This window comes from Mucilaginibacter sp. Bleaf8, assembly GCF_018390515.1.
In the GTDB taxonomy this organism is placed as follows: Bacteria; Bacteroidota; Bacteroidia; order Sphingobacteriales; family Sphingobacteriaceae; genus Mucilaginibacter.
The window spans coordinates 115,344-346,029 of sequence record NZ_JAHBBK010000001.1; the positions used below are offsets into that span (position 1 = coordinate 115,344).

Genomic DNA, 230,686 nt, shown 5'->3' on the forward strand with positions numbered 1-230,686 from the left:
GGTACATTCCCATTTCGTAAAGCTTATCGCGTACTTCCTGCTGGGATCTTTCCTGGTAAGCGCAATAATGTTCGGCTTTGGCCAGAGCGGTTTTCTCATCAGTAATTTTCTTCTTTTTCGGCTCCTCCATGCAAACCAAATTTACCGAAAATTCTTCTCTTTACATAAATATAGCCAACTTCGTACCCATGCTCAGCAGCCAATATTCTATCAAAGACGTTCAGCAAATTATTAATGCAACAGGCACCATCGTTCGTGAAAATACCATTTCGTATTTAGCTATCGATAGCCGGCAAATAAGCAACGCACCCGAAAGTTTGTTCTTTGCCCTAAACGGTCGGCGAGATGGACACGAGTTTATATCTGAGGCATATGACGAAGGCGTTCGCAATTTTGTAGTGCAATATCAGCCTGCAGGTGATTTTCAGGGCGCTAACTTTTTATTGGTTGCTGATGTATTGAAAGCATTGCAAACGCTGGCTGCTTATCATCGGAGCCGGTTTAACATACCAGTAATTGGTATTACAGGTAGTAATGGTAAAACTATCGTTAAGGAGTGGCTGTACCAGGTAATGTCGGCAGGTAAAAATATAGTGCGTAATCCCAAAAGTTACAACTCGCAGGTAGGTGTGCCGTTGTCTGTATGGCAAATTACGGAAGATAATGACTTGGGTATTTTCGAAGCCGGTATATCCACCGTAAATGAAATGGATGCTTTGGAGGCTATCATTCAACCAACGGTTGGCATACTAACACATATTGGCTCCGCACATGATGAAGGTTTTGACAATCGCCGGCAAAAGGTATTAGAAAAGCTTAAGCTGTTTAAAGGCGTGGGCTTACTGGTGCACAATTATGACCAAATGGTGGAATACAAAACTGATATGCCTGCCGGCGTAAACACTTTTACCTGGAGCATGAAGTTTAACGAAGCTGATCTTTATGTATTTAGTGAAACGATCATCTCCAAGCGCTTTTACCTGCGTGCCGTGTACAAAGGTTATGAAATTGAAGCCTTGATTCCATTTTTGGATGAGGCGTCGGTTGAGAATGCGATTGTTTGCTGGGCAACGCTGCTGGCGATGGGATACAGCGCGGTAGAGGCAGATATCAAGCTGGAGCGATTGACCCCCGTAAGCATGCGCCTGGAAATGAAAACAGGAATTAACGATTGTTCCATAATAGACGATTCCTATAATTCAGATATCCGTTCACTAGAAATAGCGCTGAATTTTTTACAACAGCAAAATCAGCATCCGGTTAAAACCTTAATCTTATCAGATATTTTTCAGTCAGGCTTGCATGAGGATGTCTTATACCGTCAGGTAGCCGATTTAGTAAAAAGTAAGCGGGTTGATAAATTCATTGCGGTAGGTGAGGCCCTATACCGGCATCAGCATTATTTTGAATTGCAGCATAAGCATTTTTATAAAGATACCCAGGAAATGCTGCGTTACCGCAAGCAGCTCAATTTCAATAACGAGGCAATTCTGATCAAAGGCTCACGCAGTTTTGAGTTTGAGCGCATCAGCCGTGCGCTTTCCCAAAAGGCGCACGAAACCATGCTCGAGATTAATCTGAATGCCTTGCTGGGAAATCTGAACTTTTATAAATCCAAGTTAAAGCCGGGAGTAAAGCTAATGGCTATGGTGAAGGCTTTTAGTTATGGGAGCGGTACGTTTGAGGTTGCCAATATACTGCAATACAATAAGGTTGATTATTTGGCTGTAGCGTATATAGACGAAGGCATTGCCCTGCGCCAGGCTGGTATTAAGCTGCCCATTATGGTGCTCAATCCTGAGCCTGCAGCGTTTGATAAATTGACGGAATTTAAACTGGAACCCGAGATTTACAGTTTCAATCTGCTTGATCGCTTCATTAAGTTTGTTCAACAGCAAAATATCAAAGCCTATCCTGTTCACATTAAAATTGATACAGGTATGCACCGTCTTGGTTTTGAAGACCATGAAATTGAGGTGCTGTATGATTTGCTGCAAGAAAACCCTTATATCCACGTGCAAACCGTATTTTCTCACATGGTAGCCAGTGATGCGCAGGAGCATGATGAGTTCACGCGCCAGCAAATAAAACTGTTCCGACGAGCCTTCACTTTGATTGAAAAAGCGCTCGATTATCCGGTTATTAAACATATTTGTAATACCTCAGCCATTAACCGCTGGCCCGATGCGCACTTTGATATGGTGCGCCTTGGTATAGGTTTGTATGGTATAGATGCAGCCGTGCCCGATCATTTGAACGGGCTGCAGCCTATTGCTACCCTTAAAACCAGTATATCGCAGGTGAAAAGCATTATGGCCGGCGATACCGTAGGGTACAACCGTAACGGTAGCTTGCTGAAAGATGGCAAAATAGCTACCGTACGAATTGGCTATGCCGACGGCTATTTGCGGGCCTTTGGCAACGGCGTAGGGAAGATGCTGGTGAAAGGTGTACTGGTGCCTACAGTAGGTAACATTGCTATGGATATGTGTATGATTGATGTAAGTGCAGTACCCGATGTAAAAGAAAGCGATGAGGTAATCATTTTTAACGAACAGCAGAGTATTGAAGACTTAGCCACGCAAATCGGCACTATTCCGTATGAAATTTTAACCAATATTTCGCAGCGAGTAAAAAGAGTGTACTTTTATGAGTAAAATTGCACCCGCTTATGAACAGGGTAGCCCGCGTATTATTTAATTACTTTATTAAAGGCTTACTGGTGGTTGTACCGCTGGGAGCTGCTATATTTTTGATTTTCTGGGCCGTATCCAGTGTAGATAAGGCGCTGAATTTGAGTGATGTCTTTTGGGTGAATCCTAAAACAGGGAAAACCACCTACATTCCGGGTTTAGGAATTTTAAGCGTGTTGGTACTTATCATGATAGCCGGCATACTGGTTACCAACGTTATTACCGATCCGATAAAAAACTGGCTTAGCCGCTGGCTAAACCGCTTGCCGCTGTTTAAGTTTCTGTACTCATCTATAAAAGACCTTACCGAGGCCTTTGTAGGTGAAGAAAAGAAATTCAATGAACCTGTGATTGTTGAGTTCAATGAAACAGGGCTGAAAAAGATAGGCTTCCTTACCCAGAAAGATTTAAGCCTGATGGGGCTACCTGGCGAAGTAGCCGTATATTTTCCATATTCTTACTCGTTTGCAGGCCAGGTGGTTATTGTAAAGGCCGATAAAGTGAAACCGATTGACCGCAGCGCAGCCGAGATGATGAAGTTCGTCATATCAGGTGGGGTAAGTGGCCTGGAGTAGGTTGCTAAGCTGTAACTTTACGTTTGGCGCGTAGCTCTTTTACTTCTTCGCAGGCATAAGTGTTTGCCCATTCTTCCAATGCGGCAAGTGCAGGGCCTAAAGCACGGCCTTTATCGGATATTCCATAATAGACTTCCGGCGGAAAGGTGTGCTTTTCTTCACGTATAATTAATCCGCTGCTTTCCATTTGCTTTAAATGTTCCAGCAATACTTTTTTGGCCACCTTAGGTATAATGCGCCAAAGTTCAGTAAAGCGGATTTCTTCCTGATGAAATAAATGATATAGGATAATGGGCTTCCATTTGCCTGATAAGATGTTTAGCGCAACGTTAAGTCCGCAATGCCTGAATTGGTTGTAATCCATGGTTACTAAATAGTGAACTGGTTACCAAAAAGTAAACTTCTTGGCGGGGCAAAGAATGGATGTCATTTTTGCAATACCAAAATTAATGGTCAGATCATGAAGATACAACTTTTGCGTAACGCTACACTTGTTATTAAAGCCAATAATCAAACCCTTTTAGTTGACCCAATGCTTGCTGCTAAAGGTAGCTATAATGCTTTTCCCGGTACACCCGGCAATCAAAGAAATCCAACTATTGATCTGCCTGTTAGCCAGGAGGAGCTGGCTGCAATTGTTTCCCAAACTGATGCTGTATTGCTTACCCATATCCATCTTGATCATTGGGATACCGCGGCTCAGCAACTGGTGCCCAAACACGTGCCCATTTTATGCCAGAATGAAGATGAGGCGGCAATTAAAGCTACAGGCTTCAGTAATGTACTGCCTGTACACAATGAAGTGGTGTGGCACGGCATCCGAATTATCCGTACAAATGGGCAACACGGCACCGGTGAAATTGGCAGGCGAATGGGCACAGTATCAGGCTATATTATTGACGACGGAAAGCAGGTAGTCTACATCGCAGGTGATACCATATGGTGTAACGATGTAAAAGACACCATCGATAAATATCAACCCAATCATATTATTGTAAACGGTGGCGCAGCACGCTTTTTACAAGGTGATCCTATTGTGATGAACATACCGGATATCATCTCGGTATGTGGGTATACAGCCGGAGCTAAAATCTATGTGGCGCATCTGGAAGCCGTTAATCACGGAACGGAAAATCGTGCAGCAATTGCGTTGGCATTACATCAGCACAACCTAACTAATCGGTGCTTTGTACCTAACGATGGCGATGTGTTTTTACGCTGATTTTTTATCAGCCAATAAGGATCCCTTTTTGAAATTACGCACTGCTATTATTGTACTGATAAACATCAGAACAGCGCCGGCCAGATAAGGGGCTCCCGGGAAATATATAGCTGATAAATTACGATTGGTAAAATGCGAGAAGAGAGAGGTCATGAGAAGGGGGCCGATGATTGTTGTAACGCTAACCAAACTGGTTAGCGCACCTTGTAAGCCGCCTTGCTCGTTGGCTGGTACCTGGCTGGTGATAATGCCCTGCAGCGCTGGCCCTGATATGCCGCCGAGGCAATATGGTATCATGTACAAATACATCATCCAACCTTTACTGGCAAAGGCTATCAGCGCCAGGCCCACACCATAAAAAAGCAGACCGGATACGATGCTCCGTTCCTGCCCGATTTTGGGGATGATAATCCGTATTAAAAAGCCTTGTATGGTGATAAGCAGCGCACCGATAAATATGCCCAGGCTACTGATGCTGTTAAGGCTCCAGTTGAACTTCTCCACCAAAAAGAACGGCAGCACCGATTCAATTGCTTTTTGTGCAATGTAAACCAGGGTAAAAGCGCTAACCAGGCCGGTAATAGCCGGGAACATACCTAAGCGCCTTAGAGATACAACCGGGTTGGCTCCCTTCCATTCAAAGGGCCTGCGGTTTTCTGGCTTTAATGATTCCGGCAGCACAAAGTAACCATACACCGCATTCAACAAGGCCAGGGCCGCTGCAATAATGAACGGCATTTTAATATGTATGGCACCCAAATATCCGCCCAAGCCAATACCTAAAATAAAACCCAGGCCGGTGGCTGCGCCTACCAGTCCAAAGTTAGCTGCCCGGTTTTCGCCCGTGCTCACGTCGGCAATGTAAGCCGTGGCGGTGGTGTTGCTGGCGCCTGTAATGCCTGCGATAATACGTCCCACAAAAAGCCACCAAATGGTTGGGGCAAAAGCCATAAACACATAATCAATACCGAAGCCCAGCAGAGAGCCCAAAAGGATAGGCCTGCGGCCATACTTATCGCTTAAGTTACCCAATATCGGCGAAAACAGGAACTGCATAGATGCATAGGCGAAGGTAAGGTAGCCGCTATATTGCGTTGCCGTACTGTTGTTGATGTTGCCTAACATCATTAATAGCTTGGGCAATACCGGGATGATAATGCCTAAACCCAGCACATCAATAAAGATGGTAATAAATATAAAGCCTAAAGCGGCCGGGCGTTTTGCTGTGGGAGCGGGCTGATTCATGATTTTTAACAGGCGGCCAATAGCCAACATTTAAAGCTTGCAGGCAATATATTGTTTGGGGTGTTCAAAACTTATTAGGCCGTCTTTTCAGGTCGTTTAAAACTGCGGACGGCCAGGATGGTACTCACCAACATTAAAATTGCGCCGGTAAGAAACGGTGCTCCGGGAAAGATAACCGGTGCTTTTTTGTCTGTAAACCAGGCAAAAAGTGTGGTCATCAACGGCGGACCTATAATGGATGTAACACTGATGAGACTGGTAAGGCTGCCCTGCAGTTCGCCTTGTTCATTTGATGGTATCTGGGAACTGATGAGGCCCTGCAATGCCGGGCCGGCAATACCACCCAGGCAATAAACTATCAGTATGGCAAACAGCATCCAGCTTTGGCTGGCAAAGGCAAATAGTAGTAAGCCAATGCTGTAAAGTATCAGCCCGTATACAATGCTGCGTTTTTGACCAAATTTAGGAATAGTGTATCTGATTAAAACGCCCTGCACCAGGCCGGATAGGATACCAACAAAGCCAAGCGAGTAACCTACCATGTCTTCCTTCCAGCTGAACTTTTCCATCGTAAAAAAAGTCCAGGTGCTTTGCACCGCATGTGCGGCAATGTAGATCAGTATCAATGAACCAACCAGTCCGCTGATGGCCGGGTATCTTTTAAGCTGTAAAAGCGAACCAACCGGATTAGCCCTGCGCCATTCAAAAGAACGGCGGTTTTCGGGTGCCAAAGATTCGGGCAAAATAAAGAACCCGTAGATTGCATTAAGCAATGCCAGGCCTGCCGCAGCTAAAAACGGCAGTTTGGTATCAATATTACCTAATACGCCACCCAACACCGGCCCTATGATAAAGCCAATACCAAAAGCTGCTCCAATAATACCAAAGTTTTGCGCCCGCTTTTCGGGTGTGCTTACATCTGCAATATAAGCCGATGCAGTAGTGAAGCTGGCACCGGTAATGCCGGCAATGATGCGCCCAACAAACAACCACCAAATGGATTGTGCAAACGCCAGGAAGGTATAATCAATAGCAAATCCCAATAAGGAACCTAACAGAATTGGCCTGCGGCCATACTTATCACTGAGGTTGCCCAGCACCGGGGCAAATAAAAACTGCATTACCGAATAGGCAAAGGTGAGCCAGCCACCATACCTGGCGGCATCACTCAAATTGCCATGAATGAGGTGCTCTATTAATTTAGGAAATACCGGGATAACAATGCCGAAACCGGTAATATCAATCAAAAGCGTAATGAAAATGAAACCTAAGGCAGGCTCTCGTTTAGGTTGAACTATATTGTCCATAACCTGTAAAGTACGCGTTTTTATATTAATTTATAGTTATCAAATAAAAAAATATAAATTGTCTCAAAATCAGTAAGCTATGAAAAAACTTAACCTTTTGTTTGCCGTGCCCGGTGTACTGGCTATGCAAACCGCAATTGCACAATCTACCTCACATCTCACCCTGTCCGATCCTTACCCTAAGCCCGGTGAAAAGCTGACGCTTACTTACAATCCCGAAGGTACGCCATTAGCAGGCGAAAAAGGTTTAAGCGCAACGGTTTATTTTATCGATAATAAAGATTTTCCAACTGATGATATTGCTTTGAAACCGGTTGGCAAGAGCTTGCAAGGCCAGCTAACTATTCCGGCAACAGCCAAGTCATTTATGATTCGCATTGGCAAAGATGATCTGGTAGATAACAATAGTGATAAGGGGTATATTTACCTGGTTCATAACGGTAAAAAGCCTGTACCGGGAGCATATGCTTCAAAGGCTTATATCCTGTCTACCGGTATGGGCAGTGCGCTTGCCAACATCAAACGGGATATTGACGGCAGCATTGATTTATATAAAAAGGATATAACAGAGAACCCTGGTATTGATAAAGAATATCAAAGCAATTACTACATGTTGCTTGCTGGTAAAAAGGATCCGGCATCTGCTGCTTTGCTGAATGAAAAGCTTAATAGTTTGAGTAAAAGTACCGAGGAGAAGGATCTGATGCTGGCCAAGGATATTTATTATGCTACGAAGAGAAACGCTCAGGCTGACTCCCTATTAGCACTTACCAAAGCTAAATATCCAAATGGCGAATCGGTGAAAAACATCAAGTTCATGTCTTTCATCCAGGAGCAGGATCCGGATAAGAAAGAGGCTATTTATAAAGACTATATCCAGTATTATCCGGAAAATGCATCCGACAAACGGAGCCCGCACGACAATATGCGAATTCAGTTGGCGGCTGCTTATTTGAAAGCCGACAAGATGGAAGCGTTTAGCCGCTTGGCAGCCCAGGTTAAAGATAAAGCCCGGCTGGCCGGCAGCCTGAACGGTAAAGCTTATGAACTGGCCAAAAGCGGGCAAAAGCTGGACGAGGCTGCTGCTCTATCCAAACAATCGCTAGATTATGTATCGGCTCAGATTAATAATCCGCCTGCTATGCCATATTACTCCAAAGCCTCTTTGAAAAAGAACTACAAGTCGGCTTACGATAGCTATGCCGATACGTATGCACTTATACTTTATAAACAAGGTAAACACAAAGAGGCTTTAAGCTTTGAACAACCGGTTTATGAGCAAGCAACAGAGCCAGATGCCGAAATAAGTTATAATTATGCTACGATACTGAAAGCTAATGGCCAGGATGCAAAAGCTAAACAGGTGTTAGAAAAAGCAGTTCAGAAAGGAAAAAGCTCGGGTGAAATTGACACCGCACTAAAAGAAATGTACGCGAAGACCAAAGGTTCAGATAGTGGTTTCGATACTTATTATGCGTCGCTCAAAAGCGCATCTGATGCTGCCTTGAAAGCTAAGTTGGTTAAAGAGATGATCAACCAGCCGGCACCAGCCTTTACTTTGAAAGATTTTGACGGCAATGCAGTATCACTGGCCAGCCTGAAAGGCAAAGTGGTAGTGGTTGATTTTTGGGCTACATGGTGTGGTCCTTGCAAAGCCTCATTTCCGGGTATGCAACTGGCCGTAAACAAGTATAAAGATAATCCGAATGTGAAGTTTTTGTTTATCGATACCTGGGAACATGGCGACAATTACATCGACGGCGCAAAGAAGTTTATTGCCGACAATAAATACACTTTCCATGTACTGATAGATGAGAAAAACGAAGATAACCGCCAGGCCAAAGTAGTAACCACGTTCAATGTAGATGGTATACCAACTAAGTTTGTTATTGATGGCAATGGTAATATTCGCTTTAAACATGTTGGCTACTCAGGTAGCACTTCAGGCGTATTGGATGAGGTTTCGGCTATGGTAGATTTGGCTTTAAACCCAGATGCGGCAGTTGCCGGTGCACAAAAGGTTACAAAGAACGAATAGTAAAAACAACTATTGATTTCAATTAAAAAGGGACGCTGATTTTTAGCGTCCCTTTTTAATATGTGATGTAAGGGCCTATTAAAAGTTGGGCTTCAATAAGTATTTGTTATAGAAGCGGAAGATGTGTTCCACAGCTTCTTCAGCAGTATCTACCAAACGATATAAATTCAAATCATCCGGGCTGATGTTGCTTTCTGCATGCAGCATCTTTTCTTCCACCCAGTCAAATAGTCCTTTCCAGTAATCCAGGCCTACAAAAACAATTGGGAAGCGGGCAATTTTACCCGTTTGTATCAGGGTAATCGCCTCAAATGATTCATCCATGGTGCCAAAGCCGCCCGGCAGCACGATAAAGCCCTGTGAGTATTTCATGAACATTACTTTGCGCACAAAGAAATAATCGAACTCCAGTAGTTTATCACGGTCAATATATTTGTTGTGGAACTGCTCAAACGGCAGCTCAATGTTTAAGCCTACTGATTTGCCGCCGGCTTCATATGCGCCTTTGTTGGCCGCCTCCATAATACCGGGGCCACCGCCTGATATTACACCGAAGCCGCGTTCGGTAAGCATACGGGCACAATCTTCGGCCAGTTTATAGTATGGATTTTCGTTTTTGGTACGTGCCGAGCCAAATATAGATACACACGGACCAATTTTAGCCAGTTTTTCAAACCCATCCACAAACTCCGCCATGATCTTGAAGATAGACCAGGAGTCGGTTACTTTTATTTCGTGCCAGTTTTGGTTCTGGAACGCTCTTCTTATTTTTTCTTCACCTGTCATATATAATCTTTTTCAAAATGAATGTAGTAATTAAAGTGCCATTACCTTCGTTTTTGCACGGGAGGTAAGTAGCAAGCCGGCAAAGGTAATTAAACCATTTACAATGATAAGCTCATTATCAAAAACGTATCCGCCCAATATTGTTTTTGACTCCGTACTTAAAAAATAACACACTGCCGGCGATATTAAACAAATAAACGGCACCAGCTTATCATTTACCTGCCTGCCGCTCATAAACAAACCAAAAGCATACAGGCCCAGCAGTGGTCCATAGGTATAGCTTGCTACCTTGAATATAGCGCTTACTACGGCATCATTATTAACCGAATTAAAAAAGATGATGGTTAAAAACATCAGCGCCGAAAAGGCTACGTGCACGTAATGGCGCAACTTTACCATTTTTGGGCTATTGGTGTCATTGCGTTTATTGAAGTTTAAAAAGTCAACGCAGAACGAGGTTGTTAATGCTGTAAGGGCCGAGTCGGTTGTGGCAAACGTGGCGGCTGTTAGTCCCAGCATAAAAACAATAGCAGGCAAAGTACCCAGGTATTTTAATGCAATAGTAGGATAGAGGTAATCCGTTTTTTCGACACTGATACCGTTTTTTGCGGCGTATATATACAGTAACGCACCAACGCTCAGGAAAAATATATTGATGATTAAAAAAACGGTGGTGAAGCTGAGCATGTTCTTCTGCGCCTCGCCGATGTTTTTACAGCTCAGGTTTTTCTGCATCAGATCCTGATCCAGCCCCGTCATGGCAACAGTGATAAACAAGCCGCCCATAAACTGCTTGCTGAAATGGAACTTACTGCTCAGAAAATCATTCCAAAACCAGATTTTAGAGTAGCTGCTGTTTTTGATGGCCTCTGCGGCTTCAAATACATTGTAATTTAAACTGCGGCATATAAAGTAAATAGACAAAAAAACCGAAGATACCAGGAACAGGGTTTGCAAACTATCGGTTATAATAATGGTTTTTAAGCCGCCTTTAAAGGTGTATGACCATATAAGCAACAAGCAAATCATTACCGTAGCCCAGAACGGTATGCCGTAGCTATCGAAAATGAATTTTTGCAGTACAATTACCACCAGGTACAACCGGAATGCCGAACCGATGGTGCGGCTAACCAGAAATATACTTGCAGCCGTTTTATAGCTCCACTTCCCTAACGCACTTTCAATATAGCTGTAAATGGAGGTAAGCTGCATGCGGTAATAAAGCGGAAGCAATAAGCCCGCAATAATTAAAAAGCCCGCCGCATTGCCCAGCACAAACTGAAAGTAAGCAAACTGGTCGCCGCTGGCAGCGCCTACCTTGCCCGGTACCGAAATGAAGGTAACTCCGCTTAATGCGGTACCAATCATACCAAAGGCTACCAAATACCATTTTGAATTGCGGTTAGCCACAAAAAAGGTGTCATTGTCTGACGATTGCCGCGAGGTTAAGTAGGAGATAAGAATCAATACCAAAAAGTAACCGGCGATAAATAAAAGTAAAATTCCAGGCGACATAGTATATAGCTGTGCTTAAATGGTTAGCAGTTGCAAGCTAATAAAAACAAGTAAAACTGCACTATACCGCATAGCAAAACCAATAAATATTTCATTCCATTTTATGGCAACGGCGCTGCTTGTTTACCCTGCATTGACAGCAAAAACGGCTTATTTTTTGTAAATTTGATGTATGAATTTTTCTTCTAAACTGTTAGAAAATGCTGTAACTGAATTCTCGAAGCTGCCGGGTATCGGGCAAAAAACTGCACTTAGACTGGTGTTGCATCTCCTTAATCAGGACCGGCCTGACGTGGAGCGTTTTAGCACCGCCATGACTAAGCTGCGCAATGAAATTCAGCACTGCCGTGTTTGCCATAACATTTCAGATTATACCGTTTGCGAGATATGTTCATCACATAAACGGGATCGTAATACCATCTGCGTGGTTGAAGATACGCGCGATGTGATGGCTATAGAGAATACAAATCAGTACACTGGTGTATACCATGTGCTCGGCGGATTGGTTTCGCCGATGGATGGAGTTGGCCCGTCAGACCTTGAAGTGGAGTCGTTAGTGGAGCGTTTGCGGGCAAATGAGGTGAAAGAAATCATTTTTGCCCTCAGTGCTACCATGGAAGGAGACACAACTATCTTTTATTTGCATAAAAAGCTAAAAGATTTTAACATAACGCTTTCTACCATCGCCCGTGGCATAGCGTTTGGAGGTGAGTTGGAGTATGTGGACGAGATAACCCTGGGCCGTTCCATTACCACCAGGGTACCTTACGAAAATTCACTCGCTAAATAACATGAAGCTATCTATCATCGTCGTTAATCAAAACCAATGCAGGGCTCTTCGTCAGGCTTTGTCCTCAGTGAACGAAGCCGCCAGGCATTTTGATTACGAGATGATAGTAGTTGACAATGCCTCAATTGACCGCTCCGTTCAAGTGGTTCAAACTGAATTTCCGCATGTAAAGCTTCTTGGAAACGAAAAAGAATTGAGCTACACCAAAGCGGCCAACCAGGGAATAGAAGCAGCCACCGGAGAATACATTTTGTTAGTTGACCCTTGTACCATAACAGGAGAAGATACGCTTGATAAAGCATTAAGCTTTATGGAATCGCACCCGCATGCAGGTGCTTTAACTGTACGTGCGCTGGATGCGGAAGGTAATTTTATACCTGCCTCTAAAAACTGCATTCCTTCGGCCTGGATACAGTTCTTTAAATTTAGTGGCTTAAGCCGCCTGTTTCCTAAATCCCGCTTGTTTAGCCGCCGCTTTAAACCGGGCTGGGACGAGGAGTTTGAAACTACGGAAACAGATATTATTTGCAACAGCTTTATGCTGATGCATAAAAGTGTGCTGGATAAAACGGGTTTTTTTGACGAACGCTTCCAGATGTATGGAATGGACATTGATCTTTCTTACCGCATCCGTTTGGCGGGTTTCATGAATTACTATTTCGCTAAAACGTTCGTCATTCATCAGCAGTCAAAAAAAGCCGATAAATATAGTTGGCAGTATATCAAAAACTTTTATGGAGCAATGCTTACTTTTGCCGGCAAATACCTTGTCCGGATGCCAGAGCTGCGCATAAAAGGCCCAAGCGGATGGACTGCTCCATCATATGAATTTGAAAGATAAAATTGTTGTCATTACCGGTGCTTCATCTGGTATTGGTAAGGCTTTGGCCCATGAATGTGCCAGTCGTGGTGCTAACCTTGTTTTGGCAGCCCGCCAGTATGTTAATCTTTGTGATATTACCGAAAAGATAGAAAAGCAGTATGGCGTAAAGGCGTTAGCCGTGCAATGTGATGTAAGCATTGAGGACGATTGTGCCTTACTGATTAAACAAGCCGTGCTCACCTTTGGCCGCGTTGATGTGTTGATTAACAATGCCGGTATAAGCATGCGCGCCTTGTTTAAGGACCTCGATCTGCAGGTAATTAAACGCCTGATGGACGTTAACTTCTGGGGTACGGTCTATTGTACCAAATATGCAATGCCCGAATTGCTTAAATCAAAAGGAACGGTAGTTGGCGTATCTTCAATTGCCGGATATAAGGGCTTACCCGGTCGTACAGGGTACTCGGCTTCCAAGTTTGCCATGAACGGCTTTTTGGACGCCCTGCGGGTCGAAAATCTGAAAACAGGCGTGCACGTGTTAACGGCTTGTCCGGGTTTCACCGCATCCAATATCCGCAACACCGCTTTAAACAAAGAAGCCAAGCAACAAGGCGAAAGCAGCCTGGAGGAAGATAAAATGATGACTGCCGAAGAAGTGGCTAAGATCATTACCGACGGTATTCAAAACCGTTCGCGCACATTGATTATGACAGGGCAGGGAAAACTGACTGTTACCCTGAGCAAGCTGTTCCCGGCATGGCTGGATAAGCTGGTATATAACGTATTTACCAAAGAAAGAGATCCGCTGTTAAAATAAGAGATCTCTTCCCTTCTTAACGGTGTAAGCAACTGACAACACCTTTTATTTTCAAAGCCCTCCCAACCGGGGGAGGTTTGGGAGGGGCTTGGATTTATCCGTTTACAACCTCACCGCCATTGACATGGATAATTTGCCCGGTGATGTACGATGCATCCTGTGAAGCCAGAAAAACATAAGCGGGAGCAACTTCCGCCGGTTGGCCTGCCCGGCCCAGCGGCACATCCTGGCCAAATGATTTGATTTTTTCTTCGTCGAACGTAGATACAATGAGTGGTGTCCAGATTGGACCTGGCGCAACACCGTTAACCCTGATTTTCTTTTCAGCCAGATTTTTAGCCAGCGAGCGGGTAAAGGTTACAATAGCACCTTTGGTTGATGAGTAATCTATCAAATGCGGTGATGAGCGGTAAGCAGTAACCGAAGTCGTGTTAATTATAGAATCGCCTTCTTGCAGATAGTTCAACGCAGCAGATGCGAAATGAAACTGTGAGAAGATATTGGTTCTGAAGGTAGTATCTAACTGATTTTCGTCAATTTCCTGAAATTCGCTTTCCGGGAATTGCATAGCAGCATTGTTTACCAGTATGTTGAGCTTGCCAAAATCGGCTACTGTTTTCTCAACGGATTCTTTACAAAAGTTACTTTGCTTAATGTCTCCTTTAAGCAGCAGGCAACGCTGGCCGGCTTCTTCAACCAGTCTTTTGGTTTCTTCGGCATCCTGATCCTCGTCCAGATAAACGATAGCTACATCGGCGCCTTCTTTCGCATAATGTACGCAAATAGCACGGCCAATACCGCTGTCGCCACCGGTAACCAGGGCAACCTTGCCTTGTAATTTACCTGATGCTTTATAATCTTCGCTGATATACTCAGGCTTGATATTCATATCTTGCTCGCTGCCCGGCTGGCTATCCTGCTTTTCGCCCGAGAATGATGTTGGTTTTTGTTCCATGGTAGTTAATCGTTTCTTTAGTAACCCAAGTATGGTGCTTGGGTTTACTTAAAGTAAAAATACTTAACCAATGGGGAGCTCAGCAGGTATGTGGTCACTTATCTTGTTAATGTCGAGTACCACTTTACCATCCTGGTCATGATAAAAAGCAGGCGTAAATTTGGCGCCCCAAATCACCTCATCATATTGGTAGGATGTGCGCGAATGAACCGTTTGGGCAAAGGCGTCATCGTAAGCCTTTATTAATATAGTAAAGATGGCGTTGGTAGCACGTAATTCTTCAAGTGTTATGTTTTTTATCGGGCTGTTGTTGTTCAGCGGGTGCACAACCGTCCAGCTAAGGGTTAGCATGCTTACCTTGCTGCGTTCCAGTTCTAACGGGAAAAACTTGCGTACTGGTTTGCCGTCAACCATCTCGTTATAAGAGAAAATTACTTCCACATCTACATCAATTAATATGTTGCGGCGCTTATTTGCCATCCTGAACATTAATCCCCGGCCCGTGCCTAAGTAAGGCGCCACCAGCATCTGATCGCTGTAACTGATCTTGGCCGAGGGCCGGGAAAAACGGCCGTAAAGCAAACCAGTAGCCAAGGCGAAAGCCAGCAAGCCGATCATGGATTCAAAAGCCGCCACAAAGTTAGTGGCTATACCTTTAGGGCTTATGTGCCCGTAACCTACGGTTGATAGCGTTTGTGCCGAAAAAAAGAAGGCATCAAAAAAGTGATGCAACGGCGTATTGCCGTCGGCACCGTTTAAGTTATTGATACCGAGCAGCAGGTAGATAGTAGCAAACAATATATTAGTGATAAGGTAAGCGCCTATCACCATCAACCAAAATTTTGGCCAGCTCATGGTAATAAGTGTATTATAATTATCGAACGTATTGAGTGCTGGCAGCCCTTTGCGCTTTACGTTGATTGTGCCGTCGCGATTAACAATGCGTTGTGAAATAGCCTGGTTGCCAAAGCCGAGGTCATCTTCGGGGTTAATCGCTGTTTTTTCAATTGCCATGTTTTATCAAAGCCCTGCTGCTGTTTAGAGGCCATAAAAATATTACTAAGTATTTGCATTTAGAAAAAAGTATATTCATATTTGCTTCAACAACAAAATAATGAACATACAAAACAACAATTGGTGGTGGCTTAACGAGTAATCGTAAGGCAATCCCATGTTGTGTTTTTATATATAAGAATATTAAAAGGGTTGCCCGCAAGGCAACCCTTTCTTTTTGCGCTTAAACTCAGTTGAGGAGTGAATACATTAAGCAATTAAGGACCCAAATAAAATTTAACATACATTCCCTTTAAGGGACTAAGGAGCATGAAAGCGATACTTAACCATTTATTTGAACACAAAACATTCAGCCGCGAGCAGTCGAAAGATATTCTGACCAATATTGCGCAGGGCAAGTACAATACCTCGCAAATGGCTGCCTTCATGACTGCCTATTGCATGCGATCCATCACTGTTGATGAACTGGAAGGCTTTCGGGATGCGATGCTGGAGCTTTGCCTGCCTGCCGATTTGGAAGCCGACCAATTGATAGACTTGTGCGGTACAGGCGGGGATGGTAAGGATACGTTCAATATATCTACACTGGCCTCTTTTGTAGTAGCGGGTGCCGGTTACAAAGTAGCCAAGCACGGTAACTATGGGGTGTCGTCAGGTTGCGGTTCATCCAACGTAATAGAATATCTGGGTTACCAGTTTACCAATGATATCAGCAAATTAAATAAGGGATTGGAAGAAGCGAATATTACATTTCTACATGCACCGCTTTTTCATCCGGCCATGAAAACCGTTGCGCCTATACGCCGTGAGCTGGCGGTAAAAACGTTTTTCAATATGCTGGGTCCAATGGTAAATCCGGCTAAACCAAATAATCAGATGGTTGGTGTATACAACCTGGAACTGGCTCGGTTATATGCTTATTTATATCAAAAATCATCGGTTAATTATACTATATTGAATGCGTTGGATGGTTATGACGAAATATCGCTGACCGGTGATTTTAAAACTTTCTCGAACAATGGGGAACGCATTAATACACTGGCAAGCTTAGGTTTTGAAAAGTTGGATGCAGGCGAAATTACCGGTGGGCATACCGTAGCTGAATCGGCGGGTATATTCATGAAAGTGCTGAACCATGAGGGTACCGCCGCCCAACAAAATGTAGTATTGTGTAACGCTGCCCTCGCTATTAAAACCATTGATTCAACCAAAACTTTTGCCGATAGTTTTTATGAGGCAGAAGAGGCGTTGGTAAGTGGCAATGCATTGAAAAGCTTTAAACAGTTGTTAGCCAGCTAAGCATATGAAGATCAAGGTATGCGGCATGAAGGTACCCGAAAATATCCGGGATGTTGCAGGTTTAGGCCCGGATTTGATGGGTTTTATTTGCTATAGCAAATCACCAAGATATATGGCTGATTTAAATTTTGATACGCTGCATGAGCTACCCAGCAAGCTGATAAAAACCGGAGTATTTGTAAATGAAGAGCCCGAAAAAATAAAGGCGCTGATTGCTAAGTATAAATTTAATGCAGTACAACTACACGGCAACGAAACGCCGGAAACTTGCAAAGAGCTAAAAACGGAGGTTACCGTTTTAAAAGCTTTCGGCGTAGATGATAGCTTTGATTTTAGTCAATTGAAAGCTTACGCCGACAGTGTAGATTATTTTATGTTTGATACCAAAACTGACGCTCATGGCGGATCTGGCAAAACCTTTAATTGGGGTATATTAAACAGCTACCAGTTAAACGTGCCTTTTTTTATATGCGGCGGTTTAAGTGCCGATAACGTGGCCGAAGTAAAATGCATCGAACATCCTGCTTTTTATGGTGTTGACCTGAACAGCCGGTTTGAAACCGAGCCGGGATTTAAAGACGTAGAAAAGCTTAAGCAGGCATTTGACATACTAAGAAATTAAGATATACATGAAATACACAGTTAACGACCAAGGCTATTACGGCGACTTCGGTGGGGCTTACATTCCCGAAATGCTGTACCCCAATATAGAAGAGCTGCGCCAGCAATACCTGAACATTACGGAAGATGCCGGCTTCAAGGCCGAATTTGAACAGTTGCTGAAGGATTACGTAGGTCGTCCGTCGCCGTTATATCACGCCAAACGCCTGTCCGAAAAGTACGGTGCTAATATATTTTTAAAGCGTGAGGATCTGAACCATACCGGCTCACACAAAATCAACAACGCCATCGGCCAAATACTTTTAGCCGAACGGTTGGGTAAAAAACGCATCATTGCCGAAACGGGTGCGGGGCAGCATGGCGTAGCCACAGCAACTGTTTGCGCGCTACGGGGCATTGAATGTGTAGTGTACATGGGCGAAGTAGATATGGAGCGCCAGGCACCTAACGTGGCCCGCATGAAAATGCTGGGTGCTCAAGTGGTTCCTGCCACTTCAGGCAGCAAAACTTTAAAAGACGCTACCAACGAAGCCATGCGCGATTGGATCAACAATCCCGAAGATACCCATTACATCATCGGCAGCGTAGTAGGGCCATACCCTTACCCTGAAATGGTTGCCCGTTTCCAGTCTATCATATCGCTTGAAGCTAAAAAGCAATTACAGGAGCATACCGGCAAACAACTGCCTGACTATGTACTGGCCTGTGTGGGTGGTGGCAGCAATGCCATGGGGATGTTCTACCATTTTTTGGATGATGAAGAAGTTAAGCTGGTTGCTGTAGAAGCAGCCGGTAAGGGTGTGGATAGCGGGCATTCGGCCGCTACATCAGTTTTAGGCAAGGAGGGTATTTTACATGGTAGCCGTACTATTCTGATGCAAACGGATGATGGCCAGGTTGTAGAACCGTACTCTATCTCGGCCGGCTTGGATTATCCGGGCATTGGGCCGCAGCATGCGCATTTACACAAAGTACAGCGGGCACAATATGTAAGCATTACGGATGACGAAGCTCTAAATGCCGGTTTGCTGCTTTCACAGCTGGAAGGTATTATTCCAGCCATTGAATCGGCACATGCTTTTGCCCACCTCGAAAAAATGCAGTTCCGTAAAGAGGATAATGTTATCGTCTGCCTGTCAGGCCGTGGCGATAAAGATTTGAGCACCTACATCAAACACTTTAATTTTTAATATTACCATTCATCGTGATGCCCTTATAAGTATCACGATGAAAAAGAAATAAACCAACCATGAGTCACGAATCTCTTGTTGCGAACCGGTTGAACAGCATGTTCGAGGAAAAAAAGAACAACCTGTTATCCGTATACTTTACAGCCGGTTACCCCGAGCTAAACGCCACGCTAGATATAGCCGAGGCACTCGAAAAAGCAGGTGCCGATTTTTTGGAAATCGGTTTTCCATACTCCGACCCCGTGGCAGACGGGCCAACCATTCAGCACAGCTCTCAAAAAGCACTCGACGCCGGTATGACGCTAAACCTGCTGTTCGAGCAGCTAAAAGAATTAAGGCAGCGCATAAGCATACCTGTGCTATTGATGGGGTACGCTAACCCGATGGTGCAATACGGTGTAGAACGCTTTTGCGCTAAGGCGGCAGAAGTAGGCGTAGATGGTGTAATTGTGCCCGACTTGCCTATGTATGAGTACGAACAGTTGTATAAAGACATCTTTGCAAAGCATAACTTGAGCAATATATTTTTAGTTACGCCGCAAACTGCCGAAGCACGCATTCGTAAAATTGACGAGCTGAGTAATAGCTTTATATACCTTTTATCATCTGCATCCATCACTGGCCGAAGCCTTACTATATCAGACACTATTGAAAGCTACTTTCAGCGGATAAAGGATATGCAGCTTAAAAACCCAACGGTTATTGGTTTCGGTATTGCCGATAAAGCAGCTTACCAAAAAGCTACAGCATATGCCAATGGCGCCATTGTAGGCAGTGCCTTTGTAAAATTTTTAGGAACGGAAAATTATCTGGAGCGCATTCCGGAGTTTATACAGTCAATAAAAAGCTAAGTATACACTTCCTTCAAAATGTAAATGCCATATCGCCTCACGATATGGCATTTACATTTTATAAGTATATTTCTAAATCTCCCTTGCCTTCACGCACTATTTCAAATTCGCCTGTGGTGCAGTCTACAACGGTTGATGCTATATTGCCGCCATAGCCGCCGTCAATCACCAAATCCACCAGGTCTTCATACTTTTCATGGATCAGTTCCGGGTCGGTGGAGTATTCAATAATGTCATCTTCATCCCGTATGGAGGTTGATAGAATAGGGTTACCTAATTGTTTTACAATCTCTCGTGCAACATTGTTATCGGGCACACGTATACCCACTGTTTTTTTATTAGAGCTTAATAGTTTAGGTACGTTGTTGCTGGCGTTAAAAATAAAGGTAAAAGGTCCGGGTAACGCTTTTTTCAAGATCCGGAAGGTACTGTTATCGATAGGCTTTATATAGTCCGAAATATGGCTCAGATCATAACATATGAAAGAAAAGTTAGCTTTTTCGGGCTTGATATGGCGTAAACGCGCAATGGCCTCAATCGCTTTCTGGTTGGTAATGTCACAGCCTAGGCCGTATACGGTATCTGTTGGATAGATGATAAGGCCACCTTTGCGCAACACTTGTACAACTTGCTCAATGGCTTTAGGGTTAGGATTTTCGGGATATATTTTAATTAGCATGGTAGTAATAGCAAATATAGGGTAACGATGGTTTTACATAGTCAGCTAATTTCCCGAATAATTAATATTTTGAATAGTATAATAAATTGTTTTAATTCATGATACCAATATATAACCGCTAATTAGCTTGTGTTTATATTTATTTAAGTTGTTGATATTTGGTAAGTGCTTGATGTGTAGTAGCATGCCGGCATTTATTTAATACTGATATTTTTCCGTTATATATAATAGTTTATAAATGAAGTTGAGTCCGTTGCGTATTACTGCGGTTTATGTATTAGTAAGTGTGCTGTGGATTACATTAAGTGACAAGGTGCTGTTTGGTTACCCTGATGTTACGGCAGCCAATGAACTGCATACAGTAAGTACCCTAAAGGGGGTGATATTTGTAACCGTTACGGCATTGTTACTATGGTTGTTGATGCGTATCAAGTTTAAGCACCTGAGCGAAAGTGAACGCCAGTACCGTTATATGTATGAGGGGAATAAGTTGCCAATGTGGATTTATGATTTGCAAACCCTCAAGTTTGTATCTGTAAATGATGCAGCTATTGAGCATTATGGTTACAGCAGGGAGCAATTCTTGCAGATGACCATTATGGATATCAGGCCGCCCAGCGATAAAGAAAAGGTGTTGGACGGATTAAAGTCTGTTTCCAAGAACTTAAAGCATTCCAGCAACTGGGTGCATTACAAAGCCGACGGTACACCTATTTTTGTGGATATCAGCTCACAGCAAATTTTATTTAATAATAAACTCAAAGTAATGGTTACCGCACAGGATGTAACCACTAAAGTATATTTTGAGCAAAAACTTAAATTAGTGAATGAAGATCTTCAGGAGCAAAAAGGCCGCTTAACCGAAACACAGCAAATTGCTAAAATTGGCGGCTGGGATTTTTATTTTGAAAACAAGCACCTGGCTTGGTCAGATGAGATGTATGTAATAACAGAAACCGATCCCGCTGATCCGACCATTGAGCTATATCAACATTTCCTGAACCTTATTCATAAAGAAGACAGAGACGCACTGATTGCTGCCGTCAGAGCATCCATACAAAGGGGAAAACCAGTTGATATGACGCACCGTATAGCACTAATAAGTGGCCGGGTGCTTTTTGTAAGGCAATTGGTTCATATTGAGTATCGGCCCAATGGTAAGCCGCACAGACTAGTTGGCTCCATGCAGGATATTACCGAGTTTAAGCAGTTAGAGCTTGAACGCAATAGTTATTTTTTGGGATTAGAAAATACGCTTGAAAGTATAAGCGAAGGGTTTTATGCGCTAAACAAGGAGTTGGTTTTTGTTAAAATCAACAAAAAGTTTGAAATGGAAACCGGCTTAACAGCCAGTCAGGTTATTGGTAAAAAGTTAGAAGATATCTTTCCCGGTGTGGAAAGGCGAATCACCTATCAGCAATTAGTTACAGTGCTTCGGGAGAAAGTGCCGGTGAACTTTGAAGTTTGCTGGGAGAATTTTAACCGCTGGTTTGCCTTGTCGGCGTACCCGACCGAAGAAGGGCTTGCCGTTTATTTTAGGGATATTACCGAAGAAAAGAAAAAGGATGCACAACTGCAGGAAGCGCTGGACCGTTATGGTATCGTATCCAAAGCAACACAGGATGTTATATATGATCATAATTTTGAGCTGCATACCATAACATTCAATACAAACCTGCACTTGTTAATAGGGCAAAATGCACAGAACCACAATAACAGTATATCTTGGTGGCTGTCTTTAATTCATCCTGATGATTTGGAAGTAGTGCTTCAAAGCCAAAAAGAAGTTAACCAGAAGCGGGAAACCCGGTGGCAATGTCAGCATCGCATTCGCTTTAACGATAGCTATAAATATGTTTATGCGCAGGGGTATTTCGTGTACAATGCTGCCGGTAAACCGGTAAGGATGATCGGCTCTATAAGGGATGTAGACGAGCTGCACCGCTCGAACGAAGAAAACAAGCGCTTGGCCAGCATAATTACACAGGTTAATAATATGATTGTGGTGCTGGATGGAAACCATGAAATAGCATGGGCTAACAAAGCCTTTGAAGAATATACAGGTTATACTTTTGAAGAGATGCTGGGTAAGTGTGTTGCTGATTTGGTAGGCGGCGATAAGTTATCTGCCATTGATGCCGCTAATATGAATGAGCGAATCAATCGTCAGGAAAGCTTTTCTACCGACTTGCAACATTTCCTTAAAGATGGATCCACACAGTGGGTAAACGTAGCTTTCACGCCTCTTTTTAATGATAACGAACAGCATACCGGTTATATAGCGGTACACGAAAACATAACCGTTCGTAAAGAACGCGAAGAAAGAATATATATACAGAATAAAATACTACAGGAAATATCGTGGTTAAGCTCGCATGCATTCCGCAAGCCGGTTGCTTCTATATTGGGATTGGCCTACCTGGCAAAGGATGCACCTGTAGCTGAAAAAGACGATATTATAGGAATGATCAATGAATGTGCAGAGGAGCTTGATGAAATTGTTCACCACATAACCGATAAAATTAGTAATGAGTTTTATCCAGGCATCTCAAATTGATGAATTTAATCAATGTATTTCTTCGTAGTACAACTTATATCTGATTCAATAATGGTAATTATTTTAACCAGTTAAGTTTAAGGAGGACTTTAATCTGGTCAAATAACAAAAAAGGGAACCATAAAGGTTCCCTTTTTTTATAATAGCTGTTAAGTAAGCTTATGCTAAAACTTCTTTAACACGCTCTGCAGCTTCTTTTAACAGGATAGCCGAGAATACTTCTAAACCAGAGTTATCAATCAATTCTTTAGCTTCCTCAGCGTTTGTGCCTTGTAAGCGAACGATGATAGGCACCGGGATGTTACCAATTTCCTGATAAGCATCAATTACACCTTGTGCAACACGGTCGCAACGTACAATACCACCGAAGATGTTGATCAGGATAGCTTTTACGTTAGGATCTTTCAGAATTATGTTGAAAGCAGCCTTAACGGTTTGTGCATTTGCAGTACCACCTACGTCCAGGAAGTTTGCAGGCTCACCGCCGGCAATCTTAATGATGTCCATAGTAGCCATTGCTAAACCAGCACCATTTACCATACAACCTACGTTACCATCTAATTTAACGTAGTTAAGGTTTGAGCGGCTGGCTTCAACTTCCATCGGATCCTCTTCTGATTCATCGCGCATGGCAGCATAATCAGCATGACGGTACAATGCGTTGTCATCCAGGTTTACTTTAGCATCAACAGCTAAAATTTTATTATCTGATGTTTTCAGAACCGGGTTGATTTCAAACTGAGAGGAGTCGGTAGCATCGTAAGCTTTGTAAAGCGCGGTGATAAATTTCACCATATCTTTGAAAGCATCGCCTGATAAGCCCAGGTTAAAGGCAATTTTACGTGCCTGAAAACCTTGTAAACCTACTTTAGGATCAATCTCTTCTTTGTGAATTAAGTGCGGGGTAGAGTGTGCAACTTCTTCAATATCCATACCGCCTTCGGTAGAGTACATGATGATGTTACGGCCTTTTGCACGGTCAAGCAATACGCTCATGTAAAACTCTTTGGTTTCACTTGCACCTGGGTAATAAACATCCTGAGCAACCAGTACTTTGTTTACTTTTTTACCTTCAGGTCCGGTTTGCGGCGTAACCAGCTGCATGCCTAAAATAGCGCCTGCTTTTTCTTTAACCTCATCCAGGTTCTTGGCCAGCTTAACACCACCGCCTTTACCGCGGCCTCCGGCATGGATCTGGGCTTTAACAACAACCCAGTCTGAACCGAAATCTTCTTTCATTTTTTGGGCGGCTGCAACAGCCTCTTCCACAGTGTCGGCAACAATGCCTTCCTGTACTCTTACGCCAAAGCTTTTTAGAATGGCTTTACCCTGATATTCGTGAATATTCATGTCTTGTGAAGAATTTGCGGTAAATCTACAATTTCAGTTTTATTAAAAAAATCCGAATGCCGTTTTTATGCAAATAGCTATGGCTGGTCACTATAACAGGCAGGGAAGCTCAGGATGCAAGGAACAATAAGTAAGCATTATACAGGTCATTTGGGCAGGCCTACTTTTTTCCTATTTTTGCATATGCTTAAAGCACTGTCTATCCAAAAATCATACGGCAAGCTGCAAATACTAAAAGGGGTAGACCTTGAGGTGGCGCAGGGCGAAATTGTTACCATAGTTGGCGCTTCGGGCGCTGGCAAAAGTTCTTTGCTAAATATTATCGGTACGCTGGATAAGCCCGATGCCGGACAGATTTTTTTGGATGATCTGGAGGTAAGCCGCCTTAACAGTAAGCAACTGAGTGCTTTTCGCAATACAAAAATTGGTTTTATTTTTCAGTTTCACCACCTGCTGGCCGAGTTTAACGCAATCGAGAATGTTTGCATACCAGCCTTTATTGCCGGTGTTGCAAAGGCAGAAGCGGAAACCCGTGCAGAAGAGCTATTGAAAAAGCTTGGCCTGGGCGATCGGGTACACCATAAGCCTAATCAACTTTCGGGAGGGGAGCAGCAGCGTGTTGCCGTAGCCCGTGCACTGATCAATAAGCCGGCTTTAATATTGGCTGATGAACCATCTGGTAACCTCGACTCGGCAAATGCACGCGAACTGCATGAGCTGTTTGTTGACCTGCGTAATGAGTTTAACCAAACGTTTATCATTGTTACGCACAATGAAGAACTGGCCAACCTTTCGGACCGTAAGGTGACGATGAAAGACGGCCTGATTGTTTCTTAACAATACCATTTATTTATAGTGAATATCCTGATAACTGCAGCCAGTTCGGCTAAAGCTCACCAACTAAAGCGCGAGCTGAATTCTACTGAAATACTTTTGGGCGATTACCTGGACTTGCCGGATGTGATGCTAAAATCGGGCAGAATGTTGAAACTGCCCAGCCCACAAGCTGATACTTACCCGCACCAAATGCTGGCCTTTTGCCTGGACAATCATATTGACACCGTTTACCTGCTTAACGCTACAGAGGCTGTACAGTTGCAGCCTGCCGAACAATTATTTGATGAATACGGAATTAAGCTGATCCCTGCTCATGGTTAAGTATACTGATCTTGATCCGCGCCTGAACGCCTATGTTTTTGAGCTCGACAATGTGTTATATCCCGAGAAAGATTACCTTTTTCAGGTTTATTACCTGTTTGCCGGTTTTATGGAATATACCGAACTGCTGGATGCCAAGGTGCTGGTAAACCTGATGGTACAAACCTATGAACAGGAGGGTAAAGAAGAGGTGTTTAACCGGCTGCAGCAACGTTTTAAAATAGACGAAAAGTACCGGTTCAACTTTGAGCATTTACATAAAAATGCCCAACTGCCTTTAAAACTGCTTTTGTTTGATGATATGCTTAAGCTGTTGCAGGATATAGTGGTTGACCGCAAAAAGATTTTCATTGTAACCAATGGTGATCCGCAACTGCAGCTCAATAAAATAAAACATACCGATTGGCAGGGACTGGAATCGTATTTAATCTGTTATTTTGCTAACGAAATTGCTCCTAAGCCTGAGCCCGATGTAATACACCAGCTTATGGGTGATCATCAACTACAACGGCGGGAATTAATTATGTTTGGTAATACCCAGGAAGATGAGTTATGTGCCGAAGCCAGTGGCATCACCTATCAGCCGGTAGAATAGTACTTTCTTTACCAGTTAATTATTATTAAATTGCTCCTAAACACACAATACACACACACAAGCACCTTAATTTTATTATATGAAAAGATTTTTACCGGCTATTGTATTATTTGCCGTAGCCTTCACTTCTTGTAAAAAAGACAAGAAATCAGATCCCGCTTCTGCGTTAGATTTATACCGGGATACCATTGCATCATACGCAAAAGAAGTTTATTTATGGAATGATGCCATACCTGGCAGCTTCAATCCCCGATCATACACAGGCAGCAGCGATCTTGACGCTTTGCAAAAGGAAGTAAATGCAATATCGCAATTCAAAATCAACCCATCAACCAATAAGCCTTTTGAATACACGGAGGATTATCCGGGAGAGGCCAAATATTCGTACGTTGATGATGGCACAGCAGCTACCGAAATTGGTGGTACAGCAGGCGATTTTGGCTTCGGGCTTACTTACATTGCGCTTAATGATTTGCGTATTCGTTATGTATATGCCAACTCATCGGCAGCTGCACAAAATGTAGTGCGCGGTTACCGTGTTACAGCGGTTAATGACCAGTCTGTAGCGCTTACTACCGGCAATAGCTCCGATCCGGCCTGGATGAACGTGAGTAAGGCTTTAAGCAGTAAGTCGGTTAAGTTGACTTTACAACGCCCGGATTTCAGTACCTTTAGTGTAAACGTAAACCGGACAAGCTATACCATCAACCCGGTTTTAAAATATACAGTTGCTACAACAGCTGGCGGTAAAAAAGTAGGCTATTTCGCGTTTGGTACATTTACGTTGCTTACCAATGCACAAGCTTACATTGATGCTGCATTCAATTATTTTGCAACACAAAATATCAGCGAACTTGTGGTTGATTTGCGCTATAATGGGGGCGGTGCCGTACAAACTTCACAGTACCTGGCCAACCTCATTGTGCCGGCAGCTAAAAACGGCGCCGTTATGTTTACTGAAAACTTTAATAGCCGTATGCAGAAAAATGATATTCCTTTGCTACGCAAAAAGTACGGTAGCAGCATAGAAGCCGATGATTTTTCAATAGCTAAAAACACCTACACTTTTAGCAAAAAAGGATCATTGAACCTGAACCGTGTGTTTTTTCTGGTAACAGGTAATACGGCTTCAGCCAGTGAATTGTTAATCAATAACCTGAAGCCAACAATGAATGTGCAGGTAATCGGCGAAACTACCTATGGTAAACCGGTAGGCTTTTTCGGTTTGCCGGACGGCCCGTATGATGTGTATCTGGCTATGTTTGAAAGCCGCAACTCCGCTAATCAGGCCGATTTTTATCAGGGCATGATTCCGGGTAGCGCTAATTTTCCAGGCAAGGCCATCTATGATGATTTAACTAAAGATTTTGGCGATCCGCAGGAAGGCTATTTGGCTACAGCTTTAAATTATATTGATAAAGGTAACTATTCAACAACCAGTGTTAAAACCTTGAGCGTTTCTGCCGGATCAGACAGGGGCAGACTGAACATGCTGAACAGCAAGTTCGAAGCAAATAAATTCAAGGGCTTGATTGATAGCCGGCTATTGCCAGCACGCCGCCGGTAGTTAGTCGGCCATTTCGCGCATATCAACCGCAACCACACGGGATATTCCCTGCTCAACCATAGTCACACCGTAAACCACATCGGTGCTGGCTATGGTTTTTTTGTTGTGCGATACAATGATAAATTGCGAACCGGACGAAAATTTACGGATGATATTATTGAACTTATCAATATTGGTATCATCCAGCGGTGCATCCACCTCATCAAAAATACAGAAAGGCGCGGGCTTAAGCAGGTACAGTGAAAATAGTATAGCCGTAGCCGTAAGCGTTTTTTCGCCACCTGATAGTTGGTTGATAGATAGCGGGCGTTTACCTTTCGGTTTGGCTATAATATCAATATCCGACTCCAACGGACGGTTAGGATCGGTCAGAATTAAGTCGCAAGAATCTTCCTCGTTAAATAGGGAGCGGAATACTTTGATAAAGTTTTCGCGCACTGAAATAAATGCGGTCATAAACTTTTCGCGTGCGGTATCATCAATTTCCTGTATGGTTGAAAGGAGAGAAGCTTTGGCTTCCATCAGGTCTTTTTTCTGATTCTGAATGAACTGGTAACGTTCGTCCATCTCCTTGAAAGCTTCCAGTGCCATGGGGTTAATGGCGCCAAAATCATCAATCTGCTTTTTGAGCTTTTCCGTCTTCTCGCGCAGGTCATGCTCGTTCTCATCTGCCGGCATTTCGGTTTCCAGCAAATCCTGCATATCAATATTAAACTCAACGGCTAAACGCTCTTTGAGTGCGTTGAGCTCCAACTTCAAATTATTACGGCGATCTTTCAGCTCGTTTTCAATAACGTCCGATTGATCTTTTCTGCGACGCAATTGTGTAATCTCGTTTTCTAATTCAGTTACCTCGCTGCGCCCCGAATAGTATTCCATTTCGGCTTGTCGGGTGGCTTGCTCCAGGGCATCACGCTGGCTATACATCTCCAACAGTTCCTCGTCCGAAAAATCGGTTTGCTGAACGGTTTCCAATAATGCGGCCTGTACCTTTTCCATCTCGGTGGTGTTGGTGCGAATACGGGCCTCCAAACTATCCTGCTGACTCTCCCGGTACTCCAGGTCTTTCACCAGACCCGACACCTTGTTTTGCTGTTGATGGAAACGTATATTCTCCTGATTATAGGCGTTGGATTGTACGGTGGTATACTCGTTCAGTTCATTAAATGCTTGCTGCTTGTCCAGCAGCAGGTCACTTTGAATTTCTTTCTGTGTTTTAAGTTCGGCCAGTTGCGGTTGCAGCGTTTGCTCTTCTTCCTTTATGGTCGCAATTTTGAGTGCAATATCCTCTTTGCGGTTGCGGCTATTGGTAATAAACGTTTGATACTGCTCGCGGCGTGTAGTAACGGTTACCAACTCGGTATGCAGCCGGTTCAGTTCCTGCTGGCGTTGCTGTATCTCAGAGGTTTTGCCTGATGCCTTTAAAGCAGTAAGCGTGCTTTGCAGTTCTTCCTGCTTACTCTTCAGTGCAGCAATTTCGTTTTCAGCTTGCTTGATCTCCTTGGCTAAGTTTTCCAGGTTTTTAGCCCGGCCAATACGTTTGCCCTCAAACAAACCTACCGAACCACCGGCCATGCTCAATATGGATTTACTGAACTTGCCGCTTTTGCCCAAAAGCACGATGCCATTAGGTACCATGGAATTGTTCAAATCATTCTCGCCAGCATCATTTACGAGGTAAACATTTCGCAGTAAGTAATTGCATAGTGGTTGATAACGTACATCAACCTCTACCGCCTCCAAAGCAGGCAGCCACTGCCCCGGATTAGGATTGGCAACAGGTTGTGCGGCTATTTGCTGATAGTGGCTTAGAATAAAGAACTGGGCCCTTCCGCGGGATGCACTGCGTAACAGGTTGATTGCGTTAATAGCATCGCTATAAGTATCTACCACGTAATAGTTCATTAGCGGCTCCAGGTAGTTTTCAATAGCCACGCGGTATTCTTCCCGGCAAAACAACACATCGCTGAATAATGGTGCAGTTTTAGCCCAGTCGGCATGCTTTTTCAAAAAGCGTATCGATTCGGGAAAGCCTTCCAGGTTGTCTACCAAACTTTTGGTCAGGTTGTATTCGTTCTGCTTAGCATCCAGTTTACGGGTATGCTGCACCAACGTATCTTTAATCTCGCTGATGCCCGCTTCCGTTTCCTTGATTTGCTCCTGCAGCTTGCTCTCAAAATCGACAGCCGTCTGGTGTTCTTTCTCGGTAGTTTCGGTGCGGTATTCCAGCTCGGCCACCAGTTTGTTAAAATGCGATAGCTCTACCTCGCGGCTGGCTGCATCCTCCATGTTCCGCTGGCTTTCCTGTTCAAGCGCCTGCTGTTGTATGCGCAGGATATCCAGGTCTTTTTCGGCTTTGTATATCTGATTTTGTAAACGGTTGTTGATGTTGGTCAGCTCAGTTAATTCTGCACGGGCAGCGGTTTGTTCCTGGCGCAGCTCATCTACGGCATCTTTTAAATCAGCAACCTTGTTCTGTATGGTTTCCAGGTTATCTTCTTCCTGCAGCTTTTCTTCCGAAAGGCGCTTGATGTTATACAGCACATGGTTCAGCTGGCCGCGATCACGTTCCAGTTCTTCGGTTAAACGCGCTTCCTTATCGCGCTGAAACTTCAACTGCTCGTTCTTGATCTTTTTCTCACTTTCGTAAGCCCTTATTTTGGCCACATACTCGTTAGTGGCTTTTTGCTGTACCGACAGATTTTTTTCCTTAGTCAGGTTATCCAGCTTCAGCTGCTGAACGGAGGCTTCGAGGGTATCAATCTGGGTAACAATGCCCGATTTGTTGGCCAGATGTTTTTGTTCCTGTTCCTCAATGCTAATCAGCGAATCGCTGAACGAGGCCAGTCGGAACGATGCCAGCATAATGCTCAGCGTTTTGTACTGCTCCTTTAAGCGGTAAAAGCGCTCGGCCTTTTTGGCTTGGTTCTCCAGCGTTTTCAGGTTCTTTTCAATTTCAAACAGCAAGTCTTCAACCCGCTCAAGATCGGCCTCGGTATCTTTTAGTTTATTAAACGTCTGCTTTTTACGGAGCTTATATTTAGATATACCGGATGCTTCCTCAAACAGGTTACGACGCGAGCCTTCCTTATTGGTGATGATTTCATCAATCATCTTTAGCTCGATGATGGAGTAGGAGTCTGACCCGATGCCGGTATCTAGAAACAGGTCCGTTATATCTTTCAAACGGCATTGAACATCATTCAGCCTGTATTCGCTCTCGCCGGTACGGTATAGCTTGCGGGTGATGGTAATTTGCGAAAACTCGGTAGGCAGTACGTTTTTGGTGTTATCAAAAGTAAGGGAAACCTCGGCCAGGTTGGCGGGCTTACGATTTTTGGTACCATTAAAGATGATGTTCTCCATCTTTTCGGACCGTAAGGCACGGGTGCTCTGCTCGCCCAATACCCAGCGTATGGAATCGACCACATTGGATTTGCCGCAGCCGTTAGGACCAACAATTGCGGTAACACCCTCATTAAAATTAATGGTTATTTTATCGCCAAAGCTCTTAAAGCCTTTTACTTCTAACTTAGTTAACTGCAATCTTTACCTATCAATAGTTCAACCTTCAAAAGTAATGAAAAAAAAGGTTTTTCGGTAGTGGCGTAAGCGTGCCTAATACCGTTTTATGCAGTGCGTTTTTTATGTAATGCTTTTGCGTTCAGCTATCTTGGATGATGTAGGAATAAGTTCTGTATAACGGAATTAGCAGATGAGATTAGCTTATAAGAATTCTGATAGTTCGGTTACTACATAAATTAGGATCAGATATAAGTGTTCCACTTTTGAAGTGGTACAAAGTGGAACGAACCGGTACACGCCGGTACAGGTGGTACACTTTGGTACACCTAAAACGGCGTTTGCAGTATGCAAACGCCGTTCAAAAAAAGTGGTACACTTTGGAACACCCGGAACAGTTTGGTACAGGTATTTATACTCGTGACACGATCGTGTCAGTACCCGGTTATGCGATATTAAATGTAAATTTCGCCTTTCAGGTAGGTTACGGCATTGCCGCTCATCAGGGCACGGTCGCCTTTATGTTCGCACCAAAGCTCGCCTTTGCGTGCCGATAGTTGGTAGGCATGCAATTCGTTTTTGCCCAGCAGATCGGCCCAGTAAGGAATAAGGTTGCAATGTGCCGAGCCGGTAACCGGATCTTCGGCAACACCAGCTGCCGGAGCAAAAAAGCGCGATACAAAGTCAACAGTTTTTCCCGGGGCAGTTACAATAATGCCAATAGCATCCACTTTGGATAAAGCACTATGGTCGGGCACTATGTTTAGAATATCCTGTTCGTCTTCATACACTAAAAAATAATCGCGCGAGCGTAGTACCTGTTTTGGTAACTTATCGCCCAAGCCGAGTGCGCCAATCAATCCCTCGGGCAGCTCGGCCGGGTAGGGCGGGCGCGATGGAAAATCAAGCGTATACCGGTCGCCGTTTCGGGTTACTATTAATGTACCTGCTTTCTCTGTAGTAAAATGTATGGCCGGTTCATTATGGCCTAATTCAGTAAACAAAATATGGGCGGTAGCCAGTGTGGCATGGCCACAAAGGTCAATTTCTAACTCAGGTGTAAACCAACGCAGGTGATAGCCTTCGGGCGTTTTAATGAAGAAAGCCGTTTCGGCCAGGTTATTTTCGGCCGCTATCTTTTGCATGGTTTCGTTAGGCAGCCATTCGGTTAATGGGCAAACGGCAGCTGGGTTGCCGCCATACAGCTGGTTGGTAAAAGCATCAGCCTGATAGATGGGTATCGTCATGGTAGTAGTCGTTATAGTTTGCTAAGATAACCGTACGCCACCAACTCTGTTCTGTCTTTAATCAATTTTGTACAGCCGTTGTTCAGCAGCACAAGTTTATCGCTAATCTCCAGAATGTTGTGGTATTGATGGTCGGTAACTATAAATCCTTTATGTGCCGACCGCTCACCAATAATCTGCTTAATTTCCTCCGCCTGCACCGGCGAAACGTGGGTAAAAGGTTCATCCAACAATATATAGTCGGCCTTACTATATAAAATCATCAAGGTTTCCAGTTTGCGTAGTTCGCCTCCCGAGAGTTGTCCCGGCTTTTTATTTTGATGTTGCTGATAAATAGCAAAGCCGGTAAACTCACGCCATGCATATTCGTCAACCAGCATTGAAGCTGCTTTTGCAATAGTTAAGCTATTGGGCAGGTAATTATGCTGGGGCAGGTAAGCAACACGGTTGTTCAGGTAACCCTTGTTTACATACTCATCATCAATGCTGATGTGCTTAAACTCTGGTTTTAATGTACCGAAAATGATTTTGAGTAAACTTGATTTCCCACCTCCATTGCGGCCTAACAAACCGGTTACTTGTCCGGGCCTGCAATCAATATAAATATCCTGTAAAATTTTACGGCCATTAAAGGTTAACTGCACGCTATCAACCTTAAGCATATAAAAAAGATTTGCTGAACAATGCAATTACGGCTAACAAGATGAATAAAAGAAGGTCGATACTAAATGTATAGCTATAAAGCCGGCCTATGCTGTAACCAGCGTTGCGGTAATAGTAATAAGTTTGATAGGAAAAATACTTTTGAAAAAATGCAGCCGATGCATAACCAGCTAATTTGAAAACTATAATTACCGGCAAGAAAAATAAGCCGGTACGTAGCATTAGCGAGATACTTATCAGCGTGAAAATAAAGTTATACAGCCATAAGCGTTTTGCGAATTGCCATAATAGCATAAGTAACTGATTCATTGTGAAGTGAAGGTGTTCTCATCTAACTCTGTTAGCTGATTTTTATTGTGCTTCTTTTGAAGAAATGCAGGCTATTGAGGTTGCAAGATGAAGCAATAACTCAAAACATACTTAATTGCGAATTGTCTTTACCGCCCAGTTCAACTCTTACCTGATTAACTAATATATGTGCTTGCCTTGTGGGCTCGGGTATGCGGTAACCTTTAATGCAGTTCTTGATAATATCTACACTCTGGTCCAGGCTTACCTTATGGCCTGGCGATATAAAGATTGGATTACAATTTCTTTTACTTTTTAAAGCGACGCCAATCACTTCCTGGCGGTCGTACATCGGGCTTGCGGCAAATGGCTCGTTGGCTGGTTCTTCGTACCGGCCAAACAGGCGGCTTTTAGCGCTGCCAATAGTGGGCGTATTGGTTATAACGCCAAAGTGTGATGCGATGCCCATGCGCCGCCGGTGTGCTATGCCCTGGCCGTCTAACACCAGCAGGTCAGGCTTCGTTTCAAGTTTGTTCCAAGCCTCCAACAGGGCAGGTACTTCTCTGAAAGCAAGCAAGCCTGATATGTAGGGGAATGTTGTTTGGCTTACAGCTGTGGCATGGCCTATAATTTCCATCTCCGGGTATTTGAACAAGACAATACCCGCGTATACTATTTCTGAATACTTGTTGAACGATATATCTGAACCGGCAATAATGCTGATGTGCTTTTCGAGCGGTTGTATTTTGATCTGGCTGCGCAGTTCATTTTGGTAGGCAATGGCTTGCTCGGCGGTTAGCTGTTCATAATTGGCAGGTATCATCATACCTGATATAAACAAAAAAGCCCCCAGTTGTTTACCGGGGGCTTTGTATAAAATAGGTTAACCTAAGTACGATTTCAAAATTTTGCTGCGCGATGTATGACGCAGGCGCTGTAAAGCTTTGTCTTTAATCTGACGAACACGCTCACGGGTCAGGTTAAATTTCTCGCCAATCTCTTCTAATGACAGCGGGTGGTTAGTGCCCAGGCCAAAGAACAATACGATGATTTCGCGCTCACGCTCGGTTAGCGTAGATAGTGAACGTTTGATCTCTTCTGATAACGATTCGTTGATCAGGATAGAGTCGGTATTTGGCTCCTGGTTTTCCAGTACATCCAGCAAGGTGTTTTCTTCGCCCTGAACAAAAGGAGCATCCATAGATACATGGCGGCCAGAGTTGCTCAGCGTGTCTGAAATCTTGTCAACGGTAGTTTCCAAAATATCAGCCAGCTCTTCAGGTGATGGCTCGCGCTCATACTCCTGCTCTAGTTTAGAGAAAGCCTTGCTGATTTTGCTTAATGAACCTACCTGGTTCAATGGCAAACGCACAATACGGGATTGCTCGGCAATAGCCTGCAGGATGGACTGACGGATCCACCATACGGCATAGGATATAAATTTAAAACCTTTAGTTTCGTCAAAACGCTTAGCTGCTTTAATCAAACCTAAGTTTCCTTCGTTTATTAAGTCGCCCAGGGTAAGGCCTTGATTTTGATATTGTTTAGCAACAGATACTACGAAACGCAGGTTGGTTTTGGTTAAACGTTCCAGCGCGGCTTGGTCGCCTTCGCGGATCTTTTGAGCTAAAATTACTTCTTCTTCAGCAGTGATTAGGTCAACCTTACCAATTTCGTGTAAGTATTTATCAAGTGATTGTGACTCACGATTGGTAATGGATTGTGTTATTTTGAGTTGTCTCATCTACTTTTATACCTCGATTCTTGTTTTAGAATTGAACGTGCAAAGGTAAAAAAAGTTATCGAATTATATTACTTAAAATGATAATTGCAATATAATATTAAAATAAATTTTTTCAGTCTTTTCAGTGTTCGTTGTTATCCCGCATCAATCATACCAATGCAGTTTAATTGCATTAAATGTCTGTCAGTTTAAACACATTTTTTACACGTATGCCTTTATCGGTGTTTTGCAAAGTGCAGCATTCATGCACTGCGTCGTGTTCAAAGTACAGAATATACTGGTTATCCAGCGCTTCCTGCAGCAGGGCCTTCTTTTCTTGCATGGCCTGTAATGGAAATACATCATAGGCAGCTACATAGGGGATGGGTAAGTGCCCAATGGTAGGTGCCAAATCGGCCACGTAAAACACTTTTTTGCCTTTGTACTGTAATAATGGCAGCATCATAGATTCGGTATGCCCTGATACAAACCGGATTTGCATATGGGTTGTAAACTGTGTTCCGTTTGGACTTTCATCAACAAAACGCAGCCGACCACTTTCATGCAATGGCTGCAGGTTCTCTTTTAAGAATGAGGCTTTTTCGCGCTCATTTGGGGCAATCGTTGCCCAGTCCCAATGTTTTTGGTTAGTCCAGTATTGCGCGTTTTTAAATGCCGGAACCAACTGGTTTCCCTCACGATTTACTGCACCGCCCACATGGTCAAGATGTAGATGAGTTAAAAACACATCGGTAATATCATCGGGCGTAAAGCCATGTTTGGCCAGCGATTGGTTCAGGATGCCATCATTTTGCAAATGCATGAGTCCCGAAAGCTTTTCACTTAGCTTGTTGCCAATTCCGGTATCAATCAAAATCAGGCGGTTGTCGTCTTTAACCAGCAGGCATCGCATAGCCAGCGTGCAAAGGTTGTTTTCATCGGCCGGGTTAGTTTTTTGCCAGATGGATTTCGGTACCACGCCAAACATAGCGCCACCATCAAGCTTAAAAAGGCCGGTGTCTATAGTATAAAGTTCCAAGGTTGGATGGTTGATGTTTTGGGTTAGCGATGAAAATAGCAAATAAAAAGCAAAGTCCACAATAGCAGCCAAGTAAATTAGCTGATATTGTGGACTTAATGAAATCGCCTTATATATTATAAGTGTATTACTTCGCCGTAAGCATCAGCAGCAGCTTCCATAATGGCCTCGCTCATGGTAGGGTGAGGGTGTATGGTTTTGATGATTTCATGACCGGTAGTTTCCAGCTTGCGGGCGGCTACTACTTCGGCAATCATTTCGGTAACGTTGCTGCCAATCATGTGCGCACCCAGGAATTCGCCATATTTGGCATCAAAAATTACTTTTACAAAGCCGTCTTTTGCACCTGCAGCACTTGCCTTACCCGATGCCGAGAATGGGAATTTACCAATTTTAACTTCGTAACCGGCTTCGCGTGCTGCTTTCTCGGTATAACCAACAGAAGCAATTTCCGGCGAGCAGTAAGTACAGCCCGGGATGTTGTTGTAATTGATAGGCTCAACATGTAAGCCGGCAATTTTCTCTACGCAGGTAATGCCTTCGGCAGATGCCACGTGAGCCAGCGCCTGGCCTTTAACGATATCGCCAATGGCATAAACGCCTTCTACATTGGTACGATAGTAATCGTCAACCAGTACTTTGCCTTTATCAAACTTAACGCCGGTTTCTTCCAAACCAAGGCCTTCCAGGTTGGTAGCAATACCAACTGCAGAAAGTACGATCTCAGCTTCTAAAACTTCGGTGCCTTTTTCAGTTTTTACTGTTGCTTTGCAAAGATCGCCGGTGGTATCAACCGATTCAACAGTTGATTTGGTAAGGATGTTAATTCCCTGCTTTTTAAGGCTGCGGAACAATGCTTTTGAAATCTCCTCGTCCTCAACCGGAACGATGTTATCCATAAACTCCACTACAGTAACTTGTGTGCCGATAGAGTTGTAGAAGTAAGCAAACTCAATACCGATAGCACCCGAACCAACCACGATCATCGATTTAGGTTGTTTAGGCAGTACCATGGCCTGGCGGTAACCAATTACCTTTTTGCCATCCTGAGGCAGGTTAGGTAATTCGCGTGAGCGGCCGCCGGTAGCTAATATAATGTGTTTGGCAGTATGCTCGGTAACTGCGCCATCAGCAGTTTTAACTTCAACTTTGCCTTTACCTTTCAGTTTACCAAAACCGATGATCACATCAATCTTGTTTTTCTTCATCAAGAACTGAACGCCTTTGCTCATGCCTTCGGCTACGCCTCGGCTCCTTTTAACAACGGCTTCAAAATCAACCACGCCTTGCCCTTCAATGTTAATTCCATATTCGGTAGAGTGGTTTATATATTCAAATACCTGTGCACTTTTCAATAAAGCTTTGGTTGGAATACAACCCCAGTTAAGGCAGATACCGCCTAACGACTCTTTTTCAACTATGGCTGTTTTAAGGCCCAGCTGTGAGGCACGGATAGCGGCAACATAACCACCGGGACCTGAGCCAATAATAATTACATCGTAGTTCATTATTTTTTACTTTATCAGTTTGCTGCCAAAACTAAGTAAAAACGGCGATACTTAAAACCTGAGGTTTCTATCAATAATGTATGTAGTGCAATATTTTTTCTGTGAGGTAGGAGAGGTTTCTACAAAATGAGGCGGCAGAGGGAAAATATGAGGCGTTTTTTGCGCATAACTTAACAAATCATCCAAATACCATAACTGAATTAAAAATATCAACAATTATGTTGCGAGATATTTAAAAATGTTGAAAATTATTAACATTAACTTAACATTGAAACAGAAGCCATTATCTATATTTGCAGTAAATTTTTAAAACTATTTAAACGTTCATTAAACACAAAAGCATGAGAAAAAATTTACTTCTCGTAATGTTGTTTCTGTTCTCTACAGCGGTAACCTTTGCACAGGTTACTACCAGTAGTATAACAGGAACATTGAAAGATGCTAAGGGTGACGTATTGATTGGAGCAACCGTCAGAGCGACACACCAGCCAAGTGGTACAAACTACGCCACAACAACCAACGCTGACGGAAGATACACTATTCCGAATATGCGTACTGGCGGTCCATATGTCGTAACAATCACTTACGTCGGTTACGAACCTAAAAGCATTCCTAATATTAGTTTGTCTTTAGGACAATCATTCGTATTGAATGAAGTCATGAGTCAGACTGGTACAGCGCTAAGTGATGTTGTTATTAAGGGTACTGCTGCTTCACGTTTGTTAAACAGCAACAGGCAGGGGTCTTCAACTAACATTAGCACCCGTGAAATAGCAACTCTGCCTACCATTACACGTAACATTAATGATTTAACCCGTTTGACTCCGCAAGCAAGCAGTACAAGCAATGGCGCGATCGGTGGAGGTAATTATCGTCAGAATGCAATTACGGTTGATGGTTCTAATTTTAGTAATCGTTTTGGTATAGGAAGCAATCTGCCGGCTAATGGCGCACCTATTTCGTTGGATGCATTGTCTGAAATTTCAGTTAACGTAACTCCTTATGATGTAAAACAAGGTGGTTTTATTGGTAGTGCTGTTAACGCCGTTACTCGTTCCGGCACAAACAATATTGAAGGCTCTGTTTATACTTATTGGAGAAGTGATAATCAACAAGGTAATAAAGTTGGTGATGCTACTTTTATAAAACAAAAGCTACAACAAAACCAAACTGGATTTAGGATCGGTGGCCCAATAATCAAAAATAAATTATTTTTATTTGTCAACGGTGAGTTTATGCGCCAGACATCTCCTGGCCAGCAATTTACCGCATCATCAGCAACTAATCCATTTACTGTCGGTAACAATCAAAACGTTAAAAGGCCAACTGAAACTCAATTAAACGATATAAGCAACTTCTTGCGTACCAAATATGGCTACGAAACAGGACCATACCAAGGTTATGATTTCAAAAGCAAGAACAATAAATTTTTGGCTCGTTTAGATTGGAATATTAACGATAATAACAAGTTTAATATTCGTTACAGTCAGGTTGAAAGTTCTGCACCAAGCTTTGTGAGTACTTCTCGCAGTCCATTAGGTGATTTTGCACAAAGCCGTACAAGCCAATATGCTTTAAACTTTGCAAACTCCAACTATTATCAGGACCAAAATTTGTATTCTCTGTCTGCTGAATGGAATTCAAATTTTAACTTGTTCAATACTAAGCTTGCAAACACATTGCGTGTTACTTATGATCACCAAAATGATCCACGTAGCTCGGATAGCCAAGTGTTTCCTTTTGTTGATATTTTACAAGCAGAGGGAAATTCTCCAAACTACCCTCTTACCTCTTTTGGGTATGAACCATTTACTTATGGCAACCTAAGAGATGTAAAAACCACTACGGTTTATGATTATGTAACTTGGATTAAAGGTATACATAATTTTACTGCTGGTCTACAAGCTGAGTTTAGCAAAACCAAAAATGGTTTCCAACGTTTTGGAACAGGCTATTACACATTTGCATCGTGGGATGATTTTGCGAACGGCGCTAATCCTACAGAATTTGCTATTACTTATCCATTGAATGAGGGCTTTAAACAAGCATATCCAAGCTTTAAGTTTGCACAATACTCTGCTTACTTTCAGGATGACATTTCTTTATCAGATAGATTTAGAGTATCTCCAGGTTTAAGATTGGATTTACCTACGTTCCCTGGCGTTGATGAGATTAGAACTCACGATCTGGTAAACACCTTGGCTTTCAATGGTGGTTATAATGTAAACACTGGAGTATTGCCAAAAACAAGAGTAATGTTCTCTCCGCGTATCGGTTTTAATTACGATGTTAACGGTGATCGCTCCTTACAAATACGTGGTGGTACCGGTATTTTCACGGGCCAGATTCCTTTTGTTTGGATCGTGTCTCAGTCTGGTGACTCTGGATTATTACAATTTACACAAACCTATTCTGGTGCGAATGTTCCAGGTCCGTTCAACCCAGATCCAACAGCTTACCGTCCAACAACATTACCTAAAGCGGGTACTACTATTCCAAGTGCTATCAGTGCTATGGATCCGAACTTAAAGTTTCCGCAAGTTTGGGGTAGCAACTTAGCCGTTGATGTTAAATTACCTTTCGGCATGATTGGTACTTTAGAAGGAATGTATAAAAAGGATATTAACAACGTTTACGGTACCAACGTTAACTTAGTTAATCCTCAAACAATGAATGTTTCTGGCTATCCAGACCACAGGGACTTATATCCAAGCTCCAATGCAAACAAGTTTGTTAATCCACTTGTAGGTGGTCTTCCAGTAGCAAATGGTACTACTGGTGGTGGCGCATTTAATGCTATCGTGTTAACTAATGGTAATCCTGGTCATTATTATAACGTTACTGCTAAACTAGACAAGCCGTTCAGCAATGGTTTATCAGTAAGTTTAGCTTACAGCAGAAGTGGTGCTAAAAATATTTATGATGGCAGCGGTGACCAATTAATCAATACTTGGTCTGGTACTCAAGTAGTAAATAACCCTAATAATCCACCTTTGAGCTATGCTAGTTATGTAGTTCCTAATCGTGTGATCGCAAGTATTCAGTATCGTAAAGAATACCTTAAACATTTAGCTACTACTGTATCTATGTTTTACGAAGGTTCAATCACAGGTAGGTTCTCTTACACTTATTCTCAGGACTTTAATCGTGATGGTCAAAGAAATGACTTGATATATGTACCTAAAGATGCAAGCGAAATTACTTTTTCACCGGTTACGGCAACAAATGGAACTGTTATTTACACAGCACAACAGCAAAGCGATGCTTTCTTTGCATACATAGCTCAGGATAATTACTTAAGCAAACGTATGGGTAAATACGCAGAGCGTAATGGTGCACAGTATCCATGGAGAAATCAATTCGATTTCAAATTTTTACAAGATTTATTTGTTAACGTAGGTGGTAAACGGAATACCATACAGTTTTCATTTGATGTATTTAACGTAGGTAACTTGTTAAACAGCAAATGGGGTAAATACAAGCTTATTAACAATAATTCAATCTTGGTTCCAACCAATGTATCAAGCTTGGGTACCACAGGTACTGTTAAACCAACCTTTAACTTAGCTACAGACAGAGGTTCCCTAATTACCAATACATTTAGAGATGATGTAAGCTTAAACTCAACTTACTTTATGCAGTTCGGGTTAAGATATATCTTTAACTAATCAATACATAATGAAAAAAGCCCTAAGCTATTTAGCTTAGGGCTTTTTTTTGATAAATGATAAATCACCACTAGTTTCGTATCAAATGAAAAGCCACTGCTTCTTTGCGGTGGCTTTTCATTTAAACTGGTATTGTAAATGTAAAACTTTAATACACAAACTCTCCAAATTCCGACTGCACTGTTACCTGCTTTTTATCGGCAGCCTCAACACGGCCAATTATCTGGGCATCTATACCAAAGATTTTTGAAATTTGGATCAGGTCTTGGGCTATGGTTTCGGGTACATAGAGTTCCATGCGGTGACCCATATTAAACACTTTGTACATTTCCTGCCAATCGGTACCCGATTCCTCTTGTATCAGTTTGAATAATGGCGGAACAGGGAACAGGTTATTTTTAATTATATGCAGGTTGTCAATAAAGTGCAGTACTTTAGTTTGGGCGCCGCCGCTGCAGTGTACCATACCATGTATCTGGCTACGGTAGTTATCCAGTATAGCCTTAATTACCGGTGCGTAAGTGCGGGTAGGCGATAACACCAGTTTACCGGCCGTTACAGTTTGGCCGTTGCCAATATCAATCAGATCGGTTAAGTTTTTACTGCCAGAAAATACCAGGTCTTGCGGTACGGCTGGGTCAAAGCTTTCGGGGTAGGTTTGCGCTACCAGCTTGTTGAACACGTCATGGCGGGCTGAGGTCAGTCCATTGGAGCCCATACCTCCGTTATATTCTTTCTCGTAGGTTGCTTGCCCATATGAGGTCAATCCTACAATCACATCACCAGCCTGAATGTTATGGTTAGAAATCACTTCATCGCGGCGCATACGGCAGGTAACGGTCGAGTCGACGATTACGGTACGCACGAGGTCGCCAACATCGGCTGTTTCACCGCCTGTTGAATGAATGCCGATGCCAAAGCTGCGCAGCTCTTCCAAAATTTCTTCCGTACCGTTGATGATAGCAGCAATTACTTCGCCGGGAATCAAGTTTTTATTACGGCCTATGGTAGAGGATAGCAGGATCTTGTCAGTAGCACCCACGCAAAGCAGGTCATCCAAATTCATAATTATAGCATCCTGTGCTATGCCACGCCAAACCGAAATGTCGCCGGTTTGTTTCCAGTACACGTAAGCCAACGATGATTTGGTGCCTGCACCATCGGCATGCATAATATTGCAGTAATCCGGATCGTTGGTAAGTATATCAGGAATGATTTTACAAAATGCTTTTGGAAATAAGCCCTTGTCAATGTTCTGGATGGCGCTGTGCACGTCATCCTTCGAAGCTGATACGCCCCGCTGATCATATCTTTGCTGAGAAATCATGGTCAAATATAAAGCTTACAGTTAGCTTTAAACAATAAAACCGTTACTTTGCCAAATATCACGTTCCTTATGTTTAAAACAGTACTACGTTACATTACCCAATGGCGACTCAGGCAGGCTTCACAGCGCAATTTTTTAATTTTTTGCAGTGTGATTGTAGGTTTGTTGGGCGGCCTGTCGGCAGTGGCTCTCAAATACCTGGTGCATTTTATGGAAGAATTGAGCCGGCATATTGCAGAGCATCTGCCTTTCCATATCATTTACGTGTTTTTACCTGCTTTAGGTATTTTACTTACTGTTGCTTATGAACACCTGATCAATCGCGATCATATACAAAAAGGCATCGGTAATCTGCTGATCAGCATCAAAAAAAACAAATCTAATATCGGGATAAATAACACGTACTCGCATCTCATCAGCAGTTCGCTTACAGTAGGTTTCGGCGGATCATCGGGCTTGGAGGCGCCTATTGTATGTACGGGTGCTGCGATAGGCTCAAACACAGGTCGTTTTTTTAACCTGAGCGCTTATGAAAAAACGATATTGCTGGCAGCCGGTTCGGCAGCAGGTATTGCAGCGGTTTTTAACAGCCCGATTGCTGGTGTACTATTTGCTTTAGAGATTTTAATAGGAGAGATTACCATTCCAACTTTTATCCCGCTGCTTATTGCTTCGGCAACAGGTGTTGTTGTAGGTAAAATGCTGAATTCGCGCCAGCTGTTTCACCTCGTTACGGAAGGATGGCTTTTTAGTGCCCTGCCATTTTATGTGCTATTGGGTATACTGAGCGGGTTTGTTGCTTTATATATTACCAATGTAGCTGATAGGCTGGAGAAAGGAATATTTAAAAAATACAATCGTTATGTAAGGGCTTTAGCAGGTGGCTTGCTGCTGGGTATTATCATTTTACTATTTCCACCGTTGTTGGGCGAAGGCTATCATTACCTTCAAGAAGCACTGAACGGTAACATGGAGGCTTTAAAAGAGGAATCACTCTATGCCGACTGGTTATCGCAACCTGTACTGATGCTCCTGTTCATCGCCGCTTTAGTACTTATTAAGGTTGTAGCAGCCGGTATTACGCTGGGATCTGGTGGCAATGGAGGTACCTTTGCGCCAACCATGTTTACCGGTGCATTTCTGGGCTTGCTGCTCGCTTATGGTGTTAATCAGACGGGTATCATACATTTAAATACCAGTAATTTTATAGCAGTGGGTATGGCAGGCGCTTTAAGCGGCGTTTTGCACGCACCGCTTACTGCTATATTTTTGATAGCCGAAATTACCGGTGGATATGTGCTTTTTATTCCGCTCATGATTGTTTCGTCTATATCCTACATCATAGCACGTATGTACAACCCGCACAATATGTACTGGACGCACCTGATCCACGAAAAACGCATCTATCCGGACCAGGATTATAGTATGCTAAGTACAATAGGGTTAGATCAGGTGATAAACCGCGAGTATACATTATTACAGAAAAGTACGCCAATGACGGAGTTTTTTAAAGCACTATCAACTACCAATGTTAATATATTTCCGATAGTTGGCGATAGCGGCGAACTGGAAGGGGTGATCTGGATGGATGAAATTCGCAAACGGCTTTTTGACAACCAGACTGCCAGTGCAACGGTTGGCGATTTTATGGTCAATCCACCGGCAATTGTGCAACAAGATCAGTCGGTAAGTAACGTTATGGAATTGTTTGACCGTTTGGACGTATGGCAGTTGCCGGTAGTGGACGATGGTAAGTTTATTGGCTTTATATCCAAATCAGCATTGTTAACCAAATACCGCCAGGCGCTTATCCAGCAACACCGTAACGCCGATTTTTTTGCACGGTACGATGATGCACATTGATTTCTAAACCAATACATAAAAAAAGCCCCGGTAGCTTCTGCTATCGGGGCTTTACTTTTAAGCGGGATTTTTATTTCAAGAATAACAATTCTCTGAATTTAGGCAATGGCCAAAGCGCATCATCAACCAGCTGCTCCAGTTTATCTACATGGTAGCGAATAGGGTCGAAGAAGGTTTTAACCGTTTCATCATATGCAATGGCACGCTCACGAACGTCTTCAATAACGTTAGCTTTTTTACGTGCTTCAACCATTTGGTCGTTATTGGATTTAATGAAATTAATATGCTCCGAAAGTTTGGTAATGATGGAAAGTTGTGCCTCATAACTGCTTTCAGGCAAGCCAATATCTTTTAAACCTTTTACGTTTTCAACCAGTTTGCTTTGGTAGTTGATGGCCGTTGGGATGATTACGCTGTTTACCAGTTCGCCCATTACACGCGCCTCAATCTGCAGCTTTTTGTAAAATTCCTCTAACAAAATTTCATGACGGGCATGTGCTTCACGGCGGGTAAATACGCTGGTTGACTCAAATAACGCCTGTGTTTTTTCTGACACCAGCGCGTCCAATGCTTTCGGTGTGGTTTTAATATTGGTTAAGCCCCGTGCTTCGGCTTCCTGCTGCCATTCCTCACCATAGCCATTACCCTCAAAGCGCACAATTTTGGATTCTTTGATGTAACGTTTAATGATGGTTAACAGGGCAACGTCTTTCTTTTCGCCTTTTTTCAGCAGTTTATCTACATCCACTTTAAACTTGCGCAACTGGTCGGCCACGATGGTGTTCAGCACAGTCATAGGATTAGCCGAGTTAGCCGATGAGCCGACTGCACGCAGCTCAAATTTATTACCGGTGAAAGCGAAAGGAGAGGTGCGGTTACGGTCGGTATTGTCCTTTAATATCTGAGGAATTTTAGGGATACCCTGCCATAATGAAGACTCTTCTTTGGCTTTGCGGCTGATGCGCGATGTCTCGATCTCGTCCAGAACTTCGGTTAACTGGCTACCCAGGAAAATGGAGATAATAGCTGGCGGAGCTTCATTAGCACCTAAGCGATGATCGTTATTTACTGATGCGATGGAGGCGCGCAGCAAGTCGGCATGTTCATAAACTGCTTTGATGGTATTTACAAAGAAAGTAAGGAACATGAGGTTGTTTTTCGGCGTTTTGCCTGGCGACAACAAGTTTTTACCGGTGTTGGTAATCATCGACCAGTTGTTGTGCTTACCAGAGCCGTTAACGCCGGCATATGGTTTTTCGTGCAGCAGCACTTTAAAGTTATGGCGCTTGGCAACACGGTCCATAACGTCCATCAGCAATTGGTTGTGGTCAATAGCCAGGTTAATCTCTTCATAAATAGGCGCGCATTCAAACTGTGAAGGCGCAACCTCATTATGGCGGGTTTTCAGCGGAATACCTAACTGCAGCGCTTCGGTTTCAAAATCCTGCATGAAAGCATATACACGGCTCGGAATAGAGCCAAAGTAATGATCTTCCAGCTGTTGGTTTTTGGCCGACATGTGACCAAACAGCGTACGGCCGGTTAAGTACATATCAGGACGCGCATTAAATAATGCCAAATCAACCAAAAAATATTCCTGCTCAATACCTAATGAAGCATATACCTTTTCAATGCTCTTGTCAAAGTACTGGCAAACATCAACCGCCGCTTTATCCAGTGCGCTTAACGCCTTTAATAAAGGTACTTTATAATCAAGCGCTTCGCCGGTGTAGGATACAAACACGGTTGGGATACACAGCGTGCGGCCCATGATGAACGCCGGCGAAGACGGATCCCAGGCCGTATAACCGCGGGCTTCGAACGTGTTGCGAATACCGCCGTTCGGGAAGCTTGATGCATCTGGCTCTTGCTGGGCCAGTGCATCACCGGTAAATTTTTCTATCGAGCCATCAACCGTGGGTTCGAAGAAAGCATCGTGTTTTTCGGCGGTGGTACCGGTTAGCGGTTGAAACCAATGGGTGTAATGTGTTGCGCCTTTGCTTATAGCCCATGCTTTCATGGCTGATGCGATCTGCTCGGCAGTATCACGGCCAATCGGCTCACCGTATTCAACAGAATTGATGATGCTATCGTAAGCTTCTTTAGAAATATACTCGCGCATTTTCTTTTTATCGAAAACATTTGCGCCAAAGTACTCGGAAATTTTATTAGAAGGAAAGTTAACCTCTTGTATGGTACGGGTTGCTACCGTTTGCAATGCCTGAAATCGGATATTTGCCATCTTTTTTTAGGTTGTTTAGTTAAGAAACGTAGCAAAAGTATGAATAACTTAACATTAAAAGGCTTCTTAACCATAATATAACATTGTAATGGCTGCAACTTAGTTGAAATTATAATAATTAAGTTTTGAAAAGTTTATCATCATTATAACATCGAAATGAATTAAATGAAAGTATAGCAAAAGTGTTACAAAATCACAAGCATGTTTAAACTTCCAAATAAAATTTAGTCTAAATTGGAAAATGTAAAACTAAATTTTTATCAGCATGCTTACCTCAAAATTCGATTTGTACAAGCGCGAGTGGCTCGACCTTGTATTTGCAGACCGCAACAAAGCCTATGGCGCTTATGATTTACGCGTTCACCATGGGGACTATGTTTTAAAAGCTCTGGCTATTGCTATGTTAGGGTTTACTACCACGTTTGTAACAATTAGTTTATTGGATAAGCCTAATGTGGTGCAGGAAAAACCACCAGTACAGGTCATCCCTGATATACCTATTCCGAAAATTAAACCTGAAGTTGAGAAACCGAAAGACCCTGTATTGAGTCATCCTAAGCAACCTGCAATTAGCAAGCCGGCTGCAACTTCATCAGCACCAAAGGTGGCTACCACCAGATTTGTACCACCTGTAGTTACGAACAGCCCGGCTGCCGTTGATCCGCCAACAATCAGTGATTTACAACATACTGCAATTGGTCCTGAAACAATTAAAGGCGATGGTAAAGTACAGCAGAATGTTGACAGCGGCGCACCTACTAATACGGGTCCAGGTAACGGAGTGGGCGAAGCAGAGAGCAACGCACCTTATTCACCAAATGGAATCGATGTATTACCTGAGCCGCTTGGTGGCAGCGGTGCATGGAGCAAGTTTCTGCAAAAAAACCTGCGCTACCCTTCAACAGAAAACCAGGGCCGTGTTACAATCAGCTTTGTAGTAGAAAAAGACGGTCATCTAACTGATATCACTGTGCTTAAAGGCATATCACCAGAACTGGATAATGAGGCATTGCGCGTGTTAAAATTATCACCCGCCTGGAAGCCGGGCATGCAAAATGGCCGTCCGGTGCGTGTTAAATTTACCGTACCTATTGTGTTTCAATTAAGCGAACAATAAGTATACCTTATATATAAGAGTAAACAAGCGCCTCAAAAGGGCGCTTGTTTTGTTTGCAACCATGTGGTTTTGGTACTACTGCAAACATCTTTAACGCAAAACGCAATATTTATCTGCGCGTTTCAACGCATTTTTCTAATTTTGGGCATTCATCCATAAAAACACAATACATTGGAGCAACACGAATTAACCACCGTTGAAACGGCCAAAGATTTAGGCTTACTGTCTGATGAATTTGAACGTATCAAAGAAATACTGGGTCGTACCCCCAACTTTACCGAGCTTTCTATATTTTCCGTAATGTGGAGCGAACACTGCTCTTACAAAAACTCTATCAAATGGTTAAAAACTTTACCCCGCGACGGCTCTCGTATGCTGGCCAAAGCAGGTGAGGAAAATGCCGGTTTGGTTGATCTGGGCGACGGCATTGGCTGTGCTTTCAAAATCGAATCACATAACCACCCATCAGCGCTGGAGCCTTACCAAGGTGCTGCTACAGGTGTTGGCGGTATTAACCGTGATATTTTTACTATGGGCGCGCGCCCTATTGCGCAGTTAAATTCTTTGCGTTTCGGCGACCTGAATAATGACCGTACCAAATGGTTGATTAAAGGTGTGGTAAAAGGTATTGGCGATTATGGTAACGCCTTTGGTATACCAACCGTTGGCGGTGAGCTGTTTTTTGATGAGTGCTATAATGTAAACCCGCTGGTAAATGCCATGTCGGCCGGTATTGTTAAGGCTGGCGAAACGGTTTCGGCTACGTCATATGGTGTAGGTAACCCGGTTTATATCGTGGGTTCAGCCACCGGTAAGGACGGTATCCATGGTGCGGCATTTGCTTCTAAAGATATTACTGAAGATTCAGTAAATGATTTACCTGCTGTGCAAGTAGGCGATCCGTTCCAGGAAAAACTGTTACTGGAAGCTACACTTGAGGTTATTAAAACCGGTGCCGTAATAGGTATGCAGGATATGGGTGCAGCCGGTATTATCTGCTCCAATTCCGAAATGTCGGCCAAAGGTGAGCATGGTATGCGTATTGACCTGGATAAGGTACCAACCCGCCAGGCAAATATGAAACCATTTGAAATCCTGCTTTCAGAATCACAGGAGCGTATGCTCATCGTGATTGAAAAAGGCCGTGAGGCTGATGTGGAAGCGGTGTTCGAAAAATGGGATTTGAACTGCGTACAGATAGGTGAGGTAACAGACACCAAGCGCCTGCATTACTATATGGATGGCGAACTGGTAGCTGATGTACCTGCCGAAGACCTGGTATTGGGTGGCGGCGCGCCGGTTTATGAGCGCGAATACCGTGAGCCTGCTTATTATCAGGAATACCAAAAATTCAACATCAACGATGTGCCGGTTCCGGAAAACCTGAAAGATGTTGCAGAGCACTTGATTTCACATCCTAACATTGCATCAAAACGCTGGGTAACCGACCAATATGATTCGATGGTTGGCACTGGTACCATGACCACCAACCGTCCGTGCGATGCAGCCGTGGTTGCCGTAAAAGGCACCGACAAAGCCATTGTTTTAACGGTTGATTGTAACTCACGTTATGTAAATGCAGATCCACAAAAAGGTACGGCTATTGCTGTTGCCGAGGCTGCACGTAATATTACCTGCGCCGGTGGCGAGCCGGTGGCAATCACCAACTGCTTAAACTTTGGTAACCCTTACGTGCCAGAGGTATTCTGGCAGTTTGTAGGCGCTATAAAAGGTATGGGCGAAGCCTGCCGCAAGTTTGATACACCGGTTACCGGTGGTAATGTGAGCTTCTATAACCAGTCATCAGATGAAGGTCCTGTGTTCCCCACACCAACCATTGGTATGTTAGGTGTGATGGATAACATAGATAATATGATGACTGCCGACTTTAAGCAGCCCGGCGATTTTATTTACCTGATCGGCGAATCGCAAAATGATATCGCATCATCACAATACCTGGCATCATACCACAAAATACAAGCATCACCTGCGCCGTATTTTGATCTGGAAAAGGAATACGCTATGCAACAGGTTGTGAAAGAGCTAATCAAGCATAAAGCTATCCAGTCTGCACATGATGTTGCTGATGGTGGTTTGTACATCGCCATGTTAGAAGCAGCTATGCCATTAGGCTTGGGCTTTGATATTGCTACCGACAGCGACATCCGCAAAGATGCCTTCCTATTTGGTGAGGCTCAGGGCAGGGTAGTGGTAAGCGTTGCGCCGGAAGAGCAAGACCGCTTTGTGGAAATGATGGCTACCAGCGGCGATGTGGATTACACTTTGCTGGGTACCGTAACCAACGGCTTTTTAAATGTAGATGAAGAGCTTTACGGCCACATCACCGATATTAAATTAGTTTACGACAACGTATTACACGTTACCTTAGGCGAATAACTAAGATGCTAAAGCTTAACCGGATACACCACGTTGCCATTATTTGCTCAGACTATCAGAAGTCGAAGCATTTTTATACCCAGGTGCTGGGTTTAAAAGTAGTGCAGGAAGTATACCGGGCCGAGCGCCAATCATACAAGCTTGATCTGGAAGTGGACAACCACTACCAGATCGAGCTTTTCTCTTTCCCCAACCCACCTTCAAGACCATCGCGCCCGGAGGCAGCAGGCTTACGCCATTTAGCTTTTGAGGTTGATGATGTAGCCGAAGCGGCTGCCTACTTGCAAAGCCAGGGGGTGCAAACTGAAGATATACGCATTGATGAACTTACCGGCAAGCAGTTTACCTTTTTTGCCGATCCAGACGGTTTACCGCTGGAGTTTTATCAGGTGTAAACATGTCGGGCGTTTTTCGTTTCAAGCAGTTTGCGATTAATCAGCAGGGCTGTGCCATGAAAATCAATACCGATGGCGTGCTTTTAGGTGCACTTGCTCAAGCAAATTCAAATGCTCGCATACTCGATATTGGTACCGGTACAGGTGTTATTGCCTTGATGCTGGCGCAACGATTTACAGATGCGTATATAGATGCAGTTGAACTGGATGAAACGGCAGCTATAACCGCCAGGCAAAATTTTGTGCAGTCGCCATTCGCAGACCGGCTGCAATTATATGCAGAAAGTTTTCAAAGCTATTTTGAAGGTAATGCTGAAAAAAAGTATGATGTCATCATATCTAATCCACCATTTTACATCCAGTCACTACATTCGCCCACGGCAAACAAAACGCTGGCCAAGCATGCTGATTTAAGTTTTTTTAATGACCTGATTTGTGCTTCAGTAAAGCACCTGCATATTGCAGGTAAGCTATGGCTTATACTGCCTGTAACCACAGCCCAGGCAGTTAAACAGATAGCAACCGGGCAGAAGTTGTTTCTCCAACAAATAATTACCATACATTCGTATCCCGGCAGCGATGCGCATCGCGAACTGTTAGCATTTGGCCTTCAGCAAACAGAACCAACCAGCCAACGTTTTATTATCTATAATGAGCCCAAAAAGTATAGCCAGCAGTACGAGCAAACATTGAAAGACTTTTTTACCATCTTTTGATGTGTCGCTTTGTTAAGCTCTTAGCTCTTTAAGGTTCAGCTATTATTAAAATACAATTTTACTATGACCCGCATAGGTTTGATATCTGATACGCACAGTTACCTGGACGAAGCCGTTTTTGAATACTTTAAAGAGTGCGATGAGATATGGCACGCGGGAGACTTCGGCACGCTTGAACTGGCCGATAAGCTTGCTGCTTTTAAGCCGTTAAAGGGCGTTTACGGAAATATTGATGATAAGGACTTGCGTGCGGTATACCCTGAGAATTTACGCTTCAAATGCGAGAATGTGGATGTTTGGATGACACACATTGGCGGCTACCCGGATAGGTACAGCCAGGCGGTAAAAAAAACAATTTATACCGATCCGCCAAATCTGTTCATCAGCGGACACTCGCACATCTTAAAAGTGCTGTTTGATAAGAAAATCAACTGCCTGCATTTAAATCCCGGAGCAGCGGGTAAACAGGGTTGGCATAAAGTGAAAACCCTCATGCGATTTTCAATTACAGGCAGCCGTATTCATGACCTGGAAGTAATTGAGCTGAAGTAGGCTGTGTTGCTTCGCTGCTACATCAGGTTCTGCTTTTGATGCTCTAATTCAAAAACAGAATCAATTAATAACTCTTTTTGCTGTGATGCAGCCACAGCCAGCCGGTCGCATCGCTCATTTTCGGGATGACCGGCATGGCCTTTTACCCATACGAAACGAACGTTGTGCAGCTTGCTTACCTGCAAATAGCGCAGCCATAAATCTTTATTTTTTTTGCCAGCAAAGCCCTTTTGCAACCAGCCATGTACCCAGCGCTTCTCAATCGCATCCACTACGTACTTTGAATCGGAATAGACTGTTACCTGCTGATTAGGGCTTTTGAGCGCTTCCAGTCCCTTAATTACGGCCAGTAGCTCCATGCGGTTATTAGTCGTCTTTCTGAAACCCTCTGCCAGCTCTTTATAATGTTTGCCAGCCCTTAGCACAACGCCATATCCACCCGGACCAGGATTGCCGCTGGAAGCTCCGTCTGTAAAAATCTCGATCATAAAATTCTGCACAATATTAGGCATTTAGCAGGGTGCAGGCAGAATTTTATATTTTTTTAAAAAAGTATTTGCAAACAAGGAACATATTTCTACCTTTGCAATCTCCAAAACGCGGTAGATGTAGCTCAGTTGGTTAGAGCACTAGATTGTGGTTCTAGGGGTCGTGGGTTCGAGCCCCATCATTTACCCAAAAGCCTCTCATTATTATGAGAGGCTTTTTTGTTTAATATTGATATTGGGATTATCATGACTCTTTACAATAAAACCTTTATATCTTATTATATCAAAACGTTTGTTTGCACACATGCAACAACGGGCAATCACAAGCCAATGAATCTAAAGGTTATCATTCAACGTAATTTATCTCCTGTTAATCACAATAAAGTATTTTGAATACAAGATAGTTGATAGAATGCCTGTGAAGCTTTTTGAAATTGTAACTTTAAAAGCTGCAAGTACGAAAATTGTAACATGATATCCGCTTCTTACGAAATACTATGAGATACAGCGAATAAAGATGGAGCATCTTAAAACATTAATCAGCAAACAAGTGGTCATCAGTGAAAGTGACTTACAAACTGTCATCTCTAAATTTCGCATAAAAGAGCTGAAGAAAGGCCAACTGCTTCTCAAGCGCGCGCAAATTGCAGGCCAGTACTATTACATCAACAGCGGGGCACTGCGCTTCTATTACGGTGACGAGCCGCAGCTGACGGCGTGGGTGGTGCTGCCGGGCGAGTTTTTTGCGGAGATTTCCAGTTTAAATCCGCAGCAGCCAACTCGCTTTAACGTGGAAGCGGTTGAAGCCACTGAGCTGTTTTGCATCGATAAAGCCGACATGGAACTGCTTTACCAGCAACTACCTGCCTGGCAGGAATTTGGCCGCAAGACATGGGAAGCCATGGCGATACGGATGATCGACGAAATTATCCGTTTCCAGACCTTAAGTGCCGAGGAACGCTACCTCGAATTTTTGCGAAAGCCGGGCTTCATGCAGCATGTTACCGTCAAGCAACTGGCCTCTTACCTGGGTATAACACCTAACGCGCTGAGCCGTATCCGCAAAAATCTGCGATAGTTTAAATTACTACCAAATGGTAGTTTTTGGCGTTTTCATAGTGGGTATTTTTGTTGCATCAATACAAAAATATCTACTATGAAAAATACAATACTGGTTGCAGGTGCAACAGGCAACTTAGGAGAAAAAATTTGCAGGGAGTTAATAAAAAGAGGAGCTACGGTAAGGGCCATTGTCCGTAACGAAAGTGAGCCAGCTAAGGTTGAAGCTTTGCAAAAGCTTGGTGTATCCATCATTAAGGCAAACTTTGCCGATGCATCACATTTAGAGGCAACCTGTTCCGACATATCCTGCGTGGTATCTGCATTAGCTGGGCTGCACGATGTTATTGTTACTGCACAATCGCAGTTATTAAATGCTGCCGTGCAGGCTGGCGTGCCCCGTTTTATTCCATCCGACTTCTGTACCGATTATACGCAGCTATCCGAAGGTGACAACCGCAATTTTGATCTGCGTAAAACGTTCAAAAACTTAGTAGATAATAGTGCCATCAAACCGACCTCCATCTTTAACGGTGCTTTTTCTTATGTGCTGCAATACGGCATACCGCTGTTCAATCCCAAGGATCATACAATTGCCTATTATGAGGGTAAACAGGACTGGAAAATTGATTTTACCACACTGGATGATACTGCCGCTTTTACTGCAGCTGCCGCGCTCGATGACGAGACACCGCGATATCTGCGCATAGCCAGTTTCCAGGTAAGCCCTCATGACCTGGCATCCTTAAGCCAGCAATTGTATGGTGAGGCGTTCCGGCTGGTAAACAGCGGTACGATGGAGCAGTTCTCTGCATATAACCAAAAACTTAGAGCAGAAAACCCGGAAGGGGAAAAGGAACTTTACCCAAGATGGCAACAGGCACAATACCTGTACAGTATGTTTGCAGCTCATCACACTGGCCTGGACAATAACCGCTATCCAGATCTTTCCTGGTCGTCTGCAAACGAAGCACTACAACAAATATAACCCTGATAGTACCTACAGTTATGCAAAACAAATATACCGACGAAGAACTGATTCTTCATTGGCCGGGCTTCTCTAATCATTACGTTGAAGTAAACGGAATAAGCTTACATTATGTAGATGGTGGTAGTGGCCCTGCGCTTGTTTGCCTGCCCGGTTGGCCGCAAACTTGGTACTCTTACCACAACTTAGCGCCTGCGTTAGCGCAATATTTCCGCGTAATCGTGGTAGATATCCGGGGCATGGGTAGCTCGGCTACGCCACCGGACGGCTACGACAAGAAGACGATGGCTACAGATATATATGAACTAATTCAGCAGCTTGGTTTAGAACAGGTGTACCTATTCGGTCATGATATCGGCGGCATGGTAGCCATGAGCCTGGCTTTTAACTATCCGCAGGTGGTGGCGAAGCTGATCGTAGCAGACGGCCTTCATCCCAGCGAGGGTATGATGCAAATGCCTTTGATGCCTGCTGCCGATACATTTGGTGACAAAATTGATACCCGACGGCCTTACACCTGGTGGATGGGCTTCAATCAGGTTAAAGGGTTGCCTGAGCAGCTGCTGGAAGGGCGTTACCGCTACCTGCTGGATTGGCTTTTCCACTACGTGATGGTTGATGACAGCAGAATATCGGACTTTGAGAAGGAAATTTACGCCGCTGTTTATAACCAGCCTGAGCGCATCCGTGCCTCCAATGCCTGGTACCAGGCATTTAACCAGGATATTGAAGACAGCAAGGAGTATAGCCGGCTAAGCATGCCAGTACTCGGCATCGCCAGTAATGTATCTTACGGATTTTATCAGTTTGCGCTTCCCGCATTAGCAGAGCAGTATGAACTGATTCACCTGGCAGATACAGGGCATTATATGTTCGAGGAAAACCCGGAAGCCGTAATTGAGATAATTATCAAAAGTTTAATGAATAATAAAGTTGAATAGGGGCTCAAAGCTATTTTTATAGTCAGTAGTCGCTTATAAATTCATTAAAAATACATGCGCCAGCTCATGTACAATAACCCGCTTATCTTCTACGATACTAATCCGTGGAAGATGAGCCGGTTGCTCAAGAATGGTTTGACTACAAACGATCTACAGTCTTTGCGGGGATGTTAATAGCGCTGATGCAGATTTGCAAAACCCGAACCGATGCGATTGCTCTCCATCACAAGGGAGCCGTTAATTTTAAAAGCTGACCAAATATGAGTTGATACGAATAATAAATTTGGATGCTTTGAACTCCTTCCAAGTTAGTTAGGCCGAAATGCTGTAGGCGAATAAGATGTATTTCTTTTGAAGAAATTAGAGAATTGGGCTATATCGTCAAAACCCAATGTCCAGGCAATTGCACCGATACTCCAGTCGGTTTGCCGCAACAGAATCTTCGCCTCCTGGGTGACGCGCATGGCGATCAGATTTGTGGTAGTATAACCAGTCGAATCTTTCAAACTTTTGTTCAGGTGATTAACGTGTATGGCCAGCCGTTCGGCATACTGATGAGCTGTACGTAGCGTTAAACGCTGGTCGGCAGATTGCAATGGGAACTGGCGTTCCAGCAGTTCAATGAACAGCGACGATATTCTTTCCGATGCATTTTGCGTGTTGCTCATTACTGCCATGGGTGTCAGCTTTTGCCCATAGTGAATCAGCTCCATCACCAAGTTCCGTAGCAGGTCATATTTAAATTTGTAATCTGCAATTATTTCTTTCTGCATTTTGCGGAAAATATATTCAATTTCATTCGTTTCCTGTTCATTAAGCTGAAACACAGGCGTACCGCCAGGCTGGAAAATTGGCATATCTTCCAGCACAACGCCAGACTTGGACGGCAACAAGAAATCTGCAGTGAAAACACAGAACATACCGTTTTGATTAGCATCTACCGGATTCCAGTTATAAGGGATTCTTGGTGTGGCAAAAAGCAAAGCATTGCCATCAACCTGAATGGTTTTATCGGCGTAGTCTGCGCTGCTCTTACCTCTAAGCCAGGCGATCTTATAATAACTTCTGCGGCTGTAGGGCATTTGCCGGGTTCCGTCGTGTTTATTAAATAGCTTTTCGCTTTCAAATACGTTGAAATGCCCGATTTCTTCAAGGATACGATCAGGCAAGGCCGCACCGTTTCTCTGATAGAAATCCTGCAGTGTTGAGCTGGCTACCTTTTCTATCTTCTTGTTCACTTAATCGAAATCTATTTTAATTAATTTAACCCTTGCTAACACTTTATAGCAGATGTTTCCCGCGGACGAGGAATTGCTTATTTTAAAGTACCTAATGTAATATATCCAACCGTTGCCTGCAAAATAATTTGCGGCTGCCTGTCAGGTGAAATGTTCTTAGGAAATAAGCTTAAACAGCAATTATAAAGTTCTTCCTGATATATAATTAAAGGATTAACAAAAGAAGCGGATAGCTTTTACTATCCGCTTTAATTTTGTTAACATTAACTTAGATAAACATACCGCCTGAAGCCTCAATTCGTTGTCCGGTTATCCAACGGGCATCTTCTGTACACAGGAATGCTACCACGCCGCCAATGTCTTCAGCTACACCAGGTCTGCCTAATGCGGTAACGGCACTAACCGCTTTTTGAGATTCCTCGCTGTTGCGTAAATGTGCATTACCGAAATCAGTCATGATTGCTCCGGGTGCTACCGTGTTAGCTCTAATGCCTCTTGAACCGAGTTCTTTACCCAGGTAACGGGTAAAAACCTCAACAGCACCTTTCATGGCCGCATAAGCGGATGATTTAGGGTAGGTGATACGGGTAAGGCCGCTGGAAATGTTTACGATACCGCCGCCATCATTTAATAACGGAAGCAATTCTTGGGTTAAAAAATAAACACCTTTAAAGTGAATATTCATTAACTCATCAAAAAACTGTTCTGTTACATCGCCAATCAGCTGATAACCGCCAACACCAGCATTATTAACCAAAAAATCGAAATGGTCGGTACCGAAATCTTCGATTAACTTTTCTTTCAAATGTTCTTTAAATAGACCAAAGCTGCTTACTACGCCAGTGTTCAACTGTAGTTTGGAAGCTTTTCTGCCGCTTTGCCGAATCTGAGCTACAACTTTGTCTGCTTCTGCTTCATTAGTGTTGTAGGTTATAACTACGTCAATACCTTTTTCAGCAATACGCAGGGCCATGTCCCGGCCAAGTCCGCGGCTTCCGCCGGTTATGAGTGCAATTTTACTTTCTCTTGTTGCCATTGTGTTTCTACTGCTAAATCTAAATTGTTACACAAAGTTAGACCGACTGGCAAGGTGAGTGTTTGGTAAATTCAATCGGATATTTGAGAAATTCAAATAATCAGTCTTTGCTCAACCTGTTAAACTCCGGAACGGCCGCCTCAATATTCCGTTAGGCCTCATCCAAAAGGTTTTGATGAACGAATAGGATCGATGCGGTGTTGATATAAGCGATCATAGATTCTTATTTCGAGACCAAAAATGTTAAAGGCTTTAGCGCAAATAAATACCCATTATTAAAGCGGCCGTTATTGTAAGTTTGCTGTTCTTTCATAGCGTTTCCCATTCCGAAGTGTTGATTAATTCAAATTTGACAGCCAAGGTCATTTAAACTGTATGGATTTTCCTAATATAGCCTCCGAGTAACATTTAGGCCTGAAGGCTTTGCAAAACAGTAAAGAAATTATTTTCACCCCAGTGATCGGTAATCTTGCCATCGTTTACTGCTAAGATATCGATCACCTTGATAATAACATGCTTTTGACTTGCTGGAATACCCATGAGCTCCATAGTGTGGATTGCGGTAATCTCTTTGCGGGTGGCCACCTTGTTGTCTTCAGCAAACATGTCTTTGATTTCGACCTTGATGTCTGAAAATGCACCATGTAAAATGCCCGTGAAAAAGTAAATGAGGCCATCCACACCCTCAGGCATGCCTGGTACGCCAGAATGGTTGACAAAATCCGGACTTACCATTTCTTTCAGCAACTCCATGTTGCCACCTTCAATAACTTCCTTGTTGTAACGGGTAATAAGTGATTTGTTTGCTTCTGTACTCATGATTATTTCTTTTAGACAAAGTTACCTACAGAGGCGAAGTTACCTTAGTGTCTAAAGCTCAAAAAAGGCACTGAAAAGCTCAAGGAACGTAATTTTTGGGTAGAACACCAAAATATTGCTTGAATGCTTTGGAAAAGCTTGAGTGGTTTTCATAACCCGCTTCTACATACACATCGCCCGGCTTTGCTGCTTTTGCGCGGAGCTTGTTAGCAGCTAATGTGAGTCGCTGAATTTGCAGCCAGCGTGCCGGGCTTTCATGGTACACCTGCTCAAATTTTCTTTTGAATGTTGCCAGGCTCATGTGGCAAAGAAAGGCCAATTCTGTCAGCGTTAGTTGTTCCGTTAGGTGTGCTTCTATCACCTGGCGTAATCTTTCCTCTTCCGGACGGGCAGATACCGAACGCAAGCTAGCGAGCAGGCCAGGGTGTTTGCTATTCAAATAGGCCAGCAATTCGTTCAACTTGGCATGCATTAAAGGACTATTCATCAGTTCCTGGTCCATTAGTGTATTTACACTTTCAATAAAGCTATGCAGGTAATTATCCCGGTTAAATAAAAGATATGGCGTCCTGGTATCCTGCATTGCACGAGGCTCCTGAAACTGTTCAAGTGCGTTATGCAATGTCTGGCCGTCAAAAAAAATCATAGTACTTTTAATTTGAGCATTTGGTCCCAATCGCTCGGTGAAAAGCACATTGCCAGCTGCCAAAAGCAGTATATGATTTGGCGTGAGGTTAATCGTTTTGTTTTCTATATGTAGTACTTTTTCACCTTCGGTAATCAAACTGATCATGTGCTTGCCAAGACTCGCTCTGCCCTTAATAACAGGGACAGACGAAGTGTAGGGCACAAAAACAACAGCATCATTATTTGGCTGACCGTTCAAAAACAGGTCAGGAACAGGTACAGTTTCCATAAGTCGTAAATTTACATAACAGCTTCCATATAGCAACTAAACCCTTAGGTAAAGTAACATATTGTTAAGGGGTAACTGATGATCTTTCCAGGTAAAGGAGATAGCTAGTGCAATCAGGGCATTACAATAACCTTTGAACAGAGAATGATAAAAGTGTTTACTTTTTTGCTCCGAAATATTGATACAAAGTGATACTGCTTTAGTTACTAAGCAAATGTTTCCTGATTTAATGGTATCGGCGTAGCGGGAGATATGTCTTCCGGTAATTTCAAATAATCCGGGTTTAGGTTATCATTAGTTATTACCCAGGCACACCCCCTAACACTATCAACCCCAATAATTCGATGCACTTGGTCGGGGTGCATATATATTAATGTTGGCCTCGTCATTACATATTGCTACAAATCAATTTCAATAGTAACACTGCCTTTTTCAAGCAAAAAGAAAGTATGACGGTAGTGCTGTTCGGGCTGTTCCCATACGTTGAGGCCAGGAAGATTTTCAAAAGCAAACTTTTCGATGCTGATCGCCGCATCAGACTCGTCACCAAATGTATTTACAGGAATTGAGCGGCGTTTTTGTGCATTGTTTTTTACTGGATAAATTAGCCTTTCTTTTTATGATTTATACCCATGCTTTTTAAAAAATAATAGTGCCGTAATGAATGGTTTAGAACTGAAAGATTAGCGGCACCGGCGCTATTCCTTCTTTATAAAAGGCAGAAGCTGCACTGCAAGTAAATGTGAATACACCTTGGCTCCAGCTAAGTTAAGATGATTATTATCTGCTAAATAACTGGCGTTTTCCATTGATTTCAATAGCACTTCAGGCATCTGTAGTTTTGTACTATCTGGAAGAGATTTGTATATAGGAATTGTAGTTTCCTTTTCATCTTCGCTCCGGAACGTAACTGGAAGGAAGAAAACTATTTTAGAATTTGATTGATGTCCAAGCTTTAAAAGTTCATTAATATACTGTTGGTACCTGGCAACAGAGCCCTTATCATTATAATTATTAAAATCCTGAAACTTTAAAAAAGGCGTAACCGAGTGATATTTATTTTCGCTTATGGGTTGAAATCCAAAATGGCCTTCCGTTTTTTCCACGTTAATACGCATTAAGTTTCTTACTTCATCTACAATAAATAATTTACTGGTTACATATTTATTGGCGAGTTGTAGTAAGAGTCTGCATTTACTTAAAAAATTCAGGTGGCTTAATAGCTGATTTGCAGTTCCAAATATTTCAAGGTTAAGGTCGTCCTGATGTTTTAGGAGATAGTCAGGTACTTCGGGCAGCATGGGGGTGAGTTCGATAAATAAAACTTTTGGCGATTTGTTTTGCATTAAACGCCTGGCGATAATGCAATTACTTAATAACGTACCACCGCTGATGCCAGCATTATAAATGTGTTTATTACCTAATGTCTGCTTTAAAACTTCAGGATCAATACTTGTCTGCACCCTGCTCGAACCTATAAAGTAATAAGAAGTATCAGTGGCCTGTAAGGACTGCCTAAAAAAAGTATAAATTAATGTGTTCTTTCTGGAAGTGGCGTACTGGCGAATAAAGCAAAAGGCAATCAGACTTATAATTGATGTGAAAAGGATAAGTTTAAAAACGGATTTTTTAACGCGCATAGTATCCTTTATTAAAATTGTACATAATAATTATCCACCCCGTTTGTGATACCGAAAGCAATAATTAAAAGAGCCAGTTGCGTATATATAAACCAACGCGAAATTAGAGGCTTACTACCCACATATTCATCAAACTTTATAGTGCCGGCCTTTGAATAGTGATAATCAACTAGCAGAAACGCACCGATAATTATAGCTATATTGTTAAGGTTGTTTCTGAAAAAATAATCAGGAAAGTTTCCGGGTGAAAGAAATACTCGATGTATAAGGGAAGTTAAATCGGGAGAAACAAATACCAATGCTAGAACAGACGCCAGCATTAAGTGATATACAACTCCAAGCTTTCGTCTTACACCAGGATATGGTAAAGCTTCTAAATTGACTTTTTTCTCAATGATGATCCAGGAAGCATTCATTAACCCCCAAATCAGGAATATTTGAGATACTTCATGCCATAATGCAATCAGCAAAAAAGTGATCAGCAAAATAGCGTTGGTATATCTTCTTTTGCGATCTTGTTTAGCAAGGTTAAAGAAAAAATAATCTCTAAACCACTCATTTAACGTTATATGCCATCCTTGCCAAAAATGTTGCCGCGAAAATGATAGGTATATCCTGTTCCGGAAATTGTCTTTTAAATTAATATTAAAGATTTTAGAAATCCCCTGAAAAATGTCTATGAAAGAACTGAAGTTAAAATAGAGGTAAAAAAAGAAAAGCAGTCCGGCTATTAAATAACACGGTCCGCTTATTTCGGTGCTTACTAAATTTTGCAGTAACGCCGAAAGCCTTTTTCCTACTACAATATTTTTAAAAAGACCGATCAGTATCAAACGCAGGCCCGAGGATATGGAAGAGTCTGTTATACTAATCTGCCTGAATTGACTGAAAAGATACTTTGCACGGTGAAGCGGACCTGAAAGTATACAGGGGAAGTAGATAAGATAAATTAATACCAGCAAGAAGTTCTTCTCGGGTTGTATGTATTTTCTTTTAATATCAATAAGGTAACTGATACCATTAAAAGTAAAGTAAGAAATGCCAAGTACCTGTATTATGGAACTGTTGGTTTCACTTAAATAATTGTTCTTAACAGAGGTAAGATGCCGGAAGTGAAAGTCGGGAGTAATTACTTTTATCAGTATAAGCGGAGCAAGTGCCAGGCTAATAAAAAGCCAGGTTTTTGCTGGATATCTTTTGATAAGAAAACCCAGGCAATAAATAGTAAAGGAAAACAGTAACAGAAAAATGATTTTATCGCCAGCCAAAAAATAATAAAAAAGCAAGCTGGAAGATAATAATCCCTTCCACTTATGGGGCGGAGGGATTATTGAAACAATAGCGATTGAAAAAAGTAAGTATAGCAGTAAAAGCAATAGATCAAGAGAGGGCATGTTGTTTTTTTCTTAATCTTGCTGATTCTATTGTTCGCATCATGATCTGCTTGGCATAGGTAATAGGTTCGGAGTTATTTATCTCATAATCCTTTAAAAATTCCAGCATATGTTTCAGACAGTACTTCATTTCCTGGCGTGCAATGTTTGCGCCTGCACATACATGGGGGCCGCTTCCAAACGCAAGATGATTGGTGCCCGGCCTGGAAAATATTAATTGATCCGGATTCTGGAAAACAGCTGGGTCGCGATTGGCGCTCGCAATACACAAGTACAATTTGGAATTAGCTTCAATGGTATGGCCTTCATATTCAACAGGCTCTTTGTTAACCCTAACCGTATATTGCAAGGGAGCTGTGAACCGAAAAAGTTCTTCAATTATTGCTGACAGCTGTTCTTCATCACTGGCTAATACAGCTTCCATTAATAGGGGTTTATCTATAAGCTCAAGCAGCGCCATAGATAAACTGTCCTTAGAGGTTTCAAAGGCGGCCATTAATGAAACGGCTAAAATGGAAAGTATATCTTCATTATCATAGCTAATGCCCAGCTTATTGCTTATGGCCATAAGGTTTTCTTTATAGCCTTGCTTGCTATTAATGTTGTTAAACATTTCATTCCCGGAAAGAAACCACTTGTTAATCTCCTGATAAACCTGTTTGGGCACAAAAAGGTCCTGGCTTCTCGCTATCATGTTAGAATACTTCTTAATTTGACTGAAGCTATAGTTATCCGGCAGCGAATAGAAGCGTTTTATTACCTGAAAGATAAAGTAAGCGCAATAGGTGACCAGATCAAAGTCCTGTTCGTTCTTGAATTTTTGGTTCACTTCTTCTACAGATTCGGAGAGAATTACCGGCAAATCAAATTCTTTAAAAGCCTTTCCCATCACAAGTCTTGCATTTTTGTGATCCTCGCCATTCAGGTACATTGCCCACTTCTTGGTTCCGGCAGATAAATAAGGGCAGGCACTTTCCTTGAAAATATAGGGTTCCTTTTCCAGGAAATACTGACTGAGTTCGGAAACCTGGTACTTCGATGAGCGAAGAATTTCATACGACTCCTTATGTCTGAAAAACATCCAGGCACCGTGAGAGCCTTTATGTATTGGGTTTTGCTCCCTGCATTCTTTCAGATGCTTGTACGGATCCTCGAAATACCCTTTACTATATGGATTCCATGTTACTTTTGACTCTCCACCCATGCAGTAAGTTTATTAATTGTATCGTACTCCGTAAATATGGTAGGATCTATTTGTTCTATACCGGTTATATTTTCTACCTCAAATGCCAGTGAGATCAAAGACAAAGAGTCGAGATGGAAGCTTTCAAATTTTTCGTCACCGGATATTTCTTCAACAGGAAGTCCGGCCTCAGTTGCAATAAGTTGAGTTAGTAATAGTTTAATATCCATTAGGGTTAATATATATAATTGTTGGAGGTTCAAAGCAGGGGTTTTGAACTGGTTCTGTTTACGGTTAAACGAATATAAGGTTGTGTTTGAATTAGTGGATAGTGAATAATTATAGCGAACTTTTCGCTATATATTTATGATATAATTGAAGAAACTTAATTCCAGTTTTTTTACTGAATAGGAGTTAAATGGGCCTCGTCTTTCTCCGGATATATTTGATGTTTGCATATGTTCTCAACGATAATCACCATTTAAAATATCGATAGCTTCCTGATTTACCTCGTTTTCTATTTCATCTTCAGTCGGGTATTGCGCAATTCTTTCAATTTCTGCCAACAAAAGAGGATGTGTTGTATTTCTTAGAAGGCTTATCAATATAGAATATTCCCACATCACATCATTTGTATTTAAAATGCCGATCAACTCGGGAATGAACCTTTCGATAAATGGTTTTAAAGTATCTGCCAGAGGTTTAGCGATTGGCCAATTCAAATCTTGCAGCCACTCCAGTAAGTCGGGAACAATAGGACGTATTTGCTCAAAAGGTAGTTCTTTAAGCTTAGCAATTGATTTGTGATCATGTTTGTGTTTGGGTATAAGTTCTTTAACATCCATATAGATAAGGTATCAGATAAATATATTAAATCGTTATTAGCCTGACTTGCAAGGAGGGTAGGCATTTTAGGTTCAATAAAGATTCTGTTTTAGTGGTTCTGTATTTATAGCATGTTCATTCACATGCTTTACTATTAAAAGTAGCTTCACATGCTTTGCTTTTCGGGGGCAACTGGTTGCATCGTGATCTTAACTCAAATGCTTAAACGTTATCTCAATCAGCAGCATCATTGCAACATACTGCTTAAGAAAAGGCTTCAAATACCTTAATGCGTACGATAATTGGTTCTCAACCGTCCGTTGAGATATAGATAGTTTGAGGGCAATCTCGGTATTAGTTAAATGTTCCAACCTGCTCAGTACAAATATTTCCCTGCATCTCGCTGGCAGGTTATCCAACACCCGTTCCAAATCTTTTTTAAGCTCAACTTTCCAAATGTTGCCTTCGCCATCGTTGTGGTCTGTACCTACATTAGTCAGTTTTTCGTAGTCCTCGATGTATGTGAGGCGCGAGGTACTGCTTGCTTTAATGTGATTATATACCCGGTAACGTGCTGCAGCAGTCAAGTAGTTTTTGAAACTAATAATATTCAGCACGCTTCTTTTCTCCCAGATATTTATAAATATATCGTTTACAATACCCATACATGCTTCGGTATCATGCAGATAAATAAAAGCTTTCTTGTAAATTATTGCCCAATACCTATCATACAACAAGTTAAAAGCTTTTCTGTCATGAAGCTTAACTGCTGCAAACAATTCGTCATCGGTGGGCAGGAACATCGTTTATATAATTGGAATTTAAATGTAACGTAATTAAATCGTTAACAACAAATTTTTTTGTTCAAAGCAACTGACTGCCGTCGTTTTAAAGATTGGTTCTCTAAAAAAATGAATTGAAAAAAAAGTTTTAAAAAGTATGTGAGTTTCCCTAACTATGGTTGTCTTTATAAGTACCAATTACACTTATGACCTTCCAGGAATATAAAGATCTGTACGAACGCTGTACCACGGGCAATTGCACGCCCGAAGAGCAACAGCGATTTGAAGCGTACCACGACGGCTTCAATCTGTCAGATACACCCTGGTCGGAAGGTTTTGGCAATCAAAAGTCGATTGAAAAACAGCTCAAGAAAGATTTTTATAAAAGGTTGCATCAAACCACAGAAGTTAAGAGAATTCGCTTCCCTTACTGGTCGGCAGCAGCGGCGATTATACTCATAGTAGGGGGATTGTTTTATTTAAACTATCTGGCCGGCACCAACTATAAGCTTACCAGCAGCAATCGTGTTAAGCACGGCACAGATAAGGCAACGCTTACCTTGTCAGATGGTAGGAAGATAATGCTGAATAATTCCGCACAAGGCATATTATCTACCGAAAACAATGTGTTGGTTGATAAGGATAATGCCGCACGGGTGATTTATAAAAAAGACGGATCGACAGGATTTGAAACCGGTCAAGCTTTTAATACCATGACAACCCCACGAGGCGGAAAATATGAGCTTGTCTTATCAGACGGTACTAAAGTTTGGCTTAATGCAGCCACATCCTTAAGGTACCCGGTTGATTTTGCGGGGAAAGAGCGTGTTGTGGAATTAACTGGCGAGGCCTACTTTGAAGTTGCTCATAATAAAGAAAAACCTTTCAAAGTATTGAGCAACGGCCAGGTTGTACAGGTATTAGGTACACATTTTAATATCAACGCTTATCCCGATGAAGATGCTATAAAAACAACCCTGCTTGAGGGTAGCGTTAAAGTATTCAGCAACAGTTTTCTATCGTCTACAAAAAAAGGCGCGTTAATCATTAAACCGAATGAACAAGCAACTTTTAAAAACAACACGTTTTCAAAAGCAACTGTAGATGCTGATGATATCATTGCCTGGAAAAACGGTTCAATGCTATTTAAAAATGCGGATGTAAAATCGATTATGCGCCAGGTTGCCAGGTGGTATGACGTAGATGTATTTTACCGCGGGCAGATAACAGATGACACCTACAGCGGAGAAATATCCAGAAATGCTGATCTCGACGAGGTAGTGAAGGCGCTAAAGCTAAATGATATCAATCTCCAGGTAAGCGGAAAAAGCATAGTGGTTTTACCATAGCAAAATATTTACTCAACAACCTAAACCTTATCACAACACTTACACCAAACCAATTTAACTAACCGATTTTAAACCCAAACCTGTAAATGATGAAGAAAAACCTTACTTAACTGCCTCAAAAATCTTAGCCAACAAAAAAGCCGGAAGCGCGCCAACACAACCGGCCGAACTGCTTATGCAGTGGTTTTGGCCTTAAGATTTCAGAAAACCTCGTGCGTTAACTTATTATCAAACCAAAACCTAACGAAACTATGAAAATTTATTTACGTGGTAGAATTTTCTATGTCTATTCATTTTTATCTCGAAGATCATTTTTATTGATGAAACTAATATTTCTGTTAACAATAGTTTTCACACTTCAAGTTCGGGCAGGAGTATATGCGCAGAAGATAACCCTGTCAGAAAACGGAGCATCTCTCGATAAACTGTTCAAAACAATCAAAAAGCAAAGCGGATATACCTTCTTTTATAAAAATAAGCTTCTGAAAAATACCAGGCCGGTAACTATCAGTGTTAAAGATGCTGATATTAAAGATGTGCTCGACCAGTGCTTTAAAGGACAATCGCTTTCTTATGAATTTGCCGGTAAAATCATTGTAATTAAAGGCTCAGCAAAGCAGCAGGTTACAGTAAATCCTTCTGTTTCGGCAATAAACATTACAGTTAAAGGAACTGTAAATGATGAAAAAGGATTGCCGCTGCCTGGTGCAACGGTAAGGGTTAAAGGCGGTACCAGAGCCGTTACTACTAATGAAAATGGTGAATTTACCATTGCAAATGTACCGGATAGTGCCACATTGGTCATCTCTTTTAGCGGCTTTAAAACGAGAGAAATTTCTGTGAAGGAAGACCTGCGCAACATTCGGTTATCGCCGTTGGATGCCTTGAGTGATGTGGTGATTGTTGGCTACGGCACACAAAAGAGGGAACGTGTTACCGGAGCAATTGCAGCAGTTGGCACTAAGGAATTGCAGCAAAGTCCGGTGGCTAATTTAAGTAATGCTTTGGCTGGCCGGTTGCCCGGCCTTTTAACCGTGCAAAATAGCGGCGAACCGGGAGCAGATGGCTCAAACCTCAACATCAGGGGATTCGGTACCACAAACAATGCGGCACCGCTTGTTTTGGTTGATGGTATACAGAGAGACTTTAGCGGTCTGGATCCAAACGAGGTGGAGAGCGTGAGCATTTTAAAAGATGCGGCATCAACCGCCATATATGGTATACAGGGTGCTAATGGTGTAATACTGGTAACCACTAAAAGAGGTAAGAATGGCGTAGCAACCATCGCGGCTACAGCGCAGAACGGCTGGCAGTCGCCCACCTCATTGCCGCAATATGTAGATTCTTATACCGGACGCAAACTTTACAAAGAGGGGCTTATAAATGACGGCCGTTTTTCTGATACCAGTGCCTATACCGATGCTATGCTCAACAAGTATCGTGACCGCACATCGCCCGCTTATGAGTATCTCTACCCCAATGTAAATTGGACTAAGGCTATGCTTAAACGTTTTTCCTACCTGTCACAAGCCAACCTGAATGTTTCAGGTGGCGGTGATAAAGCCAAGTATTTTATTTCTTTATCATATCTCCAGCAAAACGGTTTATACAATTATGAAGAAACCATCAGCCAATATGATATACAGGCTATAACCAAGAAATACAACTTCCGGTCGAATATTGATTTAGCGCTAACCAACAGGTTGTCGATGGAACTGAATCTGGGTGCCATTGTGCTTGACAGGAATTATCCTGGCGTTAGTGCCTCTGACATATTTAATGACATTAAACAAACGCCCGCATGGTATTATCCTATTCTTAACCCAGATGGATCACCCGGAGCAGCGCCAAATACTAACAGGTCGCCATATGTGGATTTAACACAAACCGGATATCAGCGATTGTTTGATACCCAACTTCAGTCCACAGCCGGTTTCAAATGGGATATGGGCTGGCTAACAAAAGGTTTAAGTTCGCGTGTACGGCTTTCTTTTGACAATCAAAATTATAGGAACGTTAACAGGGCATTGTCTTTCAGTACTTATCAATTTTTGTTAAATCCCGGTGTGCCCGATACGGAAACAGATTTGATTAAAAATGGACATTATGTTACCGTAAATAATGGTAACGGAACCCTTGATTACCAGGTAACCGCCAACGGAAGCCGCAGGACGGTATTTGAGGCTTATATTAATTACGACCGGGATTTTGGAAAGCACTCTGTAAAAGCAATGGGTATATATAACCAAACCAGCTTTTTCAATAATGTAGGAGGGGGTGCTGGCAATGCCAAAAACGGCTTGCCCTATAAATACCAGGGATATTTAGGAAGGGTAGCTTACGCTTATAATGATAAGTATCTGGCCGAATTTAACTTTGGATACAATGGGTCAGAAAACTTTGCACCCGGCCACAGATTCGGATTCTTCCCGGCTGTTTCGGCAGGATGGCTGATCTCCAATGAAAACTTCATCAAGAATAACACAGCACTCACCTTTATTGACCAAATAAAGATCAGAGGATCTTACGGTATTGTGGGTAACGATAAAATTGCACCCGACCCGAATAACCCGTTACGATTTTTATACCTGAGCACCTGGGTACCGGGTAGTGGATATACCTTCGGTTTGAATAATAATGGAAACGGTTATGATGGATACGTGGAGGGGCAAGCAGGTAATATGCTTTTAACCTGGGAAAAGGCCCGCAAATTGAACATCGGTTTTGATTTGAGTTTATGGCGGGGTGGCCTTTCTGTAACGGCAGATGTTTTCAGGGAGCGCCGTACCAATATCCTGGCAACCTCACAACTTATCCCGTCATTCATCGGTCTTCCACAAGTTCCGGCTGTAAATGCAGGCATCACGGAAAATAAAGGTTACGAAATATCCCTCACACACCGGCACGACTTCAATAGCAAGCAGGGGTACAGTCTCACTATCAATTACGCCTATGCCCGCAATAAAATATTGTTCTTCGCACAGCCAGATTATCCGGGGCGAGAATGGCAGGCTCTAAAAGGTACAAGTATCAATGAAATATACGGATACACGGCTGTAGGCCTGTTCAAAAGCCAGGAGGATATTAACAACAGTCCATCGCAATCAAGTTTTGGCGTTATTAGGCCGGGTGATATCAAATACCAGGATTTAAACCAGGATGGTATAATCAACAGCCTGGATGCCGGCTATCTGCCGGGCAAGGTTGCTAACCCAACCTCACAGTTTGGTATTGCATTAGGTTATCATTATTCGAATTTTGATGTGAGTGTGCTGTTACAAGGTGGCTTGGGTGGATCTACCTTGCTTTCCGGATCAGGCGTATTTCCGTTCTCCAGATTTGCAAGTGCATTGGAGCAGGTAGTGGACAACCATTGGGTGCCATCAAACCCCGATGGCGATTACATGTTCCCGCGTATCTCAGCTAACGATAATGTTAATAATCAGCAGGCGTCAACTTTCTGGATTTACTCGTCTAATTACATTCGGTTAAAGACAGTTGAATTAGGCTACACTTTACCAAAGCGTTGGATGAAAAAAATCAGCATCAACAATGCACGCCTGTTTGTAAATGGTATCAATCTGCTGACCTGGAGCAAACTTAAGGACTTCAATTTTGACCCAGAGATTGGAAACAATGGTACAGGCACCTATCCGCAGCAAAAGGTTTTGAATGCCGGTTTGAGATTTACTTTTTAAAATGATTTACATGAAAAAGAATAAAGTTTTATTACTGATGTTTGCTGCATGTGTACTGGCAGCGTCATGCAAAAAATATTTGGATGTAGTACCCACTGAACTTGTAACAGAGAAAGCCGTTTTTGACAATATTCAAAATGCCGAAAAGGCTTGGGCGCATTTATATGCATCACTCAATAATAATGATGTTCAGTTTGTACGAGGAGGTGGAACAATTTTGGGAGCTTGTACTGATGAATGTAAAAATCACTGGGAGAATGTGCCCGAACTGGCTTTCAATTCCGGTGCATGGAACGCAACCAGTAACCCTTTGGATATGTGGGGCAGTGCTTACCAATATATCCGTTCTGCCAATCTTTTTCTAGCAAATATAGACAGGACGCCGCTTCCGGCATCCCGGCTCGATTACTACCAGCCACGTATCCCTCAGTACAAAGCCGAAGCACGGTTTTTACGCGCAAATCAGTACTTTGAATTGTTCAGAAGGTATGGTGCCGTGCCTTTACTTAATTCAGTTTTAACTCCTACCGATCCTGCAGCGACCAATACGGCAAGGAATTCAATTGACGAGGTGGTAGGCTATATCACGTCAGAATGCGATGCTATTGCAGAGATATTGCCTTTATCTTACCCTGCCGGTTCAAGCGATTATGGCCGTATTACGAAGGGAGCGGCCCTGGCTTTAAAGGCACGCACGTTACTGTATGCGGCAAGTCCGTTGTTTAACGGTAATCCTATGTATGCAAGTGTTAAAAATGCCGATGGCAAGCAGTTGTTTCCGCAAGGGTACGATAATAATAAGTGGCTGCTGGCTGCAAATGCTGCCAAAGCCGTTTTGGATCTTAATGCATACTCATTATCAAACCCTAATCCTGGAAATCCTGTTGATAATTATGCACAGCTGTTTTTTACCAGAAATTCTGATGAGATGATATTGCCGCTGATTATGGGCGGCAACCGCGATTTTGAAGGGAATTACATGCCTAATGGCCGGGATGCAAATGCAGTTAACGGCAATGGTAAAATGAGTGTGTTCCAGGAGTTGGTTGACTCTTATGAGATGAACAATGGCCGCCCCATTGCCGATCCGCAATCGGGTTACCAAGAGGATGGATTTTGGGATGGCACATTATGGGATGGCGTACGGAATACGCCGGTAACGAAGGTTTCAAACAGATTTAAAAACAGAGATCCACGCTTTTATGCAAGTATCTTTTTCCAATACGATGTATGGAATTATTCAAATAATGGCCGTCCGCTAAGATTTGCCTGGTTTGGAAACAATGGTGGTGCTGCTGATGGCTGGCCAAAACCTGGTACTAATTGTGAAACAGGTTATAACTGGCGTAAATGGGCCGATCCGCAAGTAAATTTGAAAGGTGGGGGCAACGCTAACCGGAACTTCCCGATCATTCGTTTAGCCGAAATGTACTTGATTTATGCAGAGGCAATGAACGAGTATTTGGCAGCACCTAACGGTGATGTATATAATGCAATAAACAAGGTAAGGAGCAGAGTATCCATGCCCGGCCTTCCCATACTAACAGGCGACAATACCAAAGAAGGTATGCGTAAGAGAATTCAAAATGAAAGACGCGTAGAGTTCGCATTTGAAAATCAGCGGTTTTGGGATGTACGTCGCTGGCTGATTGCCAAAACGGTAGACAACGGCAACATGCACGGTTTAAATGCCAGACCGACGCCTGCTGAACTTAACAGCACCGGGTTTGATCCGAATAGCGAAGCCGCCGGTGTAGCCGTATTTTATAAAGTGGTGGTAGATCAGACCAGGGTTTTCCTGGACAGGCACTACCTGATGCCAATTCCACAAACAGAACTCAATATAGATCCCGCTCTGGTACAAAACTACGGCTGGTAAATTCATGTTTTGGCCTACTGCTTGAGTTGTTTTGATATACTCGGCAGAAGCTAATTAATCCAGGTAAGGAACTCTTCGAAAGGTTCCTTACCTGGATTTTAAATTTAAAGTGGAATTTATTTCGAACTGAATTTTCGGTTGCTCTTAATTTGATAGTAAGCGTTAAATCTAGCGTCTACTTTCTACGGTATACACAAAGCTATCCGCTTTATAATATCCAAGATTATATTCAAGCGGGCGTTCTCCCTGATCAAAAACAAAGCGTTTGCGGAAAAGTACCGGTTCGCCAGTTTTGATGTGCAGTTTGTCGGCAATTGACTGGTCTGCCGCATGAGCGCTGATTTCTTCTTTTGATAAAGTGGCAATCGTAGAGTAGTCCTGCTCCAGTAGTTCATACAGTGGTCGTTTAAAGTCCTCATCGCCGGTTAAGCCAATCCTGGGATGGAAGTAGGATATAAAATACACAAAAGGATCATCCACCTTACCACGAACTTTTTCCATCTTCAAAACTTTTCTATCCGTCGTGATTTCAAAAAAGTTTGCCAAGTGTTGGTCCGGGTAAACCCAAGTAATATGCAGTTCAAAATTCTTTATGGTGATGCCCCGCAATTTCATCTCTTGCGAAAAGCTGAGCCAGTTGTTGGATTTTGAGCTAACAGTTGCCTGGCTAACCTTGGTACCTTTCCGCTTTTTGCGAACTAACAGCCCCTCAAATACAAGTTTGTTGAGTGCCTGGCGTAAGGTGGTTCGCGATATCGCCAGCATTTTAGCCAGCTCTACCTCATTAGGTAACAATTTTCCGTTCTGGAAATCTTCCTCCGCAATGAGTTTTCGCAAAAGTTCTTCAGCCTGCATATGCAGGGGGATGGGACTTTTATGATCGATAGTGTATTTCATAAGAAACAATTGCTATGCAATAATAATGATAAAAATGGCCGAAGCCAATTGTACATACATATTAGTAACGGGCTTATAAGCGCACATCGATCACTTGTTTTCAGTGAAAGTTAAATTTGCAATTATAGAATATGTTCATATGTTTGTACATAATAGATGTGAATATCATAGCCCCTTAATAGAAGCTAAAATGCTATATCTAATCATTACCACGCGTCTACTTTAACCAATTATGAATAACAACATCAGCGATTTCCAGCAGGCATTAACGCTCAACTCTGGAGTGAGGAAGAGTTCGCAGTTTTTGATGCCGGCCCAAGCAGCAGGCATACCGGATACTGACAATACGTATAATGTCTACCCGGCTGCCTCCTTAGGGTCAGGAAAAATCTTCAATGGATTCGGATCCCTAGCCAGATACATCATCGAACAAAAAACGGTTTTGATAGATGGTTATGCAGGCGTACTTTGGGATAGGATTCAAAAAGGCTTGCAACAGTGCTTCGAAGAAGCAGGACTAAGTGTAAACTGGATAGAGACAGCCGGTCTGCTGAAACCTTCGGAACAGATAGATACACTCGTTGCGCCTTTTTTAGGCGAATATACTTCTGTATGGGGAACCAAGACCACTTTGGCGTTAGCCGACCTGTTTAAGCCTAAACTGACCGCACAAACTGCCGACGAAAGCTGCGATATCAATATCATCATAGGCACAGGTGCTGCTTTATCCGGCTGGCCCGCACCGGTCATTTATTTCGATATGCCCAAGAATGAGATACAGTTTCGAATGCGGGCCGGCAGCATCACCAATCTGGGCGCTGCAGCGCCGGCAGAACCCTTCCAGATGTATAAGCGGTTTTACTTTGTGGATTGGGTAATGCTCAACAACTACAAAAAAGCGCTTTTGGATAAAATCGCAATCATGGCCGATGGTCAATGGCCGGATACTGTTAACTGGATGCATAAAGCAGATCTGGCTGCTGGTTTGCACCAGTTAAGCACATCCGTGCTGCGCGTGCGGCCGTGGTTTGAACCGGGCGCCTGGGGCGGGCAGTGGATGAAAAAGCACATCAAGAACCTGAACACCGATGTGGTAAACCTGGCCTGGTCATTCGAGCTGATTGTACCCGAGAATGGCCTGGTTTTCGAGAGTGACGGGAACCTGCTGGAAATATCTTTCGATACGATCATGTTCAGCAACGGCATCGATATATTAGGTAAGCACGCCGATCGCTTCGGTGATGAATTTCCCATCCGTTTCGACTTTCTGGATACGGTTAAGGGCGGCAACCTGTCCATACAATGCCACCCAAGGCTACAATACATACAGGAAAACTTCGGCGAAACGATTACGCAGGACGAAACCTATTACATTCTGGATTGCGAGGACGAGGCAAGCGTTTACCTGGGTTTTCAGGACAGTATTGACCCTGATGAATTCAAAGCGGTACTGGAGGAAAGCCAGGCATCACGCAAAGCCATAGACATCGAACAATATGTACAGGTTCATGCTGCCAAAAAGCATGACTTGTTTTTGATACCTAACGGTACGGTACACAGCGCAGGCGCTGGCAACCTGGTATTGGAGATAAGTGCCACACCTTACATCTTCACGTTTAAGATGTACGATTGGGTGCGCCTGGATCTGGATGGTAACCCGCGCCCGATCAATATAGAACATGCGTTCAACAACCTCGACTTTAACCGCAAGGGCGGGCAGGTGCAGAAAGAACTGATCTCGATGCCTCAGGTAATCGATAGCAGAGCAGATTACCAGCTGGTTCACCTACCTACCCATGCTGACCATTTTTATGATGTACACCGCATCGAGTTTGACAACACCACAGTAGTTGAGACAGCCAACGTATGCCACGTACTGATGCTGGTAGAAGGAGAGGCCATTATGCTGCAAACAGCAGATGGTACCAAACAGCGCTTTGCCTACGCAGAAACATTTGTTATACCCGCTGCTGCCGGTTCCTACAGTTTAACTAACCTGGGCCACGCCCGTGCAAAAGTGATTAAAGCCTTTTTAAAATAACCAATATGGCAGATGCAACAAACGGCACTGAATTGAAAAAGAGCAGCCTGTACCTGTATATGGTTTGCCTGGTAGCCGCCCTGGGCGGGTTTTTGTTCGGGTTTGATACAGCGGTGATCTCGGGTACGGTTAGTCTGGTTAAGCACGACTTTGCGTTGAATGCCGTAAGTGAAGGTTGGTTTGTAAGCTGTGCCTTACTGGGCTGTATTGTGGGCGTAGCTTTCTCGGGCAAGTTAAGCGACAAGTACGGGCGCAAAATCGTGCTCATCTTGTCGGCTGTGCTGTTCTTGGCATCGGCACTGGGTTGTATGTGGTCTGGCTCGTTCAACGTGCTGATCATTTTCCGCCTGGTTGGCGGTTTGGGAATTGGCGTTGCCTCCATGGTCTCCCCATTATACATATCCGAGTTCTCCCCGGCCCGGTACCGGGGGATGATGGTATCGCTTTATCAACTTGCTTTGACGATAGGCATCGTTCTGGCCTACTTCTCCAATGCCTGGCTGGCAAATCATGCTGCTGATAACCATGATGCAGGCAGTGCGCAGCTCATCTTATCTGCCCAGGTATGGCGTGCTATGCTGGGCTTAGGCGCCTTGCCGGCGGCTGTATTCCTGGTATCCCTGTTTTTGGTACCCGAATCGCCAAGGTGGTTGTTGTTAAAAGGCGAGGAGCAAAGAGCGAAACTGATTCTGACCAGGATAGACGGGCCATTGGCCGCTACGCAGGAAGTGGAAGCTTTTAAGGCACAAGCTGATAATGATGACACCTCCCTGAAAGAACTGTTTAAACCGGTGTACCGGAAAGCATTATGGATAGGTTTGCTGCTGCCGTTTTTATCACAGGTATGCGGTATTAATGCCGTGATCTATTACGGCCCGCGCATATTAGAGCAGGCGGGCTTTACCTTAAATAGTGCCTTGGGCGGACAGGTAACCATCGGTTTGGTGAACGTCGTATTCACCTTCGTAGCCATTTTTACGGTAGACAAGTGGGGGCGCAAGCCATTGCTTTTTTTAGGTGTGGGCGGCGCTGTGGTGTCCCTGGTGGTCATCGGTGCCTTGTTTTCGCTTGGCATTACCTCCGGCCCGTGGATACTGATAGCCATACTGGCCTTTATTTCCTGCTTTGCTTTTTCATTCGGCCCGGTTTGCTGGGTGGTGGTTGGCGAGATCTTCCCCAACGCAATTCGCGGTAAAGCGATGGCACTGGCAACCTTATCCTTATGGGTAGGCAACTTTTTAGTAGGTCAGCTAACGCCGGTGATGTTGGAAGGGGTTGGCGCCTCCTGGACGTTCTGGCTGTTTGCAATCTGCTGCTCGCCGGCTTTGTGGCTCACCTGGAAACTTATCCCCGAAACCAAAGGCCGCTCACTCGAAGAAATAGAAAACTACTGGAAGCAGAACTACCAAGCCTAAATGTTATAATATTCGAAATGTATTTAAACAGTCGCAATTCATTATTTGCTGATATATTGCGGCGCAAACTATCTATTATGAGAATTAAATTTAAGACCTGTATTGTTTTGCTGGCAGGTTTGCTTGCTACAAACAATCTGTCAGCACAAAACCAAAACGTATTAAAATATGTAAACCCCAATATTGGAACAGCACATAGCCGGTGGTTTTTTTACACGCCTGCTGCCGTTCCCTATGGTATGGCTAAACTTGCCCCGTCTACCAATGGGCACTATGGCAATAAGCAGGGTTGGGAGGCTATTGGTTATGATACCCGTCATAATTCTATTGAAGGCTTTGTTCATTTTCATGAATGGCAGGTGGGCGGCGTTAGTATAATGCCGGCAACAGGCGAATTGAAGGTAAAGCCCGGTGATCTGGAGAACCCGGACGGCGGTTACCGCTCCCGCTTTGACCGTAAAAACGAAACAGCTGAACCAGGATATTACAAAGTACTATTGGATGATTACCATATCACGGCTGAATTAACCGCAACCAAACATGTAGGCTTTCATCGTTATACATTCCCTGAAAACAAGCAGTCGAGGGTAATTCTGGACATTGGAAACGTACAGGGCGAAAGCGGCGATGTTAAGGATGCTAAAGTAAGCATGACTGATGAAACGCATTTTCAGGGCTATGTGATCACCTATCCAAAATATTTAAAAGGCTCTGATCCGGATGGGCAAGTGGCCATGTATTTTTGGGGAGAGATCAGTAAGAAACCCGAAACTGTTGGTGCATTTAATGATGCCGGGATTACGCAAGGGGCTACCGCATCGCAAGGTAAAGGCGCTGGTGTGTTCCTGAATTATAAAACGAATAACCAGGAAGCAATTGAATTAAAGGTTGGTCAGTCTTACACGTCTATTGAAAATGCCAAAGCTAACTTTCAGGCAGAGGCGCGAGGTTTATCGTTTAATCAGGCTAAGCAGCAGGCACAGCAGATATGGCAACGTGAACTGAGCAAGCTTTATGTAGAAGGCAGCAATGAAAGCGATAAGGTGAAGTTTTATACCGGCTTATTTCATGCTTTATTGGGGCGTGGTGTTGCCAGCGATGTAAACGGTACTTACCCTAAGCATGATGGCTCAATTGGCCATCTGCCTGCAGGGCAGGGAAAGTACCACGCCGATTTCATCAATACCGATGCTATTTGGGGCGGTTACTGGAATTTAACCCAATTATGGGCTCTGTCATACCCGCAGCATTACAACAACTTTGTGCAAACCCAATTGCAGGTTTACAATGAGCGCGGATGGTTTGGAGATGGTATTGCCAATAGTAATTTTGTATCGGGCGTAGGAACCAATTTTGTTGGACTGGCCATAGCTGCTGCTTATAACATAGGTATCCGCGATTACAATGTGCAAGAGGCTTATCAAGCAATTAAAGCGAATGAGCTGAACGGTAAAAACCGTAAAACCGGCGCGGGCAAAATGGATGTAGAAGCCTTTGTAAAGTATGGTTACTCGCCATACGTTGACGAGGATAAAGCTGATGCAGAAGGCGCGCATTTCTCGGCCTCCCATACGCTTGAATACAGCTATAGCACTTTTGCTGCTGCTCAAATGGCCAAGGCCTTGGGTAAAACGGCCGACTACCAGCAACTGATTAAATTATCAAACGGCTGGAAACTGTTGTTTGATAAGGAACAGAAACTGATACGCCCTAAGCGTGCAGATGGTACATTCATCGATAAATTTGATCCTTATGAAGCATGGCGCGGATTTCAGGAGGGCAATGCAATTCAATATACTTTCTTTGTTCCTCAAAACCCTAAAGCTTTAATAGCGGCGATCGGTAAGGACGAGTTTAATAAACGACTGGATGATATTTTTGTAACCGCGCAGAAAAACGGATTTGGCGGCGGTAAAGAAATTGATGCTTTTGCCGGTGTAAAATCACTGTATAACCACGGTAATCAGCCTAATTTACATATCAGCTGGCTCTTCAACTTTTCTGGTAAGCCCTGGTTAACCCAAAAATGGAGCCGTGCTATTTGTGACGAATTTTATGGTACCGAAAGCATACATGGGTATGGCTATGGCCAGGATGAGGATCAGGGACAATTGGGATCATGGTATGTAATGGCTGCGCTGGGTTTGTTTGATGTTAAGGGATTTACCGATTTGAAACCCATCGTTGAAATTGGCAGCCCGGTATTTAACAAAGCTACTATACAGCTCGGCAACGGCAAACAACTCGCAATTCAGGCTAAAAATAATTCAGCTAAGAATACCTACATTCAATCGGCTAAGTTTAACGGTAAACCCTTAAATAACTGCTGGTTGTACCGGGATGAACTCATGAAAGGAGGCAAGTTGGAACTGGTAATGGGAAGTAAGCCAAATATCAATTGGGGAACCAAAGTTCCTCCTCCATCTGTGCAGTAATTATGGAAAATGCTTTAGAATTTAAGGATACTATTGCAACCTAAAACTTGATATGGAGAGGCGATTCCAACTGGTTTTCCCATAAAAACGTACAAAGTTAGTGCTCAAAAAAAGAAGCCCCTCAATTCAATGAGGGGCTTCTTTTTTTGAATTTGACAACACTCATATACATTGTAACCTAAACAAGTACTTCTGTTCACCAAGATCGGGATTCTTCTTTGTAAAAGTTTTAATGCATGTCTATGCCTATAGTGCTGATTTGATCCCTGATATTAAACCTCCAGAAAATATTTTGTTCAAACTCATTATAGCGCAACATAGTTGACTACGTGCGTAATTGATATCAACCAAACTTATGCAACGGACTTTTCTAAGATTTTTCGTAATAGGTTCTCTCATAAGCTATTTCTTTGCGTTGCCATGTACTGCTTTGGCACAAACTAATAGTGTCGCACAAATAAGGCATTGGAAAGTAGGTGATACCACACGTGAGGCGATGGTTTACCTACCCGGCACTGCTAAAACGCAGCTTACGCCCGTTATTTTTGTGTTCCATGGGCATGGCGGCAACATGCAGGAAATGCTTAGCCAACATGAATTCGAAAAGCTATGGCCCGAATCTATCATCATTGTACCGCAGGGATTAAATACTCCCGGTAAAATAGTCGATCTAAAGGGGCGCCTAACCGGCTGGCAACAAGGGGCGGGCGATCAGCAAGACCGGGATCTCCACTTTTTTGATGTTATGCTTGCCGACTTACAGGAACAGTATAAAATTGACCGTAACCGTATTTTTGCAACCGGGCATTCAAATGGTGGCAGCTTTGTTTACTTACTTTGGGCCACACGCGGTGAACTGTTGGCCGCCGTGGCTCCATCCGCGGCCGCTGGCACCCAAAGCGTTGGTCAGTTGACGCCGAAACCTGTTTTACAAATTATCGGTACGCAAGACCCATTAGTGAAACCCGGCTGGCAAATGATGACGGTACGCCGACTGCAGCAATTAAATGAATGCCAAATCACAGGACAACCCTACGGTGATTGGGCTACATTTTACTCTTCGGCAGTTGGTGCACCAGTGGTTGTTTATCAACACCCGGGCGGTCATACCTACCCTCGGGAAGCTGATGCGGTAGTTGTGAGATTTTTCAAGAGTATAAAAAGGCCGTAACATTTTTTATCGCATGCATCTGGAGCTTTGATGTAGTTCCTTGTTTTACAACCGTCACTTTTACGACTGCCTTAGACTAAATTTTGATGTGCTGTAAAGTCTATCAAAACTAATTCCCTGTTTTATTGCTTTAATGATATCAACTTGAAAATTATGCAAAGAACAGTCGGATTAGTACTTATTGTGATCGGGGTAATTATGCTTATTTGGACCGGTTTTACTTATACCAAAAAAGAAAAGATAGTTGATGCTGGTCCTATACAAATATCCGCCGATAAAGAGAAATCGGTGAACTGGCCACCTTATGCAGGCGGTATAATGCTGATTGGTGGTGTCGCTTTATTGGCTACGGCTAAGCGCGCTTAAGCAATTACCGGCAGACTATTTAAAAATTAAAGGAGGTTTCCGTGCAATTGGCATTTACTGCTCAATTGGTTTTGCAGATTGTTTCAAAATCAGGGTGCCGATAATACCTGCCATTAAAGAGGCCAGTAAAATACCATATTTCGCTTGCTCAATCATTGCTGCACTATCAAACGCCAGTGCCGAAACAAACAGCGACATGGTAAAACCAATACCTGCTAGCGCTGCAACGCCAAACATATGCCGCCATGTGGCGCTTTGCGGAAAATCGGCCAGGCGCGTTTTTATCATAATCCAGGTAAAAAATAAAACGCCGATAAACTTCCCAATCACTAATCCCGATACCACGCCCAAACTCACCGGGTTTAAAAGTGCCGAGAAAAAGTTGCTGCCAATTACAATACCTGAATTGGCCAGCGCAAACACAGGCATAATTAAAAATGCTACCCAGGGATGCAGCGTATGTTCAATTTTTTGAAGCGGTGTTTGTGCCGCCAAACTTAGTTTTTTAATACGTTCAATGGTTTCATGCTGGCGTGGTGTGGTTAGCGTGCTGCAATTCGGTATCTCTTCTTCAAATTCATAAGAGAGTTCTCGTAATCGGTCAGCATACAGGGTTTCGTTAACTCTGGTACGGGCAGGAATGGTGAATGCCACCAATACACCGGCTATAGTCGCATGTACGCCCGATAGCAGAAAACCTACCCAAACCCCGAAACCTAAAATCAGGTAAAAAGCAGAGTGCCTTATGCCTAATGCATTACCCAGAACAAGAGCCAGTAAAAATATTCCTGCAATTAATAGCGGTTGAGTGTGTAAATCAGCGCTGTAAAAAAAGGCAATTACCAGAACAGCACCCAAATCATCAGCCACCGCAAGGGCTGAAAGGAATACTTTGACGGAGGAAGGTACGTGCTTGCCTGCAATAGATAACAAAGCAAGCGCAAAAGCAATATCCGTAGCCATGGGAATGCCCCAGCCGTGCGCCGCATCACTGCCATGGTTCAGCAACGTATATATTGCAGCGGGTACCAGCATGCCGCCCACCGCTGCAACCATCGGTAGCGCTGCTTTTTTTATCGATGACAACTCGCCCGCCAGGAACTCCCGCTTCAACTCCAGCCCGATAACGAAGAAAAAGACGGCCATAAGTCCGTCGTTGATCCAAAGGTGTAAGGGGTGGTTTAGTACTTCATTGTCGAACCCCAGTGAAAATTTAATTTCCCATAAGTGATGATAGCTATCAGCAAAAGGTGAGTTTACCCACAGAATAGCAATCAGCACACCGGCTAATAACACAACGCCGCTGGTGTATTCCAGTTGGATGAATTTACTTACGGGTTTTATGAGATGATCTATAGGGGATTTGGTCATGGGCAGATTACTAAATAATAAGGCAACGAAGCACTACACTTTAAAACGAAAAGGGAGGATACAAAAATCCATTACCTCTGCTAATCTACAATCAAACAGAAAAAAGTGTTTGTTGTTCAACTTTTACGCGTTCTGTGTATGTCGTTCCCTTTCAACTATTGAGGCACTAAACAGTACCTTACTATTGGTTCCTAAACTGTAAAGTTAACATAATTGTGTTAATTCCGTTCCAAAAGCGGCTTATGTGCCGCCTCATAACAGTAAGCAATAGAGATGCAAATGCGTTATTGTTTATCAACAGCCACCTGATGCCTGCTTTCAATAACAAGGCTGCAAACTCTCAAAAGCTTGGATCAAAGTTGAAATATATTGGATTAGATATGGCAATCATATTATCGCTAAGTGCCGTTGAGCCGGGAACCTGCGGATACGGAGCAGGTGTACCCGTCACTTCAACACGGTAGTAAGTGCGCCCACTAATAGCCGGTGCATCTACAAACCCAATAGCTGGTTTATTCCCGTCTACCTTATAGGTGCCAAATTCACCGCCATTTTTTATCACTTTAATAGTATAAGTATTTCCTGATGGGATGTTTCCACTGAGGTTAATACTAAAATTTACCGCATTGCCGGTAGCCATTGTATTGTCGCCCATCATCATGTCCATTTTTCCATCGCTATTAATGTCGGCATAAAATTCAACGCGTGGTGCATAAGGGTTGGCACTAATTGAAACACGGCCATTGGTTAATGCGTTTATCACGCCCTGCGGTGTCTTCTCCGTAGCATACACCCAGGTAGTGGGTGTGCCAACATAGTTCGTTTTCACCAGCTTGCTGTTGGCTGTTGCCAGTTCAGGTCTGTCAGGCAAACCATGGTGGGCATCACTACCGCCTCTGGCAGTAAGTTTACGGCCCGATGAAAGCATATCATCCCAAATCATCAGTGCACTTTCATTTTTGGCCCATGTGGATGAGTTCCATACTTCCATCGATTCGATCAGGTCATAAGAGTAACCAAAATGATCTTTACCGCTCGGATGGTTGGCCGAAAGGTGGATGTTCAGATTTTTCTTCACTGCACCTATCACCACATCGCGCTGGTCGCGCACATCAAACAAGCGTTGGTGATCATAAGGCTGGGCAGAAAATACGTTGCCATGCCCACGGGTGGTAGTCCATTCGGCACCGTAAAGTAACAGGAGTGAATCTGATTTAAATTCTGGATCGAGCCAGGTATGTTGGGCTACATCACCTTGTACATGGTTATCATGATCGGTAATGCAAATGAAGCCCATGCCTACAGATTTGGCAAAACTGATAATTTTAGCGACAGCGTTATTAGATGATTCCTTGCTGTGACGGGAATGTAAATGCAAATCACCTTTCAGCCAAACGCCACTACTTAACCCGGCAACAGGCGGCAGGGCGGCAGGCTTACCGGTTTCCCAGGGGTTAATGTGATTGCTTTGTCCATAACACAAGCTTGACAGGCAAAGCAGGTAAATGAATGTTAGTAGTTTCATGCAATCAGGATATGAATATTGTATTTGTTTACCGGTGCGGAAAACCAGTTACGAATGCTTATTTATTGCTATTAGCTACCGTTAATTTCTTTAAAACCTTCCCTTTGCGGTTGATAGCTTGCATAAGCAGCTGGTTGGGCGTTATTGAAAAGGTCATGAAACCCTGTATGGGGGCAAAAAAATCCACTGGGCCGCGTGGCTGTAATGATTCATTAGCCTCTGAACCTGCGCCTGAGATAAAGTGGTGGGTGAATTTTTGTGGTGGATGATAATATTGCAAGTGGTGTTCATGCCCCGATATGTAAACGTTCACCTTATATTTTTCGAACAGCGGTTCTAACGTATAGCGCATTTCGGGCTTATTCAATGCACGGTTACCCGCAGTGTACAGCGGGTGATGCCCGATCACAATTTTCCATTTAACCGTAGAACTGGTGTCGGATAATACTTTTTCCAGCCATTGCTTTTGCCTGGTACTGTCTTGGCGTATCAATTCATCGCGGTAAGAACTGTTATAAGAACTGGGTTCAAGCGGGTTGGTGTCTATAAACACAAATAATGCTTCGGCGTTTGTACCTATTCGTTGTTTAAATGAATGGTAACGGGCCGGCATATTCCAGCGGCCGCTTATCTGCGAATAGTCAACTTCGGCTTGCGGATTTTGGTGATAGTCATGATTACCCAGCACCACATACCATGGCCGGTGCAACGGATACTGATAAAACACGTTTTCGAAAGAGAGGTTCCACAAAGGATCATGCACGCTAGCTACGCCATCGGGATATATATTATCACCGGTTGAAATAATAAAACTGGCATTGATACCCGTTACAGCTTTTGCCAGGTTTGCTGCCATATCTTTCTGATAATATTCGCCGCCGCGGCCAAAATCGCCAACCACCGCAAATTCCAAAGCGCCGTCTATGGATTCCTGATTTTTTATATAACCGCCCCGGTATCCTTTTATGTACTCGGCTTTGTAATCTTTGGTCTGCGCAATTAGTTCTGAAGTAAATAGCAGAAAGGTCAACACAATTTGGTATCTACGAAACATACAGTTTATAAATGAGCATTGCCCGGCTACAAGCCAGGCAACGCAATAAGTAATGCAAATTAATAACCAGGATTTTGTACGAGGTTTGGATTTAGCGCTTTTTCGCTGGTTGGCACGGGATAAATACGTTTGTTCACATCTGTATTGGTTTTAAAGCCCCAGGCGTTTTCAAACTTACCAAAACGTATTAAATCGTTACGGCGCCAACCTTCCCAGGCAAACTCACGTGCACGTTCGTTAAGCAACTCATCCAGGGTAATGCCAGAAACCACTGGTGCTTTTGACCTTGTTCTGATTTTGTTAACCAGTACGTCTGCTGTTTGCAGCTCGCCACCCACCGTAGTTGGTGTAGCGCCTCGTAATATTGCTTCTGCTTTCATCATCATCACATCAGCCAGTCGCAAAACAGGCATATCATTGCCTTGATAACGGGTGCTTGGGTTCGAATTTTTATCCGGGTAGAATTTGATGGAGCGTACACCTTTAGCCTTGCCCAATTCATCGTTACCAACATCCATAGTGGCAGGCTTTACCAGCTGCATGTCGGGTGTAAAGTCTAATTGGTAGTTTACAGCAGCGGTACCATCAGCACCGGCGTAAGATGCATCTAAACCTTTTTTAGTGGTTTTGATAATGATTGGCGAGCCGTCATTTTCATATTGTTTGCCGGCCAGCCAGGTATTATTACGCAAATCGCCTGTAATGTTAAACTTCTCATAAAACTCCTTAATAGTACTCATAGCAATACTCGGGCGGAACGGAATGCTGTACTTGTTTTGCACTGCAGTATGCAAGCCGTAACGAGTAAAGTGATTACCCTCGGCCACGTTGGGATCATAAGGAACAGCAAAAATGGTTTCCTTGGTTTGCGGCCCGTTCTCGGGAGCAAAAATGCTCATGTAATCGGCATCGAGCGAGTAGGTGCTTTTAGCTCGGTCAAGCACGCTATCGGCCATGGCTACAGTTTCTGTGTAGCGGGGCTGACCAGTGTAATATTGGGCGTTCAGGTACAATTTTTCGAGAAGGGCAAAAGCCATCCATTTGGTTGGCCGGCCGTAGGTGGTTTGGCCTGCTACGGTGCTCAAGTTAGGTATAGCTTCTTTTAGTTCCTTTTCAATGAAGGCAAATACCTGCGGCCGTTGCGCTGTTTGCGGTGGCGCATTTACCGGGAAAGAAGATATGATTGGCACGTTGCCATACAAATCCATCATAAAATAATAAAACAACGCCCGCATGGCCCGCATTTCGGCAATGGAGGTTTTCTTGCTGTCGCTTTCCGGCGCTTCTTCAAATAATTTGATAATGCGGTTACAGGTGTTGATGCCGCCAAAGCCCCATTCCCAGTTTGATTTTACGTTCGGGTGGTCGGGGTTCCAGGTATGCAGGTGTAAAAAGCGGTACTGGCCGCCATCGTCATAATTGCCGTCTCGTGCCGGTATAATAGCCTCGTCGGTTGATAGCTCTTGCATACGCCAGTAGTCAACCGCATAAATAGAGCGTAACTGCGTATATACGGGTCCTGTTGCCGCCAAAAAGCTGGCCGGACTGGTAGGAAAGTTGGATGGTGTAAGTTGCGATTCAACATTAACATCCAGTTTGGTACAGCTTACTGCAAAAGCGGATAAAAGTGCTGCTGTAATAAATATTTTTTTCATGCTGATTGTATGCTTTTAGAAGGTTACGTTTAAGCCTAATAAGAATGAGCGTGTTTTTGGGTAAAAATTATTATTATCAATACCCGGTGTTAAGCCTCCCATATTAATTTCAGGATCAATACCGCGGTATTTGGTAATTACAAAAAGGTTGTTACCTGTGGCATAAACCCTTAGGCGGTTTATAGCTTTGTTTTTGATTAGAAAGTTATAGCCCAGTGTTGCGTTATCTAAGCGTAAATAAGAGCCGCTTTCGAGGTAGCGATCAGATAGCAAGTATGCATTATTATCTGTGGGCGATTCATCCAGTGTAAATTTGGGTATGTTCACATTGGTAGCATCCAGTGGGCTGTTTAAATTGGCCAGTGTAGCATTTAAAATTTTATTACCAGCTACGCCCCTTACAAAGAAGCTCAAATCAAAGTTCTTGTATGTAAAGGTATTATTCCAACTGTAAAGCAATTTTGGCTGGGCATTGCCTGCAACCATAAAATCATTAGAGCTTGGGGCTGTAGTTAATGTTCCATCCGGTTTGCGTATTTGCGTTACGCCCTGCGCATTTTTGCCGCCATATTGCCAAATGTTGAATGTGCCGATAGGCGAACCCTCTTTTACAATTTGCGATGAGTTGGCCGATTGGCCCTTGCCGCCCAGGTAAGCTGTGTATACATAAGGTAGTGTAAACCTGTCATTCGATAATGACTCTACATTGTTTTTATTATGGGCCAGGATGATGGTACTGGTCCATTTTAATTTTGAGCCGGTTAGCGGGCGCACAGTTAAGGTGGCCTCAATGCCTTTGTTACTGATTTTACCGGCGTTAGCTGTAAGCGTATTCACAAAATACTGCGTGGTTGATACCGGGTAGGTCCAGATGAGGTCGGATGTTCTTTTATCGTAAACATCCAAAGAGCCGCTTAAAATGTTCTTGAATAATGCAAAGTCAATACCGATGTTCAACTGACTGGTACTTTCCCACTTTAAGTCGGCATTTTCGTTTTGTGATGGGCCGATGGCGTTGATGTAGTTGCCGTTGTTGTAAAATCGCCCGGTTGTGTTATATAAAAATATCCGCGTAAAAGGATTAAAGCCGAGGCTATTACCTGATATGCCATAACCCGCCCGTAGTTTCAAATCATCCACAAAATGCACATTTTGCATAAAGCTTTCACGACTGATGTTCCAGCCGGCCGATACCGACGGGAAATAGCCCCAGCGGTTGTTGGCGCCAAAGGCCGAGGAACCATCGCGGCGCAGGGATGCCTGGAACAGGTATTTACCGCCATAATTGTAATTGGCACGACCGTAAAACGAAATGAGGCGTAGGGTGGAGATGGTTACAGTTTGGTTATAATCAACCACTGTTCCTGCCGGCGGGTCGCCCAGCCCGAGGTTATTGTTGCCTAATGCATCGGTAACAAAGTTGCGGTTAGTGGCCTGAAAACCGTCATTCAAGCGATCTTCCTGCCAGGAGTAGCCCGCAAGTAATTTGATATCGTGGCGGCCAAAAGTTTTATCGTAATTAAAGAAAGATTCAATTATTGTGCGCGTATTGGTATAGGTGTTACGGATGGCGTAACCATTAAAGTTTTGGGCCAAGCCCGAAAAGCGGTTGTAATAAGTATTGTTATTAGTTTGTTCATCCTGGTACGAAGCACTAAGAGTGTACTTTAATCCGGGCAGCAGGTTAGCTTCCGCCATGGCGTTGCCCAAAAAAGTTTTGGTTTTGCTTTTTAAGGTGTTGTTATCAATCAACGATACCGGGTTCAGATAGTTCCGGGTTCTTGAAAAATCTTCTGTATAACTTCCATTGGGCTGCTTTACATTAACGGCAGGCAGGTAAGTCAGCATGTTCTGGTATACCAGATCGGCCACATTTTGCCGATCAGTGATGCTGTTTACCGCCGAAACATTAAGGCGCAGCTTGTTCTCAAAAAACTTTTGATCCACGTTGGCACGCAGAATAAAACGCTCTAAAGACGAGGTTTTGATAATGCCCTGATTGTTCAGGTAGTTTAAACTTACGTTATAAGCCGTTTGGTTGCTGTTGCCGTTGAAAGACAGGTTATGGTTTTGTGAAACACTGGTGCGGGTTACTTCTTTTTGCCAGTCAGTATTAGCGCCTGCGTTATTATCAGTCGGGTTCAGGCTGCGGTTGTTTGCCTGTAGGTAGCTACGCAATTCATCGCCTGATAACATTTCAATGCGTTTAGATACTTCCTCAGCAGCGCCATAAACGCTGTAGCTCAAATGTGACTGCCCCGGTTTAGCACGACGGGTGGTTACCATGATAACACCATTGGCTGCTCTCGAACCATATATAGCGGTTGATGCCGCGTCCTTCAATACGTCAATGCTCATAATATCGTCTGGTGCAAGCAGGTCAATCGAAGCACCCGGTACGCCATCAATTACATAAAATGGTTGCTGTGCGCCATCGCGCAGGGTAGAAGGGCCGCGCAAAATGGCGGTACCTGCATCGTTAGGGTTACCGCTACGGGTTACGTTTAATCCTGCTACTTTACCTTGCAGTAACTGTGCTGGTGAGCTAATTACCCCCCGGTTAAAATCTTCAGCCTGTACGGAGGAGATAGCGCCTGTTACCTCAGCCTTGCTTGAGCGGCCGTAACCGGTTACAACTACTTGCGATAGGGCCGTTGCACTTTCTTTCAATATTACGGATACAGAAATCTTACTATCTGCAGAAGCCTGATAACCAGTAAGGGTTTTGGTAACGAAACCCATGTAGGAGAAAGTGAAATTGTAAGAGCCACCTGATTGCAGGTTGTTCAAGGTGAATATCCCGCTGCCGCTGGTAATGGTATTAACCGCCTTGCCGGTTTGGGTGTTCTCGGCCTTAACGGTTACACCGGCGAGGGGCGTTCCGGTAGTGTCTTTAACAATACCGGTTGCCGATTGCGTTTGCGCCTGTACTGCTAATGTACCTAGCAGCAGGGCGCAAAGCATAGCCATGGTACGGATACACTTTTGTAAATAATTTTCGTTGATTTTTAACATGATTTGTGTTGGGTTGAGTTTGTATTTACTTAGGTGATTTTAATTTTTTGAAATAATGTAAGTGCTGTCTTTCAAAGTGTAACGAAGCTTGTTTAAGGAGGTGATGGTGTTTAGTATGTTGGAAACCTGTTCGGTTCGGGTGTTGAATTCGCCGGTGAAGTAATACTTTTTCAAACTGGTTTGCGCTTTGATACGCACCATGTATACCTGCTGTAGCTTGGCTATTACTAAAGGGAGTTGCTGATTGGTAAAAGTTACCGTATCTCCTCTGATTAGCATGCTACCTTCAATGGCAGGCTTTGGTGACTCTGAAGGTTTTGTGCTGAATGATGCGATTTCGAGCGTATGCTTATGCTGGTCAAAAACAAGTTCTTTACCCGGTAATAAAAATGCAGGATTAGTGTCCGGGTGGTTGTATTGTGCAACTCTAACTTTTCCGCTCAGTAAGCGAACCTTGGTACGGGTGCTGCCCGGCCATGCAGTGATTTTAAAAACTGTACCCAACGCTGTGGTAGCCAGTGGGCCGGCATAAACGGTAAACGGCCTGGTTTTATCCTTGGCAACATAAAATTTAGCAACACCATTTAAATAGATATCCCGTGTTTTAGCCTTGAACGGCAGGGTATAGCGTATGTCGGATTTTGGAGCTAAGGCAATCCTCGAACCATCATCCATACGCAGGTAAAGGGTTTGCCTGCTTGGATTAACAGTATGCTGCCATACTTTAGTTGGGTTATGTACAATGGTTGGCTGCGTAGTTACTGGTGACGGCTGCAAGTATCTGTACATAAATATGGTAGCGATAGCTAATGCAATACATGCAGCAATGCCACTTATCCATACGCGGTTCAATGTGAAGACTTTTACTGCTGGTACATGCTCTATCCGTTGCAGAATGTTTTTCAGGATAGCATCGGAGCGCTCTTGTGGAAGGTTTTTATAATGAGTGAATTTTTTCCATTCCTGCTCTTTCAGGTGTTCATCTAAAACTTCAGGATGTTTACTAAGATACTCGTGAACCTGTTCTGCTTCTTCGGGTGAGCATTCCCGGTTCAAATATCTTTTTATAAGCTCATCTGTAGGCTGCATATACTTACAATACGCGCCATACAGCAGTAGCCCCTAATGGTTAACAATTACTTAATATCGCTTGGCTTACGCAGAGGAAGGAAAGGGATAGCAGTGTTGAATTACGCAGCTCCTTGATCGCTAAACTAATATGATTTTCTACCGTTTTAGTTGAGATGGAAAGCATCTCTGCAATTTCGACATTAGATAGATGATTGAACCGGCTAAGCTTAAAAACCATTTTGCGCATGGGCGGCAGTAGCTCAATAGCATTGGTAACATGCTTTAGCGTGTCGCGGTCGGCAAACTGGTCGGTAGGGTTATTTGCAGTGGTATGTTCAATCCGGTTCAGGTAAGTGTTCCGGATTACATCTTTCCTGAGCTCATCAATCATAGTTGTACGGGCAATTCTGAAAATCTGAATATCCAATGCATATTCCTCTGCCAGCGATGCCCTGTTATTCCAAAGCTTAATAAAAGTAAGCTGCACAACTTCTTCGGCAATGTAAGCAGATGATGTTTTTTTTAAGATATAAGCATACAATTTAGGATGGTACTGATAGTACACTATTTTGAACGTAGTTAAACATCCGTCCTTAATTGCGCTGATGTATTCCATGTTCCGCAAAGGTTCGGCTTTGCTATTACCTGAAATTTTAAATACCGTTAGTTAATTGTTAAGAAAATGTTTGTTGGCTGCATCTCCGAGATCTTATAAATCATCGTTGAAAATTTACTTTTCTGTAATACTTACGTCTATCATTACGTAGTGTTGTTATGGAGATGCGTTCGTGCCAACTTATAAAACAATTAACGGAAGCCGAAGTTACACAGCATGACAATTTAGCTTTTAAACACACATAACTATAACATGAAGAAACTTAATCAGTACGCATTTAAACTGGGCGCTTTAAGCCTGACGCTGTTTTCCTTAGCGGCATGTCAAACCACTAAACAGGGCAACATCACGAAAGACTCAACCGCAACCACCGTTGTACCGCAAGAAAGCAAACAGCCGGATGGCAATGCGAGTCAAACCAAATATGCGGTTACCGCAACCGGAACAATCGGAGAAATTACCCCTGGGAAAGATGGTTATATGGCTGAACTGAAAGCTGATGATGGAAACAGCTATATGACTACTTTAAGCGTTATGCGCCTGGAAAAAAAGTACATTCAGTTCAAAACTGGCGACCGGGTGCGGGTTGCTGGCGATACGATTCACCTGGAAAATAAAGTGAATATATTAGTTAAAGAAGCACAGAAGCTGAATTAAGCTATTGCACATCAATAGCGAATTTGTAATTGAAGAATATGAAAGCCCCAGTATAATTCAGGGGCTTTCTTGTTTTAAAATCAATGTGCATAGGTATTACGGTCTTTTATAAAGGTAAACTGTAGCAAGTTTTTTAAATAAGCTTTATCCTCTACCTTTGTGGCTATGCAGCTAATGGAGCACTTGTTGGTATATGGTTTGGATCGGCAATATTTGATTTACATACCGGATTCGGTTGATAAAACTGAGAAAGTGCCTGTAATAATTTCACTGCATGGTACATTGGGAAGTGCCGAGCAGATGATGGGTTTCGCCGATTTCAGACCATTGGCTGATCGGGACCAGTTCTTAATTGTTTGCCCTGAAGGTATCACGCAAACTTGGAATGACGGCCGGGCTACCAAAGCCAATAAAGCAGGTATTGATGATGTTTCGTTTATCGATCAGCTAATTAGTCATCTGATCAAGAAATATCCTGTTGATGAGCGCTGCATTTATGTTACCGGTATGTCTAACGGTGGCTTTATGGCTTCGCGGCTTGCCTGCGAAATACCGGAGCGCATAGCAGCCATTGCCGCTGTTGCCGCCACACTGGATAAAGCATCGTACATAAGGCCCGAACAAAGTATGCCTGTTTTGTACATACATGGTACTAAAGACAATATAGTGCCATTTGCAGGCGGCCCAACCAAGGCTGCCGGCGGAAATGTATTTGGCCACGAGGAGTTGCTACACCTATGGGTCAATGTAAATAATTGTGTAGATGAACCTAAAGTTACTGAGATAGGCGATAGAGCAGGTGATGGTACGAAAATCATCAAACACGAATATATCAACCCAGATAACGTCGTTAAGGTGATCGGTTATACCGTGGTAAACGGAGGACATACCTGGCCGGGCCGACCGCAATATGCACCCGTAAACTTTGTGGGCATGGTATCCAACAACTTAAATGCCTGCGAAGAAATCTGGCGCTTTTTTAAGCAATACTCACGCTAAGCCAACTAATAGACTTAGGATGACTTGCTTAAGACAGATTAACTTTAATTGCTGGTTCCGGCGCAAAAAAGTGGTTTAGTGGGCCGTTCCCTTCACCGGTTTTAACCGCTTTTCCATGCGCTATGGCATTGTTTACATAAGTGCCGGCTTGTTCAATGGCTTGTATTAAGCCCAATCCGCGGGCAAGGTATGCGGTTATGGCAGATGACAATGTACAACCCGTTCCGTGTGTGCTTACTGATGCTATATAGTCAGACTCAAATTGCTGCCGGTAACCGCTTTCATCAACATATACATTGTATAATTTATTGCCTGTTAAATGGCCGCCTTTAAGTAATACTGCTTTGCATCCACTTTTTAATATTCTTGAAGCTGCACTATACATGTCGGCTAAATTAGCTACAGGTAATCCGGTAAGCATAGCAGCTTCGGGCAGGTTAGGCGTAAGGAGTGTAGCCAGCGGGAATAACTCCTGTTGTAAGATTCCAACCGCTTCTTCATTCATTAACTTATATCCGCTTGAAGCTACACTGACAGGGTCAAGTATGACAGGTGTACCGGGGTAGGACTTTAACAGGCGGGCTACAGCCCGGATTGTTTCCGCATTAGGTAACATACCTATCTTAATTGCTTTTGGCTTAATGTCATTTATAACGGCGGCAATTTGACCTGCAACAATCTCTGCCGGTACCGGGTGAATAGCGCTTACACCCAACGTGTTTTGCACGGTAATCGCAGTTATTGCTGATGTGCCATAGCAGCCTAAGGCAGCAAAAGTTTTCATGTCGGCTTGTATGCCGGCACCGCCGCCACTGTCTGATCCGGCTATGGTGAGTACTGGTAAATATTGATGTAGTAACGATGTCATCCGGTTAAACTGTATGTTGCCTGATACCATTCGATAAACTGTACATTTCGGCTTTTAAAAGTGGTGTCAGCAGATGGATAGCCATCTTGCTGCGCTGGCCGGTTTCGCATATGAAAATCAGCTTTTTGTTAGTGGGCAGGCTTTGAAACTTTTCCGGGAGTTCGTACAGTGGAACGTTGATGCCGCCTATATTGAAATTCTCAAACTCGTAGTTTTCGCGTACGTCCACAAGGATTATTTGTTCTGGTACGCTCACTCGCCATGCATCCAGTTGCTTCATATCAATTTCCTGAAAGTGTTTGGCTATGTCAACCGCTTTTGTGACAGGTATAGGTTGTGCCTGCGTTCGGGCAAACTTAAACGTTCTAACGGAACTGTCCAGCGCATCAACGGTTAATAGCTTTCCGGATAGTACATCGCCTATGCCGCAAATAACTTTGATTGCCTCATTAGCCATAAAGGTGCCTACCATGCCAGGCAATACGCCAATTACACCAATCTCTGCGCAATTAGGTACTTCGCCAGCGCCGGGTGGTTCTGGAAAAAGGTCGCGGTAATTCGGGCCGTTCTGACAGTTGAATACCGATACTTGCCCCTCGAACTTGAAGATAGAACCAAATACTAATGGCTTATTCAATGCTACACAAGTATCATTTACCAGGTAGCGGGTAGGGAAGTTGTCCGAACCATCTATTACCAAATCATATCGTTTTATAATTTCGCTGATATTGTGTTCGGTTAGGCGTTCTGTACAGGCGGTTATTTGTACGTATGAGTTAAGCAACTGCAGCTTTTCTTTTGCCACAATGGCCTTATTGCTGCCAACATCGTTAACCGAATATAATATTTGCCTATGCAAATTACTTATATCGACCACGTCATCATCAATAATACCTATGGTGCCAACACCAGCTGCAACCAGGTACTGTAAAACAGGGCATCCCAAACCACCGGCGCCCACCATTAGCACTTTGGCTTGCTTTAATTTTTGCTGCCCGTCCAATCCTAATTCTGGTAATATCACTTGACGGCTGTACCTTTTCAGTTCTTCTTTTTCAAACATCGGTTATCAATTATCAGGTCAAACAACTGTCCCAGTCTTTCCAAACCGGCTCATACCCTTGGGACTGAATAACGCGGGCAATCTCAGTGGGGCTTCGCTCATCCGATATCTCAAATTGTTCTAACGATTCGGGTTCAACCGCATAACCGCCCGGATTGGTTTTCGACCCGGCACTCATCGAAGTTATGCCCAGCTTTACAATATGGTTCCTAAAGCTGGGCGACTCGCGTGTGGAGATGGACAATTCTACTTCTTCATTAAAAATACGGTAGGCGCAAATCAACTGCACCAGCTCCCGGTCATTCATCTCCACCTTAGGCTCCAACCCGCCGCTAAAAGGGCGTAACCGCGGAAAGGACAGACTGTATTTGCTTTGCCAGTATTTCTTTTCCAGGTAATTCAGGTGCAATGCTGTAAAGAGTGAGTCGGTACGCCAATCTTCCAGGCCAATTAGCACCCCTAAACCCATTTTATGTATGCCTGCTTGCCCTAACCGGTCGGGCGTTTCCAACCGGTATTGAAAATTCGATTTTTTGCCCTTTGGATGATGCTTTTTATAATCGTCCTGATGATAGGTTTCCTGGTAAACCAGCACCGTGTTTAAACCATAAGGCGTTAGTTCCTGATAATCTTCCAAATCAAGCGGCTGTACTTCCATGGATATATGGGCGAAGTGTGGCCGTATCAGCTCCAGTACTTTCTTAAAATAATCTACATGTACAGTCTGGTTGGCTTCGCCGGTAACCAGCAGCACATGATCATAGCCCATATCTTTAATTACCGCAACTTCCTGCATAATTTCGATGGGCGAAAGTGTTTTTCGCCGCAGTTTGTTATCATAGCTAAAGCCACAGTAGGTGCAGATATTGTTGCACTCGTTGGATAGATAAAGCGGTACATACATTTGTATCACCTTGCCAAAGCGCTTCAATGTCAACTGCTGACTTAACTGTGCCATTTGCTCCAGGTAAGGTGCGGCAGCCGGAGATACAAGCGCTTTAAAATCTTCAAGCGTGCGCTTCCTGGCAGATAAGGCTTTCAACACATCGTCGCTGGTTTTAGCGTAGATGCTTTGTTTCGTCTCATCCCAATTGTAGGTTTCGAAAAGGTTGGTAAAGCTATTCATCCAAAAAAGAAGTTAGCGGGCTGCTGGCAACCGCATGTGATACTGCTTTTGCTAATTTAGCTTCAAAGGCCATCCGGCCGGCTTCAACAGCCAGCTTAAAAGCGGCAGCCATTTGCACCGGGTTGGTTGATACGGCTATGGCTGTGTTTACCAGCACAGCATCGGCGCCGATCTCCATCGCTTTGGCCGCATCGGACGGTGAACCTATACCTGCATCCACCACTACTGGCACGTTACTTTGGTCAATGATGATCTCCAAAAAGTCGATTGTTTTTAACCCTTTATTACTGCCAATGGGAGAGCCCAGCGGCATAACTGCCGAGGTGCCGGCATCTTCCAGCCGTTTACATAATACGGGGTCGGCATGAATGTAAGGTAGCACGATGAATCCAAGTTTAGCCAGCTCCTCTGTAGCTTTCAGGGTTTCGATAGGGTCGGGCATCAGGTATTTGGGATCGGGATGTATTTCCAGCTTGATCCAGTTCGTCTCCAACGCTTCACGGGCCAGTTGTGCTGCAAATATGGCTTCCCGGGCGTTGCGCACGCCAGAGGTGTTGGGCAATAAATTAATATGCGTGTGTTTAAGATGACTCAAAATATCATCTGTATCGTTGTTTTTTACATCAACCCGTTTTAAAGCTACGGTCACCAACTCAGACCCTGAAGCCAGCAATGCATCTTCCATAAGGGCAGATGAACTGAATTTGCCGGTTCCGGTAAACAGGCGGGAGTGGAAAGTAGTGTCTGCTATCTGAAACATGACTTTGATAGATTAAAGATTAACAGTAGAATCTGCCTGATGGCTAATACTTAAGTGTTCATAGATGCTTTTTACCACAGCAGCGCGATCTATAGCATGGGTAATGGCACCCGATACGGCTACGCCATATACACCAGTTTGAATAATAAGCGGAACATCATCTGCTTCTATACCACCAATAGCGATGATGGGTGTTTGGATGCCAGCCTGCCTGGCTTGCACCATAATTGCATCATAACCCTCCAAGCCCAAAACTGGACTCAGTTTCTTTTTGGTTGTGGTGAAACGATATGGCCCCAAGCCTATGTAATCCACACCTTCGGCTACGCGCTGAGTCACGTGATTAAACGTATTGGCGGTGCCGCCAATAATTAATTGGTCGCCAACAATGGAACGGGCCAGGCTGATAGGCATGTCATCCAATCCTAAATGTACGCCGTAGGCCCCGGCTTTAAGCGCTATTTCGGGATGGTCATTAATGATAAGCCTGGCATTATAGGCCTTACACAGCGCCGCTGCTTCGGTAGCGAAGGCTAAAATATCAGCTGCCGATTCATCTTTTACCCGCAGTTGTACCCATTGGCAGCCGGCTATCAAAGCGTTTTGTATGGCTGTGAGATGTGAGCCATCTTTAGCAGGTTGTGAAATATAATGAAGTCTGTCAATCATGTGTTTTGTTATTAATCAGGTATGCTGGCCTGTAACTGTTCAAAAGTTTGTATAGCTTTTTCCGGATGGTTCCAGATAGCTCCCAATACTGCGGCTCCATTAAAGCCCATCACTTTTACTGTTAGCAGATGGTGATGCTGTACGCCGCCTAAGGCAATTACCTGCGGACCTGCCGGTTTGTTATTCAACTGAAAGTCCGGCCTCATACTACTTCGGTATCCCGGCTTGGATAAGCTATCGAACACCGGTCCTATAAAAACATAGTCGAAAGCTGTAAGCGAAGGAATAAGCTGAGCATCGTGTATCGATGTGCTCAGCTTATAACCGTTTTTTTGTTGTGATTTCAGCGCACTTGCCGTTGTTTGCATGCGCATTTGCTCTGTGTAATGCAGCCGCGTTATGCCATACGTTGGTGCCAATGCGTGATGCTGATGCAATCCAATACGGTCATAAAAAACAGGATTGATTCCGTTAAGCAATGCACATGTTTCCGCGATGCTGTTACCGGGCTTACGCAAATGAAAGCGTGTTAACCCTGCATTAAACAGGCTATTTATTATAGCCGCTTCCCCGGCAATGTTATCCGCGCTCGAAATCACAATCAATTGCATGGCTTACAGATATAGTTCGCTGCCCTTGGCCGCAAATTCTTTTGACTTGGCTTCCATACCTTTCAGTAAGGCGTCTTCGCCATCCAGACCGTTATCTTTGGCGTAGTCGCGCACATCCTGCGTAATTTTCATGGAGCAGAAATTTGGTCCGCACATGGAGCAGAAGTGCGCTACTTTGGCGCCATCTGCCGGCAGGGTTTCGTCGTGAAACTCGCGTGCCGTATCCGGGTCAAGCGCCAGGTTAAACTGGTCTTCCCACCTGAATTCAAAACGCGCTTTACTCAAAGCATTGTCGCGGTATTGCGCTCCCGGGTGGCCTTTGGCCAGGTCGGCGGCATGTGCTGCAATTTTATAGGTTATTACACCATCTTTAACGTCTTTCTTGTTGGGTAAGCCTAAATGTTCTTTCGGTGTAACGTAGCAAAGCATGGCTGTGCCAAACCAGCCGATCATAGCTGCGCCAATGGCCGATGTGATATGATCATAACCCGGAGCAATATCGGTAGTAAGTGGGCCTAAAGTATAAAAAGGAGCTTCGGCGCAATGCTTTAATTGCTTGTCCATGTTTTCCTTAATCATGTGCATGGGTATGTGGCCGGGGCCTTCGATAATCGTTTGTACATCGTGTTTCCATGCAATTTTAGTAAGTTCGCCCAAGGTTTCCAGTTCCGAAAATTGTGCCGCGTCGTTGGCATCGGCAATACTGCCGGGGCGTAAGCCATCGCCCAAAGAAAAGGCTACGTCATAAGCTTTCATAATCTCGCATATTTCCTCAAAATGCGTATATAAAAAGTTTTCTTTATGATGTGCCAAACACCATTTAGCCATAATAGAGCCGCCTCGTGATACAATACCCGTTACCCTTTTAGCGGTTAACGGAATGTAACGCAACAGCACGCCGGCGTGGATTGTAAAGTAATCTACACCTTGCTCGGCCTGCTCAATCAACGTATCCCGGAACAATTCCCAGGTCAGGTCTTCGGCTTTGCCGTTAACTTTTTCCAGCGCCTGGTATATAGGCACGGTACCAATTGGCACAGGTGAGTTACGTATAATCCATTCGCGGGTTTCGTGAATGTTTTTACCGGTGGATAAATCCATAATAGTATCAGCACCCCAGCGGCAGGCCCATACGGCTTTTTCAACTTCCTCCTCAATGCTCGAGGTAACGGCTGAGTTGCCAATGTTGGCGTTGATTTTTACCAGGAAGTTGCGCCCGATAATCATCGGTTCACTTTCGGGGTGATTGATATTGGACGGAATTACAGCACGACCGGCTGCCACTTCATCTCTTACAAATTCGGGCGTTATATACCCCTTGGGGGTATTGGCACCAAAGCTATGCCCGGCGTGTTGCTGTCCAAGCGTTGCGTATTGTCCGTTCAGTTGCTCCCTCAGCAAATCAATGCGTTGGTTTTCGCGAATGGCAATGTATTCCATTTCAGGCGTAATGATTCCTTTTTTGGCATAGTGCAGTTGCGAAACGTTCATGCCTGGTTTGGCCCGGTAGGGTGCACTTTGATGGGCGAAGCGTAAATGATCTAAACCTACATCATTCAGCCGCTGGCGACCATAGTCGGATGATATAAGGTCGAGTTGCTCTACATCGCCACGCTCCGTAATCCAGCTCTCGCGCAGGCGGGGCAGGCCTTTTTTTACGTCTATTTCAGCGTTTGGATCGGTATACGGACCGCTGGTGTCATAAACAGTTACCGGTGCATTGGGCTCCGTTTCGCCGAAGCGGCCATGCAGTTTGGTGTCGCTCAACGCTATTTCGCGCATGGCTACGCTGATAGGATGCAATTGCCCTTTTACATAAATTTTACGTGATCCGGGAAACGGGGTAGTGGTGATAACTTGTTCCGTAGGAATTTTTTCTGTTTTCATGATGGCGCTATTTGTGTTTTAACCTCCCTGGGTGGCTTTAATGATAATGATATTGTCGTTGGATTGCAGGCTATGCGTTTCCCATTGGGTTTTGGGAACGATGGTTTCGTTGATGGCTACAGCCAGGCCCTGTGCATACTGGTGCAGCACATCGCTGAGCAGTACCTGCACATTGCAATCATCCGGAACAATATAATTTTGCTGATTAACGGTGACTTCCATTGCGTTGCATTTAAAAAAGCTAACTGTAGGAATGTCCCCGTACAAGGAAAGAAAAAACAGCGCATATAGCGATGCCATCACTTTTCCCTTCGCCAGCATTACCTGGATCAGGTTCAAAGGGTATTATCTCAGTCCATTAAAGGACACCCCTAAAGTTGCGGTAAACATAAGGAAAAGAAAATCACATTTTAAAATAAAAGTTAAATTTCCTTTTTGGGATGGCTTATCATAGTTAGGTGGCTTATATTTTTAAGCCGCCTATCGTACTAAAGAGCATAACGCTTAATACAATTAACGTAATTACAATGTACAATTTATCCTTTTCGAGTGTGAAGCCTATAAGGGAGAACACAATACGTAATATAGGTGTGGCAATTAATACCATTACACCAAGTTGTATAATGCCCTTGGCGTTAAATTGAAATGCATTGGTGATAATGCCACTAAAAGTAGTGTAGCCGGCGGTTTCACCTACAAATTGATGATAAGAGGGGCGAGGAGCTTGCCCTAACTGTATGAGGTAGATAATACCGCCAAGTAACACAATGGTACTGGCCGTAACAACGCCATAACGCAACAGCTGGCCAATTAACTGCTCAATATCCTGATCGGCCCAAAAGCCTTTTGATAAAATCTTTTTCATGTTCGTTTCTTTTTAAAATTGGTGATTGATGCCGTTATAAATCATCTCGGCTGCTACAAATGTGATGGCTATACAAAATATGTAGCGCAACACTTTAGGATCAATACGGGTAAGGAGCTTAGAGCCGGTAAATGCGCCGCCCAATACGCCCAGCACTACCGGAAACGCAATGCCCGGGTCCATATAACCGCGTTGAAGGTATACCACGGCGCTGGCCGCAGCTGTAACACCAATCATGAAGTTGCTGGTGGTAGTGCTTACCTTAAAAGGAATATGCATGGTGGTATCCATGGCCAGTACTTTTAATGCACCCGAGCCTATGCCCAGCAATCCGGAAAGAACACCGGCCACCGTCATGATTGAAAAGCCTGCGCCTACATTTTTTAATTTGTAGCTTACTTCACCATCTTTAGTAGGGTAGCTGTTATTGAGTTTTAGCCTATCCGCCAGCTTGCTGCCTTCTGTTAGTGCTTCCTGGTTTTTCTTTCGCAAGGTCATGGCTGCCGAGAACAGCAAGATCACGCCAAATAGTATGGCTATGGTATTGGTAGGTGTATATACTGCCACTACTGCACCAATAACGGCTCCAACCGTTGTTGCAATTTCCAGGAACATACCCAGCCTGATATTTGTGATTCCCTCCTTAACGTAAGCACTTGCCGCACCCGATGAGTTGGCGATAGAAGCCAGCAATGCTGCGCCGATGGCATAACGAATATCCACCTGAAAAACAAGTGTAAGCAGGGGAATGACAACAACGCCGCCACCCAGTCCGGTAAGCGATCCAACCAGGCCAGCCAGATAAGCGCCGACCAGCAGTATGATAGAAAATGTAAGTATAGTCATGATGATTAATAATTATTGTTCAGAATATTTTTAGTGATTTGCTGTGCCTGTTCAACGTCCTTGTTTTTTATTGCGGTGAAAAGGGCCTCGTGTAGGTGATGACTCATAGCAAAATGGCTGATGCCCTGCGCCTCGCGCTTTGAAAAGAAATCGCGTATAATAAGTGTAAAGCTTTGGTATAAATCGGCTAATACAGAGTTTGATGAAGCCCGTGCAATAGCCAGGTGAAATTCAATATCAGCATCAATGCAGGCCTGTCGCTGCTCGGCCATAATGGCTTGTTTTCTTTTTTCGAGACTGTGTTCAATATCCGTTATATGGTTGGTTGAGTGATGCTGGGTAGCCAGCGTAACAATTTCTATCTCAAGCAACTTTCTGACAGCGTTGATTTCTTCAAAGTCGGCCCGCTTCAGGCGCTGGTCGATAGTTTCGGTATTTACGGACGAATTGACAAACGTACCCGAACCTTGCTGCACTTTTAAAATGCCAGCTGTAGCTAGTGTTTTAATGGCTTCGCGGATGGTAGAACGGCCAACCCCATATAGCTTCATCAATTCCGGCTCGGCCGGAATTTTCTCATTCAGCTTAAACCTGCCTTGTGTAATATCACTTTGAATCAGCTTGATTACTTTATCGCCCAGTTTTTCCTTACTGTCCATATTCAAATATTTCTGCAAACATACGATGTTTATTTTAAACATCAGATGTTTGTTTTTAATTTTTAAAAATTCCAGTCAATAATGGATTGACATGCAAGTAAAAGATATTCAATTTAACCCTATGCAGCTATGAAGTATTGAATGTGGTATAAACGTCATATAATGTTGCGTAGCTAGCGAATAAACTCTGGAGGATTTACCTTTGGTTACTTTTATGGGAGGAAATACCTCTTGGGAAGTTTTAATATGGAAAATTCAGCAAACAATATAAAATATGCTGTACTTGACCTGGCCAGTGTGGCCGAAGGACAGGTTCCGGCAGATACGTTTAAGAATAGTTTGGAATTAGCACAACATGCCGAACAGCTGGGATACTCCCGGTACTGGTTTGCCGAGCACCACAACATGGTAAACGTAGCCAGCTCTGCAACGGCAGTATTGATAGGTTATGTAGCAGGCGGCACAAACAGTATTCGCGTTGGCTCGGGCGGTATTATGTTGCCCAACCATGCACCCCTGGTTGTTGCCGAGCAGTTTGGTACGTTAGCATCCTTATATCCGGGCCGTATCGATTTGGGCCTGGGCCGGGCACCCGGCTCCGACCAGCTTACGGCGCTTGCCATCCGTGGCGAAAATATCCATGCCGCTGAAAATTTCCCGGCAGATGTGCAAAGGCTGCAAATGTTCTTCTCGGCAGAAAACAGCACTTCAAAAGTTAGAGCCATACCTGGTGAAGGATTGGACATCCCAATATGGATACTGGGTTCAAGTCCTGACAGTGCATATCTTGCTGCTGCTATGGGTTTGCCTTATGCTTTTGCCAGCCATTTTGCACCCACGCATTTTTTGACGGCTATCGATATTTACCGGCAAAATTTTAAGCCCTCAAAGTTTCTTGACCGCCCGTATGTATTATCGTGCATAAACGTAATAGCGGCAGATACCGATGAAGAAGCCGAATACCAGTCTACCTCATTAAAGCAGTTTTTTATGGGTGTGGTTACCGGTAAGCGTCAATTACTGCAACCGCCGGTGCAACGTATGGAAGATGTATGGAGCTATTATGAGCAACATGCCGTAGGCCAGATGCTTACTTATCTGTTCACCGGCGGACCTGAAAAACTTAAGCAGGATATAAAGAATTTTATTGCCAAAACACAGGTAGATGAAGTAATGGTAACTTCTCATATATTTGAACATACTGCAAGGCTTCGATCTTACGAAATCTTTGCAGATGTAATGAAAAGCATCTAACTAAAAAACAAGCTTGTAAAATAGCTTTCGGCATACGCATAAAATACATTCAACCACAAATGTCAGAAACCTCATTGCAAAGGCGCCTGAGCTTATTGCAGGCAACCGCTATTAACATGACCGATATGGTAGGCATCGGCCCGTTTATTACCCTGCCTATGGTAATTGGGATGATGAACGGCCCGTACTTTCTGTATGCCTGGCTGGCCGGAGCGGTGCTGTCAATGGTTGATGCTATGGTTTGGAGTGAATTGGGCGCTGCATTTCCGCGGGCCGGCGGCTCTTACAATTTCCTGAAAGAAACATATGGTAAAGACAAAGGCGGCCGGTTCATGAGTTTTTTGTTTGTATGGCAAACCATGATACAGGCGCCGTTGGTTATTGCATCTGCGGCCATTGGCTTTGCCTCCTATTTTTCCTACCTGGTACCGTTAAGTAATATACAGTCCAAGTTAATTAGCGGTGGAGTTGTAATAGGTATTATAGCATTGCTGTATCGCAAAATAGAAGATATTGGTAAAATAAGCGTGCTGCTTTGGGGGGCTGTTTTACTCACCATGTTTTGGATTATAGGCGGTGGTATTGCGCATGGTAATTTCATGGAGCCAATCAAGCACATCAATGATGGGCTCAATGTAAACTATGGTTTTGTAACGCTGATTGGCTTTGCCAGTGTAAAAAGCGTTTACAGTTATTTAGGTTATTATAACGTATGCCATTTAGGTGAGGAAATCATCAACCCATCGCGCAATATACCACGAAGCATGTTCATGTCTATTGCAGGTATTGCGGTGCTATACCTGGCTATGAATATCAGCGTAGTGAGTGTAGTGCCTTGGCATCAGGCCAAAGACAGTCAGTTTGTGATCAGTGATTTTATGCAGCAGCTGGCCGGGCATACCGCCGCTAAAATTGTAACCTGCTTGATTTTACTTGTGGCTTTTGCTTCTGTTTTTTCTGCCACATTGGGTTACAGTCGCATACCTTATGCTGCGGCTGCTGACGGTGCCTTTTTTAAAGTATTTGCCAAATTGCACCCAACAGGTAGGTTTCCTTATGTATCCTTGCTGGTATTAGGGTGTATTGCTTTTGTATTCAGCTTGTTATTCAAATTGAGTGATGTAATCAGCGCTATATTGGCTATGCGTATTCTGATACAGTTTATATCGCAGGCTTTCGGGTTAATCCTGTTGCGCCGCAAACGGGCAGCCTCCGAGTTTCCTTATAAAATGCCACTTTTTCCATTACCTGCTGTGCTTGCCATTATTATGTGGGCCGGTATATTGGTTTCAACTGGTCAAAAAATGGTACTTGGCGGTCTTATCGCCATAGCTACAGGTACGGTGGTTTATTTTATTAAAGCAAAGGTGAACAAGGAGTGGCCCTTTAAAATCAATTCCTAATTATGAGCCGCATTGCCAATTTTTAATAACTCATCGGCAAACAGTTCTGCAGCTTTTTTTCGATAAGCACCACGGTGCCAGATGATGTACGACTGACGGCTCAAACGGTTACCAATAATAGGTACTGCAACCAGTTCGTTCCAACCCAGCAACGCTTTTTCGTTTATGATACTAACCTGTTCGCCGTGCTGCACCAGGGATAGCAACGAATGCATATCGTTCAGTTCCATTCTGATAGATGGAATGATCTTATGCTGTTCAAAAAGCTCGTCTACAAAATTGCGCGAACTGAAACCCTTAGCTGGTAAGATGAGGTTAAGGTTCAAAATCTCTTTCAGACTGATTTTTTTGAGCTTGGCCAACTTGTTGTGTTTGGCTACAACCAGCACTATATTTGATTTTGATAGCGGCTGTAATTCCAGTTCGGGGTCATTATCCTGGTTGTGAAAAGCCAGAATCAGATCCAATTCCGATTCTTTTAACTTATGCTCTAATATCTCGGGCGCACCGTATTCCAGGTTGATTTTTAGTGTTGGGAATCTTTTGGTAAACTCAGGCAGTACCGGCAAAATCATGGATGTAAATGCATAGGTTACACCTATGCGTAGTTCGCCGGTTACCATGTTGTTCAAATCGGCAATAGCCTGCCGGCCTTTCTCAACATTTAATAAAATCTTGCGTGCGTGACTCAGGAACACCTTACCGGCCTCAGTGAGCCTTACATGTTTGCCCAGGCGGTCAAAAAGCGGCATGCCTAACTCTTGCTCTAATAATTTAATTTGTTGTGATAGGGTGGATTGTGTTATGTATACCGCTGCAGCTGCTTCAGTAAAGTGTAAAAGCTCAGCTGCTTTTACAAAGTATGTTAATTGCCTAATCTCCATAATCAATCGTTTTTATCTATCAATATCATTAAAACAATCTATTTTACAAATGTATTAATTATGCCGATTTTTGTAGCGGTAAATATCTGGTAGCTCCACGGTTTCAAGCCGCAACCCTGTTACCAAACAAAAAGGCAATCCTCATGAATATATTTCGCTCACTACAATACCGCAATTTCAAACTATTTTTTTACGGCCAATCCGTATCGCTAATTGGTACCTGGATGCAAAAAACGGCAGTAAGCTGGCTGGTTTACCGCTTAACCGGATCTGCAGTATTGTTGGGGATCGTAACTTTCGTGAGCTTAATTCCGTCGCTTATCCTTTCGCCTTATGCGGGTAGCTATATTGACAGGCACAACCGATTCAAAGTACTGGTAAATACCCAGTTAGTATCCATGTTACAAGCCGGGGCACTGGCTGCCATGATCTACTTCAAGTTTTATAATATGTCGGGCATTATCCTCCTCAGCCTGGTTCAGGGTATCACCAATGCGTTCGATGTAACCTGCCGGCAGTCGTTGATGGTAGAAATGGTTGATAATAAGGATGATTTGCCCAATGCCATTGCACTAAACTCTACCATGACTAACCTGGCCCGTATTGCTGGTCCCGCCGTGGCTGGTATTGTATTAAGTACTTTGGGTGAGGACGTCTGTTTTATCAGCAACTTTTTGAGCTATATCGCAGTGCTGAGCTGCTTATTTATGATGAAATTGAACACAGCGGTGGAAATAAAGCCACAGAAAGACATTTGGACCGAATTGAAAGACGGTTTTCATTACGTTACTGCCGACAGGGAAATGAGCAGCCTGATTATATTGCTTACGCTAAGCAGTTTATTTGTCATTCCGTTTAATACTTTGATGCCCATTTTTGCAAAAGACCTGTTTCATGGTACCGCTAAAACATTCAGCTGGTTTGAAAGTATGGCGGGGTTGGGTTCGGTGGTAAGTGCCGTTTACATGGCACAACTAAAAAGCTATAAAAGCCTGGTCAGAATCACCATTGCCGCCAGCATGATTTTTGGTGTGAGCGTATTGCTGCTTTCCTATGCTCATGAGCTGCCTGTTGCGCTGATTTTTATGGGCATGACAGGTGTTGGTATGATGGCGCAAACCTCATCCATTAATACCTTTATCCAAACACATTCAGCCTCGCACATGCGGGCCCGAGCAATCAGCTACTTTGTAATGGCTTATCAAGGAATGATTCCGATAGGCAGCTTGCTTGTAGGCCTGCTTGCCGGCGCTGTTGGTCCTAAAAAGGCCGTAGCTATTGAAGGTGTTATAGGTATTGCTGCCACGCTGGCTTTCATTATATACCGTAACCGCACAGCTTTGGGCACTAAGCAAACGCTGGCCGGTACTTCTATGTAGTGGTATATTTATATCAGTGATTCTTTCTTTATATGCCATGGAAAATACCGTGGCATTTCTTCTCTGGGGGGTCGCTTGGTAAACTCATCATCACTCCAAATCATGTGCTTGTTTAAAATTCTCCTGTTTCAAATAGTTATTAAAATATAACTAAAACGATTCTTTGTTTTGTTTATAAGTTAATATTATATTAGCGAAACGAATCCGGTTAGTTCCCCTTACAGCCGGCTTTGTTCATTTTAAACCAATTATCAACGGATATGACCAAGTCCGTTCTCATTATATCCCTTTCCAGCTTTTTGCAGGCACTTGTATGTGCCGCAGTTACTTCTATGCACCTAAGTTTTCCTTATATGCAATCAATCAATTCCGTTCACTTAACCCCAATCAGCTTGCCTATGGAGAAATAAAGAGAATTGTACTAACCAATTAAATCATCCAATTAAAAAACCTAAGAAAAATTAAAATGAGAACACAACTAAACTCTTGGCTTAAAACAGCCCAAGCGGTATCGGTATTTGCTTTACTATTATTTACCGCAGCTTGTAAAAAAGACGATAATAAACTGGCATCTGGAGAAACAGCATCAGCTAATGCCGTTAAAGCAAATGCGATAGGCGTTAGTGGCCCCAAAGGCGTATGTTATGTAGAAGTAAATAACTCTGATCTGCGCAATGTGGGCCGTTACAAACTGGCGAGCGGACAGCAGCTGTTTGACATCGCTATCATTTTTGCCGCCAATATCAACTACAACACCAGTACTCAGAAAGCCGAATTGTACTTTAATCAGAATGTAGCTAATGTGCTAAACAACAAGGCTACCTACATACAATCGCTGCAGAGTAAGGGTATTAAGGTACTGCTTTCCATATTGGGCAATCATCAGGGAGCGGGTATCAGCAACTTCCCGAACCAAGCTGCGGCTCAGGCTTTTGCCCAGCAGCTAAGTAATGCTGTTACAACGTACGGGCTTGATGGTATTGATTTTGATGATGAGTATGCCGATTACGGTACCAATGGAACTGGTCAGCCAAATTCCAGTTCGTTTGTATACTTAGTAAGCGCGTTGAGACAATTAATGCCTAATAAAATCATCTCCTTTTACTATTATGGCCCTGCGGCTTCGCGCTTGTCATTCAATGGGGTAACAGTAGGCTCAAAAATTAATTATAGCTGGAACGCGATTTATGGCAGCTATGCTGTACCTAATGTTCCCGGCTTAAGCAAGGCCAACTTGGGGCCTGCGGCAATTGATATCACCACTACAAGCGGTGCAACAGCAGCTTCACTGGCTACGCAAACGGTTAATAATGCTTATGGTATCTACCTGTATTATAACCTGGCTGATGGCGATTACCATTCGTACTTGTCCAACGTATCAAATGTGTTATACGGGCAGCCTACCGTATACAATTGATAAATAACTTTGCTAATTAAAAGCTGCACTTGTTTAGATAACAGCCGCCATGAGTAATTCTGTTACTTCTATTGGCGGCTGTTTCATTAAGCAACGTTGGCCGCTTTTATCCGGACGGCAGTCAGGTAATCGGTAGGCGACATTTTAAAGTGTTTGTGGAAATTCCGGCCAAGGTGAGTAACCGAGGTGTAGCCTGCCATCTCGGCTATCTCAAACATCTTGTACTGGCATTCAGTGAGCAATTCGGCCGCCCGTTTCAATCTTGCGGTGTTGATATATTCGTTTGGTGTAGTATTGGAAATTGATTTGATTTTGCGGTATAAGGTAGGTCTGCTCATGTTCATCAATACAGCCAGGTGTTCAACATCCAGAGATTTGTTGATCAGATTGTTGTCTATAACGTTCCCAAGCTGGGTTAAAAAACGTTCGTTAGCTTTATTCACTGCGCCTTTTTGAATATTGATGAGTTTGGAACCGGCAAATTGCATCATCATTCTTTGCCGGTTGACCAGCAGGTTGTTGATTTGAGCATGTAAATAGCTGTATGCAATCGGATTCTCAAGACAGGCATCAGCTCCCGACTCCAGGCATTTAATCTTGTACTGCAGGTTGCACCTGTACATGAGTAAGAGTACCGGTATGTGGTTATAACAAACATCACGCTTTAACAGGGTGCATAATTCTAACCCATCTGCGTTTGGTGCCTTGGAACCGCAAACCACCAGTTGTATATGCCTCTTTTTTAGTTGGTTTAACGCTTCGTAAGTATTGGAAGTATAAATCAAATCATAGTCTTTATTTAAATTGTGGGTAATTGAGCTCTCAATTTCCATGTGCTGGTCTACCAGTAATACTGAAGTTTTCATCTCACTAATCGTTTTAAAATAATAGCGTTAATCGTTGCAGGTAGAGTTATAGCTAAAAGACAGTGGAAAGGGAAAGTACGGCGTGTAACGATTGTAAATTAATAACTCTATAAAAGCTGTTTTTGTTGGCAATTGGCGTAGAAAAAGCACGCGAAGTTGGTTTTGTTCAGTACACTAAGTGTTGTTCTGTTTCAAACCAAAATATTGTCACACGCTGTTTATCAGTAAGTATAAGTTGAGACGATTTGATGATATATTGAAACAAATGAGTATGTGGCTAATAAAGTAATAACGTCATATTTGCCCATACATAACCTATAAGCCTGTTCCCCGATGGCTTAACATCTGCAAACCAATTGAAAAACTATGAAGAAACATTTACACCAAAGGTTAGGTTACACAACCTGCCGCCCGCCATGCTTTTCAGGTAATTGGCGCTTATTATTTAATGCGAGCTTTATATTAAGCTTTTTGCTACTCACGCTGGTTGGCAATCCGGTGCTTGCTCAGGGCACTGGCACACCCATTACCGGCAGGGTTACCGATGCAACCGGACAAGGCTTACCCGGCGTAACTGTTCGCACTAAGGAAAATGCTACAGCAGCAACTGTTACGGATGTTGATGGGCGTTACAAGATCACAGCCTCTGCTGGCAGTACACTGGTTTTCTCGTTTGTGGGCTTTACAACGCAGGAAGTGCGGGTGAACGACCAAAAAACAATTGACGTGCAATTGCGTGATGATGCCAAGTCATTAAACGAAGTGGTGGTAATTGGCTACCAGGCAGTACGTAAACGGGATTTAACCGGTGCTGTATCAACCGTTAGTCCGGCAGAAGCAAGCCGGACCACAGCCAATTCTGTAGGTGAATCACTGCAAGGTTTAACGCCTGGTGTAACCGTGCGCAGCAGCGGGGCACCCGGGCAGCAATCGAATATCGAGATCAGGGGCGTAGCAAGCTTTATCAGTTCAGCGCCTTTGTATGTGGTTGACGGTATGATTCTGGAAGACCCTAACACAACGACGGTTAACCCGCAGGATATTGAGTCGATACAGGTGCTGAAAGATGCATCAGCCGCAGCGATATATGGTTCAAGGGCAGCTAACGGTGTAATTATCATCACCACACGCAAGGGTAAAAAAGGAGCTCCAAAGATTTCGGTATCTGCCAAGTACGGCTCTCAGCACATTCCTAAACGATGGGATGTGATGAACAGCACAGAATATGCTGACACGAGGAGGCAGCAATATACCAACGCCGGCCTTACACCGCCGCCAAGTGTGAGTACAGAATTTAATCCGGCTATTAATACCAATTGGCAGGATCTGGCTATGCGGACAGGCAACAATCAGGATTATAACGTAAGTATATCCGGCGGATCCGATAACTCATCTTATCTCGTGTCAGGAAGCTACTTTCAAAATCAAGGGGTGCTGAAAGGCTATTCTTTTAACCGGGCAAGTTTACGCGTCAATACAGAAACAAAAAAGGGACGGCTTACATTCGGCGAGAATGCGCTGTTTACCAACACCAATAACTATCATCCTAACAGAGGGAATCCGTTTTACGATCTACCACAGCTGTTACCTACTGTTCCTGTGCAGGATCCCCGCTTTATTACGCCGGGCAGCAAAACCAATCCCTGGGGATATAGTACAGGTACACTTGATAACAGCGATGTGACGTATGCCTACAACCCGGTTGCAGTAAGAGACCTGAGCCAGGGATACAATAATTACGCTCGTTTATTAGGTAACGGCTATGCACAACTGCGTTTGTTCGACTGGCTGGATTACAAGCTAAATGTAGGCTTGGAAGCTAGCTTTGATTACAATGAAGACCTTCGCAAAGATGGTATCTTCTCCTACGCGCAACAGCCGGAATTAAGCTATATTGATGAAGACCGCCAGCGTTTCTATAATGTGCTTATTGAGCATACGCTTAACTTTAATAAAACCATTGGCGTTCACAATATAAACGGTGTGGTGGGGTATACGCAGCAAACGTTTTACCGTGACCAAACCCAGGCCCGTAAAACTAACCTGCAAATCTACAACGGCTCTTACCTGACCGAAATCAACGCGGCCACAGGTACATCATCAGCCTCGGGACAGGTTGTGCGCGATGACAGGTTGCGAAGCTTTTTAGGACGTATCAATTATAATTATGATGACAGGTACCTGTTGACAGCATCGGGCCGGGTAGATAAAGATTCAAGGTTTGGACCCGATTACCGCACCGGCTTTTTCCCTTCAGTAGCCTTAGGATGGCGCTTGAGCAAAGAGAAATTTTTTAAGGTTGACTGGGTAGATAACCTGAAAATCAATGCATCTTATGGTGTATTGGGTATCAACACAATAAGCTCATTCCAAAATGTGGGATTGATCAACATCTCGCCACGAGCTGTTTTTAACGGCGACAGGCTATATACCGGCGCTTACCAGGCCCGTTTGTACAATGCGAATGTAAAATGGGAAGAACGTAAGGAAACCAATATAGGGTTTGATGCCAGTTTGTTTCGTGACAGGCTGACAATATCGGCAGCCTATTATTACAACAAGTCTGATGATGTATTGATAAACCGGGTTCTGCCGCTAATTTCGGGTAACGCTGGTGGCGATTACCCAGCCGGTGACTACCGCAATTTCCCGCCGGAAAACGCTGCATCAATCAGCAACCGGGGCTTTGAATTTGAGGCTACATACCGTAATAATGATAATCCGTTTAAGTGGAGCGTATCCGGAAACTTTACTACCATCAAAAACAAGGTGCTTTCTATCGGGAATCAAGGTGTAGGTATCAACTACATTCAGCAAGGCAGTGCGCGCTCTCAGGTAGGTTACCCGATGGGGCAGTGGTATGTGCTGAAAGAGTTGGGCATCTTCCAGTCGCAGGAAGAAGTTAACAATTACAAACGTAGCGATGGCTCGCTAATTCAACCGTTCTCAAAACCTGGTGATATTAAGTTTGGTGCCGACCCTAATGGAAAAGGTACCATTAATAACAATGATAGGGTATACAATGGTTCGCCATGGCCTACGTTGCAAACCGGTTTGCAATTCAATGGCTCCTACAAACAGTTCAGCGTCAATCTGCAAATGGTAGGGATATTTGGCGTAACCTTATATAACGATGTGCGTCGTGTGCTGGATAGCTATCAAAATACAAACTTCCGTCAAGGCATCAATCCCTGGTCACCAACCAACACCGGTGGCACCGATCCGCGTTTAGGTATAGCAAATGGTGATACCGGTATAGCAACCAACAACACGCCCGAAAGCTCACGCTGGCTGGAAAACGGATCATACGGCCGCATCCGTAACCTCGAAATAGGTTATATGTTGCCCAAAAGCCTGTTAGGTAAGCTGCGTTTAGAAAGTGCCCGCGTGTTTGTAAGCGGCCAGAATTTGCTTACCGTTACCAGCTACAAAGGGTTGGACCCTGATGTGACCGGCAACGGAATTTTGCAAAGGGGAGTGGATGCTGGTCAGTGGCCATCAAACCGCATATTTTCTATTGGCTTAAACTGCGGTTTTTAACTCAAAGCATTTATCATCATGAAAAAATTTATCATCATATTCATAGCAGCAATGGCCACCGGTATGGCCGGCTGCAAAAAAAGCCTGGACGTGCAGTCGCCCAACGCGCCAACCACGGCTATATACTGGAAAACAGCCGACGATGCTGTTAAGGGCGTTAATGCTATGTACAGCACTTTTCACCGTGCCGGATTGTGCCGCTGGTTCTTTTTTGCAACCATTATCCGGTCTGACGAAGGTTGGAGCAGCAGCCCTGATGCAAACCTGCAAAACAACTTCGACCTGTTTGTTAACAACGATTATAACTACGGTAATTACACGGCTATCTGGAGTGATTTATATATTGGTATATCACGTGCAAACCAAGTGTTGGACAACGTGCCTAACATCGATATGGATGCCAATTTAAAGGCCCGTTTATTAGGCGAAGCGAAATTTATGCGCGGCTTATTCTACTTTCATTTAGCTTCATTATGGGGCAATGTGCCGCTACAGCTCAAATCATCTACCACAAATGATGTAACGCCAACCTTTAACCGGAGTGATGTTTGGGCCCAGGTTGAAAAAGATCTGACAGAAGCTGCCACTACGCTGCCGCAAAACTACACAGGCGATGATATCGGTAGGGCAACCAAAGGCTCTGCCAATGCCCTGTTAGCCAAAGCTTACATGCAGGAGCGTAAGTTTCAAGCAGCCCTTGCGCCATTGCAGGCCGTTATTCAAAGCGGGGCTTATAGTTTAGTAAGTAACTATCAGAATAATTTCCTGTCAACCACCGAATTTAATTCCGAGTCGGTTTTTGAGTATGGCTTTGCACTAAACCCTAACGATAATCACGATGACGATACCCAAAACTCCGGTCAGGATAACCTGAACTACGGTTCATCTTTGCCTCCATTTTTTGCGCCAAGGCCAATTGGCTTTACCGATGGCGAGGCCAGAAGGTGGCTTGTGAATGAGTTTCAAAAGGAACAAGCGGCAGATGGCAAACGCGACCCCCGGTTGGCGGCCAGCTTATTGTTCGATTACACGGATGAAAGGGGACCCGACTATACGCTGATTTATGGTGAAACATTCACCAAGCGCTATGGCTCAGCCCAGAAGCTGGATGTATGGTTTAGGAAAATGCTTAATGATAATAATGGTACGGCTACGGGCGATAGTTTCCATTCGCCTAACAACTATCGCTTCATACGCTACGCCGATGTGTTGCTGATGTATGCCGAATGTTTAAATGAAACGGGTGCAACCTCACAGGCCTACCAGTATGTGGATCAGGTTAGGCAGCGCGCCGGTTTAGTAGCCCTATCAACCACACGGCCTAATTTGGGACATGATCAGTTCCTGGCTCAAATTAAGCATGAACGTATTACGGAGCTTACCGGCGAAGGGCATCGTTTCAACGACCTTGCCCGTTGGGGCGATTTAGGTACTAACCTTTCTGCTACAGATGCCGGGTTCAGAAACTTTATCAAAGGCAAGCACGAATTCTTGCCTATACCACAACAGGATATTGATATTAATCCTAATATTAAGCAAAATCCTAATTACTAATGTATAAAAGCGGAGGGTAGCAGTTGTTACCCTCCTAAATTCAATTTTATAACGTTTATTGCACTAAATTAATTAACTCTTCATAACTTCAAAAATCCAAACCGTTTCATTAATGCCTGCAAAAAGATACTTACGAATATTTATAATGAGTTTTTGTGTTTTGGCTATTTGGCATCCATCACAAGCACAAAAAAAGAAGATCAAAACTTTTACCAACCCCATTCTGCCGTCCGGTGCCGATCCATGGATCACCTATAAAGACGGATACTATTATTACACCAACACATTAGGCGACAGTCTCATCATCTGGAAAACAAAAGATATTGCCGACCTGCGAAACTCGCCCAAGAAAACAATCTGGATACCGCCAAGAGGCGAAACCTATTCGAGCGAGATATGGGCGCCGGAAATCCATTTCCTGGAAGGTAAATGGTATATGTATTTTGCTGCCGATGATGGTAAGAATAGGAACCACCGCCTGTATGTACTTGAAAATCCTTCGCCCGACCCATTGTTGGGCCAATGGTCATTTAAAGGTATGTTATCAGAAGCATCCAATAAATGGGCTATTGATGGTTCTGTATTTACCCACAACGGCCAGCTTTATTTGATTTGGGCAGGTTGGGAAGGCGATGAAAATGGTCGTCAGGATATTTATATCGCAAAAATGAAAAATCCATACACGGTTGAAGGCAAGCGCGTAAAAATATCATCACCGGAATTGCCTTGGGAGCGTTACGGCGATTTGCATGATCCCAATAATCCACCCCATGTTGATGTTAACGAGGGACCAGAGGTGTTGAAACATGGCGATAAGTTATTTCTGATTTATTCGGCTAGCGGCTGCTGGACAGATTTTTATGCATTGGGTATGCTTACAGCCACGGCATCCAGCGATATAATGGATCCTAAATCATGGAAAAAATCACCTCAGCCGGTTTTTGCCCAAAATAAAGAGAACAGCGTGTATGCACCTGGGCACAATGCTTTCTTTAAATCACCCGATGGCAAAGAAGATTGGATTTTGTACCATGCAAACTCAAAGCCGGGCTTGGGTTGCGGTGGCGAACGCTCGCCACGCATGCAAATGTTTACCTGGAAAAAGGATGGTACACCTAACTTTGGTTTGCCTGTTAAAGAAGGCGTACCAATCCCCATTCCATCCGAATCTAATCTGATTACGGCTAAGCCGCCTAAAGCTCCCGGTAACAAAAAGAAACCGGCAACTAAAGATATTCGCAACCAAACTATCATTCTAAAAAACAAGAAGAACAAATAACATCTCAGAAAGTATGAAAAGAATAAATCACCTGTTAACAGGTTTGCTTGTAGTGTTTACGGTACTCACAGGCTGTAAGCAGGAACCTAAGCCCGCCGTGGTTCCACTGCAGGAAAGCAAAATCTGGTCGGTCGAAAAAGCCAATCAGTGGTATAACGAGCATCAGTGGATAATTGGCGCTAACTTTATTCCCAGCACAGCCATTAACCAGCTGGAAATGTGGCAGGCCGAAACATTTGACCCGAATACAATTGATAAGGAACTGGGCTACGCCGAAAGTATAGGCTTCAATACCATGCGCGTGTTTTTGCATAGTGTGGCTTATGGGGCAGACCCTAAAGGGTTTAAATCACGTGTTGATCAGTATCTGACTATAGCCAACAAACATCATATTCAAACCATGTTTGTATTTTTTGATGATTGCTGGAACCCTAACCCTAAAGCAGGTAAACAACCACAGCCCAAACCAGGTATACATAACTCGGGCTGGGTACAGGATCCGGGCGTGCGCGAAGTAAAAGATCCTAAACAATTCAATGTACTGAAAGAATATTTTCAGGATGTAATGAAAACGTTTAAGCACGATAAACGTATTTTGCTTTGGGATTTGTATAACGAGCCTGGTAACAGCACCAAGCACGATACCTCGCTGGCCCTGCTTACTAAGGTATTTACCTGGGCACGGGATGTTAATCCCGATCAACCCATCTCTGCCGGTTTGTGGGCCTGGGATTTTGAAAAGTTGAATGCTTTCCAGGCGTTAAACTCTGATATCATCACTTATCATGAGTATGAGCCCGACACGGCGCATACCCGTGTATTACAGCTTTTGAAAACACATGGCCGCCCCATGATCTGTACCGAATACATGGCACGCACCCGCCAAAGCACTTTCCAGAAAATATTACCCATACTGAAAAAAGCCAATGTGGGTGCCATTAACTGGGGCTTGGTAGCCGGAAAAACCAATACCATGTATGCCTGGGATACGCCAATGCCGCAAGGTGGCGAACCTAAATTATGGTTCCATGATATTTTCCGTAAAGACGGCACGCCTTACAAACCGGAAGAAGTAGATTTTATTAAGAAGATAGTGGCTCAACCCAAAGTGGAAACCACCAAGTAATCATCAAATGTTTACCATACAAGGGCGATACCAGAAACAAGTATCGCCCTTTTGTTTATGTTGAATTTTAAATGACCGCCTTATTGCCGATAAGTGATAGCTTTGCGGCCTTATGCAAGTAAAAAATCAAGGCGTTGCCACTATTCTGGCATTCGGCTTACTACCCTTATCCGGCTTTGCCACCGATATCTACATACCTTCGCTGCCTAATATGGCTGGCAGCTTACATGTAAGCGATATTCAGGTACAGCTTACATTGAGTTTATTTTTAATTAGTTATGGTGTATCGCAACTCTTTGTTGGGAGCTTTCTGGATAGCTTTGGCAGGTATAAGCCAAGCCTCATTTCACTCATTATATTTGCAGCGGCCAGTCTGGTTGTAGCAACTACGCACAACATATACCTTATTTACCTTATGCGCATTATCCATGGCATTACGGTAGGTATTATCATTGTGGCCAAACGTGCCTTTTTTGTAGATGTGTACAAGGGAGAGAAGCTAAAACATTACCTCAGTTTATTCTCCATCATCTGGTCAACCGGCCCAATTGTGGCGCCTTTTATTGGCGGGTATTTGCAAGAAGCTTTCGGTTGGGAGTCAAACTTTTATTGCCTGGCTGGGCTGGCTATAATTTTTATTGTGCTCGAACTGATTTACAGCGGTGAAACATTGGTGCATGTTACTGAGTTTAAACTGAAAAATATAGTCACTATCTATAAGGAAATGCTTACTACGGCGAGCTTCACTTTAGGTGTGGTAATGCTGGGTTTGGCCTACTGTATGGTAATGATTTATAATATGACAGGGCCATTCATTATAGAGCATAAGCTGCATCTCTCATCAGTAGTTACGGGTTATAGCTCATTGATATTGGGCTTTGCCTGGATGGTGGGCGGTTTTATCGGTAAAGCTACCATCAACCGTCCGTTTTATAAGCGGTTGGGTATTAATTTAACGCTGCAAATGGTGTTTGTGGCAATAATGATTGTTAGCCTGCAGTGGGTGGAGAGCCTGTATTCAATTATATTTTTTGCTTTTCTGATTCATGTTGCGGCAGGGTTTACCTTCAATAATTATTTTACATACTGTTTGGGTATGTTTCCTAAAAACGCCGGTATTGCCGGGGGTTTAACCGGCGGCATTAATTACGTAATTGTATCGTTTTTGAGTTATGGTGTAATTAGCCTGTTTCCGGCTAAAGATGAGCACAACCTGGCACTTAGTTATTTGATTTTGATTGTTTTATCGGTTGCTGTAATGTTAGCTGTGTTTAAATTACGAAACCGCAGCAACGAAGCGGTTGCCTTAAACTAAGCCTGCGTGTGTTTGTTATCAGCTTGTTCAGCATTTTATTTGTGTTAGCCTCATGAAAGTTATTATTGCCGAAAAACCGTCAGTAGCCCGTGAAATTGCGAAAGTGTTTGGTGCCACCACCAAGCGGGAAGGCTATATAGAAGGAAAAGGCTACACGTTTACCTGGGCCTTTGGCCACTTATTGCAGCTTGCCCCGCCGCAGGAGTATGGCTATTATGGCTGGAGTGTGCAAAACCTGCCCATGCTTCCGCAAAAGTTTAAACTATCCATTCGCAAAGTTAAAACCAAGGATGGCATAGTTGAAGATCCTGCCGTGAAAAAGCAGCTGGAAATTATCAAAACACTGTTTGACGAAGCTACTGAGATCATTGTTGCAACGGATGCCGGGCGGGAAGGCGAGCTGATTTTCAGGTACATTTATTATTATTTGAAATGTAAAAAACCTTTCAAGCGCCTTTGGATATCTTCCCAAACTGATGAAGCCATTAAGGATGGCTTTCGTAACCTCAAGCCCGGTGGAGAATATGATACGTTGTTCAATTCCGCGCATTGCCGTTCCCAGTCGGATTGGTTGGTGGGTATGAATGCTACACAGGCGCTCAGTATCTCGTCCGGTAAGCGTTCTGTGCTGTCGTTAGGTAGGGTGCAAACGCCTACGCTGGCCATGATTTGCTCTCGCTACCAGGAAAACAAAAATTTTGTGCCGCAACTGTATTACCAGGTGGCTATTCAGGTTGATAAAAATGGACAAGCCTTCAGAGCTATTTCTGCCGAAAACTTCAAAACCAAAGAAGATGCACAGGATGTATTGGATAAAGTTGAAGATTTACCTTCGGGCATACCGCAAGGCGGGCACATCCTGACTGTGGAAGCCAAGCCACGCAAAGAGCCGCCACCCTTGCTGCACGATTTGAGTAGCTTACAACAGGAAGCCAACAAACGCAAAGGTTATACGGCCGATCAGACTTTAAGTATTCTGCAAAACCTGTATGAAAGCAAGCTGGTAACATATCCGCGTACAGGCAGCCGCTATATTGGCGATGATGTGTATGCAGGTATCCCGGCACTTATAGACAAGTTTACCAATCATCCTGATTTCGGTAAGCAGGCTACTTTTCTAACTACAGCCAAGCTGAATAAGCGAAGCGTGAATGCTAAAAAGGTTACTGACCACCATGCTATCCTGCCCACCGGCGAAACGGCGCATCAGCTATCGCCAGAAAAGCAGGCCATATACGATTTGGTGGTAGGGCGAATGCTGGAAGCTTTTCATCAGGAGTGTATTAAGGAGATCACCAAAATTGTTGTGGAGTCGGGCTCCAAGTTTACGGCCAGTGGTACGGTAATCAGTTCACCGGGCTGGCGCGCTGTTTTCAACGAGCCCGATGAGGACAAGAAGGACGAGGAGAACGCATCGTTACCTAAAGTGCAAAAAGGGGAGAACCTGCCGGTAACTAACAAGGCGATTCTGGAAAAGCAAACCAAGCCGAAACCATTATACAACGAGGCCAGTTTGCTGAAAGCGTTGGAAACTGCCGGTAAGGAGATTGAGGACGAAGAGCTGCGCTATGCTATGAAAGATGGCGGACTGGGTACACCTGCCACCCGGGCTGCCATTATAGAAACGCTGATAAAGCGTGACTACGTAAAGCGCGAAAAGAAAAATCTGGTGCCTACCGGTATGGGAATGGCCGTTTACGAGGTAGTGAAAGACCATAAAATTGCGCAGGCCGAACTGACGGGTAATTGGGAAAAACGACTGGAAGAAATTCGCTCGGGCGCATCCGTAGCCGATTTTCAGGAAGAGATTAAAACTTATACGCGCACCATAACCCAGGAGCTGCTCAAGGCAGGCACTAAACTTACGGTGGTTAAAGAAGAGCCGGTTGTTGCAAAATAATGAGAGCTACCGCAGGTGTATGTAGTTTATTGTTATCTTTATTTATGAAGACATACCTATGGACGATTCGGAAAAATTGAACCGTATAGTTGAAGCCCGCATGAAGCTGAAAGCACGGTTTGAGGAAAAGATGAAACTCACACCGTCAGTTGCCGACGATAGTCCCAAGGGATCGGGGCCGGTGAACAGGCACGGGATGCCTGCGATACCTATTGGGCAAACCGCTACGAGTAAATGGCCGGTGCTGGATCTGGGTTATCAGCCCAACGTACCGCTTGACCGCTGGCGGCTTACCATTGATGGTGCTGTTGAAAATCCGGTACGCCTTACCTGGAAGCAATTTATGGATTTGCCGCAAACCAAAGATGTGTCAGACTTTCACTGCGTAACTACATGGTCTAAACTCAATATGCACTGGAAAGGAGTGAGCCTGCTCGATCTGGCCGTCTTGGTGCACCCGCATGATAATGCAACGCATGTTTTGTGTTACGGTTATGATACTTATACTACCAATATATCTTTAGAAGAAGCCCTGAAGCCGGATGTACTGCTGGTACATACCTATGAAGGGCAACCGCTACCCATTGAGCACGGCGGACCTGTACGTATGATTACGCCGCAGCTTTACGCCTGGAAAGGAGCCAAATGGATTAAACGCATCGAGTTTTTAACAGAAGACAAACCTGGCTTTTGGGAAGATCGGGGTTACTCCAACACAGCCTACCCCTGGCGAAATGACCGGTATAGTGATGAAGATTAACTTTAAGTGATTATAAAACTCTTTGGTATGAAAAGAAAATTTCAGCTCTTTATATACTTTTTGACCTTAACGGTTCCTTTAATTTCCTGTGTAAATAAAACGGTAGCCAGCGTTACGCGTATATTGGTTTTTAGCAAAACTGCCGGGTTTCATCATGCCTCTATACCGGCGGGTATTGCTGGTATTCAAAGGCTGGGTAAGCAATATAATTTTGAGGTAGACACGACAACCAACAGCGAGCTTTTTACATCAAGCAATTTGGAACGCTATAACGCAGTAATATTTTTAAATACCACAGGCGATGTTTTAAATGCCACACAGCAAGTTGCTTTTGAGCAATATATTAAAAGCGGGAAAGGGTTTGTAGGTATTCATGCCGCAAGCGATACGGAATACGATTGGGCGTGGTATGGTAAATTGGTTGGCGCGTATTTTAAATCGCATCCCGAGCCGCAGCAGGCAATGCTGAATGTAGTGGACCAGTCATTTATAGCTACGCGTAAATTACCGGCCAAATGGTCAAAGTTTGATGAATGGTACAACTTTAAATCTATAGCACCCGACCTGCATATACTGATTACCATTGACGAAAAAAGCTATACCGGCGGCGAAAACGGTAGCCAGCATCCGGTGGCCTGGTACCATGCATACGGCGGCGGTCGTGCGTTTTATACGGCGTTAGGCCATACCGATGAGTCGTATAACGATCCTTTATTTTTGCAACTCATTTTGGGCGGGATACAGTATGCTGCCGATGCTAAGCAACAATAACGCATTGTAAAGTAGTTATAAACTTTTCTGTTTGTTTTTGCAGATAAGGGTTGTTACCTGTATTTTTGGGCGACTTAACACTTATTACATGAACAAGCTGCTTGCTATCCTTTTGATAGCGTTGTTTGCAAACACTGCATTCTCCCAAAAAACTTCGTCCAGAATTGACTCCCTCGAAAAATCATTCACTTACCAGCACGGTACGGTAACGATCCGTAATGGCGTAGGTACTATTACTGTTCCACCCGGATTTAAATACCTTGAACCTGTACAAGCTGAAAGGGTACTCACAGAGATCTGGAACAATCCTAAAAGTGAAAACATGACCCTCGGTTTTATTATGCCTGAAAAGCAAGGTATTTTAGATTCGGATGGTTACGTTTTTAATATACAGTATGATGAAATTGGCTATGTGAAAGATGATGATGCCAATGACATTAATTATGATGACCTGCTCACTAAAATGCAGGAAGATGCGGAAGAGGAGAATAAAGAACGCCAGAAAGAAGGGTACGAGCCAATAAATATAGTTGGTTGGGCCGCAAAACCATATTACGATGCTAATCACAACATATTGCACTGGGCAAAAGAAATCAAGTTCGGCAAAGACAGTGTCAATACACTTAATTACAATGTACGTGTACTGGGCCGTAAAGGTGTGCTGATATTAAATGCCATATCAAACATGCAGAATTTAAGTGCCGTGAAAGCTGGTGTTCCGCACGTACTGAACATCGTTCATTTCTCGGACGGTTATAAGTACAAAGATTTTGATCCGGGTGTAGATAAAGTTGCAGCCTGGACTATTGGCGGCCTGGTTGCGGGTAAAATTCTGGCCAAAGTAGGATTCTTTGCCTTATTGGTGAAATTTTGGAAATTGATAGCACTGGCTTTTGTATCTGTAGGCAGCTTTATTCGCAAAAAGCTGTTTGGCCGTAAACAAGAACCGGCAGAGGAGCCTGAACCAACTGTTGAAGCTCCACCAGCTGATGAGCATCAACCCAATGCATAAAAAAAGCGCCTCTGATTAAGAGGCGCTTTTTTTATGCAGGATCGCTAAATCAAACCGGCTGTGGCTTATTTGGACTGATCTCCTGTATGCCTTATCACCAGTTCGCCTACGGTAAGCTTGCTTACTTCCAGTTCTTTAATAACCATACGCTTAATGGCTACACGGCCAATGGCCAAAGCACCAATAGCTAATACACCTATGGAAATAGCGCCTATGGCCAGCGCACCTATTGCAGCGGCGCCTGTAGCCGATGCCCCGATACCTGCAGCTCCCAAACCTAATGCGCCTATGCCCTCGGCACCAACGCCTTTGGCTCCTGTAACCCCTGCTAATGTGGTTTTAAATATATTCATCATAAAAAAGCCTGTTTTAACTGTGGTAATAACAGCTAAAACAGGCTCAATGATTTGGGAGATGTTAATTTGTTAACTATTCTACCTTGTATCGGTATACATATCTGCCCAGGTTACCGTCTTTGTCCCAACCTTCTACAATTACTTTGTAGGTGCCTTTGCTGTCGGCATTGAAAAACTCCACGCTGGCAGTGCCTGTAGTTTTGTTGGTATAAACTGCAGGGTTCCAATAAATGGTTGTGCGTAAATCAAGACCTATTGTGTTCGTTTTGCTTACATCATACTTTGGTGAATAGAACTCCTTAACTGCATCATAACCTTTCGGCATCAGGTTTACAATGTATGGCGGAGGTGAAAGCTGCTGTAATTCGGCAAGTGTTATGCGTTTGCTTTCTATCTTTTTCATATTCACCACGATGGCGCCGTTGGTATTATAAGTACGGTTAACGGTGCCTAAATCGTCCTTCACAAATATCTCGATAGACTCGACCTCGCTTGGATTGATATTACTCAGGTAATTGTTATCAACCGGCATTCCCCGTACAAACACCTGGGTAGGGGTTCTGTTACCTGCATTATAATCGCGGGTAACGTAAAAGAAATTATTATCAAAAGTAATTCCCGGTAATGAGCCTCTTATGCAGGTAAGCAGATCATTGCAGGCAGATAATTGTGAACCGTTAACCTGATGGTCGGCAATGGATGATAAGCCCGAAAGACCGGCATAGTCTTTATGAGTAACTGTCTTCGGAATCGTGGTGCTTTTAATAACCACTTCTTTCAACTGATGGGAATTATCATAAACCCTTTTGCTGTTCTGCAAGTATGGTGATAGGGTACTGTCTATATTTAATATTTCGTTCGGATAATTCGGGTTAGGCGGCAGGGTGGATGTTGAGCCTGACGGGCTTACCATAATCATCAGGTTATTTGCCCTTACGTTATTCCGGGCATTTAATGTTACCTGCGAGGAGTCTTCAAACAGCAGATTTTCGAATTTAAATTCTCCTTCGGCATTGGTAATGGCGTTGGCATTATAGCTGCGGTTTGGAATCTGCAAACGCACGTTACCGCCCTTTATCGGCATACCATTTAACGTACGTAAGGTGCCCGAAAGTTCGATGCCTTGTTCGGGTAAAGCATACAACGGCGGGTAAGCACCTGTGATAATGCTTTTGTAAGTAAAATGACGGTAGCCCTGCGTCAGCATCAACAGGTCAAGTTCATTAAGCTTCTTTTCGTCTGTTTTTGTAAAATAGTAATTGGGCTGTTCAATGAAGCCTTTTACATCTGATTGCAGCAGCAAATGCGTTAAAATAGTTGTTGATGCGTTATCGTTAAATGGCGTTTTAGTTTCATCAATAACAGATACCGAAAAGTTGGCATCAGCTGGCAAGCTTTGCGCTTTAGCCGCTAGGTTGAGTTTCACTTTTTGCCTGCGGGCATAAGTTGGCTTATCAGCGGTTAGTGATAGATTCATCAACTCACCGGCATTCCAAACAAAGGCCAGCCTTTCGCTGAGCGGCTCGCCGCTGGTGTTCAGGATGCTTACCTGGACGGTACCGCTTCTCAGCTTGTCTTTCGGAATAGCAGCAACAATTTCTGATTTGTACAAACTGGCACGCGCCGCATAGCAAACAGCACCGCTACTCTGCGCAATTATGTAATATGATTTACCGCGGTTAGCCTGCAGAAACGCATCATTGGCCGTGATCTTCAAGTTCATGCTTGCGGCATTTTTGTTATCGATACTCAGAACTAAGCCCGATGGTTTAGCTTTGGGCAGGTTATAGGTTGCCTGCGTGCCATCCGGGAAGCTGACGTTTGCTTTGTAGGTTTTATTGCTTTCGGGCGTAAAGGTAAATATGCCCATGCCCAAGTGCTGGGAGGTGATACTGGCTACTGTTTTGCCTTCGTTATCTACTACGGTACCCTTAACTTCGGTTCCCAAACCATCCGGCCTGATGGCTTTGAAAGCAACGGCACTATTTATGCCGTCCACTAAATCACCGCCCTCAGGAAAAAATTGAACATCATTAGTAGCCGCAGCATTTTTGAGCGGAAAAGTACGAGTAACAGCATGTTTATTCTCAACATCCATCACCGTAACCAAAGAAGCCGATTTTAATTGCGGTGCGTTTTTTTCGGAAATACTAAGCGTAAGATAGCCATTGGCGTCGGTTGTGCCTTTGCCTTTCTCCAGTGTGCCATCTGCATTTTGAACGGTCCAGGTAACCTTGCGATTACCATAGGGGGCATCGCGCTGATCTTTATACAGAATGCGGGCATTCACCTTGCCGCTTTTATTAGTGTTGTAAGTAATATTGGTAAGTATCTTATTTTCGATAGCATTACCAACCGTGATGGTCTTATCAAAAAAGTAACTTGGCTCGTTGTTGGTCATCCACTTGGTGTAAGCCCGAATGCGATAATTACCTTGCTGATAGTTGGCAGAGGCTAAGGCAATATTACCCCAGGCAATACTGTTGCGTACCGGCAGTTTAATTAACTGTACCAATGAGTCGGCCCTGGCAATAACCTCTATATAAACCACCTTGCTTATAGGCGAGGGCTGATGCAAGTCGGCACTTACATAGGCTTTAAACCATATGGTATCGCCAACGGCGTAGTAAGGCTTATCCATATGCAGGTAAACCTTTTCTGTTGGTCGCGCCTCTAAATATTTTTGGGTCTTATCAACAACGGTATTGATGGTTACACTATCAGTTTGTGCAGATGCCGACAATGCACCTGCAAAAATGAACAGTATAAATGAAGATAACAAGTTACGAACGATCATGGAAATGAGTAAATATTATAGCTCGGCTAATTTAATTATTGCGCTTCATTAAAAAGGGTTTGCGGCTAAATGTTAACACTTTTTTACAATTGAAAATGATGATAAACATCTGATAAGCTGTATGCACAGTTATGATTCAACGGCTTAATATGGAAATAAGTACGTTGTTAATATAAGTTTAATGGTGCTATAGCCTTGAAAGTGCGGCTTTATAATTATAACTTCACGAACTTTTACAACGTATAACTTAATAAATAAAGCAAGCGCCTTGTCCCTGATGTTTCGGAGATTTTTTATAGCCGTTCTTTCCCTCCTTATTTGTCTGCCAGGCTGGTGCGCTACAATGTCTTCTTTTAACTATCCTCCCGATACGCTAAACCACAAGAAGCTTACTATTAAAGATTATGACCGGTTGATAAGCTACTACCGGTATTACAAGCCCGATTCTGCCGTTTACCTGGCTAAGCAAGGTATCATATTTTCGCGGCAATGCCGTAATGACAGTGGCGTAGCAGTAATGCTCAACCAACTGGGCATGATCGACGATAACTTTGGCCGTTTTGAAGAATCGCGCGATAAATATTTGCAGGCACTGGCTATTTACCAGCGGGCACACAACGTAAAAGGTATCAGTGTTGAAACTATTCGGCTGGGCGTGGTGGAGTTACGTAAGGGGAACTATGATAAGGCCATAGGCTATTTCCTGCATGCACTTAAAGTAAGCGAACAAGGAAAGAATGCAACCGGAAAGATGGAGGCCTATTTAACCTTGGCCGAGGGGTATATGGGCCAGCGTAAATACGATGTTGCGTTAACCTATCTGAATAAAGCAGAAGCATTGAACGAAACGTTGCCATTCTCTAACTTATCGCTCAATATCTATAATAACTATGGTGTAATTTATCGCGAAACCGGTGATTATCCACAGGCTATAGCTTATCTGCAAAAAGGGATTGGCTTAAGCACCTTACCCCAGTATCAGGGTCTTAATATTACGTTAACCAATAATTTGGCAAAGGTATACAGTAAGTTAGGAGACAGAAATAGGAGCATTGATCTCCAAGAAGCAGCTTTGGCCAAGGCACGCAAAATCCACAACTATTTGCGTGAGCTGCAAACGCTTACCGGGCTGGCCGATACGTATAGCAAGCTCAATCCGACAAAGGCAATCGCTTATTTAAAACAAGCCCAAGAACTGGTAAAAGAAAAAGGATCGCGCAAGCAGGAGATGGAGGTGCTCAATGATTTAGCTGCTATATACAAAGCGCAAAAGAATTACCTGGATGCGCTTATGGCCAAAGAGCAGGAGCATACCATAGCTGATAGCTTTTACTATCAGCATATGTCAAGACAGATAACCAGCTTACAATCAGCGTATGAACTACAGCGTTCTGAAGCTAAAGTTAAAGAGCTGAAGCTGATTAACAGTCGTGATGAACTACAGCGAAACCTGATTTTACTGGTTACGGTTAGTTGCCTGGTGATATTGATCATTGTGTGCTTGTCACTGTATCGCAGTAACAAATTGAATAAGCTTTTGAATTCAGCAAACGTTAGTTTGAAGGAATCCAACACCGTTAAGGATAAGCTGTTTTCGGTATTGGCACATGATTTACGCGCGCCCTTTGCATCGATTATTGATATGCTTTATTTTATTAACGACGATGATATAACTGATGAAGAACGTAGCGGTATGATTGATAAGCTGGCTCTAACCAGCAGCGCCTCTCTCGAGACGCTTAATATGCTGCTGCGCTGGGGACAGATGCAAATTAAGGGTGTGAAAGTTAACCCGGATAAGGTAAAACCCCAGATGGTATTTGAACGAAGCCTGGCATTATTGTCTTCCGCTGCCGAGAAAAAGCAGATAAATATTCAGGAGCAGATTCCGGCAGGCACAAAACTGTTAACAGACCCCGATCATTTTGAATTTGTAATACGCAACCTGCTGTCTAATGCCATTAAGTTTACGCCAACGGGCGGCACTATTACCGTGGGATGTGAAGTGCAAGTTAATAACAAGCTGGAATTTTGGGTTAGCGATACCGGCGTTGGAATTGCGCCGGAGCGTATGACCAACTTGTTCAACATAACCAGTGTAAGTACCCCCGGCACGAATAATGAAACAGGTACCGCACTTGGCTTGGTTATGTGTAAGGAGTTTGTTGAAGCTAACGATGGAAGCATTTGGGTAGAGAGTGAACTGGGTAAGGGATCGGTGTTTAAATTTACCTTGCCTTACAGAATTTAATAAGAAAGGCACATTGTTTATCAATGTGCCTTTCTTATTGACTTTATATATCACTCACATGGTGAAACTATAGAGCTTTATTTAATACTACCTGCGCTGTATTACGGCTTAATTGTTCCAAAAGAATAGTGTGTCCTTGTGTAACTTCATCTAACGCGGCCGATTGATAATGCCTCAAGGTAACCAGCTTTAAGTTATTGTTATACTTATAGTTATAATTTAAACTTAAAGGTTCAACCAAGCTCTTAAAGCGCTCCTCATCGTAATCAAAACAAACAGATAGGCTTAGGGCCGATGTTTGTACCACATTGACCTTGATATGGTTTTCGGCAAACAGCCGGTATACATCGCTCAGGTGGTTCTCATTAATGAATGAATAGTCTTTTGCCGAGATAGAGAGCAACACCTGATTGTCTTTTACAATTACAATAGCTTTTTCAAATTGCTGCTTACCCATAGCTTTAATCACCGTACCCGGCGCATCCGGGTCATTAAATGATTTTACACACAACGGTATATTTGCGTTCTGCAGCGGTTTAATGGTTTTGGGGTGAATAACGCTTGCTCCGTAATAGGTCATTTCAATAGCTTCGGTATACGATAATTCTTCGAACTTAACCGTATCATTGAACAGCTTAGGATCTGCATTCAATATACCCGGAACATCTTTCCAGGCAGTAACCGATTCCGCTTGCAGGCACGATGCAAAAATAGAAGCGGTATAATCCGAACCCTCACGTCCAAGTGTCGTCGTGAAGTTTTCTGATGTGCCACCTAAAAAACCCTGCGTTACCACGATGTTATTGGCCAACATGCTGGGGATATCCTGCTGTATTGATTGCTTTGTTTTGCTCCAGTCAACCAACCCTTCGCGGTAAGTATTGTCGGTATGTATATACCCGCGTACATCCAGCCACTGGCTTTTAGCGCCTGCCTTATTTAGGTAAGCATTTACAATACGGGTAGACAATAATTCGCCGATAGAAACCAGCTGGTCGTAAATAAAGTCGTAGCTATCCTGCGGTTCGTCTTCCAGCATCCAGTCAATCTCCACAAATGTGTTGGCTACTTCGTCAAAAACCACATCGCCGTTATCAAAAAGCTCGTGAAGAATTTGATAGTGGTATGCTTTAACGTCTTCGTAAATTTCATTTACATCGTCAGCTTGCGTATAATAAGCTTTAGTCAACTTTTCAAGCGCATTGGTAGTTTTACCCATGGCGGATACAACGATCAGCAACTGCTCGTTTTTATATCTGCTTACTATCTGTGCCAGGTTGGCTACACCTGCTGCATCCTTAACTGATGCCCCTCCGAATTTAAAAACCAGCATTTATTTAGTATATCGGGCTAAAACTGTATTAGGTTGAATAATGGATTTGATCTGCTCATATGGTATCTCCACAGTTGTCACATCTGCAGCATTCGGCTTGATTTCTCCGCGGTTGTAGAAAAACTTAAGACCGATAGGCGTGATCAAAAAGTTGTTGTTCAGGCTAAACTTACCATTAGCAAAGAAGTAATCATTGCTAAGCGTAGCGGTTGGCGTTAAGTTTTCCTGCTTTCTGAAAATTTTTTCAGCGGCAGTAGTTAGTGTTGTTTCGTAACCTGGTTTTAGAATATCAGCAAGTGTGATTTTTTTACGTGCCTGCGTGTTCCAGTTTAAATAGGTGGTTCGCGAGGTACCATGTGCGCCACCCATATATTCATAACCGCTAAATTCTACACCCAGCAGGCTCGAATCCTGTACCACAATATTGGCTTGGGTTGTTAATTCAAACTTGCCTTTCCAATCAGGATTACTTTTCTTATAGACCTTATAATCTTCCAAATAATACCATGTTAAACGCTGCAGGCCAGCAGCACCCTTTGCTCTGTCAAAATGCGTTGCTACGTTTACCATAATACTATCATTTAGCAACGGCTGGCCTTCAAACTTGGGATACTTGAATTCTGCCGTGGTGCAACTGCTGTCTGGTTTGGTTCCGCAATCGTCAGCTTTGCTTTTCACGTTCAAATACTGGTAAGTAAGGGTATCTGACCAGATATCGGCACGCGGCGTTTTGGCTTTGTTATTAAAACAAGAGCTCAGTCCGGCAAATGCTAACCCAAGCAAGGGCAAATATTTATTTCTCATAGCTTTGATGTTCTAACAATTGTTCTTTGGATAGCGAAGCGTTTAGCCAGCCCGTGTCAATCAATGCGTTGTATTTTCGGTAAAAGTTGAGCGCAGGCTGGTTCCAATCCAGCACCTGCCACACCATGCCGCTAAAGCCCATTTCCTGCGCTTCCTGAATCAGGCGGTCAAACAGTTGCTTACCAATGCCACGGCCACGCATACCTTCGGTTACAATTAAGTCTTCGAGGTATAAACGGCTGCCTTTCCAGGTGGAGTAACGCACATAGTATAAAGCAAAGCCTACAATAAAGTTATCTACTTCGGCAACAAACGCCTTCCAAACAGGTTGATGGCCAAAACCGGCGTCTTCAAATTCCTGCAAAGTTACCGTAACTTCTTGCGGGGCCTTTTCATATAGCGCCAGCTCGTGTATCAGGTCGAGCAGGCGGGGGCAGTCTTCTTTTTTTGCTAATCTTAAATGTACCTGCATATCAATTATTTTTCCAGTGCTTTATTACCCGCTCGCCAAAAATAGTGCTACCCACACGAATCATGGTGCTGCCTTGTTCAATGGCTATCTTGTAGTCGGATGACATACCCATAGAAAGCGTATCAAAATCATCGTCATTCTTGAAATAGCTTTGGCTCAAGCCGTCAAAAAAGCTGTCCAATTCATAAAACTCTTCTTTGATCTGTTTTTCGTTATCCGTATTGGTAGCAATACCCATTAAACCGCGTATACGTACATTCTTTAATGCCGCAAATTCTTCCGAACGCACCAGTTCAATCACTTCATCAAAACCTAAACCGAACTTGGTTTCCTCATCGGCAATATAAACTTCCAGCAGGCAGTCAATAATGCGGTTATGTTTTAGAGCATGCTTGTTAATCTCCTGCAAAACTTTCAGACTATCAACCGACTGGATCATGCTGATAAACGGTGCTATGTATTTTACCTTGTTGGTTTGCAGGTGCCCAATCAGGTGCCATTCAATATCTTTGGGCAGTTGTTCATACTTTTCAACCAGTTCCTGAACCTGGTTTTCGCCAAATGCACGTAACCCGGCATCGTAAGCGGTTTGTATATCCTCAACCGGCTTGGTTTTAGATACGGCAACCAGCGTTACATTAATTCCGTCCATCTCGCTTTTAAGGCGTTTAATATTATCGGTAATGCTCATTTATGCGTAATTTTGCAGTCTAATTAAAGTCGCTAAATTACAGAATGCGTATATATATCATCTTGTTTTTTTTAGCTCCGGTTATTTTGCTTTCCTGTAAAGGAAACGAAACACCGCCGGGCATACTCGACAAGGAGCAAATGGCCGCCCTACTGGTAGACGTACATACCATTGACGGTGCATTGGCTACAGTGCCGCAGTTTCCGGATACCTTATACAAATATGGTATGGGCAAATATTTAAATGTGTTTAAACAACATCATACCGATAGCGCTCAATTTAAAAAGAGCTTTAAATATTACGTCAACAAACCCGATCAGCTTGATGCTGTTTATGATGATGTGATTAACCGGTTAAACCAAAAAACTGATTCCGTTAACAAAGTAGTATCTAAAGTGCCTAATGCTGTACCCGCAAAATAGTGCCGATAAACTGGGCTTTAATGAAGTTAAGGAACTTATTAAAGCGCATTGCCTGAGCACCATGGGCCAACAGATGGTGGATAAGATACAGGTAATGAATAATTTTGACCAGATACATAAGTTTCTGAGTCAGGCCCAAGAGTTTAAGAACATTCTGCTTAATGATGCCGCGCTGCCCATTAATAACTTTTTTGATATTAAAACGCTCGCGAACAAGGCACGCATAGAAGGTGCTTTTTTATCTGAGGATGAATTTTTCCAGATACAAACATCGCTGGCAACGGTATTTGCCGTTATTGGTTATTTCAATGAGCGTGAGGGGCAGTATCCAAATCTGGAAGCGTTGTTCGAGCACTTACCTATCGAAAAAGCAATCTTAAAAAAGATCGATCAGGTAATTGATCAGAAAGGGAAGATAAGGCCTAATGCTTCGCGCGATTTGATGGAGATTACATCAGGCATTGCCAAAGCAGAGCAGGATGCCCGCCGCAAGATAGACCAGATTTTTAAAAGTGCCACCTCGAACGGGTGGACTGCCGACGGAACCCTTACCGTGCGCGATGGTCGTTTATGTATTCCGTTACTGGCCGAAAATAAAAGAAAGCTAAAGGGGTTTATCCATGATGAATCGGCAACCGGGCAAACGGTGTATATGGAGCCGGAGGAGGTGTTCAGCCTGAATAACCGCATCCGCGATCTGGAATTTGAACGCCGTCGGGAAATCGTACGGATACTCACCCAGCTTACGGATGAGCTACGGCCATACGTGCCACTGCTGCTCTCGTATCACGGCTTGCTTACCAAGCTTGATTTTGTGCGGGCAAAAGCGCTTTTTGCTATTGACATTGAGGCCGATATGCCGCAAGTAGTTAATGAAGCGCGTATCAGGCTGATCAATGCCCGCCATCCGTTGCTGTTTCTGAGTTTCAAGAAAGAACAAAAAACGGTGGTGCCTTTAAACATGCAGATTGAGGAGCACACGCGCATTATCACTGTATCGGGTCCCAACGCTGGCGGTAAATCTGTTTGTATGAAAACCGTTGGTTTGCTGCAAATGATGGTACAGGCCGGCTTGCTGATACCGGCAGACGAGCATAGTACCGCAGGTGTATTTAAGCAGATTTTTGTGGATATAGGTGATGATCAGTCCATTGAAAGTGACTTGAGTACCTATAGTGCTCACTTGTCAAAAATGAGGCACTTTGTTGAGAATGCCAACGGCAAAACGCTGATTCTGATTGATGAGTTTGGTACCGGTACCGACCCGCAGTTTGGCGGTCCTATTGCCGAGGCTGTGCTGGAGGCGTTAAATCACAAAAAGGTGAGGGGCATGGTAACTACGCACTACTCCAACCTAAAAGTATTTTCAAGCAATACAGAAGGCATCGAAAATGCATCGATGCTTTTTGATAACGTACAGATGAAGCCGCTTTACCAACTGGACATTGGTAAGCCAGGCAGCTCTTATGCTTTTGAAATTGCGCAAAAAATTGGTTTACCACAAAATGTGCTGAATCTGGCCAAAAATAAAATTGGCACCAACCAGAAAAAGGTAGATACACTGTTGGTAGATCTGGAGCGCGATAAAAAAGAAATTTATGATTCAAAAGTTAAGCTCGACCGTCAACAGAAGCGCTTGAACGATTTGCTGGCCGAAAATGAGAAGCTGAAAGCCTATTTGGAAGAAAACCAGAAAGCCCTGATACGTGATGCAAAGCAACAGGCTAAAGACATCATAACCAATGCCAATAAACTGGTTGAAAATACAATTGCTGAAATTAAGAGCAACCAGGCCGATAAGGAGAAAACCCGTGCACTGCGTGAAAATTTGTCTCGCGAAGCGGAAAAGAATACAGTGAAAACGCAGAGTGCAGCACCTAAGCCATCGTCTGACAGTGAAGAGCTTAAAGCCGGCGACTGGGTGAAACTAACTGATTCGGATACTACAGGGCAAGTAATGGAGATAGCCAAGGATAATGTAATTATTGCCATAGGCGATTTACGTACCGTTGCCAAGCGCAAGCGCGTACAAAAAATATCCCGTAAGGACGTACCGAAGGATATACGCCGCTCATTCAGCTCCTCATCAACATCTGATTTAGCTGGCTTTAGTCCCGAAATTGATGTACGTGGTATGCGTGGTGAAGATGCCCTGCATGCTATTGAAAAGCTGATTGACCGGGCACTGATGATGAGCTTCGGAACGCTCAAAATTATTCATGGCAAAGGCGATGGCATTTTGCGGAAGCTTATACGTGCCTATTTGAAAAAGTATGATCAGGTGAGCCGTATGGAAGATGAGCATCCAGACAGGGGAGGTGATGGTATCACTTATGTATACCTTAAATAAACTTTTTAAGTTATTACTTTCAAGGCCTTATGCTACAATTGTATGAGGCCTTTTTTTATAGATAATGGGAGACTACCGTTCAGGACATTTTTTGCAGCGTTTACCTTTTTGGTACTTTTTGCAGCATTTTTTGTTTACACAATCCAACTGAAAGCTGAATGTCTTTAATATCTGTAGCTCCTGTGCGGAGTATTCGGTAGCATTATTTGTCATCACTTCACTGATTCAATTTCTACGCAAAGGTAATTTATAATAAATCTAAATAAAAGGGTTGTTAATAAATAAATCAGCCAATAATGCTTTTACACCTTGTTGCATCAGCGATTGTTGTTATTTTTAGCTTACACCAATTAAACCAGGCTTTGAAAAAAGTAATTTACCCCTTGTTATTGATTATAGGTACACAGGTATCCAGCTGGGCACAATCTATCCAGATAAAAAGTAATGACAGCCGTATACATTACATGGGTAGAATAGCGATGCAGGATAGTGCAGCCCAATTGTCATGGCCGGGTACCAGCGTTAAAATCAATTTTACAGGTACAGGTGTTAAGGCATTGCTAAAAGATGAGGGCGATCAGAACTTTTACAACGTTATTGTTGATGGCAAAGTTACGGCTAAGCTGCATCCCACATTACAAAAGCAGCAGTATACATTAGCAACTGATTTGCCTGCCGGCAAGCATACCCTTGAATTGTTTAAGCGCACCGAATGGGATAAGGGTAAAACCTGGTTTTACGGTTTTAACATAGAGGGTAAAAAAGCGGCAGTATTAAAAGCACCTGTAACCAAAAAGCGAAAAATAGAATTTTTTGGTAATTCTATCACGTGCGGCTATGCTGTGGAAGACAGTTCGGGTAAAGATAGGGGATCAGGTCCGTACGAGAATAACTATATTAGCTACGCTGCCATCACCGCACGTCATTTTGATGCGGAATATTACTGCACCGCCAAAAGTGGCATCGGTATGATGGTAAGCTGGTTTCCGCTCATCATGCCCGAAATGTATAATCGCCTGGATGCCACAGATGCCAGAAGTAAGTGGGATTTTAGTAAATATACACCCGATGTAGTGGTGATCAACGTCTTTCAAAACGACTCCTGGCTTGTAAAGCAACCTAACCACGAGCAGTTCAAAGCCCGGTTCGGTACTACAGCTCCCGATTCGGCTTACATCGTAAAGGCGTATCAGCGCTTTGTACAAATAATCCGCAAAACCTATCCTAAAGCACATATCATATGCGCCTTAGGTAATATGGATGCCACCCGGGAAGGAGCGCCATGGCCCGGTTATGTATCACAAGCGGTTAAGAACATAAATGACGCTAAAATTTATACCCTGTTCTTCCCATACAAAAACACCGGGGGGCATCCGAATGCGAAAGAACAGCAGGCCATGGCCAATGATTTGATTGCCTTTATTGATAAGAAGATCAAGTGGTGAGATATCCGAAAATAACGGCGGTTGTTTAATAAAAAAGCGCCTTATTATGCAAGGCGCTTTTTTTTATTGATTTTCCGGGCTGTTGCTGCCATAGTCTGGCGTGCCGGCATCGTCTTCTGGTTTGTAATAAGCCTTACCTTCGGTATCCGAATCGTCCTGGCCTACTTTTTGGCGGTCACCGTCACTATCGACAGTACCTTCCTGGTATTGTTCGCTGTTTGAATCGGCGCTATGATCGCCTGATGGGGCATCAACGCCACCTACTTTTTGCTGATCCGGCTCTTCACGGTAGCCTGGAACTTCTTCTTTTCCTTCGTTCACGTCTGGTTCTCCTTCTTGGTTTGCTGGTTTAAAATTATTGTTTTCAGGATGCTCTTGCAGCGGCTCGGTACGTTTAAAATAGTCGTTACTGTAGCCTGCATTGCGCGATGGGTTAGCTAAATCATCACCCGAACGGTTTTCTACACTCTCACCGTGTTTTTGGCCGCCCATACCATGGCTTTCAAATCCGGGCTGATCCGGATTGGCATCATGGCTGTCGCCAAATATATAAGAGCGTTTTAAATCGCCTTCATCCAAATTATCATCGTCTTCTACCTTATAGCCACCGGCCGGTGCTTCAGCACTTTGCTCGGTGTGATGCGGGTAGTCTTTTGTTGGTTCATCATCATAGGGTTCCATAGGATTTTGCAATTAGATGTATAACTAATTAAGGAATGAGCACCCAAATTTGTTTTTATAGTTACGAAGTTTAACCGGCTGGTATCAACAAAAAAGCGCTGATGCATTGTTGCATCAGCGCCTTCATTAGCTATGTATCATAATACTTAGCTTAATACTTTTTCACGTAACTCGTCCGATATATCATCTGTTACTTTAATAATATCTTCGGGCGTGTTGGTGTTGTTAATTACAATCTTGTGACAGCTATCTTTGTAAGGGAGCAAAAACTCTTGGTAAGCCGGAACAACATGGTTTTCCCATTTGTACATCACGTCTTCATTAGAGTAGCCACGCTCTTCCAAATCGCGTTTAAGGCGGCGTTCCAAAGCAACGTTTTCATGCGTATCAATGAAAATTTTCATATCCAATTGCTCCGCAATTTTATGGAAGTGGAAAATAAACAAGCCTTCAACAATCAAGATAGGAGCTGGTTTGATTTCCATTATCTTGGGTACGGCATGGGGGTTGTTGAAGGTATATTCCTTTTTGTAAATGGTTTTATAATTTACCAGGCTTTCAATATCGGCCTCAAAATGCTCATGATCGATGGTGTTGGGTAAATCAAAATTGTAAAGTTTATTTTCTTCGGGTGTCATGTTATCCGCCACCGGAAAATAGTAGTCATCCTGCGATACCAAACACACTTCATCAGCACTGAAGTGTTCCAAAAAACATTTCAAAAAGAAAGTTTTACCAGAACCGCTTCCGCCGGCAACGCCAATAATATAAGGTTTATTCATTCGATACACCGTAGCTGATAGTTACACGAAAACGTTTATCTAAAGCCCCCAGCGCATCGGCTGTATTTTTAGTCATCACGATAACAACATCTTTAGTCATTTCGTTTTCCGTAAACCGGCCTACAACTTTGGCAAAGGTAGTACGGTTAGTCATGGGGTTGGTAATTTTTATTACGGTGCCTACGGGTGCCGTGCGGTGTAATACCAGTTTCTTGTTAGGGTCTAAACCGGCTTCATCCATAAACGTTGCCACGCCATTTTCGTTACGTTCGGTTAGGCCATAACGGTTGGCCGGCAAGCGGCGTGCTACGGATGCGCTGTCTGAGTCGACTGTGGTACTATCCCGTTTAGAACTTGGAATTTCCGGCGATGAAACGGGTGGCATATTAGCTTGAACTGGCGTCGGCGTAGCGGCAGGTTGTTGTACTGGATTTTGTTGCTGTGCTGCGGGCGCTGCCGATCTGATCTTAATGATTTGGCCGGGAGAAAGGCTGCTGGATCTCAGATTATTAAAACTCATAATCTCTTCAACCCTCACATTAAAGCGGCGCGATATAGCGTACAGCGTTTCACCTGCTGATACTTTATACTCCGTAACCGTATTATCATTGTTTTGTGCAGGCTGGTTACCTGCAATGCTATTGTTATTCTGATTACGTGCGGATGGAGTAATACTGGTATTAACGGCCTGCGGAGCTGCACTCACAAACGGCTGGTTGGTAGGTACTTTAATAATTTGGCCTACACGCAGCGACGCGTTGTTGTTGAATTGTATAATTACGTTAGGTGCAACATTATAGCGGCGACCAATAGCGTAATAGTTGTCTTTAGGTTCCAGCTTATGCAATATTACTTTTTTACCATCCTGGTTTTCAATACCGATGGAGTCGGTAAGTGAGTTGGCCAATACGGATGTAGATATTACACAGAGCGGAACGGCAAACAGTAAGTTCTTTAATTTCATACGAAAACTTAAACAGTTACAAATTTAATACCTGTATTTCTGATTTCTCTTTCAGATAGATCAGCTGATTTTGGTATAACACAAACGCCTCGGGCTGCAACTTTTGTATGTTCGTATTCAATATATCTTCAAAAATTATCTGGTCACCTTCTGTTATAAACAAGTACTGTTTTAACTGACCTGCCCAAAGCGCGTGCAAAGATACAATTCTTACACTATTGTATTCCAGATAATGTACTTTGTTGCTATAGCTTTCTACCGGTAAGGCAGGTAAGTTGGGCGGGAGAGGAATAATTTGCGGAACAAGAATTTGATTATCAAAATCATTATCAAGCGCCGGCTCATAAGCTCGTTTTAAAACACCGGTTCTTATATCGGCCAGATAGTATTTGGTTGGCTGCAGGCGGCTGTCATAAAATATGGGACCGTTTGCGCTTAAATGATTAAACGTGTAATTGAAATTATTCCACAACAGGTTACTTGTTTTTGCATCAATAGCGGCCAACCCTTTATGCGATGGACTTACTGCTGATTCGTAGAAGTGCAGCAGCAAAACGCCGTCATAAGCAGTTTCAATTCCGGTTAGCCAACGTTCGTCTACCGTGTGGTTTTTAAAATAGGTTTTACCATCGCGCAAGCCAATTGCTGCAAAAGTTACCGTACGGTTTTCCACGTGGCGTATTTCGGCAAAAAGTGTATGGCTAACGGCATCTATTTCCATCCGCCAAACCTGACCTTCAAAGTGTTCGGCAACCAGTAGTTTCAATGAGCTCATCACGGATAAATATAACCTTTTTGATTGTTGTGTAAAATATTAGCTTTGCTGAAACACTTAATTATACATAGTGTTGAGACTGTAGACAAATTACAAATATATTTACCATGGACGCTAAAGAAATAAGCCTTAACGAAGTTGAAGTAAAACCCGTTGTTGACCATTTGAATGAACTATTGGCCAATTACCATATTCATTATCAAAAAATAAGAGGTTGCCACTGGAATATCAAAGGTTCAAACTTTTTTACCCTGCATGCTAAGTTTGAGGAGTTGTACACTACTGCTGTACAAACTATCGACGATCTTGCTGAACGTATTTTAACCTTAGGCAAACCGCCATACAGCACTTATGCTGATTATATTGAAATATCCAAAATCAAAGAGATTAATACCATTGGTCGCCAGGATACCGACCTGGTTAAAGCGCTGATTGAGGATATGGCTACTTTGATTGAAATGGAACGTGAAATTTTGGAAATTTCTGCGGAAGCTGGTGATGACGGTACCAATGATATGGTAAACGGCTTTATGCAATATAAAGAGAAAAACACCTGGATGCTGCGTTCATTCGTTAACGAAGACTAATTGAACAGTTTCTCAACGTATAAAAAAGCCCGCTTATGAATTAAGCGGGCTTTTTTTATATACAATTTCTGGATTAGAATCGCAGACCAACAGTTAAGAATGCATTGTTACTGTTAGTTTTTAATGCTGCCACAGGTGAAAATTGTGGGCCTATGGAGTAAGGCGTTACGTTTTGCGTACCGCTGTTGTGCATATACGTGGCATCAATATAATAGGAACCAAAGCGGTAACCTAAACCACCCGATACAGATTTAATATCTTTGCCGTCGTTTTTTAACGGTGAGCCTTGTATGCCGTAACCGCCACGCAAATAAAAGCTGCTGGTTACCCGTGCCTCGGCGCCAACGCGGGCATTTACCGCAGTGCCATAAAGCTTGCGGATGTCATTATTGTCATCTGTTACATCAAAATCGGGACTGGAGAGCCTTGTGGTCGAGTAGTTAAGGTACTCCACATCGCCGGTAATGAAACCATATTTTTTAATGAATATAGCTAAACCTCCTGCAACTTTAAATGGTGTTCTTAAATCGTAAGAGGCATTGTAGGTATCGCCGTTTCTGCCTGATGGCTGGCCGCTTGCTTCATAGGTCGTATTTAAATATTCTTCCGTAACATCCGAAACATTGTACCAAGTAGGCGTGGTCACGGTAGCGCCAAATCTTACGGCCTCCACCGGTTTATAAATAAAGCCTGCACGGATATTGAAGCCGGTACCAGTTGTTACTTGATTTCGGCCATAGGTGGTATTGTAGCTAAAGTCCGCAAGTGTTGCATTATCTTCTGTAAAGGCGTTGGTTGAATTGTAGCGCAAATCGGTAACATCAAATCCTAAACCTAAATACAGTTTATTACTGTAGTTAGCACCCATAGAAAAGCTGTATGCTGTTTGGCCGCCTTCCGTTCTGGTGTTACTATTTTGTAAAGCTTTGTATTTAGCATTGGATTCGTATTGATCTTGTGGCTGATTGTATCGAATTAGTCCCTGACCAGCAGCCCAACCTTCCAGATAACCATCCAAGCTGTAATTGTTATCCAATGCTTGGTTAGCCAGGCTGGTGTAATAGTCGGTTATAGAGCTTTTATCATTTAGACCACCGTAAAAAGAGTTTTGATAGAAGTTGTTTGTGCGGTTGTAAGATGCACCCCAGTTTACACTCAGCCAACCTTTGCTTTTATCCTCGCCACGCGGGGAATTGATGCGAGAGTAAAATACAACCGAAGCATTATTAAAGTTGAGCTGGTTACTTTTACCTGTACTGCTTTGGCCATAATAGTTACCCGTTACCTTGGTGCTGTTAAATTCTGGCGTAATGCTTAACTCTGACCGAGTAAAGAAACCCAAGCCAGCCGGGTTGCCACTCACCGAGCTCAAATCACCGCCTACTGCCATTTGGGCATTACCAATAGCTTTAATGCGGGAGGTAGAACCGGTTTGGAAAGTAGAAAAGCGGATAGCGTCTTGTGAGTATTGTGCAAAACTTGTTTTGGTAATGGCTACTGTAGCCATTACCAATAAGTAATATTTGATTTTCATTTAGTTGAATGCGAAAGTAATTATGGTCTTGAAGGACGGCCGCCACCTCTGCTGCCACCGCCACCTGATGACATACCGCCGCCGCCGAAGCTTGAGCCAGTACTGCGCGGCTGGTAAGTAGGGCGGCCCATATCCTCACGCTGCGGGCGTGAAGGTGGTACGTAATTGCCATTGCTTCCATTTCTTGGCGTTGTTCTGCGGCCGTAGTTGCCTGAACCATTGCTGTAAACAGCTCTGCCGGGGTAGTTCATGGTGTTTGGATAAGCGCCATTGTAACCAGTTGCCGGACGGGATAGTCTGGTGGCTGATCCATAGCTGGTGCCTGCTATGCCTGGACCGCGGTATGGTCTTGGGTTTGCTGCTCTACCATAGGCCGAATAAACACCCCAGTAAGGATAGCCGCCACCGTAGCCTAAGCCATAGCCAGTACCCCAGTAGGAGTAAGGTGAATAGCCATAATAACCGTATCCGAACGGCGAAAAGCCGCCATAGTAAGAGCCGTAACCATAGCCCAGACCTACGCCTAAGCCCCAGCCGCCGCCGTAATAAGGGCTGCCATAACCGTAAGCGCCATAAGCATACGGACTGTAACCGTAATAAAAGTCATCATAATAGCCGAAAGGCGATGTGTAACCGAATCGGTTGATGCGAGATGAATAGCTATCATAATAATAGTACTCGTCATCATCATTTGCCATTTCATCGGCATTAACATAGCGATCTTCGCTGATTGGCATGCGGTAATCTGGTTGATCACCCGCTTTAGCCTCGCTGAAGTAAACGTCATCATCCGCTTTTTTACCGGATGCCAGCTGACTTGGGGTTGAACAGGAAGCCAGTGCAAGTGCACTGCAAAGTATAACTCCCTTAAGTATAGTAGTTTTCATGGATCCTATGAAGAGTTAAAAGTAAAAGTTCAAATAACGTATAAATTTATAAATTTGGGCGTAATTTTATTAATACAATAGTCAAAATCTATTCCACAAATTTTTAGTATGAGCAAGGGGATTATCAGTAAAGACGAAGATTATTCGCAATGGTTTAATGACCTGGTTATAAAAGCTGATCTGGCCGAGTATTCACCGGTTAGAGGCTGCATGATTATTAAACCTTACGGCTATTCTATCTGGGAAAAAATACAGGCCGTGCTGGACAAAATGTTTAAAGACACCGGTCACAGCAATGCTTATTTCCCGTTATTCATACCAAAATCTTTCTTCTCAAAAGAAGCAAGCCATGTGGATGGTTTTGCTAAGGAATGTGCTGTGGTAACACATTACCGCTTGAAGAACGATGGCGAAGGTAATATTATTGTGGATGAGGATGCGAAATTAGAGGAAGAATTGATTGTTCGCCCAACTTCCGAAACTATTATCTGGAATACCTATAAAGGCTGGATACAATCATACCGCGACTTACCTATTCTGGTTAACCAGTGGGCTAACGTTGTACGCTGGGAAATGCGCACAAGGTTGTTTTTGCGTACCAGTGAATTTTTATGGCAGGAAGGCCATACAGCACATGCCACTGCCGAAGAAGCTGTAGCAGAAACTGAACAGATGCTGGAGGTTTATGCAAACTTTGCCGAAAACTGGCTGGCTGTACCCGTAGTAAAAGGTAAAAAAACATCTAACGAACGTTTCGCCGGTGCGTTAGATACCTATTGTATTGAAGCGTTAATGCAAGATGGTAAAGCATTACAAGCGGGCACTTCACACTTTTTGGGGCAAAACTTTGCAAAAGCATTTGATGTGAAATTTACCAGCAAAGAAGGTAAGCAGGATTATGTTTGGGCTACCTCATGGGGCGTGTCTACCCGTTTAATGGGTGCGCTTATCATGGCACATTCTGATGATGCAGGTTTGGTTTTACCGCCAATGCTGGCACCTATACAAGTGGTAGTTGTGCCTATTTATAAGCACGATGAGGAGCTGCAAAATATCACAGCTTATGTTGATGGCTTAAGTAAAGAACTTAAAGCAAAAGGCATTTCCGTAAAATTTGACAACCGCGATACCCAGCGTCCGGGTTTCAAATTTGCAGAGTACGAGTTGAAAGGTGTGCCATTACGTGTGGCTATTGGTAGCCGCGATATGCAAAACGGAACAGTTGAGCTGGCTCGCCGTGATACTAAAACCAAAGAAACCGTACAGCAAGCCGGCTTGGTTGATCATATCGAAAAGTTATTAGAAGAAATTCAGCAAAACATCTTCACCAAAGCGTTGACTTTCCGCGAAGAAAATACCACGAAGGTAGATGATTACGAAGAATTTAAACGTTTGCTGGACGAAAAACCAGGTTTCCTGTTAGCCCATTGGGATGGTACGCCCGAAACAGAGCAGCGCATAAAAGAGGAAACCAAAGCTACCATTCGTTGTATACCATTAAATAACGAACAGGAAGAAGGCAAGTGTATCCTTACCGGTAACCCGTCTACCCAGAGGGTGTTATTTGCTAGGGCATACTAATACTGTTGTAGGTTGTAAGTTGCGTATCGGACAACGGTACGCAACTTACAACCTACAACTCATAACTTACAACTGAACTATGAAATTCGCAACTAAAGCCATACATGCAGGGCAGGAGCCTGACCCGAGCACCGGCGCCGTAATGACGCCGATATATCAAACATCAACCTATTGGCAAAAAGCGCCGGGCGATAACCAGGGTTATGAGTACTCACGTGGTACCAACCCAACCCGCAAGGCTTTGGAAGATTGTTTGGCCGCTTTAGAAAATGCAAGGTTTGGCCTGGCATTTTCCAGTGGTATGGGCGCAACCGATGCCGTAATGAAATTGCTGAAACCCGGTGATGAGGTAATTACTGGTAATGATTTATACGGTGGTTCATACCGTATCTTCACCAAGATATTTGCGAACTATGGCATCAAGTTCCATTTTTTGAACCTACACGAGCCGGAAATCATCAATGAATATGTAAATGAAAACACCAAAATGGTTTGGATTGAAACACCCACCAACCCAACCATGCAGGTAGTAGATATACAAGCCATTTCATCAATTGCCAAAGCCAGGAACCTTACACTGGTGGTTGATAACACCTTCGCATCCCCATATTTACAAAACCCAATGGATATGGGTGCCGATATTGTGATGCACTCTGTTACCAAATACATTGGTGGCCACTCCGATGTTGTGATGGGGGCGTTAATGATGAGCGATGAAGATTTGTACAAGCGTTTGTGGTTCATATACAACTCCTGCGGTGCCACACCAGGACCTATGGATAGCTTTTTGGTGCTTCGGGGTATTAAAACCCTGCACTTGCGAATGAAAGCGCACTGCGAGAATGGTCGCCAGGTGGCTGAGTTTTTAAAAGATCATCCCAAAGTCGAACGTATTTTTTGGCCGGGGTTTACCGATCATCCTAACCACCATATTGCCGCTAAACAAATGCGCGATTTTGGCGGGATGATCTCCATTGTATTAAAGGATGCCGATCTGCAGGAAACCTTCCGCATTGCTTCCAACTTTAAGGTGTTTACGCTGGCCGAGTCATTGGGCGGTGTGGAGTCTCTGATCAATCACCCGGCTACCATGACCCATGCTTCCATCCCGAAAGAGACGCGCGAAGCTGCCGGCGTAGTAGATAACCTGTTGCGTTTAAGCGTTGGGGTGGAGGATATTGAGGACCTTTTGGAAGACCTGAAAAACGCCTTGGCGTAAATATATAGATAGAGCCGAGAGCTAAGAACCAAGAGCCAAGAATTAATGGGGCATTGTCAGCTTCGAATACTTGGCTCTTGGTTCTTAGCTCTTGTTTCAAAATTGATTCTATACTCTTTAACATGGTTACCGACATTAAAGGCTTCCTCGACGCCAAAGTTGCCCAATACAATCAGCCTGCATTTATTGAAACTGATCCGATTGTTATCCCGCATCAGTTTACTTCAAAGCAGGATATCGAGATCATGGGATTTTGGGCTGCTGTGTTAGCCTGGGGCCAGCGGGTAACCATCATAAAAAAGTGCCGGGAATTGATTGCTTTAATGGATGGCGCTCCCTATGATTTTATCATGAATCATGAAGAGCCCGACTTGAAAAAACTGCTGCAATTCAAGCACCGTACGTTTAACGATATCGATACCCTGTACTTCATCACCTTCTTTAGATATCATTATGAACGGTTTGACAGCTTAGAGGATGCCTTTTTGTCCCCTTTAGGGGGCTGGGGGGCTGAACTGGCCTTGAACCACTTTCGGCAATATTTCTTTTCACTGCCCGATTATCCGCACCGTACTAAAAAACACATTTCATCACCATCACAAAAATCTACCTGCAAACGCCTGAATATGTTTTTGCGCTGGATGGTGCGTAAGGATAACGCAGGTGTAGATTTTGGCATTTGGAACAGGCTGCAGCAGGCTGATCTGATTTGCCCGTGCGACCTGCACGTTGACCGTATAGCTCGCAAACTTAAACTCATTACTCGCAGGCAAACCGACTGGCTAACCGCCGTAGAACTAACCGAACACCTGCGCGACTTTGATCCGCTTGACCCGGTTAAGTACGACTTTGCTTTGTTTGGACTAGGAATTGAGGAGCGATGGGGATTAGATACAATACTCCCGTCTGTTATTAGGTAACAGGTGTTCCACTTTTAAAGTGGTACAAAGCGGAACAAACCGGTACACTCCGGAACAGGTGGTACACTTTGGTACACCTAAAACGACGTTTACAGCGCGCAGAAGGCGTTCAAAATAAGTGGTACACTTTGGAACACCCGGAACAGTTTGGTACAGGTATTTATACTTGTGACACGATCTTGTCTGTACTTTCATGACTTCTGTTATCCAAGTATTCAAACTTGCTACATTAACAGTTAAGTAATTTATATCGCTTAATAGGCCGGTTGTTTCTGAGTAGATAAGCATGATATACGGTAGGGATATCATGTGTCCACTGTTTGATGATGAATACCATGCAGATAATTTCCAGTCGGGATATTATACCCAGATAAAAACAGATCTGAAAAAGTATGGTAGCGTTACCGGTTGCTATAACTTGTATCAAAGTGGCACATAAAACCAGCGTCCAAAGCTTGGATGCTAATGCTTGTGTGGCAACTTCTTTTTGGAAACGTACAAGGCTAATGAGGTAGCAGGTTATTTCTGCGCCGATTAAAAGCATCAGATACAACCAGTGCTGTTTAAAAAACAACGGATATATAATGAAGCTGGCTATTACAATAGCAACCCAAAATATCTGATCAACGTGCGAGTCGAGCCTGCGCAAGTTGCGGGCAGATACCTGTAGCCTGCGGGTTATAATGCCGTCATAGATATCGCTTACCAAGCCGGCAATAATTAAAGTATTGATAAACCACCGGGACCCATCAAATTGTATTATAGCAGCCGCAAGTATCAAACCGGCAAAAGCCAGGCGCAGGTATATGGAGTATAAGGGAAGCTTTTTTACTAAGTTCATGCGCAATGAGTTGATGTGCTTTTATAAGTTATACAATGTAACCTTTAAATACTGCATAAACTAATATTCAATATTATATAATTTATAGTAGCCCTTAACATCATCCTTTCACAAATCCCCATATCAGTTGATTAATTTCATTCGGTTTTTCGTGATGCAGCCAGTGGGTAGCATCATTCAGCATTACTAATTTGCCGTTGGTGCATTGTGCTACACTTTGTGATGCCATTTCGGCGCTTAAAGTAGCGTCTTTTTTACCCCAGATGATTAAGGTAGGTACGGTTACTTTTGGATAGCTTTTCAGTGCATCCTGCTTAAACGCCCGGTACCAGTTAATCATGGCAGTTAAGGCGTACGGCTGCCGCCATGCGCTGCGATATTGTTGCAAGTCCTCACGGCTAAAGGTGCCACGGTTGGATGTTTTGAGCAAGCTATTTTTTAGGAAACGGAAATTGAATATCCGGCATAACAGTTCGGGCAGTAGCGGTACCTGAAAAAACGCCGCATACCAGCTTTTAAGCATTTGCCTCGGATTGCGTTTTAAGTTATCGAGCATTACCTGTAGGTGCGGCATGTTCAGGATAATTAGTTTTTTCACAACCGCAGGGTGTTGCATGGCCAATGCCCAGGCAACGCCGCCGCCCCAATCATGCGCAACCACAATCACACCATCGGAAGAAATTTGGTTGATAAGACCAACAACATCGGCCACCAGGTGGTCTATTACGTAAGCTTTTTTTCCTTTGGGTTTGCTGCTCAGGTTATATCCGCGCAGGTCGGGTGCACAAACCCGGAAGCCTTTTTGAACAAAAAAGGGGAGTTGCTCATGCCAGGCATAACTAAATTCCGGGAACCCGTGTAAAAACAGAATAGTTTCCTGTGCGTCGTCACCATCTGTTAAGGCATGCAGCCTTATTCCATTCACCTCATAATACACACTCTGCATACTAAATAAATAGTTTGGCAGAGCTTATTGTTTGTGATAAATTACTGCTCTTCTCTAAAATATACTTTATAGTAGTTCATGGATTTGTCTTCATCAAAGCCTTTCTGAATGAGGTCTTTATCGCCATGAATATAAATATGGAAGTTACGATCCAGTTTTAACACACTTTTATAAACCCGAGCCTGCTTTTTAACGGCATTATCTGATATCGAAAAGCTATCGGGAATTACCGTATCAAATTCCTCTTCGTATTGCTGCTTGTAATTTTTAAACGATTCGGCGGCCTGGTCGTTTCCCAAAACCTCGCCGGTAAACTCGTCTATCTCAAAAGTTTCCTTTTCTTTAAAGTACTTCATTGAGCGGTTTAGCAAGTCAATTTTGTCGGCCTTGCTCATCTCAAACTCATCGTCGAGCTTTTGGGTTACAAAGTTTTTGTAAACGCTCAGGGTAGTGTTGGTTTGGTTAAAGTTGTCATTACGTACTTTAACCTGCAAAAACTCGTCCTTCCAGTACGCGGCTTCCTGGCTGCGGTTGGTTTGGTCAAGCGCTACCACCTTGTAGCCATCTTCTTTCTGGGTATTAAAAATCAGGCAGCCTTTATCCAGCTTATTGATGTTAATGGCGTTCTCTTCGTAATCAACCTCAAAACCACCATCCTGCGGATAAACTTTCAAAAAGGTCTCTTTGGTCTCTGATTTGAATATGCCTATGGCATCCAGCATTTCGCCCTCCAGCTGCACCTGGTTAAACAGCGTAATGTATACTTCGCCCGGTTTAATTTTAGGGTGACTGGAAACACTGTACAGATACTTAGCTATTTGCTGCGACACGTCATGAAAGCGCTCATTATCATCAAACACTTCCGTACAAAAATGAAATATCTCGTTCAGATTGGTATCGCCGCTCACGTGCATCAGGTGGTACACTTCGTTCGTTTTCTCAAACGGCGTCAAAAAATACTGCATCAACAGCTTCGGGATAATCTCATCTTTAAGTGAAAGTGGTGCATCCGATAGGGCATACATTTCATTCTGTAGCGGATTACCTACGTGGTGTACCGATATTGTGTTGAGTGAGGCGTCGAAAAAGGTTACCATAATTTAAGCCAGCAAAGAAACAAATAATTTTGCGTGCAATGGCAGGGCCTGGTCAGCTTTTCTTTTCTCAGGCTTGTTGTGGTTGGTGCTCTTTTGGTTCGCGCAGATCGTTTAGTTGAATTTCATAGGCGCGCATTCGGGCATGTAAAATATCTACCTCGGTGCGTAGCATCTGTATTTCGGTTATCAGTTTGGGCGAATCCGATTTGTTGATTTTGCGGTCGCCGGTACCCAATATCAACCATTCAGGCGAGTACTTTAACTGGAAGCAAAGTTTGCGTATCAGGTAATAGCTTATTTCCTGCTTTCTGTTGATTACTTTACTGATGAAGCCTTGGTCAACTTCAATAGCCTTGGCCAGGCCTAACTGGCCGCCATGCTCTTTCACGATTACTTTCAGCCTCTTAATTATAGCATCATCAGACATAAGGCAGCACTTATTTTATGCAATAATAGCTATAATCGGTAAAAAACAAACAGCCGCAATAAATATTGCGGCTGCCTGGTTATAAAGTCAAATTATTTTATCTGTTACCAAACTGGTTATTTCTAACCGGCACTTTCACTGCTTGTAGCTGTGTTGCCTTTTGCTTTAACAACGGCAATACATCTTTATTTTGGCGCATCAGTTCGTTTACATTGCCTTGTTGTTTGCTTACATATACGGCAATAGCCAATATAAAAATTAAGCCGATAATTAAGTATGCGATCATGATAGTCTGTTTTTAATATCTATACGCAAAAAGTTCGCATATAGTTTATCATTCCTGAAAAAATGTGCAAACCTACCTCGTTATGACAATTTTCGGACTGCCGCATGAAATTTGATTAAACATTATGTGCAATTCACAGTCTTTGGATAAAGTAAGAAAGAAGAACAGATGAACAAGAAATGGATATTGTGTTGTATACTGTTGCTTGGTGCAGCTTATATAGCGGGTGCGCAGGAGTGGGGTAGCAAAGACCAATTTAAAGATGAATTTCTATCGCGTATTAACCGCGTACGCGCCCGTGGGTGCAATTGTGGCAGCACTTATATGCCGCCGGCAGCACCGCTGGTATGGAACGATGACTTGGAACAGGCAGCCAACGCCCATGCCAAAGACATGGCCCGGAACGATTATTTTAGTCATACCAGCCAGGATGGCCGCACCATTAGCGATCGTATCATGAAAGCCGGTTATACATACAATGGTTATAAAAGCTTCGCCGTAGGTGAAAACATTGCACGCGGGCAACTTAGTATTGCAGAGGTATCAAATGGCTGGTTCAAGAGTGTAGGCCACTGTAAAAACCTGATGAACCCGGATTTTAGAGAGATTGGTATCGCTGAAAATAAAACCTACTGGGTGCAGGATTTTGGCGGACGCATAGCATTTTCGGATAAGGAAAAAAGCTTGATTAAAAGCGGGCGTTTAATTATAAAACGCAGTCGTGGCAGCAGCCATGAATAAATAGGTACACAAAAAAAGCCGGCTATTTGCTACTGCAATTAGCCGGCCCATCATCATCTACTTCCTGCGCAACCAGGTAATTGCTGCTGCGGTTACAAACGCAGTTACAAATACCTTTTGCGCCAAGCCCTTTGGATTGTGTTTTAATTCGGCTTTCCAGCCTTTTTCGGCCAGTATGTTAGGTATATGCCCGCGTTTAAAGTCGTCAAAAATACCCTCCACTACATTTACACGGTCGGCCAGTAAGAGCGGCAGCCAGTGCCCGTAGCTCGATTCACTATACTTAAATGCATAGCGGCGTATAGCACCACTTAAACCCGAAGGCGGTGCTACCGTACCAAACACGGCGGTAACGTTAGGGCGCTCGTTAGAGTGCAATACCTCAACGGTTACCGGTTGTAGCTCAGGCCTTACCCAGTTAATGCGGTTATGGTCATCGCCGGTGTATTTTTTCATTGGATGCGTAGGCTCATTGGTCGGGTCGGCATCCACACCCCAGCCTTTTATATGCGAATAGTCGTTTTCGTTTACTGAATTTTCCATGATGTTTGTCCTCCTTTGTTAAAAACTGCAGTTGGTGGAATCAGAATTGGTTTGATACAGTTATCCAGCTTTGCCGAAAAAATGTGATAAGCATCGGCCACTTCTTCCAGCGGAATGCGGTGGGTGATGATGCCTTTCGGATCAAGTCGACCGGCTTGTATGTGTTCAATCAACCTCGGCAGCAAACGTTTTACTGATGCCTGGTTAGCACGGATGGTAATACCCTTATTTACCACGTTACCAATTGGTACCAGGTTATCGGTAGGGCCATAAACGCCAACTATGGATACGATGCCGCCTTTTTTAACAGAATTGATTGCCCAATGCAATGCAGTAGCCGAACCGGCCTGCAGCATCATTTTGCGGCCGGTAATAGTTTGCATAGCGCTTCCGGCAGCATCGCCGCCTACCGCATCAATACACACATCGGCACCAAACCAATCGGTTGTTTTTTTGATGAACAAAACCGGATCTTCCAGTGAGCGGAAGTTATAGGCCTCACACTGTGCATAGTTGCGGGCAAATTCCAGGCGGTATTCCAGGTGATCGATAATAATTACGCGGCCTGCGCCAAATAACCAGGCGCATTTTGCGGCCATTATACCAACCGGACCAGCACCAAACACAACTACGGTGTCGCCTTTTTTGATACCGCCCATTTCGGCAGCCTGATAACCCGTTGGTACCACGTCGGTTAAAAGCACCGCATCGTCTGGGTCCATATCAGCCGGGATAATGGTAGGGCCAACATCAGCATATGGTACGCGCACATATTCGGCCTGGCCGCCATCAAAGCCACCGGCAGTATGCGAATAGCCGAATATACCACCTACAGCCGTAGCTTGTGGGTTCGATTCATGACAGTTGCCATATAATTCCTGCTTACAAAATGCGCACTGGCCGCAGGCAATGTTAAAAGGCACCAATACGTTATCGCCAACCTTCAGCTTGGTAACCGAAGGGCCAATCTCTTCAACAATACCAATGAACTCATGGCCGAAGGTTGTGCCTACACGTGTGTCTGGCACCAAACCATGATACAGGTGTAAATCTGAACCACAAATGCAAGAACGTGTTACACGTACTATGGCGTCATTAGGATGCAGAATTTCGGGATAAGGTTTTTGGTCGGCACGGACCCTGAACGGGCCCCGGTAATTCATTGCTAACATAATGGTGTATTATTAATTTAAGTTTTTAACCGTATGTTTATTTAATATCACCAACAGCCTGTTTACCATAAAGTTTTACTTCCCGATCCCTTTTAAACTATAGCGTTATAATTTAGCGCATTAAGAAAATATGGCTGCGTGGATTAAGTATTGATACAAGGAAATATATCATTACAATTAATTGAAAAATTAATTTCTAACTGCTATGTAATTACCACAACTTATCACTTTATTTAACGTAGTAATGCTATATAGCCTGGCTATTATAGCTGCGCTGGTGCTGCCCTAACAGCCTGTTAAACTATTGATTAAACACTTTTTATGAACGAATTGAATACCGCCGTCCTGGTTATTGATGACGAGGAGATGGTGAGGGATAATATTGAAGATATTTTAGTACCTCAGCACCAGTCAGAAGAACAAAGCTATATAGATAGCGCAATGGACATTTTGTTTGATACGCAGAAGCCGCTGCTTACGCGTACGCGTAATTTCCCGTCGTTCACGGTTGAGAAAGCATCCAATGGAATGGAGGGTGTTAAAAAAGTGCAGCAAGCGGTACAAAGCGGCAAACCTTATGCTGTAATATTTTTGGACATGCGTATGCCCGGTTGGAGCGGCCTGGAAACGGCGATGGAAATCAGGAAATATGATGTTAAAGCCGAAATTATTTTTATTACAGCTTATAGTGATCGCTCTATAGATGATATAGTGGAGCAGGCCGGGCAAAACGTGGGTTATCACTGCAAGCCATACGCTCCCGAAGAGATTATACAATTAGCAACCAAGGCCGTAACGGATTATAACAGGTTGCGAAACCTTGAAAGGTTAATCGAATCCATTTCAAACATTGGCTGGAAAAGAAACCAGCTGGATTCGCTGTTGAAAAATATCCTGGATCAGTTGGCCGGCTCTATTGATACCGATATGGCTCTGATTGGCAAGCTGCATGATAATTTTACGTATGAAAAAGTATTGTCGATCGGTGCGCTGGAAGAAAAAGTAAACCTGTCGGAACTGATCAATCGCGTCAAGAATACACCTATCGGGAACAATGAGGTTGTTCAGATTGATGAGCTGGTGCTGGCACGCTTAGATAGTTATTCGGTATTCGCCATATTAAAGAAGCAGGAACGGCTGAAAACCGAGAAGATGTACCTGCTTAAACTATTTGTTCAGAATGCCGCGCAAGCCATCCGGAATGCCGAACTGAATGAAAAGCTGATGCAACAGGAAAAGCTTTCGGCCGTAGGGCAGGTAATTGGTATGGTGATGCACGACTTACGCACGCCTATCAAAAACATCAGGCTTATTACAGACCTGGTACGTGAAGAGGGGAACGGTAGTGAACTGATAGATCTTATTGACCGTTCAGCCGAACAAGCCTCCGAAATATTTGATGACTTTTTGGATTTTATAAAGGATACGCCGGTACATAAATCGCCGGTGAACTTGCTCGCTGCGGTTAATGAAGCCGTGAAAATGGCTGAGGGGCGTGAGGGTGTAGAATCGATTTCTATACATATAGACATACCAGAAACACTTACCATTGCTGCTGACGAAAGCAAGCTACGACGTGCCATCAGTAATTTGGTCAATAACTCGATTGATGCATTGTATAATTATAGCGTACCAAACGCACAGGTTGCTATCAAGGCGGAAGTTAATGACAATAAAGCCTTGTTAACCATTCGCGATAACGGGCCGGGTATACCGCGTGATATCATCAAAACGCTGTTTGAGCCTTTTGTAACAAAGCACAAAAGCAATGGTACGGGTTTGGGTTTGGCTATTGTTAAGCAGTACATCACGGCACATGGTGGTAATATTGAAGTAAGCAATGATAGTGGTGCGGTGTTTACTATCACATTGCCAATCGACTAAAAACAAGTGACCTTTACCGAAACTGAACCTGCAATGAACGCCACCGAACCAAAAGATACCTTTGATGAAAATATTCAGTACACATCACAGCAAGTAGAGGAGCTGGTTGATAGTTTAGCCACTTACCGCGCGCTTATTGAGGCGTCTAATACCGGTGCATGGGAATATTTTACAGATAGTAAGCACTTAAATTGCAATCATGTCTATTATTCACTGCTGGGTTATGATCTGGCTGATTTTGTTGCCCTGGAAGGGAATAATATACAACGCACTTGGGTTGATTTTTTGCATCCAGATGATCTGGCACTGGCCATGCGTTTGTTTGAAAAATATGTACACAGGCCCGTAGGCAGGTATGAAAATGCTTTCCGGATGCGGCATAAAAACGGTCATTGGGTTTGGATCTGGTCGCGGGGGTGTTACATTAAAGATTCATCCGGCAATAATACCAATCGCATTATTGGCACACATGTAGACATTACCCGCCATAAACTGGCCGAGGAGCAGATGCAACGGGAACGTATTTTGCTGCGTACGCTCATTGATAATTTGCCGGATACCATTTATGTTAAAGATGAGGCTGCACGTAAGGTAATATCAAATAAAGCAGATGTTAGGGTGCTGGGTGCAACTGCAGAGCAAGAAGTGCTGGGTAAAACAGATCTGGAACTTTATACAGAACATATAGACATTGGCAAGCGAGGGTACGCTGATGATATGCGGGTCCTTAGCACAGGAGAACCCATTATAGACCGGGAGGAATTTTTTTGGGACGAAGAAGGGAACAAAAACTGGTTGCTCACATCAAAAGTACCGGTGCGTGATGTGAACGGTAATATTATCAGTTTACTGGGTATCGGTCATAATATAACCAAACGCAAAAAGGCAGAGGAAGAATTAAAGAAACTGAACGCCGAACTGAATCAGCAATCAAAAGAGCTAAGCGAGCAGGCCGAAGAATTGAAGGTGCTCAATGAGCAGATGATTATGCAGCAGGAACAGGAAATGGAAAAAGCTATAGCGCAGGGTAAGTTCGAAATTGCATCGGAGGTATTGCACGATATAGGCAATGCTTTGGTTGGCTTTGGTTCTTACCTAAACCGAATCAACCGCACGCTTGACAAAAGTAACATTGATACCATAAAGGGCTTAAATCAGTTTCTGGCAAGCCAGCAAACAGCCATTGCAGGTGCTATAGGTGCAGATAAAACAAACGCGCTGATTACCATAACCGATGGCATTTCCAAAACGCAGGTTACCAACAAGGATGAGATAAGCAACTCTGTGTGGGAACTGGTTAACATCATTACCCATATTCAGGAAATTTTAAACATTCAGCGGCAATTTGTGCGCGAACATGGCGAGGTGCATGAGCGCAAGCCTGTAAACCTTATCAGCATTATAGATGATTGCCGTTCTATGCTGATGGCATCGTTCGAGAAAAAAGGTATTCGCATTACCATTAATGCAGAGCCCGGCAGTTATGTGATTAAAGGCGATCACACTAAGTTAATGCAGGTGATGCTTAACGTGCTTAAAAACAGCGTGGAAGCCATAAAGGTAGACGCTACTGATAAAAAGATCAATGTTCAACTAAACCAAACAACTGAACGCATCAAATTAGTGGTTAATGATAATGGGGAAGGGTTTGATAGCGAAACCGGTGAACATCTGTTTGAACGTGGGTTTACGACTAAAAAAAGCGGCACAGGGCTTGGCTTATACAACTGCCGCTCTATAGTGGAAAGCCATGCTGGTAGTTTCGAAATTGCAAGCGCAGGAACAGGTAAGGGGGCTACTACAACTATCCAATTCTTTAAGTAGGGTTGTAATGCGTAATTTTAGCTGAAAGTGTTTTTGTTTAGCTGCTTTTAATTAATTTAAGGCCTTATTCAAATAACCTGCTTACATGAAAAACATTAACCGTCGGCAATTTACAAAGAAAGCTTCCTGGCTTACAGGTAGTGCTTTATTGTCATCTGCAGCGCCTGTCAATTATCCTGTTGTACACCACGTATTCTTCTGGCTCAAAAATCCGCAATCTGTATCAGATCGGGATAAGCTGGTAGCCGGTGTAAAAACGCTTGCAAAAATCAAATCTGTGCGCCAGTTACATGTAGGCATAGTTGCCGGTACCGAAAAACGTGATGTAGTTGATCAAAGCTGGGCCGTATCTGAACTCATCTTTTTTAGTGATCTGGCTGGCCAGGAAACCTATCAATCGCATCCTGTTCACTTAGAATTTATTAAAAATTACAGCCATCTTTGGGATAAGGTTGTTGTGTATGACGCTCAAAATGTGTAAATTAAATATTAGCCATATTAAGCTGATGTTTAATTCTCAAAATATCCTTTAAATTCCAAAACCTTATAGGTAAATAACTGTTGTGAAAGCCTACGTGCATACGTTTGAATACGAAGATCTGATAGGGCGCTGGCTGTAATAAATTAACGATCTTATAATAAGAGCTCATATTGCCAAAACAGTTTTTATTGCCATATTTGGAAGTAATCAAACTTGCAATCACATTTTTAAATATAATTACCTATGCAGGAATTAGAACCATCCGTTCTTCAAAAAGTAAATACATGGCTTCAAGGAAGTTATGATGCTGATGTAAAACAAAGTATTCAGAAACTGCTTGATGACAAAGCCTACACCGAACTAACCGACTCCTTTTATAAAGACCTTGAATTTGGTACCGGTGGCTTACGCGGTATCATGGGGCCGGGCTCAAATCGTGTTAACAAATACACCATTGGCGCTGCCACACAAGGTTTAGCCAACTACTTAAAGAAAACCTACCCCGGCGAACAGGTAAAAGTGGCCATTGCACATGATAGCCGTAATAATTCCGACCTGTTGGCTGGTATCACGGCCGACGTTTTTTCGGCAAACGGCATCTACGTTTATTTTTTCAGCGCATTGCGTCCTACACCGGAGCTGTCTTTTGCTATCCGTCACTTGGGTTGTAAAAGCGGAGTTATGCTTACAGCTTCGCATAATCCTAAAGAGTATAATGGTTACAAGGCTTACGGTCATGATGGTGGCCAGTTTGTGTCACCAGCCGATAAAGAGGTAATGCAGGAAGTTGCAGCTATCACCAGCATTGATGAGGTTAATTTCACGCGCAAAGAGGCGAATATCGAAATGATTGGTGAGGAGATAGATCAGCTGTATTTAGATAAAATCACCGCACTTTCTGTTTCTCCGGATGCTATTCAGCGCCAAAAAGATTTAAAGATCGTTTATTCGCCTATACACGGTACGGGTATCACCTTAGTGCCTAAAGCACTACAGCAATTCGGCTTCGAGAATGTTACTTTAGTTGAAGAGCAGGTACAGCCTGACGGTAATTTTCCGACCGTTGTTTATCCAAACCCGGAAGAAAAAGAGGCGCTTACCTTGGCGCTTAAAAAAGCGCAGGAAATAGATGCCGATTTAGTATTGGCTACCGACCCGGATGCCGACCGCGTAGGCATTGCCGTTAAAAATAACGATAACGAATTTATTCTGCTTAATGGTAACCAAACCGGTAGTTTATTAATTAACTACCTGCTTACTGCATGGCAGGAAAAAGGCAAGCTTACCGGCAACGAGTACATTGTAAAAACCATTGTAACCTCGTACCTGATTGATAACATTGCCAAAGAAAAAGGCGTGAAGTGTTACAATACACTTACCGGCTTTAAGTACATTGGCGAACTGATGACCCAATTTGAAGGTAAGCAGACCTTTATTGGTGGTGGCGAAGAGAGCTATGGCTACCTGATTGGCGAATTGGTTCGTGATAAGGATGCTGTGGTTTCAAGCGCTTTTATTGCCGAAATGACTGCATTTTATAAAGACAAAGGCAGCAGCTTATTTGATGCCTTGCTGGACACTTACCTGCAATACGGTTTCTTTAAAGAGAAGTTAATTTCCATTACCAAAAAAGGTAAAACTGGCGCGGAAGAGATTAAGGCCATGATGGAAAAGTACCGCACTAACCCACCGGCTACTTTGGGAGGATCTAAAGTGATTGCCTTAAAGGATTATGAACTGCGTATAGAAACAGACTTAACCAGCAATACAACAAAACCGACTGATTTGCCAAAATCGGACGTGTTGCAGTTTGTTACCGAAGAAGGCAGCATTATATCGGCCCGCCCTTCAGGTACTGAGCCTAAAATCAAATTCTATTGCAGCGTAAAAGGCACACTGCCAAGCAAAGACGTTTACGAAGAAGCAGACAAGCAAATGGATGCTAAAATTGATGCAATTATGCAGGATTTAGGCGTATAATTCCTTTAATATTAATAAGAAAGGCTCCGTACATAAAGTAGGGAGCCTTTCTTAGTATATGAGGTTTTGACTTGCTACTTTGCTTTGCCCTGCTGGTGCTTTTTGATAGCTTTCTGCTTATCTTTCTTTGCTTTTTTCACATCGGCATCAGGCTTATTATTCATATTGAAGCCAACACAGGGTTTGATGCCCATCAGTAGCGTACGCCATATGGTTTTGAAGAAAGGGTAATCTTTGGGCCTTACATAATTTACATTACCTATCCGGGGTGGGGCATTCTGATTATCCGGGTTGTTGTTTTTCAGGAAAAACGAATTGACGGCTAAGCTTATGAGCGGGCGTTTCTTCATTTTGCCTTCTATAGTATCTGCCTTCTGTAATTCAACCTTCAAATCATTATAAAGTAAGGTAACGCGACCTTTACTAGCAATCTTGTTTGCATTAATATCAAATGCAAGCTTATTAAGCCTGCCTGATTTAATACTTACCGATGCTAATGGAACTGTTGCAGCATTAAATGCCGACATGTTCATCGTACTTAACGATCCCTGGTAACTGTAAGAGTAGAGACTGTCGCGAAGATTGAAAGCAAAAGCCACATGCAGGTCAGCCTTTTTCATGAAGCGTGCGTTTAGCTTAACATAGCACCACTTTTGCTTAGCTAATGCAGAGGAGTCGTTCGTGACGTTAGCCATGCGACTATTTACCTCACTGAAGTCAAGCACCCCGGTCCGCTTATTTTTCGTATTATATTCCCGGTAGTTAATAGCATACCGATTAATTAAAACGGTATCAGCCTTAATTCGAACAGGAAGGGTACGCAGTATTTGGTTAGGGAAGGTACTGGCTTTATCTTTATTAATACCTTCAGGATTGAATCTGGGATTGCTGAACACGCCTATGTAGCCACCCAATAAACTTACTTTTGAAGCTTGTATAAGTTGCGTCTTGCTGTAAGCGTCCCAGTCGAAATTATGAAACTTGATAGTCTTGGTCCAGATGGAAAACCGGTCGCTGTGTGTATTAGAAAAAAACTTTTGAGGGTTTAACAAAGGTGATAACGATAGTCCGTCAACTTGTAACAGCTTGGATGTTGTCGAAAACTGGACAAGTTTAGCCTTGTAGGCATAAAGCCCTTTAGCTGAACGTCCATTGTAATTATGAAGCTTCAACTCTACTTTACGGCAAAACAGAAAGCGTTTGTCATCAAACTGGCTGGCCGAGTCGATCAGTAAGTCATGTACATTAATATCAAGTTCTTTAAAGCTTGATTTTGCTGGTTTAATGGTTTTGAAATCTATGTAGTGAAGTTGAGCATTACGTATGGCAATTTTTTCAACGCGTACCTCCTTAAAAGTCTTAGATATTTTCTGGTAAATCGTCTGGTTATCTTTTTTTTTCTTGCCTTTTTCCGGATTGCTGTAGGCTGCCATTCTTATATCCGGTAAATCCACTTGTATCAAGCCTATATCCAATTTTTTTTGCAACCACAACTTAAACGGATGTGTATGGCTCAATACCATTTTGTTTACCTGCAAAGAAAACAAGGTGCCTGGTGATTTTTTGTTCTTCTGCTTTTCTTTAAAAAGGTTGGTATCGGCAATCAATTTGAGGTTGGACAAGGTGATCTGCCCTTTAAGCAAGTTGATACTAGCATCGTCAAATTCAATTCGGTACAAGCTGTCAGTGCCTTTGGTTATTGCCTTGTTTGCTTCCCTTTTAATTATACCCGGACCAAACAATGTGATAGCAAAAAAGCATACAATAAATAGCAGAACTAAACCTGATAGGACAATAAGCATTTTCCTTTGCCAGGTATGTTTTAAAAATTTAAATGCCATTTATTTGATGCTACTTTGATAGTTTGCTATATGCTCTGAAAGCAACAAGCGATATCAAGTTCAGTTTGATACGACTTAATAAAGGACACTATATTGTAAATTGGGGCCACCGCAATGTGCGTACAGCCAAAATTGAATGTCTAATTTCTGACCTGTATAAAAAGCTAAGTGTACGGCTTCTCAATACTTTGTCGCCGCGAACCAAAAATCACTTAAGTGCTTGTCGAAACTCCAGAGGGCTTTGTCGGGTTTTGCTCTTGAACAATTTGTTAAACGATTGCGGGTGCTCAAACCCCAATTGATAAGCTATTTCTGCGGTAGTTAAGGTTGTATGGCTTAATAATGTTTTCGCTTTTTCGATGAGCGCCACATGTATATGCTGCTGTGTGGTTTTACCGGTAAGTGCTTTCAGCATGTCAGATAAGTAACGTTGCGATACGTTTAAATGGGTGGCTATATCCTGCGGTGACGGCAAGCCACTGATCAGGGTATTTGCATAGTCAAAATGCTCATTTAGCCAAGTGTTCATCCGGCCAATCAGGTGGTGGTACAGCGTTTTTCGTGTCAGGAATTGACGGTTGTAAAAACGGTTACTATGATTCAGCAGCAATTCAAGCTGTGATACCAGTACATCCTCGCTGAATTGGTCTATATTGTTTTCTAATTCTACACCAATGGCCTGCAGAAGTGCTTTCACCGTCTGCTTTTCTTTATCAGACAGGAATAACGCTTCTGCAACGCCGTAGGAGAAGAACCCGTATCTATGAATTCCCTGCGCTAATGTATGGTTAATTAATAAGTCGGGGTGAAAATACAAGGCATAGCCCTGATAATCATTGACATCGGCAGTCATTTCCACTAACTGGTTGGGTGCCAGGAAGGCCATACCGCCTTCTTTAAAATCATAAGAACCAGGGCCGTACTTTACGCTGCCTCTAAAATTATTCTTAAATGTGATTTTGTAAAAATCCAGCAGAAACCAGCTGCCCGCATCACTCAGATCAATCTTTACGTGGCTATAATCAATTAAGGTGATTAGCGGATGTAGGGGTGGTGGCAGTCTTAGCCTATGCATCAGATCGGTGATGCTACTGAACTTTAATGTTTTATTCACCGCTGACCTCATTGCAACTCTTCAATTATCAATTGATGTAAAGATAGTGGTTTATGCTTGAACAGATGGCCGGATCACCATATCACCAACATCTACGTTAGCTGGTTGTGCAATAGCATAAGCAACAGCCTGGGCAATCGCGTCTGCCGGGATGGATATCTCATCTGCCTTTTGTTGGCTGGCATTCCTGACAGACTCATTTTTAATATTACTTACAAACTCTGTTTTAACATAGCCGGGCGAAATACCGGTTACCCGCCAACGTCCTTCAGATTCTTGACGTAATGCTTCGCTAATGGTGCGTACTGCGTTTTTAGTGCCGGCATAAACGGCCATTGTAGGTACAATTGCAATTCCTGCTGTTGAAATTATATTGATGATGTGGCCCGACCCATGCTTCTTGAATACAGGCAACGCTGCGGCAATGCCATAAAGCGTTCCTTTAATGTTAACATCAATCATTTGTTCCCAACCTTCTATATCAAGTTCCTCCATTCTGCCTAGCTGTGCTACACCGGCATTGTTGATCATTACATCTAGTTTGCCATACCGTTCTATTGCTAAAGCAACTAGCCTTTCTACCTCTTCACGACGGGTGACATCCACCTCCATATAAGCGGCTTCGCCGCCGTTGTATCGAATTGCATCTGTTATCATTTCAAGCCGGTCGGCCCGGCGGGCACCTAATACAACCGTGGCACCCTGTGCAGCTAATAACTCAGCTGTGGCTTTGCCAATACCGCTGCTAGCCCCGGTTATAGCGACCACTTTACCTTCAATTTCATTTTTCATAAACTTTGGATTAGAGATACCAAAGTTGCTGATTGCATGGGTTGTTAGTGTAGCCGTTAATTACAAATGTGTAGCCGAATTGGTAAAGCTATTTACGGATAGGTTTGCGGAGAAGTTGAATATGCCAGCTCATTAGGTGACTTGCCAAATTTTTTCCTGAAAGAATAAGAAAAGTGCGACATGCTTTTAAAGCCCAGTTCAAGGTAGATAGCAGAGGGCTTCTGTTGTTTGTTCTCGATCAGGTATTTTGCTGTATCCAGTCGCCTGTTTTGGAGCCATTGGCGCGGCGGGAAACCGAAGGTTTTCTGAAAGTCGCGTTTGAAGCCTGCCAGGCTGCGGCCAGTTAGCTGCGCAAACTTTTCGACGGGAACGTTGAAATGAAAATTACTGAGCATGAACTTTTCTAAATCGATCTTGTAGGGTTCAGAAAAGTCGAATAAAATATCGCGAAGTTCCGGCAGGGCAAGTATTAATAGCTTTACGCCTTCTTTTACCTTCAGTAGGCCCATTTCGTCTGTCATGGCTGATCCCGCACTCCGGGCGTATGGAATAACGGACTGAAAATATCCCTGCAGAAATTCGTTAGCTGGAATCAATATGTTTGGCGTATCTGTATATTTTCGGTCGGCTTCAAGCTTTTCTTCCAACGCAATTTTACGCAACAAATCCTCCTGCAAGGATATTATAATCGTTTCATAATAGGCTCCGGGTAGGGGTGTTTTGCTAAGCGTGCCTACTTGGTTTTTGCTGATCAGCAGCATTTCTCCTCCGGCCATCGAAATCTTTTGTCCGGAGGTTTCAATAGTAAACTGTCCTGAAACTTGTAATATCAAGGTATGGTCGTTCCAAAAACATACTTTCTCTCTGCGCTCAGCGGAGAGGTAGGAATAAAAAATTACGCCTGACAATATTTCATCCGGACTGGTCATTTATTTAACGTTGCAAGTAAGTGCCGCCGAGTATGGCACCTGGTGCAAAGGTAGTGTTTAAGGTATTCAATTCTTCCGGCGTGAAAATAATATCCAGGGCTGCCAGGTTTTCCGGCAAGCGCGACCTGCGGCTCATACTTACCAAGGGCATAATGTGATCGCCCTGTTTTCTTACCCAGGCAATGGCCACTTGTGTTGGTGTACAACCTTTTTTGCTGGCTAGCTGCTTCAAAACTTCAACTTTTCTTAGATTATGAACCAGATTTTTGCCCTGAAATCGCGAAAAATTGTTGCGATAATCATTTGCCGGAAGCGGTGCTGTCATCTCACCGGTTAATAAACCTTCGGCCGTATTAGCGAAAGCTACTACGCCTATACCTAATTCTTTTGCTACTGGCAGTAGGTCGCTTTCAATTTGGCGGTCGGCCAGTGAATAGCCTATTTCTAGCGCACTAATAGGATGAATGCTGTTAGCCTTACGCAGCTGATCGGCCGTAATTTCTGATACACCGATGTAACGCACTTTACCTTCCTTAATCAGATCGGCAACTGTTCCAATGATGTCTTCCACCGGCACACTGTTATCCATTCGGCTGGGTTGGTAAAGGTCAATGGTGTCCATACCTAAACGCGTGAGCGAGTAATTAATAAAATTTTTAATAGCGATGGGGCGCAGATCCATTCCCAGCGGCTGACCGTTGTGAAAAATGGCACCGAATTTTACACTGATGAAAGCATCATAGCGCCTTTCTTTAATCGCTTTCCCTATGAGTAGTTCATTATGACCGGCACCGTAAAAATCACCGGTGTTCAAAAAATTAATGCCGCAGTCTAAAGCTTCATGGATTGTAGCGATACTTTCTGTTTGGTCGGGGGTAGAACCGCCCCATATAGATGACATACGCATACAGCCCAAACCGAGTTTGGAAACAAAGGGGCCATTTTCGCCCAGCTGAATTTTTGTGATGTTTTTCATGATACAAAGATCGGGAGATCAAAACAGATCTTAGTTTCTTCAATGGCTCAAATATTCAGCTTGTACGGCTCACCGGTATATGGCGTTTTTACTCGTATTGCTTACGTTCTCAATAAATATCATCAGACATCAGAAGTAATGCAACTTAAGATTATTAAGAGGGGAGTGATCAAAGTAAATTCGCCGCCTATATTTTGATGGCATTCAAGGCGTTCTCTGATTAACAAAGTGTATTCATTTCGAATATTAACACAACCACCCGAAACTTAATGATACAAATAACAATAATTTTATATACAATATCGGGCAACGTGCTTATACTGCTCGTCCCAAAAATCCAAATATAAATATTGTTGTTAAGCGCATTGGAAATAGAATAAACCAGCCTGCTTACTTACATGCAAAAAGCATACTTAACTATGGCTAGGCCGGTAAAGTAATTTCACTTCCTGGCTACCGTGATATTTCTTTGCCACTCGATAAAAGAGCGCGAGCATTTTTTGCGCATGAACTCCGCTCTATAAGCTCTTGATATTCTTGTCAACTAGTGAACAAATAAGATTTTGATTTTTTAACAACCCTGTTGCGCATTTTCGAAACCATCGTTTGTTGCAAACCGTATATAGCCATCAAAAGGTATGGCAGATCCCATGATAATGCCTAGCTAAACAAACTGATTTGCAGTTTTTTCTTGCCCATGAGCTACTAAGGTAATTGTTTCCTTAAAATCTAAGGTATAAGAGACTGTTTGTAACGAGAGTTTATCCGGCTACTTGATAGCCATATCATTGAAGTAAAATATCATCATAATACAAGCGTATGTCGGGAGAAAAGCTAAGACGATTATATACGGTCAATCGTTTTTTGCAACAGGATGTCAGCAAAGAAAAAGAACTTCAGCAAATTGTAGAACTGGCTGCCAAAATTTGCAATTCACCAATTGCCATGCTTACGTTCATGGATAATAAAACCCAATACGTTAAGTTTCGCGTTGGGACAGACCTACAGGAAGTTCCGTACCAGGACACATTTTGCCGGCACACCATTCAGCAAAACAAACTGGTTGTGATCCCGGATACAGCTACAGATGAACGCGTTTTTAACAATCGCTTTGTTGTACAGGCGCCACATGTTCGTTTTTACGCGGGTTCTCCGTTAACCACGCATGACGAGCTAAACTTAGGTACACTATGTGTGTATGACTTTGCGCCAAAATCATTAACGCCTGTGCAGGAAAAAATGCTGAATCAACTTTCCCGTCAGGCAATTCAATTGCTTGAATTGGATGCCAGCCTGCGCTTACTGAAAGAGCAATATGAGCTCGCAATGGAAGAAGAAACCAAGTTGCGTTCGTTCTTTGAGGGTTCCAGTTCCTGTCATCTGCTGTTGGATAAAGAATTGCGTATCCTTGCCTTTAACCAGGCGTTGGCCGATGTTATGGCTACGCTTTACAGAACCTCGGTTACCGAGGGTGTGAAAATAAGCGAACACCTGCACCCGGCTTTTGTGAACGAATTTATATTAAATTGTGAAAGAGCACTAACGGGTGAAAGAATAGCCACAGAAACTGTTATTGTGACGCCAGGCGGCGAAATACCTACCTATGTTACATATGAGCCTGCTCTTGATGCAGAAGGTAACATCATTGGCGTATCCTATAGTGGCACTGATGTATCAGATATGGCACGGCAGGAGGAGACCATCAGCCGTCAGGAGGAATCTTTTAGAGAGATTGAACGTATTTTATCAGCAGAAATAAAGCAGCCCTTGATCTTAGCCCGAAATGGTATGAATCGTCTCCAATTGCAGAAAGGTGCAAGAGAAGTGGAAGAAGTGGTTTTATTGGAAGCCGCCTTTGTCGAACTTGAGCAAAAAAGAACAATCATAGCAGATACAAAACATTAACAGGAATATGTAATAACATGGGCGGTGCTTTGCCCGTATAGGTACATAGTCTAAATTCAATCTTTACACATGTCAAAGGAGGAGTCAAGCAGGTTGAACGCAGTCAACCGCTTTTTAGGTATTCGTATAAATAAACAGTCGGAATTGCAAGCTATATCACAACTAGCGGCTGACATCTGCGGAACGCCCCGTGGGTTGATCACGCTAATTGATCAGGATACGGAATATGTGCTTTCTGAAAATACCTTCACCCGCAGTTCTTCCCGGGCTGATTCCTTTTGTCATTATGTGTTGGAAAGCGATGTCGTTATGATTGTGCCTGATGCACAGGCAGATCAACGATTGAAAGATTATCCCGCTGTTACCGGTAAGTCTGGTATTCGTTTTTATGCCGGCACACCTATAACAACTCATGATGGCCATAGGTTGGGCAGTTTATGTGTAATCGACCAGCGACCTGGCGAACTTACCGCTCTGCAGCAAGATATGCTGCAAAATTTGGCTACGCAAGTAATTCAGTTGCTTGAATTTGAAAGTAACCTGCACTTCCTGAAATCACAGTTTTTGGAAGCTAAGCAGCGCGAACTCAAAATGCGTTCGTTTTTCGAAAGTACCGCCAGCAGCTATATCCTCATTGACCGCAACTTCAAGGTTGTGGCTTTTAATAAGGCTGTTCAGCTTTTTATTCGTCGAGCCTATCAGGTAGATATACAAGCCGGCATGGATATTACCCGTTTCATCAATGAAACTTATATGGCTGAATTTCTGAAAAACTGTGCTTTAGTATTGGCCGGAGAAACCATACGAAAGGAGAGGCTATTAAATTTTGGAGGCCAGTCCGTTTGGTGTATGCTTACCTATAGTCCGGCCCGGAATGCAGCAGGCGAGATCATAGGCATCTCTTATAATTCCAGTGATGTCACAGAAAGGGTTGCCAGACAACAGGCTGCTATGCAGCAGCAGGTACAGCTTGATCGTATCGCTTATATGCAATCCCACGAATTTCGCAGACCTGTAGCAACAATCAAAGGCCTGCTTAATCTGCTCGAGATAAATGGGCATCATACCACATTTCCAGTATTGTCCGAGATACAACTTGCTATCGACGAGATAGATGAGAAGATTTGTAAAATTGTGACTATCGCAGATCCTAATATCTTGTGCAATGGCCCCGATAAGGCTCAGGATGTTGTGACGGCAGAATAATACATAAGCGACAATATATTGCAATGGCTTTCTCGCACTGAGATTGAAGCAAATAGGCGATGACTAAGAGGGAGGTGTAACATGCGCAAACGCATCTACCATACGGAACCTCGGTCATATGTGATTTTAGGCTCACGCTGTCTATACAAGTCCTAATCTTAAGTTTAAAACTCAAAGCCGCTGTACGTGTAAGTAAGTTTGGCTATCTTCAATCAAATACTTTCTTTAATTGCAATAACGCCATCCCAAAAATTCTTCAAAAGCAATTATTATAGTAAGCAGTAAACCAGTAACAGCTCAATTAATATATTTTTAAATAAATTAATTATGCTATTGTAATATTACTATTACAAATTCCTATATTGGGGTACCAATTAAGTTTTCTATAACCTAAGTTTCTAAACCAAAAATCATGTATGCAAAAAGTTTACTTTGTGCAGCAGTATCTATTTTGTGCTGCCTGCTATTTCTCCCGGCTTTTGCTCAAAACCGGACGATTACAGGGAAAGTCACTGACGGTAAGGATGGTAGCACATTGCCGGGTGTTTCCGTCACTGTAAAAGGCACCTCTGTCGGTACGGTTACTCAGGTGGATGGATCTTTCCGATTGTCTGTGCCACCCGGCAGTAGTACACTTGTTGTATCCTCAGTAGGATATGAAAGGCAGGAGATTAACCTGGGAAGTCGAACTGCGGTCAATGTATCGCTTAAAGGCACAACCGGTAACCTGAGTGATGTGGTAGTAATTGGTTACGGAACCCAGCGAGTAAAAGATGCAACTGGATCTGTAGCCTCATTAGGACCTAAAAATTTTAACAAAGGCGTTATCTCCAGCCCCGAACAGTTATTACAGGGAAGGGTATCTGGCGTACAGGTTACACCTGCAAGCGGCGAGCCAGGTGCCGGTGTTTCTATCAACATTCGCGGTGCATCATCTGTACGAAGCGGTAACAACCCATTGTACGTAGTTGACGGCGTTCCTTTAGACAATGGCGGAACTTCCGGCGGTTTGGATGCCGGTGCAGGTACTTCTTCTGCACGCAACCCTTTATCTTTCTTGAATCCTGCCGATATTGAGAACATCTCCGTATTAAAGGATGCTTCTGCGGCTGCAATCTACGGTTCAAGAGGTGCTAATGGCGTTATATTAATCACCACCCGTAAAGGCTCAAAAGGCCAAGGCATTCAGTTTACTGCAAATACCAGCGTATCAAGTCCTGCTAAAAAGTATGACTTAATGAATGCTGCAGACTATGTGAAATATGCCACCGCTGCAGGTGCTGATCCGGCAGTGATTGACAAAAAGGGTAATACCGACTGGCAGGACGTGATTTTCCGTACCGCTGTTTCTCAAGGTTACAATTTGGGTTATGGCGATGCAGGTAAATCAACAACCTACCGTTTCAACTTTGGTTACGATAACCAACAAGGTATCGTTGAAAACTCGAGCCTGAAAAGATTAACCGGCCGTTTAAATGCTTCTCAAAACCTGTTTGGTGATAGAGTAAGAATTGACCTGAACTTTACTGCATCCAATGTTAAAAACCGTTATGCCCCTATTAGTGATAACGCAGGTTTTGAAGGCAGCTTGATTGGTGCAGCTTTGTTATCAAACCCTACTTATCCAATTAAAAACCCCGACGGCAGTTACTTCAATAACAGCGATGCTAATTTCCGTAATGCGGCCAATATGTTAGAATACATTAATGACCGCGACAATCTAAACCGTTATTTAACTAACTTAAGCGGTACCTGGAAGGTCATCAAAAACTTATCCTATAAGGTGAACTTTGGTTACGATAATAATACTGCCAAACGGGAAACCTTTATGGACGCCCGTTTAATTGGTTATACTGGTAGCCAAAGCATCCGCAATAGTCCGAGTATTCCGCAGGTTACAGGTAATGGACGTGGTATAGAACAAAACCTAAAACTGCGTTCAACCATTATAGAACATACCTTAACGTATGATAAAAAATTCGGTTCACATGCATTAAACTTGTTAGGCGGTTACTCTTACCAGCAATTTAAAAACTATAGCTTTAACAATTTAGCCTACGGCCAGAAAGACAAGACTGCGCAGGCAAGCAGCCTTGACGATTTTAATACTCGTCCGTTCGCTGCTTTTGGCGATAGTTCTAAGTATGAATTGCAATCATACTTTGGTCGTGCAAATTATACTTATAAAGACAAATACTTTTTGACCTTTACCTTCCGTACAGATGGTTCATCTAAATTTGGCGCCAATAACAAATATGGATACTTCCCAGCGGGTGCTTTTAAATGGAGAGTTTCTGATGAAAGCTGGGCTCCTAAAAAGGTATTTGATGATCTAAGCCTTCGCTTAAATTATGGCTTAACAGGTAACCAGGAGTTTCCGCCTTATGCGTCACTGGCAGTTAGCCAATACCAACTTAATGGTAGCACAACTATCATAAGTAATGCCAGCCCTACTTTAAAATGGGAAACCAAAACACAGTACGGTGTGGGTTTGGACTTCACGATTGCTGGTGGCCGTTTAAGCGGTACGGTAGATTATTTCCACAACTCATTGAAAAACGTATTGTTTCTGCAGGTATATGCACAACCTTCGGCATCCACGCAACGTTGGGTTAACCTGCCGGGTAACGTAATTAATAAAGGTGTTGATTACAGCTTAAACTTCCAGGCCATTAAGGGTCGAAAATTTAATTGGGAAATCGCCTACAACGGCACCTATACGCAAAATACCATTAAAAATTTTGGAAACCGTGTAATTATTACTGGTGATATTAATGGTCAGGGTTTATCTGGTGCTTACTCACAGGTTATTCGCGACGGGTATCCATTGGGTTCTTTCTACCTGCCAACCTGGACAGGCTATGATGCTAACGGTATATCTACTTATGCAAATGACGGTCTGTCTTCAATTGTTGGCAGTGCATTGCCTAAATTCACACAAGGGTTAACCAATAACTTTACCTACGGTCGATGGAATGCAAGCTTGTTTATAAATGCCAGTACTGGTTTTGTAATTTATAATAATACGGCCAACGCTTATTTTCTTAAAGGAAGTTTGAAAAACGGTCGTAACGTAAGCTATGATGCCGCAACCAGCAACGAAAACCCTTTGAACTCTGGAAGCGTTTCAACACGCTTCCTGGAAAAAGGCGACTTTGTACGTATTTCCAATGCTAATATAGGTTACACTTTTCCAACCGGCTCTGTGAAAGGTATCAGAACACTACGCTTAAGCGTAACAGGACAAAACCTGGCTCTGATTACCGGATACAAAGGCTTGGATCCGGAAGTTAACACGAATAAATCAAGAGATAACGTACCTTCAAGAGGGATAGATTACACCGCTTATCCAAATGCACGTACATTCACTTTGGGTATTAACGCTGGTTTTTAATTTAAAAGGACATGAAAAAACTTAAAAAGAAACTATTAATAAGTGCGGGGGCGTTAGCTATACTTAATTTCAGTTGCACCAAGCTAAACGAAGATCTGTACGGAAGCAAGTACGTAGATAAAGGCGGCGCAGCCACCAGTGCAGATCTGGGAGGTGTCTATTCCCAATTGAATGGCTTTAGCGATCAGGCGAACTGGTATGCACTTTCCGAGCATTCAACAGATGAAATGATGGGCCCAACCCGCGGAACAGACTGGGACGACTTTGGTACCTGGCGTAAACTGCATCAGCATACCTGGGATCCTTCTCACAACCAAATCTATGATACCTGGAATAACCTGAACATTGGTGTTTATCGTGCTACTGCGGTGATAGCTAAAGCAGGAGACAATCAAACCAAAGCAGAAGCAAGTTTTTTGCGGGCGTTCTTTATGTACTGGATAGTTGACTATTATGGTCAGCAGCCTTTCCGTGAAGTTACAGATGACCCGGATGCCAACCCACGGGTAATGACCCGTAAAGAGGCTACCGATTTCATGATCAAAGATCTGGAGTTTTCCATAGCCAATCAAACCAGCCGAGATCCGGGTAAGGGTAATAAATATGCTGCAGAGTTTTTGCTGGCTAAAATTTATTTGAATAAAGCGGTATTTTACCAAGACCCTACAAGTCCGGCCGGGCCTTACACCTTCCAAAAGGCAGACATGGATAAGGCGCTGGGCTATTTAAATGACATCATTAACGCGGGTGGTTATACGTTAACGCCCAACTATTATGACAACTTTAAATGGGATAATACTACGGCTTCCAAAGAGATCATCTTTGCCCGTCAGAATGAGCCAAACGTTGGTCAGAATGCCAGTCTGGAAAACCGTACCCGTATGGGCATGCATTACAACACTACGCCCGATGGTTGGAACGGTTTCACTACCCTTGCTGCTTTTTATAATAGTTTTGAGGATAATGATATCCGCAAAAAATATAATCTGCCAGGTTATACCGACAAAACAGGTCACAACGTAGGTTTCCTGGTTGGCCAGCAAAAGAAATATGATGCACAAGGCAATTTGGTTAACGTGCTCGACCGAAGTGGCAAACCCTTAATTTTCACCCCCAACGTGAACATCGGTTACGCTACTGAGGCAGAAGGCATCCGCGTGGTTAAATTCGCACTTAATCCGGCTAACTATGGACAAAGCGGCAATGATTATGTTTTCTTCCGTTATGCAGACGTGTTGTTGATGAAAGCGGAAGCCATTTTGCGTGGCGGAACTGATGCGACCCAGCCATTAACGCTGGTAAATCAAATTCGTACCAACCGTGGCGCTACGGCGCTTACCTCTCTTGACCTGACAGCCTTGTTGGCAGAAAGAGGCAGGGAGCTGTACTGGGAATCCTGGAGACGTAATGACCTGATTCGCTTTGAAAAGTTCAACGATCCGGTTGATCAGAGAGAGACGAAATCGGCCGGCTACCGGGTTGTTTACCCTATTCCTCAACGTGCCGTTGACTCCAACCCTAACCTTAAGCAAAACTTTGGCTATTAAAATTGAATAGCACTTTCATTTGACCTTCAAACGTAGCGATTCACCATCGCTACGTTTGTTTTATTAATCTGCTATTGATGATTAAGTATTTAAGATGGCTTGGCGTGTTAATGCCTGTAATTTTAAGCGCCTGTCATTCCCACGCTCCGGATACACTCTTCCATGAATTAGATGGAGGTACTACTGGTATCAATTTCAGTAACAACCTTACCGATAATAGCACAACCAACATTTTCTCGTACCGCAACTATTACAATGGTGGCGGCGTTGCCATTGGCGACATTAACAATGATGGCCTTAATGACATCTTCTTTACAGCTAATCAGGGCGACAACAAGCTTTTTATTAACAAAGGCAAATGGAAGTTTGAGGATGTAACTGAAAAAGCCGGGGTTAAGGGAAGCAAGTATTGGAGCACCGGCGTAACCATGGCCGATGTAAATGGCGATGGGTGGCTTGATATTTACGTTTGCAACAGCGGGAACAAAAACGGGCAAAAAACCGACAATGAATTATTTATTAACCAACATAACGGAACGTTCAAAGAAGAAGCAGCCCGGTACGGCCTGAATGATAAAGGACTATCTACACACGCTGCATTTTTTGATTATGATCTGGACGGCGACCTGGATTGCTACGTGCTGAACAACTCCTTCAGACCAATAGGCACATTCAACTTTGCCGATAATTTAAGGGATGAAACGGATGAATTAGGCGGAGACCATTTATACCGTAATGATAACGGCCACTTTGTTAATATCACTAAAGCTGCTGGCATCTATTCAAGCGATATAGGATTTGGGCTCGGCGTTTCGGTTGCTGATATTAACCAGGACGGCTATCCGGACATTTATGTATCTAACGATTTTTTCGAGCGCGATTATTTATATATCAACCAACATAACGGCACTTTTAAAGAAGACATACAACGGCAAACCGGTCACCTGAGTTTAGCTTCAATGGGCTCTGATATTGCAGATATAAACAACGATGGCCTCCTTGATATCTTTACCACCGAAATGCTTCCGCAAAGTGATGAAAGATTAAAGAAAGTAACCTCCTATGAATCTTATGACGTTGTAAAACTAAAGCAAAAGGACGGTTACTATAACCAGTATATGCAAAACTGCCTGCAACTGAATAATGGCGATAGTACATTCTCCGAAGTAGCCTTTTATGCCGGAATTGCCGCTACAGACTGGAGCTGGGGCGCGCTTGCTTTTGATATGGATAATGATGGCTGGAAGGATTATCTGATTTGCAACGGCATTTATAAAGATCTAACTAATCAAGATTATATAGAGTATCTGGCAAGTGAGGATAACATAAAAAAAATTCAAGACGGTAAGCGCTTCAACTACCAGGAATTTGTATCAAAAATACCCTCTACGCCAATAGCAAGTTATGCATTTATCAATAACCGGAACCTTACATTTAGTGACAAAACAGCCGAACTTGGTTTAGACAAACCGGCTTTTAGTAATGGAGCTGCGTATGGCGATTTGGATAATGATGGCGACCTGGATTTAATAATCAACAGGGTGAATATGCCTGCAGGCATTTACCAGAATCATGCTGAAACATTAAAAAGTACTTCGTTAGCCATCAGCTTAAAAGGCGAAAAAAACAACATTTTTGGCATTGGTGCAACAATTAAGATATGGACAGCAGGCCAGCAATTGTTGTATTATCACCAACCCGCCCGCGGATTCCAAAGCAGTACTTCCCCTAACCGGCTTGTTATAGGCGTAGGCAAGGCTCCGCAGGCTGACTCTGTAAAGATTGTATGGCCGGGCGGCAAAATACAGACACTTACCGATGTGGCAGCTGGTAAACTGACCATAGTAGATATTAAAAATGCTTCCATAAAGCAACATGAGATGCAACTTAAGCATACAGCGCTGTTTACAGATGTGTCTAAGCAACTTTTTGACACCATACCTCACCACCATGAAGATGATTTTATTGATTTTGATCGCGAAAGGTTAAGCCTGCAAATGCTGTCTACGGAGAATCCTTATATCACTACCGGCGACCTTAATAACGACAAGCTTACAGATTTTTATTTTAGTGCTTCGGCTGGTCATCCGGCTTGTATCTATTTTCAGCAAAAAAATGGCCGTTTCAAGTGTTACATTCCCGATGACTTCAAAAAACAAAGTTACCTGGAATGTGCAGGTGCTGTTACCGGAGATTTTGACAAAGATGGCGATACCGACCTGATAATTACGTTTGGCGGCAATCAGGAAGAAGCCGGCTCGCCTGTTATGAAACCGCGCTTTTATGAAAATAAAGGTCAAGGGAAATTTAGCTGGAACAGGCAAAAATCGCCCAACTGCTCGCTCAATGCATCTGTAATTGTTAAAAGCGACTATGACCATGATGGTGACGAAGACCTTTTTATTGGCGGACGTAGCCTGCCAGGTTTATACGGTTGTTCACCGGCATCATACGTGTTTCAAAATGACGGGCAAGCAAACTTTAAAAATGTAAGCGCTCAGGTTTTAGGCAATACCCGTTTAGGTATGGTAACCAGCGCCCAGTGGGCCGATTTGGACAAGAATGGATACGACGACCTGATTGTAGCCGGTAACTGGATGGGTATCCTTATTTTTAAAAACAACGCCGGGCGTTTTACTGCAGACACCAGCCTGACGAATTTTAAGGGCTGGTGGAGCAGCCTGAAAACTGATGACATCAACAATGACGGCTATCCTGACATTATCGCCGGGAACCTGGGTTTGAACAGTAAGTTCCGAGCTTCACCACACGAACCTTTGCGTATTTATATCAAGGACTTTGATGCAAACGGAACCAAGGAGTGCATTACATCCATCTATCGTAATAATCACCAGCCGTATGTGTTTCATATGCGCCCGGACTTGGTGGCTCAAATGCCTGCTTTCAAAAAGAAGTATTTGCGCTACGAAAATTATGCGGGCAAATTATTTAATGAGGTGTTTCCGGAAGAAGACCTTAAAGATGCTGAGAAGCATGAAATCACTACACTTGCATCGGCCGTTTTTATCAACAAAAAAGGTTCTGGTTATACCTATAAGCAGTTGCCTGCCAATGCGCAGCTAGCGCCTGTTAATTCTATAATTATTGATCACGACGAGGTTTCCAAAACCAAGAGACTCATACTGGCTGGAAACTTTTACGGTTTTAAACCAGAGGTGGGCAGGCTGGATGCCAGCTATACCAGCACCTATACTTACCAGGGCGGTAATTTCAAATATATTCCGGCACAGCAAAGTGGCATTTGCATTAAAGGGCAGGTACGGTCATCTGCAATTATCAACGATCCATCCGGTAAAAAGACTTACCTTTTTGGATTAAACGATGATCGCCTGTATGCCTACAAACAAAAATAATATAAGGTTAAGTAGCTACTTATGGATAAAATGAAATGCTTTTTTAACAGCTTGCAGCTTATATTAATAGTTTTTGCAGCAGCATTGAGTGCCTGTAAACAAAAACAGCAAGGGCCGCATATTTTCGAAAAAGTTGAAGCGTCGGTATCTCACATAACTTTTGCAAATACCATTACAGAAACCGACTCCTTAAACATTATGGATTACCTGTACTTTTATAATGGTGCGGGAGTTGCTACTGCTGATTTTAACCGCGACGGATTACAGGACCTTTATTTTGTTTCTAACCAGGGGGCAAACAAATTCTACTTAAATAAAGGAAACCTTACTTTTCAGGATGTTACCCCAACTGCACGGGTAGCAGGTACAGGCAACTGGAAAACCGGCGTAACCATAGTGGACATCAACAATGACGGCTTTCCGGATATATACCTTTCGGTCGTATCGGGCTATAAAAACTTTAAAGGAGCTAACCAGCTTTACATCAATAATGGCAATATGACCTTTACGGAGCGTGCGGCCGAATACGGCATTGCTTTTAAAGGGCTCTCTACCCAGGCGGCATTTTTTGATTACGACAAAGACGGCGATCTCGACCTTTTTATCCTAACGCATTCTGTGCATAGCAACGCATCTTATGGCGACTCATCGGCAAGATACAAATATGATTATGCGGCAGGCGATCACTTATTAAGGAATGACGATGGCCATTTTACAGACGTAACGCAACAGGCCGGAATTTATGCATCTGCTATTGGCTATGGGTTAGGTGTAAGCATCAGCGACTTAAATAATGACGGATGGGATGACATCTACGTATCTAACGACTTTTTTGAGCACGATTATTACTATGTTAATCAGCACAACGGCACTTTTAAAGAACAGCTTAAAAGCGCTTTTGGGCACACCAGCTTGTTTTCGATGGGCAATACCATTAGTGATGTTAACAAAGACGGCTCGCTTGACGTGATTACAACCGATATGCTTCCCGAAGATATGGAGCAATTGAAATCTTCCATCAATGATGAATCACTGGATATTTACAACCAGGAGGTAAAAGCCGGCTTTTATTACCAGTACTCTAAAAACTGTTTGCAATTAAACGTTGGCAACGGGCATAAATTTATCGACATCGGCTTATACTCGGGCGTGGCTGCAACAGACTGGACATGGTCTCCACTCTCGCATGATTTTGATTTGGATGGCTGCAAAGACCTGTTTTTTTCGAACGGTATCAAAAAACGGCTCACAGACCTCGATTATCTTAAATACCTGGGCACACCTGCCGTTCAAAGGGTGGGTACCAACCGCAATTTCGATCAGGACAAGATTAACCATATGCCGAACGGCAAAGTGCATAGCTATTTATATAAGGGCAGCAAAAACCTTCGTTATTCTGATATATCATCGGTTAATGCAATGCAGGATACTGCTTCTTCTGCCGGTGCGGTTGCCGTTGACCTCGATAATGATGGAGATTTGGAGATTGTAACGAATAACTTAAATGAGCCTGCTTTCATTTATAAAAACACAACTATTAATGGTAAAGGCTTATCAAAGCACAAATACATCACTTACCAAGTAAATTACAAAAATAATAACCGTGGTGGCGTAGGCGCAAAGCTTTACCTAAAATCACAAAAATCAGTAGACCATCAGGAATTTCAAACCACAACGGCTTTTCAGAGCAACCAGTCGAACAGGTTATTATTTACGTTTGCTGATGATGACAGCCCCAAAGAACTACTTATTGTATGGCCGGACAATTCTTATCAGTTGGAGGCAAATTTCAACTTGAATAAACTTAATACGATAACCTACAAGGATGATAAAGTTTCCCATATGACAGATATCGAAGGTGTTATAACTCGATTTTTAAACAACAATGCCGGTTTCAACAGCAAGCCGGTAATGGTTTCGCAATTAGCGCAGTTAAATCTTAATGAAACGCCCGATTTTAATTACGCTTACTTACTGCCGCACACCTACCTGCCACGCACACCAGCCATCGCCGTAGCCGATATTGATAATGATGGCAATGATGACATATACGTTGGCGGCATGGCCGGCGACAAAAAATATCTTTTAATAGCAGATAATAAAGGTAGTTATCAAAAATCCTTCCCGCTTGCATTTGCGCCATATCAAGAAGCGGCCGATGCCGATGCAAAGTGGTGCGACTTTAACAATGACCATTTGCCTGACCTAATTGTTCAAAGCGCTAACCATCCATTTAGCGATAGCAGCAGTTTGCTGCAGCCAAGGTTGTTTATTAATAAAGGCAAATACCAGTTTGAATATGTGCCGCTACCGAAAATAAATAGGCAAACGGCGGGCATTACAATTATAGATATTAACGGAGACGGCTTGAAAGACATTTTACTGCAAGGCAGCATTTCCTTCCGTAATTATACTGCCAAACGCCCGTCTGAATTATTAATTAACAAAGGCAATGGTCAGTTTCAACTTGCTGCTAATAATCTATACCAAAAACTCAGGGATATTTCTTTTATAAGCGATATAAAAGCAGCCGATGTAGATGGCGATGGCCGCGAGGATTTGGTTGTGGCGGCAGAATGGCAGCCGCCAATGATATTTTTAAACCAGAGCGGCAGGCTGGTTAGATTAAAGCTGCCTGCCATGGACGGCTTAAAGGGGTGGTGGCAATCAATATTAGTTACCGATTTAAACCACGACGGTAAGCAAGACCTGATAGCCGGTAACTGGGGCAGCAATAACAAATATAACGTAGCACCTGGCGCATCGCTTTACGCTTACAATCAGGATTTGGATAACGATCAGAAAAACGATTTGATTTTATCATATAATTATGCTAGGAAGTACTATCCATTCAGGCCCAAAAACGATCTGGAACAAGAGCTTCCATACTTGAAAAAAGAGTGGCTAAGTTTCCGCAAAATGAGTAACAAAACCACTCAGGAGATTTTTGGTAACAAGATGAAACCTGATGCCCAGCTTGAAGCCAATACATTTAAAACGATATTCGTGTCAGACATTATGCATGCAGCAAAAGTTACAGAGCTGCCATGGTTGTATCAGCAGGCACCGGTAAGAAGCATAAGCGAAATAGATCATCAAAAAGTCTTATTCAATGGCAACTTCTTTGGCGTAATTCCATTTGAAGGCAGATACGATGCGCTTGGGCTGGCCAGTGCAACCTTTAACACCAAAACCCAAACATTTTCCGCTCCAACCTATTGGGTAAACTCGCAAATAAACTTCCAGGAATTGGCAAGCCTTCAACCCGTCAAAAACAAGGATAAGAAAAACCTGCTGGCTGTAACTTATGATGGCAGGTTGGTGCTTTTCTCAGAGTAAGAAGCCGTATATCATTACAACACCGGGTAACATATGCGGGTTATCCATTTACTGCTATCCGGTGTTTGAACGCGGTCAGTTACCAGCTCCTCGTAAGGAATTGCTGGCGAAGTATAACCGTTATCCAACATATAAAGTGATAGCTGATTGAGTGCGGTTTTGATACGGCTATTTCCGCCTTTAACGTTTACTGTCAGCAAATTGGCGTTGTATACGAGCTTTTTAATAAAGAAATCGTTGTTGCTACTAACCGGTTTATTTATTGGAATAGCTAAGGTTGTTAAATATGCCTTTGTATTTAATTGCGTAACATTCATCATTGGGTAGCCCGCCTTATCAGCCTTGGTTTTAACGGCATAAGCTCTCAACTCTTTTATCGCTTTGTAAACTTCTTCCAGAGGCAGGGCGCTTTTGCTCATGCGTTTGGTAGCAAGTACTATCGAATCTTCAATCTTCGCATTTTGTACATGAATACCATACACTTGGCGGTCATCTTCCAAAAACTGCTTTGCATTGGCCAGTATACTATCTATACGCCGTACCACATTATTCCGCGACTGGTAAAGCAAAACTCTTTTTAGCGGATTAACGCCGGTTCTTACAACAGCATTCCAGGTTAGGTAAATGGTGCGCCCATCTCTCACGGCATAGCCAACTGTACTTTCAGCAGTGTCGTTGCCCGTCAGTAAGCGGCCGGTTATTTCGCTTATTGTGCTTTTTTGTACGATAAACTTTCGGTTAGCGTTTGGCAACCAGTTGCTCCACTTTTTGGTATGCATCACATATTTTATAACAGCTTGCTCGGGTGTATAAACTTTAACCTGACGGTAGATTTTTACATAAGGCGGAATAAGTACAAAAACAGCGGCAATAGCAATTACACTAATAAGTACGATCAGTGACAGCAATCTTCTTGTCATTCTAAATAAGGTATAACTTGGTTGTACAAGTTAGCGATAAAGTAGTTGCGCGTAAATATTTCGCGGCCTTCTTTTTATAATTACTTTTTGTATATATTTAGTTACCAATCATGAAACTTAAATACTTACTAACAGCTATGCTTACGGCAGCATGCGTAATGCCTGCTTATACGCAATCCAAAACAGATGCATGGATAATAAGTGCCGACAAAATAGATCCGTCAAACTATTATGGCATCACGGTAGCAAACGGCATGATCGGGTTAGTATCTGCGCCCGAACCCTTTAAGTTAAAAAGCGTAGTGTTAGCCGGTACGTATGACCAATATGGCCGGGGCCGGGTAAGCAATTTTTTGAACAGCTTCAATTTGCTGAACATGAATCTGGACATTAACGGCAGAAGAGTATCTGCTGCAGGTGCCAGCAATTTCCGGCAACAGCTGGATATGCAGCATGCGGCGTTCACTACCAGTTTTGATTATGGCACCGAAGCTGTAGTTAAATATACCTACTACTCGTTACGCCATCTTCCGTTCACGGTTTTAATGGATGTAACCATAACTGCCAAAAAAGACATCAACCTGTCGGCCTCCAGTGTGATGGAAGCGCCGGATGCCTTGCGCGAGGTACAAAACTATTATAATGAAATTGATCGTCCTCATACGACTATCAGCCTGTTAACATCAACAGGTAAGAGTCCGACTGGTAAACTTCAGCTGTGCTCATCCAATACATTTCTGTTTAATGAAAAACACGGCCAGGAGCCAAGGATAATACACGAGATATGGGATAGCAATATGCACATGATGCGGTTTGGAAAGGCGCTTAAAAGCGGAGAAACTTATACTTTCTCTATCGCAGGCACCTCTATCTCATCTGCTCATCATGATGATCCGCTGAATGAAGCAGAACGCTTAACTATCTACGCGAAGCTGGAAGGACACGACAGGCTGCTCAAGTTTCACAACCAGGCCTGGGATGAACTTTGGAAGAGCGATGTACAGATTGACGGTGACGACCAGGCACAGCAGGATATACACAGCATGATGTATCACTTGTATTCTTTTTCACGTGCCGGAACTTCTTTTTCGCCTTCGCCAATGGGTTTATCCGGCTTAGGCTACAATGGTCATGTATTTTGGGACACGGAAGTTTGGATGTATCCTGCCTTACTGGTGCTACATCCAGAAATAGCACGCTCCGTGCTGGAATACCGTTTTGAACGGCTGGAAGCCGCAAAGCGTAATGCTTTTGCCAATGGCTTTAAAGGCGCTATGTATCCCTGGGAAAGTGCTGATAAAGGCGTAGAGGAAACCCCCGTGTGGGCACTAAGCGGCCCCTTTGAACACCACATTACCGCCGATGTAGCTATTGCATTCTGGAACTACTACTGTATAACGCAGGATAAGACATGGCTTAAAGAGCGGGGCTGGCCTGTACTTTCAGCTACTGCCGATTTTTGGGTAAGCCGAGTTGAACGGAACGGAAAAGGGCATTATGATATCAAGAACGTAGTAGCCGCCGATGAGTGGGCGGAAAACGTAGACAACAACGCCTACACCAATGCAGCTGCTAAAGTGAATTTAGAATGCGCTATAAAAGCAGCACAGCTGTTAGGAACAAATCAAAACCCCGAGTGGGCTACCGTAGCCCAAAATATTCCGCTGCTTACGCTGCCCAACGGCGTTACAAAAGAGCATGAAAGCTATAAAGGCGAAGGCATCAAGCAGGCTGACGTAAACCTACTGGCTTATCCTCTAAAAGTAATTACCAATAAGGAGCAGGTAAAAAAAGATTTGGAGTATTACGAAACACGTATACCCAACGAGGGCACACCCGCCATGACGCAAGCCATCTTCTCATTACTGTATTCGAGATTAGGCAATGGCGAAAAGGCTTATCATTTTTTTAAGGATGCATATGAGCCCAATTTAAACCAACCGTTCAGGGTAATTGCAGAAACGAAAGGCGGAACCAATCCCTACTTTGCTACCGGTGCCGGGGGCATTATGCAAAGTATTTTAATGGGTTTTGGCGGGCTTGACATTACGGCAGCGGGGATAACACAAATTAAAACTACGTTACCTCCCAAATGGCGGTCATTAAAATTAACGGGTATTGGTCCGGACAGAAAAACCTACATCGTTAAACCGTAGTGCAGTGGCTTTTAATTGCTAATACAATATAAAGTTCAATTACCACTTATCGCATGGCTGAACAACCAATTGTTTTATACTAACCCTTTATCGAAATTATGAACCGTTTCATCATACTATTTGCAGGCATTTGGATATTGACTTCGTCTTGTAAAAAAAATGATTACCGGCAATTGCTGCATAACCCTGATCTGTATGCCAACACCGTACATGAGTTAAACAGCGTAGTTATGGGGAATAATTTCAGCCCGGTTGTAGCTTCCCGAAATTATGCTTATGCTAACATTGCCGGTTATGAGGTAATCGCAGCCGGATACCCAAAGCAATACCAATCACTGGCCCGGCAGCTAAATGAATTTAAAGGTGTACCGGCTGCCCCTAAAGGCAAAACAATAGACTTTGAATACGCAGCCATACTTGCCTTTTGCGAGGTTGGGCAAGCGGTAACATTTCCGGAAGGAAGCATGAAGGAATATGTAGACAGTCTTGATAAGCTTGCAGTAAGCCACGGTATGCCCGATGATGAACTTGCCAACACGAAAGCTTATGCTAAAAGTATAGCAGGTGCGGTTATTAAATGGAGCAAGGGTGATAATTATCTTCATACGCGCAGCGCATCAAAGTTTACCGTTAATAGCCAAGAGGGCCGTTGGATACCCACGCCACCCATGTATGCACAAGCTGTAGAGCCACATTGGATGGAAATAAGACCTATGGTTTTAGACAGAGCCTCGCAGTTCAGGGTACCGCCGCCGCCGAAATTTGATGTGCGAGATAAGAAAAGTAAATACTACCAGGAGGTAATGTATATCAAAAACACGGTTGAGCATCTAACCCCGGAGCAAAAACATATTGCCGACTTTTGGGATGATAATCCGGGCAAGATGAATGTATCAGGCCATGTTCAGTTTATCACTAAAAAGTTTTCTCCACCCGGCCACTGGATGAGCATTACCGGTATTGCAGCTAAAAAGGTACATGCCGACTTTGGAACCACTGTTTGTGCTTATGCCAAAACAGCCATTGCCCTATTTGACGGTTTTATCCATTGCTGGGATGCAAAATACCTCTACAACACCATGCGGCCCGAAACTGCTATAAATAAATACATGGACATCAACTGGAGGCCCTACCTGCAAACGCCCCCTTTTCCGGAATACACCTGCGGCCATTCAACGGTATCTTCTTCGGCTGCAGAAGCCCTCACCAGCGTTTTCGGAGATCATGTTGCCTACAAAGACACATCAGAACTGGAGTTTGGTATTGAAAGCCGGTCTTTCCCGTCTTTCCGGGCAGCAGCTCTGGAAAACAACTGGGCTCGCTTTTACGGAGGACTGCACTTCCATAATTCCTGCCAGATTGCACATTTTTATGGTAAAAAGGTTGGAGATTTAGTAGCCAATAAACTGACTATGAAATTAGATAGTAAGAAAACGGTATTTTAATACCCTTTGACCAGAGTAATTTCCCAAGTTTTTTGAATGTATATCTCAGATAAAAACAATGTCAACCACTACCTCCTTTATAAAAATCTAGAACAATGGCCGCCCCTGTAACGCATTAAATAGCAGCAATAATACGATCACAAAGTAAATCAATGCAAAAACAATAGTTGGCTTTGCGCTTTTCATCCCATTTATCAACGCGAACAAGGGTATCATCTGCAAGGCATGCATTCCCATAAAATGCGCAATCCGCAGATCGCCAGCAATGCGGCTCCAGTTAAACAGCGGCAGACCGGGGCTGCCATCAGCAGCGCCAACGGTGTGTGCCATTTTTGCCGCCATTACACCGCCCTCCAAGGCAAAAAAGCATGCCATAATGATCCCCAATCTGATGGCCCACAACATAGCTGGCGATATTTGCACAGCTTTTACCTTGAAGAATTTTATGCCTATATATAGCGCAAATAAAGTTTGGGAAACGATTACTATTCCCATCAAGTTAAAAACTAAAAGGTTGTAATGGCTTGAGTTGTTGTAATGCGATAGCTGGCCCCGGGCGGCTTGTGACGCAATTGCCGCCATCTCAAAGCTCATGGCAAATGCCGTAAACCGCGCAAACCGTCTCCTTAAGCGCTCAAACGGAAGGTACTGCAACAATAGTGGCCAGGTTAAACAGTATAAAGCTATGGATAAAGCGAATTTGACAGGCTTTATCCAGAGGTTTACACCCAACAGTTGCCGCTGGTCAAATAAAGCAACAACAATTAGTATCACAAACAATGCAAGATGCGCCACACCGAAGAAGTATAATACGGGACTAATGACCTTGATCCGGTTGAGTAATGTTTTCATGATACCGTTTTTGTTTTTTGGATGATTTGATAAAACAGAAAACCATAAGGCCCAAACATAAAAGTCAATACCAGGCAGGGGATGACCAGCCAATGGAAATGGCTTTTTTATTGGCCGACCGGATAATGGCGAAGCCAATGAGCAGGTCAAACGCCAGGTAGTGTACCCAGCCAGCCAGCAACAGGCGGTCATCAGCAAAAAGAGTGCGGACCTGTTGCAATGAGCTGAATCCACCTCCTGTAATGCGAAAAAAGCCGGCTATATAAACACAATAGATTACGGAAAGAAGAATGGGCACAACAGGATATTTAATTGAACATTGTGTTACTTTCCATTTAGGAAAAATGATTAATAACAACCATTGCAAAGCTGCGATTGTGCTGGCAAGTGAAAATATTTGCGAAGTGGGCATAGAGCGTTTAATTAAGTGCGTGATTGTTTGCACAGCACAAAAATGCACTCATTGAAGCCCTTTAAAAATGTTGCCGGGTTAAAAACCGATAAAAGTTTATTAACCTATGTTAACTTTCATTTTACCAACCTCGGCACGAATACGGCTGAGGCTTTGCGGCTGTATACCGAGATAGGAGGCGATCAGATGCTGTGGCAATCTTTCAAAGATGTGTGGCCGGCTATTTAGTAAAGCGATATAACGTTCTTTAGCGGTTTGCAGCATCAGGTTGCGCTTGCTCCTGGCCGTGGCCAGGAAAAGTTTTTCGGCCATCAGGCGGCCAAACCTTTCAAAGCGCTGGCTGTGTTTGTACAAGGTTTGCATGTCTGTATAGCTAAGCGTGTAAAGCTCACAATCTTCAAGCGCCTCAATATAATCAGGGGAGGGGGTTTGCAGTAAAAAGCTTTCATAATCGCCTAACCATTCGCCTTCAAAAGCGAATCCTATGGTATGGTCACCTTTTTCACTTTTAGAAAAATAACGTAAGCCACCTTTGCTTACCAGCACCATGTTATTACAAACCCGGCCCTCTTTTAAATAAAGATCATACTTTTTCAGGCTTAATGGCTTAAGCTTCTGCATGAACAAGAATAGCTCTTCATCAGAAAAATCAACAAGTGTGCGCAATGATTCAGTAATTACCTCGTACATTCTTATTTAGTTATTTATCAGCATACAAGATTAAATATTCAAACCTTCTTTCTTATCCTGCTCAAATGCTCAGGCGTTACGCCTAAATAGGATGCGATGTAATACTGGGGCACTTGCTGAACAATTTGCGGATAAGCCGCCGCAAAATCACGATACTGCTCCTCGTGCGTAGTGGCAATGATTTTCTTGCGTTTTGCTTCTACACCGCAAAACACCCTTTCAATGATCAGCCTACCGAAGCGTTCCCACACTTTATACTTATCAAATAATGAATTGATGCCCTCTTTCCTGAGTATCAGCAGATCTACATCTGTTAGCGCCTCCAGGTATTGTATTGTGGGCGTTTTCATAATAAAACTTTGATAGTCAGTAATGAATTGATTATCAGAAACAAAGTCTACGGTAGTCTCCTTGCCGTTTTGGAAAGAATATTCCCTGATAACACCGGTGTTTATAAAAGCAATAAAATTACAGGTCTGTCCTTTTTCCAAAAGCAACTGTTTTTTCCGTAGTTGTTTAACCTGTACAATATTGGCAAAGGCTTCCCATTCTTCCGCATTTGGCTGAACGATCTGTCTGATGAATGCTTCGATCTTGGTCAGGTTTTGTGGGGTGCTCATGGAGTGGTATTAATTATGAACAGGCGATTTTCGTTTAAATTATTTCACGACAAAGCGGGTAGGTGACATCAAGCGCCAACCAACCCGCCAACAAGATACCGGTTTTCTGTTACGATCACATTCACTCTAATCTTTAATGCTTGTTTTTATTGTTCCAAGGAAGCTAATGGAACTTTCCACAAAATCACCCGGTTTAAGATAACGTGGATTTGTGTACTCTTTTTTCAGGTACTGCTGCAAAATATAAGGATGCATTTTTACCCTGAAAAACCCGCCGGTAAAAATGTATTTCATTACGGCACCAAAAATAAAACCTTTAGTTGGGGCATTAAATACCACGCCCGACGGCGTGCCGGTAATAATAATACTATTTGCCGGGATGCAGTTGCCTTCAAACAGCTTTACCATTTTACCCTGGTAATAACTTTTGATTTTTCCTTTTACAGCAAGGGATTGTTCAATGATCTTGTCAATATTCCAGACCATATCTTTCGCGCTTCCGCTCTGCCGTATATGCCCGTTAACCGAAAGCTGAAGATGCAGTTCTTTTACAAATGCACGCCAATCTTTTGGAACTACTATGTAAGGGCCTGTGGGCAAAAAGCCCTTCTTGCTTTTAGCGTCCGGAAATCCTTTGCCGCCAGTAACGTTCCGACTGTCCATTTTCTGCATAAGCGTAGCCCGGTCTGTAAAATCATTGACTACTAAAAAGCCAACCATCATGTGGTTAATATCTGCAACTGAACATACGGCCGTCGGGAAAGCTATGCCCAATTCTACCTCATGGTCTAAAAGCCAGCCCCTGGTGTAGGGCAACTGATGAATAGCAGGGTCCGTGCTTACAAACTTCGGGAACATAAATGGTTTTACCTGTCCCGTTTCTTTGCCATGCTCGGCATAATTAATACCGATAGCTAAATGTTCTCTTCCTGCAACGCTGGGTAAGAGGTCTTTGTGGCTTATGATTACTTTATTTGAAGTTGTACGTATAATTTTCACCACCTCATCAAATGTTAAATTCCTGATCACATCAAATGAATTGCGGTCGTATCGTTTTAGCTCAGCGCTAAGGTCTATACCGGTAATATGTATACCGTCATCTTCTAAAACAGCAAGTGTATGAACGTGTCCGTCTTTGCTGAAACGGCTCAGCGTTAGCGCCTCTTCAGGTCTTTTAATCGCAGGTGCCTGTTTACCGGAATTAATCCCCTTAACTAATATGTTATTGTTGCTGCTGAATTGTTGTTTGCGCGATTTGCGTATCTCCCAATCAGGTAAAGGCTCGGAAAAGGCAGGGTAGGTGTTTAACAGGGTCAGCATTCCGCCAACAGTCAAACTAATTAATATTCTGATCATGATATATAGATATTTGATGCTTACTTTTTACCCGGAAAAATGCGGTAGCTCAATCCAATCTTGAATGACAGCCCTGTAGATACTTCGGGATTGATAGGGGCAACCCGGTCGCCCAGTTCATAAAAATCTATGAACCCTTTGGCCTTGTCCGTCTTGTTGTATATCTCCATATTCCTGATCAGCGTATAAGCAGCGGTAGCTCTGATGGCCCAGTTTGCAGAAATGTAGCGTTCGGCAAAAAGCCCTGGGTTAACCGTGTTGTACTCAAAGTACCGGTCCTGGTTATTCAGTCTGTACGTTGCGTTCTGAACAAACAGATTAAAACCTGCATTCACCTTTTCGTTCACCGCATAGCTGGCGGTAAAGCTGTGCGGAATATCACCGAATAACTGCCATTTGTTATTCACCTTCCAGTCCATGCCCACCAAGGCAACATACTGTGAACCATAAAACTGCTGGCGGTAACCTGCCACCGCCCGCCATGTAATATTATCACTTGCCCTCCAGCTTCCGCGTACAATAGCACCAAACTTGATATCCGAACTTTTAACATTCTCATAGTCACTGTTCATGGTTGGTGTAAGCAAGGCGGTGAGGTTAAAAGTTTTGCTGACCATTGTGCTGTAACCGAATGTAGGGGAGATGCTGTAGACTCTTTTTACCTCAAAATTAGGATGTGTTCCTGAAAAGTTGAAAGCCTCCAGATTGCCGCCTACAATCAGATATTTGGATTTATTTGGTGTAAGGAAAATAGGTAGGCTTGTGCTCACTTTTAAGTTGTTACCCGTGAATTGCTGCTTGTCGGCTGGCATTTCAATTTTCATGGGCATGTGTTCATAACTGATGTTTACGCCTTCAACATAGCCCTGGCCGTAGCTCAATACCGGAAGTAACGTTATCAAAAGGGAAACCATGGGCAGGAAGATGGTAGCTAAGCCGGCTTTTTTGATCAGCGGATAGGGTGCTGATAGATTTTGGGTGTTCAGTTTCATTCGTTGTGAGATTGATTTTTGTTATCCTCGATGGAATGGAACAAAGCTATCTGCGCTCACCCCGGAACTCATTGATGTTTATCAATAATGGAAAAACCGAGTCGTGATCTGCTTTAAACTATGTATACAGGACTTTTAAGCAAAGTGAATTAGGCCTTCTGAACAAAGTTTGGCAATTATAGGCGGCCTACTTTTGTATCAATAATTTGATCAAAAATGAGTAAACTACAGAATGTGTTGATCACCGGCGCGGCCGGTGGTTTCGGGAGAGTTATTATAGAAGCCTTACTTAAGGAAGGCTACACGGTGACCGGCGCACTGCGTGATGCAGAAGGCAGAAACAGGCAAGCTGCTGAAACGTTGCAACAACAGGGTGCACATGTGGTCGAGATTGATGTGACCGATGATGAAAGCGTAGTAGCGGGTGTTCATCAGGCAGCGGAGTGGATGGGCGGCATAGATGTGCTGATCAATAATGCAGGCATAGGAACGGTTGGTATCCAGGAATCATTTACCGCTGATGACTGGAAAAAGGTATTTGATGTTAATGTATTCGGTGTGCAGCGCATGACCCGCGCTGTATTGCCTTACATGAAACAAAAGCAGCAAGGCTTGCTGCTGCTAATCTCCAGTCTCAGCGCCAGGCTTGCGGTTCCTTTCCCAGGGCCTTACTGCCCTTCCAAATGGGCTGCCGAAGCCTTGGCCGAAAGTTATCGCACAGAGGTATCAAACCTGGGAATCGAAAGCTGTATTATTGAGCCGGGGGCGTTTCCCACTCATTTCGTCGGTTCATTGCTACAGGCTGGCGATAAAGAGCGAACGTTGGATTATGGCCCTATTAAAGATCTGCCGGCCGAATTTCTGGCATCACTTGATGAGGTTTTTAAAGCTAACCCCGAGCAAAGCCCCGATCTGGTTTCGGCGGCTGTCATCAACCTGCTTAAAATGCAGCATGGTAAACGGCCTGTACGTACCGAGGTAGACACGATGATAATGGGTAGCCTGGTAAGTCCTTTGAATAAACAATTGGAAGAGGCCAATCAAAAGTTATACGAAGCTTTTCAAATGACTCATCTAACGAAAGTCAAGAGTTAATTGCTCTGAATAATCAGCAGTTGGTGATTATTCTATTAGCTGTATCTATTAATTTTAAATGATGGAAAAAAGATTAAAAGATCCTTCGGCCGAAGTAGTGTTGACTTGTTTAGAAGAAAGATATCTAAAAAACGAAGTTATGCTGGATCATCATTGCTTCGTTCGGGTCATTTCCGGAGAGGTAAAGATTGTACAGTCGGACACGAGTCAACTATTCGGTCCGGGAGATACGATCCTTTTTCCGCGGCGTCAGCTGTCCACCATCATTCAATACCCAAAGGATGACCAACCTTACAAGTGCGTACTGGTTATTCTGAAAGATAATCGCTTGAAAGATTATTATGCCCGGAATCCGGCTAACAAAAGTATAGCCCGTTCATCGGTTATTCATGCTTATAACCGGCATCCGCTGTTGGAAAGCTACTTTGCCTCTCTGCTTCCATATTTTGATCTGCAACAGGATTTGCCCGAAAAGCTGGTAGCTTTAAAGATTGAGGAGGCGCTTACCATCTTAAGGACCCTTGATGTGCATGTAGATACCTTTTTAGCAGACTTATCGGAGCCCGGTAAAATTGATCTGGTAGGTTTTATGGAGCAGAATTACTTGTTCAATATGCCGCTAGAAAAATTTAGCTTTCTGACAGGAAGAAGCCTGACGACGTTTAAACGCGACTTTAGGAAAATTTACGGGGTTACCCCGCAACGCTGGCTTACGGAGAAGCGGTTGCAATTGGCACACTACCTGCTTGCTGACGGTCAGAAAAGACCAGTGGAGGTTTATCGGGAGGCTGGCTTTGAAAACTTATCCCACTTTTCTTACGCTTTTAAGAAACAGTACGGTTATGCACCAAAAAGTTTACCTGGCGTACGGTAGCTTATAGCAAATGCCTTATCGAACAAAAAACACCGGCAGATATTGAACAGCTAAACATATTTCTGAGTCACGGCAGCAATTTAAATTTTTTCTGATCAGTGCAACTAACTAAAGCCTTACGGCTACCTAAGAAAATCCCCGGCAGCTTTCAATAGGACATTGGAAAAAGGCATGTATGCCGGAATGACTAGCTTCGGTTTGTATACTTTAATCAGCTTTTCGGCAAGATTATTATGGACAGATATTATATAACAGGATGATTAGATATAGGATAAGATGCTGGCAGGTATTTAACACATCAGTCAAAAGTATACTTTTATATTTATATTACTTTTGTAAAGTATGCAACAGCAAGTCAATAACCCACTTCATGGTAAAACTTTAGAAACTATATTAAATGAACTGGTGGCTTATTATGGATGGCCTGAATTGGGCGCTCGCATTCGCATCAATTGTTTTAATGATAGCCCCAGCATTAAATCAAGCCTGAAGTTTCTTCGCAAAACCGACTGGGCGAGAAAGAAGGTGGAAGACCTTTATGTTTCCACCTCGTTTGATATGTAGATAAAAGATCATGGACAATGGATTCTGGTCCATGCTGCTTATCATCTGTAAGCTTTTAATACTTTTTCTTATTCTTCATTTTAGCTTTTACGCCAGCCCTGTAATTGTAGGTTTTGGCATTGCTGGCTTTCTTTTCGTGAAATGCGGCTCCGGGAGCATCATCGTCTGCTTTTGCTTTGGCAGCTTTCTTTTCGGCAAGATCAGCAAATGTGCGTTCTTTCTCGACAATTAGATCTTCCGGCAATTCGGCTAATGGTATTTTTTGGCCGATAGCCTGCTCAATTTTTTTAACCGCGGTTAGTTCCAAATCCGTAGCGAACCTAATGGCCATGGTTTCATTTTCATCATTCGGCGAATGATTAATTATCCGATTAATATACGTTTCTTTTTCAATGGGTAATTCAAAATGAATAAGGAATGGAATATCATCCAAATCCAGTTTCTGTTCTCCGTCATTAACCACAATCAATATACGGGTGGCGGCATATTTAAACTCCTGCAACGATGTAAAGCCATCTAACTCGAAAAACCACGGGTTCAACAAAGCCACTGTACTTTTCCGGTCGTGTAAGCTTTTGTAAAGCTTCTCAGCCGTTGGGCGGGTATTTACAAACAGCACTACTTTGGTAAACAGCTCTTCATCCTGCATAAACAGGTTCAACAGATTTACTTTGGTACCAAAGTTAGGCAGCAGGTATAACATCTGCGGATGCGTATCAAACTGCGGCTCTCCTGTTTCCTCAACCTCAATAGTGGCCGGTTGTTTCATAAAAGGCGCTATCATTTTGTTTAAACGCTCATGCACTACTTCGGTAAAAACAAGGTGCTGGCATTTAGTGATGCTATCAGCCAGTTCGGTAACGGGTAATTGCAAGCCTTGTTTTACAATCAGTTCTGCATCATCAATAACTAATAATTCTATCTTATTTAGGTCCAGGCCAAGTTTAAGATAAATGGCACGCGCCCTGTCGGGCGTTGCAACCACTATATCGGCACCATCCGCCATGGCATCCATCTGTGCTTCTATGCCCGGTGCAGCAAATAGCGGAACGATGGAAAGCGTTTTGTTCTTGTTGAGCTGACTGATTTTGGCAATAACATCTTCTACTTTTTCTTTATCGGGTACCAGTATCAAAACTTTCGGCACACCATCGGGCGTGTAGTTAAACTTGTTGAGCGTGGCTAATATATAAGTAGTGGTTTTTCCGCAACCTTCGGGGCCAACCGCTATTACGTCCTGACCGCCGTTAATACGCGCCAATGTTTTTTGCTGAATTTCTTTAGGAGCTGCGAAACCTGCTTCATTTAAAGATTGTACTAAGCCTTTTTTTAGCTTCAATTTATCTAACCACGCCATATCTTGATTTAAAAAAATTCCCGGAGGGGCACAAATTTATCCTTTTTAAGGCGCATTTTTTAGTTCTTGACTTAAATTCATTATAAAAAACGCCTTATTGTCAGTCGGTTCGGCTTTATGAATTTTTACGTAGTAAAAATCATTGTTAACATTTACTTTACTTTAGGGTGTTACTTTTGAGCCATGCTCATCAGTAAGTCGTCACTTAGCGATGAAACGCTTGTTGCTATGCTTGTACAAGGAGAAAGCGTAGCCTATAACACCCTTTTTGAACGCTATTGGGAAATGCTATACCGCGTTGCTTTTGAAAAGACAGGGGATGAAGACGCTGCAAAAGACATGGTGCAAAACCTGTTTATCGATATCTGGAATAGGCGGCAAACGCTTAGTATTCAAGGGAGTTTAAACCAGTTTCTATTCGGTGCCGTAAAAAAACAAGTCTTGAACTTTTACCGTTCGGAAGGCATTAGGGCGCAGGTACTTAAAAAAGCAGTAGAACACATGTCTGCAGTTGTTGCCAGCACCGATGAACTTTCCTCTTACTATAACCTCGAAAAAGTTTTAAGCGAAGAAATAGACGTGATGCCCTATAATATGAAACACGCCTTTTTGCTTCGTTGCGAAAATCTTTCAGTTAAAGAAATTGCATCTACTCTTAATCTTGCTGAGCAAACAGTAGGTAATAATTTAACCGCCGTCATGAAGAAGTTACGCAAACGTCTTCAAACCGAATATCCCGAACGGTATATGGCCGGCCTGGCTGCACTGGTTTGTCTTGTTAACAAATAATTCATAAAAGGTTAACCTAAAATAGAAGTAGATCAGGACGCTTTGTGCAACATAAGTATAAAAAGCACAAAGTGGAATCAGCCGAATTTAAAGATCTAATTAACCGGTATCTGAATGGCAAAGTAACTACTGCCGAGCGCAAGCTTGTGGATGAGTGGTACCAGTCGCTTCGCCAAACGTCGGATGGATATGCGGTTGACCCCAGGCTGAAATCGGAAATTTACAATTATATTCAGACTTTTAAGCAAGAACGCCCTGTTAAAAGATTACAGATAAAACGCCTCTACAGGTACGCGGCCGTGTTAATTACCGCGGTAACTGCGGCAGTCCTCTTCTTCTCCAAACAAAAAGCACAGCTAAAGTCCCAATCACAAACCCTTGTTGCTTACCACACACAGGTTGGTGAGGTCAAAAAACTATTACTGCCTGATGGTTCTGCCTGCTGGTTGAATGCCCGCAGTACAATGCGCATCAGCGAACAGTTTTCGCAAGCGCCTAACCGGATCATATACCTGGACGAAGGTGAGGCATTTTTTAAGGTTAAACATAATGCCAGCCAGCCATTTATTGTAGTTACACCACATTTGCGCACACGCGTGTTGGGTACTTCTTTCAACGTAAAGGCTTATGAGGCCTTGAACAAAGCAGAAGTTACGGTAGCTACCGGTAAAGTGCAGGTAAATACCAGCAACCGCCTGTTGGGTAAAATAACACCGAATCAGCAAATCACTTATAATTTAAAGACACATAGGCATGTGCTGCGCCAGGTTAACGCAGCCGAATATCAATCATGGGCCACGGGTGATTTTGTACTGCGACAGGCACCATTCGATGAACTGGCTTTAACTATGAAAAATGCTTACGGTGTATCGCTTGTAGCACGTAACCCGCAGGTTGAAAAATATCGGTATAACCTGCATATCAACCCGGCCCGCTCACTGTCCGAAACATTGAAAATCATCTGCTCTGTTCATCAAAACACTTATAGGAGGAGTAATAATGAGATAAGTATTTACTAATTAAAGTTTGAAAGGCCAGCCTGTAGCAGGCCGGCCTCCGGTGGCAGTAGCTAAAAATAGATTGAGCCCTATCAACTATTGCCCTTAGTTTCCATAATTAATTTTTACTAAGTATTCAAAAGTATGAAAATAAACTTACGTCGCTTACATCAGGCAATGCGTATTTCCATTCTTATTTACACCATCATTTTTATAAGCACAGAGTTGCTGATCGCCTCTCCTTCAAGCGGACAGGTTTTCGAAAAGCGAATTACCATTACCTTCAGCAAAAGTGAATCGCTTGCTAACGCCATCAAAAAGCTGGAGCAGCAAAGCAGAACTGAATTTGCCTACGATGCCGACTACCTTCACTTACAACAAACTTCGGCAAAGCAGGCCTCATTCACCAATACCAAGTTAGGTATTGTACTCGAAAGCCTTCTGAAAAATACAGCTATAGATTTTAAAGAAGAAGTGGCTGGCACAGTAACCCTATACAAAAAAGCGATTGAACGCTCATCTGCAAAAGCAGCAGCAGGCCGTATAACCGGTAAAGTGGTTGACGAAAAGGGTGAGCCTTTACCAGGTAGTACCGTACGGTTGGTTGAAATTAATCAGAGTGCGCTTGCTGATGCAAATGGTGTGTTCGTTATCAATGCTGATCCGGGCACTTATACCGTTGTGGTTAGTTTTATTTCCTATCAACTGCGTCGCATTCCAGGTGTTAAGGTAGAGGCTAATCAGTCGGTTAACTTGGGCAATGTTACCATGGTTGCGGAGTCGGGTAGCTTAAATGAAGTTGTGGTAGTAGGCTACGGTACACAGAAGAAAGAAAACCTGACCGGTGCTGTTGATCAGGTAACTTCCAAAGTACTGGAAAACCGCTCACTACCCAACCTGAGCCAGGGCTTGCAAGGCGTTATCCCCAACCTGAATTTGGTGCCGTTAGATGGTAAACCCATACAATCGCCCACCTATAATATTCGCGGTATAACTTCAATTGGTCAAGGCGGTAATGCGTTGGTTTTGATTGATGGGGTAGAAGGTGATCCAAGCCGTATTAACCCAAATGATGTGGCCAGCGTGTCAGTTCTGAAAGATGCCTCATCGGCCGCTATTTATGGAGCACGCGGTGCTTTTGGTGTTATACTTATCACCACCAAAAGCCCGTCTAAGGAAAAAACCAGCGTGAGCTACTCGTTCAACCAATCGGTTAAAAGTCCGGTTACGGTACCTAAGTTTGTAACCAATGGCTACCAGTTTGCCACCATGTTCAATGATGCATGGTCGGCTTGGAACGATTATTCGCAAACACCACAAAACGTTAATAAAACCGTTAAATTTTCGCAAGACTACTTAACGGAATTCCAGCGCCGTAATAATGACCCATCGTTACCTAAAGTGGAGCTGAATGGCAGTGGCGAGTATGTATACTACGATAACACCGATTGGTACAAGCTGCTTTACAAAGATCATAACAGTGCCCGCGAGCATAACTTATCTGTTTCCGGAAATAATGAAAAGTCTGACTTCTTATTAACTGGAAGATACTACTCACAAGATGGTTTGTTCCGTTACAACTCCGATGATTATAAAGTGTATAATTTCCGGGCAAAAGGGTCATTGCAGGTATTTCCATGGCTGCGCTTGTACAACAATGCCGATTATTCAAATATAAAATATCATAACCCGCTTAACGTAGGTGAAGGCGGCAGTATCTGGCGTAATATTGCCGATGAAGGGCATACCATGGCACCGTTGTTTAACCCAGACGGTACTTTAACTTATTCTGCCGCTTACAGCGTAGGCGACCTTTATTATGGAAAGAACGGAATTGATTTTGATAACCGTGTTTTCAGGAACACTACAGGCTTGGCCAGCTCATTTCTTCACGACCAGTTACGGGTAAAAGGCGATTTTACGTTCCAGAACACGGATAATAACCAGAACCGTAAGCGCGTACCGGTACCTTATAGCCGCAAGCCAGGGGTAATCGAGTACGTGGGTACCAGTACAAATGATTTGCAGTTTATCAATCAGCGCACACAGTACATTGCCACCAACATTTACGGTGAATATGAGCCTAAGCTGAAAAACAACCATTACTTCAAAGCTTTGGGCGGCTTCAACTACGAGCAATCAACCATGAAACGGTTGGAAGTAGTACGCAACGGTTTAATTTTTGAAGATGCGACCGATATCAATCTGGCATTAGGTCAATCCATCAATACAAGTGGTGGTTATGAGCAATGGGCCATTATGGGTGGTTTTTATCGCTTAAACTACGCCTATAAAGACCGTTATTTATTCGAAGCTGATGGTCGCTATGATGGTTCTTCGAAATTTCCTGCCGACCAGCGCTATGCGTTTTTCCCATCTTTCTCAGCAGGATGGCGTGTGTCTAATGAGCCGTTCTTTAAAGTATCAAAAGATTGGATCAGCGATTTGAAAATCAGGGCATCATATGGCTCATTAGGTAATGGCAGCATTGCATCCTATGCCTTCCAGCAGAAATTCAATATCACGCAATCTAATCTGGTGCTAAACGGGGTACGTCCACAAACCACAAGTCAGCCAGGTGTATTGCCAGATGGCCTGACATGGGAAACCTCAACCACTACCAACCTAGGTTTTGATTTAGGCATGCTCAATAACCGACTAAACGTTACAGGCGACGCTTACCTTCGTAAAACTACTGACATGTACACCGTGGGCATGACCCTGCCTGCCGTATTTGGCACCGATGTACCTAGAGGCAACTATGCCGATTTAAAAACCAAAGGCTGGGAAATAACCGTAGCATGGCGCGACCATTTTAATGTTGGCAGTAAGCCGTTTAACTATGGCCTGCGGGCTACACTTGCCGATTACCGGGCTGAAATTACTAAGTATAATAACATTGATAAAAGCTTAAGCGATTACTACGTTGGCCAGAAATTGGGCGAGATTTGGGGCTACGAAACTGCCGGTTACTTTACTTCGGCTGCTGATATTGCCAGCTCGCCGAAGCAACCGCTCATTAAAGCGTCTACAACAAGTCAGTTGCTACCCGGTGATATCAAGTTTAGAGATCTGAACGGTGATGGGGTGATAAACAATGGTACTCAAACGGTAAATAACCCTGGCGACCGCCGCATTATCGGTAACTCAACGCCGCGCTATACTTATGGCGTGGGTATGGATGCCGACTGGAACAACTTCTCTTTCTCAGCCTTTTTTCAGGGTGTAGGTAAGCGGGATTGGTATCCTGGTTCCGAAGCGAGTATCTTCTGGGGGCAGTACAACCGGCCTTACAATAAAATCCCGGCATCTATGGTGGATAAGATCTGGTCGGAAAGTAACCCCGACGCCTACTTTCCACGCTACAGAGGTTATGTGGCGCAAAACGGCTCGGGCGAATTGTCACAGGCGCAAACCAAGTATTTGCAAAATGCAGCTTATATCCGTTTAAAAAACATCCAGCTAGGTTATCATTTACCGCTGCAATGGATCAAGAAAGTAAAGTTAGTTGATGCCAAGCTGTTTGTATCTGGCGAAAATTTATGGACTTGGTCACCGCTATATAAAATTACCAAGGATATAGATCCTGAAAGTATCAATGGCTCAGACCGTATTCTTACCGATGGTACCAGTGGCAATGGGAATAACTATCCTATGCTAAAAAGTGTAACGGTTGGTATTACTGCAACCTTCTAATAAAACTTCTAAAAACAAAAACATATGTTTTTACAACGAATTAATTTTATAAAGATAGCCTTAGGCATTGGCCTTGTGGCCGTCGTAACAGCAGGATGTAAAAAGCTGGATCAGGAACCAAAGGATTCGGCCCTGCAAGGCCCTGTATTTGGTAGCCAGAATGGTTTAGATCTGTATGCCAATTCATTTTACAACATATTGCCTACGGCTGGTACCATACTACGCGGCGATGCCATGTCCGACTACTGTGCCCGTACTACTGTGCCCGACTTTTTAAGGCCGGGCGCCTATGGCCCTCAACAAAGTACAGGATGGGGTACCGATGATTGGCGCCCCCTGCGTAATATCAATTATTTTATACAGAACAATAACAGCACGGCGGTATCACAAAGCGTTCGCGAAAACTATACAGGCTTGGCCCGTTTTTTCAGAGCTTGGTTTTACTTCGACAAAATAAAACGCTTTGGCGATGTGCCTTGGATTGGTAAACCGATAAATGCCAATGACCAGGCCTTATACAACGGCCGGGATTCGCGCGCGCTGGTGATGGACTCTGTGATTGCCGATTTGGATTACGCTTGCCAGCACATCACCCAAACTAACGCCAACCGTAGCTTAATTACGAAATACGTAGCTTATGCATTTAAATCAAGGGTTTGCCTGTTTGAAGGTACGTTCAGAAAGTATCATGATGAATACAAGCTGCAATCCAGCGCAAACGGCTTACTGCAGCAAGCTGTTGATGCTGCTCAGAAGGTAATCAGCGAAGGCGGTTTTAGCATTAATACTTCGGGGGGCACATCACAGGCTTATCGTCAGCTGTTTTCAAGCCAGGTACCGGTGGCTAATGAAACCATATTGGCTGCGGTGATGGATCCCGGACTGAGTGTTTACAGTGATGCCAACTGGTATTGGACCAGCGCTACCTATGGTGACAGGCTAAGCCTGATCCGTACATTTGTGAATACCTACCTGAACATTGACGGTACTCCGTTCACAAGCAAAAGCGGCTACCAGACCATGCCTTTTACAGAAGAGGTTAAGGGCCGGGATATGCGCTTACAGCAAACCATCAGGATGGGAAACTACACTCGCAATAATGGTGGTACGCAAGAGGCGGCGCCGCCGGTATTCTCTTACACCTATACAGGTTACCAGCCTATTAAGCTAACGCAGGACGACGCCTCTATGGATGGCGGCACACGTAACACCAACTCCCTGCCGATTATTCGGTATGCCGAAATACTTTTAAACTTTGCAGAAGCCAAAGCCGAATTAGGCACGCTTACGGATGCCGACTGGAACATGAGCGTTGGTGCATTGCGCAGAAGAGCCGGCATAACCGGCAATACCAATACCAAACCTGCTCTGGTTGATACCTACCTGCAAACAAATTACTTCCCCGGTATTAGTGACCCGGCTTTGCTGGAGGTAAGACGCGAGCGGGGAATAGAGCTGGTGCTGGAAGGTTTCCGGTTTTACGATATCGTTCGCTGGAAACGCGGACCGCTGATGGACATGACCTGGAACGGTTTTTATGTGCCAGCCTTAAATCAACTGCTTGATTTAAATGAAGATGGCAAACCCGACGTTTGCTTTTACAAAGGTACCGCCCCGGGCGCTGTAAAAAATGTTACCTACGTGAATGTAGCCACAACACTGAGCAATGGCACCACAAATCCGCAAAGAATTACCGGCGACAACAGCGGTGAGCTAACCTGGCTTACTACTGTGCCAAGACAATGGAACGATAAGTTTTATTTATACCCTATCCCGGAAGCTGAGCGTTTACGCAATCCAAATTTGGGCCAGAATCCGGGGTGGTAATCCATCCATTAATTCATCACTAATATGAAAATTAAACACTGCTTATTACTAACAATGTGCCTGTGTATGGCTATAGCCACCTATGCACAAACCTACACCATTGGCAGTTACAACTTGCGTTTTGCCAATCCGCGCGATACCGGCAACCTTTGGGTAAACCGGGTACCTGTTATGGCTAATTTGATTCGCTTTCACAACTTCGACGTATTTGGTACTCAGGAAGGCTTACCAAATCAATTGGAAGATTTGAATAACGCCTTACCTGAATATCAGCGTTACGGACTTGGCCGTGATGACGGTAAGGATGCAGGAGAGCATTCTGCCATCTTTTTTAGGAAGGATAAATTCAAACTGCTCAACAAAGGCGATTTCTGGTTATCACAAACCCCTGATAAGCCATCCTTAGGTTGGGATGCTACCTGCTGTAATCGTATCTGCTCATGGGTATATCTGCAGGATGTGAAGTCTAAAAAGAAGTTTTACTTTTTTAATGTACACTATGATCATCAAGCGGTAATAGCCCGCGAGGAAAGCAGCAAGCTTATATTGCAAAGAATCGCTGCTATTGCAGGTAAAGAGCCGGTAATATTGACAGGTGATTTTAATGGTGATCATGAAAGCAGCTGGTACAAACGTGTAGCTAATTCGGGAATACTAAAGGATACTTACCAGCAAGCTATCCGGCCTTACGCCAATAATGGGTCATTCAATGGTTTCAGGGTAACTAAGGGAGATAATATTATTGACCATATATTCACCTCAGCTGGCTTCAAAGTTAATCGATGGGGCGTGCTTACTGATAGTTATCATGGCAAGTATCCCTCAGATCATTTCCCAATACTGACGGAAGTTAGCTTTTAACGGCGACGCAAATAAGGCGATTTTAGCTTTTGTAGTCTGGCTTAAGGGTAATCAATTGCCCTGAATTTAGTCATGATGAATTTAGCAGAATGCAACTTATGTCCAAAGAAAAAACGGCTATGGAATTTACCATAGCCGTTTTTAATGCTAATATCTATACTTTTTTGTCTTTTATAACTCCCTTACTTTCGTATACAGAATGAATGTGGAGCCCTTAAATGGCTGCCTTTCACAAATGTTATTTTTTTGACAAGACAACGCAAGGACAAAATGCTTGAAACAGATAACTTAAAAAGTATTAATACGTTCACTGATGAAATTGAAAGTTTCTGCTCAAACTCAGCATCTTTAATGAGGAAACCGATGATCGCTGCAGCTGCTATAACATGCGGTTCCTGTAGCTTCTTTAGGTAGATCAGTGCCAGTCCGGCGGTCACTGCTATAAGGACTGTTGGCAGATCGATGATGGAACGCTGGCAATAATGATCACCGAACCTGCCAACGCGCCTGCCACCGCTGCGGTGATGCCATCTGTAAAAGCCTTGATACTGGTGTTCTTCGCTATCTTCGCGATAGCAATGCTCCCCAAATAATAGTAAACCAATCAGAATGCGATACCGAATTGAAAACCGATGGTAAACGAAGTGGGTTTATCATTGCCGAAGCGAACTGGCAACGGTACGACAGCAAACAGACTGCTATTTTTGCCTCCGATCACCGTTTTGTTCAATGCCGGCGTGACACCATAGCGGCCTGAAGTTTCAAATGCCGCACGCCCGGCAAATGTCCAGCCTTTACCTAAAGCGACGAGTACACCGGGATGAAAGGTGAAGTTTGCCATTCTGCTGGTACCATTCTCCGCCCGGATGGAAGGTTGGAATTCGGCTGAAAAGCCAATTTTTTGACTTTTCCAGATATTGATGCCGACGGGTATGCTCACTACATAATGGTCACCAAAGTTCTTTTCGGTGCCTGTGCTGCTAAAAGTGACAATGGGGTGCAAGATACCAACATAACCAGCAACTTTTAGATAGGGCTGTGCCGGGGCAGTTTGTGCATAGGCGCTTAATGAGATTAATACAGAGAATACGGAGAATACTAAGAGTATAAAAAATTTCATAAAACCTTGTATTTGATAATGCAAGGTAATTTAAGATTTTAGCGGCAAATTGTATCCTTTTAACTATTGGTCTGAATTTTACTTTTTGAGCGACTTCTTATAAGTAGATGGACTTTCACCTGTGAACTTTTTAAATACCCGGTTGAAGTGGCTTTGATCAGAAAAGCCTGTCAGGTAACCGATCTCTGTTAAACTGTGGGTGTTTTTTTTAATCAGATCACAAGCCTTTTCAATGCGCAGTTTACGCATATAGTCACCGAAGCTGATATTATCAAAATATTTGGAAAACTCCCGCGATAGGTATGCGGGATTGATCTCCAGCTCTTTAGATGCCTGTTGCAAGCTGAGGAATGTGTTAGTATCCAATTGGTCCTGAATCATCTCCTTTAAGGTTTTCGCCCACTCCGGCGCTTTCTTGCCTTTTCTCTGCTTGAGGTTCTGATGGTACACTTGCAATAACAACTGCTCTACCAGCCCGTCTTGCGAATGTTTCTTCCTGAACAAATGCGTAGCCCAGCTGTACAGGCCGTCATAGATAATCATACCAACTTTTAATAACTCCTGGTCGTCTTTGATGTTGAAAGCCAGTCCTGAAAAGATAGCTTCCAACCCGGCAGCCTGCGGTGCAAAGTCATGTCGATCGGTATCAGCACCTCTAACAATGGCTGCGATACGCAGTAGTGCCGGATCTTTCAACTGGTGCTTTTTAATGATGTAATCAAATGTACACCGGTCATCATAGTGACTATATTCAGCATCGGGCAGGTCAAATGGTATTGCACCTGATCTATGTGCTTCGGTCAACACCTCGGCATAGGGCACATAAATGATCTCTGCATCTGGATCGACAAAGCGCTTGATAAGCCAGGGGCAGGCGATCCGGTCTATCTTAGGGCGTTCGCGGGTAATCCATTTCATAACTCAAAGCTAATGAAAATGGAGACTGCAGCTAAAAATGCAGCTGAATCAATTTCTACGCCAAGTTAGCAAAGAACCGCTCCGCGGCTTCATTCACTTCCTGGTGCCTTTCCATCAAGCCCATATGGCCCGCAGGCTCAAGGGTAAGCAGGGTTGCTGCAGGTATAGTCGCACTCATATGCTGGCTTGCAACAAACTTAGTTAAACGGTCAGACGTTGCGCCGACCACCAGCACCGGAATAAATATATCGTTAAGTGTATGCGTTGCATCATATTCAAACATAGCCAGTACGCCCCGCCCGGTAACCGATGGTGGCGCCAGGGTGGATAGATAACTGGAAAAGTTAAGCTGTTGATACGATTCCGTACCTGCGAAGGTTAAGAAGCGCGTCATGATCAGGGTATTGCCGTTCAGGAAGCTCATCCACTTACTGAGCCAGAATATTGGAGATAGCGCAATCATGATCCAGCAGATCGGTTTCAGTATCGGGTTTTGGATCGATGTTAACAAACCGCTTAAAATAGACGTCTTAGTTGGGTTGGTATAGGTGGTATGCTCCAATACTATGCCTTTAACCGTACGGCCAAGCTTCTCTTTAAACAGCCGGCAAAAGGTAAGGATAGTAAAGCCACCCATGCTATGTCCCCATAGCACCGGATCAACCGGCTTTGTATGTTCAATCACGGCATTTAGGTCTGAAGCCAGGTTTTCCAGTGAAAAGTCTTTATTGGCCGGTTTGGTTGACTGGCCTAAACCCGGCAGATCCATTAGGATCAGGTGATAGCGGTCACCAAAGTGCTTTTTCTGATAATACCATTGCATACTGTTGGAGTTCCAGCCGTGAATAAAGATTAGCGTTTGTTTACCTTTCACACCGCAATGTTCGATATGAATAGTGGAGCCGTCCGGCCTTTTGATTTTCTCTTGTTCCGAACAACGTTCTGCTTTAGGTTCATCTTCTCCCGACCGCTTTTTGCCCAGAAACAAACGCATGATAAATTTACCCAAAAACAGGTAAGCCAAAATGACGATAGCCCCAATCAGGCAGCGCTGTGCATAGTCATGGCTGTGGTTCTGCTCATCAATAATATCTTTATAGAGGTACCATTGCCGCCATAAATAAATATCTAAACCAATAAATACCCAGGTTAATAAATTGGTTAATATCGAGGCTAATAGCAGTAATGGCATAATTTAGTATTTGCCATTTCTAACATCCTGTACGTTAATGTGTTTTATTTTTGGTTAAAATTAATAATTATTAAACTAATTGTTAATATGCATTCACATGTGCTACGCAAAACAAAACAGCCTGCAAATGGAATTAGCAGGCTGTTTTGTTTTAGTTGATATAAGCGCTCCCTTACTGTATCACTGTGCTGCCTATGTCTTTTACAGAACCGTTAGTAACCACGACACCATCAATTGTCTTGGCCGAGTAAGGACTTACTGGAACAAAGTTAATGCGGTAGGTTCCTGCTGGCAAGCCCGGAAAATAGAACTTGCCATTGGCATCGGTAACTGTACCCACTGTATCGGTACCCATGATTGCATATACCTTAGGGTAAGACGCTATGGGTGACACACTTCCTGTGATCGCGCCGGATACCGCTTGAGGAATGGCACGGATGACTGGTTTAAGATTATACTTGCCATTACCCGTAACCACAATGGATTGTGCCGCATCAAAGTCTAACAGTAAGGTGTATTCTATTCCACCGGTCAGGTTATCCTGTACCTTCAGCTTAACGCCGGAAGTTTGGCCGCTTGGTGTATTCAAATCATAGGATACCCCACCAATTACCACACGGTTACCCGAATTATTCAGTACCAGGCGAACTTCCTGTAAGCGTCCGGCAGGTACATCCACGCCTGCAAGTACGGTATCCCGGCCTTGGCGAAAACGCAGAATGTCTATCGGGCCACCATTCACATCAACGGTTCGCTCGCCGCCCGATGAAAGGATAACTACTTGTTTAATGCTCAGAATAACCGCATCATAAGCACCCGGTGCATCAGTTAGTCTGACGGTAACGTGAGCCTGAGATGATTTGCTGTCATTGTCTTTCTTACAAGCTGTAAAAGCCAAAGTAATGGCTGTAACGGTAAATAAAAATAACTTTTTCATAGTGGTTTAAATTTGTACGATGCTATAAACGTAAACCGAAACTGTTTGGTTTACATTGGCTGCCGTGCAACTGTAAGTGAATGCATGAAATTTATTCGTTTGTTGTTACCTTAGCTTAGACAAATGAGCACTATCCCCTTAAAAAATGGCATCCCGGTAAAGGATAAAATAGAGTCCGAGCAGGTGATTAAGGTCAGCTTGATGAAAGAGGTCATTAAGCCGACCACACCGCATCGCCATGCAAACTACCATGAACTTATCCTGCTTAGCCAAGGGGCTGGCTTTCATGAAATAGACGGACTTCAATACGAGGTGAACGCGCCTGTGGCTTACTACCTGAGGCCTGGCCAGACCCATTGCTGGAATTTTTCTTCCTTGCCCAAGGGGTTTGTGATCCTTTTCCGCGAGCAATTGCTGTTGAAACAAGACGTTGATATTCTCTTTAAATTTCCTGCTCAGATCAGCGTGGCAGCAACAGATCATACGCTGTTTGATGTTGCAGGTGTTTTCTATAACGAGTTTAAATCAGCCGTTCCTGACGCAGATACTTATAGTGCCTACCTGCACTTGCTGATCACAAAGTTACGGCATGTGTCTAAAACAGGGAAGCCTGCCCAAAACGGCGCCGACCATCTTTTTCAGCGCTACAAACGGTTGGTCAACGATTATTTTACCCAAACCCGCGAACTGGGCTTTTACGCTGACCAGCTGCATATTACAACAGCTGTTTTAAATGAAGCCTGTAAAAAAGCGGTCGGTAAAACGCCGTCGGTCATTATCAATGAGCGTGTACTTTTAGAAGCCAAATTACTTTTAAGTGTTACCGGAAAATCCATACAGGAAGTAGCCACAAACTTAGGGTTTGCCGATTCACCGCATTTTATCAAGTTTTTTAAGCAGAATACCAACCTTACGCCTGGTGCTTACCGCGAGCTGGTAGTAACAAAAGGGTAACAGACAATCATTCCGAAGTATTGTACAATGCAAAGCTGATTTGCCAAACCTATTTTTGCGCATTGCTAAACTTCTATGAAAAATATCGCGGTTACGCTCATTATTTGCTTACTCTCCACACCGTTGCTATATGCACAGAATGCCTCCGTTAAAGGTGTTGTTAATGACGCGCATACTAAACAGCCTGTGGAATATGCCAGTGTAGCACTGCTCAAATCCGCAGATTCCGCTATTGTCGCTGGTTCGCTTACCAAAACAGGCGGATCGTTTGAATTCTCCAAACTAAGCCCGGGTAACTACTTGTTAAAAGTTGCCTTTATTGGCTATAACACAAAATTTACGCAATTCTTTAATTTGACAGATAAAGGCCAGGTGAACGCCGGTGTTATTCTGCTTTCTCCCAGCCAAAAGCTGCTGAGCGAAGTGAGGGTAACCGGTCAGCGAGCGGATGCATTAAATAAAGTTGACAAGCAAATTTATCGGGCAGACCAGTTTGAGAGCGCGCGGGGTGGTACGGCAATAGATGTGCTGAAAAATCTACCATCCGTTACCGTAAACGGTGAGGGCGATATTAGCGTACGTGGATCTACAGGCTTTCTGGTGCTGGTAAACGGCAAACCAGTACTCACCGATGCGCAAACGGTGTTGAGTCAATTGCCTGCCAACAGTTTGCAAAACATTGAACTGATTACTTCACCGTCGGCCAAGTATGACCCCGATGGAAAAGCAGGGATCATCAATATTACGACCAAGAAAGGCGCGAATGATGGCTTTACCCTGACCGCGAATGCTCAGGGTGGTTTGCCCAGCACCGACGACCATGACAATAAGGAAAAGCCAAAACGTTTTGGTGGTGACCTGACGCTGAATTATCGTAAAAGCAAATGGGATATGTCGGCCAGTGGTAACTACCTGCGTACAGATGTGGCTGGCTATCGTGAAGGCGATGTATACACCCAAAACTTTACTAATAATACCGTAACCCGTTTCCCATCCAACGGTGAGCGCAGCTTTGACAAGTATAATTATGCGGGCCGGTTTTCGGTAAATTATACCGCCGACCCTAACAACTCCATATCAGCAGGCTTGTTTATCGGCCACCGATTTCAATCGCGGTTAGCTGACTTGCTATACAACAATAGCACGGCTGATTTGACAACAAACGCGGTGCTGCGAAGAACCACCTATTTCAACTCCAACCTGCAAAGCAAAGAAGGAAACTTTTCACTGGGTAACCTGGACTATACCCATACGTTCAGCAACAAATCTACATTAACCGCTTCGGCATTGTATGAGCATGCCAATTTGTATGGCGATACCAAAAACAGGAACGTAAATTATCCTAATACTGCTGATACCATCCAGTATGTCTACAATCCGTACAAAAACCCGATTAACGGCTATCGTATGAAGCTGGATTATGCGGCTAATATAGGCAGAGGTAAATTGGAAAGCGGCTACCAGTTTAGGTATGATACGCAGGACGGACAATTTGATTACTTTGTTACACCCGCCATCTCACAACCTGATGCCGCCCGTTTCCGGGGCAGTGCCAAAGCCAAGAACCAGATCAATTCCTTATATACCCAGTATTCCGGTAAGCAAAGCAAGCTGGAATATACTGCTGGTTTGCGTTATGAATATGCTGCCCGTACGGTTAACTTATCTTACGATCCCATACCGCATAAGCTTAATCTATCTAATCTATTTCCGTCAGCCAACTTGCTGTATACTTTCAAAACGGGCTGGCAAGCAAAAGGCGGGTACAGCAAACGGGTACAACGCACAACTAATTTTGAGCTAAACCCCATACCCGAACGCGAGCACTCAGAAACACTGGAGCAAGGCGATCCTGACCTTAAGCCGGAATTTGTTGACCTGGCAGAATTGGGATTGATCAGAGCCTTTGACAAGGGGTCTTTTTTTGCGACGCTGTATTACCAAAACATCAAGAACCCTATTCAGCGGGTAAACAGCGTATACGCCGATACTATTCTTAACCGCGTATTTACCAACGCAGACCGTGCAAGGTCTATTGGATTAGAAATTGGAACCAACCTTCAACCTGCAAAATGGTGGAGCTTGTATTTGGGGGGCAATGTGTATAATTACAAGATTAAGGGTACACTTAACATAGTTGGTGTAAGCTCTTACGTCACTAATGCCAACTGGGTATATTCTATTAACGCCAATACGAACTTTAAGCTCGGCGCTACCTGGAACCTGCAAGGCAATGTGAACTACCTGTCACGCCGGCCAACGGCACAAGGCGAAGATTCACGGTTCCTGGTGCCCAATACTTCGCTGAAAAAGACCTTTATGAATGGCCGTTTTGCTGCCATGCTACAATGGCAGAGCATGGATTTGGGATGGAACGCCTCAAACAAACAACGCATCACTACCAGGGGACGAGATTTTTATACCACCACCAATTACATCTATGAAACGAATGTCTTCTTGCTTAACTTTAGCTTTAACCTCAATAAACTGACCGGAAAAGCAAAGTTACCAAACAGCGAATTTGGTGATAAGGAATTTTAGCATTTCAAAGCCAACATATTTAGATATATACATCCTCAACTTTCATGACTCTTACTTTTATTGTTGATGCAAATACCCATCTCCTTTAAAAAATAGCAACGAAAAGTCGTTAAAATGTTACAGAAATGAATAATGCAACGAAGATTGGTGACCAACATTCAAGCACTTTTGAGGATTGTCCAAGTCTAAACCAAACCTTAAAACAAAATCAGTCGAGGAGAATAGTTTAATTCTTTAATCTTGTCCTCTGGCTGGACATAACCTAAACCAATTTATTAATAGTTTGAAATTACTAAGCGTTTTCTAATATGTTTACAATTTTTTCCTTTGTGCGTTTATGGGCAAGAGAGTTAAACAAGTAATTACACTTTATATATTTCTTGCAAAAAGGAGGTAATTGGAGTTAACGGCCTGCCGATCAGCTTTTCCAAATCTCCACTTTGAATGTCGGCATCTCCTTGTGCCTGCGCTAGTATAATGCCCAAAAATTCTTCCGGAATATTTTGACCAACTTTCTTTAAGGAGTCTCTAAATTCAACTTCTGTAGGAGAGATATAACTGATAGTGTTTTTGGTTGTTTCTGAAATGTAACGTGCAATGTCTTCATAACCGTAAGCCTCTGTTCCAACAAAGTCGTAGGTTTTATTTTTATGCCCTTCAGTAGAGAGAACCGTTGCCGTCGCTTCCGCCATTTCAGAGCGCAACGCCATGCTTATCTTTCCGTCCCCGGCAGGCAAATAGATCATTCCGGTTTCTAATACGTTACCAATAAAGTAAGGGAGGTAATCCATGTACAAGCCGTTTTTTAATAGAGTGTGGGTTAGGCCGCTTTCTTTTAGCCATTGCTCCGTTTTGATATGGGCTTCGGCAAACAGCCAAAGTGGCGACTCTGCGGTAACAGTCTTAAATGCTCCGCTTGTGTAAATAACATGCTTTACGCTCGCTTCCTTGGCTGCTTTTACGATGCTTCGATGCTGAGAAGTACGGTTAAGCAGATCTGTTCCTGAAACGAACAAAAGCTTGTCTATACCGCTGAATGCTTTAACCAGTGAAGTGTAATCGTTGTAATCGCCCAAAATGATGTTTATGCCTTTAACTTTGAGCGCTTGGGCTTTTTCTTCGCTTCGTACCAGTGCTGAGATCTGACTGGCATCGATGCCTCCTTTTAGTAAAAAATCAATAGTTAAACTTCCAAAATGTCCGTTTGCTCCCGTAACTAAAATCATTGTTTAAAAATTTTTGATGAATAAATTTATCTTTGTTTCGCAAAGAAACTATTTAAGTTTGTTAAAGTAACTTGTTACCAAAAGGTAACTGTGTAAATAGTGGTAACGACATGGTAACTAAGGAAGAGCTCTGCAAGGACTTTACTGCATGCCCAATTACGGCAACAATGGAAGTGATAGGCGGAAAATGGAAGCCGATCATATTATTTAATCTGACTTTTGGAACGAGGAGATTTGGTGAAATTTCAGTTCGGATTCCAAGCATTTCCCGGAAGGTATTAACAGAACAGCTGAAAGAACTCGAAAAGGACGGACTAGTTATCCGCAAACAGTATGAAGAGATGCCACCACGAGTTGAGTATTCACTTACCGAAAAAAGTAAGGGGCTTGTGGCGGTATTTAAGGAAATTTCGGATTGGGGGATAAAAAATCTATTATAAGTCCTGCCAATAGATGCGATATCGTCAGTGACTATCTGAATTCCTATCGTTAAAATACTAGAAGATATTTAAAAGAACCAAGTATAAACGTAGAAGCAAGCTTGACGTAAGAAAGTAACAAAAAGTTTGATTATGATGGTTAACCAATCACTTTGCAATTTTATATGCGTTGTTTAGCGCCCTTACGTTGCTTTTTTGCCTATACAGCCTCCTCGGTCTGCGCTTGTTTCTGATCTTTCTTGGTATCATTCTTAAGTTCCCTCCTTTATAGCGTTTGAACTGTTGTGCTTCCCAGTTATAATTGGTCAGGTTCACACGATGCTCTACAGGAATGGCTTCTAGATACAGTTTAACATCTTTACCGTCCTTCATAACAGTCACCTGATGGTAGTTGCCATTCTCCAAAGATTTCATTAATTTGTGACACTCGCCTTCCTCATCGATGCCGACGATATCCAATTTGTCGATAGCATGTTGAGGCTTGTAGTTCCAGCCTTCCGTGAAGGAACGCAGCTTGAAATTGCCGTTCTCGGTCTTGTTCTTCTTGTTGATGACGAGCCTTGCTTTTCTTACATGCCTTATTACAGTACACGGAACAAGGCAAGCACGAAGACCCAAAGATTCAAATCCGCCGTTGAACTCTTGTTCAGATAACTTTAAAACCCGTCATAATTATAACATCCCCTGTGGTCAGTTAATTGTAGGTCAATGCATTAGAATTTAATATCGCGAAATTACTTTTAATGGACCGTCAGTTGATTTTAAAGCGCTTGATGGCTCCGCCTCGCGGAGACCGAAGACCGCCCAGTACAAATGCGATATACTCTATGGAGTTGTTTTTAATTTCAGGATGCCGTTTCCAAGATTATCCGGGTGATTTCTGCAAACGAAATTCTAGGCCATATTATTTATCATTCAAAAAATTCAATGTATCTATCATGATAATAATAGGAAAAAAGACTTCGCTATTATTTTCCTAAATATTGCTGATTAACGACATTCTTCTCGCCGAAGAAGTAACTAAAAAAGCGTTATGTTAAAATAATTAAGATCTGCATTAGTTTCAATACAAACCTTTGGATAATATTAGTCTTAAGAGAGAACGTTACCCTGCAAACCTGGCAGGCCTGCAAGGCAAGTAGGCAAGTCCATTCGCTTGGTAAGTAGGTCATGGGTAAACAGCATACAAATAGCTCGCTCCTAAGAATGGGTAAGGTTTGTTTGCACAATTTGCTTAGCTTTGTCAAAAGCATTCTATCAACGCTTATTAATATATGAAACATCCCGGTTATTTAACCTTGATTGTATGCCTGCTGGCTTTAAGTTCATGCAATATTTTCAAGAATTCTCACAGTGAATCTAAGCAAGCTAGCGTGATTACAGACCGTAAGTGGCAACTGGTTGAACTTGCTGGTAAACCGGTAGCTAATCAGGTAAACGGCAAAATACCATACATTCTACTTCAGCAGAATAATGGTCGCTATGTAGCTTCTAGTGGTTGTAATGGACTGGGTGGAACTTTTACTTTGCCAGGCTACGGAAGAATCAAATTCACTCAAGGTCTGTCTACTAAAATGTATTGTGAAAACATGGAAATCGAGAACGGTCTCTCGAAAGCTTTAACTATAGCAGACAATTACAGCCTTGATGGAAATAACTTGTCTATAAATAAAGCTCGAATGGCCCCTTTAGCAAGGTTTAAAGCAGTGGAATAGTGTTATCGGAATCACACAGTAGTGCTGTGGCTGATTTTTTGTTGAACATTTGCGTCCAAAAAAGGGTAGGAGTACAGCGCCGTTTATCAGGTGTCTTTATCAACTTAGCCTGAAATATTTATAGATACTTCTGGCTAAAACCAATTCCTGTGTTATTCGAGGGATAGTAATTTTATGTTATTGCCTGACGTAAAATTAGTTAGGTAGTTAGATGGCATCATTCCGCTTCTAAGGGTTTTATCATGTCTCGTTCTTCGCCGCAAAGTAAATGCTGATCGTTCTGATACCGATCGGTGTTCCATGAGGTCTCCCGCAACGATTAGCGTAATTACTGTGCAGCTTAGAGGGGCTGCGACTATCTTCGTGGACGAAAGATTTTTTGAGGGAAAACTAATATTGATACCTTTGCACCCATGTCTGATATCTTTAAATCTTTTGCCGGTAGGCTATCCATTACGTCGATTATCTTGCTGACGATATTCTTAGCATCCTGTTCGGAGCCTGCAGATAAATTTTTTGGTACCGCTGTCTTAAACACGAATACCATTAATGATTTTGGGACACCACTGTTAGCGAAACATATTAATGACGAGACGATTGAATTTCCCGACATCCCTTCCAGTAAAAAGAAAGGTAATGAGGCTTTGATTCATGTGCAGAATAGTGTTCTCTACATGGAAAAATCCCTTAAAGATATTAAAGCTTTATCCGCTGGTGACAAAAGTAGGGCAACCATTAAGGCACAGGCTATTGCCCTTTATGAATTCGTTATTCCAATTTATAAAAATGAATACACGGCTTACGCTAAACTATGTGACGCCAAAGCTCCGCAAGTGCAGAAAGATGAGATTATTAAATCTATAGCAGAAAAATACAATGCACGGTTTGAAGAGTTGTTTACCACTTTAATAGACAACGGTAAGGCTTTTGCGCGGGAGCATGATTTAAAAGTAAACTGGAATTAAAATGCAGCATAAACTTGAAAGGATAAATTTGTCACTATCCAGTTTAGGCATGAGATAACTAAGTGTTAGAGCCATATTGAAAGGCTGAAAGAACTTCAAAAGCATTATAAGGAAAAAAGGACTGTGAAGCACTGTCGTTTAGTAACAGTTCGTTTTTATAGATTTAAGTTTTGTTAAGGTTGTATTTCTGATTTTGATGTAATTCACTCGGGTATTATATCGCTTATTCAAAACACTTCAAATTCGTTGTTAAACTTACGGCAACTTTGCTCCAACCTTTTAGCTATGTCTTTTACCTGAGAATTACCTTTGAGGCTCAGCAACGCACCTTTGATAGGTTTGAAAACAGGTTGCATGATCCTCAGGATGCAAGGCTAATGCGGCTGAGCGGATATCGGTTCTGTTGTAACAGGAGCTATGCCGATCAATCTAAAGATCTTTCATATACACATAGTTCCCTGAGTATTCATCTTGACCAGATGAAATTTTTAGGAATCAGCGAATAACTGTACATATCGCTCGAAGGATGAAAACGTGTATGTCATATGCGCGGCTTTAATCCGCAGAATAGAAAAGCAGATCTGAAACAGAAATAAAACTTACAGTTCATTCATTAAAAAAGAGAATGGGAGTGGGTATCATCGCTAATTTAAATATTTCCTCTACAGTTAGTAGATTTTGAGACCGCTAAGCAAGTAGGTAGCCATTGTTGCACCAATTGCAGCTTGAAAACGCTACAGAGTATAAGCAGGGTCAGAACATTTTAATATAAAGACATAGATAATACTCAAGGTAATTTCGCTGTGATTTACATATCACCATGGGTGCAAATGAGAATTTGATTATACACGTACCTGACAGTATATATTAAATGAGGCGTTTTAAATTTTATTTGACAATCATTATTAACAAAATAACTCTCCAAGTACCTTGCTTCGAAGCATCAAGAACCATTACGGAAAATAGTGTGTACTTTAGTCTTATGAAAATTAAAGCGTGGATAGCAGCATTGGGTGCTGTGCTAGCGTTACTTAGCTGTAATGCCGATAACAAACAGGCAACGAAAAAGACTTCTTCAAAGCCTGCCAGTCATACGCCTTCCGCTGTAGTTCCAAATAACAAGACTCTTGCTATAAAGCCTGGGGCAAAAGTATATTCAGTTAAGTCACTTCCGTTACATGCAATCCTTATCAACGGGCTTAAACCTATGTTGCCGTATCAGTCTTTTCAAAAACAGTATCCTAAACCTGAGCGAGTAAGTAAAACACTTTGGGAGTGCGGGAGTCCGTTTGATGTGTTAGATAAGGATTGGATGATCCATACTTATGGCCCCTATGATCAACAGAAAGGAACATTCGATCGTTACGATGGGCAAATAACCACCTTATATGTTAACGGAGCAGAGTACGCCACCAACGATCATATGGCTCTTTTAGTTAAGGCAGATGCCGTGCATAACCCTGTTTCTATTCCTTCACACCGGATAGTTTTAAAGGCTCACACTAGCATTAAAACGTTTGAGAAGCTGTTTCCCAATTTACGTCCGGAAAAGATGGAAGATGATGAAACTGTAAGATACCGCATCTCAATTGAACCTGAATACGACGACGCCTTTCTCTTTTACTTTAAAAACGGAAAGTTTGATTACGTTGAACTTTGGTTTCTTCTTTGCTAAGTGATTGTTTTAACATCTTAAAAAAACAGCCTATTTTCAACCCGCCTTATTATAGTTCCAGCTCTATATTAGAGATCTAGCTCCATGGGCAAGTCGTTTGAAAAGTAAACACGCTATTCCGCAATAGAATCTATGATTTTTTTAGAGCCGAAATCACTGGGGCTTATCTGAGTTTTATCCTTGAAAAATTTCGGATATCTGTCTTTGATGCTTATTAAATCCAGTAATTCATACTTTTCATCTTTATAAAAGATCAAATACCAGGGGCTTTTATATTTCGGAATTTTATAGGTTTTGTTATTTTTTTTGAATACAATTATCTTGTCATCATCATAGTTTTTGTAAGGTGTTTTTTGCGAATCCAAATAGCTTGAGGCCTCAGAAAAATAATTATTAGCATCGTCTGCTATAGTATAAAATCCTTTTCCATGTTTCTTTTTGAGTTCTTTAATGTTTTTATCACTCGGAGAAATAAAAAGGACCTCATTGTCTTTCAAGGTAATAGTGTCAAATTTTAAAGAACCTGGTTTTTCTGTTTTTTGAGATCTATTACAACCCACAGTAAAAACAATAATTATTACAACTAAAAGCAGATTTCTCATAATGTATTATAAACCAATAAAACTAAATTCACGGTATGTTATGTATACGATGCTCGTTTCTACTTAATCAGATAACTTTACTAAAAGGCTTATACGATGCTGTTAAATTGCTTACTGGTAAATTAAATCTAATATCTGTTTTAAGGCTTTTTTGATCTCTTGTTGGCCGGAGGCTTCTTGCAGGTTGATTCCGCAAAAAGGGTTTTCCTGCATTTTGGCGTGAAGCGTCAGGTAATAAACGCCTGCCATCAAAATACCATACATGGCACGGAAGTTTTTCCCCGTTCCTTCAAAATGCGGGTCAAATAAGGCTTTTAAAATCTCATCTCCCGTATTTTCCCGTCTTAAGTCAAGGTCTTTAAGGGCCGGAAGTTTCTCGCTGATGCCCCAGGTTATGACACGGCGCATCTCTTCGTTCTCTATTAAACTGTCAAACTGATGTTCCAGCACATTATAAGCTAGTGCTTTCCCGTTATCTATCCTGCCGTTTTCAACGGAACCTTCAATATTCTCCGGACTGATTTCCCAGTAATCATGACTTTCAAGATAATATTTGATCAATCCGGACAAGCTTCCAAAATAATCGTAGATTAGTTTTCTGTCCACATTAGCTACACTGGCTACCTTGGCTGCATTGATTCCTGAAAACCCATCTTTCTTAAGTATCTTACCTATCGCCTTGACTATATTAGCCTTGGTACGCTCCTTACTCCTTAATGGTCCATTAGTGACTTTCCTTACCATATTATTCATTATTTACTTTGGAGAAGCCACTATGGCCCGCCCACATTTCATTAAAATATGAAATTATAGCTATTAATTGATACACAAGAAAGCTTCGATAAAAACAACTCTCTGCTTATTATCTACAAGCCACAAAGCTAAGTTAAATATATCTCACATAAGCGATATATCAATTTCTATTTTTACTTTTATCGGCGTATGCGTTAAACGCTAACTTTTTCATTTAAAAAAATATTGTAAGAGAGCAAATGAAGACGAAGCATATTCTCTTAACTGTCATCGGCATGATGATATCAGCTGTTTTCGGTTATAAATTCGGGACCTATAGGGCACGGAAGGCAGTGGTTCTTGCAGACACGACGGCACAACCAATCGATAGTGTGGTTGTAAACGGATGGGCAAGCGAGCAAGAATACGATTATTGGAAAAATGGGACTTTTACTATTCCTGAGTATAATGGGATCCCCTTGCCATTTCAGCGGGCAATCGTTAAGATATTTATCGATAATAAATATCATTCCACTAATGAATATTTTCTCACTAAGATCAGGGACCGCGCAAAGAAAGTGATAGCGTACGGGGATTTCACAGGGAATGGGGATAGAGAAATGGCATTCCTGCTGGAAAAACGAGATTATTCCAGTAGCGCCATCTGGATCATTACAGAAAGAGGGAATATTATCTACTGGAAGCAAATAGATGGTGAGCTACCAACCATAAAACGTTTTTCGAAGGGAGAACTGATTTACCTGGAAAAAATGGAGCTGGTTCCTGCGCCAAGAAATGGCTTGGTATTGCAAACCAAATCATCTAAACATGTGCTTATATACAACCGGCATACTAAAACCTTCGATTCACATTATCAGTATACCACTAAGGATATCAGGCCGGCCAGGCAAGAAATTGAGGAGGACGCATCTGACTCAAACGACACCTCTTCCAGCGATATATCACACTAACTGAATTTACATTAACTGGCTCGCGTAAGGCTTATAGATGCGGAATAATTATTATTCTAATTGATAATTATATACCTTTTATTTTACCATTTAGATTTACAAGGATAACCGCTTTTTTAGGTACCGCTTTGCAGAGTACCAATTTGCATAACTGATTGATAGCAGATGAAAATTCCAAGATATGAATGACCGCCTAAAGATTCTCCTTTCGCCACTTAGCAAATGGTTCGAGCTAATTTGGTGCACAAATAGTAGTTATGGTATCTTAAAGGCAGACTTTATTTTTGGAGTTTATAGCGTGTAATTTAAGCTATAAGAAATCCGTATTTTGGTTCGAGCACAATGGAGTTATCCTCAAGCACTGGATAGACGAGGTGTTTGCATACCAATTTGCTTATGGCTCTCAGGGAGATAAGCTAAAAGGTAAAAATCTGATCCCGAGATTTACTGTAGGTGCTGCAGAAAAGGAATACCATTTATCGGACGAACACCATATGCGGATTCATGAATTTTGTAAAAGCCTTGAACATACAACATACTATGCACAGATGAACTACCTGGATCCTATATATTTCTTCGGCGCTTCGTTGAACGTGGAAACCTTCACGATAGAGGAAGTTACAAGAAACGCGAAAATGCATGCGCAGAAGATAATCAAGCTCCTAAAAGACCTTGAACAAACCCATACTCGGGTTGAATTTTTTTGAAGGTACCCATGCTGGATACAATTAGAACCAGTTTCTGGAAGACTTAAAGAAAGATTTTGAAAATTGGTTTTGAAGTTTTAGAACGCTACTTTAGGTGTACTAAACTTCTTCACATTTATGACTGAGCACATTTTTCAACCCCACGAGCACACGTGTATCTGCGCGTGTAAAAACCCAGTAGTTAATTTATTAAAAGACAAAATTTTTGGACCGGAGAACTTGGACCGGATGAAGGCAACTTTACCAAAAGATATGGCAGCTGCTCCCTTGCCCGAACCGATGCTGGTTACCGGAGGTATATTGAGACCTATGATCGACGGTAAAACCGAGCGGGTGGAGGCTGTAGGGTTTGCAGAAGGCAAGGTTGTTGCTACAGGAACGATGAAGCATGTAGCAGCATTGATGGATGAATATTACCAGGGTAAGTATAGTGAAAGACACTTGGAACCGCATCAAACATTATTACCCGGCCTTTTTGAACCGCATATTCACGTTGTTTTTTCGGGTATCATGGCATCTTGGGTAAATGTAGGTCCTTTTAATGGCCAAGATATCAGAGAAGGATATACCGCAGATTGGGTTCTGCAAACGCTTACCGGCGCTTTGCCTCAGGGTGTTGACGAGATTGTATTGGCCAATGGCCTTGATCCTGCATTACTTACACCTAATGCCTACAATAATTTTTTATTGATAAACTATCAATTCCTAGACAAAGTAAGCCTAACCGTGCCGGTTATGGTGATTAGTGCTTCGGGACATACCGTTTATATGAACAGCGCTGCCTTGGTCAGTGTTTATAAAGCTAATACGGCGAAACTGCAAGCGCAATACGGTTGTGAAAAAGAATTTGTTAAACAAACTAATGGTTTACTGCAGGAAGAAGCGGGTTTATTGCTGGCCTTTGGAACCTTTCAGAACGAGATTGCAGATAAAACAGCACATATAACTGAAAATATTAATGCATTTATTACAGAGGCCAACTCAAGAGGAGTAACATCCATGTATGATGCCTTGCTCAACGAAGAATATCTAAAATACCTTATCCCTTATCTGGACTCAGTAAAGTTGCGGCGCATAAGGCTAGGTGGTGCCAGATACTGTGAAGCACCTGCGGATGTATCCAGCCTCACCCAATATACAGCACCTGCTTCTTACAGCGATCTTTATTACGGCCATGTGAAAGTGGTATCAGACGGATCTAATCAGGGGCTTACAGGATATCAATCTACAGGATACGCATGTGAACCGCAAAACAGCGGTCTTTTTGATTTCACGAAAGAGAACTATCAGAACCTGATTGACGGGGTAATTATAGAAAAAGGATGGCCGCTAATGATCCACGCCAATGGCGATGAGGCTGTAACTATGACTATCAACGCCTATCGTAAAGCGCTGGAACGTTACAACGGTCCTGCCTTAAGGAACCGGATTGAACATTGTTCCCTATTAAGAATAGATGAAGAGCAGGGGATCGATCAGATCCGGGAAATGGCTGAATTGGGTATATCGCCCAGTTTTTTAATTGGGCACGTGGGCTACTGGGGGTATCCTTTTAAGAAGATTATTTTTCAAGATCAGAAAGTTGGAAAACAATTAAAGACAGACATGTTAGACCTTTGTAAATCGGCATTGAAAGAGAACCTGCGGATCACTTTACACAGCGATCATACCGTGACGCCGACCGGGCCTTTACGCATGATGGAGCAGTCTATCACCCGTGTAATGGAGTCGCGCCCTCCAGGGTCTCAAGAAAAGGTTCTTAATGCAGCAGAGTGTTTAACTCCAGAGGAAGCGTTACGGGCGGCTACCTACGATGCTGCATGGCAATGTTATGCTGATCAGTGGGCCGGATCGTTAGCCAATGGATACTTTGCTGACTTTATTATCTTAGAAAAAGATCCATTGAGTATGCCGGCTGATCAGATCAGCATGAATATGCGTAACATCAAAGTGGAAGAAACCTGGCTTGGAGGTGTGCTCGTATATCCTCCGATACTTCCAAAATAACAGGCATAAAACAGGGGCTCTCTTAAAGAAAGCCCTTGTTTTTACGGGTAGTTTCATTTGCGTTGGCTGTTCTACCCTCTTGTATGAGCAGGTGCGGAACAGCTATTGCTTATGAGTATACTTGTTTTAATTCGGCTTATGTAATACTTGCAGGTATAAGCACATTTTTGAAAAGGTTTTCGTTGGTCATAACCATCCAATAGGCAAAATCTGCCAGTAGATTGGTCTGCGCAGGTGTCAGTTTAATTATATCCCCAAAATTCTGAACGAATACCTCTACCTCGGGAAAATCACTTAAGCTGCTCTGGCTTTTAATCCAGGAGGTTACTGCTGCCGGCAATTGATTTGCCCAGTTCGTGCTGGTATCAACAACAGACCAAATAACTTGTGGCTGATAATCCGTTGTCGGTGTTATACCAAATACACCATTTGCCACAACGGTCATCTGCATGCTTACCACCATTGGCCCACCACTGGCCCTGGTGTTCAAAAGCGATGTCAGGAGAGGTTGAAACTCATTGCTTTCAAATACCTGGTTGGCATTGCTAACGGGTTGCACATAGACCACTTGGCCAGTATTTTTGCTTTGGGTTCTGTCAATAAGCGGTTGGCCAAATAATCCGGCAATTTGATTATAACCAAATACCCGTTCGGCAAAGCCTGCACAGCCCACTATGTCTGTACCAGGGAAAAACACAGGTTCTGTAAGGAAGGTGGCGATATTCTGTACGCCTCTTGCTAATAACGGCGTAATACCGGTATCTTCTATACAACCACCGTCGCCAAAGTCATATTGGTGTGTGCCCTGCTGAAGATTAAAAGGGTTCCAGTAATTGAACTGAGGAAAGCAGCCTAACATTTTGGGAATATATTTTTCAAGCAATTCTTCCAACGCCGATCCGCTGGCCCCCACGGGTTGGCAAAGCTCAAATGGATAATCACCACTTGCTTGTGCAACACCATCGTTTACGCTATTAAGTGTTGTATTGAAACCAAAGGTTTCTACAAAAAAGCCGCCTATATCCAAGCCATTTCCTACTGCCTGAGGTGCCTTAATACCAGAGTAGAGGGGGGTAATTTCGAAAGGACAGATGTAATTTTCGTTACCATTACCTGGTTGAGGTACAAACATGGTAGTGTTCATAATTAGAAACGGCATATCGTTAGCCATTGTAACGAAGCCATTTTTTAAGTCGGGGTTGCGTTTTTGTATATCTGCAACCGCATCCGCTGTTGAGGTAAAGAACTGAGCGTTGGCGGCTGAATCAGTTTTTTTCTGAAGCAGGGTAGCATCAGCCGGGGAATGAATACCGAAAGGGTTCAGGAGTATGGCACCGACAGATCTTTCGTAGATACGGTTTATCGGGCTGCCTTCCAGTTCGGCAATAGCTAAATTACCCAGGCATTTATCTGCTATATCGGCTTTGGTGGCCGCGTCTTGCATACTTCCAGGCGTAGTTGTTTGTATATCGTTTAATTGAACATTTTGCGGTAAGCTGGTCACCCCTGAAAAATTGGTATCTGCATCCGGCAGGTAAATATATGGTGCACTGCCCCATGTACCACCTGAAACGCCCGATATATAGCGTAAGTTATTCATAATACCTAGTTGTGACAGCGCCTTGTAATATCCTGCAATTAGCGAGGCAGAAACCGAACCGCCGCCTGAAACGCATATGCCGGAACTTGGGCGGTTCAAAATAGGCCTGTAACATAAAGGACTTTTAGAGTCCACTTCTGGATAAACAAAGTCTGATGACTGTGTGTCCCAGTATTGGACACTGTTAAACGTATTTGGCATGGCGAAAGGGTTTAGGATGAAAGTATTAAGATTCCTTGAACTAAAGTTATTGCTTTCTTTTGTATCTTCCAATACCTTCATTACTCTTTATAAATGACATAGGTCAAATATTGGGTATTAGTGTTGATGCAATCATCTATCATATGACGTTTTCTCTTGGGTTATACTAACTGTGTTGCTGCATATCTTTCCAGATGTAATTAATAATAGGGGACTGCACTTTACCAATACTGTTAAATCAGCTAAATGAACACGTATTGCTCCACTTGATAATGGTGAAGCTTTACCAATTACTTTAACTAGCAACATCTTGATTAGGCCGCATATCACTTTTGTAATGACCTCGCCGGTTCCTTATTTGTTTCCATAAAGTCTGTGCAGGCCATGGTCCGTTAAGTATCCGGAGGTAATTGAATCTTCTTGAATAACATCGATTTACAAGGTGTTATTTGAAAGTTATTCAAAGCCGCCACGAATGACGCCAATACTTTTGTTTTACTTTCCAGCCTAAGAAATGGTATGATTACGATGTTTTTCCTTGAAAAAGTAATAAACTTGAATTCCAGTGCTCTTAATACAAATTGCGCTGAATACAGGTTATTTTGGGTGGTTATTCAACACCCATATACGCTACTACATTTGCTGTTACCAAGAAAAAGTTTATTAATGCAATAAGGGTTCGTATATGCGAGGAAAGTACTGTCTCAAAACAGGAAAAAAGCAGAAAAATAAATGGCCAAAACATCAACATAAGAATAACCGGAAAGGCCCCAGAACGCTCGGCACCGTGGATGAGCCATACTGCATTGGAAAGACGTTAGGGCAAAAACATCTGTGCCATACCTGCAGATGCTAAAGCAAAGGAAGGAGAGCGTCTACTACTTTGAAGATATGCTCATGATTCTCCTTAAGTAACGCAGTTATAATCGTTTATTTTATCCCATAATATATAAATAAATAGTATTAAGGCAATCAGGGGCTAATTAGTTGACCTAATACTGCATGTGCTTATAGCAATAGCCAGAAGTTGCATTTTGTGTTTGCTTTAAATAAAGCGTTGTATTGTTGGTACTTTGTTAGCTATATAATAACTTTGATAGCGAATTAGCACATGTCTAATTTTAATACCTTATCACAAAAATGACATTAACTTTCATCCGGTTGCTTGGGCAATTGACCCCGCAATTCTTAAGTAACTCATCTAACTTCCTGTTGTTACAAATCGCCGTGGAAGATTGACCATGGTCAACTTACTAAGTATATCAATTTAATCACTATTACAATTCCAGAATGAAAAAGCTTTCTTCTTTACTGACCTGCCTGTTGGCTGGCTATGCTTCTTATGCACAAACTTTCACGACAGACGTAACCATCAATGCCTCGGTTCCAGTCGGTCATGGTTCAGGGTATACCTCCTTGTGGTTTCCTAACGCAACCTCCGTTATGCCGGAAGTAAGTTCGACTTACGCTGGTATAGCACTTTCGTCAAACGTTATCCGGTCTGCCAGTACAGGATGGGCCTTTGCAGATGCCTCGAAACCGGCCTGGCGCCTCTTTATGGGGCATGGTTCGGTAACCGATAACTTTTATATCCAACGCTCTGGTCCGACAAACTATAATCCGCAGACTTATTTCATAATAAAAAACACAGGTAACATCGGAATTGGTACTAATAATCCCCAGGCAACGCTGAACATCAAGGGGCCAACACCAGGATTGATTAAATTAAATCCTAGTGCAGACAATGGAGAAGCCAGTATACAATTTAGTACAAAAGCATCAGAGACCGATAACACCTCAAAATGGGCCATTGGGCCGGGTGTTTACAGCACCGGACAGAACTTCGCTATTGGCAGCACTTTTTTCAATAGCGCTGTTGCGACGTTCCAGACCAATGGCAATGTTGCTATTGGTACCACAGATGCCAAGGGTTATAAACTGGCCGTTGCCGGTAACATCCGCGCAACTGAAATAAAAGTGGAGGCGCTACCATGGCCGGATTATGTATTTAAGCCAAGTTATAAGCTGCCGTCACTTACTGAGGTAAAGGAATACATTGAAAAAAATAAACACCTGCCGGATATGCCGTCAGAGCAAGAGGTGGCAAAAGAGGGCATCAGCCTGGGCGAAATGAATAGGCTATTGCTTAAGAAAGTTGAAGAGTTGACACTTTACCTGATTGAAAAGGATAAAAAGGAAGGTTTGCAAGAGAAGGTCAATAAAAGACAGCAACAACAAATCAATAAACTATATCGGTTACTAGCAAAAAAGAAATAATTATATAATATTTTCAAGATTAACTCAATTTTATGAAATGTGTCTTTCATATAACTTACCTACTGCTGTTCTTTACAAACCTTAGGATATGTGTAGGGCAGGCTACGCTACCACAATTAATACCACCATCACCTGAGTCCTCGGCACTAATAAGGTTGTTAGACTTTCCCCCTCAACGGATCTACCGGTGTGCCAGGTGTTAATATTCCTATACTTGAGGTTAAATCAGGTTCTTTATCAGTTCCTGTTTCTATCAGCTATGATGCAGGCGGTAGAAAAGTTCTTGACCAAACTGGGCCGTTAGCGATTGGGTGGGTCATCAATGCAGGCGGGCGGATTTCGCGCACCATACATGGCAAATCTGGTGAAAATATTACAGCTCATCTAAAACGTGCTGCTGAGCTTGACCAACGAATACAAAGTGATTTTGAATATATAGGTATGACAGGACAGGATAATAAATATGATATCTTTTCTTACAATTATGGTTCAACAAGCGGCAAATTTATCTTCTTTGACAGTCAACCAATCTTGATACAACCAAAACCAATTTTGATTGAAAGAGGCGATGGTTTCCCTGAAAAGATTGTTGACGAAAAAGGAATAGAATATACATTCACTAGTCAAGAGTTAAGTTATGTTCAATCAGCAAATTCACCTATAACCAGCAAATTGCTGACTTCCATAATATCTGCAAATAAAAAAGACACAGTATTATTTGCTTACAAAGCCTTCGGCGTAACAGATCCGCAGCAATCAGGCTCGCTTGTTATTACTGACAATTATGACACAAATGGTTCGGATCCAGGCGGTTGGTCAGATATGAAGCCTAGCTACTCATACTCGGAACAAAGCAATGTTGTTAATTATACCGTACAAAGGCTGACTTAAATATCCTTAAAGCAAGGGAGACTCAAGGTCAATCTTAATCAAAATACAGGACAACTGCAAAACATTGAGGTGTATGATAAAAGTCTTCAACTTATAAAGTCGGTCAGCTTTGTTACATCAGTATTGGATGCTCCTTCCAATACTGGAGTGAATGAAAAGTTAAAATTGGATAGCATTTTATTCAAGGATAGAAATAATCAACTGGTGGATAAATACAAATTCGAATACCAGCCATCTTTCAATTTCAATGCTACCCAACAAGATCTTTGGGGCTATCTCAATTCTGGCGCCAGCAATTCTCGGTATGTTCCTACCTATGACAATATTCTTTTATCAAGCACAGATCATGGAGGACCATACACTTATAATTTTACAGGTGCAAATTATAAAAATCCGTCATTTATGGTAGCAGGTGTCATAAAGCGGATAATCTATCCGACTGGTGGAATAACGGAATTCTTTTTTGAGCAAAATCAGGTTAAAGTTGTTTCTGGGACGCATTACGAGGCACCAGGATTGAGAATAGCAAAGGTCAGAACTAGTGACGGGAATGGAAACTTTGCGTATAAAACCTATAAATATGGCGAAAATGAAGATGATTATGGAAGCTTGAATTCTGCCACGGTTATGGATTTCCCTAATTATATGCAGTACCTGAGTTCTGAAAAGAGGTTAGTATAGTGGCAATTGGGAAAAGTCGGAGTACAAGTGATAAGCAAAAGAATCAGAACTTATACTGGAAACTTTTTACCTGATATAGCCGAATACCTGAATATGCCGGTATTTTACTCAAAAATTACAGTATATGAAGGTAGTCCAAACAATAATAATGGTAAAACAATTTACAGATATGGTAATTTTGTTCCTCATAGCGAATCAACTTTGCCCACCCCTAGGTTTAAGCAGCCTGAGTTCACCTACTCCATATCAGATCCCTATCTACAAAAACGTTATATAAAAGAATACAACTACTGGTGCACTAGCCAGTTGGTAGGTACAGAACTTTTTGAAAGAAATGGATCTGAATACAAACTGAGAAAAAGTTCTTCTTACTATTATGAACCTGTATCAACAGGAACTTACCGCGGCTTACTAATCGACAAGTATATCGAGTTTGATAATTTTCAAAATGATGGATTTAGATTTGCTACCAGTCCTTTTGAATTACCCACATATCAATATGCCGATTATTATGTCAGCACAGGACACCTTGATTTAAAAAGTTCGTCGGAGTCAATCGATGGCGTAGTTACAACAACCAACTACACTTATAACTCACATCTTTTAAAAGATGTTATAAGCGTTGCAAAAAGCAATGGTGATACTATTAAAACTGCTATTATATATCCTTTCGATTTCATTGATGATATATATAAGTCAATGGTTATAAGGAATATGATTGATTTCAACGTCGTTAGTGAGGTTAGCAAAGGTGGGGGGTAGCACTTAGTGGTGTGAAACTATATATAAAGACTGGGGCAATGATATTATCGCACCGGAGGTGATTTACACCAAAAAGCGGATCCAGCAGCCTTGAGCCCAGGGTACGTTACCTGGCTTATGATAAATATGGAAATCCTGCCAGCTTTAAAAAAGAGGGTGGACCGGTAATCAGTTACGCCTTTGGATATAATAACACGGTTCGTATAGCAGAGGCCAATAACGCTAGTTTAAGCCAAATAGCTTTTACAGACTTTGAAGCTTCGAATACCGGAAACTGGACTTAGTCATCAAGTGGGTTAACCGAGCTTATAAGCAGTGTATCTGGGACCAAAGCATATAAGGGAACTATAAACTCTGTGAGAAATTTTAAAAAATAACATCACCAGATACCATCACTACTGGAGGGTTAAAACATGTATGGTATGTAAAAATTGATGGTCAATTAGCATACTTCATTGGGCTGGCTTTTATCCAATTCACACGGATTTGCATTTGAGGGCATGAACAACATATATATATATATATATATATATATATACCTCTTCCAAAATAAGGATAAGACAAGATATCAATTAAGCTTGTCTGAAATATTCAACTATATATTTACTCATAATTCTGCCGCAATATCTAATAAGAGTTCTGTTGTCGGTAGAAATAATATGTAAGTAAATTGATAAGTTGGGAGCAAGTGTAAGTATTTTGATAAATTATAATTTTAGTATATCCAAAGTTAAAATCCTTAACAGACTGTTGAATATAAAAATATCAATAGTTAACCATTGCTTTGCCGAAAAAAATATTTATTTTTAAAGAAAAATAACAACCTCCTTAACTGATAAATTTTATCACATCCTTATGCCTATCATACGAGCTGATTGTAATCAATTATTTAAGTAATTTGCTTATTCTTCTTGATACTAAACCTAATAACTGCAAAGCTGAATGGCATAGCCATGCCTGTTAAGCTTGAACCAAAATACTTAATTCAACCTTCCATACCACATTCATGAAAAAACTTTGCTTCTCTTTGTTAGCTGGCTTAATAGCTGGTTACACTTCTAATGCACAAACTGTAATTCCTCAGTTATCCCCTAACGGAGGTCCAATGAATAGTTCAGGTTCATGGGTGTATTTTGCATCTGGCGGAACTAAAGTTTCCATTCAGGAGACATGGGGGCTTAATTTAACTGGTGCAGCTGATAGACCTGTAAGACTTTTCAATTCAAGCCTTCTTGTTGGTTATGCAGGATATGGTATTAACTATGGTACAGATAACGCTTACATATCAGGTAATGTTGGCATCGGTACTTACAATACCTTCGCAAAACTACAAATTCAAGGAGGATTTGATACTAACGATGGCCGGTTAGCTATCGTTCAAGCCAATAAAAATAACGGAAATTATGCAAGTCTATTTCTTAAAACAGATGATGACCCAACCAATTCTAGATTAAAGACTGGTTTGATGGCGACAGGAGTCGGTAGTTGGGGAGTTGCCGATTTGAGCTTCATTTTAAATGGAGAAGCCAATCACAATAACGCAACTATTGCCGATACAAAGATGATCATCAAGGCATCGGGTAAAGTAGGTATAGGTACTCAAAATCCAGATGCACAACTTACAGTAAAAGGTACGATTCATGCATCTGAAGTTAGAGTTGATATTAATGTTCCCGCCCCCGACTATGTATTCGATAAAGACTATAAAATCAGGCCTTTAGTTTATCTAGAAGAATACATATCAACAAATAAGCACCTGCCAGAAATACCATCAGCTAAAGCGATTGAAAAAGAAGGTGTCAACTTAAGTGAAATGAATATGAAACTGCTTAAAAAAGTGGAAGAACTCACATTGTACCTGATTGAGCAAAATAAACAGCAGGAAGGTTTACGGCATCAGCTTAAGTATCAGCAAAAAGAGATTAATCAATTAAAAAAGCAAATTAAACCGAAAGGATAACAGCAACTTCTTTTCACAATTATGAAACGATTTAAATTATTTCATCAGCAATCTTGCTGCGGGCTACTCTTTTAAGCACAAGAAAAAATTATAACTAATGGTATTAACATAATCAATACATCTGATCCAAAAGCCGCAGATATTGTCATTGGAAGCGATGCAGGAACGAGGCATGATGCAAGCATCATGTGGTGGTCTAATACAAATGCATCAAGGCTATCTAACATGGTGACATATTTTATATGTCAATTTGGAATACAATAGATGCTAACGTTAAGTTTTCTGCCAAAATAGGTGGAACCATTTTTTTTTAAGGTGCACCGGGCATTGGCACGCTAGCGCCACGAGCTCGTTTGGAAGTAGGCTTGCCACTTAACAATGTATCTCAGTCATCAGGTTTGTTCCGTTCAGCGGGGCACCAGTCTTGGGGCCATGTATTGAACTTGGTAACAGATGATACAAACGGTGATGATCCCAGGCTGTTGTTTTGTTACCGGGCAGGTATTAAGCGCTGGGCGGCTACAGTAACTCTAATAATTTCAGTTTGTGGGAAGACTGTGCGGACGGCGTCTACGGCGGCAGATGGGGGCGGAGCGGCTAACTGTCACACCTGGTGGAAATGTGGGTATTGGTACCGGTGCGCCAAATGATAGACTTACAGTTGAAGGCACACTTTTTATGCGGCCCTTTGCCCAGCTTTCGTCCTTTCGGAATGCGAATAATAATTATATTAATTTATTTCTGGTCGGTACTATACGATATGAAAACGCCTCAGGAAATTATCGGGTTGTTGGTGAGGGGGGAAGTAACTACTTCGGTGCTATTCGCATGGATGCAACAGGCGGCAGTGTAGGCGCAATTAATTTCCATACAGGTGTGACGATTGGAGGTTCAGATTATATATCAGTAGCAATGATATAAATAAGTATAAACGAATGACTATAGTAGGAGATAAGGTTGGAATTGGCACGGACAATGCTGATGAACGGTTAACGGTATACGGCAACATTCATGCCCGAGGGGTAAAGGTTGATTTAGCAGGTCCGTTGCGGATTATGTATTCCTACCAAATTACAAACTTGCACCATTAAGCAGTATTGAGGCTTATGTAAAGAAACACCATCATTTACCGGAAATACCATCAGCTGAACAGGCAGAAAAAGAAGAATTGAACTTGGGTGTCATGAACGAAAAGCTTCTCAAGAAGGTTAAGAAACTTACACTTTATTTAATCGAAAAAGTTAAAAGAAAGAATTCAGGAAAGTATCAACAAAATGCAGCAACAACAGATTGATCATTTAAACCGGATATTAACAAAGCGAAAAATAGGGTTAAAAACAAGGCTTTAGCCTCGGAGTGATGAATAGGCTGCTGGATTGCTTTAATCCCTTGGCCACAGTCCTCATTCTTAACTTCACATTTGTCATATATAATTAATATAGAGCAATTTTTATATCTGAATCTCCAGAAGAAAGGTACTGCAATTTGTTACCCCGCAGGGCCCGCTTTCAGGCGACCTTTAATTCATTCAATAATTTCCTGATCGCCTTTTTTGACAGGTAGACCTGGGTTCCGACTTTTAGTGTTGGTACCGCCCTGCGCTTGAAAAACGAATAAAGCAGGGCTCTGTCCTTGCCGAATATCACCTCGAGTTCCGGGATGGTATAGCAATATTTAATTTCGAGCGGACCGCTGTCTTTCTGGTTAGCCTTTCTGATCGCATCGAGCGCAGCTGCCCTGGGCTTTTTCCGGTCCCTGAAAAGTTTGTCCACTTCAGCTTTCGCATAAAACACCGTTTTCTGATACTCGATTTTGGGTATCTGCTTCCGGGATAAAAGGGTATAAAGGCATTGGCGGTCCATGCCGAACATGGTGGTCAGTTCTGTTACACTGTAACAGCGTTCGCGGGTTAATGCCACCGGCTGAACCTGCTCAGGCGACTTGGTCGTTGATTCCGATTTTATTGCTTCCACACGAGTGTATTCTAGCATATCCACAACACTGCTTTTAACGATTCTGGTTAGGCGGGAAGACAGATTGCTGGCCAGCAGTTTTCCTTCGCGGATCAGTAGGCGGATCATCTTCGGCGATACGCCCAACATCTCGGCAGCTTCGTTGACGCTAAGTATAGGCTTCTAATAAGTATCCTTTCTCTTCTTTGTTTCCCGGTAAGTAGTCTCTTCATGACTGGCTGCGATTTTCAGCTGGCGGAGACGGTCCTTATATGCTTTGCGCGAACAGTCATGTGAACAGAATTTAGTCACCGTTGTCCGGGTCATGAAGCCATTTTCCGCAGTGCTGGCACTGTCGTTTTACCTGGATTTTTGAGCTCATAATTTCTCCCAAAATAAGGTAATTTTAGCTGTTTTAAGGGCATTTAAGCGCCCTGATATCTGACATACAATGTACTATCTGTTTCACCTGTCCTTCGCCATGGGATAAAAGAGGGACAAATAGCGTCAAAAGAAATCCAACCAAATCTCAATATACCCCAGATTGAAAAAGGCCATGGTTCTCAACCACAGCCGTTTTTCTTTCCTTTATTAGGATTTACTTTCCTTTGTTATGACTCCCTTACTTTCCAATACAGAACTTTGAAAAGATATTATCCAACAAATCGTCTGTAGTTACAGCACCCGTTATTTCTCCTAAATAATACAGGGCTTGTTTTATATCCATGGCCAAAAAGTCAGAGGTAACATTGAAATCAATTCCTTGTAGTGTTTTGATTAGTGACTGCTCGGTTTTTTGCAAAGCTTCAAGATGGCGCACATTAGTTACCAGTGTTTCATTTGTGTTTAGCTTACCTTGTATACTATGGTTATATATCAGCTGTTTAAGATCGTCAATATGTATCTTATCTTTAGCTGAAACGGGTATTAAGGCAACTGCCTCAGGTAATAACTGGCTGTAGTCGATGCCTTGATTTTGAAGATCAATTTTGTTTGCGATAACGATAGTTGGCAAACCTTGGCGATATAGATCATTAATATCCTGCTGTAAATCTTCGGCTTGTAGATTTTCCACGTCAAATACATACAATAGCAAAGCCGACTGGCTGATTTTCTCCATCGTCTTTTGCACGCCTATCTGTTCAATAGCGTCGGTAGCTTCACGTATACCAGCGGTATCTATAAGCCGGAAATTGATACCGTTGATGTTAAGGATTTCCTCAATGGTATCACGGGTGGTACCGGCAATGTGGCTCACAATAGCCCGCTCTTCATTAAGCAATGCATTTAGTAGGGTGGATTTACCGGCGTTAGGCCGACCAGCAATCACAGTATTGATGCCCTGCTTTACCGCGTTTCCTAATTCAAAAGACTGAATCAGTCTGCCAATTACTTTGGTAATATCATGTATCAGTTGCTTGAGTTGGGCACGGTTGGCAAACTCTACATCCTCTTCCGAAAAATCCAGTTCCAGTTCTATTAATGAGGCAAATTGTACCAGTTGCTCACGCAAACTCTGCAGCTCATTGCTATATCCGCCCCGTAGTTGCTGTAAGGCGGCTTGTTGCGATGCTTTCGAGTCAGACGCAATTAAATCTGCAACCGCCTCGGCCTGCGATAAGTCGAATTGCCCATTCAGGAACGCCCTCATGGTAAATTCACCCGGCTTAGCCGCACGTGCACCATTTCTGATCAGTAGCTTAATGATAGATTGAATGATATAAGGAGAACCATGACAGGAGATCTCAACAACATTTTCACGCGTATAAGAGCGTGGGGCAACAAAAAGTGATATCAATACTTCATCAACAACCAAGCCCTCATCTACGATAGTACCAAAGTGAATGGTATGCGAGGCTTGCTGGGTTAAATTCTTACCCTTGAACACCTGGTTGGCAATTATAATCGCGTCAGTGCCCGACAAGCGAATTACAGCAATAGCACCGCTGCCATTAGGAGTAGCTAAGGCTACAATAGTATCTTGCGTATCAATATTCATATTACGGATACAAAATTCAGCATTTAAAATTACAAATCTGTTTTGTGTCCGTCACATTTCCAGCCAATTCACCAATCATTCATTTTACAACTCAAGCGAGTGTAATAAATTAAACAATAGGAAATTTAATTGCTTATGGTATTGTGTATTTCTAAACTTTAATGGCTTATGAAGAAAATTTACTACATCGCACTATCAACTATGCTTATCTCTGCGGCTTGCAGTTCGCCGGCTAAAAAGCAGCATGAAGACCGTCAACGGAATATTAACGACTTGCAGAATGTTGGTGCGGGCGCATCAAAAGAGGATGAGAACAAGCCTGCGGGTGGAGCATTAACCGATAGTACCCGCATGGATACTACCGGAAATATAGATAAGCGCAATTAAAGCGTCTCTTTGAGATCGCTAAACTTTGC

At 43.0% G+C, this 230,686-nt stretch carries 188 protein-coding genes, 1 tRNA gene, 1 pseudogene and 1 riboswitch (2 of these 191 only partly in view); of the genes and pseudogenes, 95 read left to right on the top strand and 95 right to left on the bottom strand.

Going from position 1 to position 230,686, the window contains the following annotated elements:
- On the bottom strand, positions 1–130 hold the 5' end (the start) of the coding sequence (locus KHS38_RS00475) for a regulatory protein RecX (protein ID WP_213485928.1). The gene continues 362 nt to the left of window position 1, outside the view; 130 of the gene's 492 nt are visible here — the first part of the coding sequence; its start codon is at positions 128–130; the stop codon falls past the left edge of the window.
- On the opposite strand from KHS38_RS00475, the gene KHS38_RS00480 reads away from it, so the two are divergent.
- Both KHS38_RS00480 and KHS38_RS00485 read left to right on the top strand, forming a co-directional pair.
- The gene (locus tag KHS38_RS00480) at positions 129–2,657 is read left to right on the top strand and encodes a bifunctional UDP-N-acetylmuramoyl-tripeptide:D-alanyl-D-alanine ligase/alanine racemase (protein ID WP_249665235.1); all 2,529 of its coding nucleotides are present in this window, start codon (positions 129–131) and stop codon (positions 2,655–2,657) included. The genes KHS38_RS00475 and KHS38_RS00480 overlap by 2 nt on opposite strands.
- A gap of 14 nt (positions 2,658–2,671) precedes the next feature.
- Positions 2,672–3,268, top strand: coding sequence for a DUF502 domain-containing protein (locus KHS38_RS00485; protein ID WP_213485929.1), 597 nt, complete (start codon positions 2,672–2,674; stop codon positions 3,266–3,268).
- A 4-nt stretch (positions 3,269–3,272) separates the two neighbouring features.
- Here KHS38_RS00485 and KHS38_RS00490 read toward each other — a convergent pair whose 3' ends face one another.
- Entirely contained in the window at positions 3,273–3,632 is a 360-nt protein-coding gene (locus tag KHS38_RS00490; protein ID WP_213485931.1) for a winged helix-turn-helix transcriptional regulator, read from the bottom strand.
- A gap of 96 nt (positions 3,633–3,728) precedes the next feature.
- Between KHS38_RS00490 and KHS38_RS00495 the strand changes: the two genes are divergently transcribed.
- Positions 3,729–4,490, top strand: a complete 762-nt coding sequence (locus tag KHS38_RS00495; protein WP_213485933.1) for an MBL fold metallo-hydrolase — start codon at positions 3,729–3,731, stop codon at positions 4,488–4,490.
- Here KHS38_RS00495 and KHS38_RS00500 read toward each other — a convergent pair.
- Together KHS38_RS00500 and KHS38_RS00505 are read right to left on the bottom strand one after the other, a co-directional pair.
- Complete coding sequence (locus KHS38_RS00500) at positions 4,482–5,735, bottom strand: TCR/Tet family MFS transporter (RefSeq protein WP_213485936.1); 1,254 nt, start codon at positions 5,733–5,735, stop codon at positions 4,482–4,484. The two genes, KHS38_RS00495 and KHS38_RS00500, sit on opposite strands and share 9 nt — an antisense overlap.
- A 74-nt stretch (positions 5,736–5,809) precedes the next feature.
- Positions 5,810–7,042 carry a TCR/Tet family MFS transporter gene (locus KHS38_RS00505; RefSeq protein ID WP_213485939.1) on the bottom strand — a complete coding sequence of 411 codons (1,233 nt, stop codon included), beginning with the start codon at positions 7,040–7,042 and terminating at the stop codon, positions 5,810–5,812.
- Positions 7,043–7,121: 79 nt separating this feature from the next.
- Here KHS38_RS00505 and KHS38_RS00510 point away from each other — a divergent pair, with 79 nt between their 5' ends.
- Positions 7,122–9,080: a redoxin domain-containing protein gene (locus tag KHS38_RS00510; protein WP_213485942.1), complete on the top strand. Its 1,959-nt coding sequence runs from the start codon at positions 7,122–7,124 to the stop codon at positions 9,078–9,080.
- A gap of 78 nt (positions 9,081–9,158) precedes the next feature.
- Here KHS38_RS00510 and KHS38_RS00515 read toward each other — a convergent pair whose 3' ends face one another.
- Positions 9,159–9,866, bottom strand: coding sequence for an LOG family protein (locus KHS38_RS00515; RefSeq protein ID WP_213485945.1), 708 nt, complete (start codon positions 9,864–9,866; stop codon positions 9,159–9,161).
- A gap of 30 nt (positions 9,867–9,896) precedes the next feature.
- Positions 9,897–11,381, bottom strand: coding sequence for a sodium:solute symporter (locus tag KHS38_RS00520; RefSeq protein WP_213485950.1), 1,485 nt, complete (start codon positions 11,379–11,381; stop codon positions 9,897–9,899).
- A gap of 172 nt (positions 11,382–11,553) precedes the next feature.
- On the opposite strand from KHS38_RS00520, the gene recR reads away from it, so the two are divergent.
- From recR to KHS38_RS00535, 3 genes are read left to right on the top strand one after another with little or no spacing between them, the layout of a single operon-like run.
- Positions 11,554–12,171 (top strand): recombination mediator RecR, encoded by a 618-nt coding sequence (gene recR, locus KHS38_RS00525; RefSeq protein ID WP_213485953.1) that lies wholly within the window; start codon positions 11,554–11,556, stop codon positions 12,169–12,171.
- 1 nt (position 12,172) lies between these two features.
- Positions 12,173–13,012 (top strand): glycosyltransferase family 2 protein, encoded by an 840-nt coding sequence (locus tag KHS38_RS00530; protein WP_213485956.1) that lies wholly within the window; start codon positions 12,173–12,175, stop codon positions 13,010–13,012.
- Entirely contained in the window at positions 12,996–13,811 is an 816-nt protein-coding gene (locus KHS38_RS00535; protein ID WP_213485966.1) for an SDR family oxidoreductase, read from the top strand. Before KHS38_RS00530 ends, KHS38_RS00535 begins: the two co-directional genes overlap by 17 nt.
- Before the next feature lie 94 nt (positions 13,812–13,905).
- On the opposite strand, the gene KHS38_RS00540 is transcribed toward KHS38_RS00535, so the two are convergent.
- Together KHS38_RS00540 and KHS38_RS00545 are read right to left on the bottom strand one after the other, a co-directional pair.
- Positions 13,906–14,766, bottom strand: coding sequence for an SDR family oxidoreductase (locus KHS38_RS00540; RefSeq protein ID WP_213485973.1), 861 nt, complete (start codon positions 14,764–14,766; stop codon positions 13,906–13,908).
- Between the two features lie 63 nt (positions 14,767–14,829).
- Positions 14,830–15,780 (bottom strand): ion channel, encoded by a 951-nt coding sequence (locus tag KHS38_RS00545; protein WP_213485974.1) that lies wholly within the window; start codon positions 15,778–15,780, stop codon positions 14,830–14,832.
- A 309-nt stretch (positions 15,781–16,089) separates the two neighbouring features.
- Here KHS38_RS00545 and trpD point away from each other — a divergent pair, with 309 nt between their 5' ends.
- Genes trpD through trpA form a run of 4 tightly spaced genes read left to right on the top strand, consistent with a single transcriptional unit; the run spans position 16,090 to position 19,741 of the window.
- Positions 16,090–17,079 (top strand): anthranilate phosphoribosyltransferase, encoded by a 990-nt coding sequence (trpD, locus tag KHS38_RS00550; protein WP_213485975.1) that lies wholly within the window; start codon positions 16,090–16,092, stop codon positions 17,077–17,079.
- A gap of 4 nt (positions 17,080–17,083) precedes the next feature.
- Positions 17,084–17,701: a phosphoribosylanthranilate isomerase gene (locus tag KHS38_RS00555; protein WP_213485976.1), complete on the top strand. Its 618-nt coding sequence runs from the start codon at positions 17,084–17,086 to the stop codon at positions 17,699–17,701.
- Between the two features lie 7 nt (positions 17,702–17,708).
- A complete protein-coding gene (trpB, locus tag KHS38_RS00560) occupies positions 17,709–18,890 on the top strand; it encodes a tryptophan synthase subunit beta (RefSeq protein ID WP_213485980.1) in 1,182 nt (393 codons plus the stop codon).
- A 59-nt stretch (positions 18,891–18,949) separates the two neighbouring features.
- Positions 18,950–19,741 (top strand): tryptophan synthase subunit alpha, encoded by a 792-nt coding sequence (gene trpA / locus KHS38_RS00565; protein ID WP_213485981.1) that lies wholly within the window; start codon positions 18,950–18,952, stop codon positions 19,739–19,741.
- 58 nt (positions 19,742–19,799) lie between these two features.
- On the opposite strand, the gene KHS38_RS00570 is transcribed toward trpA, so the two are convergent.
- A complete protein-coding gene (locus KHS38_RS00570; RefSeq protein WP_213485989.1) occupies positions 19,800–20,420 on the bottom strand; it encodes an L-threonylcarbamoyladenylate synthase in 621 nt (206 codons plus the stop codon).
- 238 nt (positions 20,421–20,658) lie between these two features.
- Here KHS38_RS00570 and KHS38_RS00575 point away from each other — a divergent pair, with 238 nt between their 5' ends.
- On the top strand, positions 20,659–22,977 hold the full coding sequence (locus tag KHS38_RS00575) for a PAS domain S-box protein (protein ID WP_213485991.1): 2,319 nt from the start codon (positions 20,659–20,661) through the stop codon (positions 22,975–22,977).
- A gap of 159 nt (positions 22,978–23,136) precedes the next feature.
- Here the strand turns inward: KHS38_RS00575 and sucC are convergent.
- Positions 23,137–24,330: pseudogene (gene sucC / locus KHS38_RS00580) on the bottom strand (ADP-forming succinate--CoA ligase subunit beta); the annotation flags it as partial.
- A 180-nt stretch (positions 24,331–24,510) separates the two neighbouring features.
- Between sucC and KHS38_RS00585 the strand changes: the two are divergent.
- From KHS38_RS00585 to KHS38_RS00600, 4 genes are all read left to right on the top strand, one after another.
- On the top strand, positions 24,511–25,164 hold the full coding sequence (locus KHS38_RS00585) for an ABC transporter ATP-binding protein (protein ID WP_213485997.1): 654 nt from the start codon (positions 24,511–24,513) through the stop codon (positions 25,162–25,164).
- An 18-nt stretch (positions 25,165–25,182) separates the two neighbouring features.
- Positions 25,183–25,485, top strand: a complete 303-nt coding sequence (locus KHS38_RS00590) for a hypothetical protein (RefSeq protein WP_213486000.1) — start codon at positions 25,183–25,185, stop codon at positions 25,483–25,485.
- Positions 25,478–26,080 carry an HAD family hydrolase gene (locus KHS38_RS00595; RefSeq protein ID WP_213486002.1) on the top strand — a complete coding sequence of 201 codons (603 nt, stop codon included), beginning with the start codon at positions 25,478–25,480 and terminating at the stop codon, positions 26,078–26,080. The genes KHS38_RS00590 and KHS38_RS00595 overlap by 8 nt, the downstream gene beginning before the upstream one ends.
- Positions 26,081–26,159: 79 nt before the next feature.
- Entirely contained in the window at positions 26,160–27,647 is a 1,488-nt protein-coding gene (locus KHS38_RS00600; RefSeq protein ID WP_213486005.1) for a S41 family peptidase, read from the top strand.
- Here the strand turns inward: KHS38_RS00600 and smc are convergent, their stop codons facing one another.
- The 7 genes from smc to lpdA form a co-directional block, all read right to left on the bottom strand.
- Positions 27,648–31,193, bottom strand: coding sequence for a chromosome segregation protein SMC (gene smc, locus KHS38_RS00605; protein WP_213486018.1), 3,546 nt, complete (start codon positions 31,191–31,193; stop codon positions 27,648–27,650).
- Between the two features lie 431 nt (positions 31,194–31,624).
- Positions 31,625–32,416: a PhzF family phenazine biosynthesis protein gene (locus tag KHS38_RS00610; protein ID WP_213486021.1), complete on the bottom strand. Its 792-nt coding sequence runs from the start codon at positions 32,414–32,416 to the stop codon at positions 31,625–31,627.
- Between the two features lie 11 nt (positions 32,417–32,427).
- Complete coding sequence (locus tag KHS38_RS00615; RefSeq protein ID WP_213486024.1) at positions 32,428–33,078, bottom strand: ATP-binding cassette domain-containing protein; 651 nt, start codon at positions 33,076–33,078, stop codon at positions 32,428–32,430.
- Positions 33,079–33,488: 410 nt separating this feature from the next.
- Entirely contained in the window at positions 33,489–34,193 is a 705-nt protein-coding gene (gene nfi / locus KHS38_RS00620) for a deoxyribonuclease V (protein WP_249665236.1), read from the bottom strand.
- A gap of 57 nt (positions 34,194–34,250) precedes the next feature.
- On the bottom strand, positions 34,251–35,111 hold the full coding sequence (locus tag KHS38_RS00625; RefSeq protein ID WP_090466905.1) for a sigma-70 family RNA polymerase sigma factor: 861 nt from the start codon (positions 35,109–35,111) through the stop codon (positions 34,251–34,253).
- Positions 35,112–35,283: 172 nt separating this feature from the next.
- On the bottom strand, positions 35,284–36,129 hold the full coding sequence (locus tag KHS38_RS00630) for an MBL fold metallo-hydrolase (RefSeq protein ID WP_213488150.1): 846 nt from the start codon (positions 36,127–36,129) through the stop codon (positions 35,284–35,286).
- 116 nt (positions 36,130–36,245) lie between these two features.
- Complete coding sequence (gene lpdA / locus KHS38_RS00635) at positions 36,246–37,637, bottom strand: dihydrolipoyl dehydrogenase (protein ID WP_213486028.1); 1,392 nt, start codon at positions 37,635–37,637, stop codon at positions 36,246–36,248.
- A gap of 341 nt (positions 37,638–37,978) precedes the next feature.
- On the opposite strand from lpdA, the gene KHS38_RS00640 reads away from it, so the two are divergent.
- Positions 37,979–41,305: a TonB-dependent receptor gene (locus KHS38_RS00640; RefSeq protein ID WP_213486030.1), complete on the top strand. Its 3,327-nt coding sequence runs from the start codon at positions 37,979–37,981 to the stop codon at positions 41,303–41,305.
- 148 nt (positions 41,306–41,453) lie between these two features.
- Here the strand turns inward: KHS38_RS00640 and KHS38_RS00645 are convergent, their stop codons facing one another.
- Positions 41,454–42,632: an AIR synthase related protein gene (locus tag KHS38_RS00645; protein WP_213486033.1), complete on the bottom strand. Its 1,179-nt coding sequence runs from the start codon at positions 42,630–42,632 to the stop codon at positions 41,454–41,456.
- Positions 42,633–42,701: 69 nt separating this feature from the next.
- Between KHS38_RS00645 and KHS38_RS00650 the strand changes: the two genes are divergently transcribed.
- Complete coding sequence (locus KHS38_RS00650) at positions 42,702–44,495, top strand: chloride channel protein (protein WP_213486037.1); 1,794 nt, start codon at positions 42,702–42,704, stop codon at positions 44,493–44,495.
- Between the two features lie 70 nt (positions 44,496–44,565).
- On the opposite strand, the gene KHS38_RS00655 is transcribed toward KHS38_RS00650, so the two are convergent.
- Positions 44,566–46,737: a glutamine synthetase III family protein gene (locus KHS38_RS00655; RefSeq protein ID WP_213486040.1), complete on the bottom strand. Its 2,172-nt coding sequence runs from the start codon at positions 46,735–46,737 to the stop codon at positions 44,566–44,568.
- Between the two features lie 265 nt (positions 46,738–47,002).
- Here KHS38_RS00655 and KHS38_RS00660 point away from each other — a divergent pair, with 265 nt between their 5' ends.
- The 5 genes from KHS38_RS00660 (at position 47,003) to KHS38_RS00680 (ending at position 51,914) form a co-directional block, all read left to right on the top strand.
- Positions 47,003–47,854 carry an energy transducer TonB gene (locus KHS38_RS00660; protein WP_213486042.1) on the top strand — a complete coding sequence of 284 codons (852 nt, stop codon included), beginning with the start codon at positions 47,003–47,005 and terminating at the stop codon, positions 47,852–47,854.
- A gap of 171 nt (positions 47,855–48,025) precedes the next feature.
- Positions 48,026–50,251 (top strand): phosphoribosylformylglycinamidine synthase subunit PurL, encoded by a 2,226-nt coding sequence (purL, locus tag KHS38_RS00665; protein ID WP_213486044.1) that lies wholly within the window; start codon positions 48,026–48,028, stop codon positions 50,249–50,251.
- A gap of 5 nt (positions 50,252–50,256) precedes the next feature.
- The gene (gene gloA2 / locus KHS38_RS00670; RefSeq protein WP_213486046.1) at positions 50,257–50,646 is read left to right on the top strand and encodes an SMU1112c/YaeR family gloxylase I-like metalloprotein; all 390 of its coding nucleotides are present in this window, start codon (positions 50,257–50,259) and stop codon (positions 50,644–50,646) included.
- A gap of 2 nt (positions 50,647–50,648) precedes the next feature.
- Positions 50,649–51,362 (top strand): tRNA1(Val) (adenine(37)-N6)-methyltransferase, encoded by a 714-nt coding sequence (locus tag KHS38_RS00675; protein ID WP_213486048.1) that lies wholly within the window; start codon positions 50,649–50,651, stop codon positions 51,360–51,362.
- Between the two features lie 63 nt (positions 51,363–51,425).
- On the top strand, positions 51,426–51,914 hold the full coding sequence (locus tag KHS38_RS00680; RefSeq protein ID WP_213486050.1) for a metallophosphoesterase family protein: 489 nt from the start codon (positions 51,426–51,428) through the stop codon (positions 51,912–51,914).
- A 17-nt stretch (positions 51,915–51,931) separates the two neighbouring features.
- Here the strand turns inward: KHS38_RS00680 and rnhA are convergent, their stop codons facing one another.
- Entirely contained in the window at positions 51,932–52,402 is a 471-nt protein-coding gene (rnhA, locus tag KHS38_RS00685; protein WP_213486052.1) for a ribonuclease HI, read from the bottom strand.
- A gap of 114 nt (positions 52,403–52,516) precedes the next feature.
- Here rnhA and KHS38_RS00690 point away from each other — a divergent pair.
- From KHS38_RS00690 to KHS38_RS00705, 4 genes are all read left to right on the top strand, one after another.
- Positions 52,517–52,590, top strand: a tRNA-His gene (locus tag KHS38_RS00690).
- A 329-nt stretch (positions 52,591–52,919) separates the two neighbouring features.
- Positions 52,920–53,480, top strand: a complete 561-nt coding sequence (locus KHS38_RS00695) for a Crp/Fnr family transcriptional regulator (protein WP_213486054.1) — start codon at positions 52,920–52,922, stop codon at positions 53,478–53,480.
- Positions 53,481–53,558: 78 nt separating this feature from the next.
- The gene (locus tag KHS38_RS00700; RefSeq protein ID WP_213486057.1) at positions 53,559–54,449 is read left to right on the top strand and encodes an SDR family NAD(P)-dependent oxidoreductase; all 891 of its coding nucleotides are present in this window, start codon (positions 53,559–53,561) and stop codon (positions 54,447–54,449) included.
- Between the two features lie 20 nt (positions 54,450–54,469).
- Positions 54,470–55,390: an alpha/beta fold hydrolase gene (locus tag KHS38_RS00705; RefSeq protein ID WP_213486060.1), complete on the top strand. Its 921-nt coding sequence runs from the start codon at positions 54,470–54,472 to the stop codon at positions 55,388–55,390.
- Positions 55,391–55,698: 308 nt separating this feature from the next.
- Here KHS38_RS00705 and KHS38_RS00710 read toward each other — a convergent pair whose 3' ends face one another.
- The 10 genes from KHS38_RS00710 to KHS38_RS00755 all read right to left on the bottom strand — a co-directional run bounded on the left by KHS38_RS00710 (position 55,699) and on the right by KHS38_RS00755 (position 65,244).
- A complete protein-coding gene (locus KHS38_RS00710) occupies positions 55,699–56,628 on the bottom strand; it encodes a helix-turn-helix domain-containing protein (protein WP_349627903.1) in 930 nt (309 codons plus the stop codon).
- Between the two features lie 268 nt (positions 56,629–56,896).
- Positions 56,897–57,664 (bottom strand): SDR family NAD(P)-dependent oxidoreductase, encoded by a 768-nt coding sequence (locus tag KHS38_RS00715; RefSeq protein WP_213486063.1) that lies wholly within the window; start codon positions 57,662–57,664, stop codon positions 56,897–56,899.
- A 408-nt stretch (positions 57,665–58,072) separates the two neighbouring features.
- Positions 58,073–58,483, bottom strand: coding sequence for an ester cyclase (locus tag KHS38_RS00720; RefSeq protein WP_213486065.1), 411 nt, complete (start codon positions 58,481–58,483; stop codon positions 58,073–58,075).
- 79 nt (positions 58,484–58,562) lie between these two features.
- On the bottom strand, positions 58,563–59,399 hold the full coding sequence (locus KHS38_RS00725) for a helix-turn-helix domain-containing protein (protein ID WP_213486067.1): 837 nt from the start codon (positions 59,397–59,399) through the stop codon (positions 58,563–58,565).
- A gap of 698 nt (positions 59,400–60,097) precedes the next feature.
- Positions 60,098–61,039, bottom strand: coding sequence for a hypothetical protein (locus KHS38_RS00730; RefSeq protein ID WP_213486069.1), 942 nt, complete (start codon positions 61,037–61,039; stop codon positions 60,098–60,100).
- 11 nt (positions 61,040–61,050) lie between these two features.
- The gene (locus KHS38_RS00735) at positions 61,051–62,433 is read right to left on the bottom strand and encodes an MBOAT family O-acyltransferase (protein WP_213486071.1); all 1,383 of its coding nucleotides are present in this window, start codon (positions 62,431–62,433) and stop codon (positions 61,051–61,053) included.
- Positions 62,420–63,637, bottom strand: a complete 1,218-nt coding sequence (locus KHS38_RS00740) for a cytochrome P450 (protein ID WP_213486073.1) — start codon at positions 63,635–63,637, stop codon at positions 62,420–62,422. Before KHS38_RS00740 ends, KHS38_RS00735 begins: the two co-directional genes overlap by 14 nt.
- Positions 63,616–63,846, bottom strand: a complete 231-nt coding sequence (locus KHS38_RS00745) for an acyl carrier protein (RefSeq protein WP_213486075.1) — start codon at positions 63,844–63,846, stop codon at positions 63,616–63,618. The genes KHS38_RS00740 and KHS38_RS00745 overlap by 22 nt, the downstream gene beginning before the upstream one ends.
- A gap of 234 nt (positions 63,847–64,080) precedes the next feature.
- The gene (locus KHS38_RS00750) at positions 64,081–64,461 is read right to left on the bottom strand and encodes a DUF5071 domain-containing protein (RefSeq protein WP_213486077.1); all 381 of its coding nucleotides are present in this window, start codon (positions 64,459–64,461) and stop codon (positions 64,081–64,083) included.
- A gap of 189 nt (positions 64,462–64,650) precedes the next feature.
- Positions 64,651–65,244: a sigma-70 family RNA polymerase sigma factor gene (locus KHS38_RS00755; RefSeq protein ID WP_213486079.1), complete on the bottom strand. Its 594-nt coding sequence runs from the start codon at positions 65,242–65,244 to the stop codon at positions 64,651–64,653.
- Between the two features lie 185 nt (positions 65,245–65,429).
- Here KHS38_RS00755 and KHS38_RS00760 point away from each other — a divergent pair, with 185 nt between their 5' ends.
- The 3 genes from KHS38_RS00760 to KHS38_RS00770 all read left to right on the top strand — a co-directional run bounded on the left by KHS38_RS00760 (position 65,430) and on the right by KHS38_RS00770 (position 72,149).
- Positions 65,430–66,572 carry a FecR family protein gene (locus KHS38_RS00760; protein WP_213486082.1) on the top strand — a complete coding sequence of 381 codons (1,143 nt, stop codon included), beginning with the start codon at positions 65,430–65,432 and terminating at the stop codon, positions 66,570–66,572.
- Between the two features lie 320 nt (positions 66,573–66,892).
- On the top strand, positions 66,893–70,270 hold the full coding sequence (locus KHS38_RS00765; RefSeq protein ID WP_213486084.1) for a TonB-dependent receptor: 3,378 nt from the start codon (positions 66,893–66,895) through the stop codon (positions 70,268–70,270).
- 10 nt (positions 70,271–70,280) lie between these two features.
- The gene (locus tag KHS38_RS00770; protein WP_213486086.1) at positions 70,281–72,149 is read left to right on the top strand and encodes a RagB/SusD family nutrient uptake outer membrane protein; all 1,869 of its coding nucleotides are present in this window, start codon (positions 70,281–70,283) and stop codon (positions 72,147–72,149) included.
- 168 nt (positions 72,150–72,317) lie between these two features.
- Here KHS38_RS00770 and KHS38_RS00775 read toward each other — a convergent pair whose 3' ends face one another.
- The gene (locus KHS38_RS00775) at positions 72,318–73,046 is read right to left on the bottom strand and encodes a GntR family transcriptional regulator (RefSeq protein ID WP_213486088.1); all 729 of its coding nucleotides are present in this window, start codon (positions 73,044–73,046) and stop codon (positions 72,318–72,320) included.
- Between the two features lie 232 nt (positions 73,047–73,278).
- On the opposite strand from KHS38_RS00775, the gene KHS38_RS00780 reads away from it, so the two are divergent.
- The 5 genes from KHS38_RS00780 (at position 73,279) to KHS38_RS00800 (ending at position 80,474) form a co-directional block, all read left to right on the top strand.
- Positions 73,279–75,087 (top strand): class I mannose-6-phosphate isomerase, encoded by a 1,809-nt coding sequence (locus KHS38_RS00780; protein WP_213486089.1) that lies wholly within the window; start codon positions 73,279–73,281, stop codon positions 75,085–75,087.
- A gap of 5 nt (positions 75,088–75,092) precedes the next feature.
- Positions 75,093–76,502 (top strand): sugar porter family MFS transporter, encoded by a 1,410-nt coding sequence (locus tag KHS38_RS00785; protein ID WP_213486101.1) that lies wholly within the window; start codon positions 75,093–75,095, stop codon positions 76,500–76,502.
- A gap of 77 nt (positions 76,503–76,579) precedes the next feature.
- Positions 76,580–78,937 carry a GH92 family glycosyl hydrolase gene (locus KHS38_RS00790; RefSeq protein ID WP_213486104.1) on the top strand — a complete coding sequence of 786 codons (2,358 nt, stop codon included), beginning with the start codon at positions 76,580–76,582 and terminating at the stop codon, positions 78,935–78,937.
- A 430-nt stretch (positions 78,938–79,367) separates the two neighbouring features.
- Complete coding sequence (locus KHS38_RS00795) at positions 79,368–80,108, top strand: CE1 family esterase (protein ID WP_213486109.1); 741 nt, start codon at positions 79,368–79,370, stop codon at positions 80,106–80,108.
- A 153-nt stretch (positions 80,109–80,261) separates the two neighbouring features.
- Positions 80,262–80,474, top strand: coding sequence for a hypothetical protein (locus tag KHS38_RS00800; protein ID WP_213486110.1), 213 nt, complete (start codon positions 80,262–80,264; stop codon positions 80,472–80,474).
- A 54-nt stretch (positions 80,475–80,528) separates the two neighbouring features.
- Here KHS38_RS00800 and nhaA read toward each other — a convergent pair whose 3' ends face one another.
- From nhaA to KHS38_RS00835, 7 genes are all read right to left on the bottom strand, one after another.
- Positions 80,529–81,845 (bottom strand): Na+/H+ antiporter NhaA, encoded by a 1,317-nt coding sequence (nhaA, locus tag KHS38_RS00805; protein ID WP_213486112.1) that lies wholly within the window; start codon positions 81,843–81,845, stop codon positions 80,529–80,531.
- 340 nt (positions 81,846–82,185) lie between these two features.
- Complete coding sequence (locus KHS38_RS00810) at positions 82,186–83,370, bottom strand: CehA/McbA family metallohydrolase (protein WP_213486114.1); 1,185 nt, start codon at positions 83,368–83,370, stop codon at positions 82,186–82,188.
- 58 nt (positions 83,371–83,428) lie between these two features.
- Positions 83,429–84,424, bottom strand: a complete 996-nt coding sequence (locus KHS38_RS00815; protein ID WP_213486116.1) for a metallophosphoesterase — start codon at positions 84,422–84,424, stop codon at positions 83,429–83,431.
- Between the two features lie 59 nt (positions 84,425–84,483).
- Entirely contained in the window at positions 84,484–86,079 is a 1,596-nt protein-coding gene (locus KHS38_RS00820) for a RagB/SusD family nutrient uptake outer membrane protein (RefSeq protein WP_213486120.1), read from the bottom strand.
- 15 nt (positions 86,080–86,094) lie between these two features.
- On the bottom strand, positions 86,095–89,094 hold the full coding sequence (locus KHS38_RS00825) for a SusC/RagA family TonB-linked outer membrane protein (RefSeq protein WP_249665237.1): 3,000 nt from the start codon (positions 89,092–89,094) through the stop codon (positions 86,095–86,097).
- A gap of 39 nt (positions 89,095–89,133) precedes the next feature.
- Positions 89,134–90,183, bottom strand: a complete 1,050-nt coding sequence (locus KHS38_RS00830) for a FecR family protein (RefSeq protein WP_213486122.1) — start codon at positions 90,181–90,183, stop codon at positions 89,134–89,136.
- 40 nt (positions 90,184–90,223) lie between these two features.
- Complete coding sequence (locus KHS38_RS00835) at positions 90,224–90,781, bottom strand: sigma-70 family RNA polymerase sigma factor (RefSeq protein WP_213486124.1); 558 nt, start codon at positions 90,779–90,781, stop codon at positions 90,224–90,226.
- Positions 90,782–91,033: 252 nt separating this feature from the next.
- Here KHS38_RS00835 and KHS38_RS00840 point away from each other — a divergent pair, with 252 nt between their 5' ends.
- Positions 91,034–91,438 carry a hypothetical protein gene (locus tag KHS38_RS00840; protein ID WP_213486126.1) on the top strand — a complete coding sequence of 135 codons (405 nt, stop codon included), beginning with the start codon at positions 91,034–91,036 and terminating at the stop codon, positions 91,436–91,438.
- A gap of 165 nt (positions 91,439–91,603) precedes the next feature.
- Positions 91,604–92,437: a CE1 family esterase gene (locus tag KHS38_RS00845; protein ID WP_213486128.1), complete on the top strand. Its 834-nt coding sequence runs from the start codon at positions 91,604–91,606 to the stop codon at positions 92,435–92,437.
- Between the two features lie 28 nt (positions 92,438–92,465).
- Here KHS38_RS00845 and thiD read toward each other — a convergent pair whose 3' ends face one another.
- The 11 genes from thiD to KHS38_RS00900 all read right to left on the bottom strand — a co-directional run bounded on the left by thiD (position 92,466) and on the right by KHS38_RS00900 (position 101,791).
- On the bottom strand, positions 92,466–93,305 hold the full coding sequence (gene thiD / locus KHS38_RS00850; protein ID WP_213486130.1) for a bifunctional hydroxymethylpyrimidine kinase/phosphomethylpyrimidine kinase: 840 nt from the start codon (positions 93,303–93,305) through the stop codon (positions 92,466–92,468).
- 4 nt (positions 93,306–93,309) lie between these two features.
- On the bottom strand, positions 93,310–94,368 hold the full coding sequence (gene moeB / locus KHS38_RS00855) for a HesA/MoeB/ThiF family protein (RefSeq protein ID WP_213486131.1): 1,059 nt from the start codon (positions 94,366–94,368) through the stop codon (positions 93,310–93,312).
- Between the two features lie 13 nt (positions 94,369–94,381).
- Positions 94,382–95,494: a 2-iminoacetate synthase ThiH gene (gene thiH / locus KHS38_RS00860; RefSeq protein ID WP_213486132.1), complete on the bottom strand. Its 1,113-nt coding sequence runs from the start codon at positions 95,492–95,494 to the stop codon at positions 94,382–94,384.
- A complete protein-coding gene (locus tag KHS38_RS00865; protein ID WP_213486133.1) occupies positions 95,487–96,254 on the bottom strand; it encodes a thiazole synthase in 768 nt (255 codons plus the stop codon). Before KHS38_RS00865 ends, thiH begins: the two co-directional genes overlap by 8 nt.
- Before the next feature lie 12 nt (positions 96,255–96,266).
- The gene (locus KHS38_RS00870; protein WP_213486134.1) at positions 96,267–96,923 is read right to left on the bottom strand and encodes a thiamine phosphate synthase; all 657 of its coding nucleotides are present in this window, start codon (positions 96,921–96,923) and stop codon (positions 96,267–96,269) included.
- An 11-nt stretch (positions 96,924–96,934) separates the two neighbouring features.
- Positions 96,935–97,534 (bottom strand): thiamine phosphate synthase, encoded by a 600-nt coding sequence (locus KHS38_RS00875; protein ID WP_213486135.1) that lies wholly within the window; start codon positions 97,532–97,534, stop codon positions 96,935–96,937.
- A 3-nt stretch (positions 97,535–97,537) separates the two neighbouring features.
- The gene (thiC, locus tag KHS38_RS00880) at positions 97,538–99,421 is read right to left on the bottom strand and encodes a phosphomethylpyrimidine synthase ThiC (protein ID WP_213486137.1); all 1,884 of its coding nucleotides are present in this window, start codon (positions 99,419–99,421) and stop codon (positions 97,538–97,540) included.
- Between the two features lie 18 nt (positions 99,422–99,439).
- Positions 99,440–99,643, bottom strand: coding sequence for a sulfur carrier protein ThiS (thiS, locus tag KHS38_RS00885; protein ID WP_249665238.1), 204 nt, complete (start codon positions 99,641–99,643; stop codon positions 99,440–99,442).
- A 67-nt stretch (positions 99,644–99,710) separates the two neighbouring features.
- A riboswitch (TPP riboswitch) is annotated at positions 99,711–99,804 on the bottom strand.
- 80 nt (positions 99,805–99,884) lie between these two features.
- On the bottom strand, positions 99,885–100,286 hold the full coding sequence (locus KHS38_RS00890; RefSeq protein ID WP_213486139.1) for a DUF1634 domain-containing protein: 402 nt from the start codon (positions 100,284–100,286) through the stop codon (positions 99,885–99,887).
- 12 nt (positions 100,287–100,298) lie between these two features.
- Positions 100,299–101,132, bottom strand: a complete 834-nt coding sequence (locus KHS38_RS00895; protein ID WP_213486141.1) for a sulfite exporter TauE/SafE family protein — start codon at positions 101,130–101,132, stop codon at positions 100,299–100,301.
- Between the two features lie 5 nt (positions 101,133–101,137).
- Positions 101,138–101,791 (bottom strand): FadR/GntR family transcriptional regulator, encoded by a 654-nt coding sequence (locus KHS38_RS00900; protein WP_213486142.1) that lies wholly within the window; start codon positions 101,789–101,791, stop codon positions 101,138–101,140.
- A 246-nt stretch (positions 101,792–102,037) separates the two neighbouring features.
- On the opposite strand from KHS38_RS00900, the gene KHS38_RS00905 reads away from it, so the two are divergent.
- A complete protein-coding gene (locus KHS38_RS00905; RefSeq protein ID WP_213486143.1) occupies positions 102,038–103,045 on the top strand; it encodes an LLM class flavin-dependent oxidoreductase in 1,008 nt (335 codons plus the stop codon).
- 59 nt (positions 103,046–103,104) lie between these two features.
- Positions 103,105–104,448: an APC family permease gene (locus KHS38_RS00910; protein ID WP_213486144.1), complete on the top strand. Its 1,344-nt coding sequence runs from the start codon at positions 103,105–103,107 to the stop codon at positions 104,446–104,448.
- Here KHS38_RS00910 and KHS38_RS00915 read toward each other — a convergent pair.
- Complete coding sequence (locus KHS38_RS00915; RefSeq protein WP_213486145.1) at positions 104,445–105,332, bottom strand: LysR substrate-binding domain-containing protein; 888 nt, start codon at positions 105,330–105,332, stop codon at positions 104,445–104,447. The two genes, KHS38_RS00910 and KHS38_RS00915, sit on opposite strands and share 4 nt — an antisense overlap.
- 143 nt (positions 105,333–105,475) lie before the next feature.
- Between KHS38_RS00915 and KHS38_RS00920 the strand changes: the two genes are divergently transcribed.
- Positions 105,476–106,711 (top strand): MFS transporter, encoded by a 1,236-nt coding sequence (locus KHS38_RS00920; protein ID WP_213486146.1) that lies wholly within the window; start codon positions 105,476–105,478, stop codon positions 106,709–106,711.
- A 466-nt stretch (positions 106,712–107,177) separates the two neighbouring features.
- Positions 107,178–108,128 (top strand): endo-beta-N-acetylglucosaminidase H, encoded by a 951-nt coding sequence (locus KHS38_RS00925; RefSeq protein ID WP_213486147.1) that lies wholly within the window; start codon positions 107,178–107,180, stop codon positions 108,126–108,128.
- Positions 108,129–108,214: 86 nt separating this feature from the next.
- Here KHS38_RS00925 and KHS38_RS00930 read toward each other — a convergent pair whose 3' ends face one another.
- Positions 108,215–108,994 carry a response regulator transcription factor gene (locus KHS38_RS00930; protein ID WP_213486150.1) on the bottom strand — a complete coding sequence of 260 codons (780 nt, stop codon included), beginning with the start codon at positions 108,992–108,994 and terminating at the stop codon, positions 108,215–108,217.
- A 366-nt stretch (positions 108,995–109,360) separates the two neighbouring features.
- Between KHS38_RS00930 and KHS38_RS00935 the strand changes: the two genes are divergently transcribed.
- From KHS38_RS00935 to KHS38_RS00975, 9 genes are all read left to right on the top strand, one after another.
- A complete protein-coding gene (locus tag KHS38_RS00935) occupies positions 109,361–112,534 on the top strand; it encodes a SusC/RagA family TonB-linked outer membrane protein (RefSeq protein ID WP_213486152.1) in 3,174 nt (1,057 codons plus the stop codon).
- An 18-nt stretch (positions 112,535–112,552) separates the two neighbouring features.
- Positions 112,553–114,088 carry a RagB/SusD family nutrient uptake outer membrane protein gene (locus tag KHS38_RS00940; protein WP_213486154.1) on the top strand — a complete coding sequence of 512 codons (1,536 nt, stop codon included), beginning with the start codon at positions 112,553–112,555 and terminating at the stop codon, positions 114,086–114,088.
- Positions 114,089–114,233: 145 nt separating this feature from the next.
- The gene (locus tag KHS38_RS00945; RefSeq protein WP_213486156.1) at positions 114,234–115,367 is read left to right on the top strand and encodes a glycoside hydrolase family 43 protein; all 1,134 of its coding nucleotides are present in this window, start codon (positions 114,234–114,236) and stop codon (positions 115,365–115,367) included.
- A gap of 13 nt (positions 115,368–115,380) precedes the next feature.
- Complete coding sequence (locus tag KHS38_RS00950; RefSeq protein ID WP_213486158.1) at positions 115,381–116,493, top strand: glycoside hydrolase 5 family protein; 1,113 nt, start codon at positions 115,381–115,383, stop codon at positions 116,491–116,493.
- Positions 116,494–116,605: 112 nt separating this feature from the next.
- Positions 116,606–117,808, top strand: a complete 1,203-nt coding sequence (locus KHS38_RS00955) for an MFS transporter (protein WP_213486160.1) — start codon at positions 116,606–116,608, stop codon at positions 117,806–117,808.
- A 52-nt stretch (positions 117,809–117,860) separates the two neighbouring features.
- Entirely contained in the window at positions 117,861–119,708 is a 1,848-nt protein-coding gene (locus tag KHS38_RS00960) for a DNA topoisomerase 3 (RefSeq protein ID WP_213486162.1), read from the top strand.
- A gap of 58 nt (positions 119,709–119,766) precedes the next feature.
- On the top strand, positions 119,767–120,468 hold the full coding sequence (locus KHS38_RS00965; protein WP_213486163.1) for a molybdopterin-dependent oxidoreductase: 702 nt from the start codon (positions 119,767–119,769) through the stop codon (positions 120,466–120,468).
- 27 nt (positions 120,469–120,495) lie between these two features.
- Positions 120,496–121,239: a ThuA domain-containing protein gene (locus tag KHS38_RS00970; protein WP_213486164.1), complete on the top strand. Its 744-nt coding sequence runs from the start codon at positions 120,496–120,498 to the stop codon at positions 121,237–121,239.
- A gap of 88 nt (positions 121,240–121,327) precedes the next feature.
- Positions 121,328–122,251: a DUF2167 domain-containing protein gene (locus KHS38_RS00975; RefSeq protein ID WP_213486165.1), complete on the top strand. Its 924-nt coding sequence runs from the start codon at positions 121,328–121,330 to the stop codon at positions 122,249–122,251.
- A gap of 65 nt (positions 122,252–122,316) precedes the next feature.
- Here the strand turns inward: KHS38_RS00975 and KHS38_RS00980 are convergent, their stop codons facing one another.
- Positions 122,317–122,607, bottom strand: a complete 291-nt coding sequence (locus KHS38_RS00980; RefSeq protein WP_213486166.1) for a hypothetical protein — start codon at positions 122,605–122,607, stop codon at positions 122,317–122,319.
- Between the two features lie 73 nt (positions 122,608–122,680).
- On the bottom strand, positions 122,681–125,404 hold the full coding sequence (locus tag KHS38_RS00985) for a carboxypeptidase-like regulatory domain-containing protein (RefSeq protein ID WP_213486167.1): 2,724 nt from the start codon (positions 125,402–125,404) through the stop codon (positions 122,681–122,683).
- A 343-nt stretch (positions 125,405–125,747) separates the two neighbouring features.
- Here KHS38_RS00985 and KHS38_RS00990 point away from each other — a divergent pair, with 343 nt between their 5' ends.
- Entirely contained in the window at positions 125,748–127,655 is a 1,908-nt protein-coding gene (locus KHS38_RS00990; protein ID WP_213486169.1) for a tetratricopeptide repeat-containing sensor histidine kinase, read from the top strand.
- Positions 127,656–127,722: 67 nt separating this feature from the next.
- Here the strand turns inward: KHS38_RS00990 and KHS38_RS00995 are convergent, their stop codons facing one another.
- From KHS38_RS00995 to KHS38_RS01010, 4 genes are read right to left on the bottom strand one after another with little or no spacing between them, the layout of a single operon-like run.
- Entirely contained in the window at positions 127,723–128,988 is a 1,266-nt protein-coding gene (locus KHS38_RS00995) for an aspartate kinase (RefSeq protein WP_213486170.1), read from the bottom strand.
- A complete protein-coding gene (locus KHS38_RS01000; protein WP_213486172.1) occupies positions 128,989–129,792 on the bottom strand; it encodes a DUF3298 and DUF4163 domain-containing protein in 804 nt (267 codons plus the stop codon).
- Positions 129,782–130,264 carry a GNAT family N-acetyltransferase gene (locus tag KHS38_RS01005; RefSeq protein ID WP_213486174.1) on the bottom strand — a complete coding sequence of 161 codons (483 nt, stop codon included), beginning with the start codon at positions 130,262–130,264 and terminating at the stop codon, positions 129,782–129,784. The genes KHS38_RS01000 and KHS38_RS01005 overlap by 11 nt, the downstream gene beginning before the upstream one ends.
- Before the next feature lies 1 nt (position 130,265).
- Complete coding sequence (locus tag KHS38_RS01010; RefSeq protein WP_213486179.1) at positions 130,266–130,955, bottom strand: YggS family pyridoxal phosphate-dependent enzyme; 690 nt, start codon at positions 130,953–130,955, stop codon at positions 130,266–130,268.
- A 44-nt stretch (positions 130,956–130,999) separates the two neighbouring features.
- Between KHS38_RS01010 and KHS38_RS01015 the strand changes: the two genes are divergently transcribed.
- From KHS38_RS01015 to KHS38_RS01025, 3 genes are all read left to right on the top strand, one after another.
- On the top strand, positions 131,000–131,377 hold the full coding sequence (locus KHS38_RS01015) for a DUF4296 domain-containing protein (protein WP_213486181.1): 378 nt from the start codon (positions 131,000–131,002) through the stop codon (positions 131,375–131,377).
- A complete protein-coding gene (locus KHS38_RS01020; RefSeq protein WP_213486183.1) occupies positions 131,358–133,727 on the top strand; it encodes an endonuclease MutS2 in 2,370 nt (789 codons plus the stop codon). Before KHS38_RS01015 ends, KHS38_RS01020 begins: the two co-directional genes overlap by 20 nt.
- Before the next feature lie 362 nt (positions 133,728–134,089).
- Entirely contained in the window at positions 134,090–135,172 is a 1,083-nt protein-coding gene (locus tag KHS38_RS01025; protein ID WP_213486185.1) for an SGNH/GDSL hydrolase family protein, read from the top strand.
- A 63-nt stretch (positions 135,173–135,235) separates the two neighbouring features.
- Here the strand turns inward: KHS38_RS01025 and KHS38_RS01030 are convergent, their stop codons facing one another.
- From KHS38_RS01030 to KHS38_RS01045, 4 genes are all read right to left on the bottom strand, one after another.
- Positions 135,236–135,853 (bottom strand): hypothetical protein, encoded by a 618-nt coding sequence (locus tag KHS38_RS01030; protein ID WP_213486192.1) that lies wholly within the window; start codon positions 135,851–135,853, stop codon positions 135,236–135,238.
- A 146-nt stretch (positions 135,854–135,999) separates the two neighbouring features.
- Complete coding sequence (locus tag KHS38_RS01035) at positions 136,000–136,635, bottom strand: uridine kinase family protein (RefSeq protein ID WP_213486194.1); 636 nt, start codon at positions 136,633–136,635, stop codon at positions 136,000–136,002.
- Positions 136,628–137,599, bottom strand: a complete 972-nt coding sequence (locus KHS38_RS01040; RefSeq protein WP_213486196.1) for a DPBB and LysM peptidoglycan-binding domain-containing protein — start codon at positions 137,597–137,599, stop codon at positions 136,628–136,630. The genes KHS38_RS01035 and KHS38_RS01040 overlap by 8 nt, the downstream gene beginning before the upstream one ends.
- 16 nt (positions 137,600–137,615) lie before the next feature.
- Entirely contained in the window at positions 137,616–138,374 is a 759-nt protein-coding gene (locus KHS38_RS01045; protein WP_213486197.1) for a DUF4905 domain-containing protein, read from the bottom strand.
- Positions 138,375–138,481: 107 nt separating this feature from the next.
- Between KHS38_RS01045 and KHS38_RS01050 the strand changes: the two genes are divergently transcribed.
- Positions 138,482–138,961: a Dps family protein gene (locus KHS38_RS01050; protein ID WP_213486198.1), complete on the top strand. Its 480-nt coding sequence runs from the start codon at positions 138,482–138,484 to the stop codon at positions 138,959–138,961.
- A 73-nt stretch (positions 138,962–139,034) separates the two neighbouring features.
- Here KHS38_RS01050 and KHS38_RS01055 read toward each other — a convergent pair whose 3' ends face one another.
- Both KHS38_RS01055 and KHS38_RS01060 read right to left on the bottom strand, forming a co-directional pair.
- The gene (locus KHS38_RS01055) at positions 139,035–140,495 is read right to left on the bottom strand and encodes an OmpP1/FadL family transporter (RefSeq protein ID WP_213486199.1); all 1,461 of its coding nucleotides are present in this window, start codon (positions 140,493–140,495) and stop codon (positions 139,035–139,037) included.
- A 20-nt stretch (positions 140,496–140,515) separates the two neighbouring features.
- Entirely contained in the window at positions 140,516–141,382 is an 867-nt protein-coding gene (locus tag KHS38_RS01060) for a hypothetical protein (protein ID WP_213486200.1), read from the bottom strand.
- Between the two features lie 108 nt (positions 141,383–141,490).
- Between KHS38_RS01060 and proS the strand changes: the two genes are divergently transcribed.
- The 3 genes from proS to KHS38_RS01075 all read left to right on the top strand — a co-directional run bounded on the left by proS (position 141,491) and on the right by KHS38_RS01075 (position 145,102).
- Positions 141,491–142,963 (top strand): proline--tRNA ligase, encoded by a 1,473-nt coding sequence (gene proS / locus KHS38_RS01065; protein ID WP_213486201.1) that lies wholly within the window; start codon positions 141,491–141,493, stop codon positions 142,961–142,963.
- 79 nt (positions 142,964–143,042) lie between these two features.
- The gene (locus tag KHS38_RS01070; protein WP_213486202.1) at positions 143,043–144,182 is read left to right on the top strand and encodes a cystathionine gamma-synthase; all 1,140 of its coding nucleotides are present in this window, start codon (positions 143,043–143,045) and stop codon (positions 144,180–144,182) included.
- A gap of 122 nt (positions 144,183–144,304) precedes the next feature.
- A complete protein-coding gene (locus KHS38_RS01075; protein WP_213486203.1) occupies positions 144,305–145,102 on the top strand; it encodes a TIGR02757 family protein in 798 nt (265 codons plus the stop codon).
- A 229-nt stretch (positions 145,103–145,331) separates the two neighbouring features.
- Here KHS38_RS01075 and KHS38_RS01080 read toward each other — a convergent pair whose 3' ends face one another.
- From KHS38_RS01080 to KHS38_RS01100, 5 genes are all read right to left on the bottom strand, one after another.
- Entirely contained in the window at positions 145,332–145,943 is a 612-nt protein-coding gene (locus KHS38_RS01080) for a CDP-alcohol phosphatidyltransferase family protein (RefSeq protein WP_213486206.1), read from the bottom strand.
- Positions 145,944–146,043: 100 nt separating this feature from the next.
- Complete coding sequence (locus KHS38_RS01085; RefSeq protein ID WP_213486208.1) at positions 146,044–146,889, bottom strand: alpha/beta fold hydrolase; 846 nt, start codon at positions 146,887–146,889, stop codon at positions 146,044–146,046.
- 41 nt (positions 146,890–146,930) lie between these two features.
- Positions 146,931–147,986 (bottom strand): nucleoid-associated protein, encoded by a 1,056-nt coding sequence (locus tag KHS38_RS01090; RefSeq protein ID WP_213486210.1) that lies wholly within the window; start codon positions 147,984–147,986, stop codon positions 146,931–146,933.
- Between the two features lie 67 nt (positions 147,987–148,053).
- Positions 148,054–148,413 carry a helix-turn-helix domain-containing protein gene (locus KHS38_RS01095; RefSeq protein ID WP_213486212.1) on the bottom strand — a complete coding sequence of 120 codons (360 nt, stop codon included), beginning with the start codon at positions 148,411–148,413 and terminating at the stop codon, positions 148,054–148,056.
- A gap of 97 nt (positions 148,414–148,510) precedes the next feature.
- Positions 148,511–148,699 carry a hypothetical protein gene (locus tag KHS38_RS01100; RefSeq protein ID WP_213486214.1) on the bottom strand — a complete coding sequence of 63 codons (189 nt, stop codon included), beginning with the start codon at positions 148,697–148,699 and terminating at the stop codon, positions 148,511–148,513.
- A 168-nt stretch (positions 148,700–148,867) separates the two neighbouring features.
- Here KHS38_RS01100 and KHS38_RS01105 point away from each other — a divergent pair, with 168 nt between their 5' ends.
- Positions 148,868–149,440, top strand: coding sequence for a CAP domain-containing protein (locus tag KHS38_RS01105; protein ID WP_213486215.1), 573 nt, complete (start codon positions 148,868–148,870; stop codon positions 149,438–149,440).
- A 57-nt stretch (positions 149,441–149,497) separates the two neighbouring features.
- Here KHS38_RS01105 and KHS38_RS01110 read toward each other — a convergent pair whose 3' ends face one another.
- On the bottom strand, positions 149,498–149,983 hold the full coding sequence (locus KHS38_RS01110; protein WP_213486216.1) for a hypothetical protein: 486 nt from the start codon (positions 149,981–149,983) through the stop codon (positions 149,498–149,500).
- A complete protein-coding gene (locus KHS38_RS01115) occupies positions 149,968–151,155 on the bottom strand; it encodes a zinc-dependent alcohol dehydrogenase (RefSeq protein ID WP_213486217.1) in 1,188 nt (395 codons plus the stop codon). Before KHS38_RS01115 ends, KHS38_RS01110 begins: the two co-directional genes overlap by 16 nt.
- Before the next feature lie 321 nt (positions 151,156–151,476).
- On the opposite strand from KHS38_RS01115, the gene KHS38_RS01120 reads away from it, so the two are divergent.
- The 4 genes from KHS38_RS01120 (at position 151,477) to KHS38_RS01135 (ending at position 157,324) form a co-directional block, all read left to right on the top strand.
- A complete protein-coding gene (locus KHS38_RS01120) occupies positions 151,477–153,039 on the top strand; it encodes a hybrid sensor histidine kinase/response regulator (RefSeq protein WP_213486221.1) in 1,563 nt (520 codons plus the stop codon).
- A gap of 33 nt (positions 153,040–153,072) precedes the next feature.
- A complete protein-coding gene (locus tag KHS38_RS01125) occupies positions 153,073–154,863 on the top strand; it encodes a PAS domain S-box protein (protein WP_213486223.1) in 1,791 nt (596 codons plus the stop codon).
- 85 nt (positions 154,864–154,948) lie between these two features.
- A complete protein-coding gene (locus tag KHS38_RS01130; protein ID WP_213486225.1) occupies positions 154,949–155,344 on the top strand; it encodes a Dabb family protein in 396 nt (131 codons plus the stop codon).
- Between the two features lie 243 nt (positions 155,345–155,587).
- On the top strand, positions 155,588–157,324 hold the full coding sequence (locus tag KHS38_RS01135; protein WP_213486227.1) for a phospho-sugar mutase: 1,737 nt from the start codon (positions 155,588–155,590) through the stop codon (positions 157,322–157,324).
- A gap of 74 nt (positions 157,325–157,398) precedes the next feature.
- Here KHS38_RS01135 and KHS38_RS01140 read toward each other — a convergent pair whose 3' ends face one another.
- The 5 genes from KHS38_RS01140 to KHS38_RS01160 form a co-directional block, all read right to left on the bottom strand.
- Entirely contained in the window at positions 157,399–159,165 is a 1,767-nt protein-coding gene (locus KHS38_RS01140) for an AsmA family protein (protein WP_213486228.1), read from the bottom strand.
- Positions 159,166–159,373: 208 nt separating this feature from the next.
- A complete protein-coding gene (locus KHS38_RS01145) occupies positions 159,374–160,240 on the bottom strand; it encodes a helix-turn-helix domain-containing protein (RefSeq protein ID WP_249665239.1) in 867 nt (288 codons plus the stop codon).
- 90 nt (positions 160,241–160,330) lie between these two features.
- A complete protein-coding gene (locus KHS38_RS01150; RefSeq protein ID WP_213486231.1) occupies positions 160,331–161,071 on the bottom strand; it encodes an SDR family oxidoreductase in 741 nt (246 codons plus the stop codon).
- A 92-nt stretch (positions 161,072–161,163) separates the two neighbouring features.
- Positions 161,164–162,000 (bottom strand): helix-turn-helix domain-containing protein, encoded by an 837-nt coding sequence (locus tag KHS38_RS01155; protein ID WP_213486232.1) that lies wholly within the window; start codon positions 161,998–162,000, stop codon positions 161,164–161,166.
- 4 nt (positions 162,001–162,004) lie between these two features.
- Entirely contained in the window at positions 162,005–162,976 is a 972-nt protein-coding gene (locus KHS38_RS01160; RefSeq protein ID WP_213486233.1) for an aldo/keto reductase, read from the bottom strand.
- A gap of 819 nt (positions 162,977–163,795) precedes the next feature.
- Here KHS38_RS01160 and KHS38_RS01165 point away from each other — a divergent pair.
- The 6 genes from KHS38_RS01165 to KHS38_RS01190 all read left to right on the top strand — a co-directional run bounded on the left by KHS38_RS01165 (position 163,796) and on the right by KHS38_RS01190 (position 177,741).
- Positions 163,796–164,881, top strand: coding sequence for a GAF domain-containing protein (locus KHS38_RS01165; RefSeq protein WP_213486234.1), 1,086 nt, complete (start codon positions 163,796–163,798; stop codon positions 164,879–164,881).
- Positions 164,882–164,950: 69 nt separating this feature from the next.
- Positions 164,951–166,087: a GAF domain-containing protein gene (locus KHS38_RS01170; protein WP_213486235.1), complete on the top strand. Its 1,137-nt coding sequence runs from the start codon at positions 164,951–164,953 to the stop codon at positions 166,085–166,087.
- Positions 166,088–166,499: 412 nt separating this feature from the next.
- The gene (locus KHS38_RS01175) at positions 166,500–169,481 is read left to right on the top strand and encodes a SusC/RagA family TonB-linked outer membrane protein (RefSeq protein WP_213486237.1); all 2,982 of its coding nucleotides are present in this window, start codon (positions 166,500–166,502) and stop codon (positions 169,479–169,481) included.
- A gap of 11 nt (positions 169,482–169,492) precedes the next feature.
- Positions 169,493–171,028 (top strand): RagB/SusD family nutrient uptake outer membrane protein, encoded by a 1,536-nt coding sequence (locus KHS38_RS01180; RefSeq protein WP_213486239.1) that lies wholly within the window; start codon positions 169,493–169,495, stop codon positions 171,026–171,028.
- 77 nt (positions 171,029–171,105) lie between these two features.
- The gene (locus KHS38_RS01185; protein WP_213486240.1) at positions 171,106–174,402 is read left to right on the top strand and encodes a VCBS repeat-containing protein; all 3,297 of its coding nucleotides are present in this window, start codon (positions 171,106–171,108) and stop codon (positions 174,400–174,402) included.
- Between the two features lie 21 nt (positions 174,403–174,423).
- The gene (locus KHS38_RS01190) at positions 174,424–177,741 is read left to right on the top strand and encodes a VCBS repeat-containing protein (protein WP_213486242.1); all 3,318 of its coding nucleotides are present in this window, start codon (positions 174,424–174,426) and stop codon (positions 177,739–177,741) included.
- Positions 177,742–177,755: 14 nt separating this feature from the next.
- On the opposite strand, the gene KHS38_RS01195 is transcribed toward KHS38_RS01190, so the two are convergent.
- Positions 177,756–178,661 (bottom strand): GyrI-like domain-containing protein, encoded by a 906-nt coding sequence (locus KHS38_RS01195; protein ID WP_213486244.1) that lies wholly within the window; start codon positions 178,659–178,661, stop codon positions 177,756–177,758.
- 110 nt (positions 178,662–178,771) lie between these two features.
- Here KHS38_RS01195 and KHS38_RS01200 point away from each other — a divergent pair, with 110 nt between their 5' ends.
- Both KHS38_RS01200 and KHS38_RS01205 read left to right on the top strand, forming a co-directional pair.
- Positions 178,772–180,817, top strand: coding sequence for a kojibiose hydrolase (locus KHS38_RS01200; protein WP_249665240.1), 2,046 nt, complete (start codon positions 178,772–178,774; stop codon positions 180,815–180,817).
- Positions 180,818–180,915: 98 nt separating this feature from the next.
- The gene (locus KHS38_RS01205) at positions 180,916–182,262 is read left to right on the top strand and encodes a vanadium-dependent haloperoxidase (RefSeq protein WP_213486246.1); all 1,347 of its coding nucleotides are present in this window, start codon (positions 180,916–180,918) and stop codon (positions 182,260–182,262) included.
- An 87-nt stretch (positions 182,263–182,349) separates the two neighbouring features.
- On the opposite strand, the gene KHS38_RS01210 is transcribed toward KHS38_RS01205, so the two are convergent.
- The 6 genes from KHS38_RS01210 to KHS38_RS01235 all read right to left on the bottom strand — a co-directional run bounded on the left by KHS38_RS01210 (position 182,350) and on the right by KHS38_RS01235 (position 187,184).
- Positions 182,350–183,114, bottom strand: coding sequence for a hypothetical protein (locus tag KHS38_RS01210; RefSeq protein ID WP_213486247.1), 765 nt, complete (start codon positions 183,112–183,114; stop codon positions 182,350–182,352).
- 64 nt (positions 183,115–183,178) lie between these two features.
- Complete coding sequence (locus tag KHS38_RS01215) at positions 183,179–183,526, bottom strand: ABA4-like family protein (RefSeq protein WP_213486248.1); 348 nt, start codon at positions 183,524–183,526, stop codon at positions 183,179–183,181.
- A gap of 99 nt (positions 183,527–183,625) precedes the next feature.
- A complete protein-coding gene (locus KHS38_RS01220; RefSeq protein ID WP_213486249.1) occupies positions 183,626–184,216 on the bottom strand; it encodes a Crp/Fnr family transcriptional regulator in 591 nt (196 codons plus the stop codon).
- A gap of 38 nt (positions 184,217–184,254) precedes the next feature.
- Positions 184,255–184,836: a Crp/Fnr family transcriptional regulator gene (locus tag KHS38_RS01225; RefSeq protein ID WP_213486250.1), complete on the bottom strand. Its 582-nt coding sequence runs from the start codon at positions 184,834–184,836 to the stop codon at positions 184,255–184,257.
- A gap of 126 nt (positions 184,837–184,962) precedes the next feature.
- A complete protein-coding gene (locus tag KHS38_RS01230; protein ID WP_213486255.1) occupies positions 184,963–186,192 on the bottom strand; it encodes a fumarylacetoacetate hydrolase family protein in 1,230 nt (409 codons plus the stop codon).
- Positions 186,193–186,212: 20 nt separating this feature from the next.
- Complete coding sequence (locus tag KHS38_RS01235) at positions 186,213–187,184, bottom strand: DUF6268 family outer membrane beta-barrel protein (protein WP_213486257.1); 972 nt, start codon at positions 187,182–187,184, stop codon at positions 186,213–186,215.
- A gap of 216 nt (positions 187,185–187,400) precedes the next feature.
- On the opposite strand from KHS38_RS01235, the gene KHS38_RS01240 reads away from it, so the two are divergent.
- From KHS38_RS01240 to KHS38_RS01250, 3 genes are all read left to right on the top strand, one after another.
- Positions 187,401–188,279 (top strand): SDR family NAD(P)-dependent oxidoreductase, encoded by an 879-nt coding sequence (locus tag KHS38_RS01240; RefSeq protein WP_213486258.1) that lies wholly within the window; start codon positions 187,401–187,403, stop codon positions 188,277–188,279.
- A gap of 61 nt (positions 188,280–188,340) precedes the next feature.
- Entirely contained in the window at positions 188,341–189,153 is an 813-nt protein-coding gene (locus KHS38_RS01245; RefSeq protein ID WP_213486260.1) for a helix-turn-helix domain-containing protein, read from the top strand.
- A 342-nt stretch (positions 189,154–189,495) separates the two neighbouring features.
- The gene (locus tag KHS38_RS01250) at positions 189,496–189,717 is read left to right on the top strand and encodes a VF530 family protein (protein ID WP_213486262.1); all 222 of its coding nucleotides are present in this window, start codon (positions 189,496–189,498) and stop codon (positions 189,715–189,717) included.
- A 55-nt stretch (positions 189,718–189,772) separates the two neighbouring features.
- On the opposite strand, the gene KHS38_RS01255 is transcribed toward KHS38_RS01250, so the two are convergent.
- On the bottom strand, positions 189,773–191,074 hold the full coding sequence (locus tag KHS38_RS01255; protein ID WP_213486264.1) for a DEAD/DEAH box helicase: 1,302 nt from the start codon (positions 191,072–191,074) through the stop codon (positions 189,773–189,775).
- A 183-nt stretch (positions 191,075–191,257) separates the two neighbouring features.
- Here KHS38_RS01255 and KHS38_RS01260 point away from each other — a divergent pair, with 183 nt between their 5' ends.
- The 5 genes from KHS38_RS01260 to KHS38_RS01280 all read left to right on the top strand — a co-directional run bounded on the left by KHS38_RS01260 (position 191,258) and on the right by KHS38_RS01280 (position 199,245).
- On the top strand, positions 191,258–191,863 hold the full coding sequence (locus tag KHS38_RS01260; protein ID WP_213486266.1) for an RNA polymerase sigma factor: 606 nt from the start codon (positions 191,258–191,260) through the stop codon (positions 191,861–191,863).
- A 71-nt stretch (positions 191,864–191,934) separates the two neighbouring features.
- Positions 191,935–192,882: a FecR family protein gene (locus KHS38_RS22190; RefSeq protein ID WP_213486268.1), complete on the top strand. Its 948-nt coding sequence runs from the start codon at positions 191,935–191,937 to the stop codon at positions 192,880–192,882.
- 123 nt (positions 192,883–193,005) lie between these two features.
- A complete protein-coding gene (locus tag KHS38_RS01270) occupies positions 193,006–196,557 on the top strand; it encodes a SusC/RagA family TonB-linked outer membrane protein (protein ID WP_213486270.1) in 3,552 nt (1,183 codons plus the stop codon).
- Between the two features lie 24 nt (positions 196,558–196,581).
- Positions 196,582–198,384, top strand: a complete 1,803-nt coding sequence (locus KHS38_RS01275; protein WP_213486271.1) for a RagB/SusD family nutrient uptake outer membrane protein — start codon at positions 196,582–196,584, stop codon at positions 198,382–198,384.
- A gap of 66 nt (positions 198,385–198,450) precedes the next feature.
- Complete coding sequence (locus KHS38_RS01280) at positions 198,451–199,245, top strand: endonuclease/exonuclease/phosphatase family protein (protein WP_249665241.1); 795 nt, start codon at positions 198,451–198,453, stop codon at positions 199,243–199,245.
- Between the two features lie 604 nt (positions 199,246–199,849).
- Here KHS38_RS01280 and KHS38_RS01285 read toward each other — a convergent pair.
- The 4 genes from KHS38_RS01285 to KHS38_RS01300 all read right to left on the bottom strand — a co-directional run bounded on the left by KHS38_RS01285 (position 199,850) and on the right by KHS38_RS01300 (position 203,412).
- Positions 199,850–200,365 carry a hypothetical protein gene (locus tag KHS38_RS01285; RefSeq protein ID WP_213486275.1) on the bottom strand — a complete coding sequence of 172 codons (516 nt, stop codon included), beginning with the start codon at positions 200,363–200,365 and terminating at the stop codon, positions 199,850–199,852.
- Positions 200,366–200,443: 78 nt separating this feature from the next.
- Complete coding sequence (locus KHS38_RS01290) at positions 200,444–201,283, bottom strand: chromate resistance protein ChrB domain-containing protein (RefSeq protein ID WP_213486277.1); 840 nt, start codon at positions 201,281–201,283, stop codon at positions 200,444–200,446.
- A gap of 55 nt (positions 201,284–201,338) precedes the next feature.
- Positions 201,339–202,475, bottom strand: coding sequence for an alpha/beta fold hydrolase (locus KHS38_RS01295; RefSeq protein WP_213486279.1), 1,137 nt, complete (start codon positions 202,473–202,475; stop codon positions 201,339–201,341).
- A 172-nt stretch (positions 202,476–202,647) separates the two neighbouring features.
- On the bottom strand, positions 202,648–203,412 hold the full coding sequence (locus tag KHS38_RS01300) for a DUF4382 domain-containing protein (protein ID WP_213486281.1): 765 nt from the start codon (positions 203,410–203,412) through the stop codon (positions 202,648–202,650).
- A 123-nt stretch (positions 203,413–203,535) separates the two neighbouring features.
- On the opposite strand from KHS38_RS01300, the gene KHS38_RS01305 reads away from it, so the two are divergent.
- Both KHS38_RS01305 and KHS38_RS01310 read left to right on the top strand, forming a co-directional pair.
- On the top strand, positions 203,536–204,366 hold the full coding sequence (locus KHS38_RS01305) for an AraC family transcriptional regulator (RefSeq protein ID WP_213486283.1): 831 nt from the start codon (positions 203,536–203,538) through the stop codon (positions 204,364–204,366).
- 75 nt (positions 204,367–204,441) lie between these two features.
- Positions 204,442–206,907 carry a TonB-dependent receptor gene (locus KHS38_RS01310; RefSeq protein ID WP_213486285.1) on the top strand — a complete coding sequence of 822 codons (2,466 nt, stop codon included), beginning with the start codon at positions 204,442–204,444 and terminating at the stop codon, positions 206,905–206,907.
- A gap of 362 nt (positions 206,908–207,269) precedes the next feature.
- Here KHS38_RS01310 and KHS38_RS01315 read toward each other — a convergent pair whose 3' ends face one another.
- Entirely contained in the window at positions 207,270–208,133 is an 864-nt protein-coding gene (locus tag KHS38_RS01315; protein WP_213486287.1) for an SDR family oxidoreductase, read from the bottom strand.
- Positions 208,134–208,243: 110 nt separating this feature from the next.
- Between KHS38_RS01315 and KHS38_RS01320 the strand changes: the two genes are divergently transcribed.
- Positions 208,244–208,573, top strand: coding sequence for a winged helix-turn-helix transcriptional regulator (locus tag KHS38_RS01320; RefSeq protein WP_213486289.1), 330 nt, complete (start codon positions 208,244–208,246; stop codon positions 208,571–208,573).
- A 147-nt stretch (positions 208,574–208,720) separates the two neighbouring features.
- Here KHS38_RS01320 and KHS38_RS01325 read toward each other — a convergent pair whose 3' ends face one another.
- Positions 208,721–208,987 (bottom strand): hypothetical protein, encoded by a 267-nt coding sequence (locus KHS38_RS01325; protein ID WP_213486291.1) that lies wholly within the window; start codon positions 208,985–208,987, stop codon positions 208,721–208,723.
- A gap of 860 nt (positions 208,988–209,847) precedes the next feature.
- Between KHS38_RS01325 and KHS38_RS01330 the strand changes: the two genes are divergently transcribed.
- The 3 genes from KHS38_RS01330 (at position 209,848) to KHS38_RS01340 (ending at position 212,928) form a co-directional block, all read left to right on the top strand.
- Positions 209,848–210,288: an META domain-containing protein gene (locus KHS38_RS01330; RefSeq protein WP_213486293.1), complete on the top strand. Its 441-nt coding sequence runs from the start codon at positions 209,848–209,850 to the stop codon at positions 210,286–210,288.
- Positions 210,289–210,701: 413 nt separating this feature from the next.
- Positions 210,702–211,253, top strand: coding sequence for a hypothetical protein (locus KHS38_RS01335; protein ID WP_213486298.1), 552 nt, complete (start codon positions 210,702–210,704; stop codon positions 211,251–211,253).
- 982 nt (positions 211,254–212,235) lie between these two features.
- Positions 212,236–212,928, top strand: a complete 693-nt coding sequence (locus KHS38_RS01340; protein WP_213486300.1) for a hypothetical protein — start codon at positions 212,236–212,238, stop codon at positions 212,926–212,928.
- 113 nt (positions 212,929–213,041) lie between these two features.
- Here KHS38_RS01340 and KHS38_RS01345 read toward each other — a convergent pair whose 3' ends face one another.
- Together KHS38_RS01345 and KHS38_RS01350 are read right to left on the bottom strand one after the other, a co-directional pair.
- On the bottom strand, positions 213,042–213,530 hold the full coding sequence (locus KHS38_RS01345; RefSeq protein WP_213486302.1) for a hypothetical protein: 489 nt from the start codon (positions 213,528–213,530) through the stop codon (positions 213,042–213,044).
- A gap of 111 nt (positions 213,531–213,641) precedes the next feature.
- The gene (locus KHS38_RS01350; RefSeq protein WP_249665242.1) at positions 213,642–214,283 is read right to left on the bottom strand and encodes a TetR/AcrR family transcriptional regulator; all 642 of its coding nucleotides are present in this window, start codon (positions 214,281–214,283) and stop codon (positions 213,642–213,644) included.
- Between the two features lie 275 nt (positions 214,284–214,558).
- On the opposite strand from KHS38_RS01350, the gene KHS38_RS01355 reads away from it, so the two are divergent.
- The 3 genes from KHS38_RS01355 (at position 214,559) to KHS38_RS01365 (ending at position 217,947) form a co-directional block, all read left to right on the top strand.
- Positions 214,559–215,233, top strand: coding sequence for a hypothetical protein (locus KHS38_RS01355; RefSeq protein WP_213486304.1), 675 nt, complete (start codon positions 214,559–214,561; stop codon positions 215,231–215,233).
- 284 nt (positions 215,234–215,517) lie between these two features.
- Positions 215,518–215,940: an NAD(P)H-dependent oxidoreductase gene (locus KHS38_RS22500; protein ID WP_213486306.1), complete on the top strand. Its 423-nt coding sequence runs from the start codon at positions 215,518–215,520 to the stop codon at positions 215,938–215,940.
- 117 nt (positions 215,941–216,057) lie between these two features.
- Complete coding sequence (locus KHS38_RS01365; RefSeq protein WP_213486308.1) at positions 216,058–217,947, top strand: amidohydrolase; 1,890 nt, start codon at positions 216,058–216,060, stop codon at positions 217,945–217,947.
- A gap of 136 nt (positions 217,948–218,083) precedes the next feature.
- Here KHS38_RS01365 and KHS38_RS01370 read toward each other — a convergent pair whose 3' ends face one another.
- Positions 218,084–219,547, bottom strand: a complete 1,464-nt coding sequence (locus tag KHS38_RS01370) for a hypothetical protein (RefSeq protein ID WP_213486310.1) — start codon at positions 219,545–219,547, stop codon at positions 218,084–218,086.
- Between the two features lie 1,491 nt (positions 219,548–221,038).
- Between KHS38_RS01370 and KHS38_RS01375 the strand changes: the two genes are divergently transcribed.
- The 6 genes from KHS38_RS01375 to KHS38_RS01400 all read left to right on the top strand — a co-directional run bounded on the left by KHS38_RS01375 (position 221,039) and on the right by KHS38_RS01400 (position 227,240).
- Positions 221,039–222,025 (top strand): hypothetical protein, encoded by a 987-nt coding sequence (locus tag KHS38_RS01375; RefSeq protein ID WP_213486311.1) that lies wholly within the window; start codon positions 221,039–221,041, stop codon positions 222,023–222,025.
- 189 nt (positions 222,026–222,214) lie between these two features.
- Positions 222,215–222,916 (top strand): hypothetical protein, encoded by a 702-nt coding sequence (locus KHS38_RS01380; RefSeq protein WP_213486313.1) that lies wholly within the window; start codon positions 222,215–222,217, stop codon positions 222,914–222,916.
- Positions 222,917–222,985: 69 nt separating this feature from the next.
- Positions 222,986–223,597, top strand: a complete 612-nt coding sequence (locus KHS38_RS01385; RefSeq protein WP_213486314.1) for a hypothetical protein — start codon at positions 222,986–222,988, stop codon at positions 223,595–223,597.
- A 6-nt stretch (positions 223,598–223,603) separates the two neighbouring features.
- Positions 223,604–224,359 carry a hypothetical protein gene (locus KHS38_RS01390; RefSeq protein WP_213486315.1) on the top strand — a complete coding sequence of 252 codons (756 nt, stop codon included), beginning with the start codon at positions 223,604–223,606 and terminating at the stop codon, positions 224,357–224,359.
- A gap of 1,006 nt (positions 224,360–225,365) precedes the next feature.
- Positions 225,366–226,319: a tail fiber protein gene (locus KHS38_RS01395; RefSeq protein WP_213486316.1), complete on the top strand. Its 954-nt coding sequence runs from the start codon at positions 225,366–225,368 to the stop codon at positions 226,317–226,319.
- Between the two features lie 582 nt (positions 226,320–226,901).
- The gene (locus tag KHS38_RS01400; protein WP_213486317.1) at positions 226,902–227,240 is read left to right on the top strand and encodes a hypothetical protein; all 339 of its coding nucleotides are present in this window, start codon (positions 226,902–226,904) and stop codon (positions 227,238–227,240) included.
- Between the two features lie 587 nt (positions 227,241–227,827).
- Here the strand turns inward: KHS38_RS01400 and KHS38_RS01405 are convergent.
- Both KHS38_RS01405 and mnmE read right to left on the bottom strand, forming a co-directional pair.
- Positions 227,828–228,448, bottom strand: coding sequence for a helix-turn-helix domain-containing protein (locus tag KHS38_RS01405; RefSeq protein WP_349627918.1), 621 nt, complete (start codon positions 228,446–228,448; stop codon positions 227,828–227,830).
- A 445-nt stretch (positions 228,449–228,893) separates the two neighbouring features.
- Positions 228,894–230,270, bottom strand: coding sequence for a tRNA uridine-5-carboxymethylaminomethyl(34) synthesis GTPase MnmE (gene mnmE, locus KHS38_RS01410; protein WP_213486320.1), 1,377 nt, complete (start codon positions 230,268–230,270; stop codon positions 228,894–228,896).
- A 168-nt stretch (positions 230,271–230,438) separates the two neighbouring features.
- Here mnmE and KHS38_RS01415 point away from each other — a divergent pair, with 168 nt between their 5' ends.
- Positions 230,439–230,657: a hypothetical protein gene (locus KHS38_RS01415; protein ID WP_213486322.1), complete on the top strand. Its 219-nt coding sequence runs from the start codon at positions 230,439–230,441 to the stop codon at positions 230,655–230,657.
- On the opposite strand, the gene KHS38_RS01420 is transcribed toward KHS38_RS01415, so the two are convergent.
- On the bottom strand, positions 230,654–230,686 hold the end of the coding sequence (locus KHS38_RS01420) for an HAD family hydrolase (RefSeq protein WP_213486323.1). 612 nt of this gene lie beyond the right edge of the window; the window shows 33 of its 645 coding nt (coding positions 613–645); its start codon lies beyond the right edge, outside the window — the gene reads right to left on this strand; its stop codon occupies positions 230,654–230,656. The genes KHS38_RS01415 and KHS38_RS01420 overlap by 4 nt on opposite strands.

Excerpts from the sequence above, each read along its gene's own strand:
- KHS38_RS00835 (WP_213486124.1), bottom strand. The coding sequence starts at position 90,781 with ATGGAATACATCAGCGCAATTAAGGACGGATGTTTAACTACGTTCAAA.
- KHS38_RS00975 (WP_213486165.1), top strand. The coding sequence starts at position 121,328 with ATGAACAAGCTGCTTGCTATCCTTTTGATAGCGTTGTTTGCAAACACT.
- KHS38_RS01320 (WP_213486289.1), top strand. The coding sequence starts at position 208,244 with ATGGTAACTAAGGAAGAGCTCTGCAAGGACTTTACTGCATGCCCAATT.
- KHS38_RS01060 (WP_213486200.1), bottom strand. The coding sequence starts at position 141,382 with ATGAAAACTACTATACTTAAGGGAGTTATACTTTGCAGTGCACTTGCA.
- KHS38_RS01235 (WP_213486257.1), bottom strand. The coding sequence starts at position 187,184 with ATGAAACTGAACACCCAAAATCTATCAGCACCCTATCCGCTGATCAAA.
- KHS38_RS01280 (WP_249665241.1), top strand. The coding sequence starts at position 198,451 with ATGGCTATAGCCACCTATGCACAAACCTACACCATTGGCAGTTACAAC.
- KHS38_RS01230 (WP_213486255.1), bottom strand. The coding sequence starts at position 186,192 with ATGATCAGAATATTAATTAGTTTGACTGTTGGCGGAATGCTGACCCTG.
- KHS38_RS00750 (WP_213486077.1), bottom strand. The coding sequence starts at position 64,461 with ATGGATGTTAAAGAACTTATACCCAAACACAAACATGATCACAAATCA.
- KHS38_RS01185 (WP_213486240.1), top strand. The coding sequence starts at position 171,106 with ATGATTAAGTATTTAAGATGGCTTGGCGTGTTAATGCCTGTAATTTTA.
- KHS38_RS01250 (WP_213486262.1), top strand. The coding sequence starts at position 189,496 with ATGCAACAGCAAGTCAATAACCCACTTCATGGTAAAACTTTAGAAACT.
- KHS38_RS01365 (WP_213486308.1), top strand. The coding sequence starts at position 216,058 with ATGACTGAGCACATTTTTCAACCCCACGAGCACACGTGTATCTGCGCG.
- KHS38_RS00680 (WP_213486050.1), top strand. The coding sequence starts at position 51,426 with ATGACCCGCATAGGTTTGATATCTGATACGCACAGTTACCTGGACGAA.
- KHS38_RS01355 (WP_213486304.1), top strand. The coding sequence starts at position 214,559 with ATGATGATATCAGCTGTTTTCGGTTATAAATTCGGGACCTATAGGGCA.
- KHS38_RS01085 (WP_213486208.1), bottom strand. The coding sequence starts at position 146,889 with ATGCAGAGTGTGTATTATGAGGTGAATGGAATAAGGCTGCATGCCTTA.
- KHS38_RS01050 (WP_213486198.1), top strand. The coding sequence starts at position 138,482 with ATGGACGCTAAAGAAATAAGCCTTAACGAAGTTGAAGTAAAACCCGTT.
- trpA (WP_213485981.1), top strand. The coding sequence starts at position 18,950 with ATGAGTCACGAATCTCTTGTTGCGAACCGGTTGAACAGCATGTTCGAG.
- KHS38_RS00585 (WP_213485997.1), top strand. The coding sequence starts at position 24,511 with ATGCTTAAAGCACTGTCTATCCAAAAATCATACGGCAAGCTGCAAATA.
- KHS38_RS01310 (WP_213486285.1), top strand. The coding sequence starts at position 204,442 with ATGAAAAATATCGCGGTTACGCTCATTATTTGCTTACTCTCCACACCG.
- KHS38_RS00950 (WP_213486158.1), top strand. The coding sequence starts at position 115,381 with ATGAAAAGAATAAATCACCTGTTAACAGGTTTGCTTGTAGTGTTTACG.
- KHS38_RS01035 (WP_213486194.1), bottom strand. The coding sequence starts at position 136,635 with ATGAATAAACCTTATATTATTGGCGTTGCCGGCGGAAGCGGTTCTGGT.
- nfi (WP_249665236.1), bottom strand. The coding sequence starts at position 34,193 with ATGATGATACCTGCCAATTATGAACAGCTAACCGCCGAGCAAGCCATT.
- KHS38_RS01205 (WP_213486246.1), top strand. The coding sequence starts at position 180,916 with ATGAACCGTTTCATCATACTATTTGCAGGCATTTGGATATTGACTTCG.
- KHS38_RS00760 (WP_213486082.1), top strand. The coding sequence starts at position 65,430 with ATGACCTTCCAGGAATATAAAGATCTGTACGAACGCTGTACCACGGGC.
- KHS38_RS00645 (WP_213486033.1), bottom strand. The coding sequence starts at position 42,632 with ATGATTTCTCAGCAAAGATATGATCAGCGGGGCGTATCAGCTTCGAAG.
- KHS38_RS01145 (WP_249665239.1), bottom strand. The coding sequence starts at position 160,240 with ATGCATAGGCTAAGACTGCCACCACCCCTACATCCGCTAATCACCTTA.
- KHS38_RS01135 (WP_213486227.1), top strand. The coding sequence starts at position 155,588 with ATGCAGGAATTAGAACCATCCGTTCTTCAAAAAGTAAATACATGGCTT.
- KHS38_RS00785 (WP_213486101.1), top strand. The coding sequence starts at position 75,093 with ATGGCAGATGCAACAAACGGCACTGAATTGAAAAAGAGCAGCCTGTAC.
- KHS38_RS01370 (WP_213486310.1), bottom strand. The coding sequence starts at position 219,547 with ATGAATAACTTACGCTATATATCGGGCGTTTCAGGTGGTACATGGGGC.
- KHS38_RS00915 (WP_213486145.1), bottom strand. The coding sequence starts at position 105,332 with ATGGAGATTAGGCAATTAACATACTTTGTAAAAGCAGCTGAGCTTTTA.
- nhaA (WP_213486112.1), bottom strand. The coding sequence starts at position 81,845 with ATGACCAAATCCCCTATAGATCATCTCATAAAACCCGTAAGTAAATTC.
- KHS38_RS01415 (WP_213486322.1), top strand. The coding sequence starts at position 230,439 with ATGAAGAAAATTTACTACATCGCACTATCAACTATGCTTATCTCTGCG.
- KHS38_RS00705 (WP_213486060.1), top strand. The coding sequence starts at position 54,470 with ATGCAAAACAAATATACCGACGAAGAACTGATTCTTCATTGGCCGGGC.
- KHS38_RS01125 (WP_213486223.1), top strand. The coding sequence starts at position 153,073 with ATGAACGCCACCGAACCAAAAGATACCTTTGATGAAAATATTCAGTAC.
- KHS38_RS01210 (WP_213486247.1), bottom strand. The coding sequence starts at position 183,114 with ATGAAAACATTACTCAACCGGATCAAGGTCATTAGTCCCGTATTATAC.
- KHS38_RS01115 (WP_213486217.1), bottom strand. The coding sequence starts at position 151,155 with ATGTTAGCAATGAATTACCGGGGCCCGTTCAGGGTCCGTGCCGACCAA.
- KHS38_RS01010 (WP_213486179.1), bottom strand. The coding sequence starts at position 130,955 with ATGAGCATTACCGATAATATTAAACGCCTTAAAAGCGAGATGGACGGA.
- gloA2 (WP_213486046.1), top strand. The coding sequence starts at position 50,257 with ATGCTAAAGCTTAACCGGATACACCACGTTGCCATTATTTGCTCAGAC.
- KHS38_RS00945 (WP_213486156.1), top strand. The coding sequence starts at position 114,234 with ATGAGTTTTTGTGTTTTGGCTATTTGGCATCCATCACAAGCACAAAAA.
- KHS38_RS01270 (WP_213486270.1), top strand. The coding sequence starts at position 193,006 with ATGAAAATAAACTTACGTCGCTTACATCAGGCAATGCGTATTTCCATT.
- KHS38_RS01325 (WP_213486291.1), bottom strand. The coding sequence starts at position 208,987 with ATGAAATCTTTGGAGAATGGCAACTACCATCAGGTGACTGTTATGAAG.
- mnmE (WP_213486320.1), bottom strand. The coding sequence starts at position 230,270 with ATGAATATTGATACGCAAGATACTATTGTAGCCTTAGCTACTCCTAAT.
- KHS38_RS01285 (WP_213486275.1), bottom strand. The coding sequence starts at position 200,365 with ATGAAATTTTTTATACTCTTAGTATTCTCCGTATTCTCTGTATTAATC.
- KHS38_RS00820 (WP_213486120.1), bottom strand. The coding sequence starts at position 86,079 with ATGAAAAAAATATTTATTACAGCAGCACTTTTATCCGCTTTTGCAGTA.
- KHS38_RS01160 (WP_213486233.1), bottom strand. The coding sequence starts at position 162,976 with ATGAAAAACATCACAAAAATTCAGCTGGGCGAAAATGGCCCCTTTGTT.
- KHS38_RS00990 (WP_213486169.1), top strand. The coding sequence starts at position 125,748 with ATGTCTTCTTTTAACTATCCTCCCGATACGCTAAACCACAAGAAGCTT.
- KHS38_RS00520 (WP_213485950.1), bottom strand. The coding sequence starts at position 11,381 with ATGTCGCCTGGAATTTTACTTTTATTTATCGCCGGTTACTTTTTGGTA.
- KHS38_RS00875 (WP_213486135.1), bottom strand. The coding sequence starts at position 97,534 with ATGCAATTGATTGTGATTTCGAGCGCGGATAACATTGCCGGGGAAGCG.
- KHS38_RS00595 (WP_213486002.1), top strand. The coding sequence starts at position 25,478 with ATGGTTAAGTATACTGATCTTGATCCGCGCCTGAACGCCTATGTTTTT.
- KHS38_RS00870 (WP_213486134.1), bottom strand. The coding sequence starts at position 96,923 with ATGATTGACAGACTTCATTATATTTCACAACCTGCTAAAGATGGCTCA.
- KHS38_RS00660 (WP_213486042.1), top strand. The coding sequence starts at position 47,003 with ATGCTTACCTCAAAATTCGATTTGTACAAGCGCGAGTGGCTCGACCTT.
- KHS38_RS01190 (WP_213486242.1), top strand. The coding sequence starts at position 174,424 with ATGGATAAAATGAAATGCTTTTTTAACAGCTTGCAGCTTATATTAATA.
- KHS38_RS00600 (WP_213486005.1), top strand. The coding sequence starts at position 26,160 with ATGAAAAGATTTTTACCGGCTATTGTATTATTTGCCGTAGCCTTCACT.
- thiH (WP_213486132.1), bottom strand. The coding sequence starts at position 95,494 with ATGAATAGCTTTACCAACCTTTTCGAAACCTACAATTGGGATGAGACG.
- thiC (WP_213486137.1), bottom strand. The coding sequence starts at position 99,421 with ATGAAAACAGAAAAAATTCCTACGGAACAAGTTATCACCACTACCCCG.
- KHS38_RS01335 (WP_213486298.1), top strand. The coding sequence starts at position 210,702 with ATGTCTGATATCTTTAAATCTTTTGCCGGTAGGCTATCCATTACGTCG.
- KHS38_RS00965 (WP_213486163.1), top strand. The coding sequence starts at position 119,767 with ATGGACGATTCGGAAAAATTGAACCGTATAGTTGAAGCCCGCATGAAG.
- KHS38_RS01305 (WP_213486283.1), top strand. The coding sequence starts at position 203,536 with ATGAGCACTATCCCCTTAAAAAATGGCATCCCGGTAAAGGATAAAATA.
- KHS38_RS01030 (WP_213486192.1), bottom strand. The coding sequence starts at position 135,853 with ATGGAACCCTATGATGATGAACCAACAAAAGACTACCCGCATCACACC.
- KHS38_RS00505 (WP_213485939.1), bottom strand. The coding sequence starts at position 7,042 with ATGGACAATATAGTTCAACCTAAACGAGAGCCTGCCTTAGGTTTCATT.
- KHS38_RS01000 (WP_213486172.1), bottom strand. The coding sequence starts at position 129,792 with ATGAGAAATAAATATTTGCCCTTGCTTGGGTTAGCATTTGCCGGACTG.
- KHS38_RS00495 (WP_213485933.1), top strand. The coding sequence starts at position 3,729 with ATGAAGATACAACTTTTGCGTAACGCTACACTTGTTATTAAAGCCAAT.
- KHS38_RS00725 (WP_213486067.1), bottom strand. The coding sequence starts at position 59,399 with ATGGAAACTGTACCTGTTCCTGACCTGTTTTTGAACGGTCAGCCAAAT.
- KHS38_RS01350 (WP_249665242.1), bottom strand. The coding sequence starts at position 214,283 with ATGAATAATATGGTAAGGAAAGTCACTAATGGACCATTAAGGAGTAAG.
- KHS38_RS01245 (WP_213486260.1), top strand. The coding sequence starts at position 188,341 with ATGGAAAAAAGATTAAAAGATCCTTCGGCCGAAGTAGTGTTGACTTGT.
- KHS38_RS00940 (WP_213486154.1), top strand. The coding sequence starts at position 112,553 with ATGAAAAAATTTATCATCATATTCATAGCAGCAATGGCCACCGGTATG.
- KHS38_RS00935 (WP_213486152.1), top strand. The coding sequence starts at position 109,361 with ATGAAGAAACATTTACACCAAAGGTTAGGTTACACAACCTGCCGCCCG.
- KHS38_RS01315 (WP_213486287.1), bottom strand. The coding sequence starts at position 208,133 with ATGATTTTAGTTACGGGAGCAAACGGACATTTTGGAAGTTTAACTATT.
- KHS38_RS01340 (WP_213486300.1), top strand. The coding sequence starts at position 212,236 with ATGAAAATTAAAGCGTGGATAGCAGCATTGGGTGCTGTGCTAGCGTTA.
- KHS38_RS01095 (WP_213486212.1), bottom strand. The coding sequence starts at position 148,413 with ATGTCTGATGATGCTATAATTAAGAGGCTGAAAGTAATCGTGAAAGAG.
- KHS38_RS00980 (WP_213486166.1), bottom strand. The coding sequence starts at position 122,607 with ATGATGAATATATTTAAAACCACATTAGCAGGGGTTACAGGAGCCAAA.
- KHS38_RS01200 (WP_249665240.1), top strand. The coding sequence starts at position 178,772 with ATGAAACTTAAATACTTACTAACAGCTATGCTTACGGCAGCATGCGTA.
- KHS38_RS00730 (WP_213486069.1), bottom strand. The coding sequence starts at position 61,039 with ATGCGCGTTAAAAAATCCGTTTTTAAACTTATCCTTTTCACATCAATT.
- KHS38_RS00825 (WP_249665237.1), bottom strand. The coding sequence starts at position 89,094 with ATGTTAAAAATCAACGAAAATTATTTACAAAAGTGTATCCGTACCATG.
- KHS38_RS00865 (WP_213486133.1), bottom strand. The coding sequence starts at position 96,254 with ATGTTTCAGATAGCAGACACTACTTTCCACTCCCGCCTGTTTACCGGA.
- KHS38_RS01170 (WP_213486235.1), top strand. The coding sequence starts at position 164,951 with ATGTCAAAGGAGGAGTCAAGCAGGTTGAACGCAGTCAACCGCTTTTTA.
- KHS38_RS00545 (WP_213485974.1), bottom strand. The coding sequence starts at position 15,780 with ATGGCAATTGAAAAAACAGCGATTAACCCCGAAGATGACCTCGGCTTT.
- KHS38_RS00500 (WP_213485936.1), bottom strand. The coding sequence starts at position 5,735 with ATGAATCAGCCCGCTCCCACAGCAAAACGCCCGGCCGCTTTAGGCTTT.
- KHS38_RS01110 (WP_213486216.1), bottom strand. The coding sequence starts at position 149,983 with ATGGAAAATTCAGTAAACGAAAACGACTATTCGCATATAAAAGGCTGG.
- KHS38_RS00815 (WP_213486116.1), bottom strand. The coding sequence starts at position 84,424 with ATGTTTCGTAGATACCAAATTGTGTTGACCTTTCTGCTATTTACTTCA.
- KHS38_RS01090 (WP_213486210.1), bottom strand. The coding sequence starts at position 147,986 with ATGGTAACCTTTTTCGACGCCTCACTCAACACAATATCGGTACACCAC.
- KHS38_RS01215 (WP_213486248.1), bottom strand. The coding sequence starts at position 183,526 with ATGCCCACTTCGCAAATATTTTCACTTGCCAGCACAATCGCAGCTTTG.
- KHS38_RS01105 (WP_213486215.1), top strand. The coding sequence starts at position 148,868 with ATGAACAAGAAATGGATATTGTGTTGTATACTGTTGCTTGGTGCAGCT.
- KHS38_RS00840 (WP_213486126.1), top strand. The coding sequence starts at position 91,034 with ATGAAGAAACTTAATCAGTACGCATTTAAACTGGGCGCTTTAAGCCTG.
- KHS38_RS01120 (WP_213486221.1), top strand. The coding sequence starts at position 151,477 with ATGAACGAATTGAATACCGCCGTCCTGGTTATTGATGACGAGGAGATG.
- KHS38_RS01055 (WP_213486199.1), bottom strand. The coding sequence starts at position 140,495 with ATGAAAATCAAATATTACTTATTGGTAATGGCTACAGTAGCCATTACC.
- KHS38_RS01400 (WP_213486317.1), top strand. The coding sequence starts at position 226,902 with ATGGGGGCGGAGCGGCTAACTGTCACACCTGGTGGAAATGTGGGTATT.
- KHS38_RS01015 (WP_213486181.1), top strand. The coding sequence starts at position 131,000 with ATGCGTATATATATCATCTTGTTTTTTTTAGCTCCGGTTATTTTGCTT.
- KHS38_RS00575 (WP_213485991.1), top strand. The coding sequence starts at position 20,659 with ATGAAGTTGAGTCCGTTGCGTATTACTGCGGTTTATGTATTAGTAAGT.
- proS (WP_213486201.1), top strand. The coding sequence starts at position 141,491 with ATGAGCAAGGGGATTATCAGTAAAGACGAAGATTATTCGCAATGGTTT.
- KHS38_RS00770 (WP_213486086.1), top strand. The coding sequence starts at position 70,281 with ATGAAAAAGAATAAAGTTTTATTACTGATGTTTGCTGCATGTGTACTG.
- KHS38_RS01045 (WP_213486197.1), bottom strand. The coding sequence starts at position 138,374 with ATGAGCTCATTGAAACTACTGGTTGCCGAACACTTTGAAGGTCAGGTT.
- KHS38_RS01040 (WP_213486196.1), bottom strand. The coding sequence starts at position 137,599 with ATGAAATTAAAGAACTTACTGTTTGCCGTTCCGCTCTGTGTAATATCT.
- KHS38_RS00925 (WP_213486147.1), top strand. The coding sequence starts at position 107,178 with ATGAGAACACAACTAAACTCTTGGCTTAAAACAGCCCAAGCGGTATCG.
- KHS38_RS00615 (WP_213486024.1), bottom strand. The coding sequence starts at position 33,078 with ATGCTTAAGGTTGATAGCGTGCAGTTAACCTTTAATGGCCGTAAAATT.
- KHS38_RS01395 (WP_213486316.1), top strand. The coding sequence starts at position 225,366 with ATGAAAAAACTTTGCTTCTCTTTGTTAGCTGGCTTAATAGCTGGTTAC.
- KHS38_RS00530 (WP_213485956.1), top strand. The coding sequence starts at position 12,173 with ATGAAGCTATCTATCATCGTCGTTAATCAAAACCAATGCAGGGCTCTT.
- KHS38_RS01345 (WP_213486302.1), bottom strand. The coding sequence starts at position 213,530 with ATGAGAAATCTGCTTTTAGTTGTAATAATTATTGTTTTTACTGTGGGT.
- KHS38_RS01225 (WP_213486250.1), bottom strand. The coding sequence starts at position 184,836 with ATGAGCACCCCACAAAACCTGACCAAGATCGAAGCATTCATCAGACAG.
- KHS38_RS00895 (WP_213486141.1), bottom strand. The coding sequence starts at position 101,132 with ATGACTATACTTACATTTTCTATCATACTGCTGGTCGGCGCTTATCTG.
- KHS38_RS00570 (WP_213485989.1), bottom strand. The coding sequence starts at position 20,420 with ATGCTAATTAAAATATATCCCGAAAATCCTAACCCTAAAGCCATTGAG.
- KHS38_RS00555 (WP_213485976.1), top strand. The coding sequence starts at position 17,084 with ATGAAGATCAAGGTATGCGGCATGAAGGTACCCGAAAATATCCGGGAT.
- KHS38_RS00640 (WP_213486030.1), top strand. The coding sequence starts at position 37,979 with ATGAGAAAAAATTTACTTCTCGTAATGTTGTTTCTGTTCTCTACAGCG.
- KHS38_RS00695 (WP_213486054.1), top strand. The coding sequence starts at position 52,920 with ATGGAGCATCTTAAAACATTAATCAGCAAACAAGTGGTCATCAGTGAA.
- KHS38_RS01150 (WP_213486231.1), bottom strand. The coding sequence starts at position 161,071 with ATGAAAAATGAAATTGAAGGTAAAGTGGTCGCTATAACCGGGGCTAGC.
- KHS38_RS01080 (WP_213486206.1), bottom strand. The coding sequence starts at position 145,943 with ATGAACTTAGTAAAAAAGCTTCCCTTATACTCCATATACCTGCGCCTG.
- KHS38_RS00740 (WP_213486073.1), bottom strand. The coding sequence starts at position 63,637 with ATGGGTGGAGAGTCAAAAGTAACATGGAATCCATATAGTAAAGGGTAT.
- KHS38_RS00810 (WP_213486114.1), bottom strand. The coding sequence starts at position 83,370 with ATGAAACTACTAACATTCATTTACCTGCTTTGCCTGTCAAGCTTGTGT.
- KHS38_RS00650 (WP_213486037.1), top strand. The coding sequence starts at position 42,702 with ATGTTTAAAACAGTACTACGTTACATTACCCAATGGCGACTCAGGCAG.
- KHS38_RS00845 (WP_213486128.1), top strand. The coding sequence starts at position 91,604 with ATGCAGCTAATGGAGCACTTGTTGGTATATGGTTTGGATCGGCAATAT.
- rnhA (WP_213486052.1), bottom strand. The coding sequence starts at position 52,402 with ATGATCGAGATTTTTACAGACGGAGCTTCCAGCGGCAATCCTGGTCCG.
- KHS38_RS00790 (WP_213486104.1), top strand. The coding sequence starts at position 76,580 with ATGAGAATTAAATTTAAGACCTGTATTGTTTTGCTGGCAGGTTTGCTT.
- KHS38_RS00625 (WP_090466905.1), bottom strand. The coding sequence starts at position 35,111 with ATGAGACAACTCAAAATAACACAATCCATTACCAATCGTGAGTCACAA.
- recR (WP_213485953.1), top strand. The coding sequence starts at position 11,554 with ATGAATTTTTCTTCTAAACTGTTAGAAAATGCTGTAACTGAATTCTCG.
- KHS38_RS00890 (WP_213486139.1), bottom strand. The coding sequence starts at position 100,286 with ATGAAAAAGATTTTATCAAAAGGCTTTTGGGCCGATCAGGATATTGAG.
- KHS38_RS00490 (WP_213485931.1), bottom strand. The coding sequence starts at position 3,632 with ATGGATTACAACCAATTCAGGCATTGCGGACTTAACGTTGCGCTAAAC.
- KHS38_RS00735 (WP_213486071.1), bottom strand. The coding sequence starts at position 62,433 with ATGCCCTCTCTTGATCTATTGCTTTTACTGCTATACTTACTTTTTTCA.
- KHS38_RS01075 (WP_213486203.1), top strand. The coding sequence starts at position 144,305 with ATGGTTACCGACATTAAAGGCTTCCTCGACGCCAAAGTTGCCCAATAC.
- KHS38_RS01140 (WP_213486228.1), bottom strand. The coding sequence starts at position 159,165 with ATGGCATTTAAATTTTTAAAACATACCTGGCAAAGGAAAATGCTTATT.
- KHS38_RS01300 (WP_213486281.1), bottom strand. The coding sequence starts at position 203,412 with ATGAAAAAGTTATTTTTATTTACCGTTACAGCCATTACTTTGGCTTTT.
- KHS38_RS01255 (WP_213486264.1), bottom strand. The coding sequence starts at position 191,074 with ATGGCGTGGTTAGATAAATTGAAGCTAAAAAAAGGCTTAGTACAATCT.
- trpB (WP_213485980.1), top strand. The coding sequence starts at position 17,709 with ATGAAATACACAGTTAACGACCAAGGCTATTACGGCGACTTCGGTGGG.
- KHS38_RS00480 (WP_249665235.1), top strand. The coding sequence starts at position 129 with ATGCAAACCAAATTTACCGAAAATTCTTCTCTTTACATAAATATAGCC.
- KHS38_RS01175 (WP_213486237.1), top strand. The coding sequence starts at position 166,500 with ATGTATGCAAAAAGTTTACTTTGTGCAGCAGTATCTATTTTGTGCTGC.
- KHS38_RS01240 (WP_213486258.1), top strand. The coding sequence starts at position 187,401 with ATGAGTAAACTACAGAATGTGTTGATCACCGGCGCGGCCGGTGGTTTC.
- KHS38_RS00540 (WP_213485973.1), bottom strand. The coding sequence starts at position 14,766 with ATGGAACAAAAACCAACATCATTCTCGGGCGAAAAGCAGGATAGCCAG.
- KHS38_RS00485 (WP_213485929.1), top strand. The coding sequence starts at position 2,672 with ATGAACAGGGTAGCCCGCGTATTATTTAATTACTTTATTAAAGGCTTA.
- moeB (WP_213486131.1), bottom strand. The coding sequence starts at position 94,368 with ATGTTTGAAAAAGAAGAACTGAAAAGGTACAGCCGTCAAGTGATATTA.
- KHS38_RS00700 (WP_213486057.1), top strand. The coding sequence starts at position 53,559 with ATGAAAAATACAATACTGGTTGCAGGTGCAACAGGCAACTTAGGAGAA.
- trpD (WP_213485975.1), top strand. The coding sequence starts at position 16,090 with ATGAAAGCGATACTTAACCATTTATTTGAACACAAAACATTCAGCCGC.
- KHS38_RS00985 (WP_213486167.1), bottom strand. The coding sequence starts at position 125,404 with ATGATCGTTCGTAACTTGTTATCTTCATTTATACTGTTCATTTTTGCA.
- KHS38_RS00930 (WP_213486150.1), bottom strand. The coding sequence starts at position 108,994 with ATGAAAACTTCAGTATTACTGGTAGACCAGCACATGGAAATTGAGAGC.
- KHS38_RS00960 (WP_213486162.1), top strand. The coding sequence starts at position 117,861 with ATGAAAGTTATTATTGCCGAAAAACCGTCAGTAGCCCGTGAAATTGCG.
- KHS38_RS01275 (WP_213486271.1), top strand. The coding sequence starts at position 196,582 with ATGTTTTTACAACGAATTAATTTTATAAAGATAGCCTTAGGCATTGGC.
- KHS38_RS00955 (WP_213486160.1), top strand. The coding sequence starts at position 116,606 with ATGCAAGTAAAAAATCAAGGCGTTGCCACTATTCTGGCATTCGGCTTA.
- KHS38_RS01330 (WP_213486293.1), top strand. The coding sequence starts at position 209,848 with ATGAAACATCCCGGTTATTTAACCTTGATTGTATGCCTGCTGGCTTTA.
- KHS38_RS01100 (WP_213486214.1), bottom strand. The coding sequence starts at position 148,699 with ATGATCGCATACTTAATTATCGGCTTAATTTTTATATTGGCTATTGCC.
- KHS38_RS00535 (WP_213485966.1), top strand. The coding sequence starts at position 12,996 with ATGAATTTGAAAGATAAAATTGTTGTCATTACCGGTGCTTCATCTGGT.
- KHS38_RS01165 (WP_213486234.1), top strand. The coding sequence starts at position 163,796 with ATGTCGGGAGAAAAGCTAAGACGATTATATACGGTCAATCGTTTTTTG.
- KHS38_RS00510 (WP_213485942.1), top strand. The coding sequence starts at position 7,122 with ATGAAAAAACTTAACCTTTTGTTTGCCGTGCCCGGTGTACTGGCTATG.
- KHS38_RS01005 (WP_213486174.1), bottom strand. The coding sequence starts at position 130,264 with ATGCAGGTACATTTAAGATTAGCAAAAAAAGAAGACTGCCCCCGCCTG.
- KHS38_RS00610 (WP_213486021.1), bottom strand. The coding sequence starts at position 32,416 with ATGACGATACCCATCTATCAGGCTGATGCTTTTACCAACCAGCTGTAT.
- KHS38_RS01180 (WP_213486239.1), top strand. The coding sequence starts at position 169,493 with ATGAAAAAACTTAAAAAGAAACTATTAATAAGTGCGGGGGCGTTAGCT.
- KHS38_RS00515 (WP_213485945.1), bottom strand. The coding sequence starts at position 9,866 with ATGACAGGTGAAGAAAAAATAAGAAGAGCGTTCCAGAACCAAAACTGG.
- KHS38_RS01070 (WP_213486202.1), top strand. The coding sequence starts at position 143,043 with ATGAAATTCGCAACTAAAGCCATACATGCAGGGCAGGAGCCTGACCCG.
- KHS38_RS00905 (WP_213486143.1), top strand. The coding sequence starts at position 102,038 with ATGGAAAATTCAGCAAACAATATAAAATATGCTGTACTTGACCTGGCC.
- KHS38_RS00755 (WP_213486079.1), bottom strand. The coding sequence starts at position 65,244 with ATGTTCCTGCCCACCGATGACGAATTGTTTGCAGCAGTTAAGCTTCAT.
- KHS38_RS01020 (WP_213486183.1), top strand. The coding sequence starts at position 131,358 with ATGCTGTACCCGCAAAATAGTGCCGATAAACTGGGCTTTAATGAAGTT.
- KHS38_RS01155 (WP_213486232.1), bottom strand. The coding sequence starts at position 162,000 with ATGACCAGTCCGGATGAAATATTGTCAGGCGTAATTTTTTATTCCTAC.
- KHS38_RS00910 (WP_213486144.1), top strand. The coding sequence starts at position 103,105 with ATGTCAGAAACCTCATTGCAAAGGCGCCTGAGCTTATTGCAGGCAACC.
- thiS (WP_249665238.1), bottom strand. The coding sequence starts at position 99,643 with ATGGAAGTCACCGTTAATCAGCAAAATTATATTGTTCCGGATGATTGC.
- KHS38_RS01295 (WP_213486279.1), bottom strand. The coding sequence starts at position 202,475 with ATGCCATTACTGCTATTAGCCTCGATATTAACCAATTTATTAACCTGG.
- KHS38_RS01130 (WP_213486225.1), top strand. The coding sequence starts at position 154,949 with ATGAAAAACATTAACCGTCGGCAATTTACAAAGAAAGCTTCCTGGCTT.
- KHS38_RS00720 (WP_213486065.1), bottom strand. The coding sequence starts at position 58,483 with ATGAGTACAGAAGCAAACAAATCACTTATTACCCGTTACAACAAGGAA.
- KHS38_RS01260 (WP_213486266.1), top strand. The coding sequence starts at position 191,258 with ATGCTCATCAGTAAGTCGTCACTTAGCGATGAAACGCTTGTTGCTATG.
- KHS38_RS01375 (WP_213486311.1), top strand. The coding sequence starts at position 221,039 with ATGAAAAAGCTTTCTTCTTTACTGACCTGCCTGTTGGCTGGCTATGCT.
- KHS38_RS01220 (WP_213486249.1), bottom strand. The coding sequence starts at position 184,216 with ATGTACGAGGTAATTACTGAATCATTGCGCACACTTGTTGATTTTTCT.
- KHS38_RS00745 (WP_213486075.1), bottom strand. The coding sequence starts at position 63,846 with ATGGATATTAAACTATTACTAACTCAACTTATTGCAACTGAGGCCGGA.
- KHS38_RS00775 (WP_213486088.1), bottom strand. The coding sequence starts at position 73,046 with ATGAAATACACTATCGATCATAAAAGTCCCATCCCCCTGCATATGCAG.
- KHS38_RS01290 (WP_213486277.1), bottom strand. The coding sequence starts at position 201,283 with ATGAAATGGATTACCCGCGAACGCCCTAAGATAGACCGGATCGCCTGC.
- KHS38_RS00830 (WP_213486122.1), bottom strand. The coding sequence starts at position 90,183 with ATGCAGCCTACAGATGAGCTTATAAAAAGATATTTGAACCGGGAATGC.
- KHS38_RS00900 (WP_213486142.1), bottom strand. The coding sequence starts at position 101,791 with ATGGACAGTAAGGAAAAACTGGGCGATAAAGTAATCAAGCTGATTCAA.
- thiD (WP_213486130.1), bottom strand. The coding sequence starts at position 93,305 with ATGACATCGTTACTACATCAATATTTACCAGTACTCACCATAGCCGGA.
- KHS38_RS00970 (WP_213486164.1), top strand. The coding sequence starts at position 120,496 with ATGAAAAGAAAATTTCAGCTCTTTATATACTTTTTGACCTTAACGGTT.
- KHS38_RS00655 (WP_213486040.1), bottom strand. The coding sequence starts at position 46,737 with ATGGCAAATATCCGATTTCAGGCATTGCAAACGGTAGCAACCCGTACC.
- KHS38_RS00920 (WP_213486146.1), top strand. The coding sequence starts at position 105,476 with ATGAATATATTTCGCTCACTACAATACCGCAATTTCAAACTATTTTTT.
- KHS38_RS01195 (WP_213486244.1), bottom strand. The coding sequence starts at position 178,661 with ATGACAAGAAGATTGCTGTCACTGATCGTACTTATTAGTGTAATTGCT.
- KHS38_RS00995 (WP_213486170.1), bottom strand. The coding sequence starts at position 128,988 with ATGCTGGTTTTTAAATTCGGAGGGGCATCAGTTAAGGATGCAGCAGGT.
- lpdA (WP_213486028.1), bottom strand. The coding sequence starts at position 37,637 with ATGAACTACGATGTAATTATTATTGGCTCAGGTCCCGGTGGTTATGTT.
- KHS38_RS00780 (WP_213486089.1), top strand. The coding sequence starts at position 73,279 with ATGAATAACAACATCAGCGATTTCCAGCAGGCATTAACGCTCAACTCT.
- KHS38_RS00800 (WP_213486110.1), top strand. The coding sequence starts at position 80,262 with ATGCAAAGAACAGTCGGATTAGTACTTATTGTGATCGGGGTAATTATG.
- KHS38_RS00765 (WP_213486084.1), top strand. The coding sequence starts at position 66,893 with ATGAAACTAATATTTCTGTTAACAATAGTTTTCACACTTCAAGTTCGG.
- KHS38_RS00715 (WP_213486063.1), bottom strand. The coding sequence starts at position 57,664 with ATGGCAACAAGAGAAAGTAAAATTGCACTCATAACCGGCGGAAGCCGC.
- KHS38_RS00675 (WP_213486048.1), top strand. The coding sequence starts at position 50,649 with ATGTCGGGCGTTTTTCGTTTCAAGCAGTTTGCGATTAATCAGCAGGGC.